This is a genomic window from Collinsella sp. wc0529, assembly GCF_046116875.1.
Classification (GTDB): domain Bacteria; phylum Actinomycetota; class Coriobacteriia; order Coriobacteriales; family Coriobacteriaceae; genus Collinsella.
On the sequence record NZ_JBJXBO010000002.1, the window covers coordinates 459514 to 690199 of the forward strand.

Annotated in this window: 195 protein-coding genes, 4 tRNA genes, 3 rRNA genes and 1 riboswitch (2 of these 203 running past the window's edge); of the genes, 141 read left to right on the forward strand and 61 right to left on the reverse strand. The window is 59.3% G+C overall.

The features are described from left to right. Together ACKUTP_RS08630 and ACKUTP_RS08635 are read right to left on the reverse strand one after the other, a co-directional pair. On the reverse strand, positions 1-12 hold the 5' portion of the coding sequence (locus ACKUTP_RS08630) for a hypothetical protein (protein ID WP_409064111.1). Its footprint begins 1755 nt before the window's first position; only the first 12 of its 1767 coding nucleotides appear in the window; it begins with the start codon at positions 10-12; the stop codon falls past the left edge of the window. Positions 13-219: 207 nt separating this feature from the next. Next, positions 220-1530 carry an NCS2 family permease gene (locus ACKUTP_RS08635; protein ID WP_349127384.1) on the reverse strand — a complete coding sequence of 437 codons (1311 nt, stop codon included), beginning with the start codon at positions 1528-1530 and terminating at the stop codon, positions 220-222. A 193-nt stretch (positions 1531-1723) separates the two neighbouring features. Between ACKUTP_RS08635 and ACKUTP_RS08640 the strand changes: the two genes are divergently transcribed. Both ACKUTP_RS08640 and bsh read left to right on the forward strand, forming a co-directional pair. Continuing rightward, positions 1724-2143 (forward strand): peptide deformylase, encoded by a 420-nt coding sequence (locus ACKUTP_RS08640; RefSeq protein WP_022094377.1) that lies wholly within the window; start codon positions 1724-1726, stop codon positions 2141-2143. Between the two features lie 131 nt (positions 2144-2274). Beyond that, positions 2275-3240 (forward strand): choloylglycine hydrolase, encoded by a 966-nt coding sequence (gene bsh / locus ACKUTP_RS08645; RefSeq protein ID WP_409064112.1) that lies wholly within the window; start codon positions 2275-2277, stop codon positions 3238-3240. Positions 3241-3319: 79 nt separating this feature from the next. Here bsh and ACKUTP_RS08650 read toward each other — a convergent pair whose 3' ends face one another. Both ACKUTP_RS08650 and ACKUTP_RS08655 read right to left on the reverse strand, forming a co-directional pair. Then, a complete protein-coding gene (locus ACKUTP_RS08650) occupies positions 3320-5569 on the reverse strand; it encodes a KUP/HAK/KT family potassium transporter (RefSeq protein WP_409064113.1) in 2250 nt (749 codons plus the stop codon). A 140-nt stretch (positions 5570-5709) separates the two neighbouring features. Beyond that, on the reverse strand, positions 5710-6621 hold the full coding sequence (locus tag ACKUTP_RS08655; RefSeq protein WP_409064114.1) for a DMT family transporter: 912 nt from the start codon (positions 6619-6621) through the stop codon (positions 5710-5712). A gap of 118 nt (positions 6622-6739) precedes the next feature. On the opposite strand from ACKUTP_RS08655, the gene ACKUTP_RS08660 reads away from it, so the two are divergent. Beyond that, complete coding sequence (locus ACKUTP_RS08660) at positions 6740-7597, forward strand: LysR family transcriptional regulator (RefSeq protein WP_233509009.1); 858 nt, start codon at positions 6740-6742, stop codon at positions 7595-7597. A 201-nt stretch (positions 7598-7798) separates the two neighbouring features. Further along, on the forward strand, positions 7799-9280 hold the full coding sequence (locus ACKUTP_RS08665) for an aminotransferase class I/II-fold pyridoxal phosphate-dependent enzyme (protein WP_117716532.1): 1482 nt from the start codon (positions 7799-7801) through the stop codon (positions 9278-9280). Between the two features lie 75 nt (positions 9281-9355). On the opposite strand, the gene ACKUTP_RS08670 is transcribed toward ACKUTP_RS08665, so the two are convergent. Continuing rightward, the gene (locus ACKUTP_RS08670) at positions 9356-9766 is read right to left on the reverse strand and encodes a peptide deformylase (RefSeq protein WP_409064115.1); all 411 of its coding nucleotides are present in this window, start codon (positions 9764-9766) and stop codon (positions 9356-9358) included. Positions 9767-9971: 205 nt separating this feature from the next. Between ACKUTP_RS08670 and ACKUTP_RS08675 the strand changes: the two genes are divergently transcribed. Further along, positions 9972-11387, forward strand: a complete 1416-nt coding sequence (locus ACKUTP_RS08675) for an MFS transporter (protein WP_409064116.1) — start codon at positions 9972-9974, stop codon at positions 11385-11387. A 152-nt stretch (positions 11388-11539) separates the two neighbouring features. Next, complete coding sequence (locus ACKUTP_RS08680) at positions 11540-12442, forward strand: hypothetical protein (protein ID WP_368143398.1); 903 nt, start codon at positions 11540-11542, stop codon at positions 12440-12442. 399 nt (positions 12443-12841) lie between these two features. Here ACKUTP_RS08680 and pdxT read toward each other — a convergent pair whose 3' ends face one another. Continuing rightward, complete coding sequence (gene pdxT, locus ACKUTP_RS08685) at positions 12842-13429, reverse strand: pyridoxal 5'-phosphate synthase glutaminase subunit PdxT (RefSeq protein ID WP_195544259.1); 588 nt, start codon at positions 13427-13429, stop codon at positions 12842-12844. 20 nt (positions 13430-13449) lie between these two features. After that, a complete protein-coding gene (gene pdxS / locus ACKUTP_RS08690) occupies positions 13450-14340 on the reverse strand; it encodes a pyridoxal 5'-phosphate synthase lyase subunit PdxS (protein WP_349115195.1) in 891 nt (296 codons plus the stop codon). A 145-nt stretch (positions 14341-14485) separates the two neighbouring features. On the opposite strand from pdxS, the gene ACKUTP_RS08695 reads away from it, so the two are divergent. Continuing rightward, positions 14486-15964, forward strand: a complete 1479-nt coding sequence (locus ACKUTP_RS08695) for a PLP-dependent aminotransferase family protein (protein ID WP_409064117.1) — start codon at positions 14486-14488, stop codon at positions 15962-15964. A 48-nt stretch (positions 15965-16012) separates the two neighbouring features. Here ACKUTP_RS08695 and ACKUTP_RS08700 read toward each other — a convergent pair whose 3' ends face one another. Further along, the gene (locus tag ACKUTP_RS08700) at positions 16013-17170 is read right to left on the reverse strand and encodes an IS110 family transposase (RefSeq protein ID WP_409063376.1); all 1158 of its coding nucleotides are present in this window, start codon (positions 17168-17170) and stop codon (positions 16013-16015) included. Between the two features lie 836 nt (positions 17171-18006). On the opposite strand from ACKUTP_RS08700, the gene ACKUTP_RS08705 reads away from it, so the two are divergent. Next, positions 18007-18888 (forward strand): hypothetical protein, encoded by an 882-nt coding sequence (locus tag ACKUTP_RS08705; RefSeq protein WP_409064118.1) that lies wholly within the window; start codon positions 18007-18009, stop codon positions 18886-18888. 243 nt (positions 18889-19131) lie between these two features. Here the strand turns inward: ACKUTP_RS08705 and ACKUTP_RS08710 are convergent, their stop codons facing one another. Beyond that, on the reverse strand, positions 19132-19692 hold the full coding sequence (locus ACKUTP_RS08710) for a ferritin family protein (protein WP_187323865.1): 561 nt from the start codon (positions 19690-19692) through the stop codon (positions 19132-19134). Between the two features lie 253 nt (positions 19693-19945). Between ACKUTP_RS08710 and ACKUTP_RS08715 the strand changes: the two genes are divergently transcribed. The 6 genes from ACKUTP_RS08715 (at position 19946) to ACKUTP_RS08740 (ending at position 26015) form a co-directional block, all read left to right on the forward strand. After that, a complete protein-coding gene (locus ACKUTP_RS08715; protein ID WP_409064119.1) occupies positions 19946-21166 on the forward strand; it encodes an iron-containing alcohol dehydrogenase in 1221 nt (406 codons plus the stop codon). A gap of 9 nt (positions 21167-21175) precedes the next feature. Continuing rightward, positions 21176-22555: an aldehyde dehydrogenase gene (locus tag ACKUTP_RS08720; RefSeq protein WP_409064120.1), complete on the forward strand. Its 1380-nt coding sequence runs from the start codon at positions 21176-21178 to the stop codon at positions 22553-22555. A gap of 425 nt (positions 22556-22980) precedes the next feature. Further along, positions 22981-23307, forward strand: a complete 327-nt coding sequence (locus tag ACKUTP_RS08725) for an HIRAN domain-containing protein (protein WP_035137041.1) — start codon at positions 22981-22983, stop codon at positions 23305-23307. Between the two features lie 18 nt (positions 23308-23325). After that, the gene (locus ACKUTP_RS08730) at positions 23326-23505 is read left to right on the forward strand and encodes a hypothetical protein (RefSeq protein ID WP_409064121.1); all 180 of its coding nucleotides are present in this window, start codon (positions 23326-23328) and stop codon (positions 23503-23505) included. 66 nt (positions 23506-23571) lie between these two features. Further along, a complete protein-coding gene (locus tag ACKUTP_RS08735) occupies positions 23572-24117 on the forward strand; it encodes a metallophosphoesterase (protein WP_409064122.1) in 546 nt (181 codons plus the stop codon). 140 nt (positions 24118-24257) lie between these two features. Further along, positions 24258-26015 carry a DUF2130 domain-containing protein gene (locus ACKUTP_RS08740; RefSeq protein WP_409064123.1) on the forward strand — a complete coding sequence of 586 codons (1758 nt, stop codon included), beginning with the start codon at positions 24258-24260 and terminating at the stop codon, positions 26013-26015. Between the two features lie 79 nt (positions 26016-26094). Here the strand turns inward: ACKUTP_RS08740 and ACKUTP_RS08745 are convergent, their stop codons facing one another. The 3 genes from ACKUTP_RS08745 to ACKUTP_RS08755 all read right to left on the reverse strand — a co-directional run bounded on the left by ACKUTP_RS08745 (position 26095) and on the right by ACKUTP_RS08755 (position 30916). After that, the gene (locus ACKUTP_RS08745; protein WP_409064124.1) at positions 26095-28776 is read right to left on the reverse strand and encodes a DEAD/DEAH box helicase; all 2682 of its coding nucleotides are present in this window, start codon (positions 28774-28776) and stop codon (positions 26095-26097) included. A gap of 318 nt (positions 28777-29094) precedes the next feature. Beyond that, positions 29095-29925: a tRNA (guanine(46)-N(7))-methyltransferase TrmB gene (locus ACKUTP_RS08750; RefSeq protein ID WP_409064125.1), complete on the reverse strand. Its 831-nt coding sequence runs from the start codon at positions 29923-29925 to the stop codon at positions 29095-29097. Positions 29926-30043: 118 nt separating this feature from the next. After that, entirely contained in the window at positions 30044-30916 is an 873-nt protein-coding gene (locus ACKUTP_RS08755) for a hypothetical protein (RefSeq protein ID WP_195445159.1), read from the reverse strand. A 267-nt stretch (positions 30917-31183) separates the two neighbouring features. Here ACKUTP_RS08755 and ACKUTP_RS08760 point away from each other — a divergent pair, with 267 nt between their 5' ends. The 4 genes from ACKUTP_RS08760 (at position 31184) to ACKUTP_RS08775 (ending at position 35692) form a co-directional block, all read left to right on the forward strand. Further along, entirely contained in the window at positions 31184-31906 is a 723-nt protein-coding gene (locus ACKUTP_RS08760) for a helix-turn-helix transcriptional regulator (protein WP_349109572.1), read from the forward strand. Then, positions 31906-32802 carry a DUF4097 family beta strand repeat-containing protein gene (locus tag ACKUTP_RS08765; RefSeq protein ID WP_409064126.1) on the forward strand — a complete coding sequence of 299 codons (897 nt, stop codon included), beginning with the start codon at positions 31906-31908 and terminating at the stop codon, positions 32800-32802. The genes ACKUTP_RS08760 and ACKUTP_RS08765 overlap by 1 nt, the downstream gene beginning before the upstream one ends. Positions 32803-32905: 103 nt before the next feature. After that, positions 32906-34813, forward strand: coding sequence for an elongator complex protein 3 (locus ACKUTP_RS08770; RefSeq protein ID WP_409064127.1), 1908 nt, complete (start codon positions 32906-32908; stop codon positions 34811-34813). Beyond that, positions 34814-35692 (forward strand): spermidine synthase, encoded by an 879-nt coding sequence (locus ACKUTP_RS08775; protein WP_409064128.1) that lies wholly within the window; start codon positions 34814-34816, stop codon positions 35690-35692. Between the two features lie 26 nt (positions 35693-35718). On the opposite strand, the gene ACKUTP_RS08780 is transcribed toward ACKUTP_RS08775, so the two are convergent. From ACKUTP_RS08780 to ACKUTP_RS08820, 9 genes are all read right to left on the reverse strand, one after another. Then, complete coding sequence (locus ACKUTP_RS08780) at positions 35719-38160, reverse strand: DEAD/DEAH box helicase (protein ID WP_409064129.1); 2442 nt, start codon at positions 38158-38160, stop codon at positions 35719-35721. Between the two features lie 115 nt (positions 38161-38275). Next, on the reverse strand, positions 38276-39580 hold the full coding sequence (locus ACKUTP_RS08785) for an ATP-binding protein (protein ID WP_409064130.1): 1305 nt from the start codon (positions 39578-39580) through the stop codon (positions 38276-38278). Then, complete coding sequence (locus ACKUTP_RS08790; RefSeq protein WP_409064131.1) at positions 39573-41333, reverse strand: TerB N-terminal domain-containing protein; 1761 nt, start codon at positions 41331-41333, stop codon at positions 39573-39575. Before ACKUTP_RS08790 ends, ACKUTP_RS08785 begins: the two co-directional genes overlap by 8 nt. A gap of 87 nt (positions 41334-41420) precedes the next feature. Then, positions 41421-42137 (reverse strand): DUF554 domain-containing protein, encoded by a 717-nt coding sequence (locus tag ACKUTP_RS08795; RefSeq protein WP_349116655.1) that lies wholly within the window; start codon positions 42135-42137, stop codon positions 41421-41423. Positions 42138-42255: 118 nt separating this feature from the next. Continuing rightward, complete coding sequence (locus ACKUTP_RS08800) at positions 42256-43686, reverse strand: hypothetical protein (RefSeq protein WP_349116656.1); 1431 nt, start codon at positions 43684-43686, stop codon at positions 42256-42258. 18 nt (positions 43687-43704) lie between these two features. Beyond that, the gene (locus ACKUTP_RS08805) at positions 43705-43920 is read right to left on the reverse strand and encodes a hypothetical protein (protein WP_006234463.1); all 216 of its coding nucleotides are present in this window, start codon (positions 43918-43920) and stop codon (positions 43705-43707) included. Between the two features lie 49 nt (positions 43921-43969). Next, positions 43970-44569 carry a hypothetical protein gene (locus ACKUTP_RS08810; protein ID WP_055310534.1) on the reverse strand — a complete coding sequence of 200 codons (600 nt, stop codon included), beginning with the start codon at positions 44567-44569 and terminating at the stop codon, positions 43970-43972. Between the two features lie 89 nt (positions 44570-44658). After that, entirely contained in the window at positions 44659-45168 is a 510-nt protein-coding gene (locus ACKUTP_RS08815; protein WP_409064132.1) for a hypothetical protein, read from the reverse strand. Then, entirely contained in the window at positions 45165-45461 is a 297-nt protein-coding gene (locus tag ACKUTP_RS08820) for a hypothetical protein (RefSeq protein ID WP_271748673.1), read from the reverse strand. Before ACKUTP_RS08820 ends, ACKUTP_RS08815 begins: the two co-directional genes overlap by 4 nt. A gap of 346 nt (positions 45462-45807) precedes the next feature. Between ACKUTP_RS08820 and ACKUTP_RS08825 the strand changes: the two genes are divergently transcribed. Genes ACKUTP_RS08825 through ACKUTP_RS08835 form a run of 3 tightly spaced genes read left to right on the forward strand, consistent with a single transcriptional unit; the run spans position 45808 to position 49433 of the window. Next, positions 45808-47409: an FAD-binding oxidoreductase gene (locus ACKUTP_RS08825; protein WP_409064133.1), complete on the forward strand. Its 1602-nt coding sequence runs from the start codon at positions 45808-45810 to the stop codon at positions 47407-47409. Positions 47410-47411: 2 nt separating this feature from the next. Beyond that, positions 47412-48227, forward strand: a complete 816-nt coding sequence (locus ACKUTP_RS08830; RefSeq protein WP_409064134.1) for an electron transfer flavoprotein subunit beta/FixA family protein — start codon at positions 47412-47414, stop codon at positions 48225-48227. After that, entirely contained in the window at positions 48228-49433 is a 1206-nt protein-coding gene (locus ACKUTP_RS08835; RefSeq protein WP_409064135.1) for an FAD-binding protein, read from the forward strand. Here the strand turns inward: ACKUTP_RS08835 and ACKUTP_RS08840 are convergent. Continuing rightward, positions 49430-50242, reverse strand: coding sequence for an HD domain-containing protein (locus ACKUTP_RS08840; protein ID WP_409064136.1), 813 nt, complete (start codon positions 50240-50242; stop codon positions 49430-49432). The genes ACKUTP_RS08835 and ACKUTP_RS08840 overlap by 4 nt on opposite strands. 162 nt (positions 50243-50404) lie before the next feature. Here ACKUTP_RS08840 and ACKUTP_RS08845 point away from each other — a divergent pair, with 162 nt between their 5' ends. The 4 genes from ACKUTP_RS08845 to ACKUTP_RS08860 all read left to right on the forward strand — a co-directional run bounded on the left by ACKUTP_RS08845 (position 50405) and on the right by ACKUTP_RS08860 (position 53878). Then, positions 50405-51061, forward strand: coding sequence for an AzlC family ABC transporter permease (locus tag ACKUTP_RS08845; protein WP_409064232.1), 657 nt, complete (start codon positions 50405-50407; stop codon positions 51059-51061). Continuing rightward, complete coding sequence (locus ACKUTP_RS08850; RefSeq protein ID WP_006234452.1) at positions 51051-51374, forward strand: AzlD domain-containing protein; 324 nt, start codon at positions 51051-51053, stop codon at positions 51372-51374. Before ACKUTP_RS08845 ends, ACKUTP_RS08850 begins: the two co-directional genes overlap by 11 nt. Positions 51375-51524: 150 nt before the next feature. Beyond that, positions 51525-52547, forward strand: coding sequence for a 2-keto-3-deoxygluconate permease (locus ACKUTP_RS08855; RefSeq protein ID WP_409064137.1), 1023 nt, complete (start codon positions 51525-51527; stop codon positions 52545-52547). A gap of 188 nt (positions 52548-52735) precedes the next feature. Further along, entirely contained in the window at positions 52736-53878 is a 1143-nt protein-coding gene (locus ACKUTP_RS08860; protein ID WP_409064138.1) for a diguanylate cyclase domain-containing protein, read from the forward strand. 110 nt (positions 53879-53988) lie between these two features. On the opposite strand, the gene ACKUTP_RS08865 is transcribed toward ACKUTP_RS08860, so the two are convergent. Continuing rightward, entirely contained in the window at positions 53989-54924 is a 936-nt protein-coding gene (locus ACKUTP_RS08865; RefSeq protein ID WP_409064139.1) for a DMT family transporter, read from the reverse strand. Positions 54925-55023: 99 nt separating this feature from the next. Further along, positions 55024-58770: a phosphoribosylformylglycinamidine synthase gene (locus ACKUTP_RS08870; RefSeq protein ID WP_409064140.1), complete on the reverse strand. Its 3747-nt coding sequence runs from the start codon at positions 58768-58770 to the stop codon at positions 55024-55026. 184 nt (positions 58771-58954) lie between these two features. Here ACKUTP_RS08870 and ACKUTP_RS08875 point away from each other — a divergent pair, with 184 nt between their 5' ends. Next, entirely contained in the window at positions 58955-60517 is a 1563-nt protein-coding gene (locus tag ACKUTP_RS08875; RefSeq protein ID WP_409064141.1) for a cation:proton antiporter, read from the forward strand. Positions 60518-60787: 270 nt separating this feature from the next. Here ACKUTP_RS08875 and ACKUTP_RS08880 read toward each other — a convergent pair whose 3' ends face one another. Beyond that, entirely contained in the window at positions 60788-62131 is a 1344-nt protein-coding gene (locus ACKUTP_RS08880) for a homoserine dehydrogenase (RefSeq protein WP_409064142.1), read from the reverse strand. A gap of 250 nt (positions 62132-62381) precedes the next feature. Between ACKUTP_RS08880 and ACKUTP_RS08885 the strand changes: the two genes are divergently transcribed. The 8 genes from ACKUTP_RS08885 to ACKUTP_RS08920 all read left to right on the forward strand — a co-directional run bounded on the left by ACKUTP_RS08885 (position 62382) and on the right by ACKUTP_RS08920 (position 69364). After that, positions 62382-62633, forward strand: a complete 252-nt coding sequence (locus tag ACKUTP_RS08885) for a hypothetical protein (RefSeq protein ID WP_409064143.1) — start codon at positions 62382-62384, stop codon at positions 62631-62633. Positions 62634-62848: 215 nt separating this feature from the next. Then, positions 62849-64036 carry an ABC transporter substrate-binding protein gene (locus tag ACKUTP_RS08890; protein ID WP_006234442.1) on the forward strand — a complete coding sequence of 396 codons (1188 nt, stop codon included), beginning with the start codon at positions 62849-62851 and terminating at the stop codon, positions 64034-64036. 139 nt (positions 64037-64175) lie between these two features. Then, complete coding sequence (locus ACKUTP_RS08895) at positions 64176-65057, forward strand: branched-chain amino acid ABC transporter permease (RefSeq protein WP_409064144.1); 882 nt, start codon at positions 64176-64178, stop codon at positions 65055-65057. A gap of 9 nt (positions 65058-65066) precedes the next feature. Then, positions 65067-66146, forward strand: a complete 1080-nt coding sequence (locus ACKUTP_RS08900) for a branched-chain amino acid ABC transporter permease (RefSeq protein WP_409064145.1) — start codon at positions 65067-65069, stop codon at positions 66144-66146. Next, positions 66136-66996: an ABC transporter ATP-binding protein gene (locus tag ACKUTP_RS08905; RefSeq protein WP_409064146.1), complete on the forward strand. Its 861-nt coding sequence runs from the start codon at positions 66136-66138 to the stop codon at positions 66994-66996. The genes ACKUTP_RS08900 and ACKUTP_RS08905 overlap by 11 nt, the downstream gene beginning before the upstream one ends. Further along, complete coding sequence (locus tag ACKUTP_RS08910) at positions 66997-67710, forward strand: ABC transporter ATP-binding protein (RefSeq protein WP_409064147.1); 714 nt, start codon at positions 66997-66999, stop codon at positions 67708-67710. A gap of 175 nt (positions 67711-67885) precedes the next feature. Then, positions 67886-68563 (forward strand): copper homeostasis protein CutC, encoded by a 678-nt coding sequence (locus tag ACKUTP_RS08915; protein ID WP_409064148.1) that lies wholly within the window; start codon positions 67886-67888, stop codon positions 68561-68563. 3 nt (positions 68564-68566) lie between these two features. Further along, positions 68567-69364, forward strand: coding sequence for a DUF4931 domain-containing protein (locus ACKUTP_RS08920; RefSeq protein WP_409064149.1), 798 nt, complete (start codon positions 68567-68569; stop codon positions 69362-69364). Positions 69365-69394: 30 nt separating this feature from the next. On the opposite strand, the gene ACKUTP_RS08925 is transcribed toward ACKUTP_RS08920, so the two are convergent. After that, positions 69395-70393, reverse strand: a complete 999-nt coding sequence (locus ACKUTP_RS08925) for a bile acid:sodium symporter family protein (RefSeq protein WP_409064150.1) — start codon at positions 70391-70393, stop codon at positions 69395-69397. A 276-nt stretch (positions 70394-70669) separates the two neighbouring features. Here ACKUTP_RS08925 and recJ point away from each other — a divergent pair, with 276 nt between their 5' ends. The 15 genes from recJ to uvrB all read left to right on the forward strand — a co-directional run bounded on the left by recJ (position 70670) and on the right by uvrB (position 91087). Next, entirely contained in the window at positions 70670-73957 is a 3288-nt protein-coding gene (recJ, locus tag ACKUTP_RS08930) for a single-stranded-DNA-specific exonuclease RecJ (RefSeq protein WP_409064151.1), read from the forward strand. Between the two features lie 15 nt (positions 73958-73972). Beyond that, complete coding sequence (locus ACKUTP_RS08935; protein ID WP_409064152.1) at positions 73973-76333, forward strand: RelA/SpoT family protein; 2361 nt, start codon at positions 73973-73975, stop codon at positions 76331-76333. 88 nt (positions 76334-76421) lie between these two features. Then, positions 76422-77105 carry an MBL fold metallo-hydrolase gene (locus ACKUTP_RS08940; protein WP_409064153.1) on the forward strand — a complete coding sequence of 228 codons (684 nt, stop codon included), beginning with the start codon at positions 76422-76424 and terminating at the stop codon, positions 77103-77105. Positions 77106-77299: 194 nt separating this feature from the next. Further along, positions 77300-78166, forward strand: coding sequence for a class II fructose-1,6-bisphosphate aldolase (fba, locus tag ACKUTP_RS08945; protein WP_035137086.1), 867 nt, complete (start codon positions 77300-77302; stop codon positions 78164-78166). A 351-nt stretch (positions 78167-78517) separates the two neighbouring features. After that, on the forward strand, positions 78518-79951 hold the full coding sequence (locus ACKUTP_RS08950; protein WP_409064154.1) for a transglutaminase-like domain-containing protein: 1434 nt from the start codon (positions 78518-78520) through the stop codon (positions 79949-79951). A gap of 39 nt (positions 79952-79990) precedes the next feature. After that, a tRNA-Leu gene (locus tag ACKUTP_RS08955) sits at positions 79991-80077 on the forward strand. Between the two features lie 431 nt (positions 80078-80508). Then, on the forward strand, positions 80509-81078 hold the full coding sequence (gene infC, locus ACKUTP_RS08960) for a translation initiation factor IF-3 (RefSeq protein ID WP_006234423.1): 570 nt from the start codon (positions 80509-80511) through the stop codon (positions 81076-81078). A 32-nt stretch (positions 81079-81110) separates the two neighbouring features. Continuing rightward, positions 81111-81302 (forward strand): 50S ribosomal protein L35, encoded by a 192-nt coding sequence (gene rpmI, locus ACKUTP_RS08965; RefSeq protein ID WP_006234422.1) that lies wholly within the window; start codon positions 81111-81113, stop codon positions 81300-81302. 46 nt (positions 81303-81348) lie between these two features. After that, positions 81349-81708 carry a 50S ribosomal protein L20 gene (rplT, locus tag ACKUTP_RS08970; RefSeq protein ID WP_006234421.1) on the forward strand — a complete coding sequence of 120 codons (360 nt, stop codon included), beginning with the start codon at positions 81349-81351 and terminating at the stop codon, positions 81706-81708. 538 nt (positions 81709-82246) lie between these two features. Next, positions 82247-83753: ribosomal RNA gene (locus ACKUTP_RS08975) — 16S ribosomal RNA — on the forward strand. 400 nt (positions 83754-84153) lie between these two features. After that, a 23S ribosomal RNA gene (locus tag ACKUTP_RS08980) occupies positions 84154-87129 on the forward strand. 145 nt (positions 87130-87274) lie between these two features. After that, positions 87275-87390: ribosomal RNA gene (gene rrf, locus ACKUTP_RS08985) — 5S ribosomal RNA — on the forward strand. The 16S, 23S and 5S rRNA genes sit together here, the layout of an rRNA operon. Before the next feature lie 189 nt (positions 87391-87579). Further along, positions 87580-88221, forward strand: coding sequence for a dephospho-CoA kinase (gene coaE / locus ACKUTP_RS08990; RefSeq protein ID WP_409064155.1), 642 nt, complete (start codon positions 87580-87582; stop codon positions 88219-88221). Continuing rightward, entirely contained in the window at positions 88214-88795 is a 582-nt protein-coding gene (locus ACKUTP_RS08995) for a lytic transglycosylase domain-containing protein (protein WP_409064156.1), read from the forward strand. The genes coaE and ACKUTP_RS08995 overlap by 8 nt, the downstream gene beginning before the upstream one ends. Before the next feature lie 51 nt (positions 88796-88846). Beyond that, on the forward strand, positions 88847-91087 hold the full coding sequence (uvrB, locus tag ACKUTP_RS09000) for an excinuclease ABC subunit UvrB (RefSeq protein WP_409064157.1): 2241 nt from the start codon (positions 88847-88849) through the stop codon (positions 91085-91087). A gap of 63 nt (positions 91088-91150) precedes the next feature. Here the strand turns inward: uvrB and ACKUTP_RS09005 are convergent, their stop codons facing one another. The 4 genes from ACKUTP_RS09005 to ACKUTP_RS09020 form a co-directional block, all read right to left on the reverse strand. Then, entirely contained in the window at positions 91151-92791 is a 1641-nt protein-coding gene (locus tag ACKUTP_RS09005; RefSeq protein WP_409064158.1) for an NAD(P)/FAD-dependent oxidoreductase, read from the reverse strand. 80 nt (positions 92792-92871) lie between these two features. Beyond that, complete coding sequence (locus tag ACKUTP_RS09010) at positions 92872-94143, reverse strand: NAD(P)/FAD-dependent oxidoreductase (RefSeq protein WP_409064159.1); 1272 nt, start codon at positions 94141-94143, stop codon at positions 92872-92874. After that, positions 94144-94974 carry an Mrp/NBP35 family ATP-binding protein gene (locus ACKUTP_RS09015; RefSeq protein WP_055310500.1) on the reverse strand — a complete coding sequence of 277 codons (831 nt, stop codon included), beginning with the start codon at positions 94972-94974 and terminating at the stop codon, positions 94144-94146. A gap of 145 nt (positions 94975-95119) precedes the next feature. Continuing rightward, on the reverse strand, positions 95120-97273 hold the full coding sequence (locus ACKUTP_RS09020; RefSeq protein ID WP_409064160.1) for an LTA synthase family protein: 2154 nt from the start codon (positions 97271-97273) through the stop codon (positions 95120-95122). Between the two features lie 193 nt (positions 97274-97466). On the opposite strand from ACKUTP_RS09020, the gene uvrA reads away from it, so the two are divergent. The 36 genes from uvrA (at position 97467) to folB (ending at position 139611) form a co-directional block, all read left to right on the forward strand. Further along, on the forward strand, positions 97467-100346 hold the full coding sequence (gene uvrA, locus ACKUTP_RS09025) for an excinuclease ABC subunit UvrA (RefSeq protein ID WP_409064161.1): 2880 nt from the start codon (positions 97467-97469) through the stop codon (positions 100344-100346). Between the two features lie 132 nt (positions 100347-100478). Beyond that, positions 100479-100979 (forward strand): Cys-tRNA(Pro) deacylase, encoded by a 501-nt coding sequence (gene ybaK, locus ACKUTP_RS09030; RefSeq protein ID WP_409064162.1) that lies wholly within the window; start codon positions 100479-100481, stop codon positions 100977-100979. Between the two features lie 3 nt (positions 100980-100982). Then, on the forward strand, positions 100983-102665 hold the full coding sequence (murJ, locus tag ACKUTP_RS09035; protein WP_226790592.1) for a murein biosynthesis integral membrane protein MurJ: 1683 nt from the start codon (positions 100983-100985) through the stop codon (positions 102663-102665). 6 nt (positions 102666-102671) lie between these two features. Continuing rightward, complete coding sequence (gene uvrC / locus ACKUTP_RS09040) at positions 102672-104612, forward strand: excinuclease ABC subunit UvrC (protein ID WP_409064163.1); 1941 nt, start codon at positions 102672-102674, stop codon at positions 104610-104612. 364 nt (positions 104613-104976) lie between these two features. Next, a complete protein-coding gene (locus tag ACKUTP_RS09045) occupies positions 104977-106590 on the forward strand; it encodes an ABC transporter substrate-binding protein (RefSeq protein WP_035138897.1) in 1614 nt (537 codons plus the stop codon). Between the two features lie 157 nt (positions 106591-106747). Further along, complete coding sequence (locus ACKUTP_RS09050) at positions 106748-107704, forward strand: ABC transporter permease (protein WP_035138896.1); 957 nt, start codon at positions 106748-106750, stop codon at positions 107702-107704. Between the two features lie 3 nt (positions 107705-107707). After that, positions 107708-109723, forward strand: a complete 2016-nt coding sequence (locus ACKUTP_RS09055; RefSeq protein WP_035138893.1) for a dipeptide/oligopeptide/nickel ABC transporter permease/ATP-binding protein — start codon at positions 107708-107710, stop codon at positions 109721-109723. Further along, positions 109724-110551 (forward strand): ABC transporter ATP-binding protein, encoded by an 828-nt coding sequence (locus ACKUTP_RS09060; RefSeq protein WP_006236159.1) that lies wholly within the window; start codon positions 109724-109726, stop codon positions 110549-110551. Between the two features lie 80 nt (positions 110552-110631). After that, entirely contained in the window at positions 110632-111609 is a 978-nt protein-coding gene (locus ACKUTP_RS09065; protein WP_409064164.1) for an acetylxylan esterase, read from the forward strand. Then, positions 111602-112453 carry an acetylxylan esterase gene (locus ACKUTP_RS09070; protein ID WP_409064165.1) on the forward strand — a complete coding sequence of 284 codons (852 nt, stop codon included), beginning with the start codon at positions 111602-111604 and terminating at the stop codon, positions 112451-112453. The genes ACKUTP_RS09065 and ACKUTP_RS09070 overlap by 8 nt, the downstream gene beginning before the upstream one ends. 68 nt (positions 112454-112521) lie before the next feature. Further along, positions 112522-113442 carry a dihydrodipicolinate synthase family protein gene (locus ACKUTP_RS09075; protein ID WP_035138887.1) on the forward strand — a complete coding sequence of 307 codons (921 nt, stop codon included), beginning with the start codon at positions 112522-112524 and terminating at the stop codon, positions 113440-113442. A gap of 171 nt (positions 113443-113613) precedes the next feature. Continuing rightward, complete coding sequence (locus tag ACKUTP_RS09080) at positions 113614-114579, forward strand: ROK family protein (protein ID WP_022094876.1); 966 nt, start codon at positions 113614-113616, stop codon at positions 114577-114579. Between the two features lie 140 nt (positions 114580-114719). Further along, positions 114720-115406: an N-acetylmannosamine-6-phosphate 2-epimerase gene (locus ACKUTP_RS09085; RefSeq protein ID WP_022094877.1), complete on the forward strand. Its 687-nt coding sequence runs from the start codon at positions 114720-114722 to the stop codon at positions 115404-115406. Between the two features lie 100 nt (positions 115407-115506). Beyond that, positions 115507-116427 (forward strand): RNase adapter RapZ, encoded by a 921-nt coding sequence (gene rapZ / locus ACKUTP_RS09090; RefSeq protein WP_022094878.1) that lies wholly within the window; start codon positions 115507-115509, stop codon positions 116425-116427. Positions 116428-116433: 6 nt separating this feature from the next. Beyond that, positions 116434-117363, forward strand: coding sequence for a DNA-binding protein WhiA (whiA, locus tag ACKUTP_RS09095; RefSeq protein ID WP_195503714.1), 930 nt, complete (start codon positions 116434-116436; stop codon positions 117361-117363). Positions 117364-117556: 193 nt separating this feature from the next. Next, on the forward strand, positions 117557-118582 hold the full coding sequence (gene gap, locus ACKUTP_RS09100) for a type I glyceraldehyde-3-phosphate dehydrogenase (RefSeq protein WP_055286941.1): 1026 nt from the start codon (positions 117557-117559) through the stop codon (positions 118580-118582). A 140-nt stretch (positions 118583-118722) separates the two neighbouring features. Next, complete coding sequence (locus ACKUTP_RS09105; protein WP_409064166.1) at positions 118723-119925, forward strand: phosphoglycerate kinase; 1203 nt, start codon at positions 118723-118725, stop codon at positions 119923-119925. Next, on the forward strand, positions 119918-120685 hold the full coding sequence (tpiA, locus tag ACKUTP_RS09110) for a triose-phosphate isomerase (RefSeq protein ID WP_022094882.1): 768 nt from the start codon (positions 119918-119920) through the stop codon (positions 120683-120685). Before ACKUTP_RS09105 ends, tpiA begins: the two co-directional genes overlap by 8 nt. 5 nt (positions 120686-120690) lie before the next feature. After that, positions 120691-122244, forward strand: a complete 1554-nt coding sequence (gene gpmI / locus ACKUTP_RS09115) for a 2,3-bisphosphoglycerate-independent phosphoglycerate mutase (protein ID WP_055310511.1) — start codon at positions 120691-120693, stop codon at positions 122242-122244. A gap of 282 nt (positions 122245-122526) precedes the next feature. Then, positions 122527-123228 carry a transposase gene (locus tag ACKUTP_RS09120; RefSeq protein ID WP_368156877.1) on the forward strand — a complete coding sequence of 234 codons (702 nt, stop codon included), beginning with the start codon at positions 122527-122529 and terminating at the stop codon, positions 123226-123228. Positions 123229-123347: 119 nt separating this feature from the next. Further along, positions 123348-123602 (forward strand): preprotein translocase subunit SecG, encoded by a 255-nt coding sequence (secG, locus tag ACKUTP_RS09125; RefSeq protein WP_006236144.1) that lies wholly within the window; start codon positions 123348-123350, stop codon positions 123600-123602. Positions 123603-123898: 296 nt separating this feature from the next. Further along, complete coding sequence (locus ACKUTP_RS09130) at positions 123899-125575, forward strand: ABC transporter substrate-binding protein (RefSeq protein WP_409064167.1); 1677 nt, start codon at positions 123899-123901, stop codon at positions 125573-125575. 156 nt (positions 125576-125731) lie between these two features. After that, positions 125732-126769 carry an ABC transporter permease gene (locus tag ACKUTP_RS09135; RefSeq protein WP_022094885.1) on the forward strand — a complete coding sequence of 346 codons (1038 nt, stop codon included), beginning with the start codon at positions 125732-125734 and terminating at the stop codon, positions 126767-126769. Between the two features lie 14 nt (positions 126770-126783). Next, positions 126784-127719 (forward strand): ABC transporter permease, encoded by a 936-nt coding sequence (locus ACKUTP_RS09140; protein ID WP_006236141.1) that lies wholly within the window; start codon positions 126784-126786, stop codon positions 127717-127719. A gap of 2 nt (positions 127720-127721) precedes the next feature. Beyond that, the gene (locus ACKUTP_RS09145; protein WP_022094887.1) at positions 127722-128813 is read left to right on the forward strand and encodes an ABC transporter ATP-binding protein; all 1092 of its coding nucleotides are present in this window, start codon (positions 127722-127724) and stop codon (positions 128811-128813) included. Further along, positions 128813-129841 carry an ABC transporter ATP-binding protein gene (locus ACKUTP_RS09150; protein WP_022094888.1) on the forward strand — a complete coding sequence of 343 codons (1029 nt, stop codon included), beginning with the start codon at positions 128813-128815 and terminating at the stop codon, positions 129839-129841. Before ACKUTP_RS09145 ends, ACKUTP_RS09150 begins: the two co-directional genes overlap by 1 nt. A gap of 597 nt (positions 129842-130438) precedes the next feature. After that, positions 130439-130528 (forward strand) — tRNA-Leu (locus tag ACKUTP_RS09155). Between the two features lie 59 nt (positions 130529-130587). After that, a complete protein-coding gene (locus tag ACKUTP_RS09160; protein ID WP_409064168.1) occupies positions 130588-132933 on the forward strand; it encodes a GAF domain-containing SpoIIE family protein phosphatase in 2346 nt (781 codons plus the stop codon). Between the two features lie 81 nt (positions 132934-133014). Further along, positions 133015-133761 (forward strand): anti-sigma factor antagonist, encoded by a 747-nt coding sequence (locus tag ACKUTP_RS09165; protein ID WP_022094395.1) that lies wholly within the window; start codon positions 133015-133017, stop codon positions 133759-133761. A gap of 105 nt (positions 133762-133866) precedes the next feature. Next, positions 133867-133942, forward strand: a tRNA-Gly gene (locus ACKUTP_RS09170). A 3-nt stretch (positions 133943-133945) separates the two neighbouring features. After that, positions 133946-134020, forward strand: a tRNA-Val gene (locus ACKUTP_RS09175). Between the two features lie 622 nt (positions 134021-134642). Continuing rightward, a complete protein-coding gene (gene nrdD, locus ACKUTP_RS09180; protein ID WP_195239173.1) occupies positions 134643-136865 on the forward strand; it encodes an anaerobic ribonucleoside-triphosphate reductase in 2223 nt (740 codons plus the stop codon). A gap of 426 nt (positions 136866-137291) precedes the next feature. Further along, the gene (nrdG, locus tag ACKUTP_RS09185; RefSeq protein ID WP_349089655.1) at positions 137292-137873 is read left to right on the forward strand and encodes an anaerobic ribonucleoside-triphosphate reductase activating protein; all 582 of its coding nucleotides are present in this window, start codon (positions 137292-137294) and stop codon (positions 137871-137873) included. 67 nt (positions 137874-137940) lie between these two features. Further along, the gene (gene folE, locus ACKUTP_RS09190; RefSeq protein ID WP_409064169.1) at positions 137941-138498 is read left to right on the forward strand and encodes a GTP cyclohydrolase I FolE; all 558 of its coding nucleotides are present in this window, start codon (positions 137941-137943) and stop codon (positions 138496-138498) included. 2 nt (positions 138499-138500) lie between these two features. After that, positions 138501-139082 (forward strand): HD domain-containing protein, encoded by a 582-nt coding sequence (locus ACKUTP_RS09195; RefSeq protein ID WP_199576432.1) that lies wholly within the window; start codon positions 138501-138503, stop codon positions 139080-139082. Positions 139083-139125: 43 nt separating this feature from the next. Then, positions 139126-139611: a dihydroneopterin aldolase gene (gene folB / locus ACKUTP_RS09200; protein WP_409064170.1), complete on the forward strand. Its 486-nt coding sequence runs from the start codon at positions 139126-139128 to the stop codon at positions 139609-139611. A gap of 6 nt (positions 139612-139617) precedes the next feature. On the opposite strand, the gene ACKUTP_RS09205 is transcribed toward folB, so the two are convergent. After that, positions 139618-140394, reverse strand: coding sequence for a M48 family metallopeptidase (locus ACKUTP_RS09205; RefSeq protein ID WP_022094402.1), 777 nt, complete (start codon positions 140392-140394; stop codon positions 139618-139620). Positions 140395-140468: 74 nt separating this feature from the next. Continuing rightward, positions 140469-141482, reverse strand: a complete 1014-nt coding sequence (locus ACKUTP_RS09210; RefSeq protein ID WP_409064171.1) for a dipeptidase — start codon at positions 141480-141482, stop codon at positions 140469-140471. Between the two features lie 120 nt (positions 141483-141602). Between ACKUTP_RS09210 and ACKUTP_RS09215 the strand changes: the two genes are divergently transcribed. The 3 genes from ACKUTP_RS09215 to ACKUTP_RS09225 all read left to right on the forward strand — a co-directional run bounded on the left by ACKUTP_RS09215 (position 141603) and on the right by ACKUTP_RS09225 (position 143494). Further along, positions 141603-142031 (forward strand): peptidylprolyl isomerase, encoded by a 429-nt coding sequence (locus tag ACKUTP_RS09215; RefSeq protein ID WP_409064172.1) that lies wholly within the window; start codon positions 141603-141605, stop codon positions 142029-142031. A 3-nt stretch (positions 142032-142034) separates the two neighbouring features. Then, positions 142035-142613, forward strand: coding sequence for a hypothetical protein (locus ACKUTP_RS09220; protein ID WP_349089660.1), 579 nt, complete (start codon positions 142035-142037; stop codon positions 142611-142613). Positions 142614-142696: 83 nt separating this feature from the next. Next, on the forward strand, positions 142697-143494 hold the full coding sequence (locus ACKUTP_RS09225; RefSeq protein ID WP_346976752.1) for an HAD family hydrolase: 798 nt from the start codon (positions 142697-142699) through the stop codon (positions 143492-143494). 77 nt (positions 143495-143571) lie between these two features. On the opposite strand, the gene ACKUTP_RS09230 is transcribed toward ACKUTP_RS09225, so the two are convergent. The 5 genes from ACKUTP_RS09230 to ACKUTP_RS09250 form a co-directional block, all read right to left on the reverse strand. Next, a complete protein-coding gene (locus ACKUTP_RS09230; protein WP_172677978.1) occupies positions 143572-143952 on the reverse strand; it encodes a Fur family transcriptional regulator in 381 nt (126 codons plus the stop codon). Positions 143953-144013: 61 nt separating this feature from the next. Next, complete coding sequence (locus ACKUTP_RS09235; RefSeq protein WP_271760110.1) at positions 144014-144424, reverse strand: acylphosphatase; 411 nt, start codon at positions 144422-144424, stop codon at positions 144014-144016. A gap of 2 nt (positions 144425-144426) precedes the next feature. After that, complete coding sequence (locus tag ACKUTP_RS09240) at positions 144427-145533, reverse strand: Gfo/Idh/MocA family protein (protein WP_409064173.1); 1107 nt, start codon at positions 145531-145533, stop codon at positions 144427-144429. Positions 145534-145608: 75 nt separating this feature from the next. Continuing rightward, entirely contained in the window at positions 145609-146145 is a 537-nt protein-coding gene (rnhA, locus tag ACKUTP_RS09245) for a ribonuclease HI (RefSeq protein WP_409064174.1), read from the reverse strand. A 48-nt stretch (positions 146146-146193) separates the two neighbouring features. Further along, the gene (locus tag ACKUTP_RS09250; RefSeq protein WP_409064175.1) at positions 146194-147096 is read right to left on the reverse strand and encodes a LysR family transcriptional regulator; all 903 of its coding nucleotides are present in this window, start codon (positions 147094-147096) and stop codon (positions 146194-146196) included. A 273-nt stretch (positions 147097-147369) separates the two neighbouring features. Here ACKUTP_RS09250 and ACKUTP_RS09255 point away from each other — a divergent pair, with 273 nt between their 5' ends. The 3 genes from ACKUTP_RS09255 (at position 147370) to ACKUTP_RS09265 (ending at position 150159) form a co-directional block, all read left to right on the forward strand. Next, the gene (locus ACKUTP_RS09255) at positions 147370-148680 is read left to right on the forward strand and encodes an O-acetylhomoserine aminocarboxypropyltransferase/cysteine synthase family protein (RefSeq protein ID WP_409064176.1); all 1311 of its coding nucleotides are present in this window, start codon (positions 147370-147372) and stop codon (positions 148678-148680) included. A gap of 312 nt (positions 148681-148992) precedes the next feature. Further along, complete coding sequence (locus tag ACKUTP_RS09260; RefSeq protein ID WP_409064177.1) at positions 148993-149766, forward strand: hypothetical protein; 774 nt, start codon at positions 148993-148995, stop codon at positions 149764-149766. Between the two features lie 186 nt (positions 149767-149952). After that, positions 149953-150159, forward strand: coding sequence for a hypothetical protein (locus tag ACKUTP_RS09265; RefSeq protein ID WP_238022794.1), 207 nt, complete (start codon positions 149953-149955; stop codon positions 150157-150159). A 109-nt stretch (positions 150160-150268) separates the two neighbouring features. On the opposite strand, the gene ACKUTP_RS09270 is transcribed toward ACKUTP_RS09265, so the two are convergent. Beyond that, the gene (locus tag ACKUTP_RS09270) at positions 150269-151183 is read right to left on the reverse strand and encodes a ketopantoate reductase family protein (RefSeq protein WP_226790585.1); all 915 of its coding nucleotides are present in this window, start codon (positions 151181-151183) and stop codon (positions 150269-150271) included. A gap of 480 nt (positions 151184-151663) precedes the next feature. Here ACKUTP_RS09270 and ACKUTP_RS09275 point away from each other — a divergent pair, with 480 nt between their 5' ends. From ACKUTP_RS09275 to ACKUTP_RS09300, 6 genes are all read left to right on the forward strand, one after another. Continuing rightward, complete coding sequence (locus ACKUTP_RS09275) at positions 151664-152854, forward strand: aldo/keto reductase (protein ID WP_409064178.1); 1191 nt, start codon at positions 151664-151666, stop codon at positions 152852-152854. Between the two features lie 91 nt (positions 152855-152945). Beyond that, complete coding sequence (locus tag ACKUTP_RS09280) at positions 152946-153965, forward strand: Gfo/Idh/MocA family protein (protein WP_409064179.1); 1020 nt, start codon at positions 152946-152948, stop codon at positions 153963-153965. A 166-nt stretch (positions 153966-154131) separates the two neighbouring features. Beyond that, complete coding sequence (locus ACKUTP_RS09285) at positions 154132-154998, forward strand: deoxyribonuclease IV (protein ID WP_117848784.1); 867 nt, start codon at positions 154132-154134, stop codon at positions 154996-154998. Positions 154999-155145: 147 nt separating this feature from the next. Next, positions 155146-156006 carry an ABC transporter substrate-binding protein gene (locus ACKUTP_RS09290; RefSeq protein ID WP_099431468.1) on the forward strand — a complete coding sequence of 287 codons (861 nt, stop codon included), beginning with the start codon at positions 155146-155148 and terminating at the stop codon, positions 156004-156006. Positions 156007-156124: 118 nt separating this feature from the next. Next, positions 156125-157486: an ABC transporter permease subunit gene (locus ACKUTP_RS09295; RefSeq protein ID WP_409064180.1), complete on the forward strand. Its 1362-nt coding sequence runs from the start codon at positions 156125-156127 to the stop codon at positions 157484-157486. 12 nt (positions 157487-157498) lie between these two features. Continuing rightward, positions 157499-158251, forward strand: coding sequence for an amino acid ABC transporter ATP-binding protein (locus ACKUTP_RS09300; RefSeq protein ID WP_055251428.1), 753 nt, complete (start codon positions 157499-157501; stop codon positions 158249-158251). 117 nt (positions 158252-158368) lie between these two features. On the opposite strand, the gene ACKUTP_RS09305 is transcribed toward ACKUTP_RS09300, so the two are convergent. Next, positions 158369-158788, reverse strand: coding sequence for a flavodoxin (locus tag ACKUTP_RS09305; protein WP_409064181.1), 420 nt, complete (start codon positions 158786-158788; stop codon positions 158369-158371). A gap of 46 nt (positions 158789-158834) precedes the next feature. After that, a complete protein-coding gene (locus ACKUTP_RS09310; RefSeq protein WP_161144863.1) occupies positions 158835-159539 on the reverse strand; it encodes a DUF3793 family protein in 705 nt (234 codons plus the stop codon). A gap of 175 nt (positions 159540-159714) precedes the next feature. Here ACKUTP_RS09310 and ACKUTP_RS09315 point away from each other — a divergent pair, with 175 nt between their 5' ends. Then, entirely contained in the window at positions 159715-160098 is a 384-nt protein-coding gene (locus ACKUTP_RS09315; protein ID WP_409064182.1) for a heavy-metal-associated domain-containing protein, read from the forward strand. Between the two features lie 26 nt (positions 160099-160124). On the opposite strand, the gene ACKUTP_RS09320 is transcribed toward ACKUTP_RS09315, so the two are convergent. Next, the gene (locus tag ACKUTP_RS09320) at positions 160125-160550 is read right to left on the reverse strand and encodes a hypothetical protein (RefSeq protein WP_409064183.1); all 426 of its coding nucleotides are present in this window, start codon (positions 160548-160550) and stop codon (positions 160125-160127) included. Then, entirely contained in the window at positions 160543-162048 is a 1506-nt protein-coding gene (locus ACKUTP_RS09325; RefSeq protein ID WP_409064184.1) for a DNA repair protein, read from the reverse strand. The genes ACKUTP_RS09320 and ACKUTP_RS09325 overlap by 8 nt, the downstream gene beginning before the upstream one ends. A 237-nt stretch (positions 162049-162285) precedes the next feature. Here ACKUTP_RS09325 and ACKUTP_RS09330 point away from each other — a divergent pair, with 237 nt between their 5' ends. Both ACKUTP_RS09330 and pgi read left to right on the forward strand, forming a co-directional pair. Further along, on the forward strand, positions 162286-162810 hold the full coding sequence (locus tag ACKUTP_RS09330; protein ID WP_409064233.1) for an iron-containing alcohol dehydrogenase: 525 nt from the start codon (positions 162286-162288) through the stop codon (positions 162808-162810). Positions 162811-163009: 199 nt separating this feature from the next. Beyond that, entirely contained in the window at positions 163010-164704 is a 1695-nt protein-coding gene (pgi, locus tag ACKUTP_RS09335) for a glucose-6-phosphate isomerase (protein ID WP_409064185.1), read from the forward strand. A gap of 138 nt (positions 164705-164842) precedes the next feature. Here pgi and ACKUTP_RS09340 read toward each other — a convergent pair whose 3' ends face one another. From ACKUTP_RS09340 to ACKUTP_RS09350, 3 genes are all read right to left on the reverse strand, one after another. Next, positions 164843-166147 carry a VirD4-like conjugal transfer protein, CD1115 family gene (locus ACKUTP_RS09340; protein ID WP_148332751.1) on the reverse strand — a complete coding sequence of 435 codons (1305 nt, stop codon included), beginning with the start codon at positions 166145-166147 and terminating at the stop codon, positions 164843-164845. Beyond that, positions 166140-166757, reverse strand: coding sequence for an ATP-dependent Clp protease proteolytic subunit (locus ACKUTP_RS09345; protein ID WP_409064186.1), 618 nt, complete (start codon positions 166755-166757; stop codon positions 166140-166142). The genes ACKUTP_RS09340 and ACKUTP_RS09345 overlap by 8 nt, the downstream gene beginning before the upstream one ends. Before the next feature lie 63 nt (positions 166758-166820). Then, on the reverse strand, positions 166821-167867 hold the full coding sequence (locus ACKUTP_RS09350; RefSeq protein ID WP_409064187.1) for a hypothetical protein: 1047 nt from the start codon (positions 167865-167867) through the stop codon (positions 166821-166823). Positions 167868-168201: 334 nt separating this feature from the next. On the opposite strand from ACKUTP_RS09350, the gene ACKUTP_RS09355 reads away from it, so the two are divergent. From ACKUTP_RS09355 to ACKUTP_RS09415, 13 genes are all read left to right on the forward strand, one after another. Beyond that, complete coding sequence (locus ACKUTP_RS09355) at positions 168202-169044, forward strand: Cof-type HAD-IIB family hydrolase (protein ID WP_409064188.1); 843 nt, start codon at positions 168202-168204, stop codon at positions 169042-169044. A gap of 63 nt (positions 169045-169107) precedes the next feature. After that, entirely contained in the window at positions 169108-169767 is a 660-nt protein-coding gene (locus ACKUTP_RS09360; protein WP_328291069.1) for an HAD family phosphatase, read from the forward strand. Positions 169768-169917: 150 nt separating this feature from the next. Beyond that, positions 169918-170661: a GntR family transcriptional regulator gene (locus ACKUTP_RS09365; RefSeq protein ID WP_006234364.1), complete on the forward strand. Its 744-nt coding sequence runs from the start codon at positions 169918-169920 to the stop codon at positions 170659-170661. Between the two features lie 218 nt (positions 170662-170879). Continuing rightward, on the forward strand, positions 170880-172343 hold the full coding sequence (locus ACKUTP_RS09370) for a YfcC family protein (protein ID WP_349077086.1): 1464 nt from the start codon (positions 170880-170882) through the stop codon (positions 172341-172343). 9 nt (positions 172344-172352) lie between these two features. After that, positions 172353-173936 carry an amidohydrolase gene (locus ACKUTP_RS09375; protein ID WP_409064189.1) on the forward strand — a complete coding sequence of 528 codons (1584 nt, stop codon included), beginning with the start codon at positions 172353-172355 and terminating at the stop codon, positions 173934-173936. A gap of 1 nt (position 173937) precedes the next feature. Then, complete coding sequence (locus tag ACKUTP_RS09380) at positions 173938-174789, forward strand: sugar phosphate isomerase/epimerase (RefSeq protein WP_161194583.1); 852 nt, start codon at positions 173938-173940, stop codon at positions 174787-174789. A gap of 62 nt (positions 174790-174851) precedes the next feature. Next, entirely contained in the window at positions 174852-175820 is a 969-nt protein-coding gene (locus ACKUTP_RS09385; RefSeq protein WP_022094440.1) for an SIS domain-containing protein, read from the forward strand. Positions 175821-175834: 14 nt separating this feature from the next. After that, positions 175835-176698: a PfkB family carbohydrate kinase gene (locus ACKUTP_RS09390; protein ID WP_409064190.1), complete on the forward strand. Its 864-nt coding sequence runs from the start codon at positions 175835-175837 to the stop codon at positions 176696-176698. A 121-nt stretch (positions 176699-176819) separates the two neighbouring features. Beyond that, the gene (gene frlD, locus ACKUTP_RS09395) at positions 176820-177620 is read left to right on the forward strand and encodes a fructoselysine 6-kinase (protein ID WP_195239143.1); all 801 of its coding nucleotides are present in this window, start codon (positions 176820-176822) and stop codon (positions 177618-177620) included. Between the two features lie 27 nt (positions 177621-177647). Next, positions 177648-178508: an amidohydrolase family protein gene (locus ACKUTP_RS09400; protein WP_409064191.1), complete on the forward strand. Its 861-nt coding sequence runs from the start codon at positions 177648-177650 to the stop codon at positions 178506-178508. 2 nt (positions 178509-178510) lie between these two features. Then, the gene (locus tag ACKUTP_RS09405; RefSeq protein WP_409064192.1) at positions 178511-178939 is read left to right on the forward strand and encodes a secondary thiamine-phosphate synthase enzyme YjbQ; all 429 of its coding nucleotides are present in this window, start codon (positions 178511-178513) and stop codon (positions 178937-178939) included. Between the two features lie 33 nt (positions 178940-178972). Continuing rightward, positions 178973-179782, forward strand: coding sequence for a BtpA/SgcQ family protein (locus ACKUTP_RS09410; RefSeq protein ID WP_409064193.1), 810 nt, complete (start codon positions 178973-178975; stop codon positions 179780-179782). A gap of 6 nt (positions 179783-179788) precedes the next feature. Beyond that, positions 179789-181306: an FGGY-family carbohydrate kinase gene (locus ACKUTP_RS09415; RefSeq protein ID WP_409064194.1), complete on the forward strand. Its 1518-nt coding sequence runs from the start codon at positions 179789-179791 to the stop codon at positions 181304-181306. A gap of 79 nt (positions 181307-181385) precedes the next feature. On the opposite strand, the gene ACKUTP_RS09420 is transcribed toward ACKUTP_RS09415, so the two are convergent. Together ACKUTP_RS09420 and ACKUTP_RS09425 are read right to left on the reverse strand one after the other, a co-directional pair. Then, complete coding sequence (locus ACKUTP_RS09420) at positions 181386-182168, reverse strand: TatD family hydrolase (RefSeq protein WP_409064195.1); 783 nt, start codon at positions 182166-182168, stop codon at positions 181386-181388. 14 nt (positions 182169-182182) lie between these two features. Further along, complete coding sequence (locus tag ACKUTP_RS09425) at positions 182183-182980, reverse strand: ThiF family adenylyltransferase (RefSeq protein ID WP_409064196.1); 798 nt, start codon at positions 182978-182980, stop codon at positions 182183-182185. A 179-nt stretch (positions 182981-183159) separates the two neighbouring features. On the opposite strand from ACKUTP_RS09425, the gene ACKUTP_RS09430 reads away from it, so the two are divergent. The 3 genes from ACKUTP_RS09430 (at position 183160) to ettA (ending at position 185999) form a co-directional block, all read left to right on the forward strand. Further along, positions 183160-183438: an autorepressor SdpR family transcription factor gene (locus ACKUTP_RS09430; RefSeq protein ID WP_022094448.1), complete on the forward strand. Its 279-nt coding sequence runs from the start codon at positions 183160-183162 to the stop codon at positions 183436-183438. Next, entirely contained in the window at positions 183431-184135 is a 705-nt protein-coding gene (locus tag ACKUTP_RS09435) for an SdpI family protein (RefSeq protein WP_409064197.1), read from the forward strand. The genes ACKUTP_RS09430 and ACKUTP_RS09435 overlap by 8 nt, the downstream gene beginning before the upstream one ends. 184 nt (positions 184136-184319) lie before the next feature. Further along, positions 184320-185999 carry an energy-dependent translational throttle protein EttA gene (ettA, locus tag ACKUTP_RS09440; protein WP_055251458.1) on the forward strand — a complete coding sequence of 560 codons (1680 nt, stop codon included), beginning with the start codon at positions 184320-184322 and terminating at the stop codon, positions 185997-185999. 214 nt (positions 186000-186213) lie between these two features. On the opposite strand, the gene ACKUTP_RS09445 is transcribed toward ettA, so the two are convergent. Further along, positions 186214-187527, reverse strand: coding sequence for a hypothetical protein (locus ACKUTP_RS09445; RefSeq protein ID WP_409064198.1), 1314 nt, complete (start codon positions 187525-187527; stop codon positions 186214-186216). Between the two features lie 140 nt (positions 187528-187667). Further along, positions 187668-188630 (reverse strand): hypothetical protein, encoded by a 963-nt coding sequence (locus ACKUTP_RS09450; protein WP_052044241.1) that lies wholly within the window; start codon positions 188628-188630, stop codon positions 187668-187670. A 203-nt stretch (positions 188631-188833) separates the two neighbouring features. On the opposite strand from ACKUTP_RS09450, the gene ACKUTP_RS09455 reads away from it, so the two are divergent. The 5 genes from ACKUTP_RS09455 to ACKUTP_RS09475 all read left to right on the forward strand — a co-directional run bounded on the left by ACKUTP_RS09455 (position 188834) and on the right by ACKUTP_RS09475 (position 195650). Next, positions 188834-190813, forward strand: coding sequence for an NAD(+) synthase (locus ACKUTP_RS09455; RefSeq protein ID WP_409064199.1), 1980 nt, complete (start codon positions 188834-188836; stop codon positions 190811-190813). Positions 190814-190931: 118 nt separating this feature from the next. Next, entirely contained in the window at positions 190932-192095 is a 1164-nt protein-coding gene (locus ACKUTP_RS09460) for a pyridoxal phosphate-dependent aminotransferase (RefSeq protein ID WP_006234344.1), read from the forward strand. A 201-nt stretch (positions 192096-192296) separates the two neighbouring features. After that, positions 192297-193247, forward strand: coding sequence for an L-lactate dehydrogenase (locus ACKUTP_RS09465; protein WP_409064200.1), 951 nt, complete (start codon positions 192297-192299; stop codon positions 193245-193247). 126 nt (positions 193248-193373) lie between these two features. Beyond that, positions 193374-194534 (forward strand): Mbeg1-like protein, encoded by a 1161-nt coding sequence (locus ACKUTP_RS09470; RefSeq protein WP_409064201.1) that lies wholly within the window; start codon positions 193374-193376, stop codon positions 194532-194534. A 111-nt stretch (positions 194535-194645) separates the two neighbouring features. Next, the gene (locus ACKUTP_RS09475; protein WP_022094136.1) at positions 194646-195650 is read left to right on the forward strand and encodes a nucleoid-associated protein; all 1005 of its coding nucleotides are present in this window, start codon (positions 194646-194648) and stop codon (positions 195648-195650) included. Positions 195651-195792: 142 nt separating this feature from the next. Here ACKUTP_RS09475 and dapD read toward each other — a convergent pair whose 3' ends face one another. From dapD to dapA, 3 genes are read right to left on the reverse strand one after another with little or no spacing between them, the layout of a single operon-like run. Continuing rightward, positions 195793-196512, reverse strand: a complete 720-nt coding sequence (gene dapD, locus ACKUTP_RS09480; RefSeq protein WP_082437754.1) for a 2,3,4,5-tetrahydropyridine-2,6-dicarboxylate N-acetyltransferase — start codon at positions 196510-196512, stop codon at positions 195793-195795. A 39-nt stretch (positions 196513-196551) separates the two neighbouring features. Then, complete coding sequence (dapB, locus tag ACKUTP_RS09485) at positions 196552-197292, reverse strand: 4-hydroxy-tetrahydrodipicolinate reductase (protein WP_409064202.1); 741 nt, start codon at positions 197290-197292, stop codon at positions 196552-196554. Next, positions 197285-199594, reverse strand: a complete 2310-nt coding sequence (gene dapA / locus ACKUTP_RS09490) for a 4-hydroxy-tetrahydrodipicolinate synthase (protein WP_409064203.1) — start codon at positions 199592-199594, stop codon at positions 197285-197287. Before dapA ends, dapB begins: the two co-directional genes overlap by 8 nt. A gap of 65 nt (positions 199595-199659) precedes the next feature. Then, positions 199660-199828: riboswitch (Lysine riboswitch) on the reverse strand. Positions 199829-199973: 145 nt separating this feature from the next. On the opposite strand from dapA, the gene ACKUTP_RS09495 reads away from it, so the two are divergent. From ACKUTP_RS09495 to ACKUTP_RS09525, 7 genes are all read left to right on the forward strand, one after another. Further along, positions 199974-201161, forward strand: a complete 1188-nt coding sequence (locus ACKUTP_RS09495) for an amidohydrolase (RefSeq protein ID WP_409064204.1) — start codon at positions 199974-199976, stop codon at positions 201159-201161. A gap of 102 nt (positions 201162-201263) precedes the next feature. Beyond that, positions 201264-201545: a type II toxin-antitoxin system RelE/ParE family toxin gene (locus tag ACKUTP_RS09500; RefSeq protein ID WP_006234335.1), complete on the forward strand. Its 282-nt coding sequence runs from the start codon at positions 201264-201266 to the stop codon at positions 201543-201545. Further along, complete coding sequence (locus ACKUTP_RS09505) at positions 201517-201858, forward strand: HigA family addiction module antitoxin (RefSeq protein ID WP_050766086.1); 342 nt, start codon at positions 201517-201519, stop codon at positions 201856-201858. Before ACKUTP_RS09500 ends, ACKUTP_RS09505 begins: the two co-directional genes overlap by 29 nt. Positions 201859-201942: 84 nt before the next feature. Further along, entirely contained in the window at positions 201943-202212 is a 270-nt protein-coding gene (locus ACKUTP_RS09510; RefSeq protein WP_035137902.1) for a hypothetical protein, read from the forward strand. 164 nt (positions 202213-202376) lie between these two features. Then, on the forward strand, positions 202377-202919 hold the full coding sequence (locus ACKUTP_RS09515; protein ID WP_409064205.1) for a DUF4352 domain-containing protein: 543 nt from the start codon (positions 202377-202379) through the stop codon (positions 202917-202919). Positions 202920-202958: 39 nt separating this feature from the next. Beyond that, the gene (locus ACKUTP_RS09520) at positions 202959-203381 is read left to right on the forward strand and encodes an XRE family transcriptional regulator (protein ID WP_271747220.1); all 423 of its coding nucleotides are present in this window, start codon (positions 202959-202961) and stop codon (positions 203379-203381) included. A 98-nt stretch (positions 203382-203479) separates the two neighbouring features. Next, positions 203480-204859 carry a serine/threonine protein kinase gene (locus ACKUTP_RS09525; protein WP_409064206.1) on the forward strand — a complete coding sequence of 460 codons (1380 nt, stop codon included), beginning with the start codon at positions 203480-203482 and terminating at the stop codon, positions 204857-204859. Positions 204860-204896: 37 nt separating this feature from the next. Here ACKUTP_RS09525 and ACKUTP_RS09530 read toward each other — a convergent pair whose 3' ends face one another. Further along, positions 204897-206030: a glucosaminidase domain-containing protein gene (locus ACKUTP_RS09530; protein WP_138339787.1), complete on the reverse strand. Its 1134-nt coding sequence runs from the start codon at positions 206028-206030 to the stop codon at positions 204897-204899. Between the two features lie 234 nt (positions 206031-206264). Further along, on the reverse strand, positions 206265-206897 hold the full coding sequence (locus ACKUTP_RS09535; RefSeq protein ID WP_409064207.1) for an MOSC domain-containing protein: 633 nt from the start codon (positions 206895-206897) through the stop codon (positions 206265-206267). A 232-nt stretch (positions 206898-207129) separates the two neighbouring features. Here ACKUTP_RS09535 and ACKUTP_RS09540 point away from each other — a divergent pair, with 232 nt between their 5' ends. Together ACKUTP_RS09540 and ACKUTP_RS09545 are read left to right on the forward strand one after the other, a co-directional pair. Next, positions 207130-208386, forward strand: a complete 1257-nt coding sequence (locus ACKUTP_RS09540) for an ATP-grasp domain-containing protein (RefSeq protein WP_409064208.1) — start codon at positions 207130-207132, stop codon at positions 208384-208386. An 84-nt stretch (positions 208387-208470) separates the two neighbouring features. Next, positions 208471-209217 (forward strand): aspartate/glutamate racemase family protein, encoded by a 747-nt coding sequence (locus ACKUTP_RS09545; protein ID WP_040358337.1) that lies wholly within the window; start codon positions 208471-208473, stop codon positions 209215-209217. Positions 209218-209342: 125 nt separating this feature from the next. Here ACKUTP_RS09545 and ACKUTP_RS09550 read toward each other — a convergent pair whose 3' ends face one another. The 5 genes from ACKUTP_RS09550 to ACKUTP_RS09570 form a co-directional block, all read right to left on the reverse strand. Beyond that, positions 209343-210089 (reverse strand): energy-coupling factor transporter transmembrane component T family protein, encoded by a 747-nt coding sequence (locus ACKUTP_RS09550; protein WP_409064209.1) that lies wholly within the window; start codon positions 210087-210089, stop codon positions 209343-209345. Continuing rightward, a complete protein-coding gene (locus ACKUTP_RS09555) occupies positions 210082-211833 on the reverse strand; it encodes an ABC transporter ATP-binding protein (protein ID WP_409064210.1) in 1752 nt (583 codons plus the stop codon). Before ACKUTP_RS09555 ends, ACKUTP_RS09550 begins: the two co-directional genes overlap by 8 nt. A gap of 212 nt (positions 211834-212045) precedes the next feature. Next, positions 212046-212618: a hypothetical protein gene (locus ACKUTP_RS09560; RefSeq protein ID WP_117745904.1), complete on the reverse strand. Its 573-nt coding sequence runs from the start codon at positions 212616-212618 to the stop codon at positions 212046-212048. A gap of 401 nt (positions 212619-213019) precedes the next feature. After that, the gene (locus tag ACKUTP_RS09565; RefSeq protein WP_409064211.1) at positions 213020-214966 is read right to left on the reverse strand and encodes a C69 family dipeptidase; all 1947 of its coding nucleotides are present in this window, start codon (positions 214964-214966) and stop codon (positions 213020-213022) included. Positions 214967-215374: 408 nt separating this feature from the next. Beyond that, positions 215375-216292 carry a diacylglycerol kinase family protein gene (locus ACKUTP_RS09570; protein WP_006234316.1) on the reverse strand — a complete coding sequence of 306 codons (918 nt, stop codon included), beginning with the start codon at positions 216290-216292 and terminating at the stop codon, positions 215375-215377. Positions 216293-216390: 98 nt separating this feature from the next. Between ACKUTP_RS09570 and rnd the strand changes: the two genes are divergently transcribed. From rnd to ACKUTP_RS09615, 9 genes are all read left to right on the forward strand, one after another. Then, entirely contained in the window at positions 216391-217524 is a 1134-nt protein-coding gene (gene rnd, locus ACKUTP_RS09575; protein ID WP_409064212.1) for a ribonuclease D, read from the forward strand. A gap of 124 nt (positions 217525-217648) precedes the next feature. Next, on the forward strand, positions 217649-218353 hold the full coding sequence (locus ACKUTP_RS09580; protein ID WP_022094105.1) for a zinc metallopeptidase: 705 nt from the start codon (positions 217649-217651) through the stop codon (positions 218351-218353). Between the two features lie 115 nt (positions 218354-218468). Beyond that, positions 218469-219920, forward strand: a complete 1452-nt coding sequence (xseA, locus tag ACKUTP_RS09585) for an exodeoxyribonuclease VII large subunit (RefSeq protein WP_409064213.1) — start codon at positions 218469-218471, stop codon at positions 219918-219920. A gap of 42 nt (positions 219921-219962) precedes the next feature. Next, positions 219963-220229: an exodeoxyribonuclease VII small subunit gene (xseB, locus tag ACKUTP_RS09590; protein WP_117773930.1), complete on the forward strand. Its 267-nt coding sequence runs from the start codon at positions 219963-219965 to the stop codon at positions 220227-220229. A gap of 49 nt (positions 220230-220278) precedes the next feature. Further along, positions 220279-220614 carry a histidine triad nucleotide-binding protein gene (locus ACKUTP_RS09595; protein ID WP_035137921.1) on the forward strand — a complete coding sequence of 112 codons (336 nt, stop codon included), beginning with the start codon at positions 220279-220281 and terminating at the stop codon, positions 220612-220614. Positions 220615-220655: 41 nt separating this feature from the next. Then, the gene (locus ACKUTP_RS09600; RefSeq protein ID WP_409064214.1) at positions 220656-221546 is read left to right on the forward strand and encodes a LysR family transcriptional regulator; all 891 of its coding nucleotides are present in this window, start codon (positions 220656-220658) and stop codon (positions 221544-221546) included. A 119-nt stretch (positions 221547-221665) separates the two neighbouring features. Continuing rightward, entirely contained in the window at positions 221666-222844 is a 1179-nt protein-coding gene (locus ACKUTP_RS09605) for an MFS transporter (RefSeq protein WP_409064215.1), read from the forward strand. A gap of 102 nt (positions 222845-222946) precedes the next feature. Then, positions 222947-224125 (forward strand): acetate/propionate family kinase, encoded by a 1179-nt coding sequence (locus ACKUTP_RS09610; protein ID WP_409064216.1) that lies wholly within the window; start codon positions 222947-222949, stop codon positions 224123-224125. 164 nt (positions 224126-224289) lie between these two features. Next, positions 224290-225468: an acetate/propionate family kinase gene (locus ACKUTP_RS09615; RefSeq protein WP_409064217.1), complete on the forward strand. Its 1179-nt coding sequence runs from the start codon at positions 224290-224292 to the stop codon at positions 225466-225468. A 546-nt stretch (positions 225469-226014) separates the two neighbouring features. Here ACKUTP_RS09615 and pta read toward each other — a convergent pair. Beyond that, a complete protein-coding gene (gene pta, locus ACKUTP_RS09620; RefSeq protein ID WP_409064218.1) occupies positions 226015-226995 on the reverse strand; it encodes a phosphate acetyltransferase in 981 nt (326 codons plus the stop codon). A gap of 231 nt (positions 226996-227226) precedes the next feature. Here pta and glf point away from each other — a divergent pair, with 231 nt between their 5' ends. Then, positions 227227-228429: a UDP-galactopyranose mutase gene (glf, locus tag ACKUTP_RS09625; RefSeq protein WP_161159693.1), complete on the forward strand. Its 1203-nt coding sequence runs from the start codon at positions 227227-227229 to the stop codon at positions 228427-228429. After that, positions 228422-229453: a glycosyltransferase family 2 protein gene (locus tag ACKUTP_RS09630; protein ID WP_022094096.1), complete on the forward strand. Its 1032-nt coding sequence runs from the start codon at positions 228422-228424 to the stop codon at positions 229451-229453. Before glf ends, ACKUTP_RS09630 begins: the two co-directional genes overlap by 8 nt. Before the next feature lie 376 nt (positions 229454-229829). On the opposite strand, the gene ACKUTP_RS09635 is transcribed toward ACKUTP_RS09630, so the two are convergent. Further along, a protein-coding gene (locus ACKUTP_RS09635) for a P1 family peptidase (RefSeq protein WP_409064219.1) crosses the window boundary here: on the reverse strand, positions 229830-230686 show its 3' portion. Its footprint extends 145 nt past the window's final position; only the last 857 of its 1002 coding nucleotides appear in the window; the start codon falls outside the window, past its right edge — the gene reads right to left on this strand; the stop codon is at positions 229830-229832.

Sequence of the window (230686 nt, forward strand, 5' to 3'; positions counted from 1 at the left end):
CAAGGCGGCCATGGTTACTCCCATCCTCATAGGGCCTATGCGATTACGCCCAGCATATCTGCAGGATGTAGCCGGCGGTAGTGCCGTTTTGAGGGCAAAATGTCCAAAACTCGGGAAGCAATACATCGCGCGTCCGTGCGTTGCCTGGCTTTAAAAGAAAAGCGCGGAGCCGCTCGATGCGACTCCGCGCTTTGGTGTTCTGCTTTGGCAGCTTTGCCGCTACGCTACAAAGAAGTAGACGAGGAAGGCGAGGGCTGCGATCCACATGAGCGGCTTGATCTTGGAGGCCTCGCCCTTAAAGAGCGCGACGATCACGTAGGCGATAAAGCCCAGGCCAATGCCGGCAGAGATGGAGTAGGTGAAGGGCACGCCGGCGACAATCATGAACGCCGGGAAACCCTGCGACACGTCGGACCAGTCGATCTCGGAGGCCTCGCTCATCATGAGGTAGCCGACGTAGACCAGAGCACCGCAGGTGGCGGCGCTGGAAACGATGGTGACGATGGGGGAGAAGAACGCGGCGAGAATGAACAACACGCCGGTGGTGACGGAGGTGAGGCCCGTGCGGCCACCGTCGGCAGCGCCAGAGGTGGACTCGACGAAGGTGGTGATGGAGGAGACGCCCATGAAACCGCCCACAGCAGCGGCGGCGGAGTCGACGATCAGGATCTCCTTGATATTCTCGACGTTGCCGTCGTCGGTGAGGAACTCGCCCTGCTTGGCCACGGCCATCGCGGTGCCCATGGTGTCGAAGAAGTCGCTCATGAGCAGCGAGAACGAGATGACGAGGAGCGCGGGGTCGGTAAGGACCTTGACGATGGCAGGCACGCCGCCGGCGTCGGCGATGGGGCCACCGATGCTCGAGAAGTCGAGCGGGGCGATGATACCGGTCGGAGCCTGGGTCACACCTAGGGGGATACCGGCGATGACGGCGACGACGATGCCGATGAGCAGCGAGCCGGGGACGTTGCGGCAGGCGAGGGCGACTGTCACCAGGATGGAGATGATGCCGACGATGAAGGTGGGGGAGGTGATGTCGCCCAGACCGACGAGTGTACCGGCGCCAGCGGTGATAATGCCGGCATCGCACAGGCCAATCATGGCGATGAACAGGCCCAGACCCACCGAGATGGCGTGACGCAGGACAACCGGGATGGCGTCCATGATGGCCTCGCGCAGGCCACAAAGCACGAGCAGCAAGATGACGACGCCCTCAAGGAAGATGACGCTCATGGCCACGTGCCAGTCACCGCCGCAGACGGTGGTGGCGATTCCAGCGATCATCGCGTTGACGCCTAAGCCCGACGCGCAGGCGAGCGGGCGGTTGGCGAAGATGCCCATGCAGATGGTCATGATGCCGGCGCCCAGGCAGGTGGCGCAGGCGAGCGCCCCCGCATCGATGCCGGCGCCCGAGAGCACCGCGGGGTTGACGGCAATGATGTAGGCCATTGCCAGGAACGTTGTCAGTCCAGCGCGAAGTTCGGTCCCGATTGTGGACTTACGCTCGCTGACGTGAAATAGTTCGTCCATGCATACCCTTTCCTTGTTCGGCCCCGAGTTTAGGCCAATTGACACGAACTCACTTACTATATCGCCTTTACAACCTTGCTGTTCCTCACATGTTGATGTTCGGCGCTTTGTAGCGGACGGGCGGTATTTTCCGTATGAAAATGTGTGGGTACCGTATACTTAAGCGGTTACAACGACCCCTATGGAGGAACGTATGATTAAAGAGCTTTGCCACGACGAGGCTATCCTGTCCCAGCGTTGCGAGGTTGCGACCGTCGAGGACGAGTCGGTCGCACAGGACCTGATCGATACCATCAAGTCGCTCGACGATGCCGGCTGCCTTGCCGCTAACCAGATTGGCGTTACCAAGAAGGTTTGCGTCTACCTGGACGATGCCGGCGAGCCTCACGTACTCTACAACCCCCGTTTGGTGTTTGGCCTGGGCGCCAGCAAGATGGAGGAGAGCTGCCTGACGCACGAGGAGGTCACCAAGTCCACGCGCTATATCAAGTGCAAGGTTGCCTTTGACCAGATTGTCGACGGCAAGATGAAGGAGTGCCGCCGTGACTACGCGGGCTTTGAGGCACAGATGATCCAGCATATGATCGACCACTGCCAAGGTAAACTTGTCTAGGGTGACTACAGCACCGCACTTCGTCTCTTTTGGCCCGGGCATGACATTGTTGTCATGTCCGGGCTTTTGTGTTTAGCGCCTTTTTGTTTGGAGACAATGAACTTAGCAAGAACGTAAAGCTAGGAGGCGCCATGTGTACGAGTATCCGATTTACCGATAATTCTGGTCACATGTATCTGGGCCGCAACCTCGACTGGAGCTTTGACTACGGCCAACAGGTTCGCGTGATGCCGCGCGGGTTTCACATCCCGTATTCGTTTATCGACGACGCGACGGCGGTACACGCGGTGATCGGTATGTGCATCGATTACAAGAACTACCCTATGTTCTTCGATTGCGGCAACGATGCGGGCCTCGCCGTGGCGGGTCTCAATTTCCCGGGTTATGCCGAGTATGCCGAGGGGCCGGTTGATGGAAAGACCAATATCGCGGCCTATGAGTTTCCCCTGTGGGTGGCAGCGACGTTCTCGACGGTCGATGAGGTCGAGGCCGCGCTGCGCGACACGGTGATTGTCGCCAAATCTGCTGGAGAGGGGCTGGGCGTGTCGCTGCTCCATTGGATTATCGGCGACAGCCAGCGCAGCATCGTGGTCGAGATGATGGCTGACGGCCTGCATGTATACGACGATCCGGTCGACACCCTTGCCAACCAGCCGACCTTCCCGTGGCACATGGAAAACCTGCGCACCTATATCACCGCCACAAGCGATTTTCCGCAGACGGCGACATGGCGTGGCGCCGAGCTCAAGCCCTATGGCGCGGGTGCCGGCATGCGCGGTATTCCGGGTGACTGCTATTCACCGAGCCGTTTTGTAAAGGCGGCGTACCTCAATGCCAATTACCCGCAAAAGGAGAGCGAGACCGAAAACGTCGTCCGTATGTTCCGCTCGCTCGAAGGCGTGGTAATGATTGAGGGGGCGTCCAGGATGGGCGATGGCAAGTTCGAGAAGACTATCTACACCGGATGCTTTAGCGCGCGCACGGGCAATTATTACTACGCGATGTATGAGGATCCGTCGATTCGCTACGTGAGCCTGACAGATGCCGAGGGCGCGAGTCCCGATAGGCTCGTGGTTCCCGAGCCGCGTCGTTCGTAGCCGATAGCTTTACTGCAATGCAAAGCGGCCCTGCATCTCTCGCGAGGTGCAGGGCCGCTGTCGTTGATTTATGGCGTCGCTAGAAGTTGGCGTCGTTGAGTTGTTCGTTCTCGAGGCCGTCGAGCTGTTGCTGTTCGGGCGTATCGGCGACGCTCTCGAGCAACTCGGTGGGATCGACGTTCATGTCCTTACCGGCTTCGTTGCCGTTGACCAGGTCGTCCGAGAAGATATCGACTTCCATTTCCTCGGCCTCTTCGATCTGAACCTCGAGCGGCACCTGGGTGCGCACGAGCTTAACGGCCGGGCGCATGCGGGCAAACAGCGGCACGTACTCGATGATGATGGCCGAGTTCTCGAGACCGTACCAGCGTGCCGGGCTTCCGCAGGCGCGGCGGACGGCGTACTTGATGGCCATCACGCGGTGGTCATTGCGGTTGATGTCCGTTTCGGGGGCAAGCATCTTGCGCAGCATACAAAAGCGGAAGTCGCCCACGTTGCCGCGTGTCTCGTAGATGGAGTAGGTGTGATGTTGCGGCGGCAGCTCGCCCGATGCCATCAAGTCGCCGACGATCTGACGCAGATAAGCGTTGACGCGCTGGTTGACTTTAAAGCCCAGGTCCAGGCGAACGCGGAACAGGAAGTCCGTGCCAAAGGTCTCGACGGAATACTCGTGCGTATAGGGCTCATCGGTGACATACACGTTGATGAACCAGTATGCCTTGGCGCGCTTGGGATGCTTATCCAAGATGGAATAGAGCACATCGCGGTCGAGCGTGAGCGGGTCGGGGCTGTTGGTGAGGAACGCCAGGTTGTCGGCAAGCACGGGATAGGTCTCGTCGTTGCGCAGGCGGTCGAGCTGGTCAATGTACTTGGAGACGGGCAGCAGGATGGTCTGCGTGCGCTCGATGGCGGTGCCGCGGCGCCACACGTACATAAGGCCAAACAGCAGCGCGGCCAAGAAGATCATGACATAGCCGCCGTCAAAGAACATGGTGAGGCACGAGGCAAAGAAGCACAGCTCAATGGCGCCAAAGAGCAGTGCGAAGACGCAGGCACCCAGTTTGTGCTTGAGGATGCCGGCGATGTAGCTCGTCAAAAGCGTCGTGGTCATGAGCATGGTCACGGTGATGGCGAGGCCGTAGGCGCTCTCCATGCGCTCGGAGTTCTGGAACAGCAGCACGATGAAGATACAGCCGACCCACATGATGTTGTTGACGAGCGGAATATAGAGCTGGCCCTTGGTGTCGCTGGGGTAGTGGATGCGCAGGTGCGGCATGAGATTGAGACGGGTTGCCTCGGATACCAGCGAGAACGAGCCGGTGATGAGCGCCTGCGAGGCGATGATGGCCGCTACGGCCGAAAGCACGATGGCAAAGGGGCGCAGGGGCTCGGGAAGCATCATGTAGAACGGGTTGACGATATCCATCGCGAGCATCTGGGGGTTGGAGTTATTGGCGAGCAGCCAAGCTCCCTGACCCAGATAGTTGAGGATAAGGGCCGCCTTAACAAACGGCCAGGATGCATAGATGTTTGCCTTGCCCACGTGGCCCATGTCCGAGTAGAGCGCCTCGGCGCCGGTCGTCGACAGAAAGACGAAGCCGAGCACCATGATGCCCGAGTGGTTGATGGGCGAGAATAGGAACATGATGCCGCGAATGGGGTTGAGCGCGCGCAGGATGGACAGGTTGCCGAGCATGTTGAACAGGCCGGCGCCAGCCAGGAATAGGAACCATAGCGTCATAAGCGGGCCGAACAACTTGCCGATCGACGAGGTGCCGGCGCGCTGCATGGCAAACAGGCCGCAGATAATGATGATGGTGATGATGATGACGTTGGTCTGGCCGTCACCCAAAAGCGCATGGCCCCACTCGATAGTGCGCAAGCCCTCGATGGCCGTGGTAACCGTGACCGCAGGGGTGAGGATGCCGTCGGCGAGCAGCGCCGCGCCGCCGATCATGGCGGGGAGAATCAGCCACGGTGCCACCTTGCGCACCAGGCTAAACAGGGCAAAGATGCCGCCTTCGTTGTGGTTGTCGGCCTTCATGGCGATAACCACGTACTTGACCGTGGTCACGAGCGTCATGGTCCAGATGACGAGCGAAAGCGCGCCCAAGATCATGTCCTCGCTGACGGTGCCGATGCCGCCGTTGTTGGCGACGATTGATTTCATGGTGTACATGGGGCTCGTGCCGATGTCGCCATAGACGACGCCGAGCGTTACGAGCAACATGCCAGCGGAGAGGGGAATGGCTCCGTGCCCGCCTTGACCACGCTGGTCTTGGGGGCTTGCCTCCAGTTCGTTTTGTGCCACGTGGACTCCCTTGGACATCCGGTTATCTATCTAGGACAGATAACCTTTATGCCGTCTTTATACATACAAGAGCAGTTTGGCACATTGGTTAGCTTTAGACAATAATCCCCAGATGGGGATTATTCATATACGCAGGCAGCATTTCAAAGCGGGGGCTATTAAGCACGTGCTGCTTGAGCGATACCGGCTTTGGCGTTTGCGCGTTTGCCGGCGAGTTCGCAAAAGATCGCGCCGCCGATGATAAGCGCGGCGCCCATCAGACGGACCGGTGTTATGGCTTCGCCCAAAAGGACGGCCGAGAACACGACCGCCGAAAGCGGCTCGAGGTAGCCGACGACCGCGACGGTCTGGACGGGCAGCTTGGCGACAGCGCTAAAGTAGAGCAGGCAACCGATGCCGGTGTTGACGACGCCGAGCATGACGACGGCGCGCCAATCAATATTGGCGGCGACGCCGGCGGACAGGAATGAGGGGGCGCCCTGCGTGATGAGCGTGAGGACCAGCGCGGTCACAAAGGCTGCGCTCACCTGGAGCGCGGAGTTCTCAAGGCCTTCGATGTGTGGCGCACCCTTGCTGGCGATGACCATCAGCGCATAGCAAAATGCCGAGGCGATTCCGCAGGCGATACCAGCAATGGGCATATTGCCGCCTAGACCTTGCGCTGCAATGAGAAAAGCACCGCAAGCGACGGCGATAAAGCCGGCGATTTTGCCGCCGGTCAGCTTTTCGCCAAAGATGAGCGGGGAGAGCGCCATGACAATGATGGGGCCGCAGTAGTACAGCAGCGAGGATACGCCGACGCCGATCGTCTGGTAGGCGCGGAACAGAAAAATCCAGCTGGCGCCCAGCGCGGCTCCCGAGAGGAGGAGGGCTACGGCTTCGCGGGGGCGAGATGGCGCCTGCAGCTTATGGCGTTGGGTGATGACGAGGATGGTGACAAGCGAGAGTGCGCCCAAAAACGTGCGTAGTAGCACGATATCGGAGCTCGGCAGCGCGATGGCAGCGGCGATGATGCCGTTGGAGCCAAACAATAGCAATGCTGCTAAGTACGTAAGCAGTCCGTTGTTCATGCGCTGACATCCCCTCTATATCCGTGCATGTTCACTATGGGTGAACTGGCTATAGAAGAAAAGCGAATATAATGCATAGATAACATGACAAAAGCTCATGCATGGGTGGAGGGGTGCCGTGGAAACGAATGTTCAAAAGATGCAGGTGCTGCTGGAGACCGTGCGCGCCGGAAGCTTTACGCGCGCCGCCGAGCGGCTGAGCTATTCGCAGTCGGGCGTGAGCCGTATGGTGGCCGATCTTGAGGCCGACTGGGGCTTTAAAGTTCTCGATAGAAGCCGCGAGGGCGTAGTACTTTCTGCCGACGGGCGGCAAGTTATGCCGGCGGTCGAGGCGCTCTGTGAGGAATTCACTCGCTTGCAGCGACGGGTGGATGAGATGCGTGGGCTCATGCGCGGCAAAATCTGCATCGGTACGTTTTCGAGTGTGGCGACCCACGTGCTGCCGCCGGTGATTGCGCACTTTCGCGCCGATCACCCGGACGTCGATTACGAGTTGCTGATGGGTGATTACTCCGAGATTGAGCAATGGGTGGCGGAAGGCCGCTGCGACCTGGGCTTTATTCCGCGCGAACCACGCGGCGCCGGCATAGCGTCGCGGCCGTTGGTGCAAGACGAGCTGATGGCCGTGGTGCCAGCGGACTCCTCGCTTGCCACCGCGGAGGTCGTTTCCCTTGCCGATTTGGCCAACGAGCAGTTTATTCTGCTGGAACGCGGCACCGATGACGAGATTACGCCGCTGTTTCGTCGCGCGGGCCTGACGGTGCGTTCTAAGCTGTCGACCTGGGATGACTATGCGATTATGGCTATGGTCGAGGACGGCCTGGGCGTGAGCATTCTTCCGGCGCTCATCTTGCGCCGCTGCCAGTTCGATGTTGCCGTGCGCCCACTCGAGGGACATCCTCATCGGCAGATCAATGCGATATATCGCACGGCTGACGTTTCGCTTGCGGCGGCTCGTCTCCTTGAATATCTCTAAAGGCGCGTACCTGTTGTCCACTTTGGGACAATCCTCGGGGTTCGGTACATTTTCTTATGAAATTGAACTTTGGAATGAGGTGCCGCGTTATACTGCTGCCTAAATTGAACTCTGGTTCAATTCGTGTTCTATAAATTGAACTTTGCCAGCAAGGAGGTTCTAGTGGCCCAAGAGACGTTTAGCGATCGCCTGCGACAGACTATGTCCGATCGCGACGTTCGCCAGTCGGACGTAATCCGCGCATCGGAGATGCTCGGCAAAAAACTCGGCAAGAGTCAGATGAGCCAATATGTGAGCGGCAAGACGATTCCGCGGCGCGATGTGGCAGAGCTGCTCGCCCGCATTTTGGAGGTCGATGTTACCTGGCTGCTTGCCGGTGACGCCGATCAAGGCGAGGCATCATCGCCCCGTAACGTTTCCAAGCCCGAACCCCATCCCTCAGCTCAAATTCCAAGGAGCACCACCATGCGTACTTTTTCTAAATCCACCAAGCTCGATAATGTCCTGTATGACGTGCGCGGTCCCGTCGTCGACGAGGCTGCCCGCATGGAGGACGAGGGCGAGCGCATCCTCAAGCTCAATATCGGCAACCCGGCGCCCTTCGGTTTCCGCACGCCCGACGAGGTCATCAAGGACATGCGCCAGCAGCTGCCCGACTGCGAAGGCTATTCCAACTCGCGTGGCCTGTTCTCCGCGCGCAAGGCAATCATGCAGTACTCGCAGATCAAAGGCCTGCCCAACGTTCAGATGGAGCACATCTACACGGGCAACGGCGTGTCCGAGCTCATTCAACTTTCGATGAACGCGCTGCTCGACAACGGCGATGAGATCCTGATCCCCAGCCCCGACTACCCGCTCTGGACGGCGTGCGCGACCCTTGCCGGCGGCCATCCTGTGCACTACCTGTGCGACGAGCAGGCCGATTGGTATCCCGATCTGCAGGATATGGAGTCCAAGATCACGAGCGCGACCAAGGCCCTCGTCATCATCAACCCCAACAACCCCACGGGCTCCGTTTACCCGCGTGAGGTGCTCGAGGGCATCGTTGAGGTTGCGCGCAGGCACCAGCTCATGATTTTTGCAGACGAGATCTACGACCGCCTGTGCATGGACGGCTATGAGCACGTCTCGATTGCCTCGCTCGCTCCCGATCTGCCCTGTGTCACCTTTAGCGGCCTTTCCAAGTCGCACATGATCGCGGGCTATCGCATTGGCTGGATGGTGCTTTCGGGCAACCAGCGCTGCATGAGCGACTTCATCATGGGCATCAACATGCTCTCCAACATGCGCCTGTGCTCCAACGTGCCGGCCCAGTCAATCGTCCAGACGGCGCTCGGCGGCCATCAGTCGGTCAACGACTATATCCGTCCCGGCGGTCGTGTCTACGAGCAGCGCAACTTTGTGTATGAGGCGCTCAACAAGATCGACGGCATCTCGGTGGTCAAGCCGCGCGCGGCGTTCTACATCTTCCCCAAGATGGATGTTAAGAAGTTCAACATCACCGATGACGAGCAGTTCGCTCTCGACCTGCTGCACGAGAAGAAGATCCTGATCACGCGCGGCGGCGGCTTTAACTGGGCCGAGCCTGATCACTTCCGCATCGTGTACCTGCCGCGCATGGAAGTGCTTAAAGAGTCGCTCGAAGACCTCGCCGACTTCTTCGATCATTACCGCCAGAGCTAGTGGGATAGAAGCTCCGCACTATGAAAAGCTCCCTGCAGTTGTTTTGCTGCAGGGAGCTTTCTTGAATCGGCGGAACTATATAACAATTCCGTTGCAGTGGTCGATTTCGTGCTGGATGATCTCGGCGGTGTAGCCCGAGAAGTTTTTGATGCGGTGAACGAAGTTCTCGTCCAAATACTCAACCTTAATGCGGCGATAGCGGGTACAGGGACGCTCGCCGGTCAGCGAGAGGCATCCTTCGCTCGTCTGATAGGCATTGACCTGCTCAAGAATTTGAGGGTTGTACATCAGGAGTGTCCTGTTGCCGTCCTTTACGCAGATGATGCGTTTGCGCACGCCGATCATGTTGGCGGCGAGGCCCACGCACTCGCGCTCATGCTCGTGGAGTGTATCCAGGAGATCCTGCCCGGTTGCGGCATCGTCGGGTCCCGCGTCTTCGGAAGGCAGACGCAAAAAGAACTCGGATTTCATGATGGGCTTAATCATGGCGGGCTCCTCATGTCTTATGCTTTCGTGGACTTTTAATAATAGCGCGGAAGGAAAGCTGCGCGTCCGCGTTACAATCTTTTGACGTTGGACCATGTTGCCAGATTCGTCGTGTACGGCGTCTGGCGTAAGTCTAGGGCTCATTTTTCGCCCTGGACTGTTCCTCTGGGGCGATGCGACTGTCGTTCCAAGAGGAAGGAAATGCATGGGGAGCAAATCTCAGCAACAAGTTCAAGCAACGCCATCGGCCACTGCGGCGCTTCTCGTCGTTATGTATATTGCAGCCTTTGTTGCCGCGTTTAACGAAAACATCATTAACGTGGCGTTGCACGACATTATGGCAGCCTTTTCGGTGAGTGCCACCACGGCGCAGTGGCTCGTTTCGGGCTACATGATCGTGACGTCGATCTTTACGGCCATCATGGCCTTCCTGTCCGGCCGTTTCTCGACGCGCAAGCTGTTGTTTTTCGCATGCGGATGTATGGTCGCCGGCGAAGTCCTGTGTCTGATCGCTCCGTCGTTTAGCGTTTTGCTACCAAGTCGTATTTTGCAGGCTGCGGGATCGGGCATCTTGTTCCCGCTCATGATGAACGTGGTGCTGTCTTGCGCCCCGCGCGAGAAGCTCGGTCTGTATCTTAGCCTGGGCGGTGCCTGCATTACGCTAGGGCCGGCGTTTGGACCCGTAATCAGCGGTCTTATGTGCACGTTGTTCGGCTGGAGGGCGGTGTTCGTAGTGCCGCTGGTGGGCGGCATTGTGGTCGCTGCGGCGGGCGTTAAGCTTGTTCAGAATGTCGGAGAGCGCTCGAGCACCACGCTTGATATTCTGTCGGTTGTTTTGCTCGCCGCCGGCATTACGGCATTCGTGTATTCCGTAGGCGAGTTCTCGACCAATCCGATTGCCGGCATCGTGGCGCTTTTCGCCGCCATTGTGCTGCTCGGCCTGTTTGCGCCCCGTCAGCTCAAGCTCGAGCATCCGGTGCTTAACGTGCGTCCCATGGCGAGCGTTCGTTTTTGGCCCGCGTGCCTGCTTGTGGTGGTGTCGATGATGACGACGTTCTCGATGAGCGTTTTGTTGCCGCTCTATTTTGAGGGCGCATACGGCATGACCGCACTTATTGCGGGCTTGCTCATTTTGCCGGCGATTGCCTGCAACGCCGTGACCTCGATTGTGGGCGGACGCGTGATGGACGCCCGTGGCGCATGGCCGCTGCTGCCGGTCGGTTTTGCCCTGATTGCCGTGGGGCAGACTGCCATCTCGATGACGGCGGCAAGCATGAACATCGGCGTCGTCGTGGCGCTGACCGTTGTGGTGTATGCCGGAGTCGGTTTGGTGCTGAGCCCCTCGCAAACGGCCGGCTTGGAGACGCTACCCGCCGCTGAACATCCTCACGGAACGGCATTGCTTAACACGTGGAATATGATTGCCGCATCGTTTGGCCCGTCGCTGTTTATCGGTCTGCTCTCGAGTTCTGCTGCGACCGCCGGCGCCGCTGGCGCTGCGACAGACGTTGCCCAGGCGATTGGATTTGCAGCTGCCGTGCGTGTAGCGGCTGTAATTGCCGTGGTCGGGTTCGTGGCGTCGCTGGTGTACGCTCGTCGCGAGTCACACATGTCGCATTAATGTGTGCACATAGATTCTGCAGCTAGATTGGATGGCGACACCATAAACTAATGGACGTTTTGCCGAGAGGCATGAATGTTTAAAGCGCAAAGAGTGCGCGACGGGCCCCGCGAATGGGGCGATGATGCCCGAGAGGGCCAAGAAGGAGTCTCATGTCCGAGAACGAAGAGATCATGAACGAGACCGAGAACGAGACCATGGCTGCCGAGGTCGAGGCAGTCGAGACCGTGGAGACCGAAGCTGCCGAGGTTGAGGCTGCTGACGAGGTTTCCGCCGAGGAGGAGGCCGAGGTTGTCGAGGCCGCCGTTGATTACGATGACGAAGAGCTGATGGACAAGATGCAGAAGGCCGCCCGCCTGCTGCGTAGCCGTCGCTTTGCTATTTCCAAGGAGGAGGAGGCCAAGGCCGAGCGCATGGCGAACATCGAGCGCGCCATCAAGCTTCTTGACCTCAAGCCCAAGATGGAGCAGAAGGAAATGTCCGACTTGCTGGGCATGCGCCTTCGTGAGCTCGATGGCCTGATGGCTGAGGCCGAGGCTGCCGATCTGGTCGGCCGCATCGACGACGCCGAGGGCGATATGCGCAAGATTGTTGTCTTCGCCGCCGAGGATGCCGCTGAGGGCCTGGTCGAGCTTGCCAACAAGAAGGAGAAGCTCCTGCCCGAGCTTTCTTACGAGGAGGCCACCGAGCTGATGGCCGCTCTCGATAAGGTTATCGCTCCGCTCGTCGCCATGGGCCTGGACGAGGATCGCGGTCCTCGCGGCGGCCGTGACGACCGTGGTGGCCGTGGCGGCGACCGTGGCGGTCGCGGCGGCTTTGGCGATCGTGGTGGCCGTGGCGGCGACCGCGGCGGTCGCGGTGGCGATCGTGGCGGCCGTGGCGGTTTTGGTGACCGTGGCGGCGACCGTGGCGGTCGCGGTGGCAACCGTGGTGGCTATGGCGATCGCGGTGGCAACCGTGGCGGCTTCGGCGGCAACCGTGGTAACGACCGTGGCGGTCGCGGTGGCGATCGTGGCGGCCGCAACGGCGGCGGCTTCCGCGGCAACCGTTTTTAGTTACGGCGTTTTACCAAACGCCGTAACGGGCCGACGCTGCGCGGGCCGCATTTGGACAATCTGACGTTCAACTTCAAGGGCGCGACCAGAAGGTCAGCGCCCTTTCGTTTCACGTCACCTTGCCTCAAATGCGACCCGCTCGCTGTCCGTCCTCTGCCTGCGGCGTTGTCTTGCTCCGGATGCGGCAGTTAGGGACGTTCCTTTTCTGCCGGCAGCTTGGGACACTCCTTGTAGTCATTGGGGACGTTCTTAAATGACTAGTCGTTGGGGACGTTCTTGTTTGACTAGTCATTCAAGAACGTCCCCAACGACTACATAGCATGAGAGTGGATAATCTCCCAGTTTGGGCTCGCATTCAGGCTCAAAGTGGGAGATTATCCACTCTCGTTTCTGTTCTGCCTACATTTGTAGGAACAGTTCGTGGAGGCGGGTGTCTTCGTCGAGTTCGGGGTGGAAGGTTACGCCGAGCTGGTTGCCCTGGCGCGCGGCGACGATACGGCCGTCGACTTTCGCTAAGGCCTTTGCGTCGCCGTGGACCTCGACGATGCGGGGCGCGCGGATAAACGTCAGCGGCACTTCACCGTCGATGCCAGCTACCTGCCCCTTGGTTCGAAAACTGCCGAGCTGCCTGCCGTAGGCATTGCGCTCAACGAGCACATCCATGGTTGCCAGGCGCGGCGTGCCCTTATCGTCATGGGCGGCAAGGTCGTGAGCCAGCAGAATCAGGCCGGCGCAGGTGCCCAGGACGGGCATGCCTTCAACAATGCGGGTGCGAAGCTCCTCGAGCATGCCCAACTCATCTAGCAGCTTCCCTTGAACGGTAGACTCGCCGCCGGGAAGTACCAGACGGTCAAAGTCCTGCTTTAAATCAGCCGCCTGCCTCAGCTCAATACAGCGCGCGCCCAGCTCGGATAGTCTTGCCTCGTGCTCGGCAAATGCGCCTTGGACCGCCAGCACGGCGACCGTTTGGTCTGCATAATCGCTCATGTGCGATCCTTTCTGCTGGACTAGCGCCCGCGCTCTTCCATGATAATCTCGATCTCGTCGGCGTTGATGCCCACCATGGCCTCGCCCAGGTCCTCTGAAAGCTCGGCAATGAGCTTGGCATCGGTGAAGTTTGCCACGGCCTTGACGATGGCGGCTGCGCGCTTGGCGGGGTCGCCGCTCTTAAAGATGCCCGAGCCGACAAACACGCCTTCGGCGCCCAGCTGCATCATTAGCGCGGCGTCGGCGGGGGTCGCTACGCCGCCGGCGGCAAAGTTCACGACGGGAAGCTTACCCGTGGCATGGACCTCGCGCACCAGCTCGACCGGAACCTGCAGTTGCTTGGCTGCCTCAAAGAGCTCGTCGTCGCGCAGGGCAACAACGTCGCGGATCTGCTTTTGGATTTTGCGCATGTGACGCACGGCCTGAACGACGTCGCCCGTACCCGGCTCACCCTTGGTGCGAATCATCGTGGCGCCTTCGGCAACACGGCGCAGCGCCTCGCCCAGATCACGGGCGCCGCAGACAAACGGCACGTCAAACTGGGTCTTGTCGATATGATAGACGTCGTCGGCGGGGGAGAGAACCTCGGACTCATCGATGTAGTCGATCTCGATGGCCTGAAGGACCTGCGCCTCGACGATGTGACCGATGCGGCACTTGGCCATAACAGGGATGGAGACGGCCTCTTGGATGCCCTTGATCATCTTGGGGTCGCTCATGCGCGAGACGCCGCCTGCGGCGCGGATGTCGGCCGGAATGCGCTCGAGTGCCATGACGGCGCAGGCGCCCGCCTCCTCGGCGATGCGTGCCTGCTCGGGCGTGGTAACGTCCATGATGACGCCGCCCTTGAGCATCTGCGCGAGCTCGCGATTGAGTTTGACGCGGTCGGCCTTGCTGTTCTGTTCTGCCATGGTTGCTCCCTTGGTTGGCATGTGCATTGCTTGACGGAACATCCTATCGGGGAGCTGGGTATGACAAAATACTCAGTTTTCGAGATAATTACAAGGTCAGACTAATACCAGATTGAATGACTTAATAAGGTCAGGTGATAGGCTCATGCTTGACTACAATTTGGAAAAACGCGGCGAAGCATCGCTCTATGAGTATGTTTACCAGCAAATTCGAGATGATATCGTAGCTGGACGTATTGCGGCGGGGGAGCATTTGCCGTCTAAGCGCGCCTTTGCCAGTCATCTGGGAATCAGTGTTATTACCATCGAGAATGCATATAGCCAGTTACTCGCTGAGGGCTATATTTGCTCAATACCACGTCGTGGCTACTACGCTTGCGAGCTTCCGGATGCACCGGTTTTGGCTTCGGCTGCGGAGGGCATCGACCGAGATGCCGTCTCTGTGGGCCCCAGCGTGCATGATGTCAACGGACAGGTCGAGCGATTCGATGCGCTTTCTCCTTCTGCTTTGGAGGCGGCGCGGCTTTGGCAAAGCGCGCTACGGGCGACGCTGGCATCCGAAGACGAGCGCGAAATCTTTTCGCCCGCACCGGCGCAGGGCACTGCTCGGCTGCGACGCGCAATTGCTCACCATCTGCACGGGACAAGGGGTATGAATGTCGACCCCAACAACATCGTTATCGGTGCGGGCGCCCAGCTGCTCGATACCATGTTGGTTCAGTTGCTTGGCGCGGACAAGGTGTATGCGGTTGAGGATCCGGGCTATTTGCGTCTGACGCGTATCTATCAGGCTATGGGCTGCAAAGTTCGTCATATCCCGTTGGATGATGAGGGCGTGGACTTGAGCACTCTGCAGAAAAGCGGGACCGATGTCCTTCACCTGATGCCGTCCCATCAGTATCCGACCGGTCTTGTGACGAGCATTGCGCGTCGCTATGCGCTTCTGAGCTGGGCCGCCGAGCGACCAGGTCGGTATCTCATCGAAGATGACTTTGATTGTGAGTTTCGCCTTGCCGGGAAGCCGATTCCCGCGCTCGCGTCGATCGATGCCGCCCAGTCGGTTATATACACCAACACGTTTTCGAAGAGCCTTTCATCGGCGTTGCGTTTGGCGTACATGGTGTTGCCCGATGAGTTAATGGAGCGGTTTAGGCGCAACCTTGGTTTCTACGCCTCGTCGGTGAGCTCTGTTGATCAGGTCGCTTTGGCGCGTTTGCTGGAATCGGGTGATTACGAGCGACATGTGAACCGCGTGCGCGTTCGTGCTCGCGAGGCGCGTGATGGCCTGATGGCGCTTGTGCGGAAGGTATTTCCGGCAGGAGAGGTCTCGATCGAGCATGCAGACGCGGGCCTTTACAGTATCGTGGCTGCGGAGCGTGGAACGGGCAGAAGCACTTTTGCACGGGCCCTCACGCGCTCGAGCATCCCTTTTATCGATATCGGTGACTGTTTTTGGTGTGCCGATGGCGCATCTGTCCCTGAAAACTCAACTCAAATTCTTGTTCAGTATGACGATCTGAGTCCAAAAGTGCTAACTAGCTTGGAATTGCAGCTAATGGGGGGTGTTCCTATAGTTTTGTCAACTGGGAAATGCTCTTCGTGCGACCGAATCGCGGCATGCTGACGCCAAGCCATTAGGCCGGTGGGCTTCAGTCTGCTCGGTGCGTTTCGGCTAGGCTGCGTAAGGCACCCTGTCTCGCATGACCGCGTAGATGACCTTCAGTCTCTTTCGCGCCAGCGCCTTGAGCGCCTTGCCGTGCGACATGCCCCGCTCTCGGCACCTGGTGTAGTAGTCGCCCCATCTCCCCTCTGTCCGGGTGAGGCAGTTACATGAGAATATGAGCAGGTTCTTCAGCCTCTTGTTGCCTTGGCGCGATGCCGTCACCGAGGAGATCGAGGTTCCCGACTGGCGGTTGCGCGGCGCCAGGCCGCAGTACGACGCGAGCCTGTCGTGACTGGGGAAGTCTTCGATGTCGATGGAGATCGCAAGCTCGGAAGCGGTTTTGGGCCCGATGCCCGGCACCGTCAGGAGGCATCGGTAGGTATCGTCGCCCTCGAGCAGGGCGGAGATCTCCGCCGTGATCGCCTCGATCTCCGCCGAGTTCTCGGATATCCTGCGCGCGAGCAGTTTCACCGCCCGGTCCTCGGCGGCGACGACCGACGCATCCGGCCTTGTCGAGGAGGTTGTCGAGCGGACGAGGGCCTCGATCTTACCGCGCGCCGCCCCACGCGTGAGCGCCGCCGCCCTGCGGGGCCCGGCGTCGGCTACCGACCAGGCCCCGCCGAGGGATGCCATGAGCCTCAGCTGGGGCCCGTCGGACAGGTCGACCAGTGCCTCGAAGGCGGGGCACGATTCCAGCAGGATGCTGCGCAGCCGGTTCTTATTCCTAGTGTTCTCGCAGGTCAGGAAGTTCCTCTGGGCGGCCAGCGCCCTCGCCGCCGCAATCGTCGGACCTGGGTCTCCGACCGGCAGGAGCGCGTCGGGGATGCCAAGCGCCGTCTTCGCGATGACCATCGCGTCTCGCTCGTCGGTCTTGGCGTCGCCGGCGAAGAGCCTGGCGGCCCCGTGCGCCGCGAGTCCCGGCAGGTACGCCGCCGACATCCCGGCCGCCCTGGCGCGGGCGAGCGCGAGGGCGCCTATGTTGCGCGACTGGTCGACGACCACGAGCGCATCGGGGAAGCGGCCGAACAGCGAGTCCAGGTCGTCCTCCCTGTTCGCGACGGGGGTGCTCAACAGCACCTCGCCGTCTCGAGTCGCGACGCATGCCCAGTGGGACGATTTCCCGACATCGAGCCCGATGACGGCTTCCGACATTCTAATTGGTGCCACGGTGGTATCCTCCAATCGGTAGGCCGATCGGAACCCCTCCCCGCGACACCCACATTACCTGGCCGTGGCGCTTGCGCCCGGCAGTTTCCTATCAGTCGTCCGGAGCGGCGAGCGCCCCCGGTGGCAACACCCCCCGGGCCCTCTACGGGGCAGGGGCAGACGGCCATCCGGAGGCGCCCGATCGGCGGCCCCTCGGGGCTTGCCCGTATCGTAGGCAATGCGCCGAATGCTCGCCATCGAAATTTATCGATGACCTATTTCAGACTGTAATGGGGCACTCTGCAACCTAAGTGAGTAGACTTTTAGCACTTTGGCGACCAGGCAGTTTTGTAACAAGCTATCTACCTGCGGTTTTGAAAAGCAGGATGACCGGCCTGCTCGGGATGTTCAAAAAAGTCTACTCACTTGCCGCGCAAAGCTTCTACATGAGAAAAAAATGAGGTTTTCAACAGGGTTTCGTCCAGCTCTTGGCAAACTTTTGGCCAGTTGGGGAGGGCTGTTGAAAACTTGGCAGTCCGTTCGGCGCCATTTTTGGTGCGTTCGCGCCAATGCGTGACTGACTGGGTTGAAATTCGTGTTTTCCTGTGCCTATGAAGGATCTACTTTGTGACATATCGGCTTTTAGGTACTGGCGTTTGCCTCCTCAAGTCCGCGCTTTGTGTCCGCCGCTTCCACGACCGGAAGAAGACCGGCAGCGATATGATCTCGCCCGCAACCCGACGGCTGCGGTCGCGCTCGGTTTTCCGTTGTATACATTGGTTCGGACGAGAAACAAACGGACTTGTCCTGCCAGCATTAGGCAGCGGCTGTTTCTTGGTGAGTTCCCCAGGGAATCCGTGCTGGAAACGGAGCATGGGTTTTTGGTTACATCTCCTCTACTGACGACATTCATCATGTCGCGGCATCTGACGGATCTTCAGCTTCTTTTGGTATTGGCGGAGATGTGTGGCTTGTTTGCGGTGTGTGCCCTGCCGGCGGCACTTGAGGCGGAGCTTTCGCGTGCAATTGATTCGGGCGCGATTTCGACAACGTTCGGTTGGGTGCGCTGTCCGTCCGAGGGCGGCACCGCCTCAAATTTATGGCGTCGAGACGCTTTGGTTTTGGGCGGAGATCTTGACCGCTTTTGTTCAGATGTTTGCGGGGTGCGTTACGGCAATAGATTTATGGCGGTATCGCAACTCGTTCCATTGGGTGCCGCGTCGCCTTTTGAGGTCGAGGCGTATTTGCTACTTGCACTGCCGCGATCCCTGGGAGGCGAAGGTTTTTGCGGCATAGAGCTTAATGTTGAAGTGACGTTAAGCACAAGTGCTCGAGCGATTGTGGGAAAGTCCCGTGTATATATCGACCTACTTCTTTCTTCACCGGACGGTAAGCGACAGGTGGCCATTGAATGTCAGGGAAAGGCCTCGCACGGACGCGCAGGGGATGGCTTGCGTGACGCAGACCGCATGACGGCGCTTCAGGCCATGGGCTACGATGTGCTTCTCCTGACACACAGACAGATATCCGATGAGGATAGATTCCGCGCGATTGTTAAGGCCGTATGCAGGATGTTTGATGCTGAATATCGTGATAAAAGCTCGGATGAGCAAAGGGCTGAGGCATTACTCCGGTCTGAACTATTCGTTGACTGGACAAAACTGGGAGTAATCGACGAAAAGATGCCCGTTAGACACAAAACAGCTCGATCGTGGACGGCTGCGGAACTAAGTGAGTAGACTTTTGGCTTGATGGCGGCCAGGCCGTTTTCGCAACAAGCCATTTACCTGCGACTTTATAAAGCAATATGGATGGTCTGCTCGGCAAGTTCCAAAAAGTCTACTCACTTGGTTTTTGACGAGAAGCCGATGCCGAAGGCGGTCCTATTTCAGGGCGTTTACGAGTTCTCGAGACACGAAAAAAGGCCCGAACCATGCAGTCCGGGCCTTATCGAGCTAGAGGCTATCTCTCAGGCGGCTGGCTTAGCCAAAGTAGCGCTTCAGCAGACCCTCAAAGGCCTTGCCGTGACGGGCCTCATCGCGAGCCATCTCGTGGACAGTGTCGTGGATGGCATCGAGGTTGGCAGCCTTGGCACGCTTGGCGAGATCAGTCTTACCGGCGGTGGCGCCATTCTCGGCCTCAACGCGCATCTCGAGGTTCTTCTTGGTGGAGTCGGTCACGACCTCGCCCAGGAGCTCGGCGAACTTGGCGGCGTGCTCGGCCTCCTCATGAGCTGCCTTCTCGTAATAAAGACCAACCTCGGGATAACCCTCGCGATGAGCGACGCGGGCCATGGCCAGATACATACCGACCTCGGAGCACTCGCCCTCAAAGTTGGCGCGCAGGTCGGCGACGATGTCCTCGGGCACGCCCTCCTTGGCAACGCCCACGACGTGCTCGGCAGCCCAGGTAAAGCCGCCCTCATCCTGCTTCAGGAAGCGGGAACCGGGAACGCCGCACTGGGGGCACTTGAAGTCCTCGGGCAGCTGGTCGCCGTCGTACTCTTCAACATAACCGCAAACGGGGCAAACAAATTTCATGATTCGATCCCTTCGATCGATGGCGATGGTGCGCTCGTCCGGTCCCGTAAGGGCCCTCTCCGGACGTGCGTCTTGACGAGTTCTATTATCCATAAATGAGACTGAAAGTGAAGCCTATTAGGAATGATTTTTAATAAAACAATTTTGAGATATGAAGATGTTGATTGATTAACGATTGGCAGGCCGTCTTTGACCGTCGTTGAGTACAATCGGTCGAGCAAATGTTGACCAATCAACAAATGAGGGAGCCTCCTTTATGCATCTAGCCCGCCGCGTCTGGTGCCGAACGTATCAAACGGTTTTTCGCATCGCATTGCCGGTGCTGCCCTATACCGAGCCACGCATTCTGGAGCACGCTGAGGATGTGCCCACAGTGCTTCAAAAGCATTCGATACGGCGGGTTCTTATCGTGACAGACCCTGGTATTGCCCGTCTGGGGCTCACGGCGCCGCTCGAGACAGTGCTCGCGTCCAAGGGAATTGGCGTTGCGGTCTATGCCAAAACATCAGCGAACCCCACGGTCTCAAACGTGGAAGAAGCGGCGTCCCTGTATCGAGAGCGCGCCTGCCAGGCCATTATCGGCTTTGGTGGCGGTTCGGCCATGGACTGTGCCAAGGGCGTGGGAGCACGTATCGCGCAGCCAAACAAGCCCATCAACAAGATGCGCGGCCTGCTGCGGATTCATCGTCGCCTGCCGCTGCTTATCGCCGTTCCCACTACCGCCGGTACGGGAAGCGAAGTTACACTCGCAGCGGTAATTACCGATGACGAGACGCACTATAAATACCCCATTAACGACTTTGTGCTTATCCCGCGCTTTGCGGTGCACGACCCCGAGTTTACGCGCGGTCTGCCCGCCTCCATTACGGGGCAGACGGGCATGGACGCCCTGACGCATGCCGTCGAGGCGTTTATCGGCCGTAGCACCACGCCCTACACGCGCAAGATGGCGCGACAGGCGGTTCAGCTCATCCACGGCAATTTGCTCGAGGCCTATGAACATGGCGACGACATGCGCGCACGTCGCAATATGCTTTCGGCGGCGTATAAGGCGGGTGTTGCCTTTACGCGCTCCTATGTTGGATACGTTCATGCCATCGCACACAGCCTGGGCGGGCGTTACGGGATTCCGCACGGCTTGGCCAACGCTATCATCCTGCCGCACATGCTTCGCGCCTATGGCGAAGCTGCTGCTCCTAAGCTCGCCGATCTCGCCCGCATGGCCGGCATCGCGCCGGTTAACGCGCAGGACAGCCTGGCGGCCGAGGCCTTTATCGATTGGGTCGACCGCATGAACGCCGCCTTGGGCATTCCCAAATATGTGACGGGCATTCGCCGCTCCGACATTCCGCAGATGACGGCACATGCCGATGCCGAGGCCAATCCGCTGTACCCCGTTCCGCTTTTAATGGACCGCTTGGAGCTCGAGCGTATGTACGAGGTCGTCGCGGGTGGTATGTTTGAGGACGAGAACTAGGAGGGTGCCATGAACACCGAGGAAATTGCGCGCATCGTCGGCGATCAGCGCGCCTACTTTAAGACCCACACCACGTTTGATGTCGATGCTCGACGTCGTGCGCTCGTGAGTTTACGCGATGCGGTACGGGCCCACGAGGCCGATATTGCCCATGCGCTCAAGACCGATTTGGGAAAGTCGCATGATGAGGCCTATATGTGCGAGATCGGCACCTCGCTTTCCGAGATTCGTCATCAGATCTCGCATGTGGCTCGATGGAGTCGTCCGCGCCCGCGTCCGTGTGACCTCGCCAACGCCGTGAGTGTGTGCAAAACGCAAGCCGTGCCCTATGGTGTTACGCTCATCATGGCGCCCTGGAACTACCCGTTTTTGCTGACGCTCGAGCCGCTCGCCGGCGCCCTTGCCGCGGGCAACACCGTGGTCATCAAGCCGAGTGCCTATGCTCCGGCATCGAGCGCGGTGCTCAAGCAAATCTGTGAAGAGGCATTTGATCCGCGCCTGGTGGCGGTTGTCGAGGGCGGCCGCGCCGAAAACGAAGCTCTGCTCGACGAGTGCTGGGACAAGATCTTCTTTACCGGTAGTGTTTTGGTCGGCAAGCTCGTCATGGAGCGCGCAAGTAAAAACCTTACGCCCGTGACGCTTGAGCTGGGCGGAAAGAGTCCCTGCATCGTGGATGCGACGGCAAACTTGAAGGTTGCGGCACGGCGTATCGCCTTTGGTAAATGGCTCAACGTGGGGCAGACCTGCGTGGCGCCCGACTACCTGCTGGTCGATGCGCGCGTGCATGACGAGCTGCTGGACCTTATCAAGGAGGAGGTCCGCCGTATGTTTGGCGAGCATCCGCTCGATAACGAGGATTACGGACATATCGTCAACGCCAAGCATTTTGCGCGCGTGCGTGGGCTGATCGACCCCGACAAGGTTGTGTTGGGAGGCACGGCGCGCGAGTCGTCGCTCAAGATTGAGCCGACGATCCTAGACGGCGTGACCCCCGATGACGCCGTGATGCAGGAGGAGATTTTCGGCCCCATCTTGCCGGTGCTGACGTTTGAGAGCCTAGACGAGGCCGAGACGTTTATTACGGATCGTCCGACGCCGCTGGCCCTGTATATCTTTAGCCAGGACCGCGCGGCTCAGCAGCGCTTTGTGCGCTACGTGCCCTTTGGCGGCGGCTGCGTTAACGACACCATCATGCATTTGGCTACGAGCCATATGGGCTTTGGCGGCATGGGCGCGAGCGGCATGGGACAGTACCATGGCCGCGAGAGCTTCGATACGTTTAGCCACAAGAAGAGCATTGTGAACAAGGCAACGTGGCTGGACGTGCCATTCCGCTATGCTCCTTACGCAAGCTGGAAGCACAAGTTCGTGCGCATGTTTGTGCATTAGAAAAGGGCGCAGGTAATACGAACAAGTGTTCCTATTACCTGCATTTTGCGTTAGACTACTGTTATGGAGCACGGATGGGCCAACTCCCTTTAGAAGGGATTTGGTATGAACGTAAGCGATGTTATTTCGTTATTAGCGTTGTTGATTGCGGCTATCGAACTCGGTCTGTTTATCGGCCGAATGAAATAGCCGCCCCCGCGTAAGCGAAGACGGCCACTTCTCACGATGAAAACGTGTATCGGAGTTGGCAAGACCCGCGGCAACGGGTGCCATCCGTGTTCCTATCTTATCTGCAAGCGTTCTGTCGCGCAAGCGTTGAGGCAAACGATTGAAGGACGCAGACAGGATGTATTTGTGTCCGCACGGGACCGTAGACTTCTCAATAAGGTTACACACCGGTTTATCCGGCTGTTAGAGGAGCTGCTATGTACGAGCCTTCGCGTGTTCTTCTGTCATTTCACATTGCAGGATTTCAGTATGCCGATGGCGCCTTGGTCCTGGGCGATCTTAAAGCGGGCGATAAGCTGACGCTGTGTGCCGAGCGCGATAATCCCCATGACCCCGAGGCAGTTGCGATCTACTATGGCAAGACCAAACTTGGCTACGTTCCGGGAAACGAGGTCGGCCCACTGTCCTTGATGATGTATTACGGCCACGAGGACGTATTTGAGGCCCGCGTGCAACAGGTTGCTCCCGAGCGCAGCCCGTGGCACCAGGTGCGCGTTGGCCTCTATGTGGTGGATGCTCGCTAGTCGGCAAGGGAGGCGGCCATGTTTGATGACGATGACCTGTTCGATCTGACAGACGATCCGTTTGAGTGGGATACGCTACTCGATGACGATGAGTTGGAGCAGGATCGTAAGAAGCGGCAGGGCAAGAACGCCCAGGGTGACGCTTCGAAAAAGCAAGACAAGCGCCGCCGCGGACTGTTCGGCGGGCTCTTTGGCTAACCGCCGCATCGCTGTGTCTGTATACTTAGCACGAGTTGGATGCATTGCGAAATGAGGGCATAGACGATGATGTGGTTTACCGCCGACCTGCACCTGGGCGATACGAATATCTTGCACGACATGGATCGACCGTTTGATTCGGTCGAGGAGATGAACCGCAAGGTCATCGATGCCATCAATGAGTGCGTGGCTGCGGACGACCGCCTCTATATCCTGGGAGACTTTACGTATCGCTTGCCCCTGGCGGAGGCGGTGCGCCTGCGCGAGCGTATCGAATGCCAGAACGTGACGCTCATCCGCGGTAACCATGACGGCGACTGGGAAGATTCCGACGTACCGCAGATTTGGGAAGACGTGCGCGATTACCTGGAGATTGCTCCCGGCTATGCCAAGGGCCATCGCCTGGTGTTGAGCCACTACCCCATGCTTAGCTGGAATGGCAAGGCGCGTGGCGCCATCATGCTACACGGGCATATTCACAGCAGAGGAGACCGTACCAACGCGCGCAACCGCGATCGCGAGCGCCCTATCTTTCGCTACGATGTCGGTCTCGATGCCAACGAGTACAAGCCCGTAAGCCGCGATCAGTTTCTTAGCTTCTTTGGGTTATAGGGCGCCAGAACCACCACAAAGGGGACAGGCACCTTTGTGGTGGTTCTGGCGCCGTTGCCATTATGGCGGCGGCGCCTTTTTTGTCCGTGCGGTGCGGTAGAGTGTAGGCGGTTGAAATTTGCGTCCATCGAGGAGCTGCTATGAACGAGATCAAGTGCCCGCATTGCGGCGAAGTGTTTAAGGTCGATGCGTCTGGCTATGCGGATATCGTCAAGCAAGTACGCGATGCCGAGTTTTCGCGCGACCTGGATGAGCGTGTGAAGGCAGTCCAGCGCGAGGGCGAGCAGGCGCTGGAGCTTGAGCGTTCGCGTTCGGCGTCTGCCCTGCAGGAGGCGGAGTCTCAACGCGACGCTCAGCTTGTCGAGCAGAAGAACGCTGCGGCGCAGGAGTTGGCACAAGAGGTTGCCAAGCGCGATGTCGAGCTTGCCGAGCTGCGCGCCAAGCTCGAGGGCGCTGCCGCAGAGCGCGAGAGTGCAAGCCAGCGCGCGGCGGTTGAGGCCCGCGCCGATGCTCAAAAGGAGAATGCCGAGCTGCAGCGCGAGATCGACAACTTGCGTGCGCAGCTGGGGCGCAAGGATGACGAAGCCAAACTCGCCGAGGCGGCGGCACGCAATGCTGCTCAAAACGACCTGTCCGCACGCGACGCTCAGATTGCCGAGCTGCAGGCCAGGCTCGCCGCGGCGGACAAGGCCCAGGAGATGGCGCTTGCCGCTGCCGCGGCAGAGTCGCAGCGTGAGCTCGATGCCGCTCGCAGCGAGGCCGAGCGCGCGCTTGCTGACTACCGCGCGACGGTACGGGAGAAGTTTTCCGCCGCAAAGGCTCAGTTCGAGCAAGAGGCCGAGGGCCTGCGTGTCCAGCTGCGCGAGCAGGAACTGATGGCAAAAATGAACCTGTCAGAGGCGGTCGCCGCGGCGGAACGAGAGCGCGATGAGGCACGTGCCAAGCTGACGAGCGAGCTGGCGGTGCGCGATTCTCGCGAGGAGCAAGCCAAGGCAGCACACGAGCTCGAGCTTGCGCAGGCCAAGCGCGCGAGCGATGACCTGATTCGCTACAAGGATGAAGAGATTGAGCGTCTTAAGGACATGAAGGTCCGCCTGTCTACCAAGATGGTGGGCGAGTCGCTCGAGCAGCACTGCGAGACCGAGTTTAACCGTCTGCGCATGACGGCGTTTCCCAACGCGTACTTCGAGAAAGATAACGATGCGTCCGAGGGTACCAAGGGCGACTTTATCTTCCGCGAGTGCGACGCGAGCGGCAACGAGGTCATTTCGATTATGTTCGAGATGAAAAACGAGAACGACGAGACCGCGACCAAACACAAGAACGAGGACTTCTTTAAGAAGCTCGATCACGATCGTCGCCAGAAAGGCTGCGAGTATGCGGTGCTCTGCACGCTGCTCGAGCCCGAGAGCGAGCTCTATAACGCAGGTATCGTCGACGTGAGTTACCGCTATGAGAAGATGTACGTGATTCGTCCGCAGTTCTTTATTCCCATGATTACACTTCTTCGTAACGCCGCCATGGGTTCGCTGCGCTATAAGCAGGAGCTGGCGGAGTACAAACAGCAGAATATCGACGTCACGAACTTCGAAGCCAAGATGGAAAAGTTCAAGAACGATTTCGGCCGCAACTACGAGATCGCGAGCCGCAAGTTCCAAACGGCGATCGATGAGATCGACAAGACGATTAGCCATCTGCAGAAAACCAAGGAGGCGTTGCTGTCCTCCGAGAACAATCTGCGCCTAGCCAACAAGAAGGCCGACGATCTTACCATTCGCAAGCTCACGTGGGGCAACAAGACCATGAAGGCGGCGTTTGACGAGGCACGCGGGACTGCGACAGAGACAAACGATGAGCCAGCCGAGGCAGATTCGTATGAGGTCGAGGATGCCGAGTAAGGCATAGCATATAGTGCAAAAGCGGGGCCGCTGGCGATGTTGCCAGCGGCCCCGCTTCGTTTCGTTCCATTGTGCCCGGCTAGTCCTCGAGCAGGTCCTCGATAAAGCCGACGCGGTAGTTTTTGAAGATGACCTCGCCGCCGTCTTGCGTGGCATCCAGGTCGACATCGCCCATGATGCCAAAGTCGTGGTCGCCATCCTCGTCGGCAAAAATCTGGTGCACGTGCCACACGTGCGCGGTCTTCTCGTCGGACTCGTCGATGGAAAACATCGCGGCGCTGCGGGCATCTCCGTCGGTGAGGATTTCCTCGTGCTGCTCGTGGTAAGCGTCGAGTGCTTTTTGCCAGCGGATATCGCTCATGCCCCAGTCGTCGTCGAGCTCGCCCAAGTCGCGAACGTGCTCGCGGGCGGCAAGGGTCACGCGGCGGAAGAGTGCGTTGCGCACCAACAGCGTGCAGCCGCGGCGGTCCGCCACGACCTCGTCGATGCCCTGCGGCGGCGCAGCATCGAGGGCTGCCGGGTTGCCGGCGTTTTCCCACTCGTCCACCAGGCTCGAGTCCACCGAGCGCACCACAAAGCCCAGCCACGAGATAATGTCGCGCAGGCGCTCGTCGCGCTTCTCGATGGGCACGGTACGGTCGAGTGAACGGTAGGCCTCTGCCAGGTAGCGAAGCAAAATGCCCTCGGAGCGGGCGATGCCGAGCTTTTGGATATAGCCCTTAAAGTCGCTCGCGCTCTCCAACATGTCGCGCAGGACACTCTTGGGTGAGAGCTGGTAGTCGTTGGCCCAGGGTACTTCTTGGCAGTACTTGTCGAAGGCGGCATCGAGCAAGTCCTCGAGCGGCTTTTCGTAGGTGACATCCTGGATGCGCTCCAGGCGTTCCTCATAATCGACGCCGTCAGCCTTCATTTCGGCCATCGCGCGGTCGCGCGCGGCGCGCTCCTGTGCGCGCAATACCTGCTTGGGGTCCTCGAGCGTTGCCTCGACCATCGAGATCAGATCCATGGTATAGGTCTCACTCTCGGGATCGAGCAGCTCCAATGCGGCAAGTAAGAACGGCGAGAGCGGCTGATCGAGCGCGAAGTCCTCGGGCAGATCGACCGTCAGTGCATAGTCGATGTCTGGTGCGGCGTCAGTCGGGGCCTCGGGTGCGGGCGGCACCTCGGTGCGCACGACGACGCCGGAATCGATGAGCGTGGCAAAGATTTCGTCGGCGCGAACCTCGAGCTTGGCCTTTTCCTCGGGAGTCTGCAGGCTCGTCTCGATGAGGTCGTGTACGCGGGCTCGGGCATCGCCGCCTTGCTCGACCACACTAATCACCATGGAGTGCGTGATGCGCAGGCGCGGCTTGAGCGTCTCGGGCTGCGTCTCGATCAGGCGCTCAAAGGTCTGCTTGTTCCAGGTGACAAAGCCCTCGGGGGCCTTTTTCTTTTTAATCTTACGGAGTTTTTTGGGGTCGTCGCCCGCCTTGGCCATGAGCTTGGCATTCTCGATCTCGTGCTCGGGTGCCTCGGCAATCACCATGCCCTCGGTATCGAAGCCCGAGCGGCCGGCGCGACCGGCAATCTGATGGAACTCGCGGGCGCGCAGGCGACGCATTTTGTAGCCGTCGAACTTGGTGAGCGCGGTGAGGACCACGGTGTGGATGGGCACGTTGATGCCGACACCGAGCGTGTCGGTGCCGCAGATGACGGGCAGCAACCCCTGCTGCGCCAGGCGTTCAACCAGCAAGCGATAGCGCGGCAGCATACCGGCGTGGTGCACACCGACGCCGCAGCCAAGCAGGCGCTTGAGAATCTTGCCAAAAGCCGTCGAGAAACTCGTGCCTTTGGCAGCTTCCTTAATGGCCTCGCGCTGCTCCTTGCTGGCGATGCCAAAATTGGCGAGGGATTGCGCCGTCGCAAGGGCGGCATCCTGGCTAAAGTGCACGATATAGAGCGGGGCCTCGCCGCGGCGCATGGCGAGCTCGACCGTGCCCTCGAGCGAGGTCGTCACATAGTCGTAGCTCAGCGGCACGGGACGCGGGGCATCGACAACCAAGTCGCAAGCAGCGCCGGTGTGCTCCTCGAGAGAGGCGGCGATGGCAGTGACATCGCCGAGCGTGGCGCTCATGAGCATAAACTGCGTGTGGGGCAGGGTGAGCAGCGGCACCTGCCAAGCCCAACCGCGATCGGGGTCGGCAAAGTAGTGGAACTCATCCATGGCGACGCAGCCAACATCGGCATCTTCGCCCTCGCGCAGTGCATCGTTGGCAAGGATCTCTGCCGTGCAGCAGATGACGGGCGCTTTGGTGTTGATATGCGTATCGCCGGTGATCATACCGACGTTATCGCGGCCGAGTACCTGTACCAGGTCGAAGAACTTTTCGCTGACCAGGGCCTTGATAGGGGCCGTGTAATAGCAACGTTTGCCCTGCGCCATGCCCATAAAGAGCATGCCCAGCGCGACGAGCGATTTGCCCGATCCGGTCGGTGTGCCCAAAATGACGTGATCGCCGGCGGCCAGGTCCATGAGGGCCTCTTCTTGGTGATCCCACAGCTCAATGCCACGCTCGCTCGTCCATTCAAAGAAGCGTTCGAAGGCCTGATCGGGCGTGAGCCACGGTTCGGGCTCACTGCCGTCCTCGGGCTCCCACCAGGTGGGGGAGAGCGCGCCGAGCGAGCCGAACTCGGCTTCGGTTCCCGTGCCGCCCGAGAATGAGCTGGCGGCCCCGGCGCCGGAGACGCTGCCGGCGGCGGTATCTGTCGTGGTCTGTGCCATGTGTTTGCTTTCTCTCGCGATTGTCCGCCAACTATTATGGCGTAGCGTCGGCGCGAGGTGCCAGCGCGCGAGAAAATGCAGGAAATGGGCGTTCTGTCCGGCCGTTTGGTGCGGTTGCCAGCTAAGTGAGTAGACTTTTTGCGATGTCGCGAGCACATGGCTTTTGCGCAAGGGCTCTATCTGCGGCTTTAGTTTTCGTTACGCGGGTTGTGCTTGGCTATTGCAAAAAAGTCTACTCACTTAGGCTTGAGGGTCGTTCGTCGGCGCCTATTCGCGCTTGTTTGCCGACGCCGCGACCATCAGAAGCCCCTAGGACTCTTACGGCAGGCGCTTCTTGCCTTTGCGGGCGCGGTTTCTAAAGTTCTCGACGGCCTCTTCCATGCCCAGAGGTACATAGGTGAGCGCATCGAGGTTTTCGGGCAGGTAGCAGGCAAGGCTTTGCTCCTGCGCGTGGCCCGCCGCAAGCTGTTCATCGCTAGGCTGCGCGCCGGGTGTGGCGCAAATGCCATAGACGACGGCACCCATCTCGCGCGTGCGGTGTTCATATTCGGTCTCGGGATGGTCGGGATGGTCGCGGCGGACGTCGTCACTTACCCAAAGCGTGTCGTAGCCGGCCGCGGCAAACTGCCCCAGGGCGTAGTCGCGCAGAGGCTTGCTGTCGGTTCGCAGTGTGACGGTGGCGCCGACTGCAAAGAGCGGGCGGTAGAGCATCAGATGGTCGACATGGACGAGTCGTTTTTTGGCGTACTTGGCCTTGGGCTGCGGCGTGGGAAAGTTGATGGTGATGGCATCGAGCTCGCCTGCGGCAAATAGCTGCGGCAGCGATGCGGCGCCTCGGGGCAGGACGAGTGCGTTGGGCAACTCCTGCTCACAGATCTTCTGAGCGGCATAGGCAATGCAGATGGGCTCCTGATCCATGCCGATGAAGAGCGTTTCGGGCTCACGGCGAGCGCGCTCAACTAGATAGGTGCCTTTGCCGCAGCCTAGATCCAGGTGCAGGCGGGCGAAGGGCTTACCGCCAGCTGGCGCGCAAGCCTCGCGCCAATCTTCGGCATAGGCCTCGGGGTTCGTCTCAATCGCATCGGCGTAGCGCTCCAGGCGCTCCTCGAGCACAAAGTTCTTAGGCGTGCGAACGTGGACGGCTCCCATGAGGCTCCTTGGTCATAAGTATGGAACGCATGGCTGCGCGTTCCGACGATGGGTTGAATAAGGGCGGGCATAGTTTGCCCGAAGGATGCGGTGCGGCTCGACGGCGAGTCGTCGGTGCCTACAGGCGCTTGAGGATCACGTAGCGGTTGAGCTCGCCGCTGCGACCGTCGGCGTGGAAACGCTCAAGTTCGCGCACGGGGACCTCGCCGCTCTTGTAGAACGTACGGACGCCGCGCACCAGGTCGGTGATCTGCTGATCGTCAAAGTGATGGCAATAGCGGTAGGCGTGGCGGTCGTTTTGCCAGCCAATGAGGTGGTCGCCGGCTTCAAACTGCGCGGAATCGTAACCCTCAAACGGCGGGGTGAGCTCGGCGCGGGCTTCGGCTCGAACGGCCTTGCGCGCCATGCGCTCGTCGTTCATAAACTCCCAAAAGCTGATGGCGATGATGCCGCCCGGGCGCGTCTGGCGCACCAAGGCGTCGAGCACGCGTACGCGGTACTCGCACGACGGCACGTGGTGCATAAAGCCAAAGCAGACCGAGATGTCGGCGAGCGGGGCGTCGAAAAGCACGTCGGGTGTTTCGGCGGGGTTGAGCTTCATGAGGGCGTCGAGCACGTCGAGTTCCTGGAAGTGCAGGTTGGGAATGCGCAGCGCGTGGCCATGCGCATCGATGGCCAGGTCTTGGCACGAGTCGACACCATAGAACTCAAACGGACAGCTGGCATCTGCCGAGGGGTTTGCGCCGTCGACGCCCTTGGCGGCAAGTGCGCCGCCGGCGGCAAAGTTCTCGAATCGCATATTGCCGCAGGCAAGATCGAAGACGCGGACGGGATGCTCGATCGTGGCGGCGTTGAGCTGCCCGAGCGCGATGTCCATGGTGCGCACCCAGCCGGGCCACGGGGCCTGGCGCGTATCGGAAAAGGAAGCGGAGTGCTCGCGATAGAACGTATTGTTGAGCTGGATGAGCGATGAGGCGAAATCGCGGTTCACGGCGTGGAACTCCCTCCGTTGGCGGTGCGGAATAAACAGTACGACCATACTACCGTTAACGCCGCAACGGGGACAACCGAGCCGTGGGTCATTGCTTTGTTTGGACACATTTCCGCAGCTCATATGTGCCCGCAACCGCCGGTTGTCAAAAATCTCACTAGAATAGGTGGCATGCTTTTGGCGGTGGCGGATAGATTTTTAACTGTGCAAGGCGCCTTAAGAACAAAAACGGTCCGGCGGCACGGCTGGCATCACATAGGAGGAACCATGAATGTAGAAACTGCGCAGCGGCTCGCCGACCTTCGCCGCAGCAAAGGCTTTAGCCAAGAAGGGCTGGCGCGAAAGCTGGGGCTGTCGCGCCAGGCGGTCAGCAAATGGGAGCGCGCGGAGAGCTCGCCCGATACCGAGAACCTGATCTCGCTCGCCAAGCTTTATGGTGTGAGTCTGGACGAGCTGCTCAATCCGAGCGACGAGATCGAGGACGATATCGAGTTTGAGAACGAGGATCGCGCCCGCCAGCGCGAGGCCGAGGCGGCAGAGCGCGCTCGCACCCATGAGGCGGCGGTGCGCGCCACCGAAGCGGCAACGCAGGCGAGTGATGCCGCGGCTAAGGCGGCACAGGCGGCAAGCTGGAGTGCACAGGCCGCCAACGCTGCTACGGCGCAGGCGACGAGTGGCCACGCAGTTGGCTCGACTCCGGTGAAGGGCCCCTTCCAGTCGTTCCCGTATTGGGCCGTGTGCTGGCTGCTGTTCTTTTTGCTGATGTTCCTGGTTGGTGCCAGCCCTTTTCCCGCACTGATCTTCTTTACGATTCCCATCTATCACTGGGTGGCGCGTGCGCTCGATGGCGATTGGGCGCGCGGGGATATCCAGGTTGGTCCGGCGCCGGTGGCGGTCAAGGCCCAGGGGAAGGATACTTCTGCGGAACCTGATGCTGACGTGGCTATCGCAGCCACCGCTGAGCCGTGTGCCAAAGAGGGTGACGAATGATGAAGTTTTCGCATGAATCCAGACTGCGTCTGGGCGTTGGCATCGGAGCGTTTGTGCTCATCATCGGGCTTGTTTTTGGCATTTCACGGACTTTGATTCATTATGATGGCCCGTGGGATCTCGACGATGTCGTATCCGGCTTGTCTGGTATGGACGATGCGGTTGACGAGGACAATCTCTTGGACGACGGCAGCTATTCCGCTCGGCCTCAGCAACTTTCGAGCGAAACGTTTGATGCCGACGCGTTCACATCGCTTGACCTGGATGTGACGTCGGGCACGGTCGAGGTCAAACACGTCTCCGGCGGGCCGGTACGCGTAATTGAAAGCGGTCGCGTGGCAACGGGGACCGTTGCCTTCGATGCGGCAACCCAGAACCTGGCCGAAATCAAGGGCTCTACGCTCAAGATTCGCCAGTTCGATTGCGATGACGAGCGCGCCATTGACCGCACGGTTACCGTCGAACTGCCGCGCGAAGTTGCCGATAACCTGGTCGGCATTACGGCGAAGGTGGGATCGGGTGATCTGACGGTCGCGGGCATTGCGTGCCATGACCTCAACCTGACTTTGGACTCGGGAGATGTTGAGTTTACTGGCACCGTGACCGATACCCTGAATGCCGAGGTCGGTTCGGGCGATGTGACGTTCGAGCTCTATCAGGCCCCCGCGAAGTCGATGAACGTGAGTGTGGGCTCGGGCGACGTGGAGATAGCGGTTCCGAACTCAACGGGCTTTAAGGCGAGCCTAACTGTGGGCAGCGGTGACTTCGAGAGCGATTTCCTTCCGCTTGGCTACGACGGCGAGACCATATTGAATCATGAATTCGACAACGGTGATAAGTCTGCCACGTATCGTTTTAAGGTCGGTTCGGGCGACATGTCGTTTGATCCGGAGTGACGACAGCGGGCTAAGTCCGCAAACTTAGATGCTTAGATGCGCTGTTTGATGAAGGCGTCGGGGCCGCGGTCGGCTTCGGCGCCTTTGCCTTTACAATGGGGACATGGAACAGATTATCTTGAACATACTCGACGCTCTGCGTCGCGGTGAGACCGTGGACGACAAAGCGCTCGTCAAATTGATACATGCCGAGGCGCGCCGCGAGGGTGCCGACAAACGCGATTTGGCCAAGCGCCGCCTGCTGCCGTTTTACCAGCGGGTTAAACGTGAGGAGCCGGCTCGGTGGGCTGCGTGGAATGTCGATTCCGATCTGGAACGTCAACTGCTGCAGGTGCTGCGTATGAAGCCGCGCCGCACGGCTTCGGGCGTGGCGACCATTACCGTCATCACCAAGCCCTGGCCGTGCTCGGGCGATTGCCTGTTTTGCCCCAACGACCTGCGCATGCCCAAGAGCTATCTGCACGCCGAGCCGGCATGCGCCCGTGCGGAGCAAAATTGCTTTGACCCGTATCTGCAGGTAAGCGCTCGTCTGACCGCGCTTTCGCAGATGGGGCATGCGACCGACAAGATAGAGCTCATTGTGCTCGGTGGCACCTGGAGCGACTATCCGGAAGGCTATCAGACATGGTTTATGTCAGAGCTTTTCCGTGCGCTCAATGACGATGCCGTCGCCGGCGTGGCTGCCAACCCCATGTTGGCGCGTCCGGGCATCAGCCGTGCCGAGGCAGGGCGTCTACTCGATGACGCTCCTGCCGATGCCTTGCCGCCAGTGGTAACAGAACGCCGTGAGCGCTATCGGGCTGCCGGTATTGCGACCGACGAGGCCGAGCTTGCGAGCGGTGTTGCCGACGAGCAGGGGCGTGTGGATGCTGCCGTGGGTGGCTATAACCGCGCGGTGCGTCGTCTGTACGGTCCCGGTACGCCGTGGGGCGAGGTCGCCGAGTGGCAGACGACCACGATGGAGGAGCTTGAACGTCAGCAGCGCATCAACGAGACGGCGAAGCATCGCGTGGTGGGGCTCGTTATCGAGACGCGCCCCGATGCCGTGACGCCACAGGCGCTCACGCTCATTCGTCGCCTGGGCTGCACCAAGATTCAGATGGGCATCCAAAGCCTTGACCAGCACCTGCTCGATATCAACGAGCGTCGCATTTCGGTGGCGCAGATCGAGCGGGCGTTTTCGCTTGCGCGTCTGTTTGGCTTTAAGATCCACGCGCATTTTATGCTCAACTTGCTGGGCGCCACACCCGAGGGGGACAAGCGCGACTACGAACGCTTTATGACCGAAGGGGCCTTTATGCCCGACGAGGTCAAGGTCTACCCGTGCGCGCTCATCGAGGGCTCGCGTCTGGTGGGCTGCTATGAGCGTGGCGAGTGGCGTCCCTATACCGAGGAAGAGCTGCTCGATGTGTTGGCCAACGACATCGTGGTGACGCCGGCGTTCTGCCGTATCAGTCGCATGATCCGCGACTTTAGCTCCGACGACATCATGGTGGGCAACAAGAAGCCCAACCTGCGTCAGCTCGTTGAGAACCGCCTGGCTGCTCGGGCTGACGGTGCGACGGTGCGCGAGATCCGTTACCGCGAGATCAGCACGGCGGGTGCCGACTTGGATGAGCTATCTCTTGATGAGGAAGTGGCGTACGAGACGCCGGTGACTTACGAGCGCTTTTTGCAGTGGGTGACGCCGCAGGGCAAGATCGCGGGCTTTTTGCGCCTGTCGCTGCCCGACCATTCGTTTGTTGCCGCGCATGCGGACGAGTTGCCGACGACGCCGGACGAGGCGATGATTCGTGAGGTGCACGTGTATGGCATGGCGGCACGCGTGGGGGATCAAGGTCAGGCGGCTCAGCATCACGGTCTGGGGCGTCTGCTCGTGGAGCGTGCGTGTGAGATTGCCCGGGATGCGGGTTATGCACGTATCAACGTGATTAGCGCGATTGGCACACGCGAGTACTATCGCCATCTTGGATTTTATGACCATGGCCTTTATCTGCAAAAGGAGCTCTAGATGAACAAGCCGAGTGTTTCTGCCGGCGTCGTTGCCGGCGTTGCTCTGGGAGCCGCGGCGCTTGGTGCGGCCGCTGTCGCTGTTCGTGCTGCCTGTCTGCAGGTTGCGCGAACCCGCAATGGGTTGGCGCGCGTGAAACGCGTGCACGATGAGGGCGGCGATGAGATTCGCGTGCTCGTGCAGGGCGGCGTCTACCAAAGCGCAAGCCATGTTGGCGATCGTTGGGCAGAGCCCGTCTTTGCGTATTATCGTGCATTTGACGATGTGTTTGAGGCCGAGGACGCAATGCGTGACGCTTATGGTCACGGTATCGACCGTACGCTTATGCTGGGCGGCGGTGGGTTTGCCTATCCCAAGTTCGCGCTGATGTCGCACGAGAGCTTGCGCATGGACGTCATTGAGTACGATGCCGAGATTACGCGCCTGGCGCGCCGTTGGTTTTACCTGGACGAGCTGGAGCGCGCGGTGGGCGACCGCTTGCGGGTGATTACCGCTGAGGCTCGCTCGTATCTGGGCGTGACGAGTGTGGGCCATCGTCGCTACGACGTGGTCGTGAGCGATTGCTTTGGCGGTGCCGAGCCCGTACGCGAGCTGGCGACGGTTGAGGCGTTGCGTTTGGTGCGGGGCAGCCTAAATGTCGGTGGCGTCTACGTTGCCAATATCGTGAGTGCAAACGAGGGGAGCGATGTGGCGTTCCTGCGCGACTGTGCCGCCACGGCGCTTGAGGTGTTCGACCATGCTTGGGTGGTCCCATGTGGCGATGCGGAGTTCGGCGGCGAGGAGAACTACCTGCTTATCGCCAGCGACGGCGACTACGCCTTTGCCGAAGCTGTGCCCTTCGACACCGACTTCCTCGGCACCGTCCTTCACGACAAGTAAGTCTCTCCGTCCCAAAAAGACTGGTCTTAGGCGTGGTCGCGCCAGCTGAGGACGCGCTGCTTCATGCCCTCGATGTCGAGCACGCCTTCGGCGAAGCCTTTGCGCACGAGCTCCTCGGGAACGTACTCGTCGTAGCGATCAAAATAAGGTACCTCGCCGGGATAGACGAGCTCGATGGGGTCGAAGTCCTTTTCGGCCTCGGCTGCGAGCACCTCAAAGAACGTCTCCTCGTCGGCCTTCATCTTAAACTGCATAAAGTATGGACGCGACGGATCGAGCCCGCGAAGGCCCAGCTCCGCGGCACACTTAATCTTGAGCATACGTTCGAGCGCCAGAAAGGCGTAGCTGCCCAACCAGGGGAAGAGCACCCAGGTGTCGCCACCCAGGTTGATGAGCGGTTTGGTCCCCGCACCCGAAATCTCGGCGGTATGACGAGCCTGTGCAAGGCGTGCCCGCGCGTTACCCATAAGGTACGGATATGCCGCGTGCTCAGTGAGCGCTTGGCGCATGCGCTCGAGTACATGCGTGTTAATGTCGCCGGGGCAGTCGCCAAAGTATGCCGGCACACGACCTTTGACTTGCGTGGCAAAGACGGTGTGTCGCTTCCAGTCCACTTCCTCGACTATCCAGCAGTGCCCGGCTATGGCGATGCGCTCACCGGGCGGTGGCGGATTGACGATCGTGCCCAACTCGGCCGACTCGCTGCGAACGGTGAACTCCTCGTTTTCCTGGAACACAGCGTAGAACTTAAAGTTGTTAATGATGCGCTCGCCCGCGAGACCCACGATGAGCCCACCGCCCTCGGTGACCTGGATGTGGTCGATCTTGATGAGGTGGCGCAGCAGTACGCGATAGTCATCGGCCGAGACGCGGTGGAAATAGCTGAGCGTGAGCACGCGCTGAGCAAGCTCGGCCGGCGTGAGCTCGCCGGTGCTGGCGAGCGTCGACATGGTCTGGTGGTAGAGCAGGCTGTAGGGGAGTCGATCGAGCTCGGGCGGCTCGACCCACTTTTCCTCGCGATAGAGTTGTACGAGTGCGATGCCCTGCAGGAGCTTCCAGGGTATCGTTTCGGGCATCATCGTGCGCGGCTCGGGTTCTTCCTCGCGCATGACAAACCACATCTCGGGCGGAAGGTCGCGACGGCCTGTGCGCCCCATGCGCTGCAAAAAGGAGCTGACGGTAAACGGCGCGTCAATCTGGAACGCGCGCTCCAGGCGACCGATATCAATGCCGAGCTCCAGCGTGGAGGTGGTGACGGTCGTCTGCGCCTGCTCTTCGTCGCGCATGAGCTCCTCGGCCGTCTCGCGCAGCGATGCCGAAAGGTTGCCGTGATGGATTAGAAAGCGGTCTGGCTCGTGCTGGCTCTCGCAGTAGCTGCGCAACATGGAGCACACGGCCTCTGCCTCCTCGCGCGAGTTGGCAAAGACCAGGCACTTGCGGCCGCGGGTATGCTCAAAGATGTAGCCCATGCCGGGGTCGGCGTTGTCGGGTGCGGTGTCGGTGGGGTTGAGCAGTGCCTGTTCGGTTGCCTGCGGGATGTCGACTTCGCCCTCGGGGGCTGAGGAAGTGCGACGGTCCTTGGGGGCAGCCTTGCCCCGTGCCTGCTCGCGACGTTGGCGGCGCTCCTCTTGCGTGAGTTGTCCGCTGTGACGCATGTCTTGGGCACCGGCCGGCAGTGCCGCGGATGCCGCCTCGATGCGCTCGCATGCGAGCACTTCGGCTTCCTGCGGACCTGTGCCCATGAATCCCCGCTGCTGTGCCTGGGGGCCCGAGTTGTAGAAGTGCTCCATGGAGATGCGCCATACGCGGCGCGGTTCTTCAAAGCGGGGGATAACACAGTTGCGCCCCGTTCCCTGTGAGAGAAAGGCACCCGTGCGTTCCGGGTCCCCGATGGTGGCCGAAAGACCGATGCGCCGGGGCCGTACGCCCGCCATGCGCGAAAGACGCTCGATAAGGCAGAGTGTCTGCCCGCCACGGTCGCCGCGCATGAGCGAGTGGACCTCATCGATGACCACGTAGCGTAGGTCGCAAAACATGCGCGGGATCGCCATGTGCTTATGGATTAAGAGCGCCTCGAGTGACTCGGGCGTAATCTGCAAGATGCCGCTCGGCTTTTTGATGAGCTTAGCCTTGTGCGACTGCGAGACATCGCCGTGCCAGTGCCAGACGGGGATGTCGGCTTCTTCGCATAGGTCATTGAGACGGACGAACTGATCATTGATGAGCGCTTTGAGGGGGCCAATGTAGAGGGCACCAACGCTTGCGGGCGGGTTCTCCCAAAACTCGGTCAGGATGGGAAAGAAGGCCGCTTCGGTTTTGCCGGAAGCCGTGGATGCCGTCAGGAGCACATTATCTTGCGTGTTAAAGATGGCATCAGCTGCTGCAACCTGGATGGAGCGCAGGCTCTCCCAGTCGTGGGAGTAAATGAAGTCTTGGATAAACGGGGCGTAGCGGTCAAAGGCGTTCACGGGGCCTCCCTTCAAAAGCGAATCTCTCAACGCGGTGGGCAGTGGCTTGCTGCATTGCTGCTTCAACGTTTGCCCAGATAAAACCTGCCAAAATAAACCTGACCTTTTTGGCAGGTTAGATGGTGAACTCGGCGAAGTTGCGGTCGTCGCCTGCGGTGCCGGTGTCGTCTGTTGCGGCTGTCGGCGCCAGCGCGTCGCCACCGACGCTTTGCAGCAACTCGGCCACGTTAGCATCGGGGTTTTGACACAGGATATCGAGCAGTTCGATAAAGTCGCGGATGACTTCGCGGGGCGTCAGATGCGTGTCGGCCCCCACGCGGCCAAACTCAATTTTGAGGAAGTCCACCAAGTCGTTCTCGGTAAGCGTGGGCGTCCAGCCAAAGTAGCCGGCATGGATCTGCATGAGCTTTTCGATGAGCACCAGCAGCTCCTCGTAGGTGAGCGGCTGCAGGCGGATGATGGGCGCGAGCATGTCTTTGAGATCATCGCGCGCAAAACGGCCCTGAGCGAGACGGCTCCGAAGGGCCTCGTAGGAGAACACGCCGCGGCGGCGGTCTTCGATGGAGGTTGGCGTGCCGCCCATGATCATGCCCAGGTACTGCGCCTTGCCCTGGAGCGTGTCGTTGTACATGGTCAGGATCTTCTCGTAGTTATATTGGCGCGTGATCGCGTTGGGAATCTTATACAGATTCACGAGCTCGTCGATGAGCACCAGCATGCCCTTGTATCCGCTGCAGACCAAAAAGCGTGCAATGAGCTTAACGTAGTCGTACCAATCGTCATCGCTGATGATGGTCGAGGAGTCCAGCTCGGCGCGCGCCTCGCTCTTGGTGCGGTACTCGCCGCGGATCCATTTGGTCACGCGGCTCATAGCTTCTTCGTCGCCCTCGGATACGGCCGCGCGGTAGCGGCGGAGCATGCGGGCGAAGTCGAAGCCGTGGACCATTTCCTCGAGCGGGGCCAGTTGGGCATTAACGGCAGACTCGTCGGCGTCGGCACACGAGGCGACCCAGCGATCCAGGATAAGGTTGAGCGCGCCGCCCTCGGGGCGCGTCTTGGTCGATATGTTGCGGATGAGCTCGCGATAGGTGGCGAGGCCCTGGCCCTGGCCACCCTGTAGGCGGCGCTCAGGGGAAAGGTCGGCATCGGCGACCACAAAACCTTCGCCCATGGCATGCGTTCGGATGGTCTGGAGCAAAAAGCTCTTGCCGGCGCCGTAACGACCAACTAGGAAACGGAAGCTTGCGCCGCCATCGGCGATGAGGCTCAGGTCGGTGAGCAGAGCACGGATCTCGACCTCTCGCCCCACGGTGATATAGGGAAGGCCAATGCGCGGGACAACGCCGCCCTTGAGCGAGTTTAGGATAACGGCAGCGACGCGTTTGGGTACGCGGGGCGCTGCGGATGTGGTATCACTCATGGTCTAGGTATCCTCTCACGTCTGCTTCGTAATCCTCGATAATCTGCGGCCCTGCCGCGCTAAATTCAATTACGGTGTCGCCCACCAGGTCAAAGAGCGCCTCGTTGATGGTATCGACGAGCATGTCCTCGCTCTGGCCCGAGTGCGCCACTGCCGATGTCGCTTGCGCTGCGTTTTGCTCGAGCAGTGCGCGAAGGAAGGCATCTGCGGCGGGCGCGAGTTTGTTCGCAGCTTCGATGGGCGCGGGCGTTACGGGTGCGGGCGCAGACACGAGGAGCGGTGCCACGACGTCAAACTCTTCGGTGGAGACGGTCGGCTCGTCGGGTTTGTCTTGCTGTATGGTCATCTCGCCAGGTTCGGCAGTCATGTCGGGCGCAGACTCGGTGTTCGGTTGCTCGATAAGCGTCGCCTCGACTTCCACAGGCGCGCTGTCCTCGCGCTCTTCGTCGATTAAAAGCGCTTCGCGCGTTTGCGCGGCGGCGCTTCGAATGTGCCCCAGCTGACTCAGATCGATATCGATCTTGACGGGCTGGTGTGCGGCGTCCCACGAAAGCCATGCCACAATCTCGTCATCGATAATCTTAGCCAGATATTTGGGGACCTTCTCTTCCTTAAGGGGATGGCCGGGATCCAGTGCCAAGCGCAGACGCTGATCACAAGCGCGCATTATCTCACCGAGCTTGCTACTTTTTTGTCTGCTGCCGTGGATGCGCATACATTCCCAAAAGCCATTTTGGCAGCGGTAGATGTGAATGGGGTCCAGGCGATATTCGCAGTCCTCGTGGCGCTCGGGCGCAAAGAACACGGCCGAGGCAAACATGGTGTAGGGCATGGCCGTCTCCTCCCCAAACAAGCTCGCTACGATGTCGGTCTTTCGGTGCGTGTCATAGTAGCGCGCCATACGGACATACACGGCGCATGCCACGTGGCGCAGGTCGCGATGGTGGGAACGGTCGAGCCGTGAGTTATTCAGGTTGTACGTCGAGAGTGCGTCGATGGCAGCCATGAGCCGCTCCTCATGCGCCTCATCGGGCGGAAGGGGAAGCGTGGGCTCGGAGGTCTTGCGACGTTTGGGGGGCAGGTCCGACGGCGCCGGCGCGGGTACAAGGTCTCGTGCTGCGCGGCGCAGCTCGATGAGGGCGTTGTCGAATGCGACGGTTTTAGAGTCGCGAAGCAGCTTGGGGTCGAGCTCATGGAACACGGCATAGTCCTGCAGCCACACGCGTGCGAACCGGTCGATGCCGGGTTCAAAGGCGCGATAGGCATCCCAAAATGCTTTGATCTTGTCATAGCCGTCACGCGGATTGTCGATGCCAATGCCACAGATCAATTCGTAAAGATACAGAAAAGCAAACGAGGTCGATGTCTCCTCGATATTGCCGCGGCGCACTTGGGCACGCCAGGTAAAGTAGCCGCGCAACTGTCGATCGCTCATGGCATTGTAGGTGGGAAAGTACGACTTAAAGGTGCCGTTGTAGGGGCAGTCGTCCTCAAAGTCGGCCATCAGCAGGCCTTGGCGGTAAAAGAGCTCCGCCTCCGATAGCCAACGTCCCGCGCCGCCTTTGGGATCCTCTTGCCAGCGTGATATCTCGCGCATCTTGCGGTATTGGTCGGGAAGGAAGTTCTGCATCTGACGACCGGTTTTGAGAATCGGCTCGTCTGCGTAGACTTCATGTGAGAAGCGGGCAGACTGATGGGTCCGGGCCTCGGCCATAATGCGCTCGATGAGCATCTTGATGTCCTGGTCGGCCACCGCTTCTCCTCTCGAACGCAGCTACGGTGACCTCATATCATAGCACAGCATCAAACAGATGTTCGAGATACCGCTGTGTTGATAGATTTAGAACAGGAGGGCGTAGATGACGGCGATGACGACGGAGGGAAGCATATTGGCCGTGCGGAAGGTCTGAGGACGGATGAGGTTGACGCCGACGCAGAAGATGAGCATGGAGCCTACGAGCGAAAGGCTGTTGAGGGCCGCTGTGGTCATGATGGGCGAGAGCGCGCCGGCAAACAACGTGATCGTCCCCTGGAACACGGCTACGGGCAGGGCCGAGAAGATGCAGCCGCGTCCGAGCGACGCCGTCATGGTGCAGACGATGACGCAGTCCAGCGCTCCCTTGAGGGCGAGCGTGGACCAGTCGCCGAGCAGGCCGTCTTGGATTGATCCCACGATAGCCATGGCACCGATGCAGACGGTGAGTGAAGTCGAGACAAAAGCGTTGGTGAACTCGTTATCGCCCTCACTGCCAGTCTTGCGCTTGAGCCATTCGCCAAGGTTCTCGATGACGGCTTCCAAGTTGACGGCCTCGCCGATGAGCGAGCCGAGGGCGAACGAGACAATGAGCATGGTGGTACCAGTGGTCGCCAGCGCCTCCCCATCGATAAGGAGCATCTTTTGCATGGTGCCGCCAAGGCCGATAAACAGGACGCACAGCCCCGATGCTTTCATGAGCGTGTCTTGGATGCGCGGTGTAATGAAGCGGCCGCCCGCTAATCCCAAAAGACCGCCCGCAACTAAAAGCACAACGTTGATGATTGTTCCCAAGCCCGGCATGAGCCCTCCTGTATTGATGCCAACGTGGCAATCGTAGCAGAACGAAATGCGAGGCACATCGCGACTCATCTAATACGTTATATAAGTGGTGTTAGGAATGATGCGCAGTATTTAAGCCTCAGGTGGTTGTCGGGACATAGGGATAGTAGTCAAAGCGCAGCGTCATAAGCCGCTGTGGGGATTCAATAGCCGCGGCAATGATATTGGCATCGCGGGCACGATCAAACCCTTCGAGTTCGATCTGATACGAGACGTCTTGCATAATGTCCAGACGTCGCCAGGCTAGGAGTGTGTCACCATCGAATTCCAAGGTCTTGCCTCCGTCTGGAGCAACGGCGTATAGACGCAGCTTGGCGGTGGTTGCAGGGTCGACAACCGTGACCTTTTTAATTTCGTTTCGAGTATTCTTGGCGCCCAACAAGGTGAGCAGTGTTGGGGCCACGACCTCGCCCGATGGCAAAAAGACGACTTCGATGGATTCAGGAAATGCGATGATAGCCGACTTGCGGACGGGCTGGTTGGCGGCGGCAACTTCGATGTTCGCAGCGTCGATGACCTCTGTGTGGTCGAGCGCGGCAAGCACGCAGCAGTTACCTTCATCGATCTCTTGAGGATCAGCAAGCCCCAGGCTGTCCGCGAGCTCGGGATTGTTTGGATCGGTAGCGGGCTCATTCGGTGCTTCGAAAGAAGCTGGGACGCCGTTTGTCGGCGACGGCGTGTCGCCCGCACCTGCTTCTTTGACCGCGCTCTCCTCTTGTATGGTTGTGTTGATGGGTTCGTCGTTTGAGGGGAGCGTCTTGGCGTCAAGCGCGGAGGGGAGAATTCCGATGGCTCCGGATCCGTTCCACTCCATTTCGAGAAGCGCCGGGTCGGCAAGAATGCATTGCCTGCTTTGCGCGTGGGCATCGATTTCAATAGGGCCTGCCTCTATCCCTCGTGTAAGGCTGAGTGATCCGGCTGGCTTCTCGAAATGAGCGTCTGTGTCTTTGGTGCTGACGGCGTAGAACAGCAGGGACGCTTCTCCCGCCGCGATGGCATCGGCGCCGGCTTTGGTCAGCCGCAACGATGCCGTGAATGAGAGGGTGGGCTGCACATCGTCTGCATTCGCGGCGGCGCAGCCCAGGCATATACCGCCTCCTTTCTCGAAAAGCGCACCGTCGAAGGCGACCTTCGCTCCGTTCGCCGAGTCATCGACCGAAGCGATGTCGATGCGCAGCTCTAAATTGCAAGGATCGCCATCCGCATCGAGCACAACCGAGCGCCACGTGCAGACGGCGCACCCCGCCTGGGAGACGTTTGCCTTGTTCGAACGATTGATATCCACGACTATCGAGTCGTCCGTGTTACGACGAAGGCATCCCGAGGTTGAGATTGCGGCCTGTGCGATCGAAAAACGCTTGCACGCAATGGCGCTCGACGGATTTGGTGCGGAGCTTAGGGCTGCTGGTAAGGAGTCTGCCATGACGGGAGTCGCGCAAGCGGCGACAGGCGTTCCGGTTGCGAGCGCGCCGCAGAGTGCGACGACGGGCAAAAGGTTCTTCGATGCCATGGGGTCTCCTTAGCTAATTTAGTGCGGTCTGTCCGTGTTTTGTTTCTGGCTGCGTTTGATGTGCAGACCGAGGCCGGCGGTTCCCGCGCCTGCTGCTGTGGCGCCTGCTGCCAAGAGCCATCGTCTGTCGCCTGTCTGCGCCAACGGTTCCTCGCGGTCGCCGCGGTCGAGCTCCGAGAGGTCGACCGTCACTTGCGTGGCGGCCTGAGCCTGTTCTTGCTGGGCAAAGGCCATGGCTGGCCCAAACGCTAGGATGCTGACGGCGGCGGCCAGGGCGACGGCCTTATGCCGTGTGCGCACCGGGCTCGACCGTCCAGGTGATCGTTGCAACCTGATCGCCTTCGCCGGTTACGCGGAAGATGTCGCGCGTGACGCGGGCGACGTTTCCGCTTGTCTTGAGCTTAATTTTGTCCGTGCCGCCGGCAATGCCCTGGTAGCCCATGTCGAAGGCTGCGTTCTTGGAAAGATCGAGGCCCGTCCCTTGCATTGCGGCGCTGGCGTTCTGGAGTGCGCCGTCGGGGCCGACCTTAAAGTCGATGGAGTTCTGTGCGGTTCCGGCCTTGGCGTCGGCGGCAATGGTCCAGGTGTTCATGGCGTCGATCTTCATGTTGGTGACATGGATGCCGTAGGCCGAATGATTGTCGATGGTGGTCGCGTCTTCAGAGGGGCCCTGAAGTGTGCCGTCGGCCTTGGCGACGAAGGGAATAACCGTCGGAACTTTGAACTCAACGTTGTCGATCTCGGTCTTGACCATTACCTTCGTGGTTCCAACACGCCCGGCTGCCATAGCTGGCGTCGGGGCGGCGCCCATTGCGAGCGCGAGCGCGAGCCCTGCACCCACGACGAGCGCTCTGGCTCCGTTCATATTCCTGGTGATGTCCATGGTCGTTCCTTTCTATTCGCCGCGGGCCGTCCCCGCGATGATTGGACGAATGCTGGTGAATCGCGTGCGGTGCCGCGTCGACCGGAAAGCTAGTTCTCGGCTTGCTCAACCCGTACCTTGACGCGTGTCGGGTTGCCGTGGCTGTCATAGGTCTTGGCCTCAAGCGCCTGGATCTCGATGTACGCCTCACCTTCCTCGATGTCGCCGGCGGGGCATGTCTCGACCGTTTTGCCGGTCTCGACCACATCGGATTCGTATATGGTCTCGTCGTTTTGGATGACGCGGAATCGCTGGGGAAATTTATTGTCTTGGACGTTTTGCACGTTGACGCGCAGCTTGCCGTCCTCCTGCAGCTGAGCGACCGGCGCGACCGAAATCGTCATCATGTTGTCGCGGACGATGGCGTCGAGCTCATCTTGGATTTCCTGACGCGTTTTACCCTCTGCCGTCGTGACTGAGGCGCCCGCTTCGGGCACGGGCTGCGACTGCCAGGCGTATAGCCCTACGGCGACAAGGGCGCAGACGATAGCCAGGCAGACAACGACGAGTTTCTTGCGACGCCCCAGTCCTGCAAGGCGGGGCGGCTTCTTCGCACTCATGCGGCGTCCTTGGTGGTATAGACACGTGCGAACGTGGACGGGTCCGCTCCAAAGAGCATGTGAAGCATCAGGCGGCGCGAGTAGATGAGCTCGTCAAAGTCGTGAGGGAGCTCGATGTTGTGGATACGCGCGATGTGGTGGGCGAGCGCCGAGAACGACTCGGGGTCGCAGATAACATCGGTGGTGACGTGGTAGACCGCCGTATCGGGGAACGCCTCTTCGTCGAAAGGCAGGAGATAGGGATCGTCGTCGACCTCGATGGCGACGCCGTACTGGGGCCAGTAATATGCCATGGGAACCTCCCTGCTTCTGGGACCAAAACTTCTATCGGTTTTGGCTGTCGACGCCGACCGTATCAGCCGCTACTTGACCAATTTCTGACCAAATGCTTGACGGATTGACATCTCCGCAGGTAAAAGTCAGTAAAAAATACTCCAACTTTTTTCGAGCGACATTTACGCGATCGGCGACGGCGGGGCGATATGTGTCAAAAGCATCGTCTGCCGAGGAAGCCTTGCCGTTCGCCGAATTGCACGAACGTAAAAATCGCCAATTATGGAGACGGTCTCGAACACGTCGACGAAACGATGCGGTAACATCTCCCTGCAAACACTGTAGTTAGCTAAAGGGGGAGTTCGCGTGTCTGCAACCATCAAACCCTTCACCGACGAGTTCGAAGAGTATGGCCGCGATGAATCTCGCGCATCGGGCGAAGCGTCGAGCATCTCGTTTCCGACAACGGAAGACGAGGTCCGTGCCATTTTGGAAACGCTCCATGCCGAGCGTGTTCCGGTAACGGTTCAGGGCGCCCGAACTGGCCTTGCCGCCGGTGCCGTGCCCCACGGTGGGCATATCCTCAATACTTCCCGTATGAATCGCTACTTGGGCCTTCGCCGCGATGAACAAGGCCAATTTCTGCTGCGCGTGGAGCCGGGCGTTGTGCTCTCGGAGCTGCGTAAGCAGCTGAGCAAGAAGGTACTGCCGACCGCTGGTTGGGACCAGGCGTCGCTTGAGGCCTACGAGGAGTTCCAAGAGTCCCCCGAGCAGTTCTTTCCCACCGATCCCACCGAGGCATCTGCCTGTCTGGGCGGCATGGCGGCATGCAACGCCTCCGGCGCCCGCAGCTACGCTTACGGTCCCATGCGCCCGCATATCACGGGACTCCACGTCGCGCTGGCTGATGGCGATTTGCTTGAGCTTCAGCGCGGCGAGGCTTTTGCCCAGGGCCGCCACCTGTCGCTCGTGACGGCAGAGGGTCATACATTCGAGCTTGATCTTCCTGACTACACCATGCCCAAGACCAAAAATGCCTCGGGGTATTTTGTTGCGGACGATATGGACGCCATCGATCTTTTTATCGGTGCGTGCGGCACGCTCGGCGTCATTACCGAGCTCGAGATCGCCCTGCAGGCGGCACCTTCGGTCGTATGGGGTGTGAGTTGCTTTTTCGATAGCGAAGACAAGGCCGTGTCCTTTACCGATTCCGTGCGTCCCGTGCTGTCCCATGCCGCCGCTATTGAGTATTTCGATGCTGGCGCCCTGGATATCCTGCGTCGCCAGCGCGAGCAGTCGACAGCGTTTGCCTCACTGCCGGCGCTCGACGACGAGGCAAAGGTCTGTGTCTACGTGGAGCTCGACTGCGATGACGAGGCGCAGGCGACCGAGGAGCTGTACCACCTGGGATGGGTGCTGGAGCTTGCGGGCGGTCGCGACGATGCGACATGGGTCGCCCGCACCGAAGTCGATCGCGAGTGCCAGCGGTTCTTCCGCCACGCGGTCCCCGAGAGTGTCAATATGCTCATTGACGAGCGTCGCCGCATCGACCCCACCATTACCAAGCTGGGATCGGATATGTCGGTGCCCAATGCACGCCTTGCCGATGTCATGGCCCTCTATCGCCGCACGCTGGCCGAAAGTGGGCTTGAATCTGCTGCCTGGGGACACATCGGGAACAACCATCTGCATGTGAACATCCTGCCGCGCGATGCGCAGGATTATCGCCGCGGCGGAGAACTCTTTGCCCAGTGGGCTTCCGAGGTCACGGCCATGGGCGGCGCCGTCTCCGCAGAACACGGCGTCGGCAAGATCAAGGCGGGCTTCTTGGAGACGATGTACGGCCACGAGGCCATGGTCGAGTCGGCGCGTCTCAAACTCCAGCTCGATCCTGCCGGCCAGCTGGGTCGCGGCAACCTGTTTACGGAGAAGCTCTTGGATGAACTCGTCCAGAAAGGGGGCGCGTGAAGATGAGTGATTTCCATATGGTGGTATGCGTCAAGGCGGTGCCCGGAAGCACCGAGGTCAAGATGGACCCCAAGACCAATACTATCGTGCGTGATGGCAAGCAGGCGGTCATTAATCCCTTCGATGCAAGTGCCCTCGAATGTGCGCTAGCGCTGAAGGACGACTTTATCGGCTTTGGCATGGACGTGCGTGTGACGGTGGTGTCGATGGGCATCCCCGCGACCGAATCGCTGCTGCGCGACTGCATCGCCCGCGGTGCCGACGACGCGCTGCTGCTGACCGACCGAGCCTTTGCAGGTGCCGATACCCTAGCCACCACCTATGCCCTCAAATGCGGCATCGAGGCACTCGATGAGGACTTTGACCTGCTCATCTGCGGCAAGATGGCAGTGGACGGCGATACGGCCCAGATCGGCCCCGAGCTGGCCGGCGCCTTTGGGATCCCCTGCGTGACCGACGTGAGCTGTGTGCAGAGCGCGGGATTTACGACGTGTGGCTCGCTGGCGCTCGTCCACGGCTGCGATGCCGGCGAGGAGACGGTGTGCCTGGAGATGCCGTGTGCGATGACGACCGCCAAGGAGATTGGCCAGCTGCGCATGCCGAGTATTGCCGGTATTCGCGCGGCCGAGGATGCAGACGTGCGCGTGGCCAGCGCTGCCGACGTAAACGCCGATCCTTCGCGTTGCGGCCTTGCCGGATCACCGACGCAGGTCGTGCGCTCGTTTATGCCCGACCGTGACCAAACGTGCGAGGCCGTTGAGGGAACGGCGTCCGAGCAGGCGGTAAAACTTGCCAAGATTATCGAGGGGATGGCATAGATGAGCGGGCTGATTATCGATAGCGAAGCCTGCATCGGCTGTGGTCGCTGCGTTCGCGCCTGCGCCTCGGGCGGCATTGTGGTGGAGGGCGAGCGCCCCAATCGCTGTGCCCGCGTAACCGACGGCTGTATCCTGTGTGGCGGGTGCGTCGACGCCTGCCCCGTCAACGCCATCTCGATCGAGCGCGACGAGGCCGCCGGTGCGGTAGACCTTGACGCATATCGAGACATTTGGGTCTTCGTGCAGACTGACGAGCACGACGCCGTGGCTCCTGTGGCCTACGAGCTCATGGGCAAGGGGCGCGAGCTTGCCGATGCCCGCGGCTGCCGTCTGGTGGCACTGGTCGGCATGAGCCCCGAGGGCTCGCTCGGGGACCTCGAACACCTGGTTTGTGCCGGCGCGGACGAGGTCCTAGTGTGTCGCGACGAGCGCCTGCGCCAGAACGATGCGGAGGTCTACGCCCGGCTGATCTGCGATTTGGTGGCCGAGCGCAAGCCCGAAGCAATTCTGTACGGCGCGACCGCGTTTGGCCGCGAGCTGGCGCCTGGCGTTGCCGTGCGCCTGCAGACGGGCCTCACGGCTGACTGCACCGTGCTTTCGATGGATACGGAGACGGGCTTGCTGCAGCAGACGCGCCCGGCGTTTGGTGGCAACTTGATGGCCACCATCATTTGCCCCAACCACCGTCCGCAGATGGCAACGGTGCGCCCCGGTATCTTTAAGGCGCCCGAGTTTGACTATAGCCGCTCCAGCACGATCACCCAGGTGATGCTTGCGGAAGACGTTAAGGCCCGTGTCGAGATCTCGATTCCCGCCGAGGAGTGGGGGCAGCAGGCATCGATTGCCGATGCCGAGCGTCTGGTCGTGGTGGGCCGCGGCATCGGCTCCAAGAAGAATCTGCCCCTGATACGAAAGCTCGCCGCTGCCCTGGGTGCCGAGCTTGGTTGCACGCGTCCCATTGTGGAGGCAGGCTGGTTGGAGTATCGCCACCAAATTGGCCAGACGGGTGTATCGGCCTCGCCCAAGCTCCTCGTGAGCATCGGTGTCTCGGGTGCTATCCAGCATCTCGCCGGCATCGGTGGGGCGGAGTGCATTGTCGCCATCAACGAGGACCCGGATGCCCCCATTTTCGGCGCTGCGCAGTACAAAGTTGTCGGTGACGCTGTCGAGGTCGTTGAGGAGTTCCTAGCTCAGCTTGAGCGCTAGGCGCGCGCCAGCCAGGTGCGCATCTCGTTCTTTAGGCGCTCCCAGGTCGCTTGCGTGGTGGGGTCGCTAAAAGGCCGTGCAATGCCAAAGGGCGCGTTGAGCAGGCGGTAGATATCGCCCTGCTCGCGCGCCAGCGCGCGGCTTACCGGATAGACGAGCTCAAACATAAAGCAGATAAGCCCCACCAAGAAGTCGGCGGGCTCATCGCGCTCATCGCGCGTGACGCAGCGGTGCTCGTCAAAGGCGGCCAGCGTCGGTGCCGAGAAGTGGCTGGCGAGAAATGCGTCCTCATCCACCTTAAGGATGGTCTCGACGGTGCTGTCGGCGATGGTGCGCATAATGTCGATCTTGTCACCATCGCGCACGATATCGCAGAAGCTCCACGTGCGCTCGTCGAGCTGTGCGGGTAGACGGAAATCGCTGTGATAGGCAATGCTTGCTCGGATGAGCTCATCTTCTGCCGGGTCATCGATAAAGTCGCGGATGCTCGTTACGGCGGGTGCATCGGCGGGATTCTCGCCAAAGAGGACCTCGATGCCCAGCGCCGCATGGCTCATGCTCTCGGCGTCCTTAAAGGTGTCCCAGCGTCGCAGCTGCTCAAAGCGGCCCATATCGTGTAGCAGGCCGCAAAGCCATGCCAGGTCAATATCTTCTGACGACCAGCCCTGCTCGCGCGCTACGGCATCGCATGCCCCGGCCACGTGGTACGTATGCTCGATTTTGAGCGCGATGCGTGGGTTGGTGGCGTCGTAGGCATCGGTGTAGCTTTTGAAGGCCGCGCGCGCCCGGTCTCGATCGATAGCTGTCATAATGACTTCCTAAAAAGTTGTGTCTTTCGATCCGGTGGCAATTGTAGGTGAACTCGGTTGCTGCCGGATGATGATTCTGCCGTATCGCTACATGCGGCTCGGAGACCTTGTCAGGATGAGAAGCGTATGGTGCTCAAAATCGTTAGAACCGTCTGGCCGGTGATGCTTACCTATGTTGCAATAGGCGCGCCGTGCGGAATGATCATGGGGCAGACGGGAATGGAGCCCTGGATGGTCTTTGCTCTGAGCAGCACGTTTGTGACGGGCAGCGGGCAGTTTATGATCTGCAACCTGTGGCTGGCGGGTGTGCCTGCAGCATCGATCGTCGCGAGCGTCGCCGCAATCTCCTCGCGCTTTGCGCTTTACTCGGCATCGATCGCACCGCATCTGAGGGGTGCCTCGAAGCGTCAGACGCTGGCTGTTGCCGCGACACTTACCGAGGAGGCATATGGCATTTCGCTTGCCAAGTTGGTTGAAGGGGAGGATTGGGGCCCGCGTGAGTCCTTCGTGCTCAACGTGATCCTTATCGCAACATGGGGCGTTTCGTGTACGACGGGCGCCATCGTCGGCGCCGTTGTCGATGTTCCCACCGCCATTGCGGCCTTTGTCTGCACCTCACTCTTTATCTGCCTGCTCTTTTCGCAGCGGCTGTCGCGCGGCAACGTTGTCGCGGCGGTTTCGGGCGCGGTGTCCGTCGCCGTATGCAAGTTCTTGGGCCTCACGAATATTGCCGTGCCGGCAAGCGTCGTGGTCGGCATTGCCATTACACTGGCGTGCGATGCTGTATTTGACGGAAGAGGTGCCCGCGATGCCCGTTAACGAGTTCTTGGTTCTGTGGCTGTCGTCGTGGGCTGCTATCGCGTTCTTTCGCATCGCGCCGGCGTTCGCCTTGCGCGGGCGGACCCTGTCGCCCCGCATTACCGAGGCCCTGGGCTATATCCCGCCCGCTGCCTTTGCCGCGCTGGTCGCCAACGACTTGGTGAGCCCCGGCGCGTTCGACGCGGGACTCTGGCCTGCCTTGGTTCCCTGGATTGCGGCCGTCGGCGTCGTGGTCGTGGCGGTCAAGACAAAATCGATGCTGTGGTGCTGCGTCTCGGGCATCGTACTCTATATTGTCTTGAGCCTTATATAGGGGTGGCGTCGCGGGCGCCGAATCTCGTTCCATCCCAACTTGTCGGATTTTTCACCGAGCTGGTCTATTTCTTCTGGTACCATGGTCAAACTTTACTGTAGCAAAGCGTGACGTGGGCTTTTGTACCCCGTCAGCGGAAATGGGGGTTTCATGGCACAGGAAGCGACCGCCAACGAGCAAAAGAAATTCAAGGTACCGCGCATCCCGGGCGACATCATGATCTATCCGATGATCGTCGGCCTTTTGCTCAATACCTTCTGCCCGCAGGTCTTTGAGGTCGGCGGCTTCTTTACGGCTGCCTGCCGCGGCGGCTCCAACACCATCGTTGCCGCGATCCTGCTGTTTGTGGGCGCCGGCATCAGCTTTAAGTCCACGCCGGGCGCCATCAAGACCGGCATCGTCGTGCTGATTCCTAAGCTTGTAGTGGCAGCCGCGCTGGGTCTGGGCGTCGCGTACTTCTTTAACGATAACTTTTTAGGCCTGAGCTCGGTTTCCATCATCGGCGGCATTACGTTTTGCAACATGGCGCTCTATACGGGCATCATGGGCGAGTTCGGCGATGAGTCCGAGCAGGGCGCCGTCGGTATCCTGTTCTTTACGGCCGGCCCCGCCGTCACGATGATCATCCTCGGTGTCTCGGGTCTCGCCAACATCCCCGTCGGCACTATCATCGGATCCATCCTGCCGCTTGTTATCGGCATGGTCCTGGGCAACTTGTTCCCGTTTATCAAGAACCTGCTGGTCCCCGGCGCCAATCCCGCGATCGCTGTCATCGGTTTTCAGCTCGGTGCGTCCATGAGCCTTTCGAGCTTTATCACCGGCGGTATTTCCGGCATCTTGCTGGGCCTTGTCACGCTGTTTGTCGTCGGTCCCATCACCTTTGCGTTCGAGCGCCTGTGCGGTGGTAACGGCAAGGCTGCCGTGGCTTGCTCCACCATCGCCGGCACGGCTATGACCACGCCGGTTGCTCTCGCCGAGGTCGCGCCGCGCTATGCCGAGCTTGCGCCCACCGCGTATGCGCAGATCGCCACCGCCGTCATCATCACGGCAATCATGGCCCCGATTCTGACCGGCTGGATCGATAAGAAGTTCTGCCACGGCAAAGAGGATCTGTCGCCTGCCGGTGTCGAGGCCATCGAAGAGGCTGTCGCGACCGACATCGATGGCGAGTAGCAATCGATACCCATCAATGATTCCGGCGTGCAGCTCGCGCCGTTTGAGCGCCCGAACGAGAGCTGTCTTGCAGTGACGTTCGGGCGCTCTGCTATTATTCCCCTTACCCCTGTGGAGTAGGGGGTGTTTGTTGCCCAGATTCGAATTGGGCGATTCTGGCCACTTGGATATTGAAGGGAGGGCGTCTAGTGGTAAAGGCACTCAAGATCGAGATATTCCTGCTGTGCATGATTATTCTTATCGGACTTGCCGTACGAAGCCGTCGCTCCCTGTTCTCGAGCACCCAGCAGCTTTTGTTTAGCATGCTGGGCTACACGTCTGCTGCCTACATTTTCTTCGATATGATCTGGACGCTCTCGGACGGCGTGAGCACTCCTGTAGGCATCACGGCCAACTGGATTTCCAACGCGGTTTCGTTTTCGCTCTTTGCCATCGCGTGTCTCATTTGGTTTATCTATTCCGAGACGATGCAGGGCTCTCGCCTTGTGACCTCGCGCTATAGGGTGGTGCTTGTAACGTTGCCTACGGCTCTGGTGGTCGTGCTGGCTTTTACCAGTTACTGGACGCACGCCTTGTTCTATATCGATTCGCAGGGCGTGTATCGTCGCGGCTTTGCCTATATGATCCAGCCCATTGTCAGCTACTGTTACGTTATACATACGTCCCTGCATGCGTTTGTGCAATCTCGCAGGGTCGAGAGCCTGCAGACGAAGGCTATCTATCGAACCTTGGCATTTTTCGCCATTCCGGCCCTGGTGGGCGGTACCTTTCAGATCGTATACTCGGTGCCTGGCCTTTGTGTCGGCATAATGATTAGCATGTTGCTGCTCTATATCATCTGCCAGGAGCAACTGATCTCGACTGACCCGTTGACTGGACTCAACAACCGCAACCGTTTTGAGACCTATATGCTGTCGCTCTTTTCAAATGTGGATCAGGCCGAAGATGTATATCTGCTTATGATGGACGCTGACGGCTTTAAGCAGATTAACGATCGCTATGGACATGTGGAGGGTGATCATGCTCTTCAGGTCTTATCTGCTGCGCTCAAAAAGGTCTGCACGGCGTCTGGCGGCTTTATCGCACGTTATGGCGGCGATGAGTTCGTAGTCCTTCAAAAGGCGGCAGCGGAACAGGACATCATACGTCTGTGCGCGGCAATCAACGACGAGCTCGCGCGCGCCGAGGTGCCGTATCTGTTGCGGATGTCCATCGGCTACGCACGGGTCGGTGACGGCGTCGATACCTGGCAAGACTTGCTTCGCGCTGCCGACGCGGAGCTCTACCGCGTCAAGGCCGAGAAAAAGAAGGCCGGCGTCCAGATACGCTAGGAAAAGGGGCACACGACCGCATGGATGGTCGTGCGCCCCTATTGCGTTGGCGGGATTAGTAGCGGCTGTCGAAGATACGCCTCGGTTTTTTCTTGGAACGAGGCAGTTCGCTAGGCTTTTTTGGGTTTGTTGACGATGATGATGCCGCCGCAGACCAACAACAGGGCAACGATGACGGTAACGGGGCTCGTGCCCGCGCCTTCGCCGAGCAGCAGCGCGCTCAGCAGCACACCAAAGACGGGGTTCATAAACCCAAAGACCGAGACGCGGCTGACGGGGTTGACGGCAAGCAGGCGCGACCACAGCGAGTAGGCGACCGCGGAGATAAGCGCCATGTAGATGATGAGCGCGATGGCGGGGGCAATCGCCGTGGGGGAGAGCGCGCCACCCATCAAAAAGCCGATGGCGGTGAGGACAAGGCCGCCGACCAAGAACTGCCACCCGGCAAGCAAGACGCCGTCGTGCTCGCGCGAGAAGATGCCAATCAGGCAGGTCGAAAGGGCACCCGCGACGGTGGAGGCTAGGATAAAGCCCTCGCCATCGAGCCTGAAGCCAAAGGTGCCATCCGCGCCCGAAAGGTTGACGAGCGCGACGCCGGCAAAGCCCAGTGCACAGCCAAGCACCTTGGCCGTATTGAGCTTCTCGGTGCGAAACGCCAGGGCGGCAAAGAGGATGGCTAGGAAGTTGGCGCTGGCCTCGATGATGGAGCTCGACATGGCGCTGGCGCGCGAGAGGCCCAGATAGAAAAAGAAGTACTGACCGATGGTCTGAAAGAGCGACAAGATAAAGATGGGTTTGATGTCGCGCGCTTGCGGTATGAGGGGGCGGCGTTGGGCCGCGCTCATCCCAACGATAACCAGGGCGCCGGCAAGCGTAAAGCGTAGACCTGCAAAGAGCAGCTGCGAAGCGCTATCGTGCGCTGGGATACCAAAGAGTGCGTAGCCGATCTTGATGCAGGGGAAAGCCGACCCCCAGAGCGCACAGCAAACAAGACAGCCCAGGATAAGTCCGGGCAGGGTGGCGAGATACGGCTTGCGGCTTTCCATGATGTCCTTCCTGCATGCGCGAAGCAAAAAAGAACCCGCCACCGGGTGTGCCGGTGGCGGGTGTTGTTACCCGAGGGGATTGTACCCGATGGGAAAGGTTTAGGCGAAGTAGGCTACGCCGCTCTCGAAGATCGGCATGAACTTATCGCCGGGGACATGCTCGGGCACGTTGCGGTACAGGTTGTCGCCGCGACGCTCGGCATGGCCCATCTTGCCCAGGACACGGCCGTCGGGGCTCGTGATACCCTCGATGGCGAGTGCGGAGCCGTTGGGGTTGACGGAAAGATCCATGCTGGGCTTGCCGTCCTCGCCCACGTACTGCGTGGCGACCTGGCCGTTGGCGATAAGCTGGGCGAGTACCTCGTCGTTGGCGACAAAGCGGCCCTCGCCGTGGCTGATGGCGACGGTGTAGGGGTCGTCCAGGCTACACTGCGACAGCCACGGGGACAGGTTGGACGAGATGCGGGTGCGAACCAGACGGCTCTGATGGCGACCGATAGTGTTGAACGTCAGCGTGGGCGCATCGGGCGTGGCGTCGACGATGTCACCGTAGGGCACCAGGCCGAGCTTGATCAGGGCCTGGAAGCCGTTGCAGATGCCCAGCATCAGGCCATCGCGGGCCTTGAGCAGGTCGCGGACTGCCTCGGTGACTTCGGGAGCGCGGAAGAACGCCGTGATGAACTTGGCGGAGCCGTCGGGCTCGTCGCCGCCCGAGAAGCCGCCGGGGATCATGACAATCTGGCTTGCACGGATGCGGCGGGCAAGCTCGTGGGTGCTCTCGGCGACGGCCTCGGGCGTGAGGTTGTTGATCACGAAGGTGTCGGCCTCGGCGCCGGCGGCGCGGAAGGCACGGGCGCTATCGTACTCGCAGTTGTTGCCGGGGAACACGGGGATAACCACGCGCGGGCGGGCGATCTTGGCGCCGCCGTACACGTGGATGTCCTTGGCGCGGAAGTCGATGGTCTCGACCTCGGGGGTCTCGTCGGCGCTGCGGTAGGCAAAGACGCCCTCGATGCCGCTCTCCCAGGCCTCCTGAAGCTCGGAGAGCTCGATGACTTCGGAGCCGGTGTCGATGACATAGCCCTCGACGGTGGTGCCCAGGGGCTCGACGACAACGCCGTCGGCGACCTCGGGCAGCTCGGCATCCTCGGCGAGCTCGACGATAAAGCTGCCGTAGAGCGGGGTGAAGAGGCTCTCCACGTCTACATCCTCGGCAAGCTCGATACCGATCTGGTTACCGACGCACATCTTAAAGAGGCTCTCGGCGCCGCAGCCGTAGCCGGGCGTGGAGATGGCCAGGGCGTTGCCGTTGGCGGTGAGCGCCTCGACGGCGTCAAACGCGGCGAGCAGCTGCTGGGCGTCGGGACGGTAGTCCTCGCCATAGGTAGCGGGGGCGATGCGGACGACGCGGTGCGTGAGGCCCTTGAACTCGGGCGAGACGGCGCGGGCGGCCTTGCCCACGGCGACAGCGAAGCTGATCAGGGTCGGCGGAACGTTGAGCTCGCCGGTCTCGTCCTCAAACGAGCCGCTCATGGAATCCTTGCCACCGATGGCGCCGGCACCCAGGTCGACTTGGGCCATGAGGGCGCCCAAGACGGCTGCCGTGGGCTTGCCCCAGCGCTCGGCCTCGGTGCGCAGACGCTCGAAGTACTCCTGGAAGGAGAGATAGGCGCGCTTGTGCTCAAAGCCGGCGGCAACGAGCTTGGCAATGGACTCGACCACGGACAGGTAGGCGCCCGCAAACTGGTCGGCCTCCATCAGATAGGGGTTGAAGCCCCATGCCATGGCACTCGCCGTGGTGGTCTCGCCGTCCACGGGGAACTTGGCGACCATGGCCGAGCTGGGGGTGAGCTGCGTCTTGCCGCCAAAGGGCATGAGCACGGTCGCGGCGCCGATGGTGGAGTCGAAGCGCTCGGAAAGGCCCTTGTTGGAAGCGACGTTGAGGTCGGTGACAAGCGAGGTCATGCGCTCGGCAAGCGTGGTGCCGGCCCAGCTGGGCTGCCACACGCTGCGGGCGCATACGTGGGCGATCTGGTGCTTGGGCGCGCCGTTGGAGTTGAGGAACTCGCGGGATAGGTCGACGATGGCGACACCGTTCCAGGCCATGCGCATGCGCGGCTCGGCGGTAACCTCGGCGATAACGGTCGCCTCGAGGTTCTCCTCGGCGGCGTAGCCCATGAACTCCTCGACGTCACCGTCGGCGACGGCGCAGGCCATACGCTCCTGGGACTCGGAGATAGCGAGCTCGGTGCCGTCCAGGCCGTCGTACTTCTTGGTCACGGTATCAAGGTCGACATACAGGCCGTCGGCAAGCTCGCCCACGGCGACCGAGACGCCGCCGGCGCCAAAGTCGTTGCAGCGCTTGATCAGACGGCAGGCGTCGCCGCGGCGGAACAGACGCTGCAGCTTGCGCTCGACCGGGGCGTTGCCCTTCTGGACCTCGGCACCCGAGGTCTCGATGGACTCGGTGTTCTGGGTCTTGGAGGAGCCGGTGGCGCCACCGATGCCATCGCGGCCGGTGCGGCCGCCCAGCAGGATGATCTTGTCGGTGGGGGCGGGGCACTCGCGACGAACGTGGTTTGCCGGGGTAGCGCCCACGACGGCGCCGACCTCCATGCGCTTGGCCACGTAGCCGGGGTGATAGAGCTCGTTGACCTGGCCAGTGGCAAGTCCGATCTGGTTGCCGTAGCTGGAGTAGCCGGCGGCGGCGGTGGTTACGAGCTTGCGCTGCGGCAGCTTGCCCTCGAGCGTCTCGGACACGGGGACGGTGGGATCGCCGGCGCCGGTGACGCGCATGGCCTGGTACACGTAGCTGCGGCCCGACAGCGGGTCGCGGATGGCACCGCCCACGCAGGTGGCGGCACCGCCGAAGGGCTCGATCTCGGTCGGGTGGTTGTGGGTCTCGTTCTTAAACAGGAACAGCCAGTCCTGGTCCTCGCCATCGACATCGACCTTCACCTTGACGGTGCAGGCGTTGATCTCCTCGGACTCGTCAACATCGGTCATGACGCCGGTCTTCTTGAGGTACTTGGCGCCGATGGTGCCCATGTCCATGAGGCAGACGGGCTTGGCGTCGCGGCCGAGTTCGTGGCGCATCTCCATGTAGCGGTCGAAGGCTTGCTGCACCACGGCGTCGTCGATCGTCACGTCGTCCAGGACGGTGCCGAAGGTGGTGTGGCGGCAGTGATCGGACCAGTAGGTGTCGATCACACGGATTTCGGTGATGGTGGGGTCGCGGTCCTCATCGCGGAAGTACTGCTGGCAGAAGGCGATGTCTGCCTCGTCCATGGCAAGGCCGCGCTCGGAAATAAAGGCGGCAAGGCCGGTCTCGTCGAGCTCGCGGAAACCGTCGAGCACCTCGACGGGCTGGGGCTCGGGGGTCTCCATGTACAGCGTCTCGGGCAGGTCGAGCGAGGCGATGCGCGCCTCGACGGGGTTCACCACGTAGTGCTTGATGGCATCGATGGCGGCCTCGTCCAGAGTGCCCGAGATCATATAGACCTTGGCGGAGCGCACGGCGGGGCGCTCGCCCTGGCTGATGAGCTGCACGCACTCGCTGGCGGAGTCGGCGCGCTGGTCAAACTGGCCAGGCAGGAATTCGACGGCAAAGACGGCGCCACCGCTTGCGGGGAGCTCGTCGTAGGTCACATCGACCTGGGGCTCGCTAAAGACGGTCGGCACGCAGGAGCGGAAAAGCTCCTCGTCGATGCCCTCGACGTCGTAGCGGTTGATGATCCTCAGGGCCTCGATGCCCTTGATGCCGAGAATTTCGGTCAGCTCGCCCTTGAGCTGCTGAGCCTCGACGTCGAACCCGGGTTTCTTCTCCACGTAGATACGAGAGACCATTGGTTCCTGCCTTCCTGATCGGTTGGGCGTACGGTACGGTATGCGGCAGCGGTCGGTTTGCGGGGCAAGCCTCGCGGTCGCCTTGAGCCACATGTTTGTAAACCTCACTATGATACGACAGCTCGAGGCGCGTTGAGGACGGCGAGGGTGCTACAGTGATGCGCAATCAAGAGAAAGGCATCACATGGCATTCGTTTCGCTCGCCATCATCGCACTCGTGGCCTTTGCGAGTCCTTTTATCGCCTCGGCGATTCCTGGAAAACCCGTTCCCGAGACGGTCTTTTTGCTCGTGCTCGGCGCGGTGCTGGGACCCCATATGCTCGGCGTCATCCATGTAGATGCCGAGGTCTCGCTTGTGTCCGAGCTCGGTCTGGCCTTTTTGTTCCTGCTTGCCGGCTTTGAGATCGACCCCAAGAGCATCACGGGCGTCGAGGGGCGCTACGGCTTGGCGACGTGGGTCGTCACGTTTGGTATCGCCTGGCTTGCCGTGCGCTTTACCCCGTGGTTCTCGGTCAGTCATTTCGACGGTATCGCCGTGACGCTTGCCCTCACTTCTACGGCGCTCGGCACGCTCGTGCCCATCATGCGTGAGCGTTCACTTGTCGGAACGCGCGTGGGCGACTCGATTCTCGCGTATGGCACCTGGGGCGAGCTCGGCCCCGTGCTTGCCATGTCGGTGCTGCTGTCTGCCCGTACCGGCATCCAAACGCTCGTGATTCTTGGCCTGTTTGCGGTGGTCTGCGTGTTGCTTGCCGTGGTCCCAAGCCGCTCCAAGCGCGTCGGCAGCCGCTTCTTTGCGTTTGTCGAGGAACGTGCCGATACCACGTCGCAGACCTTCGTGCGCCTGACGGTGCTCATCCTGGTCACACTCGTGGCGTTCTCGGCTGTCTTTGATCTCGACATCGTGTTGGGTTCTTTTGCCGCCGGCTTTGTCCTGCGCTACATCATCCCCGAGGGCAACCATACGCTCGAGACCAAGCTCGACGGCCTGGCCTACGGTTTTTTGATTCCGGTGTTCTTTACCGTATCGGGCGCAAAGATCGATCTGACGGCCGTGGCGTCGCGCCCGGGTCTGCTCCTGGGCTTTATCGTGGCGTTGTTGATTATTCGTGCCGTGCCCATTCTTATTTCTATGAGCATTTGCCCTGCGACGCGCGATGTGTCGGCGTATGGTCGCATTACCGTGGCCCTGTACTGCACCACGGCGCTGCCGATCATCGTTGCCGTGACAAGCGTTGCCGTCAACGCGGGCGCGCTGTCGCAAGACATCGCGTCGGTTATGGTTGCCGCCGGCGCCATCACGGTGTTCTTGATGCCATTGCTCGCGCAGCTCTTCTACCGCGTGGTGGATGCTGCGCCGGTCGCCGCCGTGGCAGAAGTTGCCGAGCATCCATCCGATGCGCTCGACATCCTGCGCGCTCATCACGATTTGGCGAGTCTGCTCGCACGAGAGCACGAGCTGCTGACTTCGCATGGCCATGGTCGCGTATTCGAGGGCCTGCCTACGCTCGATACGATTGCCGAGCGTCTTTCCGCCGAGGCGGCGAGCGGCCACATCGATGCCCGCATCGTGGACGCGGCGCACCTGCTTGCCGATAAGACTTATGGTGATGAGATCGACACGTCCGAGCTGACTCCGCATGAGCGTCGCCGCCTGGAGCGCGCCAAGCTCGCCGTGCGCGAATACCGCCGCCGCATGCTGGAGCTCTATGCACGCGATGAGGCCCAGGACGACGACGGCAGGTAGCCAACGCCGCCGCGGAAAATGCGTCCCGGAATTGGCGTCCAGAGTGGGACGTGCTTTCCGCGAGAGGCCCGTTGCGGAAAGCGTGTCCCAGAATCCGCGCCCAGAATGGGACATAGTTTCCGAAAAAGGCCCTGAGGGAAGCTTCGCCCCGTTCTGAGCTGAAATACCGGGACGCAGCTTCCCCTGCAAACAGAAGAAGGCGCGCTGCCTGTGGTTGATGCAGGCAGCGCGCCTTTTGCGTTGAGCTTCGTTGAGGTTCGAAGTAGTGGACTAGTTGGCCATGACGCCTTCGGTCCATGCCTCGACGTCCTCGATGCGCAGGACGTTGGCGACCTCGGCCACGCAGTCGACGCTGGCAAGCTCGGCGGCGGCAGCCTGGACGTCCTTCTCGAGCGCGCGGTGCGTCAGGAAGATGACCGAGCAAGTATCGCTGGCGCCCGACTTGCCGTCCTCGACCTGGTTGATGAGCGAGATCGAGATGTTGTGCTTGGCAAAGATGTCGACCGTCTCGGACAGGGCACCCACGCGGTCGGCGACCTTCAGGCGCACATAGTACTTAGTCTGGAGCTCGTCCATGGGCTTAAAGGCGAGGTTGTGACCATAGGGCTCAATCTCGGGCAGCGGAGCCACGCCGCGGCTGATCTGCTCGGAGAGCGACAGGATATCGCCCACGACGGCGCTCGCGGTGGGGAAGGAGCCTGCGCCGGCACCGTAGAACATGGTTTCGCCCACGGCGTCACCCACCACGTAGACGGCGTTCATGGCGCCGTTGACCTTGGCGAGCATATGGTCTGCCGGGATGAGCGTGGGATGCACGCGGACGTCGACGCCGGCGTCGGTGTTGCGTGCGATCCCCAGCAGCTTGATGGTGTAGCCGAGCTCGCGGGCCTGGGCAATGTCCTCGGCGCCGATGGTACGGATACCCTGCTGGTAGACATCGTCGGTGGTCACGCGGGTGCCAAAGCCGATGGAAGCGAGGATTGCCGTCTTGCTGGCGGCGTCGAAGCCGTCGACGTCGGCGGACGGGTCGGCCTCGGCATAGCCCTTTGCCTGGGCGTCGGCGAGCACGTCAGCGTAATCGGCGCCCTCGGCGTCCATGCGCGACAGGATGTAGTTGGTGGTGCCGTTGAGAATGCCAGCGATGGTCAGGATCTTGTTGCCCACCAGGTCGTGCTCGAGCGTGCTGACAATGGGGATGCCACCGCCGCAGCTGGCCTCGCACTTAATCTGCACGCCGCACGCGCGCGCCTTCTCGGCGAGCGTCTCGACATGACGGCCCAGCAGGGCCTTGTTGGCAGAGACGACATGCTTGCCGTTCTCGAAGGCAGTGGTGAAGATCTCGGTTGCGGGGTGCTCGCCGCCGATGAGCTCGACGACGATGTCGACGGCGGGGTCGGTGACGACATCGTGCCAGTCGCTCGTAAAGGCCTCACGCTCAATACCGGCTGCCTCGGCCTGCTCCCAGGCAAGCGCGCAGGCGCGGGTCAGCTTAAGGTCGATGCCGTAGGCTGCCAGGTACTCATCGTGGTGGCTCTTGATCAGACGGGCCACGCCGCCGCCGACGGTTCCCAGACCGATGAGGCCGACGTTCACGGTGCGCAGGGGTTCGCTCATAGATAGCTCCTTCGTGCATCTTATGGATGGATTAACCGCTTAAAGGTTGAGTGCATTCTAGCGTGAACCGAGGGCGCGTGCTCGCCAGGCAACAGGAGTCGCACAAAACGGCACCCCCGAAACGCTGCGGAAACATTGGAAACATGCTCGCTACAAACGAACTTCCGTAACAAACTGTCAACGTTTGCACCATAAGGTTTGCCCTGTACCGCAAGACGGCCGCACCGCGGCCAGCGAAAAGGGGGACACCATGTTTAGCATCAACAACGTACTTAACCGCAGGAGTTTCCTTGTCGGAGCCACGCTTATTTTTGCCCCGATCTATTACACCCCAGCGTCCGTTTTGCTCAAGAACGCCAAGGACATGAGCTACGACATGACACTAATGGGTGCCGACGGCATGGACAGCCTATGTGATCCAGGACGGCAAGTACATCGCTTCCTAAGTGCGCATAAAGCACGACCGGTGAGGCTGTTTTATTCAAGGCAGGTATGCCTGTAACAGAACGGAAACATTACTTTCACACAATAAAGTGGCATTACTGCATAAAGTAATAGAAATACGCAGAATTATGGATAAATGAACAAATCCAAAGAAAAGTTGAAATAATCGCCACTTTCCTTAACTAAAGCGTCTAGTATTTTGCGAACGCCGAACACGGCGAAGGATGGCCTGTCGGGTAACCGAAACCCGACGAGATTTGAGAGGAGAGCCGCATGTCGAGCCTCACCGGTAAGTCATTGAACCCTGTTATGAATCGCAGGAGCGTTATCGCGAGCGCAGCAGGTCTGGGGGCGATGTCCATTCTAGCTGGTTGCTCCTCCAACGGCGGCGACAGCGGTTCCGCTTCGAGCGACGCTTCGTTTAAGATCGGTACCATCGGCCCGCTGACCGGCGCCAACGCGTCCTACGGCAAGTCCGTTACCCAGGGTGTCGAGCTTGGCTGCAAGGATTTCTCGACCAAGGAGCTGCCGCTTGCCAGCAAGGCCGAGGATGACCAGGCCGACGGCGAGAAGGCCGTCAACGCCTTCAACACCCTGCTCGACTGGGGCATGCAGGCCCTCGTCGGCCCGACCACCACGGGTGCGTCGGTTGCCGTTGCCGCCGAGTGCGGTAACGACCCCAAGACGTTCATGATCACCCCGTCCGCGTCCTCCGAGGACGTCACCGACGGCAAGGATTGCGTCTTCCAGGTTTGCTTCACCGACCCCAACCAGGGTGTCAACGCTGCCAAGTTCCTGGCGCAGAAGTATGCGGACGAGAAGTTCGTGCTGTTCTACAACTCCGGCGACGCCTATTCTTCGGGCATCGCAGATTCCTTTAAGGCCCAGGCCGCTGAGTCCAAGCTCGAGATTGTTGACGAGGAGACCTTTAAGGACGACTCCGCCACGAGCTTTACGAACCAGCTGACCAAGGCCAAGCAGGCCGGCGCCACCATGATCTTTGCGCCGATCTACTACACGCCGGCGTCCGTCCTGCTCAAGAACGCCAAGGACATGGGCTACGACGTCAAGATGATGGGCTGCGACGGCATGGACGGCATCCTGGGCGTTGAGGGCTTCGATACCTCTCTTGCCGAGGGCCTGCTGCTCATGACCCCGTTCTCCGCCGACGACGAGAAGAACGCCGACTTCGTCAACGCTTACAAGGATAAGTACGGCGATACCCCCGACCAGTTTGCCGCCGACGCCTACGACGGCGTGCACGCGGTGGCCGAGGCCGTCAAGGAGGCCGGTCTTGGTGTCGACGCCGACCCGACCGAGGTCGCCGAGAAGCTGTCCAAGGCTATGCTCAAGATTACCGTTGACGGCCTGACTGGCAAGCTCACCTGGAACGACAAGGGCCAGGTCCAGAAGGAGCCCACGGCGTACGTCATCACCGACGGCAAGTACGTACAGGCCTAATTGGCCGCCTTACATAGAGCGGTTTTGATCCCAAGCAGGGGAGGTTTTGGCCTTCCCTGCTTGCTTGGTATCTAGGGACAGTGTAACGTCCCTGTTTCATACATTAACTGGAAACCTATTCGAAAGGGGGATGTGGAACATGACGGTCTTTATCCAATACCTGGTCAACGGCCTGTCCATGGGCAGCGTCTATGCCATCATCGCGTTGGGCTACACCATGGTCTACGGTATCGCCAAGATGCTCAACTTCGCTCACGGCGATGTCATCATGGTCGGTGCCTATGTCTCGTTCTGCGCCACGTCGTATCTCGGCCTCCCGGGCTGGGCATCTGTAGTTCTCTCTTGTGTGGTCTGCACGGTCCTCGGTGTTCTCATTGAGGGTCTGGCCTATAAGCCGCTGCGCCAAGCAGGCCCGCTGGCCGTTCTGATCACGGCCATCGGCGTGTCTTACTTCCTGCAGAACGCCGCGCAGCTTCTGTGGGGCGCCACGCCCAAGAACTTCACTTCGCTCGTCGCCTTCCCGGTGCCGGAGTTCTTGGCCAAGTTCAACGTGAGCGCCGTCTCGCTCGTCACCATCGTCGCCTGCTTGGTTATCATGGCCGGTTTGATGTTCTTTACAGGTAAGACCAAGATGGGCAAGGCCATGCGCGCCGTGTCCGAGGACAAGGCCGCCGCTCAGCTCATGGGCATCAACGTCAACCGCACCATCTCGATGACGTTCGCCATCGGCTCCGCCCTTGCCGCCATCGCCGGTGTGCTCCTGTGCTCCTACTCGCCGGTCCTGCAGCCCACCACGGGCGCCATGCCTGGCATCAAGGCCTTCGACGCTGCCGTTTTCGGCGGCATCGGCTCCATCCCCGGTGCCTTTGTCGGCGGCATTCTCATCGGCATTATCGAGGCGATGGCGCAGGCTTACATTTCCACGAGCCTTGCCAACTCCATCGTCTTTGGTGTTTTGATTATCGTCCTGCTCGTCAAGCCTGCCGGCCTCTTGGGCAAGTACGTCCCCGAGAAGGTGTAGGTGAGCGTTATGAAGTTTCTTAAAGACAAGCAGACGCGTCACGACTTTGTTACGTACGCCATGTGCCTTGTGGCGTTCGCCATCGTGTTCTTTATGCAGTCTAACCACATGATTCCGCGCATGATCGCCGGTCAGCTGGTTCCCATTACGGCCTACATCGTCATGGCTATCTCCCTTAACCTCGTCGTCGGCATCGCGGGCGACTTGTCGCTGGGCCATGCGGGCTTTATGAGTGTCGGTGCCTACACGGGCATCGTCACCGCCGTCGCGCTGGAGAGCGCCGTTCCCTCCGATCCGGTGCGCCTTATCATCAGTATCGTGGTCGGCGCCATCGCTGCCGCTATCCTGGGCTTCTTGATCGGCATCCCGGTCCTTCGCCTGAGCGGCGATTACCTGGCTATCGTGACGCTGGCCTTTGGCGAGATTATCAAGGAGATCGTCACTTGCCTTATCGTGGGTGTCGACTCGCGCGGCCTGCACGTGATCTTTAACATCACGGGCAACTCTACGATCGACGACTTGCACCTGCTCGAGGACGGCACCGCCATCATCAAGGGCGCCCAGGGCGCCTCGGGCGTGTCGACGTACTCGACCTTCCTCGCCGGTGCCATCCTGGTCATGGTCGCACTCGTGATCGTGCTCAACCTGGTTCGCAGCCGTACCGGCCGTGCCATTATGGCCGTGCGCGACAACAAGATTGCAGCCGAGTCCGTGGGCATCTCCGTCACCCAGTACCGCATGATCGCGTTCGTGGTTTCCGCTGCCCTCGCCGGTGCTGCCGGAGCCCTCTTCGGCGGTAACTTCTCGCAGCTCTCCGCCACCAAGTTTGACTTCAACACGTCCATCCTTATCCTGGTGTTCGTAGTCCTGGGCGGCCTGGGCAATATGCGCGGCTCCGTTATCGCGGCGGCGTTGCTCACGGTACTTCCCGAGCTGCTCCGTCAGTTCTCGGACTACCGCATGCTCATCTACGCTATCGTGCTGATCCTGGTCATGATCTTTACCAACAACCCGCAGCTCAAGGCGTTCTTCGGTCGCGTCAAGGACCGCTTTGCTTCCAAGAAGGAGGTGGCAGCCGATGCCCAGTAAGTTTGAGTTCAACAAGGGCAAGATGGTCCCGTATCCTTCTGGCGCCATCGTTCCCGACCGCGACTTGGGCCAGCGACCGGCGCTCGAGTGCATCCACCTGGGCATTGAATTCGGCGGCCTTAAGGCGGTCGACGACTTTAGCCTGACTATCGGCAAGACCGAGATTGCCGGTCTGATCGGTCCCAACGGCGCCGGTAAGACCACGGTTTTCAACCTGCTCACCAAGGTGTATCAGCCCACACACGGCACCATCCTGCTCGATGGTGAGGACACCTCGGGCAAGTCGGTCTATCAGGTCAACCGCATGGGTATCGCCCGTACATTCCAGAACATTCGCCTGTTCAACACCATGACGGTGGAGGATAACGTTAAGGTCGGCCTGCACAACCAGGAGCGTTATTCCGGCTTTGAGGGCGTGCTGCGCCTGCCGACGTATTGGAAGCACGAGAAGGCCGCGCACGAGCGCGCCATGGAGCTGCTGTCCATCTTTGATATGGAGCATCTGGCAAACGAGCAGGCCGGATCGCTGCCTTACGGCGCTCAGCGTCGTCTGGAGATCGTCCGCGCGCTTGCCACCAACCCCAAGCTACTGCTGCTCGACGAGCCTGCCGCCGGCATGAACCCGTCCGAGACCGCAGAGCTCATGGAGAACATCGTCAAGATTCGCGACACCTTTGGCATTGCCATCATGCTTATCGAGCATGATATGTCGCTCGTTATGAACATCTGCGAGGGCATCTGCGTGCTCAACTTTGGTAAGGTCATCGCCAAGGGCACGGCAGAGGAAATCCAGAACAACGACGCCGTTATCGAGGCATATCTGGGCAAGCAGGATAGGGGGGAGAACTAAATGGCAGAGCCGATGCTTTCCGTCTACAACATCAACGTCTGGTACGGCGCTATCCACGCCATCAAGGACATCTCCTTTAACGTTAACGAGGGCGAGATCGTGGCCTTGATTGGTGCCAACGGTGCCGGCAAGTCCACAACGCTCAAGACCGTCTCGGGCCTGCTGCGCTCCAAGACCGGCTCCATCAAGTTTATGGGCGAGGACATTACCCATACGCCCGCTGATAAGCTGGTTGGTAAGGGCCTGGCTCAGGTTCCCGAGGGTCGTCGCGCCTTTTTGCAGATGACGGTTGAGGAAAACCTGGAGATGGGTGCCTATACGCAGTCCAAGTCCACGGTGGCTCCGGGCCTGGAGCGCGTCTACGAGCAGTTCCCGCGCCTGAAGGAACGTCGTCGCCAGGTCGCCGGTACCCTTTCAGGCGGTGAGCAGCAGATGCTCGTTATGGGGCGCGCCCTTATGAGTAACCCCAAACTGCTTATGCTCGACGAACCTTCCATGGGTCTGGCACCGATTCTGATCGAACAGATCTTCCAGATTGTCGAGGACCTGCACAAGGCCGGCACCACGGTGCTTCTGGTTGAGCAAAACGCGCAGATGGCGCTTTCCATCGCCACGCGCGGCTACGTGCTCGAGACCGGCAAGATCACCATGACCGGCACCGGTCAAGAGCTCCTGCACGACGACAACGTCCGCAAAGCCTACCTCGGAGGCTAACCCACCTAACAAAAGGGGCGCTGACTATCTCAGTCAGCGCCCCTTTTTAAGTTGCGGTGAAATAGGGACTGAATACGGGCTCCAGAGGCCAAAAGAGTCCCTATTCCACCGCAACTTCATGGGGATGTGTGACAATGCCCGTCGGAAAACATCTGCTGTCTTTGGGGGTCTATCTATGCTGTACGAGTTTTGTGCCGAGAACTTTGAGCGGGTGCCGGCGGCTATCGATGCCGGTGCAAGGCGTATCGAGCTGTGCGACAACCTTGCCGTTGGTGGCACCACGCCTTCGGCCGGCGTTATCAGCGCTACGACCAACTATGCCCACGAGCACGATGCACGGGTGATGTGCATGATTCGCCCGCGTGGCGGCGACTTTCACTACAACCAGGACGAGTTGCGTATGATGGAGATGGACCTGGGCCTTGCCGTGAGCGCCGGCGTTGACGGCTTGGCATTTGGCTGCTGCAAGCCCTGCGCTGGCGGATGGGCACTCGACGAGCTTACGTTGGGCGCCCTCGTGATGGCCGCGGGCTGCGCGACCGAGGAATGCGAGCGTGAACCCATCGACATCACCTTCCACATGGCGTTTGATCAGCTCTCGCCCGAGGCTCAGCTCGACGCGATTGACATACTCGCCGACTGCGGCATCACACGCATCCTGACGCATGGTGGCGCTGCCGGTACGCCGATCGAGGACAACTTCGAAAACCTGGCCCGCTTGATCGAGTATGCGGGCGACCGCTTGACCATCCTTCCCGGCGGCGGCATTTCCACGGTCAACCGCGATACCGTGGCGGCGGCACTGGGCGTCTCCGAGCTCCATGGCACCAAGATTGTGCCGCTGGAGGTGTAGCCCGTGGCACTTGTATTCGATGTCCAGCAGGCGAGCGGTAATCCCGACGATAATCGTCGCCCTGGCACCGCGTGCCCCTTTTGCGACACGGAGGGACTTGCCGACATCATCCAGCGCGATGGTGACTGCATCTGGCTCGAGAATAAGTTCAAGACCTTGCGGGCCACACGTCAGACCGTATTGATCGAGTCTGCCAATCACGACGCCGACCTGGTGACCTATGAACCGGATGAGCTGCATCATGTGATGCGGTTTGCCCTGGGCTGTTGGCAGCAGATGATCGATTCCCAACAGTACCGCAGTGTGCTCATGTACAAGAACAAAGGCCCGCTTTCGGGCGGCAGCCTCGTCCATCCACACATGCAGATTGTGGGCCTGGAACAGGAGGACGGCTATGCGGCGCTGACCTCAGCCAACTTTGAAGGCATCAGTGTCTGGCAACAGGGGAGAATCTCGGTCGACATCTCAACCGAACCGATCATGGGGTTCTTTGAGGTCAACGTTTCAGCCCCGCAGGGAATCGCCGCCAGCGATGACACGAGAGACCAAGCCGAGACGGACCTCTTCGCCGACGCAATTCAGGTAGCTCTGCGCTATATCTTGCACGAGCACCATGGCGGTCGTGCAGAGTCGTACAACCTGTTCTTCTATCACCTGGGCGGTCGGACCATTGCCAAGGCGCTGCCACGTTGGGTGGTTTCGCCCTACTTTGTCGGCTATCGTTTGGCCCAGGTCAATGCTGAGACAACGCTCGATATCGATGCTGAGCGCCTGCGTGCGCATCTGGAAACGCTCGTATAGCAAGACTAACACCCGCGTAATGCGGACAGTCTAGCGTGCCATGGCGTCGCGGCCGGCCTCGACGCGCTTGCGCTGGGCGGCGCGCTCCTCGCCGGTCAGACGCTCAAAGAAGTGCCCGATAAGCGAGGCGAGCACCTGCTGAAACAACGTTCCACACATGACGGGAAACACAACTTCGCCCGGAAAGTATTGCGTGGCGATGACGGCGCCCGAAGAGATATTGCGCATGCCGCAGGTAAAGCACATGGTGGTCGTTTCGCTATATGGCAGATGCAGCGCGCGGGCGACCAGAATGCCCACGACAAAACCGCTGATGGCGAACACCAGAATAAAGAGGGCGACTTCCAGGCGCACCGCGTTCATGTGTAGCACGTACTCGCTCATGGCGGTGGAGTTGGACGCGATGACGCCCATCATCATAAATTTGCAGGCGGGCGAGAGCGCGGGGGAGAGTTTCTCGTGTCCCCAGCCGTGCGTGAGCTCGTTGATCACGATGCCGAGCACGGCGGGGATGGCAATCATAAAGGCCATGTTCTGCATCATGCTCGGAACATCGATTGCGACGGTGGCGCCCAACAGGAGCTTGAGCGTGAGCGGAATCGTCACGGGCGATATAACCGAGGACGTCAGGATGATGGTGAGCGCGAGCGGGCCGTTGCCGCCGAACATGCTGATCCACATAAAAGCGGTGACTGCCACGGGCACACTGTATTCGAGCACGATGCCGCAGACAAGGTTGGGGTTGGAACCAAAGAACAACGATCCCATGGCATAGGCCGCGATGGGAATAAGCGCCGCCGAGACCAACAACGCCAGAATCAGGTGCAGCGGACGGTGGAACACCTCGGCTACCTGGTGAAAGGTGTTGCTGAGCGCACCTTGGAACGTCATAAAGGCAAACAAGGTGGGAACGATGGGCTTGAGAACGCCGATCTGTTGAGGAAAGAGCACGCCGAGCGCCACGCAAATCGGAACGATGATTTGCATGTGCCCCGCGAGAAACTTGCCCAGTCCAACCCATTGCTTCATATGCTCTTGTGACTCCCTTTGCTCGTGAATCCGTTTTGACTGGATATGCTAGACGCTCACATGTGTCCGTGCGTCAGAAACGCTCGATTATTTCGAGGGTATTACCGGCATCGTTTACCGAAACCGCGGCGTGCTGCGGCGATTTGCGTCCGCGCCGCACGGTATAATAAATCCGTTCAACAGATCTGCCTGCCGAAGCGGGCATACACAGAGGACTCATCGCTATGAACCGTGAGAGGTATCGCGGCGACCTGCCCCTATCGGGGGTGGGTGCCTATGTCATCGCTTAAGACGACGCATCGCTGGGCGGTCGCTCAGCAAAACCCCGAGCTCGAAAAGGAGCTTTCGGCTGGTCTGGGCATTCCCGGGCTGGTGGCGCGCATTATGGTCGCGCACGGCATTGGCTCCATCAAAGAGGGCCAATTGTTTTTGACGCCTTCGCTCGATCGCGACTGGGCCGACCCACTCATTATCCCGGGCATGTCGGTCGTCGCCGACCGCGTCGAGCGTGCTATTCGCAACCACGAGCACATTGCAGTCTTTGGCGATTTTGACGTTGACGGTATTACGTCGACCTGCCTGTTGACCGAGGCGCTGCGCACGTTTGGCGCCGATGTCACGCCGTTTATTCCGCATCGCTTTGATGAGGGCTACGGTCTTTCGCGCGCGGCGCTCGACCGCGTTAACGAGCTCGCTCGCCCCCAGCTGATCGTAACCGTCGATAACGGCATTGCCGCCAAGGAAGAGGTTTCCTATCTGGAGAGCCTGGGGATCGATTTGGTGGTCACGGACCATCACGAGCCCTCCGACCAGGTGCCGCAGGGTGTGCCCCTGACTGACCCCAAGCTCGAGGACGAGGGCCCCTCGCGTGAGCTTGCCGGTGCTGGTGTGGCGCTCAAGCTGGTGCAAGTCCTGGGTGAGCGCCTGGGCAAGCCGTCGTATTGGCGTTCGCTAATCGAGGTCGCGGCGCTGGGCACCGTGTCCGACATGATGCCGCTCACGCCCGAGAACCGCGCGCTGGTTGCCGAGGGCATCCAGCAGATGCGCGTAACCGCTCGCCCCGGCTATATCGCGCTTGCCGCGCTCGCCAAGGCGGACCTTTCGAGCATTACGGCGGATGGCCTGTCATTCTCGCTCATTCCCCGCTTAAACGCTGCCGGTCGCATGGCCGATCCCAAGCTGGCGCTCGACCTGCTGCTTGCCCGCGATCCCATCGAAGCAAGCGCACTGGCGGCTGAGCTCGAGGAAATCAACCGCCAGCGCCGTGAGATCGAGGCGGAGCTCACGCGCGATGCCATGGCAAAGGTCGAGGAGACCTATGACGGCGGACGCGCGCTCGTCGTGGGCGGCGAAGGCTGGCACGAGGGCGTCAAGGGCATCGTGGCAAGCCGTCTGACCAACCGCTACCACGTGCCGGCGCTGCTGTTCTCGATCGAGGACGGTATCGCGCGCGGCTCTGGTCGCTCGGTGGGCAAAGTTAACCTGTTTGACGCCATCGAGCGCTGTTCCGACCTGATGATTCGTCGCGGCGGACATGCCGGTGCGGTGGGTGTGACTATCGAGGCATCCAAGCTCGACGAGTTCCGCCGTCGCCTTTCGGCCGTGTTGTCCGAGCTTCCCGCCGAGGACTTTGAGGACACCGACGAGGTTGCCGCCACGGTCGACCTTTCCGAATTGAATATCGAGACCATCGAGCAGATTTCCCGCCTTGAGCCGTTTGGCCAGGGTAATAAGGTGCCGCTGCTGGCTGCCGAGGGCGTGACGATGTGTGATCGCGCCGTGGTGGGTAAGACCGGCGAGCACATGCGCTTTGTGGCGACCGATGGCGCCGCGAGTGTGCCGGCCATTATGTTCCGCGTGCCGCAAATCGATAAGCTCATCAACTGCGATAGCGCTGTCGACTTGGTGTTCGAGGCCGTTGCCGAGCATTGGCAGGGTCGTGTGAAGCCCAAGCTCATGGTCAAGGATGTTCTGGTCCGCGATACCACGCTGCCCAGCGTCGACGATCCGGCATGCGAGCTTCGTCGTGGCGTGCAGCCGGCGGATTCCGGCCTGCGCTTGGAGTCGCGCAAGCGCGAGACGCTCGCCCAGCTTTCCTATACCGAGCTCACGCGCTCGCTTATCCATAGCTTTATCGGATCGAACCAGCCGCACCGCGCGCAGGTTGAGGCGCTCGACGCCTTGGCCGATCACCAGAGTGTCTTGGCGGTTATGGGAACGGGCCGCGGCAAGTCGCTCATCTTCCATGTGCATGCCGCGCGTGAGGCGGTGCTTCGCGGACGTGCGAGCATCTTTGTCTATCCGCTGCGTGCGCTTGTTGCCGACCAGGCCTATCACCTCTCGTCGACGATGGCATCGCTTGGCATTGGCGTTGGCGTGCTGACCGGCGAGACCGTGGAGGCCGCACGCGATGACGTGTTCGCCGGCCTAGCTTCGGGCCGCACCGGTATCGTGCTCACGACGCCCGAGTTCCTATCTATCCACCGTGACCGCTTCGCGCGTTCGGGCCGCATCGGCTTTGTCGTTATCGATGAGGCGCATCATGCCGGTCTTGCCAAGGGCGGCGACCGCAGCGCCTATCTCGACATGCCCGATATCCTCAAAGCCCTGGGCGACCCGGTCGTTATGGCTGCGACGGCCACCGCGACGGCTCCGGTCGTGGCCGAGCTTGCCCGCATGCTGCCGATCACTCGCACGGTGGTCGACGAGACGGTGCGCGAGAACCTGCAGCTCGAGGACGACCGTGATCTTGCAAGTCGCGAGAACCGTTTGGTGTCGATTGTGGCGACGGGGGAAAAGACCGTCATCTACGTCAATTCGCGCGACCAGTCCGTGGCGCTCGCCAAGACGTTGCGCAAGCGTGTGCCCGATTGCGCAACCCATATCGCGTTCTATAACGCGGGGCTTGCGCGTTCCGATCGCCGTCGCGTGGAGGAAGCTTTCCGAGACGGCAGCCTCAGCTGCATCGTCTCGACATCTGCCTTTGGCGAGGGCGTCAACCTGCCCGATATCCGCCATGTCGTGCTCTATCACATGCCGTTTGGCGGCATTGAGTTTAACCAGATGAGCGGCCGCGCCGGTCGCGATGGCCAGCCCGCCGTGATCCATCTGCTCTATTCGTCGCGCGACGCCCGCATTAACGAGCGCCTGCTCGACTGCTATGCGCCCGAGCGCGACGAGCTCGTCACGCTCTATCGCGCACTGCAGACCATGTGGCGCTCCAACCGCGGCAAAACCGGGGACGATTCCTTTAGCGCGAGCGATATCGACATCGCGCAGATGTGCCTTGCCATCGATGCTCGCACGCCGGTCGACGAGCGTTCGGTGGAAAGCGGCCTGGGAATCTTCGAAGAGCTTGGTTTTTGTCGCGTTTCGGGGTTTGACGACACCCGTCGCATCGCGATGGCCGAAAACCCCGGCCGCGTGCAATTGAGTAGGTCAATTCGCTATTTGGAGGGCTTGCGCTCGCGCATGGAGTTTTCGGCTTTCCGGAGCTGGGCGCTCGATTCGTGCGCTTCTGATATGCTAGCCAAAGTTAACCGCCCGATCGTACCGCGGGCCTAGGGGAAGGGGACCTCGATGGATGCCGCAGCCCGTACCGCCCATGATTCCACCCTCCAGCCGTTTTCGGAGATGGAGCACTATAAGCATGCCGATGAGCTGCCGCCCGAGATTATGGCGGACAGCTACGACAAGCTGGAGCGCCTGTGCTTCAAATATATGAATGAGGACGACTTTTCTAAGGTTGAGCAGGCCTACTGCTTTGCCGCCGAGAAGCACTGCAACCAAAAGCGCCGCTCGGGCGAGATGTACATTAACCATCCCGTCGAGGTTGCCATCATTTTGGCCGATCTCAAGATGGACTGCGATGTGGTGTGTGCCGCGCTACTGCACGATACCGTCGAGGATACCGAGACCTCGCTCACCGATGTTTCCGGCCTGTTTGGCGATACGGTGGCCGAGCTCGTCGATGGCGTGACCAAGCTCACCAACATCGAAGTCGACAGCATGGACGAGAAGCAGGCGCTCACGCTGCGCAAGATGTTCCTCGCCATGTCCAAGGACATTCGCGTCATCATCGTTAAACTTGCCGACCGTCTGCACAACATGCGAACGCTGGCAGCCCTGCACGAGGATCGTCGCCTGTTTAAGGCTCGCGAGACCATGGACGTGTACGCGCCCTTGGCCGACCGTCTGGGCATGAGCTCTATTAAGTGGGAGCTCGAGGACCTGTCTTTCTTCTACCTGGAGCCCGATGCCTACCAGCGCATCGCGCGCATGGTGGCTGAGTCGCGCGAGGTCCGCGAGCGCTACCTTGCCGAGACCATCAAGACGCTTACCGATGAGCTCAACCGCATTGGTCTGGAGGACTTCCAGATCAACGGCCGCTCCAAGCACTATTGGTCCATCTACCAAAAGATGAAGCGCAAGGGCAAGGAGTTCTCCGAGATCTACGACCTGGTGGCGCTGCGCGTTATTACCCATTCGGTGCGCGATTGCTACTCCACGCTCGGTGCGGTGCATACGCTGTGGCACCCCATGCCTGGTCGCTTTAAAGACTATATCGCCATGCCCAAGGTCAATAACTACCAGTCGCTCCACACGACGGTCATCGGCCCTACGGCTCGTCCGCTCGAGATTCAGATTCGAACCTACGAGATGCATGAGCAGGCCGAGTACGGCATTGCCGCCCACTGGCTATATAAGAAGTCGGGCGGATCGTCTGCTTCCAAGACCAATGACGCTCAACGTTTGGACGACCAGATCAACTGGCTCAAGCATTCGCTCGATTGGGCGGCTTCCGACGAGATCACCGATGCCAAGGAATACCTGCACTCGCTGAAGGTCGATCTGTTCGATCAGGAGATCTTCGTCTTTACGCCCAAGGGCGAGGTCATGGCGCTTCGTGCCGGCTCTACACCGCTCGACTTTGCCTACGCCGTTCACACCGAGGTGGGAAACCATTGCGTCGGCGCCAAAATCAACGGTGCGGTGGCTCCGCTCACGCACGAGATTAAGACGGGTGACCGTGTCGAGATCCTGACGAACAAGAGTTCCAAGCCGTCGCGTGATTGGCTCAAGATCGTTAAGACACCTTCCGCCAAGTCAAAGATCCGCCGCTATTTTGCCGCTGCGACCAAGGACGACGACGCTGCCGCCGGCCGCGATATGCTGGCCAAGGACCTGCGTAAGCGTGGCTATGGCATTTCTACGCCGCGTTCGACGCGTGCGCTCAACGCCGTGGCGGAGCAGTTTAACTTCAAGCAGCTCGAGGACCTGTTTGCCGCCGTCGGCGCCGGCAAGGTTGCCCCGCGCGCTGTGGGCAATAAGGTCGAGCAAATCTTGGACCCCAAGCCCGAGGAACAGCTCACCAAGGCCGAGGCTATCGCCGAGGTCGTGAAACAGCCTGCTCGCGGCTCCAACCGCAAGCCGCAAAAGCGCGGCAAGAGCGCCAGTAACGGCATTATCGTCAAGGGCGAGAGCAACAGCGGCCTGCTAGTCCGTCTAGCGCATTGCTGCAATCCGGTGACGGGCGACGATATCGTCGGCTTCATCACGCGTGGCCGAGGTGTCTCGGTGCATCGCGCCAACTGCCCCAACGTCAAGGGCCTCATGGAGCACCCCGAGCGCATGATTGACGTAGAGTGGGATGGTGCTGCCGACACTCTCTTCCAGGTCGAGATCGTGGTCGAGTGCCTGGACCGCATGGGCCTGCTCAAGGACGTCACCATTGCCATTGGCGATGCAGGCGGCAATATCCTTTCCGCCGCCACCTCGACCAACCGCGAGGGTATTGCGACCCTGCGCTTTATGGTCGAGATTTCGGATGCGAGCGGCCTGGATCCGCTGCTGGCTTCCATCAGCAGCGTCGACTCGGTCTACGACGCTCGCCGTCTTATGCCCGGCGAGGGCGGAGCGCAACTCAAGCGCCGTGTGTAGGTGCGAGAGCCTCTCAGCATCATAGATATTGGTTACGTTCGAGGCATCGTTTGGTGCCTCGAACGTATTTTAGAAGGAGGGTATGCGCATGGACGATATGACTTTGGACCTGACACCCCGAGGCGCGGCTTCGATTGAGGCGCTCGTCAACGGCCCGATTCAGACTAACAGCTACGCCGTGATTTCGAATGACGAGTGCTTAATCGTCGATCCGGCGTGGGAGGGCGAGCGTCTTGTGGAGCATATCCGCACCGCGCATCCCGAGGTGCGCGTACTCGGCTCTGTCTGCACGCACGGTCATGCCGACCATGTTGGCGGGATTGCCGGGGTTCGAGCTGTCGTTGGCGACAGCGCACTATATGAGTTGTGCGCTAAGGACGTGACGGTACCTCGCGCAAATATCGAGGAGCAGCGCGCCATGTGGGGTATCGAGACACCCGATCCGGGTGAGCCGACGCGTTTACTTGCCGAGGGCGATACAATCGAGGTGGGCGACGTCTGCCTGCAGGTGATCGAGACGCCGGGGCATACGCCGGGCGGCATCGTCCTGTTCGCCGCGACCGAGCAGGGGAACATCGCCTTTGTGGGCGACACACTTTTCCCGGGCAGCCACGGTCGTACCGATCTTTCCGGCGGTGACGAGGCGGCGATTATGCGCTCGCTCTCCAAACTTGCCAAGATGCTTCCGCCCGATACCGTTTGCTTGACGGGCCATGGCGATTCGACCACGATGGCGCGCGAACTTATGCAGAACCCGTTTATGCAGATGTAGGCTCGAAGCTGTCTTCCGAACCACGAAGACCGCTCAATCGTCAAGCTATTTTCCCCAGTGGGTCGATTCTGTGGGGCAAACGGTCAAAATTTGTCCAATCGGATGGTATTCGTGAACAAACGAACGTTTATGCTCGGGTATGTCGTGGTAAAATCTCAGGCGTTATCGGAGCAACCTTACAGGAGGTTTCTTTTATGCTCGTCAACGCAGCAGACATGCTCAAGAAGGCCGAGGCCGGCAAGTACGGTCTCGGTGCCTTCAACACCAACAACCTCGAGTGGACCCTGGCTATTCTCCAGGCCGCCGAGGAGGCCAAGTCTCCGCTGATCCTTCAGTGCACCGCTGGTGCCGCTAAGTGGATGGGCGGTTTCAAGGTCTGCGCCGACATGGTCAAGGCTGCCGTCGAGGCCACGGGCGTTACCGTTCCCGTCGCCCTTCACCTCGATCACGGTTCTTACGAGGACTGCTTCAAGTGCATCGAGGCCGGCTTCACGTCCATCATGTATGACGGCTCTCACGAGGAGACCTTCCAGCTTAACCTCGATCGCACCAAGGAGCTCGTTGAGCTTGCCCACTCCAAGGGCATGTCCATCGAGGCCGAGGTCGGCGGCATCGGCGGCACCGAGGACGGCGTGACCTCCAGCGGCGAGCTCGCTGATCCTGCTGAGTGCAAGCAGATTGCTGACCTGGGCGTCGACTTCCTCGCCTGCGGTATCGGCAACATCCACGGCGTGTACCCTGCCGACTGGGCTGGCCTTTCCTTCGAGCGCCTGGGCGAGATCAAGGCCCAGACCGGCGACCTGCCCCTCGTCCTGCACGGTGGCACCGGCATCCCCGAGGATCAGATCAAGAAGGCCATTTCCCTGGGCATCTCCAAGATTAACGTCAACACCGATCTGCAGCTCGTCTTCGCCAAGGGCGTCCGCGAGTACATCGAGGCTGGCAAGGATCAGCAGGGCAAGGGCTTCGACCCCCGCAAGCTCCTCAAGCCTGGTCGCGACAACATTGTTGCTCGCACCAAGGAGCTCATGGAGGAGTTTGGCTCCGTCAACAAGGCGTAAGCGTCGCTAAACTTCCCGCCGGAAGCCCCGTCTCCCTACACTGTTTCCTTTGCGCTCACCTGGCTTTGCCAGAAGTCACGCCAAGGAAACAGTTCCGGGGGACGGGGCTTCCTTTGTTTAACGCCGCAGGGTTACGAGGCTGAATTAAGATGGCTACTGGCTTCGCCAGAAGTCGCGCGACGGAATCGGCTCCGGGGAAACGGGGCCTCCTTTGTTAACTCGCTACAGGGTTACTGGGCTGAATTCATTTTTAGAGGTACCGTTTATCGGTGTTGAGGGTTCCTTTATTGGGGCTTTCTTTTTTATCTCGCTACAATGGGCTTCAAGAGTTCTAATGACTTGGAGTTTGGTATGGCTGTTATTAATGTGCTGCCTTCGGATGGGAAGGTCATTGACGAGGGTCCTGTTGGTTGCTCTGTTGATGTTTGCTGTGATGATTTCCGTCATCTCGATATTGGACTGCCGCCCGAGATTCTTCGTCTCAAGGATGCCGGATATTTGACGCAGGCTGTTGCGGCTTGTGATCGTCTTTTGGGGCAGAATCCCGATCCCTCGCTTGCTGCCTGCGTTCGTGCCGAGCGGTATCGCATGCTTGAGACGCCGCTTCATTTTTCGGTGTCGCGCGATCGGGCTATTGCGATGATTCGCGAGGAGTGGCCTGAGTTTACCGAGGAGCAGTTTGACGATCTGATTGACCGTAAGCGTATTGACTGGCGCTTTATCGATGGCGAGCTGTTCGTTCTCGACAACTTCCTCGATTCGCTTCGCGTATATCCCAAAGAGGTTCCCGGCATGCGTCCCGATCCTACGGACGGAATTGCACTGCGCAACGAGATGCTCAAGGAGATGGAGTCGCAAAACGGATTGACTCGCGTTATTACGCTTAAGGCGTCCTTGTCTGTCCCCGGCGCTCTAGAGGGGGAGACCGTTCGCGCTTGGCTTCCCGTAGCCGCCACCTGCCGCCAACAGTCTCAGGTCGAGATTCTCGACATGACGCCGGAGGGTGCTGTTGCTCCCGCGAACGCTTCGGCGCGTACCGCCTCGTGGTCTTCTTCGAGTGAGCGCTCATTCTCGGTGACTTATCGTTATCACATCGATGCTGCTTATTGTGATGTCTACGGTGGCACACTTCCGGTTCATCCGCGTATGGACGCGCCTCTGCCCGAGGATATTTCCGAGGACCGTTCGCACATTGCATTCACGCCGTATCTGCAGCAGCTGACGGCCGGTGTTGTTGGCGGACTCGAGGATCCGCTCGATCGCGCCCGTGCTATCTATGATTACCTGACGCAGTATATCGACTATCGCTATCAGCCGCCGTACTTGCTTTTGGGATCTATTGCCGATGACTGCGCGCATTCGCTCCGCGGCGATTGCGGCGTTATGTCGCTCACGTTTATCACCATGTGCCGTATTGCCGGTGTGCCCGCCCGTTGGCAGAGCGGCCTGTATGTTGCGCCCGATTCGGTGGGGTCGCACGACTGGGCAGAGTTCTATACGCCGCAGACCGGTTGGCTCAACGCCGACCTGTCATTTGGATCTTCTGCTCGCAGGATGGGGGAGGAGTGGCGCCGCCGTCACTACTTTGGCAATCTCGACCCGTGGCGTATGGTGGCTAACAATCGATTCCAGGCAGAGTTTGAGACCTCTTTCGACGGCATGCGCGAGGACCCTTACGATAACCAGATGGGTGAGGCTTCGGTCGACGGTCGCGGATGCCGTCAGCGCGAGATGCTCCGCACGGTCGAACTCATCGAAATGCTCGAAGTTCCATTTTCGGACTAATCGGTAGAAAGCTGTGATAAACTAACTCACGCATTGCGTGCCCGAGTGGCGGAATTGGCAGACGCAGTGGACTCAAAATCCACCGTTGGCAACAACGTGCGAGTTCGAGTCTCGCCTCGGGCACCATACATGCAAGTGAACGTTCAAGGGGGTTGCGGCCCCCTTTTTCGTGCCGGACTCGCGTGAGCGCGCGAAGCGTTAAGCAAACAGGCCTGCGGCCTGTTTGTAGCGGAGCGTGGCGAGGGCGCCACGCGCCCGAAGCCTGGGGCTTCGCGAAGCGAAGGCCCTTCGAGTCTCGCCTCGGGCACCATACATGCAAGCGAGCGTTCAAGGGGGTCAAGGCCCCTTTTTCGTGTACGTAATGTGATAACGCGCTGTACGTGTTATTATTCGCAAGGCGTTGTTCCCGCAATGCCCTAAAGAGGAACCCGAGGGTTCCCACCTTTTGGCGCCAATGAGCAGCTGACTGGTCATACAACTTAGATTCCCTTCCTCAAATCGAGGAAGTCTATGTGTACGACCTGGTTGCTGAGAAGCGCCGGGTTATTTTTTTATGAATGGAGGTAGGGAAAATAGCTAAGTCTGATGACACCCGCATCAACGACGAGATCACTGCATCTTCGTGCCGTTTGATTGGCGTCGATGGCTCTCAGCTCGGCCTGTTCGCCATCCGCGATGCCCAGCGCGTCGCCGACGATCAGGGTCTCGACCTGGTCGAGATCGCTCCCAACGCGGAGCCGCCGGTCTGCAAGGTCATGGACTACGGTAAGTTCAAGTACCAGCAGGCCATGAAGGCCAAGGCTGCTCGTAAGAACCAGTCCAAGGTCGAGGTCAAGGAAATGAAGTTCCGACCCAAGATCGACGTTGGCGACTACGAGACCAAGAAGGGCCACGTTCTGCGTTTCCTCAAGAAGGGCGCGCGCGTTAAGATCACCATCATGTTCCGCGGCCGTGAGATGGCTCACCCGGAGCAGGGCCTTAACGTTCTCGAGCGTCTCGCCGAGGATCTCAAGCCTTACGCTACGGTCGAGTCTAAGCCTAAGATGGAAGGCCGTAACATGCTTATGCTGCTCGCCCCGATTAAGGGCGCCTTCGATGAGGATAAAGCGGCAAGCGATACCAAGTAACTAGTGTTCTGTAACCGATTAAGGAGTATTTCATGCCTAAGATGAAGTCCCACAGCGGCACCAAGAAGCGTTTCCGCAAGACTGGCACCGGCAAGCTTATGCGCGCCAAGGCTTTCAAGAGCCACATCCTGAGCAAGAAGTCCACCAAGCGTAAGCGTGGCTTCCGTCAGGAGACCGAGATCGCCGCTGCCGACCGCAAGGTCATCAAGTCGCGTCTCGCCTAAGTTCGCGTTCCCGTTTTTCGTTTTACCGTCTAGGAGTTGATAGAACATGGCACGTATTAAGCGCGCTGTTGCCGCCAAGAAGAAGCGCCGTACCGTTATGCACCGTGCGAAGGGTTACTACGGTGCCGCTTCGCGTACTTACAAGCATGCTAAAGAGCAGGTCCAGCACTCTCTGCAGTATCAGTATCGTGATCGCCGCAACAAGAAGCGCGAGATCCGTTCTCTCTGGATCACTCGTATCAACGCTGCTGCTCGTCTGAACGACATCTCTTACTCTCAGTTCATGCACGGCCTGAAGGTTGCCGGCATCGAGCTCGACCGCAAGGTCCTGGCTCAGATGGCTTACGAGGACATCGAGTCCTTCAACGAGCTGGCTACCATCGCCAAGAAGGCTCTCGAGGCCTAATAGATTCTCTTGAATCGCTAGGGGAGTGTCGCGTTGTGCGCGGCGCTCCCTCTTTTTATCTGAAGCGCGGTTTACATTGCTAAAAGCGCGGGTAGATAAACACTTACAGGTGACCGATCTCTATATATTCCTGAACCAAAGGGTCATCATCTGATACGTGCAGTATTTCTGCACCTGCCTTTCTAGGACTTATATAGGAAGCAATATATTGTGTAGGACTTGTGAAGAGTGGAATTGACGTCCCACAGGACTTCGCGGTCTGGCAATATATCTCCTTGCCGCGCGGCCCGGTCGGACCGGGAACCAGCGCAGGCGTGCACCTTGAGAACCGGATACTGCGAGGATGGACACACCAGTTGTGTCGCATCCGGGCAGACATCGAACCATTTGAAATGGTCTAACTTGGATTTGTTTTTCGCAAGGCCGCCGAGAGGCGGCCCCGAGAAATTCCTTTTCCTATCTAATAGAACCATATGAATCGAACGGAACCGATCAGCGATGACTGAGAGGACCGGACGGGCTCGAAGCCCATACATTTTGGACGGAGAGTTCGATCCTGGCTCAGGATGAACGCTGGCGGCGCGCCTAACACATGCAAGTCGAACGGCACCCCTCTCCGGAGGGAAGCGAGTGGCGAACGGCTGAGTAACACGTGGAGAACCTGCCCCCTCCCCCGGGATAGCCGCCCGAAAGGACGGGTAATACCGGATACCCCCGGGCGCCGCATGGCGCCCGGGCTAAAGCCCCGACGGGAGGGGATGGCTCCGCGGCCCATCAGGTAGACGGCGGGGTGACGGCCCACCGTGCCGACAACGGGTAGCCGGGTTGAGAGACCGACCGGCCAGATTGGGACTGAGACACGGCCCAGACTCCTACGGGAGGCAGCAGTGGGGAATCTTGCGCAATGGGGGGAACCCTGACGCAGCGACGCCGCGTGCGGGACGGAGGCCTTCGGGTCGTAAACCGCTTTCAGCAGGGAAGAGTCAAGACTGTACCTGCAGAAGAAGCCCCGGCTAACTACGTGCCAGCAGCCGCGGTAATACGTAGGGGGCGAGCGTTATCCGGATTCATTGGGCGTAAAGCGCGCGTAGGCGGCCCGGCAGGCCGGGGGTCGAAGCGGGGGGCTCAACCCCCCGAAGCCCCCGGAACCTCCGCGGCTTGGGTCCGGTAGGGGAGGGTGGAACACCCGGTGTAGCGGTGGAATGCGCAGATATCGGGTGGAACACCGGTGGCGAAGGCGGCCCTCTGGGCCGAGACCGACGCTGAGGCGCGAAAGCTGGGGGAGCGAACAGGATTAGATACCCTGGTAGTCCCAGCCGTAAACGATGGACGCTAGGTGTGGGGGGACGATCCCCCCGTGCCGCAGCCAACGCATTAAGCGTCCCGCCTGGGGAGTACGGCCGCAAGGCTAAAACTCAAAGGAATTGACGGGGGCCCGCACAAGCAGCGGAGCATGTGGCTTAATTCGAAGCAACGCGAAGAACCTTACCAGGGCTTGACATATGGGTGAAGCGGGGGAGACCCCGTGGCCGAGAGGAGCCCATACAGGTGGTGCATGGCTGTCGTCAGCTCGTGTCGTGAGATGTTGGGTTAAGTCCCGCAACGAGCGCAACCCCCGCCGCGTGTTGCCATCGGGTGATGCCGGGAACCCACGCGGGACCGCCGCCGTCAAGGCGGAGGAGGGCGGGGACGACGTCAAGTCATCATGCCCCTTATGCCCTGGGCTGCACACGTGCTACAATGGCCGGTACAGAGGGATGCCACCCCGCGAGGGGGAGCGGATCCCGGAAAGCCGGCCCCAGTTCGGATTGGGGGCTGCAACCCGCCCCCATGAAGTCGGAGTTGCTAGTAATCGCGGATCAGCATGCCGCGGTGAATGCGTTCCCGGGCCTTGTACACACCGCCCGTCACACCACCCGAGTCGTCTGCACCCGAAGTCGCCGGCCCAACCGTCAAGGGGGGAGGCGCCGAAGGTGTGGAGGGTGAGGGGGGTGAAGTCGTAACAAGGTAGCCGTACCGGAAGGTGCGGCTGGATCACCTCCTTTCTAGGGAGATACATTCTTAGAGAGACAAACTTTAACTCGAATAGAGGGCAGGAGCCCGTCCGGTAGATGTCCCGCCACGGATGATTCCCCGCAGCACCCGGTCCCCGGGGTCGCACCCGCGTACCTTGAGAGCCGCATAGCGATAGGAGAGAGATGGAAGATCAATTTCTTCCAGACTCGATTCTTTTCTGCGATTTATCAGACAGAATGATAGCAATCATTCATCCGATCCAAACAAGAAGAATTCACTTATATATGAGTGAGGAGCATCTGATCGCGAGCACAGTTCAACTACTGTGCCGCGGTATGAGATACCCGAATTGCGACATACGAGCGCTATTCATGATATCGATTAATTAATTTTAGCGACACGTGGATATCCCGCGGGCCCGATGCGGTCCCGCAAGATACCACGGGCGCACGGCGGATGCCTTGGCACAGGGAGCCGATGAAGGACGCGGCAAGCTGCGATAATCCCCGGCGAGGAGCACACATCCTTCGACCCGGGGGTCTCCGAATGGGCGAACCCATGCACAGCGGTGTGCATATCCCCCCGCTGAACACATAGGCGGGGGGAGGACAACCCGGGGAACTGAAACATCTAAGTACCCGGAGGAGAGGAAATCAATCTCGAGACTCCCCGAGTAGCGGCGAGCGAAAGGGGACCGATGGCCAAACCGTCGAGCGGGCATACCCGGCAGGGGTTCCGCCGACGGGGTTGCAGGGCCGCGCATCCGGGGGCTGCCGCCCCCGGGCGCAGGTCCGGCTGGGGAGCGGAACGGCATGGGAGGGCCGGCCGCAGCGGGTGACAGCCCCGTACGCGAACCCAGACCGGACGGCGCGACGCGGTCCCTGAGTAGGGCCGGGCACGTGAAACCCGGTCCGAACCTGGGTGGACCACCATCCAAGCCTGAGTACTACCCTGTGACCGATAGCGCACCAGTACCGTGAGGGAAAGGTGAAAAGCACCCCGGGAGGGGAGTGAAACAGTACCTGAAACCGTGCGCCCACGAGCAGTCGGAGCAACTTTCAGTTGTGACGGCGTGCCTTTTGTAGAATGAGCCAGCGAGTCGCTGGCGCGGGGCGAGGTTAACCGAAAGGGAGCCGGAGCGAAAGCGAGCCTTAACAGGGCGACTTGAGTCCCGCGCCGCGGACGCGAAGCCGGGTGAGCTATCCGTGGGCAGGCTGAAGCGGGGGTAAGACCCCGTGGAGGGCCGAACGCACGTCGGTTGAAAACGGCGGCGATGACCTGCGGATAGGGGTGAAAGGCCAATCAAACCCGGAGATATCTCGTTCTCCCCGAAATAGCTTTAGGGCTAGCGTCGCGCGTTCACCGCCGGAGGTAGAGCACCGGATGGACGAGGGGGCTTCGCCGCCTACCGAATCCAACCGAACTCCGAATGCCGGCGGCCCAGAGCGCGGCAGTCAGAGCATGTGGGCTAAGCTGTGTGCTCGAGAGGGAAACAGCCCGGACCGCCCGCTAAGGTCCCCAAGTTCCAGCCGAGTGGCAAAGGATGTGCGTCCGCCCAGACAACCAGGATGTTGGCTTAGAAGCAGCCATCCATTCAAAGAGTGCGTAACAGCTCACTGGTCGAGTGGACATGCGCCGACAATACACGGGGCTAAGCTGGACACCGAAGCGGCGGGATTTTAATTCATTAGAATCGGTAGGGGAGCTTCCCATGGGCGGAGAAGCCGGAGGGCGACCGACGGTGGAGCGCATGGGAGTGAGAATGCTGGCATGAGTAGCGAGAGACGAGAGAGTAACTCGTCCGCCGTGAACCCGAGGTTTCCTGGGCAAGGCTAATCCTCCCAGGGTCAGTCGGGGGCTAAGGCGAGGCCGGTAGGCGTAGCCGACGCGCAGCAGGCAGACATTCCTGCACCGCGCACGCGGCGCTACGACCGACGGGGCGACGGATGGGGGTGGCTCGGCGGGGTTCTGGACGTCCCCGTGATGGAGCGCGGCCCGCGGACCAGGGAAATCCGGTCCGCATCGAGGGCGAGGCTCCGGACGAAGCGACTGAGCGAAGCGAGTGAGCCCGAGGTCCCTAGAAAAACCCCTAGGCAGGCGCGTGCGCGCCCGTACCGCAAACCGACACAGGTGGGTGGGTAGAACATACCGAGGCGATCGGGTCAACCATGGTCAAGGAACTCGGCACAATGGCCCCGTAACTTCGGGAGAAGGGGTGCCCGCGCGTACGTGAACCGGCTCGCCCGGGGAGCGGAGGCGGGCCGCAGTGGAGAGGCCCAAGCGACTGTTTACCAAAAACACAGGACTCTGCAGAAGCCGCAAGGCGACGTATAGGGTCTGACGCCTGCCCGGTGCCGGAAGGTCACGCGGAGGAGTTAGCCGATTCGGCGAAGCCCCGAAGCCAAGCCCCGGTAAACGGCGGCCGTAACTATAACGGTCCTAAGGTAGCGAAATTCCTTGTCGGGTAAGTTCCGACCTGCACGAAAGGCGCAACGACTTGGGCGCTGTCTCGACCATGGACCCGGTGAAATTGCACTGGTCGTGAAGATGCGACTTACCCGCGGAAGGACGGAAAGACCCCGTGAACCTTCACTGCAGCTTGGCATTGGCCGCTGGTCCCGCGTGTAGAGGATAGGCAGGAGGCACAGATCCGGAGGCGCCAGCCCCCGGGGAGCCGCCCTTGGAATACTGCCCTCGCGCGACCGGCGTCCTAACCCGAGGCCGTCAACCGGCTCGGGGACCGTGCCAGGCGGGCAGTTTGACTGGGGCGGTCGCCTCCTAAAGGGTAACGGAGGCGCGCGAAGGTCCGCTCGGGACGGTCGGCAACCGTCCTTTTGAATGCAAGAGTACAAGCGGGCTTGACTGCGAGGCCCACAAGCCGAGCAGGTGCGAAAGCAGGCTCTAGTGATCCGGCGGCCCCGAGTGGGTGGGCCGTCGCTCAACGGATAAAAGGTACTCCGGGGATAACAGGCTGATCTTGCCCAAGAGTCCACATCGACGGCAAGGTTTGGCACCTCGATGTCGGCTCATCGCATCCTGGGGCTGGAGCAGGTCCCAAGGGTACGGCTGTTCGCCGTTTAAAGCGGTACGCGAGCTGGGTTCAGAACGTCGTGAGACAGTTCGGTCCCTATCCTCCGTGGGCGCAGGAGAATCGATGGAGGCTGCCCCCAGTACGAGAGGACCGGGGTGGACGCACCTCCGGTGAACCGGTTGTCGACCAACGGCACGGCCGGGTAGCCGCGTGCGGCGCGGATAACCGCTGAAGGCATCTAAGCGGGAAGCCGTTCCAGGGATTAGTTCTCCTTCCGGTAAGGGCCCAGGTAGACTACCTGGTCGATAGACGGCAGGTGCAAGGGCGGCGACGTCCTCAGCCGAGCCGCACTAATCGCCCGAGCTCTTCCGGAACCGCACCTCGCGGCCCGCGGGACTTAGCGCTTGCGCGGTCCGGGCACGAGGATGCCCCCGAGTCATCTTTCCTATGCGCCATGCGGCCCCCAGGGCACGTGTAAGGTGAGACCCAGGACACCGTAACGGTGGGCGCCGCCCACCGGTCAGCGGCCAGAGCATGGGGGGCACGCCCGGTCCCGTTCCGAACCCGGAAGCTAAGCCCCATCGCGCCGAGAGTACTGCGGGGTCAGCCCGTGGGAGGCCAGGGCGCCGCTGACCGGTGGACGGCACCGAGCCGTCATCGAACTTGGAAGGGGGAGGCCTCGCGGCCTTCCCCTTTTTGCGTTGTATACACGTTGTGCTTTGGGACCTACCTCCCCCGTCCGCGCTCTTACTCTTTGGCTGTATTTTGAGTCCTTCTTTTGTATTTGCGCGATAATAACTCCCATTGGCGTTAGGGAGGACTTGATGTTTACCGTTTTTGTCTTGGGCAATATTGCTTCGGGTAAGTCGACTGCCTGCCGCTATCTCGAATCTCATGGCGCCATGCTTATCGATCTGGATGAGCTTGCCAAATCGCTGTATGTTCCAGGCTCCGATATCGTCAATGCCCTCGCCGAAGAATTCGGTTGGGACATTCTGGACGGGGAGGGCGGCATTCGCCGCAATGTCCTCGCTGCTCGAGCTTTCGCTTCTCCTGATTCGGTCGCACGGCTCAATGGCATCGTGCACCCCGTTCTCATTGAACAGCTTTCGCTTAGGATTCTCGATCCGATTTGTTGTACGGTTTCATCTCCCCGTTATCCCTTTGCGGTGGTCGAGGTTTCTGCTCCGACTGGTTTTGAGGATGCGTTTGGCTTGGCTGATGAAATTCTGGTTATCAGCGCCCCTTTGTCAGTTCGTCGCGAGCGCGCTATTCAACGTGGCATGGAGCCATCTGATTTCGATGCCCGTTCTGCTTGCCAGCCCGATGAGTCTGCGCTGTGCAATCTCGCTACAACGGTGATTGATAATGCCGCAGGCGATAATTCGCTCTTTGAGCAGCTTGACTCATGGCTTGCATGCCACGGGTTTATAGATACTCCGGATAAGGAGGAGGCCGATGACTAAGGCACGTTTCTTTACGTGGTATCGCGTGGCGCCACTTGCCGTTGTGTTCGTCTTCGGCCTTATTTCGCTCGTCTACTCGTGTGCCCCTGCCGCTTTCTTTAAGCCGCTGTATCCGATTGACTACGAGGCGTATGTAAAGCAATCCAGTATTTCGCATAATCTGGATCCGTATCTGGTGTGCGCTGTCATTAAGTCGGAATCGAATTGGGACCCAGAGGCCGAGTCGAATCAGGGTGCTCAGGGATTGATGCAACTGATGCCCGAGACTGCCCGGGATATGATCGCCAAGGGCCTTGTCGACGGAGGGGAGTATTCGGCCGACAATCTTAACGATCCGGCTACGAATATCGAGTTTGGCTGCGCATACCTCTCGTATCTTCTCGCCTATTTCAACGGGTCGACGGATAGTGCCATCGCCGCCTATAACGCCGGCATGGGCAATGTCGACGGATGGGCGCAGCAGAACACGTCACTCCATAATGCGATTACCTTCCCTGAAACTCAGGCTTATCTGATTCGCGTCAATAATGCCTGGGTTCGATATAAGACTCTCTATCCCGATCGGTTCGTATAGGACTAAGCCCACCGCCTGCGTATACTGCAGATGTATGAGTTAGGAGTATCCATGGCGGAATTTGAAGTAGAACGCGTTGGTGGTGAACTTAAGCGCTTTGGCGTTGAGGGCGCTGATGTGCCGTTTAAGGTCGTGTCTCCATACGAGCCCGCTGGTTCCCAGCCTAAGGCCATTGAGTCACTTGTGCGGGGCGTGAGGGACGGAGACCGCTATCAGGTTTTGCTGGGCGTGACTGGTTCGGGCAAGACCTTCACGATGGCAAAGACTATTGAGGCCCTGGGAAAGCCGACGCTGGTCATGGCCCCCAATAAAACGCTCGCTGCTCAGCTTGCGAGCGAGCTCAAAGAGTTCTTTCCCAACAACGCTGTGGTCTACTTCGTCTCGTACTACGACTACTATCAGCCCGAGGCGTATGTGCCGCAAAGCGATACATATATCGAGAAAGACTCCTCGATTAACGAAGAGGTCGAGATGCTGCGCCATCAGGCGACCGCGTCACTGCTCTCTCGACGCGATGTGATCGTTGTCGCATCGGTCTCGTGTATCTATGGCATTGGCTCTCCTGAGGACTATGCGGGTCTGGCTCCAAACGTCGACAAGAAGGTGCCGCTCGAGCGCGATGACTTTATCCATGCACTTATCGACATTCAATATGATCGCAATGACTATGACCTGGCACGCGGCACGTTCCGCGTGCGCGGCGATGTTGTCGACGTGTATCCGCCTTATGCCGAGCATCCGTTGCGGTTTGAGTTCTTTGGCGACGAGGTCGAGCTGATTGCCGAGATCGATGAGGTCACCGGTGAGATGCTTCGTGAGTACGAGGCCATCCCCGTATGGCCGGCATCGCACTACGTGACCGAGAAGCCGAAGGTCAAGGCGGCTCTGAAATCGATCAGCGAAGAGTGCGAGAAGCGCGTGGCGGAGCTCAAGGCGACCGACAAGTTGCTCGAGGCGCAGCGTCTGCAGCAGCGCACCGATTATGATCTTGAGATGCTCGAGACGATGGGCTTTTGCAACGGCATCGAGAACTACTCGCGTCATCTGGACGGTCGCAAGCCGGGTGAGCCGCCGTTTACCCTAATCGATTACTTTCCCAAGGATATGCTCTGCATCATCGATGAGAGCCATGTGACGGTGCCGCAGATTCGCGGCATGCACGAAGGTGACCGCTCGCGTAAGGTGACGCTGGTGGAACACGGTTTTCGCCTGCCCTCGGCGCTCGATAACCGCCCGCTTCGTTTCGATGAGTTTGAGGCAAGGATACCCCAGTTTATCTATGTTTCGGCCACGCCGGGCGACTACGAGCTGCGGGTGAGCCAAAACGACGTGGAGCAGATTATTCGTCCGACCGGCCTGCTCGACCCCAAGATTGACGTGCGTCCAGTTCGCGGCCAGATTGACGATCTTGAGGACGAGATTCGCGAGCGCGTTGCCCGCAAGGAGCGCGTGCTGGTGACCACGTTGACCAAGCGCATGGCCGAGGACCTGACCGACCATCTGCTCGACGCGGGCATTAAGGTCAATTACATGCACTCTGATACGGCGACAATGGACCGTGTCGAGATCCTGCGAACGCTGCGCGAGGGCAAGATCGATGTTCTCGTTGGCATCAACCTGCTTCGCGAGGGCTTGGATCTCCCCGAGGTCTCACTGGTGGCAATTCTCGATGCCGATAAGGAAGGCTTCTTGCGCAACCGCCGTTCGCTGATTCAGACGATTGGCCGTGCGGCCCGTAACGCCGATGGCGAAGTCATCATGTATGCAGACGTTGTGACCGATTCGATGAAAGAGGCCATCGAGGAGACGCAGCGCCGTCGCGAGATTCAGATGGCATATAACGAAGAACATGGCATTGTGCCCAAGACAGTGCGCAAGGCCATCAACGACATCTCAAGTTTTATTGCCGAGGCCGAAAAAACTGTGGGCTCCAAGGGACGCTCGAAGGGCGACTCTCTTGGCCATGGCGCATTCTATACGCCCGATGAGTCGGGCGAGGGCGGTGTGCCGGAAACGGTGGCGCCTGAGCAGACACTTGCGGAGCAGTTGGAAGAACTGCCGCATGACGAGCTTGCGCGGATCGTCGAAACCATGGAAGAGGATATGCGTAACGCTTCTGCCGCTATGGACTTTGAGGAGGCGGCGCGCCTGCGCGATGCTGTCGTTCAGATTCGGGCGATGCTCGAGGGTGCGTCTGAGGACGAGACGATCGAGCGCTTACGTTCGCAGGCCCGCAAGGGTTCCACGTTCGCATCGGGCAGAAAACGCCAGGGTGCACGGTTTAAGAAATAGCGAACAGGCCCGAGTTCCCTGTGGAGCTCGGGCCTGTGTCTTTTGCGCGCTGGAATTCGTGCGTTAGAGGTCTGCGATCAGGGCTTCAGCACAACGGATGCCGTCGGTGGCCGCGCTCATGATGCCGCCGGCATATCCAGCTCCCTCACCGCAAGGGTAGAGGCCCGGGGTCGACACGGCATGGCACGTTCGGTCTCGAGTGACAGTGACCGGTGAGCTCGAACGAGTCTCCACGCCGGTAAGAACGGCATCGGGGCGGTCGTAGCCTCGTAGCTTTTTTCCGAGTAGGGGAAGTCCCAGGCGGAGCGACTCGACGATATGCTGCGGTAGGGCTTCGTCAATTGCCGTCCAGGTCACACCGAGCGGATAGGTGGGCTTTACCTTTCCGGGCGCCTTGCTGGCGCGTCCTGCGAGGAAATCTCCGACGAGTTGTGCCGGTGCGTTCCAGTTGGAACCGCCCAGGCGATAGGCGGCCGCCTCGCAGGCACGCTGGAGCTCGATGCCGGCGAGCGGGTCATCGTTGGGAAGGTCCTCAGGCGTGACGTTAACGAGCAGGGCGGCATTTGCGTTGCGTCCGTCGCGGGCATTGAGACTGGCCCCGTTGACGCACAGATGGCACGGTTCTGAAGAGGCGGCAACAACCTGTCCGCCGGGGCACATGCAAAACGAGAACACGCTGCGGCCGTTGGGAAGATGGGCAACAAGTTTGTAGGGGGCCGCCCCGAGCGCTGGATGTCCCGCCGAGGCTCCATATTGGGATCTGTCGATGTCGCGTTGCGGATGCTCGATGCGAACGCCCATGGCAAAGGTCTTTTGTGCGAGGGCCACGTTGTGGTCCTTAAGGAGCTCAAAAATATCGCGAGCAGAATGCCCGCAGGCGAGGATGAGGTGCTTTGTCTCGATTGGCTCGTAAGCGGCGTCTTGGGGCGATTGGACATCAATACCGGTGATGGCGCCAGACGCGTCGATGCGAATGTCGACGAGCTTCGTTCGATAACGGACGACACCTCCGAGCTGCTCGATGCGCTGGGATATAGCGGTGACAACCTTGGGAAGGATGTCGGAGCCAATGTGCGGCTTGGCATCCCACAGAATATCGCGGGGCGCACCCGCCTCGACGAAGGTTTCGAGGATAAGGCGATGGGCGGGATTTTTTGTTCCCGTATTGAGCTTGCCGTCCGAGAAGGTCCCCGCGCCGCCCAGACCAAACTGAATATTGCTCTCGGGGTCGAGGATGCGCTCCTTTAGAAAGAGGTCGATCGCCTGCGAGCGGCGAAATGCCGGGTCGCCGCGCTCGATAAGCAAGGGCTTAAGACCTGCTTTGGCGAGCGTGAGCGCAGCGAAAAGGCCGGCGCATCCGGCGCCGACAACGACAGGGCGTTCTTGAGGTGCGTCGGAGACGGGGGAGGGGAATGAAGGCTCATCGTCTTCTATCGCACGTACGCGCGAGCGGTCACGCTCGGCAACGCTGTCGACCGCTTCTCGCTCGAGGTGGGGACTAGTCAGCTCAACACGAAAGCTAAGGATAAAATGGACGTCTCGTTTTTTGCGAGCGTCGATTGACTTGCGGTGGAGTTCGATGGACTTGATCTCGGAGTCCTTGCAACGTAGGATGCACTTGGCGACTCGCTTGCCAACAATGAGGCAGGAATTTTCATCGCCGGCTTCATCGAGCGACGCGTTGACTTGGGTGATTTCGATCATCGAGGTCTCCTTAGAGGCAAGAAAGAGGCCGTCCGGTATCCCAGACGGCCCGAATGCGTTTTTGATTATAGACTGCGCGGCTACAGGCTGCTTGCAGCGCGAATGCCCGAGAGCCAGGCCCACGCAAGGTTAAAGCCTCCGCAATCGGCGTCGATGTCGAGCGCTTCGCCGCAGACGTAAAGCGGGGCGTCGACAACGCAGCGCACGCGTAGACTGGGTGTTGAGATGCTCTCGACAGATACGCCACCACGCGTGACCTGCGCCGAGCGCTCCTCGGCTGTTCCCTCGACGAGCAACTTAAAGTGCTTGAGGATCGAGACCAGGTGGATGACATCGTTGGAGCCTGGATGGCACTGCTCGAACGCTGTACAGACGACGCGGGAGAGTTGCGGGGCGATCATGCCGTCGAGCCAACGGGGATCGCGGGGCGAAAAGCCGCCGAGCAGCTTAACGCGCCGGTTGAGCATATCGAGCAGCTCGTCTTTAGAGAGGTCGGGGAAAACGTCGAGCAGGATCGTATCGCCGCGCTGGATACGACGGGAGAGGTTGAAGACAGCGACGCCCGAGATGCCGAAGGTTCGAAACAGGACTTCACCGTCTTCGTGCCAGAGCTCATTATGGTTACGGGTGAGCGTCAAGCGGGCACGGACGCGCAGACCATCCAACGTCTTGAGTGCCGCCCGATCGCCAACGACCGTTGCCGATACAGGGCAGAGGATGGGGCGCAGCGAAGTGAGGGGGAGGCGAAACGTATCGGCGATACCGGTGGGGTTGCCGCCCGTGGCGATAATTACGGCATGTGCCTGCAGGGCCTCGTTCTTGCGAGGGACATCGGCGAGTGCCTTCCGAAGCGAGCGGAGCTCCGATTTTCGGTCGTCGTGCTTTTTTGCCTTGAGCGCCCGCGCTGGACGGTCTATTTGGAGTGTCCAGCCTTCGGAAGCCTTGTGCGCCGAGGCAACGTTGGCTCCGCAGATTAAGGTGATACCTAGGCGGTTGCAAACGTTGAGAAGCGCGTCGCGCACCGATTCGGCGCGAAGGGAGCGCGGGTACAGCCGGCCTTCCTCGGAGGTTGTCATGATGCCCAGCGAGGAGAAGAAACCCATAAGCTCTTGTTCGGGCTGGGTCCTCATGACAGATTCGACGAATGCGGGGTGGTTATACCGCTGAGGATCAATCGATTCGTTGGAGAGGTTGCAACGGCCGTTACCGGTCGCAAGGAGCTTAAGGCCGCAGGCGACATCGCACTCAACGATGCAGACGCTTTTGCCAGCACGTGCGGCCGTAATGGCGGCGGCGAGGCCTGAAGCCCCGCCGCCGATTACCAGGACGTCATAGAAGGCGCTCGTGTTCACTTAGGCCTCGTCGGTCTCGTGCGGGGTAATGGCCTCGACGGCAGAGACTGCCTTGGGCAACATGCCATCGGGCAGCGCGGTCTCGACCTCGCCCTTATCGCAGGCCTCGGCGAGTGACGGATTGATGGGAAGCGTGCCCAAGATGTCGAGGTTATAGCGTTCTGCGACCTCGGGGAGCTTGCTCTTGCCAAAGACCTCGATCTTCTTGCCGCAGTCGGGGCACTCAATATAGCTCATGTTTTCGACGATGCCCAGAATGGGGACGTTCATCTTCTCGGCCATGTTGACCGCCTTGGCGACGATCATCGAGACCAGATCCTGCGGGCTCGTGACGATGACGATGCCGTCGACGGGCAGTGACTGGAAGACGGTGAGAGCGACGTCGCCTGTTCCCGGAGGCATGTCGACCAGCAGGTAGTCGATGGGGCCCCATGAGGTCTCGCTCCAGAACTGCCTAATGGCGCCTGCGATGACCGGACCGCGCCAAAGGACGGGGTCGGTCTCGTTTTGGAGCAGAAGGTTGGAGCTCATGACCTTGACGCCGTGCTCGGAGATTTCAGGCAGCATGAGGTTGCCAAGGGCATGGACGTGGCGTCCGCTCATACCGAACATCTTGGGGATAGAGGGACCGGTGATGTCGGCATCGAGGACGCCGACCTTGTGGCCGTGACGGGCAAGCTCGGTGGCGATGGCACCGGTGACAAACGACTTGCCGACACCGCCCTTGCCGGAAAGCACGGCGATGACGCGTTTGACCTCGGACAGCGTATTCTCCTCAAATTGCGACGGCGACGTTTGTCCGCCGGCGGCCTGTGCGTGCTCGCAACCCATGTATGACTCCTTTGTATATGTTGGGGCCGGGGCCCCGTGATGTGACACGAGCGTCATTGTACCCTCGTTTGCGAGCGGGAGTCATTTACGATGCATTTGGGCCGAGCGTGCTTGCAATACGATGGGTCCAAGCGAATGGGCGGGCTTACTGAACTTTGCTGGCGAACTCGAGGTATTGCATGCGCCGCAGCTTGTCGATCGTCGAGGCGTATGGGCTGTCTTCAGATTCCAAGTCGTAGCGCAGCCCGTCGGCACCAAGGTAGCCGGCGACATTGATGGTGGGCACATCTGACCTTGTTGCAAGCAGGGCCTTTTGATAGTCGGTGAGCGGGGCGCCGATCTTATTAAGGGTAATGGCTGCAACCTCGTTTGCCCCGACGGTGTCGTAGACGTTGAGCTCGGTATTGCCGGCGATTTCATAGTTAGCCCAGACAAAATATGTCGACTGATAGATACGGAAAGCGTGGCTTGCCGTATCTTCCTGAGGGTACAGCTCGTCGTTGAGAGTCGTTGCGGCGCTCGGCTGATGGTCGCCAAAAAAGACAAGGACAACCGGTCTGCCGATATTGCGGAGCTCGTTGATAAAGTACTCGAGGTCCCGGTCGGATGCGTTGATGCAGGTGAGATAGGTGTTGAGCGCGCTATTGGCGCCCTCGCTGGCTCCCTCGACCCAATAGTTTGTCAGCTCCTCGGCGGGAACGGTGCCATAGTCGTAGCCGCCGTGATTTTGCATCGTGACGTCAAAGATGAACTGCGGGGCTTCGTCGGTTCTAAGCAGGTCGAGTATCTTGTCGTAGGTGGCGTAGTCGCATACGCCGGCATGGTAACAGGGCGCACCTTCGAAATCGCCGATTGAAAGAAAGTCTCCAAAGCCCAGCTGCTGATAGATTTTATCTCGATGGTAGTTGACGGGGTTTTGCGGGTGCATAGCGGTAGCGGTATACCCAAGCTCCTTAAGGTCCTTTGCCAGGCTGTTGACGCCATTCATCTGATATAGCTGATAGGGGATTTTGCCTAATCCGACAAAGGCCGTTGTCGCTCCGGTCAAAAATTCGAATTCGGAGTTCGCCGTTCCGCCACCGGCGACCGAAGCGAGCATGGTGCCGCGAACAAGTGTGTCGGGAAGCGAGTTGTAGAATGCGGGGCCGGTGTACCCGGCCGCCTGGAGCTGCTCAAAGCACGAAAGGTCGCTAAAACTCTCATTCATGACGACAACAATCGTCGGCTTGATTTCATTGAACTGGGCAACGGCCGCCGCGCGCTGCTCGCTCGATCCATACGTGCTGTCGTAGGTGGCGGCGAGCTTCTGCTCGATGCTCTGCGCCTCATCGGGCGTATAGTCTTCGGGCTTCTCAATGGGCAACTCGTTGACCATTTCGGTGAACGAAGTGATAAAACCCTGAGACGCATACGTGGTGATGGGCTGCCAACGGTCAAATCCAAAATTCAGCGCCTGCTCCAAGTCGATGCTGGAAAAGCCCGAGAGCCCCATAACGGTCACTAGCAGAAAAGCGCAGAGGTTAGCGGCGATTGCGGGGAAGACATGGGTGGGCGTACGGAGCTTTCTCGGTCGGATAAGCGAAAGAAGCCCTAGGGAAATCTCCAGCAGGGCTAGAGAGGTTACGATTCCGGCGGTAAAGGTAAACTCGTATCCCTCGCTCACTTCCATTGCGGTGCCAAGGGCCAAGATATCGCTTGGCAGGATGGCCTCGCCTTTAAACGTTATGACGAAGTGCTCGGCAATGCCAAGGATGCAACAGGCGACGGGCACGAGGGCCATGACGCCTCCATGACGCTGTCCCAGCAAATAAAGGGAGAGCAGAACCGTCGCGAGCAGCCCGACGGAAAACCCGAATGAGTTGGCGGGAATGCGATAGAACGTTTCGTTACAGGCAATTTCGAGTGAAACGAACGAGAGCGCTGAAACAGCGGCGATGACAAGGATGTCACGGCAAATACAGGCAACCGTTCCCGTCGCAAGATCGGTTTGGTCGATAAGTCCCGAAACCAAGGGCTCGACAAGAAGTATGACGGCGGCAGCACCGAGCGCCGAATAAGAAAGGACCCATAGGGAATTGTCCTCATTTACGAGCAATTGATTCGTAATCCATGCAGCTACCATGCCGAGCGGGATGAGGAGCGTCGCGCACCAAAAGACGCGGGCAATGGGCGGCTTTTCATTGTGTTTGATTGAAAAATATACACGCACCACGACGATGGCCACGATAAGGACGGCGATGAATATGGGCAGATTGGCCATGTCGCTCGAAGTGATTTCAAGGGGGATATCTTCGGTCATGGACGTTCCTCTGTTACGGCAAATTAAGTTCAGTATTAGATTACTGTAACCTTTCCACGGCATTTCGAGAAACAAAGCGCCCGATACGCAAAGCTAAAGGTCTGCGAATCTTGTATTACGAACATCTGTGCGCGTCGAGTGCGCTAAACTCATCGACAGTATGATTCGATGCAATAGGAGGCAAGGAGCTTCCATGTCTGATTCTTCTATCGTTATTCGCGGCGCTCGTGAGCACAACCTCCGTGATATCGATGTTTCCATTCCGCGTGACCAACTCGTGGTCATTACCGGTCTTTCTGGCTCGGGCAAGAGTTCGCTGGCATTTGACACTATCTATGCCGAGGGCCAGCGTCGATACGTCGAGAGTCTTTCGAGCTATGCGCGCCAGTTCTTGGGCCAGATGGACAAACCCGACTTGGATTCAATCGACGGCCTTTCGCCGGCGGTGTCGATCGACCAAAAGACGACGTCTAAAAACCCTCGCTCGACGGTTGGCACCGTAACCGAGATTTATGACTATCTGCGCCTGCTGTTCGCCCGTGTGGGCACCCCGCACTGTCCCGAATGCGGCCGCGTCATTGAGCGCCAGACGACCGACCAGGTTGCCGACAAGGTCTTGGCGGCGGGGGAGGGCCGCCGCGCGTTTGTGCTGGCACCGGTGGTGCGCGGGCGAAAAGGCGAGTACACCAAACTGTTTGAGGACCTTCGCGCCGAGGGCTTTAGCCGCGTGCGTGTCGACGGTGAAGTGCGCTCGCTCGACGATCCGATCGATCTGGACAAGAAGTTCAAGCACGATATCGAGGTCGTGGTCGATCGCATCGTGATCCGTGAGAACTCTCTTGGCCGTATCGCCGAGTCTGTTGAGCAGGCGACCGCGCTGGCTCACGGCAATGTAAACGTGTACATGCTGCCCGATCGTGATGCTCCCGAGGGGACCGAGGGCGAGCTTCTGGAGTATTCGTTGGCCTTGGCGTGCCCGGAGCATGGACACTCCATTGACGATCTTCAGCCGCGTGATTTTTCGTTTAACGCTCCCTATGGCGCATGTCCTGAGTGCGACGGCCTGGGCTTTAAGAAAACCGTTGATGCCGAGGCGCTGATCGAGGACCCCTCGAAGTCCATTGCCGACGGAGTCTTTGGTAGCCTGTTTGGCAATTCGAACTACTATCCGCAGATTTTTGCTGCGGTCTGCAAACACTTTAAGGTGAGCGCCGATACGCCGTGGGAGGACTTGCCCCCTCGCGTGCGTCGTGCATTCTTGGATGGCCTGGGCGATACGAAGATCTCGGTCGACTACCAAAAGCTCGACGGACGTCGCAGCCAGTGGGATACCAAGTTTTCGGGCGTTCGCAACATCCTGTACGAACGCTATACCGAGACGACGAACGAGAACACCAAGGCGCGCCTGGAGAAGTACATTCGCGAGGAGCCGTGCTCGACCTGCCACGGCGCTCGTTTGCGCCCTGAGATGCTCGCCGTCACCGTGGGCGGCAAGTCCATTTACGAAGTTTGTTGCCTGTCGTGCCGTGAATCGCTCGAGTTTTTTGAGGGCCTGGAACTCACCGAGCGCCAACAGTTTATCGGCGGCCGTATCGTCAAGGAAATTCTGGAGCGCCTGCGTTTTCTGGTCGATGTTGGACTCGACTATCTGACACTCGATCGCGCCTCGGCGACGCTTTCCGGTGGCGAGGCACAGCGTATTCGCTTGGCAACGCAGATCGGCGCGGGTCTCATGGGCGTGCTCTATATTCTGGACGAGCCCTCGATCGGTCTTCATCAGCGTGACAACGAGCGCCTGATCAAGACGCTCGAGCGCCTGCGCGATATCGGCAATACCGTTATCGTCGTCGAACACGACGAGGATACAATCCGTGCCGCCGACTACGTGATCGACATGGGGCCCGGCGCCGGTGTCAACGGCGGGCACGTAGTCGCGGCGGGAACGCCTGCTGATATCATGGCGTGTCCTGAGTCGATGACGGGCGCTTATCTGACCGGCAAACGAATGATTCGGGTGCCTGATGAACGGCGCAAGCCCGGTCGCGGCTGCCTTAAAATTACGGGCGCTCGAGCCAACAACCTCAAAAACGTTACTGCCAAGATCGAGTTTGGTACGCTTACGGTTGTTACCGGCGTGTCGGGATCAGGCAAGAGCTCCCTGGTTACCGACACCATTGCGCCTGCCCTTACGAATGCTATTCACCGTTCGACGCGCCCCGTGGGTCCGTATAAGAAAATCGAGGGCATCGAGTGTATCGATAAGGTTATCGATATCGACCAGTCGCCGATTGGCCGCACGCCGCGTTCCAACCCTGCTACCTATATCGGCCTGTGGGATGATCTTCGCGCGCTGTTTGCGAGTACGCCGGAGTCGAAGGCGCGCGGCTACTCGCCGGGTCGTTTCTCCTTTAATGTGAGTGGCGGGCGCTGCGAGGCGTGCAAGGGCGACGGGCAGATCAAGATCGAGATGCACTTCCTTCCCGATATCTATGTTCCCTGCGAAGTTTGCGGCGGTAAACGCTACAACCGCGAGACACTCGAGGTCACCTACCGTGGCAAGACCATCTCGGACGTGCTCGACATGAGCGTCACCGAGGCGCTGGCCTTCTTTGGGAGTATCCCGCAGATTAAGCGTAAGCTCCAGACGCTGTACGATGTAGGCTTAGGCTACGTGAGCCTGGGCCAGCCCGCCACGACGCTCTCGGGCGGCGAGGCGCAGCGTGTGAAGCTCGCCAAGGAGCTTCATCGACGCCAGACGGGCAAGACGTTCTATATTTTGGACGAGCCGACGACCGGGCTTCATTTTGAGGACGTCCGCCAGCTGCTCGATGTGCTGCAGCGCTTGGTCGATGCGGGCAACACGGTGCTGGTGATTGAGCACAACCTTGATGTCATCAAGGTTGCCGACCGCCTGATCGATATGGGTCCCGAGGGCGGTAACGGCGGCGGAACCGTCGTGGTTTCGGGTACACCGGAGCAGGTTGCGGACTGTCCGCAGAGTTATACGGGCAAGTTTTTGGCGCCGTTGCTCAGGCGTGACCGGGAGCGCCAGGCTCAACTTGATGCTCAATAAATAGGCGATTCAGTTTATGGGCGCCATCGACTCCTCGTGATTCGATGGCGCTTGCTGTGTCGAAGTGACGTATGCAGCCGAATTGGACATATACTTAATCTTTGCGTCCGAATGCGAGGGAAAGGATATGTCATGGCAAAGGCTGTAAAGACGGCAAAAACCAATGCGATGCGCGAGCTGGAAAGTGCCGGCATTTCCTATGTTCTACATATGTACGAAGACGATGGTGATGAGTCGGTGGGCCTGGGGGTCGCGATTTCGGAGCAGCTTGGCGAGGAGCCCGGTCAAGGATTTAAGACTTTGGTCTGCGTGACACCGTCCAACGACTATGTCGTGTGCTGCATCCCTGTTGCCGACGAGCTCGATCTAAAGTCCGCCGCGCGTGCCGCGGGGGAGAAGTCCTTGGCCATGATGCATGTGAAGGATTTGCTTGCGGCGACTGGCTACGTTCGCGGCGGCTGCAGCCCGGTCGGTATGAAAAAACGCTACCGGACGCTCATTGATGAGACATGTGTCCTTTGGGATACCATTTTTATTTCGGGAGGCAAGCGCGGTTATCAGCTCGAGCTTGCACCCGATGATTTAATTGCATTTTGCGGGGCTACGGTTGCCGCGATTACGAGAGAGGACTGAGCGATGCCGCAGGAAGAATTGAAGCGCGGAGCTCATTTTGCAAGAGAATCTGCGCCTCAGACACCCTCGTCCGAAGCTCCTTCGTCGCGAGATGACACTGACGACATGGGCTCGTCGGACTACTCCACGGTTGGTCGTTCCGCCGGGCTTATGACCATCCTGACCATCGTGTCTCGCGTCACCGGTTTTATCCGCACGTGGGCAATGGCGGCCGCTATCGGCATGTCGCTACTCTCGTCCTCCTATCAGGTCGCCAACAACCTGCCCAATATGCTCTACGAACTCGTGATGGGCGGCATGCTCGTGACGGCGTTTTTGCCCGTGTACATGGGCGTGAGGCGTGAGCAGGGTCGCGAGGCCTCGAACGAGTACGTGGGCAACCTGCTCGGCATTCTGCTTTTGGTGCTGGGTGGCATTTCGTTGCTGGGGACCGTGTTCGCCCCGGGCTTTATCTGGACGCAATCGTTCCTTTCGGGTGACGGCGGCAGCATGGATACCGCTGCGTTCATGTTCCGTTTCTTTGCCATCCAGATTCTGTTTTATGGTTTGGGCTCGGTGTTCTCGGGCGTTCTCAACGCACACCGCGACTACTTCTGGTCGACGTTTGCCCCGGTCCTCAACAATGTGATCGTCATTGCGAGCTTTATGGGTTTTGCGCCCGTGTCCGCACAGTTTGGCGAACGTGCCGGCATCATCTTGATTGCGGCCGGTACGACCCTCGGTGTCTTTGTTCAGATGGCATGTCAGATCCCCGCGCTTGGCAAGCACGGCGTGCATCCCCATATCCATATCGACTTTAAGGACCCCGCACTGCGCCAGACGATTGCGCTCGGTATCCCGACGCTGCTCGCCACGGTGTGCATGTTTGTCTCGACTTCTATCACCAACGCTGCCGCGCTGGTGGTCCAGCCCGAGACTGGTCCTTCCGTCATCGCCTATGCGCGCCTGTGGTACACGCTGCCCTACGCGCTGATTGCCGCCTCGCTTTCGACGGCGCTCTATACCGAGCTCTCTCACGACGCACAGGAGAAGGATTACGACAGCGTTCGCACGGGCATTTCGCGTGGCGTCGCCCAGATGCTGTTCTTCCTGATTCCGTTCGCGCTGTACCTGATTGTCTTCGCACGTCCGCTCAACATGATCTACTGTGCTGGCAAGTTCGATGAATCCGGCGTGACGCTGGTGTCCGAGTACCTTGTCTACCTGGCGCTCTCGCTGCCGCTCTACGGCGTGGTCGTGTTGATGCAGAAGAGCTTCTCTGCCTTGCTCGACATGAAGCCCTATAGCCGCTATTGCCTGTATTCCGCCATCGGCCAGGCCGGCTCGGTTCTGCTGTTTGGCGTTGTGCTGGGCTTCGGTATGCCGGCAATCGCGCTTTCGTATGTCGTCGACTACGTGATCTTGGTCGGTTGCTCGCTGTGGTGGCTGCGTCGTCGTCTGCGTGGCCTTCAGGTCAAATCTATCCTGCATGGCGGTTTCTTTGGCCTTTTGTTCGGCGGCCTGGGTGCTGCCGCAGGCGCCGGCGTCATGTGGGCGCTTGAACACTTTGTCGGGGCACTTGGCGGCTCGATTCTGATTACTCTTGGCTACGTTTGCGTTGCGGGTGTCGTCTCGCTTGCTGTTACCTTTGGCCTTGCCGTTGTCCTTAAGATGCCCGAGGTCTCGGCGCTGCTTCGTCGCAAGTAGGTGCGTGTGGCCGGTCACGACAACATTCCAACACTCGCCGAGCAGGTTTCGCGCGTTCCCACGCAGCCCGGATGCTACCTTTGGAAAGATGCCAAGGGCGATGTCATCTACGTTGGCAAGGCGAAAAACCTGCGTTCCCGTATGCGCCAGTACGTGACGCTGCAGGATGAGCGCCAAAAAATACCGCTCATGATGCAATTGGTTGCGAGCTTTGACTACATCGTTGTCGAAACCGAGCATGAGGCGCTTGTACTCGAGCGCAACCTGATCGGCCAGTACCATCCGTACTTTAACGTCGACCTCAAGGATGACAAGAGCTACCCCTTTATCGCCATTACAAAGGGCGACCTGTATCCCGCTATCAAATACACGCGTGAGCGTCATAAGCCGGGAACGCGCTATTTTGGACCCTATACCGATAGCCGTGCGGCACGTGAGACGATAGATACGCTGCGCAAGGTTATCCCCATCTGCTCTGCATCCTGTGCGGAGTGGCGTCGTTGTCGCCGTATCATCGAGTCCCACAAGGGCGAGGAAGACATCGTCAATATGATTTGCGCACAAAACGGGCGTCCCTGCTTCGACTACCATGTCGGGCGCGGGCCGGGTGCGTGTGTCGGCGCGATTTCCCCTGCAGACTATGCCAAGAACGTCAAGCGTGTCGAGCGCTTTTTGTCGGGCCATCGCAAGGATGTCGTCGACGAGCTGACTTCCGAGATGGCGGATGCCGCCGAGGCACTCGATTTTGAGCGCGCGGCACGCGTCAAGCGTCGTTTGGAGGTCATCAGGGGTCTGGACGACCGTCAGCAAGTCGTTTTTCCCTCCAGTGTCGATATCGATGTCATCGGTTTCTATCGCGAGGAGACCATCTCTGCCGCTTGCGTCTTTGTCGTGCGTGAGGGCCGAACAGTTCGCACCTGCGAGTTCATTCTCGACAAGGGTCTTGATGTTGACGAGGAAGAGCTCCAGTCGGGCTTTCTTAAGCGCTATTACGACGAGACGGCTGATATTCCAGCTGAGATAAACCTCTCTGTCGAGCTTGAGGATGCGGAGGCGCTGGGGGAGTGGCTTGCAGGCAAGCGCGAGCGTTCCTGCCATCTCCATAGGCCGCAGCGTGGCGAAAAGCACCGTTTGCTCGATATGGCATCCAAAAATGCGCGCCATGCCCTCATGCGCTACATGATGCGAACGGGGTACGCTGACAACCGCACCAATCAAGCGCTCCTGGAGCTCGAAAGCGCGCTGGCGCTGCCGGCGCCGCCGATGCGTATCGAGTGCTTCGATATCTCGACGCTGCATGGAACCTTTACGGTCGCCTCGATGGTGGTGTTTACCAACGGACGCGCCGACAAGAGCCAGTACCGTCGTTTTAAAATTCAGGCCGAATTGGACGAGGCAAACGACTTCGTGTCGATGTCCGAGGTTTTGGGACGACGCTATGCTCCCGAGCGCATGGTCGACGAGCGCTTTGGCTCGCGCCCCGATTTGCTCGTTGTCGATGGCGGTAAGCCGCAATTGACCGCTGCGATCAAGCAACTTGAGGCTCTTGGGCTCGATATACCGGTTTGTGGCTTGGCGAAGGCCGATGAGGAAGTTTTCGTGCCTTGGGACGAGACTCCCGTCGTGCTGCCGACCGGGTCTGCTTCGCTCTATCTAATTAAACAGGTTCGCGATGAGTCCCACCGATTTGCCATCACGTTCCACCGTGAGTTGCGCGATAAAGCCATGACGGTTTCGGTACTCGATGACGTTCCGGGCGTGGGACCCACCAGAAAACGTGCCCTTATGCGCCATTTTGGCTCGATGAAGCGTTTGCGCGCGGCGAGCGAGCAAGAGATCGCGGAAGTTCGCGGCATACCTGCCGATGTTGCCAAGGCGGTCCACGAGGCGCTCGTTGCATGGAATGCCGAGCGCGCCGAGGCGGCGGCTGGCCATTCCGATAGCTAAACACGAGCCTAAACAACTGATATACATGATTGCGCGATTTTCAACCATTTATTTCGCCATGATTGCCTGCTGGTTTCGGGTTTTATTAACGCTAAAACGTTTGACTAACCCAAGCGAAAACCCTGCTATCCTGCGGGTTGACGAAGACTGATATCTCACCTCGCCGATACATACTGTCTGGCGAATCATTTGTCAATGAATTCGGTGAACGGTAGTAAATACCGTTCAAGCGTATGTATGTATCGGTCGCCGAGCGCGGCACCTCAGTTGGGTTCGTCGGTAGGTAAGGTATATATCGTCCGCAAGTTGCGCGGGGGCACGTCTAGGTGCTCCCGAGTAAGATTCTCTATTGATAGGAGAAGACATGGCCATCATCAACAAGGGTATGTCCAGGCGTTCGTTCCTCGGCCTCACCGGCAGCGTCGCTGCTGTCGCCGGCCTTGGTCTCACTGGCTGCGGTGGCAGCTCTAGCGACGAGGGTTCCGCTTCCGGCTCCACCGATTCCGCCAACCGTGGCGGCGGCGTGATCACCGCTGGTTCCGCTTACGCTCCGTCCAGCTTCGATCCCGCCAGCACCGGCTCCGCTGTGGGCCTGGGTGCTAACTGGCACGTCGTCGAGGGCCTCTACGGCATCGATTACCACGACTACAGCACCTTCAACGAGCTCGCCACCGACGATCCCAAGTCTGTGGACGACACCACTTTCGAGGTCACCATCCGCAAGGGCGCCAAGTTCTCCGATGGCACCGAGGTCACCGCTGACGATGTCGTTGCCTCCTACACCGCTTGCGCCGCTTCCGCTACCTATGCTCCGTTCTTCCAGCCCTTCGAGTCCATCGAGGCCAAGGACGCCAGCACCGTGACGGTCAAGACTAAGGTCCCCAACTTCTCCCTGCTCAAGGATCGTCTGGCCATCGTCCGCGTTACCCCGGCCACCCAGACCGAGGAGGATCGCGCCAAGCAGCCGATCGGTTCCGGCCCCTGGATGTACGACTCTATCTCCGATACCGAGATCACCTTGGTTCCCAACCCCGAGTACAACGGTGAGTATGCTGCCGAGGATAAGAAGATCCAGTACAGCATCCTGACCGACCCCACCGCTCGCGTTACCGCTCAGCAGGAGGGCTCCACGCTCGTTATGGAGCTCGTTACCGCTGACGCCGTCGACCAGCTCGAGAGCGCCGGCTGCAAGATCGATAACGTTCAGGGTTTCGGCACCCGCTTCATCATGTTCAACGTCGCCAAGGAGCCTTGGAACAACGTCAAGGTCCGTCAGGCTGTCATGTATGCGCTCGACACCGAGAAGATGGTCAGCAACACCTTCGCCGGCCTTGCCACCGCTGCCAGCTGCTACCTGCCCAAGAGCTTCACCAACTATCATGAGGCTTCCACGGTGTACAAGACCGACGCCAAGAAGGCTAAGAAGCTCATCGAGGAGTCTGGCATCACCCCGGGTGCCATCACCCTGCGCACCACCGACAACGAGCAGATTAAGGGCATGGCCGCCCAGGTCAAGAACGACCTCGACGCTCTCGGCTTCGATGTGACCATCCAGACCGATACCTCGCCGGCCACTTACGCTGCCATCGACGGCGGCGAGGCCTACGATATCCTCCTTGCCCCTGGCGATCCTTCCTGCTTCGGCGCCGACCCCGACCTGCTGCTCAACTGGTGGTACGGCGACAACGTCTGGATGCAGACCCGTTGCCCGTGGAAGGAGTCCGCTGAGTGGCAGAAGCTCCACGGCCTCATGGACGAGGCTCTTGCCGCCGAGGGCGACGAGCAGCAGAAGAAGTGGAACGAGTGCTTCGACATCATTGCCGACAACGCCGTTCTGTACCCCGTTGTCCACGTCAAGACCGTCTCCGCTTCCTGGGACGATCCGTCCACTGCACCCAACGGCGAGGCCCTCGATGGCTTCAAGGGCATCGGCACGACGAGCATGTCCTTCAGGGGCGTTGCGACCGTCAAGGCGTAAGACTCGCTTGAGTCTGTATGCAGGATGTCGGTCGTTGGGACCGTATCCTCATAGTTGAAACAAAGACCCGGGCGGCAACGATGTCGCTCGGGTCTTGTAATGAGTATCCGTACTCATATACCAGTTGGTCCTACCGACAAAAGAAAGGGGAGAGAACGTGAACAACTTGCTACGTTTGATTGGAAGGCGTCTTGTGGCGCTGCCGATCATGGCATTGGGCGTCACCGTCCTGGTGTTCTTCCTTATGTCGTTCTCCAAGACCGACCCCGCCTACACGGCGTTGGGTGACGGTGCCTCGCCCGAGGCGGTTGCCGAGTACCATGAGAAGTATGGTCTGGACGACCCCTGGCCCGTGCGCTACGTGCGCTATATGGGCGATCTGATCCATGGCGACATGGGCACCTATGGTGCTGCTCGCAACTCCGTTGCCAAGCGCATCTCCACGGCCCTGCCCGTCACGATGCAGCTGACCTTTATCGGTCTTGCTATCGGTGCGGTCGTTTCGTTTTTGCTCGGCGTCATCGCGGCACTGTATCGCGACAAATGGCCGGACCAAGTGATCCGCGTCTTTTCCATCGCCGGCTTGGCAACCCCGTCGTTCTGGCTTGCCGTTCTGTTGATCCTGCTGTTCTCTTCCTACCTTAAGGTGCTCCCGGCATCGGGTGCTCTGCCTCACTTCACCACGAATCCGGTTGGCTATCTGGGACGTATGATCATGCCCGCTATCGCCTTGGCATTTCCGCTGACGGGCCAGATGACTCGTATCGTGCGTACCGCCATGGTCGAGGAGCTCGACAAGGATTATGTCCGTATGGCTCGCGGCGCCGGCGTTCCCGAGAAGGTCGTCGTCGGCATCAACGTTCTTCGCAATGCGCTGATCACCCCGGTCACCACCCTCGGTCTTAAGATCGGTTACCTCATGGGCGGCGCCGTCGTCATCGAGGTTATCTTCAACCTCCCCGGCATGGGCACCGCGATTCTGCAGGGCGTTCAGGGCAACGAGGCGAACCTGGTTCAGGGCGTCGTCATCGTCGTTGCTCTTGCCTTCATCATCATCAACATCGTGGTTGACATGCTCTACCTGCTCATCAACCCGCGCATCAGGACGGTGTAGATTATGGTAAAGATTCGAGAGAAGCAAACCGAGCAGCTCGAGAAGGCTGCCTCCAAGGGGCTCAAGCTCGGTGGCTGGAAGAAGATGACGCTGTCTTCTAAGATTGCAGCCGTCGTGCTGGTGCTGGTCGCCCTGACTGCGATTCTGGCGCCCCTTCTTGCCCCCTATAGCCCGGTCGAGATCTTTACGGCTCGCCAGGCTCCCGGCAACGGATTTATCTTCGGTACCGACGATAAGGGTCGCGACATTCTGTCGCGTATGCTCTACGGTGGTCGTTACTCGCTGATTATCGGCTTTGGCGCCACTGCCATGGCTCTGGTCTGCGGCTCGGTCGTGGGCGCCCTTGCAGCGGTTTCGCGCAAGGCCGTCTCCGAGACGATCATGCGTATCTTGGACATCATCATGTCCATCCCGGGCATCGCCCTCGCGGCCGTCTTCGTCTCCATCCTGGGCAACTCCGTGCCGTCGATCATCTTCGCCATCGGCTTTATGTACACTCCGCAGATTGCCCGTATCGTGCGCGCCAATATCGTGTCCGAGTACGGCGAGGACTATGTCCGCGCGGTCATCGTTTCCGGCGCCAAGGCTCCGTGGATTTTGATCAAGCATGTTCTGCGTAACTGCATCGCCCCGATCATGGTCTTCACCGTTACCCTGGTCGCCGACGCCATCATCTTCGAGGCCTCGCTGACCTTCATCGGCGCTGGTATCCAGGAGCCCACCGCTACCTGGGGTAACATCCTCGCCGACGCCCGCGGCGGCGTGCTCGCCGGCCGTTGGTGGCAGGCGCTGTTCCCGGGCCTGGCCATCATGATCACCTGCCTGGCGCTCAACATCCTCTCCGAGGGCATTACCGACGCCATGGCCGCTGCTCCCTCCGCTGCCCTGGATCCTACCGATTCCTCCAAGCGTCGCGAGGCCGACCTGCTGGTCTCCGACCCCGTTCGCGCCTACAAGGAGCAGGCCCAGTCCCTCTCCGCTCGCCTTGGCGCCCTGCGCGATGTCGAGCTCAAGCGTGACGATCGCCACGTGCCCGACGAGTCCGTTGAGCCGATTCTCTCGGTCCGTGACTTCTGCATCCAGTTTGAGCATCACGGTGATATCAACGTCGTCGACCATGTCAACTTTGACGTTCGTCCTGGTCAGACCATGGGCCTGGTGGGCGAGTCCGGTTGCGGTAAGTCCATCACCACGCTGGCCATCATGGGCCTGACCGACGATGACGAGCATCTTTCCGGCGAGGTTCTCTGGGAGGGCCGTGACCTGCTCAAGATGAGCAAGAAGGAGTGGTTCGGCCTGCGCGGTACCGATATCGCCATGGTCTATCAGGACGCCCTGTCCTCGCTTAATCCCTCCATGCTCATCTCTGCCCAGATGAAGCAGCTCACCAAGCGCGGCGGAACCCGCAGCGCCGAGGAGCTCCTGGAGCTCGTCGGCCTCGATCCCAAGCGCACGCTCGAGAGCTATCCGCACGAGCTTTCCGGCGGCCAGCGTCAGCGCGTCCTGATCGCTATGGCCCTTACCCGCGACCCCAAGCTGGTCATCTGCGACGAGCCCACGACCGCTCTGGACGTTACCGTCCAGAAGCAGGTCATCAAGCTGCTCAACGATCTTCAGGCCAAGCTCGGCTTTGCCATGATCTTCGTTTCGCATGACCTGGCTCTGGTCGCCGAGGTTGCCCATAACATCACGGTTATGTACGCTGGCCAGGTTATCGAGCAGGCACCCACCAAGGAGCTGCTCACCAACCCGATCCACGAGTACACCCGCGGTCTTCTGGGTTCCGTTCTGTCCATCGAGAGTGGTTCGGGTCGCCTGCACCAGGTGCCCGGCGCCGTTCCGAGCCCGCGCGATTTCCCCAAGGGCGATCGCTTCGCGCCCCGCTCGAGCCATCCGCGTATTGGCCTGGACACCCGTCCGGTCTTCAAGCGCGTGCCCGGCACCGAGCACTTCTATTCCGAGCTCCCCGACGAGGTGCTCAAGGCAAATGGTTTGACCCCTCACGCGGAGGTGATGTAGATGAGCGAGACCGCAGTCAACGGCGTCGAGCCGATCATCTTCCTTGATGACGTCCACGTCACCTTTAGGACCCGTACCGGCTCGATTCTGCACCCCAACCTGGTTCACGCCGTCCAGGGTGTAACGATTAAGCTCATGCCCGGTCAGACGATCGGCATCGTCGGCGAGTCCGGTTGCGGTAAGTCCACCACCGCCAACGTCATGTGCGGCCTGCAGGCCCCTACGAGCGGCAAAGTCTACTTTAAGGGCAAGGACGTTACCAAACGTACCGCCGAGGACCGTCGCCACATGGGTCGCGTCATCTCGGTCGTGTTCCAGAACCCGGCCACGGCGCTCAACCCCCGCATGGTCGTTCGCGAGCAGCTGCTCGACCCCATGCGCGTCCACAACCTGGGTACCGAGGCCGAGCAGGAGAAGCGCGTCAAGGAGCTCCTGGAGCTCACCGGTCTGCCCAGCTCCGCCGCCGAGGTTCTTCCCGGTCAGCTTTCGGGCGGCCAGCGTCAGCGCGTCGCAATTGCCCGTGCCCTGTCGCTGAACCCCGATGCCATCATCGCCGACGAGCCCACCTCGGCTCTGGACGTTTCGGTCCGCGCGCAGATTCTGAACCTGTTGACCGACCTTAAGAAGGAGCTCGGCCTGGCCATGGTGTTCATCAGCCATGACATCCAGACGGTCCGCTATATCTCTGACGACATCATCGTTATGAATGGCGGCAAGATCGTCGAGCAGGGCGAGGCCAAGCAGGTCTTCCAGCATCCCCAGGACCCCTACACCAAGATGCTGCTCGGCGCTGCGCCGTCGCTGCTGCATCCCAAGCTCGGCGAGTAGCCTCGCTTTCCCTCCCGTGCGCCCGGTTCCCTTGCCGGGCGCACCTCCGTTGCGATTTCGAAAGGTTGGGTTCACGAGCCATGCCAAGTGCTCAGGAGCTACAACATCAATTTGATGAATATCGAGGCGCCATGCCCCGTCCATCAGATTTCGATCTCTTTTGGAAGGATCGCATGGCCGAGGCCGACGCCGTCGGGCTTGACTATGCGATCGAGACGGCATCGGTCGCCGATGCCGCGACCTGCCAGCTTTTCGACCTCTGGTATACCGGCATGTGTGGCGCTCGCCTGCATGCCAAGTACCTTAAACCCGTCTCGGACGAGCCCGTGCCATTGGTACTTCAGTTCCATGGGTATCCGGGTGCAAGCCGCAGCTGGTTTGAGCAGGCGTCGTTTGCGGGCATGGGCATGGCACTCATCGCCCTCGACTGCCCCGGCCAAGGAGGTCCCTCCGAGGACATTGGTGGATTTGAGGGCACAACGGTTGCCGGTCATATCGTCGCCGGTATCGACGGCGACCCGGCCAACCTCTACTATGTCCGCTTGCACCAAGATATTCGCATCCTGTGCCGCATCGTTCGCGAGCTCGAGGGCATCGATCTTGCGCGTGTGTTTGTGAACGGCGCGTCGCAGGGCGGCGGTTTGGGCATTGCGACCTGTGCACTTAACAGCGAGCTTATCAATCGTGCCGCCATCCTCTATCCCTTCCTGTCAGATTTCCGCCTGGTCTGGGATTTGGATGCCGACGACATTGCCTACGAGGGCCTGCGCTATTGGTCTCGCTGGTTTGACGAGGACTCGACTCGTATTGACGAAGCCTATGCCAAGCTGGCGTACTTCGATTCCAAGAACTTTGCCCCTATGGTCAAATGCCCCGTGCTGTTTGGCACTGGCACAGCCGATATCGTCTGTCCGCCAGCGACGCAGTTTGCAGTCTATAACAGCCTGACCTGCGAAAAGCGTCATGAGTTCTTTGAAGGCTTTGGCCACGAGGAGATTCAGGATTTTGACGATTTGATCATTCCGTTTTTCTGCAAGGGAGGGGAGGCTCATGTCTAAGTGCGAGAGCAATGTTGACGAGCTGATTGTCCCCGGGCTCGTGGGAATTCCTGGAACGGTTTCGTCAAAGCTCGTAGAATATCGGGACTGGCGCGGTGATGTCCAAGCAGATGTTTCTGATTTAGAGACATGCGCTTCGAATCTTGAGATTCAAGGCCTGGCCATTACGGCGATTGACTTTGTTAACCCCTGCGCCCGTTATTCGGAGGTCTCCTTTGAGCTCGGTGACGATGCGATTCACGCTCGTTTGATCGAGCCTGTCGGTCGTGCCCGAGTATCTGAGCGCGTGCCGCTTTGCCTGATGTTCCACGACATCGATCGGCCTGTGCGCGGCTGGCATCACATGACGAGATTTTCCGCCATGGGGTATGCCGTCCTCGCGCTGGATGACGATGTTGCTGGTGCGGACGACCTGCAGCGGGGGATTTCTTCGCCCGCTTTTGTCGAGCGCGTCCGTTGGGGTTGCGCGCTGGCGAAGGTGGCGCGCAATCTTGATGGCATGGACCCTGACCGCATCTTTGCATGGGGCGAGGGCCTTGGCGGCGGTGTCGCGCTGGCGGTTTCTGCTCTGGACGAGCGGGGCCTCGCCTGCACGGCGGTTGCCAATCCGCTTCCTGGCGGCCTCGAGGCGTTGTCGTCTCAGGTGCGCGGATCGGTGCTCATGGGCACATCGCTTATGGATACCGTGAGCGACCCCAAGGGTCAGTTTGCCGTATTCAACGGTCTTGAGTGTGACCGGAGGCATATCATCTATGCCAAATACGCTCACGAGCGCATCAATGCGTTCGAAAACGAAGTCGTCGACTTCTTTAACCAAACGTTCTACTCGTGTTCTTTGGCCTAGACGGCCTGAACACTGCCAACAAGAGTGGGTGGCACAGGGTCGCCCGCCAGACAACTAAGGAGATTCTTGTGGCAACTCAGAAATTCACCGGCGTTATCCCTCCCGTCGTTGTTCCCGATACCGAAGATCACCAGCTCGACGTTGCCTCCTTTGAGCGCAGCATTAACCGCATGATCGATGCCGGCGTCGATGGCCTGTTCTTCCTGGGCTCCTCGGGCGAGGTCGTCTTCTCCACCGACGAGCGTCGTCGCCAGATTATCGCCGAGGCCGTTCGTATCGTCGACCACCGTGTGCCCGTTCTGGTCGGCATCATCGATACCGAGACCGAGCGCATGATCGAGCACGGCAAGGTCGCTCAGGAGCTGGGCGCCGATGCCCTCGTCGCCACCTGCCCGTTCTATGCCCTGCAGGGCATGACCGAGGTTGAGGAGCACTTCCGCATCCTGCATGAGGAGCTCGACCTGCCCATCTTTGCCTATGACATTCCCGTCTGCGTTCACACCAAGCTCCCCTGGAAGCTCCTTGCCAAGCTCGGCGCCGAGGGCGTTCTGGCCGGCGTCAAGGATTCCTCGGGTGATGACATCTCGTTCCGCTACCTCGTTCAGGAGAACGAGAAGAACGGCCATCCGATGAGCATTCTCACCGGTCACGAGGTTGTTGTCGACGGCGCCTACCTCGGTGGCGCCGACGGTTCCGTCCCGGGTCTCGCCAACGTTGAGCCCGAGGGTTACGTGCGTCAGTGGAAGGCCGCTCAGGCTGGTGACTGGGCTACCGTCAAGGCCGAGCAGGATCGCCTCAATGAGATTTCGCACATTTGGGATGTCACCTCGGGCGTCCAGGGCTATGCCGGTGGCGTCGGCGCCTTCAAGACCGCTATGAACCTCATGGGCATCTTCGACAGCCCGACCATGCCGCGCCCGGTGAAGGCCATGACCGGCGAGAACGTCGAGGCGATTAAGAAGGTCCTTCAGGACAACGGTCTCCTGTAAAGCTTCCCCAGGCACCCGATCTTGGGGCTCAAGTGGTCGGGCGTGACCCATTAGGTCAACGCCCGACCACTTTCACCCCAACCTCGGGCACCTGGGAAACCTTTACTAAGTTGCGGCGATAACACCGCCTTCATTTCCTGTAGTTGTTTTTTATCTCCTAAGGAGAGCGACATGGAGAACAAGTACGTCTGCTCTGTCGATATCGGCGGAACTAAGATCGCGACTGCCATCATGGAGTACCCGGCTGACGGCAGCGTGCCCCATCCCGTATTTGAGGCCGAGGTTCCCACCGAGGCCCAGGAGGGCGGCGAGGCCGTCTTCCAGCGTATCGAGGCGTCCATCAAGGCTGCTCTCGAGGCGAATCCCGATGTCGAGGTCCTTGGCGTCGGTATCGGTGCTGCCGGCGTCGTCGATCCCAAGACGGGCGCCATCGCGTATGCCAACGAGATCATGCCCGGCTGGTCCGGCGTCCAGTTGGGGCCGCGTCTGCGCGAGGACCTCGGTCTTCCCGTTGCCGTTGTAGGCGACGTGCAGGCTCATGCTCTGGGCGAGGCCCACTGGGGCGTCGGCAAGGGCAAGTTCTCCGTCTTGTGTCTTGGCATCGGTACGGGCATCGGCGGCGCATATGTCGAGAACGGCCGCGTGATGCAGGGCTTCCATGGTGCTGCCGGTCATATGGGCCACATCGAGTGCTCGGCTGCCGCCGGCATTCCCTGCGCCTGCGGGCGTTCCGGCCATCTGGAGTCGGTTGCTTCGGGCACTTCCATTGGTCGTATGTACGATGAGCGCTTTGGTCGCGTCGACCCCAGCCGTCCTTCGGTCGGTCGCGATGTGAACGACCTGTGCCGTGCGGGCGACGCAAAGGCGACCGAGGTCATCCATGACGCCGGCTTTGCGCTGGGTGCCAGCTTGGGCTCGCTCGCTAACATCCTGGACCCTGAGGTCATCGTGCTTTCGGGTGGCGTGATTCACCAAGGTCCCGATTGGCGTTCGCAGACGTGGAAGGATTCGGTGCACGAGGGCTATGCCAGCCAAGCGCTCGATCCGCTTCAGGACACGCCGATCCTCATCGGTTCTCTGGAGGGCGATGCTCCGCTCATCGGTGCCGCCGAACACCTTCTTGCTTCGTTGAAGTAAACATAACTACCAAGTGTGCCTTCTGAGGTGCCGCAGATTGACGTGAAAGAGGAGCGAAGCGTACTTCGGTACGCGAGCGACGGTTTGAACGTCAAGGTGCGGCGTCTCAGAAGGCTGTTTTGAGAAAGGTTGAGTCGAACATGACCGTTGATCCTTTGATCCAGTCCCTGAAGGGCAAGCTCGTCGTGAGCGTTCAGGCGTATATGGGCGAGCCGCTTCGTACGCCCGAGACCATGGCTCAAATGTCTCGCGCTTGCGAGCTTGGCGGCGCCGCCGCCATTCGCTGCCAGGGCCTTGCCGACATTGCCGCCATTAAGGGTCGCTGTGAGGTTCCCGTCATCGGCCTGTGGAAGGATGGGCACGAGGGCGTTTACATCACGCCGACGCTGCGCCACGCTCGCGCCTGCGTTGCTGCGGGTGCCGATATCGTGGCGATCGACGCCACCGATCGTCCGCGTCCCGATGGCAAGACCGTCGAAGATACTTTCCGTCCGCTGCACGAGGAGGGCGTGCTCCTGATGGCCGACTGTGCCACCATCGAGGATATTCGTCGTGCTGTCGACATGGGCTTCGACCTGGTGTCCACCACGCTGTCTCATGGTGTTGCCGCCATCGACTGCACCATGGCCGATGGCCCCGATCTGCCGCTCCTGCGTCAGGCGACCGAGGAATTCCCCGGCCTTCCCATCATTTGCGAGGGTCGCGTGCATACGCCCGAGGAGGCTCGCGCCGCGATCGATGCTGGCGCCTGGGCTGTTGTCGTCGGCACCGCCATCACGCACCCCACGAGTATTACGAGTTGGTTCAAGGCTGCGCTTGAGGCGTAAGACAGGCCTCGTATCCGCTCGGGGCGGTATACTCAATATAGGCAATTGACCGCGCGGGATCCGGGTGCTGGGTCCCGCGCTTGTTTTCGGGAGGCAACACATGCAAAAGGGAGATGCCATGGATGCGGCGGAGCGCTCGGAGCGCATCCCCGATATCGTCATCATCACCGGAATGTCCGGATCAGGCCGCACACAGGCCATGCACGTGTTCGAGGACATGGGCTATTTTTGCATCGATAACCTGCCTCCGCGTCTCATCGCCCAGCTTGCCGAGCTCGTCGGCATCAATACGGGCGTGGGCAGGCATCTCGCCGTCACCTGCGATTTGCGTAGCCAGGGACTGTTTGACGAGTTGCTCGATGCGGTCGCCGCTCTCGAAGAGCGCGAGATGAGCTGCGACATCGTGTTCCTGGAGGCTTCTGACGAGGTGCTGATTCGTCGCTACAGCGAAAATCGCCGCCGTCATCCCATTGCCAAGCCGGGGGAGACTACGGCCGATGCCATTCAGCGCGAGCGCCTTCAGCTGCAGGGCGTGCGCGACCGAGCCGATATGATTATCGACACGAGCCGTCTGCGCACCTCTGCGCTGCGCAACAAGCTGCGTATGGCATTTTCCGAGCTGTCCGACCAGCAGCTTATGGATGTCCACGTGTTCTCGTTTGGCTTTAAGCACGGCATGCCCGTCGAAGCGGATATTATGATCGACGTCCGCTTCCTGCCCAATCCGTTCTACGATCCCGAGATGCGCACGATGACCGGTCTCGATAAAAAGGTCTCCGATTTTGTTCTGGACCATCCCAAGACGCAGGAGTTTTGGAAGGCTTGGACACAGCTGCTCGATACGGTCATGCCCGGTTATATCGCGGAGGGTAAGCCGCAGCTTTCTATCGCCATCGGCTGCACGGGCGGCCAGCACCGCAGCGTTGCCATTGCCGAGGCCACGGCCCGTTACCTGGAAGGCGCTCAGTATCATGTGAGCATCTCCCACCGCGACCTGTCGCGCGCCAACACGAAGGCATAGGCCTGCATGTCGTTTACCGCTGAGGTGCGCGACGAGCTTGCGCGCTGCGAACCCGAATGTGAATACTGCGACTTGTCGACGCTTGCCGCCCTCACGCGCGTGAGCGGTACGCTCTCGCTTACCGGCTCTGGGCGGTATCGTTTGACGGTTGCGACTGAGACGGGAGCCGTCGCGCGCACGATGATCACGCTGACGCATCGTATCCTTAAGCTCAAAACGGAGTTCACCGTCCGTAAATCTGTATTGCATAAGGTTCGAAACTACCTCATCACCTTGCCTGATCAGCCAGACCTGGATAAGGCCTTGGTTCTGCTGGGTATCCTCGAACGTAGGGGAGGACTTGTCGCCGGCGTACCCCGACATATCGTTGCCCGTCCTTGCTGTAGACTTGCCTATATCCGCGGCGCGCTCATCGCGGGCGGCTTCGTGGCCGATCCACGCGGCGATTTTCATTTGGAGATTGCTGTGCAGGGCGAGCAATATGCCAAGGGGCTTTGCGATCTGTTGGAGCAGATTGGGGTCCATGCTCGTGTTAATGCACGGCGGGGGTCATATGCCGTGTACATTAAGAGCGCCGAGGAAATCGAGCATCTATTAAAGCTGATTGGTGCCAAGCGCAGCGTTGCCGAGATTGAGGAGGCGCGCGCGGTCAAGTTGGTTAAGAACGATGTGAACCGTCGCGTGAATGCCGAGCTCGCCAACCAAACCAGAAGCGCCGGTGCTGCCCAACATCAGCTTGCGCTTATCGACGAGCTCGAGCAGCGTGGCCTTCGCGATGCGCTTCCGGATGCCTTGGCGGTCTTTTGCGACCTGCGCGAGCGCTATCCTGATCTGTCGCTGCGTGATTTGGGGGAGATGGCTGACCCTCCCTTGTCGAAGTCAGCCCTCTACCATCGTGTTTTACGGCTTGAAAAGCTCATTGAAGCAAACAGGTAGTTTGAAGTAACGACTTATATACGGATTTAGCTGCTATTTTAGTCTTTAAAACGTTTTAACGTAAATTTGCTTTTCAATTTCGAGCATTCTCGTGAAATTCAAGTCAAAAAAAAGGTATATTAGGCGAGTGGTTAGTTTGTGGGCCTCAACGGCGGGCGCTGTAGCTCGCGGGGGCCTTACGAAAGGAGACACAATGGCAGTAAAGGTTGCTATTAACGGCTTCGGTCGCATCGGTCGTCTGGCTTTCCGTCAGATGTTCGGTCATGAGGGCTCCGAGATCGTCGCTATCAACGACCTCACCTCTCCCGATATGCTCGCTTACCTGCTGAAGTACGACTCCACGCAGGGCAACTACGCTCGCGATCACGAGGTCGTTGCTGGCGAGGATTCCATCACCGTTGACGGCAAGGAGATCAAGATCTACAAGGAGGCCGACGCCAACAACCTGCCTTGGGGCGACCTCGACGTCGACGTCGTTCTCGAGTGCACCGGCTTCTACACCAGCAAGGCTAAGGCTCAGGCCCACATCAACGCTGGCGCCAAGAAGGTCGTCATCTCCGCTCCGGCCGGCAGCGATCTGCCCACCATCGTGTACAACGTCAACCATGAGACGCTGACCGCTGAGGACAACATCATCTCCGCTGCTTCCTGCACCACCAACTGCCTCGCCCCGATGGCCAAGGGTCTGAACGACTTCGCTCCCATCGTGTCCGGCATCATGACCACCATCCATGCCTTCACCGGCGACCAGATGCCGCTCGACGGCCCGCAGCGCAAGGGCAACTTCCGTCGCTCCCGCGCCTGCTCCGAGAACATCGTCCCGAACACCACGGGCGCTGCCAAGGCCATCGGCCTGGTTCTCCCCGAGCTCAACGGCAAGCTCATCGGTGCCGCCCAGCGCGTCCCGACGCCGACCGGCTCGCTGACCAACCTCTACGCCGTCGTTGACAAGAAGGTCACCGTCGACGAGGTCAACGCTGCCATGAAGGCCTACGCCGAGACCATCCCCGAGACCTTCGCCTACAACGAGGACCAGATCGTCTCCCGCGACATCGTCGGCGAGACCCACGGCTCCATCTTCGACGCCACTCAGACCATGTGCTCTGACCTCGGCAACGGCCAGACCCTCGTTCAGGTCACCTCTTGGTACGACAACGAGAACTCCTACACCTCTCAGATGGTCCGCACCATCAAGTACTTCGAGAAGTTCGTTGCTTAATTTAGCTTTTAGCGAATAGCTCGTTGAGCGTCTAAAGAAGGGCGCGGCCTTATAGGGCTTACACCCTAGGGTCGCGCCCTTTTTATAAGAAATCGTCTGCCGTAATGGGAGGCAGACACGTACGAAAGGTAGAAGCAAACATGGCCTTTACCAAGAAGACCGTCCGCGACATCGATGTCGACGGCAAGCGCGTTCTCGTCCGCGTTGACTTTAACGTGCCTATCAAGGATGGCGTCGTTGGCGACACCACCCGCATCAAGGCTGCCCTGCCCACCATCAACTATCTCGTTGAGCACAACGCTCGCGTCATCCTCATGAGCCACCTCGGCCGTCCCGAGGGCACCGGCTTCCAGCCCGAGTTGTCCCTCGAGCCCGTCGCCAAGAAACTCGCTGAGCTCTCTGGTCTCGACGTTGCCTTTGTCGCCGACACCTACGGCGAGAAGGCTGCTGAGGCTGTCGCCGCCGTCGAGCCGGGCAAGGTCCTCGTTCTCGAGAACGTCCGTTTTGACAAGCGTGAGAAGAAGAACGATCCCGAGATCGCCAAGAAGCTCGCTTCCTATGGCGACGTCTTCGTTCTCGATGCCTTCGGCACCGCTCACCGCGCCCAGGGTTCCGTCGTGGGCCCCGCCGCTTACCTGCCTGCCGTCGCTGGCTTCCTGCTCGAGAAGGAGGTCGACACGCTGACCGGCATCTTCGCCGAGCCCGAGCGTCCCTTCGTCGCCATCGTCGGCGGTTCCAAGGTTTCCTCCAAGATCGGTGTTCTCGATCACCTCATCGACTCCGCTGACACCCTGATTATCGGTGGCGGCATGGCCTACACCTTCTTCCTGGCTCAGGGCCTGACCGTTGGTCAGTCCCTCAAGGAAGAGGACTGGGTCGAGCGCGCCGGCGAGATGCTCAAGAAGGCCGAGGAGAAGGGTGTCAAGATCCTACTCCCCATCGACAACCGTGTTGCCGATCACTTTGGCGAGGACGCTGTCCCCGAGGTTGTTGCTTCCGACGCTATCCCCGACGATCGTGAGGGTATGGACATCGGTCCCAAGACCGAGGAGCTCTATGCCGAGGCTGTCAAGGGCGCCAAGACCGTGTTCTGGAACGGCCCCATGGGCGTCTTCGAGTTTGACAACTTTGCTCACGGCACCCAGGCTATCGCCGAGGCTCTCGCCGAGGCTCTCGCCGAGGCTGACTGCACCTCGATCATCGGCGGTGGTGACTCTGTCGCAGCTGTCAACAAGTTCAACCTGGCCGACAAGATGAGCTGGATCTCCACCGGTGGTGGCGCTTCCATGGAGCTCGTCGAGGGTAAGGCCCTGCCCGGAGTGGAGGCGCTTCTCGATGCCTAATCGCACCCTTCTTATCGCTGGTAACTGGAAGATGAACAACGACGTCGCCGAGGCCGCCAAGCTCGCCGACGAGCTGGCTCAGGCTCTGCCCGAGGTTCCGGCTGGCGTCGAGGTGCTCGTCTGCCCTCCGACCATCGACATCACCACGGTTCATGACCGCATTCAGGCTGCCCCCATCGCCCTCGGTGCACAGAACGTGTACTGGGAGGCCAAGGGTGCCTTCACGGGTGAGTCCTCTTGCGACATGCTCAAGTCCGCTGGCTGCACCTACTGCATCATCGGTCACTCCGAGCGTCGCGACTACTTCCACGAGACCGACGAGGACCAGAACAAGAAGGCCAAGGCTCTCGTTGCCGCCGGCCTTGTTCCCGTCTTCTGCTGCGGCGAGTCCCTTGAGGTCCGCGAGGCCGGCACCTATGTCGAGCACGTCGTGAACCAGGTCAAGGCTGGCCTTGCTGGTCTTGAGATCACCTGCCCCAAGCAGGTCGTCGTCGCCTATGAGCCCATCTGGGCCATCGGCACCGGCAAGACCGCTACCGCCGAGGATGCTCAGGAGGTCTGCGGCGCTATCCGTGAGACCCTCAAGGAGATGTTCGGCGAGGAGCTCGCCAACGGCATCCGCGTTCTCTACGGTGGTTCCGCCAAGCCCGGTAACATCGCCGAGCTCGTCGCCAAGCCCGACGTTGACGGCGCCCTCGTGGGCGGCGCTTCGCTCAAGGCTGCCGACTTCGCCTCTATGGTCGTCAAGGCAGGCGAGTAGGACATATGGCACAACGTCATCTTCCTGCACTCCTGATTATCATGGACGGCTGCGGCCTGGCTCCGGCTGATGGCGAGAACGCCGTCGCCGCTGCCAAGACGCCCTTCCTTGATGGCCTGTACGAGAAGTATCCTCACACCACGCTCGGTGCTTCGGGCGAGGACGTGGGCCTTCCCGACGGCCAGATGGGCAACTCCGAGGTGGGTCACCTCAACATCGGTGCCGGTCGCATCGTGTTCCAGGAGCTTTCGCGCATCAACAATGCCATCAAGGACGGCTCCATCGCCAAGAACGAGGTTTTCGTCAAGGCCATGGACGATGTCAAGGCTGACGGCAAGACTCTCCACCTCATGGGCCTTATGAGCCCTGGCGGCGTTCACTCCCACATGAACCACGTCGAGGCTCTGGTCAAGATGGCTGCCGAGCACGGTGTCAAGACCGTTCGCGTCCACGCCTTCATGGATGGCCGCGACGTTGACCCGCAGTCCGGTGCCGGCTACATGAGTGAGTTCTGCGCCTTCCTGGCTAAGATCTCCGAGGAGACCGGTTGCGACGCTCGCGTTGCCACCGTCTCGGGCCGTTATTGGGCCATGGACCGCGATAATCGTTGGGAGCGCATCCAGCGCGCCTACGACGTCATGGTCAACGCGTCCGATGCTGATACCGACCCCGTTGCCGGTATCAAGGCCTACTACGAGAAGGACCCGCGCGGCGACGAGTTCGTCGAGCCCTTCGCTGCCCACAACGAGGGCATTCACGAGGGCGACGCGGCTATCTTCTTCAACTTCCGTCCCGACCGCGCTCGTCAGATGACCCGCGTGTTCACGGACAAGGAGTTCGACGGCTTTGAGCGCGAGCAGATCAAGCTTTCGCACTTTGTGACGATGACCGAGTATGATCCGACGTTTGACGTCGAGGTCGCCTTCCCCAAGACGTTCCCCGAGAACGTCCTGGCCGACGTTATCGCCGCCAATGGCCTGAAGCAGCTGCACACTGCCGAGACCGAGAAGTACGCCCACGTGACGTTCTTCCTCAACGGTGGCATCGAGGAGCCCAAGGAGGGCGAGGAGCGCGTGCTCGTCGCTTCCCCCAAGGTTGCTACCTACGATCTGCAGCCCGAGATGAGCGCTCCCGAGGTTACCGAGAAGCTCGTCGCCGCCATCAACGAGGATCGCGCTGATTTCTACATCGTGAACTTCGCGAACTGCGACATGGTTGGTCACACCGGTGTCTTCGACGCTGCCGTTAAGGCCGTTGAGGCTGTTGACGATGCCCTGTCCAAGGTTGTCCCGGCGATTCTCGCCAAGGGCGGCTTTGCACTGATTACCGCCGACCACGGCAACGCCGATCACATGTTTGACGTTGCTTCCGACGGTTCCAAGCATCCGTTTACGGCTCACACCACCAACCGCGTGCCGTTCATCATCGTTGATGAGAAGGCCAAGCTCACCGGTATCGAGGACGGCCGTCTTTCCGATATCGCTCCGACCATGCTCACCATGGCTGGTATTGAGCCTTCCGCCGAGATGACGGGCCGCGTGCTCGCCACCGAGGCCTAAGAGAAAACAAATAACGTTTTCTAGTAAGGGGGTTGTCCACAATCGGACAACCCCCTTTTTCTGCCATTTGGGGACGGGGTAGAAATGGTAGAAATATTTTTCCTCTAAAGCTTGACTTCCCGTTTGCCTGTGATGGTTTGCCGCTGACTAGTTTTCTTTCGTTGCCAACCTTGTATTAATGCCTATCTGGGTAGAGTTTGACGCAAACATGCATGCGGATTGTGAGGTCCAGCAATGACAAGGCAGGCCAGAGTAAAGTCCCCCTACGGCTATTACCATGTGATGATGAGAGGCTGTGGCAAGCAGTACCTATTCGAAGAGGATTATCAACGCAGGTTTTTCATGTCCGTAGCGGGTGAAGCATGCACGCAGTACAAGGCTTCGTTATGCGCCTGGTGCCTCATGGACAACCATGTGCATATGCTGCTTTCTGATCGCGAGGACCATATGTGGGAGGTCGTCCATTACATAGGAACCCTCTATGGTCAGTTTTTCAACAGGGTGACCGGACGCTGCGGCCCCGTATTTCAGGATCGCTATAAAAGTAAGCCTATTGAGTCTAATGACTATTTTATGCAGGCAATTCGCTACATTCACGATAATCCGATTGAGCTTGGTTGCCGCCCGGAGGCCTACCAATGGAGCAGCTATCAAGCCTACCTTGGTGAAGGCGGCCACCTGGATCGGAGCATCCTATTTAGTCTAATCGGCGGACGGGGAAATTTTGAATCCTTTAGCAAATCGGGCCGCAAGGATACCTATGTATTGAATTCTGGCCGTTCGATGACGGTATTTGAGCAGGAGCGCAAGGCTAGGGGAGTCCTAGACGGCATGGATCCCCATGATGTTATGGGGCTTCCCGGTCCATTTGAACGTGCCGAAGCTGTTCGCAGGCTGTATGAGGCTGGCTTTAGTGAACGACAGATTGGCCGTCTTACGGGGCTTGGACGCTATGTCGTTCGAAATGCCCTCAAATCACTTTAATAGATGAAAATCAAGAGCTATTTCTGCCATTTCTACCCCGTCCCCGAGTGGCGGGTAGGGGAGAGCGGGGGTTGTGGTACAGTACTGGAGTTTGAATTGTTCTATTAAGGAGCTTATCTATGGGTCCGTTCCAGATTCTTCTGTTTGTCGTTTGGGCTGTTTCTGCCGTGGCGCTGACGATTCTCGTCCTGATGCATTCCGGTAAGGGTACCGGCGTTTCGGATATGATCGCTAGCTCGCTGTATAACTCCAGCTCTGCCACAGGTGTTATGGAGCAGAACCTCGACCGCCTGACCGTCATCATGGCTGTCGTGTTTGCCGTGTGCGTCGTGCTGTGCATGTTCTTCTTCCCGCAGGGCATCGTGGGCTACTAATCACGAGCCGCATAAGTACTTGTAAAGGGTTCCGCAAGTGCGGGACCCTTTTTTGTTTACATATTCGTAACAGAGTCAAAAATATCACCACATACTGCGCCCAACTAAAGAAATTCTTGACCGTTAACCGGAATTAGCCCCAAATCGTGCATAAAATGCGCTACTGTATTGCAAAACGTTGGCCTGTTGTGCATAACCAGCCATAGCAGCGGGCAGCGTTTTGATGGTTCGGATCGGATTGTCTCGACATGTGTCCGACTGAACATTTCTTTGTCCTATCTCATAAGGAGGATGGCATGGCTGATTCTATGTTCCACCAGCCCGTTATGGGTCGTCGCGCCTTTGTTGGCGGCACCCTTGCTGCGAGCTCCATGGCTTTTCTTGCCGCATGTGGCAAGAAGGGCGGCGACGCTTCCGGTTCTGAGTCCGGTTCGACGCTGAACTTCTACATCAACAACCCGGTCTGCATCGACCCCTACAACGTCCAGGAGGACCAGGGTACTCAGGTCGAGTATCAGCTCTTTGACGCTCTGACCTCTTACGACGCCGAGAAGGGCGAGATCGTTCCGCTGGCTTGCGAGTCCTTTGAGTCCAACGACGACGCCACCGAGTTTACCTTCAAGATCAAGAAGGCCAAGTTCCACAACGGTGACGACGTTACCTCTAAGTCCTTCAAGCTCGGTTGGGAGCGTCTGGTCAACACCAAGTCGGCCATCGCTACCGAGTATGGCCCTTCCGAGGTCTCCTATCACCTTTCCATGGTCGAGGGCTATGACGATCTGCTTGCCGGTAACGCCACCGAGCTCAGCGGTGTTACGTGCCCTGACGATGAGACCCTCGTCGTCAAGCTGTCTTCCGCTTACGCCGACTTCCCCTTCGTCGCCTCTCACCCGGCTCTGGCCCCGGTTCCCGAGTGCGCCGAGTCCGATGTCAAGAGCTTCTACCTTGCCCCGGTCGGTAACGGCCCGTTCATGATGGACGGCAAGTGGGAGGATGGCCAGGAGATCAACGTCAAGAAGTTCGACGATTACTATGGCGACAAGGCCAAGATCGATGGCATCCACTTCCAGGTCATCAAGGACATGGAGACCGCTTACAAGGAGTTCCAGGCCGGTAACCTCGATGTCTGCGACGTTCCCGTCGCTCAGATCGATGCCGCCAAGAAGGATCGCGGCGTGTCCAAGGACGGCTACACCATGGGTGACGGCGAGCGCATGCTGCTCGGCGCCGAGCCTTCCACCTACTACCTGACCTGCAACAACACGGCCGAGCCGTTCAACAACGCTGACCTGCGTAGGGGTATCTCCCTGGCCATTAACCGTGAGGCCATCTGCAAGACCATCTTCAAGGGTACCCGTACCCCCGCCGACGGCATTGTTCCTCCGGGCATCGATGGCTACAAGGAGGGCGCATGGGAGTTCTGCGCCTACGACGTCGACAAGGCTAACGAGTACCTCGACAAGGTTGCTCCTGCCGGTGCCAACGGTGACCGTGGCATTAGTGTGACCCTTTCCTACAACCAGGATGGTGGCCACAAGGAGATCATGGAGTCCATCATCGGTGACCTCGCCAAGGTTGGCGTTACCGCTGTCTCCGATACCCCTGAGTGGTCTGCCTTGCTCGAGCAGTACCAGAACTTTAACTATCAGTTCGGTCGTCTGGGTTGGATTGCCGACTACCCGATTATGGACAACTTCCTGTATCCGCTGTTCCACTCCGACTCCCTCGGTGGCGACAACCGCTCCGGTTACAACAACCCCGAGTTCGACGCCAAGGTCAACGAGGCTCGCACCACGGTTGACGACGAAGAGCGCGTTGCTAAGATGCAGGAGGCCGACGCTATGGTCGCTGCCGACTGCCCGGTCATCCCGGTGATGTTCTACACGCACACCATCGTCGGCTCCGATCGCATCAAGCACCTCTATGTCGATCCGCAGAAGCACGCTGAGCTGGGTACCGCTGAGCTCGCCTAAGAGTTTGCAGCTTCCGTGAGGGTCAAGTATTTACGTAGACCTCATGGGAAACATACAGTTCTCCCTAACCTGGGGTAAACTGGCTGATGGTAATTTTGGGATGCCGGTCTGGCGATCGGCATCCCATTTAGGTTAATCCCTAGATAGGGGAGTGGTATGGGTAAGTACATCGTTAAACGTGTGCTTCAGTTCATCCCGGTATTTTTGGGCGTTACGCTGATTCTGTTCGCCCTTCAGAATATCGTGCCGGGAGATCCGATCAAGCTGATCGGTGGAGACAAGGCTCTGTCCCCCGAGGTGGAGCTTCAGCTTCGCGTCCGCTATCACCTGGTCCAGTCGGACGAGGACGGCAACGCGATCCTTGACGAGAACGGCGACCCCGTTCAAACGTCGCTCGTGGACCGTTACTTGTATTACATGAACGGCCTGCTTCATGGCGATCTGGGCAATTCGTATCAGCGCAAGCTGCCGGTTACGGAAATTTTTGCCCAGAAGTATCCGTATACGGTCAAACTTGCCGCGTGCGCCATCGTGCTCGAGGCAATCATGGGTATCGGTGCGGGTATCATTTCGGCGGTAAAGCGTTATTCCTTCTGGGATATTTTGGTAACGCTCACCACGTCGATCCTCGTTGCGGTCCCGGCCTTCTGGCTCGGTATGTTGCTGCAGCTGTTCTTTGGCGTCATCCTCAAGGACGCTACGGGCGGTGCAATCTCCATGCCGATCTCGGGTGCCGGCGGTTCCAGCTCTCAGTATCAGGATTGGATGCACTATGTGCTTCCGACCATTACGCTGGCTTCGGTTTCGACCGCTTATGCCGCCCGCATTATGCGCTCGCAGCTGCTTGACGTCATGAACCAGGATTACATCCGTACGGCAAAGGCCAAGGGTCTCTCCAATCGCGCGATCATCGTCAAGCATGCGCTTAAGAATGCACTCATCCCCGTCGTTACCTATATTGGTGTCGACTTTGGTGGCATGCTTTCGGGCGCCATCCTGACCGAGACGGTCTTTAACTGGCCCGGTATCGGCTATGAGGTCTATCGCGCCATTAGCATGCGTGACTGGCCCATCGTTATGGGCGGCGTTACGCTCATCGTTGTCGTCGTCATGGTGATCAACCTGCTCGTCGACATTAGCTATGCATTCCTCGACCCGCGCATCCGCCTTGGCGGTCCGTCGGATAAGGCCTAAGGGAGGTACGTCTCATGCAGGAAACTGATTCTCAGTCTCAGGAGCAGGCTACCGCCACCAAGGTCGCATCTGCTCCCGCCAAGTCCCGCACGCTGTGGGGCGACGCTTTTAAGCGTCTTCGTAAGAACAAGCTCGCCGTTATCGGTGTCTGCTGGATTATCATCGTCGTTGTGGTTGCCCTGACCGCAGATCTGTGGGCTAAGCCCTGGCTCGGTTCTCCGACGGCTTCCGACTCGACCACTATGGCCGAGACGTCGCTGCTGGCTCCGTGTGCAGAGCATCCGTTTGGCACCGACGCCCTTGGTCGTGACATTCTTGTCCGCGTTATCTACGGTGCGCGCGTTTCGCTGTCCGTCGGAATTATGGCCACCGCGATCTCCACGCTGATTGGTCTGGTCATGGGTGCTCTGGCCGGTTTCTACGGCGGCATCTGGGATACGATCATCATGCGCTGTGCGGACATCTTCCTGGCGTTCCCGTACGTGCTGTTCGTTGTCGCCATGATCGCCGTTATCGGCCGTGGTCTTCAGAACGTCTTTATCGCCATCGGTATTCTCGGCTGGCCTTCGATTGCGCGCGTCTTCCGCTCTGCGATCTTGACCGTCAAGGAAAACGACTATGTTGATGCTGCGCGCGCGATGGGTGCATCTGATGCTCGTATCGTTGTACGTCACATCTTCCCGAACTCCGTCGCCTCCATCGTGGTCTACGCGACCATGAACATTGGTGGCGCCATTCTGACCGAGTCCGCTCTGTCCTTCCTCGGCATGGGCGTTATTCCGCCTACGCCTTCGTGGGGCTCCATGATTCAGGACGGTCAGCAGTATCTTCTGACCGCTCCCTGGATGATGATCATGCCCGGTCTGGCAATTCTCTCGACGGTGCTCGCCTTCACCCTGCTGGGTGACGGTCTGCGCGACGCCCTCGACGTCAAGATGAAGGACGCATAAGGATGAAGAAGAACAAGAACTATGTGGACCTGAAGGACCAGCCGGTTCCTGAGGGCCAGCATCTGCTCGAGGTCGATGACCTTAAGATGTATTTCCACACCGAGGATGGCGTTGTTCGCGCTGTCGACGGTGTCTCCTACACGCTCGATCGCGGCGAGACCCTGGGCGTCGTCGGTGAGTCCGGCTCCGGTAAGTCCGTGACCGCCATGACCATCATGGGCCTCATCTCGATGCCTCCGGGAAAGATCGAGGGCGGCGACGTTCGCTATCGCGGTCGTTCTATCCTCGAGATGACCGAGGAGGAGATGCAGCACATTCGCGGCAACGACATCGCGATGATCTTCCAGGATCCTATGACCTCCTTGAACCCGGTCTATAAGATCGGCAAGCAGGTGGGCGAGGGCCTTCGTCTGCACCGTGGCTACTCCAAGCAGGAGGCGCTCAAGCGCGCTACCGAGCTTTTGGACCTCGTGGGTATCCCCGAGCCCGAGAAGCGCGTCAATGAGTATCCGCACCAGTTCTCCGGCGGTATGCGTCAGCGTGTCATGATTGCTATGGCTCTTGCCTGCGATCCCGATATCCTGATTGCCGACGAGCCCACGACGGCTCTGGACGTTACCATTCAGGCTCAGATTATCGAGCTCATGCAGGAAATGCAGGAGAAGAACGGCAACGCCATCATCATGATTACCCATGACCTGGGCGTCGTTGCCGATATGGCTGATAAGATCATGGTTATGTACGCCGGCCGTCCCGTCGAGTTCGGTACTGCTGAGGAAATCTTCTACGAGAGTCGCCACCCCTACACCTGGGGCCTTATCCGCTCCATCCCGGAGCAGGCCATCGAAGAGAAGAAGCCGCTTACGCCGATTCACGGCAACCCGCCTTCGCTCATGAACCTGCCTGAGGGCTGCGTCTTCTCTCCTCGTTGTCCCTATGCGACGGACAAGTGCCGCAAGCAGCGCCCCGAGCGCGTTGTCACCGAGTCTGGTCATTACTCTGCGTGCCACTACTCCGGTGACCCCGAGTTCCTCAAGAACGCTCCTGAGACGTCCCGTACGCGCAAGGATTCCAAGAAGGGAGGCGAGGCGTAATGGCAGATACCAACGAGCGTACTCCGCTGCTGAAGGTCGAGCACCTCTCTAAGGAGTTCCCCGCTGAGTCCGGCATGTTCGCCAAGCGCTTCTCCAAGCGTGTTGTCTCTGCAGTAAATGACATTTCGTTCGAGATTTATCCGGGCGAGACCTTTGGTCTGGTTGGTGAGTCTGGTTGCGGTAAGTCCACGACGGGTCGCACCATCATGCGCCTGACCAAGCCGACCGCCGGTAAGGTGTTCTTCCAGGGTAAAGACGTTGCCGAGATGAGCAAGCATGAGATCAAGGACATGCGTCGCGAGATGCAGTTCATCTTCCAGGATCCCTATGCTTCGCTCAATCCCCGTATGACCATCGGCGAGATCGTCTCCGAGCCCATGACCATTCATGGCGTGGGTACCAAGGAGGAGCGTATCGAGCGCGTCCGCGAGCTGCTGGACGTCGTCGGTCTGAATCCCGAGCACATCAACCGTTATCCGCACGAGTTCTCGGGCGGCCAGCGCCAGCGTGTCGGCATCGCCCGCGCGTTCGCTCTGAAGCCCAAGCTGATTATCTGCGACGAGCCTGTCTCCGCACTTGACGTATCCATTCAGGCCCAGGTTCTGAACCTTCTTAAGGAGCTCCAGGACAAGTTCGGTACCGCATATCTGTTTATCGCCCACGACCTGTCCGTCGTGCAGCACATCTCCGATCGCGTTGCCGTTATGTACCTGGGCAAGATGGTCGAGGTTTCGGACTGGAAGACGCTCTACAGTGAGCCGCACCACCCGTACACGCAGTCGCTGCTGTCTGCCGTGCCGGTGCCCGATCCGGATATCCAGAAGACCCGCAAGCGCATCATCCTCGCCGGCGATCCGCCGTCGCCGCTGGATCCGCCGACCGGCTGCCGTTTCCACACGCGCTGCCCGATCGCGCAGGGCATCTGCTCCGAGAAGCTTCCCGAGTTTAAGGAAGTTGCCCCGGGCCACTGCTGCGCTTGTCACTTCGCGGAGCCGTTCCCGATCAAGGAATCGCACATCGACCTGTAGTCGGTTGTTTGTCCGGGCCCGTGCTGGACTTAGTTTTCAGAACGTCCTCGACCATGGAAACCCCCTTATCCTGCTCCTTCGGAGCTGCGGATAAGGGGGTTTTCCGGTCTGCGGAATGTTCTGAAAACTAAGTCCAGCACGGGCCCTGCGGTAACTCGGTAGGGGGAGTGCGATTCCTTGATCGCTCACTTAGTTTAATAAGAAATTGAGCGAGGCCGGAGCTTTAGCTCCGGCCTCCCCATATAAGGGCTCGGCAAAGCCGAGCCACCAAAATTGCATCAGCCCCCAGAACATGTTTGAGAACTGTGCCTGAAGTACGTATTTGCAGGCCCCGTATCGGTGTTGCCTCCCGGCGCATTCCGCAGGGGGAGCGATATTTTGCAGCACGAAGTGCGTAGCAAAATATCGCTCATGCCCGAGGACGCGCTGGGAGGCAACACCGATACGGGGCCGGACATATCGATTTACCAGCGCATTTACAAATTCGTAAACTTTTTTCAAAAAAGTGCTTGCACAGTTCTCGAATCATAGGTTATTATCTTCCTCGTTGAACGCGCGGGTCCCATCAAAACGAACTGCGAATCAACAACATAGCATGTCGGAGTGGCGGAATTGGCAGACGCGCTAGCTTGAGGTGCTAGTGACCGCTTTTTGGTCATGCGGGTTCAAGTCCCGCCTCCGACACCATCGCATTTGAGAAGCCTCTTCGGAGGCTTTTTTGTTACCGATAGACGGTGAGGTCCACGATGGAAACGCTTGAGCGCAACGAGTGGGCAGACGTTGCCCAACTGGTCGAGATCACGAGCGATGCTGTCATCATCTGTGAGCTCGACGGAACCATTCTGCATGTGAATAATCGTTTGCTCGACCTGATGTGCGAGGAACGCGCTGACGTCATCAGCGGTGATGTCAAAGACGTTCTGTACTCGTCTGCCTTTGAGCGCGCGACCGAACATCGCCTGCCGTTTGAGACCGATGGCTCCGAGAGCGAGCTGATGCTCAAGCTGAGCGACGGGTCTTTTATTCCCGTCTTGGTTCGCGCGGGTTCCGTTACGCCTCCGCGTATCTTTGGACGTCGTGCGCCGCGTGTCCTGGTGGCGCTTCACAGCATCGAAGAGCAGTATTCCCACGATCGTCAGCTCAAACGTGCGCTATCGGAGCTTAGGGTGGCGAATAAACGCCTTTCGGGTACCCTTTCAGTCATTATGAGTACCGTGGGCTCCGATGAGCTCCCCAGCTTGCTCGATACCGTTTTGAATCAGCTCGTTGGAACGCTCGATGCCTCCGGTGCGGCTATCTATTTTTCCGAGAGCGGCGGCTTTAAGCTCCGCGGTGTTTCTAAGGAGCTTGAGGACAGCTATCTGCCCGAGTTTATGCCGTACGGCGCGGGCATTCCGACCTACGTACTTCGCGAGTCGCGTGCCTGTCGCCTGTCGATCCAGCAGGACCTTGAGGGCGACCGGGTTGCTTCGGGTATGTTCATGGATTTGGACAATCGTTCCAAGCACTTGCTGCGCGTGCAGGATATGCCCCCGTATCGCAGCGAGATCTGTCTTCCTGTGTTTTACGGCACGCAGGTCCTTGGCGTGTTGGAAGTTGGCTGGAAACGCCCCCAGGCGCCACTTGCCTATGACGTGAACGTGCTCGAGGTCATCTGCGATTACCTGTCTATTCAGCTGGTCGGCATGGCGTCGAGCTTACGTTCGCGCCGCACGGCGGAGCTCGGCCGCTCGCTCAATTTGCTGCGCGACGAACTGTTTACCTATCTCGATGATCCCGTTGCCGCCTCGCGAGCGGTGTCGACGGAAATCTGCACGGTGCTCAATTGTCATTTCTGCCCCGTGGAGTATGATGCGGGCCTCGAAACCTATGTCATCGATTTTGAGGGCGGCAGTCGCGTGCCGTTGCCGGGCGATCCGGAGTCGCTCTTCTTTTCCACCACCGCACCAGCTGCGCGTTTGGGGGTCGCTTCCGATGGTTTTGAGCCGTCGGTGCTGGGCGGTGCGAGTGCTGATGATCTTAAGCATGTGCGCTTGACCCGCGTCGACGAATCCATGCCTATGGGCGGATGGTTGAGGGCTCATGGCCTGCCGTGCCAGGGCCTCTATGTCGATTCCGGCTTCGAGGCGGGACGCGTTCGCTCGGAGGGCGGCGGTCGGCGGAACAACGATGCAATCGTTCCCGCTGATATCGCCAAGGGGCCGACGAGGCGCGCTTTGCTGCTCCGCGATGGCAGCCAAGAACCAATTGACGACCTTGAATACGACTACCTGGTGCATCTGGCGCATGACTTTGAGCTGATCTATGAAGGCGAGTCTCAAAAGCGCGAAGAGCGTCATATCGCTCAGACGCTTCAGATTGGCATGAGAAATTCGCTTGGTGACGTTCCGGGCATTGCAACCGATTCGGTATACCTATCGGCAACGAATTCTGCGTTGGTCGGCGGCGACTTCTATACGCTTGTCCGTCTTCCCGACGATTGTGCCGTAATGATTTTGGGCGATGTGTCCGGCAAGGGGATTGAGGCGGCGTCGATGTCGGCACTCGTCAAGACGGCGCTGACGGCCTATGCCTGGGAGGGTGCAGGGCCTGCCCGTATGGCACGCTCGCTCAATAGCATGCTCATGGGCTTTTCGAGGGTCGAGACGTTTGTGACGGCGTTTATCGCCAAGATCGATCTTAAAGCGGGCCGCGCTACTTATTGCTCTGCGGGACATCCTCCCACTATGGTCATTAGGCCGTCGTCGACGCCGCGTGGCGGCGGCGAGACCTGCGGGGGAGAAGTGGAGCTCCTTGGGTGCCAATCGGGCGTGATCGGTGCCTTTGAGAGCATGGTCTACGAGACGGGCGTGTTTACATTCGCTCCTGGTGACATGCTATTTATGTATACCGACGGAACAATCGAAGCACGTGATCGCTCGGGTGCTTTCTTTGGCGAACAACGCCTTCGCGACCTTCTGCTCTCTGTCTCGGGTGAGGGCGTATCGGGAATCTGCGGCAAGGTCTTGGGCGAGCTTGACCGCTTTACCGAGTCGGCGCTGGACGATGACATCGCGCTGGTTTCCCTTGAGTTTTTACGGGGTCGATCGTAGGTCACGACGCCTGACGGGCGAAATCTGCGCGGTTGCAGATACGTGTGCATCGAGCGAGCTCTTTTGGGGAACCATGGTCGTATGAATGAGTGGAATGACATAGCGGTTTTGACGCCACCGGGCGATATCGACATCGCCTCGGTGCCCGCACTGCGCCGACGGTTGGATAATTTGATCGACCGGGGCGTGCGTCGTGTTGTCATCAATTGCCAGACCGTGGGCTTTATCGACTCGACGGGTTTGGCGTTTTTGCTTACACGTGCTAGAGAGCTTATGAGGCATGAGGGGCTGCTTTCGCTCGTTAACGCCTCCGATGAGGTCGTTCGCTTTTTGGAAATTGCCCGACTTGTTGACATCCTTCATGTCGCGGGCCCGGCGCGGGAGTCGATTCCCGCCATTCCGGTGGGGGAGTTGCCGCGATGGAGCAAGAGCGTCGAAGTGCAGCGAGGCATCGAGAATCTCCCGTATTATCGGCATCGTGTGGCCGAGCTCCTCGAATCGCTTCCCCTGAGGCGTGATGAGCGCTATGACGTCGCATTGGCGTTGGGTGAGGCATTGGGTAACGCATATGACCATGCGGGCGGTGTTGGCTGCATCCTGACGGTTCAGGCCTATGGGGACCGTGTTGTGCTCGAGGTGCTTGATCGGGGCGCTGGCTATTCTATCGATGGGGCGAGCGAACCGGTAACATCCGAGGAACGCGGACGCGGTATCAAGCTTATGCGTATGCTCGTCGATAATGTGGAAGTTGCCCGTCGTACAGATGGCGCCGGCACACGTGTTCGGATGGTGAAGCTGTTTAGCTCAGCATTGGAATCGTGTGCTTAGGGTCTTGGCTTGGCGCTATTTACCTGCATGAACTTGCTTTGAGCAACTTTTTTGAAAAAAGTACTTGCGTCTTTAGGACAACTCGCGTAAATTAATAACCCGCAAGCGGACATGGCTCAGTTGGTAGAGCACAACCTTGCCAAGGTTGGGGTCGCGGGTTCGAGCCCCGTTGTCCGCTCCATTTGGGCGTTTAGCTCAGGGGGAGAGCGCTTCCCTGACACGGAAGAGGTCAGAAGTTCAAATCTTCTAACGCCCACCAAATGTTCGCAGTCCAGAGGCTTTGCTTCTGGACTGTTTTGTTTTATGCCGCCAAACATGCCAGCAAATTTTGATCCAAGGTCTGTATGCGATGGTCTTCGTGTCCCGTAGGGGTGCCGGCAGATTGCATACGTCCTGGCCGAGCGTGACCGCAACATGTTGGTCAAGCATAATCTTTTGGATTCTTTTGGCGTGAGTGGCTTGGTTTTAGTAGGATTTGTCAGTGGCTTGACTAAGGGGGTTTTATAGCTGCCATGCAGGTAGCCGTGTTGGTAACGTTTTACCGACTTGTCAAATACCCCTCATTTATAATGCGTCTGCAAAATGACTAATTGCTTTGACCTGCTGAAACACTATATGTTGTGTTTGACCTAAAAAAAGAATACAGGATATAGATGCATCTTTGTCGTATGATAGATGGCGGACAGAGAACGAAGACCTTAATTGCCTCTTTTGAACGTGTCCTTGAGCCGCTTGATCGGCTCCTGGGAATGTCCGCATAGAGGCTTATGGTTTATCGAGAACACAGATTGCGCGACGGCGCCGTAAGACAGGGGCAAGCCCTGCCGGGCATCGTTTGGCTCTGAAGCGCAATGAGGCTACGACGCGAAAGAGGCAAGAGGATGAAGATCATCAAGCGCAGCGGCACCGAGGTTGTCTTTGACATCGATAAGATTGTCAATGCCATCCGCGCCGCTAACTTGGAGGTCGAGGAGAGCTCTCGTCTAACCGACCGCCAGGTGGTTTATGCGGCGCAAAACGTCGCCGAGGCATGCGAGAACGCGGGCCACACCGTTTCGGTCGAGGAGATCCAGGATTTGGTCGAGGACGAGATCATGCGTCTCGACTGCTACGAGGTTGCCCGCCACTACATCATCTATCGCTATGTTCAGAGCCTGAAGCGCCAGAAGAACACGACCGATGACAAGATTCTGTCGCTGATCGAGTGCAATAACGAAGAGGTCAAGCAGGAGAACTCCAACAAGAACCCGACCGTCAACTCCGTTCAGCGCGACTATATGGCTGGCGAGATTTCCAAGGACCTGACCCAGCGCGTGCTGCTGCCTCAGGAGATCGTGGATGCCCATAATGAGGGTCTGATCCATTTCCACGATTCGGATTACTTTGCCCAGCATATGCACAACTGCGATCTGGTGAACCTGGAGGACATGCTCCAGAACGGCACTGTTATTTCGGGCACGCTGATTGAGAAGCCGCACAGCTTCTCGACCGCCTGCAATATTGCGACGCAGATTATCGCCCAGGTTGCTTCCTCCCAGTACGGCGGCCAGTCCATCTCGCTGACCCATCTTGCCCCCTTTGTTGAGGTGAGCCGTCAAAAGATTCGTGGCGAGGTCGCCCGCGAGCTCGAGGAGCTCGGCGTTTCCGCATCTCCCGAAAAGGTTCGCGAGGTCGTTGAGGATCGCCTGCGTGACGAGATCCGTCGCGGCGTCCAGACGATTCAGTATCAGGTCGTGACCCTTATGACCACCAATGGCCAGGCGCCGTTCGTGACGGTCTTTATGTATCTTAACGAGGCCCGTACGCCTCAGGAGAAGCACGACCTTGCCATGATCGTGGAGGAGACGCTTCGCCAGCGCTACGAGGGCGTTAAGAACGAGGCCGGCGTGTGGATTACCCCGGCATTCCCCAAGCTTATCTATGTACTCGAGGACGATAACGTTCACGAGGATTCCCCGTACTTCTACCTGACCCAGCTGGCTGCCAAGTGCACCGCCAAGCGCATGGTGCCCGATTACATCTCCGAGAAGAAGATGCGCGAGCTCAAGCTGTCTAAGGGCGAGACCGCCGGCAACGGCGATTGCTACACCTGCATGGGTTGCCGCAGTTTCCTGACGCCCGACCGTTCGGGCAACGGTTTTAACAACGTTGCCAACGCGCTGAACTACGACCCGAACAAGCCCAAGTACTATGGTCGCTTTAACCAGGGCGTTGTGACCATCAACCTGCCTGATGTCGCACTGAGCTCGCACCAGGATATGGACAAGTTCTGGAAGATCTTCGATGAGCGCCTTGAGCTGTGTCACCGTGCCCTGCTGTGCCGTCATGAGCGCCTGATGGGTACACTTTCTGACGCCGCGCCGATTCTTTGGCAATACGGCGCCCTGGCGCGTCTGAAGAAGGGCGAGACGATCGACAAGCTGCTCGTGGGCGGATACTCTACGATCAGCCTGGGCTATGCCGGCCTGTATGAGTGCGTTAAGTACATGACGGGTCACAGCCACACCGAGAAGGAGGGCACGCCGTTTGCCATGGCCGTCATGCAGCACATGAACGACAAGTGCGCCGAGTGGAAGGCCGAAAGCGATATCGACTTCTCGCTGTACGGCACCCCGCTTGAGTCGACGACCTACAAGTTTGCCAAGTGCCTGCAGCGCCGTTTTGGCATTATCCCGGGCGTGACGGACAAGGGCTACATTACCAACAGCTATCACGTCCATGTGTCCGAGGAGATCGACGCATTCGACAAGCTCAAGTTCGAGGGTATGTTCCAGCAGCTTTCGCCGGGCGGTGCCATCTCCTACGTCGAGGTTCCCAACATGCAGGACAACCTCAAGGCTGTCATTCGCGTGATGCAGTACATCTACGACAACATCATGTACGCCGAGCTCAACACCAAGAGCGACTACTGCCAGGTGTGCGGCTACGACGGTGAGATCAAGATTGTCGAGGACGATGGCAAGCTGGTGTGGGAGTGCCCCAACTGCGGCAACCGCGACCAGGAGAAGATGAATGTCGCTCGTCGTACGTGCGGCTACATCGGTACCCAGTTCTGGAACCAGGGTCGAACCGAGGAGATCCGCGACCGCGTGCTGCATCTCTAATAACCATCCCAGGCTGCCCCGTAGCGAGGCCCCGGACCTTTACTCGCTATTTCGGACAGTCCTGGCTCACGACGGAGGCGCCACTGGCGCCTCCTGTTCGTGCGGAACTCATATCGAGCAAAGGTCCGGGGCCTCGCTACGGGGCAGCCAAGTTGATGTAGCTGAGATGCGGCATGCGGTCTGCTCACTCCTCGAAGTTCTTAGCGGAAATAATTTGAGCTGCAGCTGCGATTTACTTGCGATGGCGGTTGAGCTGCAGCTGAGTATTTATTGGACCTCGAACCCTATGCTCGATGTTCGCTTCGTTCATTGAGTTACCCTTTGCATGAGGCCGGGACATATCGTCCCGCCCGCAGTTTCGCAGGCCGAAGGCCGAGAATGTTTGAGGACGGGAAGATATGTCCCGGCCTCCCGGGAGAGTTACTTATGAACTACGCGAACATTAAGTATTTCGATATTGCTGATGGTGAAGGCGTTCGTACTTCTCTGTTTGTGAGCGGGTGCCGTCGTGGGTGCAAGAATTGCTTTAACTCTGTCGCGTGGGACTTTGCTGCGGGCGAGCCGTTCGATCGCGCCGTCGAGGATAAGATTATCGAGAGTCTCGATCATCCCTTTATCGATGGCCTGACGATTCTGGGTGGCGAGCCTATGGAGCCCGAGAATCAGGCGGGGCTTGTTGACTTTATCGAGCGCGTGCGTGCGGCCTATCCTGCTGGGTCGGGCAAGACCATTTGGTGCTTTACCGGTGACGTGCTCGAGGAGCTTATGCCGGGTGGCCGTCATCATACCGAGGTGACGGACCGTATCCTGGCCTGCCTCGACATGTTGGTGGACGGCCCGTTCGTTCAGGATCTGTACGATATCTCGTTGCGCTTTAGGGGCTCGAGCAATCAGCGCGTGATCGACATGAACGCCACGCGCGCTCGTGCTGCACGTGAGGGCGTTGCGCTTTGCGATGCTGTGGAGCTTTGGCGGGACGATCCGGTCTATTCGACCCATACTATGTAGCTGGCAGAGGTTGCGTGCCGGCGTGGTACCATAGCGCGAACGCGAAATCGAAAAAAGTGAGGCCCAGATGGTCGATCAGGAAAAAGTCGAGACTGCCATTAAGCTGCTGCTTGAAGGTATAGGCGAGGACCCAACTCGTGAGGGCCTGCTGGAGACTCCGGCGCGCGTCGCCCGTATGTATGGCGAGATTGCCGGCGGTATGGACCAGAGTGCCGAGGAGCACCTGTCCAAATCTTTTGCCGTCGCTTCGAACGATTTGGTTATCGAGCGCGACATTACGTTCTACTCGCTGTGCGAGCATCATCTGCTGCCGTTTTATGGCAAGGCCGCCATTGGTTATATCCCTAACGGTCGGGTGGCTGGACTTTCCAAGCTCGCCCGCACGGTTGAGGTCTATGCCCGCCGTCTGCAGCTGCAGGAGCAGCTGTGTGCGCAGGTTGCCGATGCTCTCATGGAGTATCTTGCTCCCCAGGGAGCGATTGTGTTGATGGAGGCCGAGCATATGTGCATGACGATGCGTGGCGTGCAAAAGCCCGGCACCAAGACCGTGACGCTCGCTCGCCGCGGCATCTTTGAGACCGATCCGTCGCTCGAGGAGCGATTCTTTAGGATGCTGGGACGCTAACTATGAGAGTCGTCAACGACTTTACATCGAATACTGACGAGGGAACGCCGCGTCGCGGTTTTATGGCTTCGGGCCTAGCCCCCTTTGGTGCCATGCCTCGTATCGATTACATCTGTGCCAACGGCCTGTTCCGGCGGCACCTGGGCAACATTGCACAGTTGGAATCGGGGCGTATCTTCTGCCGCCACGGTATTGACCATCTGCTCGATGTCGCTCGCATTATGTGGATCAAGAATCTCGAGGAACAGCTCGAATTTGACCGCGAGGTCATCTACGCCACGGCACTTCTTCACGATATCGGCAAAGATGAACAGTATGAATCGGGTATATCCCATGATGTTGCAAGCGAACGCGTCGCTGATGCGATTCTCGGCGGCATGCCCGATGACGTAGCGTTTGAGCCGGCCGATGCTGCGGCCATTAAGACGGCCATTCTGGGCCATCGAAAGCTGCGCGTGAACAGCCAACCGCTCGAGCGTCTGCTCTATGCAGCCGACAAAGCGTCGCGCGCCTGCTTTGCATGCCCCGCGCGCAATGCTTGCAATTGGAGCGATGATAAAAAGAACCTGTCGATTCGCGTGTAGTTAGTTTGCGCGGTCGGGGTTCTAAACGAAGGAGACGATCGCGATGAGTAACAAGAAACTGCCCGAGAATGCAACCAAGACTGAAGGCGCCGAGCTCGCCCGCCGTGGAAGGGGCGAAATATCCACCGCAGCGGCGGTGCCCCACGTGAGCTATGACGACCTGCGCCATGCTGACCGCATTACTATCGACGGTCTCGAGGTCTTTGCCAACCACGGTGTGTATCCCGAAGAGAACGCGCTGGGCCAGAAGTTCATCGTGTCCTTGGTGCTCTATGCCGACCTGCGTGCAGCAGGGGAGCACGACAACCTGGATGCCTCGATTGATTATGGCTCGGTGTGTCACGATGTCGACGGATATCTGCGCGAGCATACGTTTAAGCTCATCGAGGCTGCAGCCGAGGGTGTGGCCCAGATGCTGCTGCGTCGTTACCCCCTGCTGCTTGGCGTGCGTGTTAAGCTCGATAAGCCTTGGGCTCCCGTCGGTCTTCCCCTGGCAAGCTGCGGCGTCGAGATCGAGCGAGTGCGCTAGTCGACGCTAGAGCTTGTTGAGGGGTGGCCGCTTGAGCCGCTGCGACAGAGCCCTATTGTTGGGGCAGTACGTGTCGAGCAGGGCGTGAAACCGCTGATTGTGGCTTGGCTCGAGCAAGTGGACGAGCTCGTGGGCGACAACCATGTCGAGGCATTCGACAGGGTAGGCGGCGAGCTCGCGCGCGATGCGAATGGCGCCGGTTTTGGGTGTGCATGAGCCCCAGCGCGTCTTCATACTGCGTACGGAAACGCGGGAAACGGCGATACCCATTGCGATTTCGTATGCATGCACCATATCGCGCAGCGCTGTGGTGACCTCGGATGCATAGAGCTGGTCGATGCGGGTCTGGAGCTCATCGGGCGTCAGGCCGTCGAGGATTGCGCGCCGCTCGGCCTGTAGGCGTTCGTTCGATTTGTCGGCGCCCATAAAACTTGCGAAGGTGGCCTGCTTGGGCCGCGGTGCGGGCGATGCAAAGTTGTGATCGAGCGCATCTTGTACCGTGATGGGCTTGCCCCAAAGCGCAATGATGGACGAGGGACTGAGCGGCTCTCGCGCCGTCGCCTGATGTTGCTCACGCTGGTCAAGTCGGCTGATAATCCAGGCGCTGTTGCGCTTCACAAACGCTTCGATACGCTCGCGGCTGGCGCCGAGCGGTGCGCTGGCGTGGGCCTCACCGCTCGATGTGACGCGTAGGTTGAAGTTCTTGACGCGCTTTTTGGTAACGACGACGGGGATGGATGTGCCATCCGGTCGGGATACGGTAATCGTAAATTGCTGCGTCAAAAGCGGTCCTTCAGATTGGGGACGGGCCGGCATGTCGACCGTTCGGCATACCGGCCCGCTCAAGGGATGTGAAATTAATAGCGCTCAAAGAAGGCAAGCGCGTTGTCGCTGCAGAGCTTTTGCATCACGGTCTTGCCAAAGTGCTTGGAAAGCATGTTCTGGAACTCGGGCATCTTGCTGGCATCGGAGAGGAAAGCGGGCACCGTGGCTCCGTCCCAGTCGCCGCCGAGTGCGATGACGTCCTCGCCGCCCAGGTCGAGCCAGTGCTCGATATGTGCCGCCAGCTGGTCGAAGGTGACGTCTGCAGCGGTCTCGTCGGTTGCGTCGTTGGAAAGGAACTCGCTGCAGTAGTTGAGGCCGACGATACCGCCCATGTCGCGAATGGTGCGGAACTGGTCGTCGGTGAGATTGCGCTTGACGCCGCAGACGGTGCGGGAGTTGGAGTGGCTGGCGACGAAGGGGCGCGTGGCGTGGGCGACAACCTCGTCAAAGCACTCATCGTTGAGGTGGGAGACGTCGAGTACCATACCGGCGTGCTCCATCTGCGTAAGTGCCTCGATGCCGGCGGCGGTGAGGCCGGCGTGGGTATCGTGCCCGCTCGCGAGCGGTCCCTGCGCGTTCCAGCTGAGTGACGACATAAGCACGCCCAAGCTCTTGAGCACCTCGATCAGCGCGGGGTCCTCGGCAAAGAACGTGGCGTTTTCGATGGTGTGGATGCAAGCGACCTTGCCGTCCTTGAGCGCGGGGCGAATGTCTGCGGCGCTGCGTACGTTGACCATGCGGTCGTGGTTGAGCATTGCCTGGCCGCTCATATGCGCCATGATTTGCGCCTGGAAGCGCGCGGCGTGGGCGGCGGGAATCTCGTCGGGGACAAACGTGGCGAAGCACTGTGCCCACGGCGTGTTGCCGATCTTTGCGAGCGAGATGGCGCAGGCGTTGCCCTCGATGAGATCGAAATCTTGCGGATGCGTTTCGTCGCCGGGGAAATAACCGTCGGTGCCGGCGGTAAAGCGCAGGTCGAGATCGAGCGTGGCCCAGCCGATGCGGTCAGCGGTGTCGCAGTGTAGGTCAAATACGGGATATGCCATGGTTCCTCCGGTTGCAGCGTTTCTTTGCAAACTGTCATTGAATTGTATGACTAGGGTATAGTTAGCGCCATATGTTCATGGCGGCCCGCGTTGTGCGCCGCCCTTATTACGGAGGTTACCATGTCCAACCAGGGCAAGAAGGTCAAGACCCATTATCGCGGCACGCTCGATGACGGCACGCAGTTCGATAGCTCCTACGATCGCGGCGAGCCGCTGGAGTTCACCTGCGGCGCCGGTCAGATGATCAAGGGCTTCGACGCCGCTGTTGTCGACATGCAGGTGGGCGAGAAGAAGACCGTGCACATCCCGGCTGCCGATGCCTACGGCGAGCACAATCCCGAGATGGTTATTGCCTTCCCGGCCGAGCAGGTTCCCAACATCGAGCAGATCGAGAAGGGCATGAAGCTCTTCCTGTCCACGCCGAGCGGCATGCCTGTCCCCGCCGTCGTCATTGACGTGACGCCCGAGGCCGTGACGCTCGACGCCAACCACGAGTTGGCCGGCAAGGACCTCAACTTTGATATTGAGCTCGTCGAGGTCGAGGGCTAGAGCATGCCTGAACGCTTGGTTTCGACGACATGTTTGGGAAATCTCAACGATCCGTCCTATGAACTCCTGCTTCGCCGGGAGCTGGGCGGTGTCTTTGAGGTCGATGAGCTACTGCTCGATTGGGACCAGGCTGATGTATGCGTGTTTGTGGGCGTGACGGAGCTGGGGCGCACGATCGATGTTCGGCTGGATGCTACCGACGGTGGTCGTCTTGCCGACGGCGACGTGCTCGCCATTGACCGTTCGGGCGTGGTGCCCGTGGCGGTTGTCGTGCGCCTGCGCAGCGCCGAGGTTTATTTGGTCGAAGTCGACCGCATGGATCCGATTGCGCTCGCGCATGCGTGCTGGGAGATCGGCAACATGCATGCGCCGCTCTTCCGGGGCGACTCGGACGAGCATACCGTGCGCATGTATACGCCGGTGCAGCCTGTTTTGGGCCGCATGCTCCGGGGTATCGAGGGCGTTCGCCTCTCGGTGGTTACCCGTGAACTCGATACGGACCGGCGCTTTGCGTCGAGTGCGGCGGAGGTCGTCGTTAGCATGGCTCCGGACTTTACCATCGTAAAGAAGGCGCGCGGTTAACGTGCGTATGAGTAAGACGGACTTTGAGAGGCAGCTATTCAAAGTCCGTCTTACTGTTGATGAGGTGCTTTGGGGGAAAGCATATGGGTCTTGAGGGAATCAAGCTGATTGCATGCGATTTGGACGGCACGTTGCTGCATCCGGGGGAGCGCGAGCCGCGTTCCGAGGCCTTTGAGCTTATCGATGAGCTACATCGTCGCGGTATCGTGTTTATGCCGGCGAGTGGTCGTCAATATGCGAGCTTGCGCTACCTGTTTGCCCCGGTGGCCGATGAGCTCGCCTATGTATGCGAAAACGGAGCCCTGGTGATGAGCGAGGGGCGTGCCGTGGTCAAGCGCTCTATGGAGCGTAGCCTTGCTATGGATATCGCGAATGCTGTGGTTGCGTATCCCCATGCCGACGTGACCCTTTCGTGTGAGGGACACCTCTACACCATGAGCGGCAACGATGCGTTCGTCGACCATTTGCGCTATGAGGTCCACTGCGACGTGGCGGTGGTCGACCGTCCCGAGGACATCGACGAGGACGTCATTAAGATTGCCTTCCAGACGCCCGAGGTGGATCAGCCGGCGGCGCTGGAGCATTTTGAGCGCCTCTTTAGCGACCGTGTCGACGTGATGACGTCGGGAACCGAATGGACGGACTTTATCGGTTTCGGTTCGGGCAAGGGCTCCGCGCTTGCCGATTACGGTCGTGCCCTGGGGATTTCGCCCGATGAGATGATGGCGTTTGGCGATAACGAAAACGACCGCGACATGCTCAACGTCGTGGGCCATCCCTATCTGATGGAGAGCTGCAACCCCTCTATGCGTGGCATTAACGACCGCGTCCGCTACGTGCGCACGGTCGAAGAAGAGCTGCGTCGTCTACTTGCTGAGTAGACATTTGGGACATGTCTAGAAATCTACTTTTTGCTGCAAAGTGCGGAAAGGTGGATTTTAAGGCATGTTCCAAACATCTACCGACAGTCAGGGCAGAGACCCTCGAAGATGGTGTAGTGCGACGTGACGTGCCAGCCGATTTGCTCGGACGCCTTGGCGTCGAGCTGGGCATCGAAGGGGAGCGGTACGTCGATGACGCGGCTGCACGAGGTGCAGATGATATGTGCGTGCGGCTCGATGGTGCGATCGAAGCGACTCCCGCCCGGCGTCTTGATCGAGAGGATTTCTCCGGCATCTGCCAAGAGATTAAGATTGCGGTAGACCGTACCGCGGCTGATTTTGTCATCCTGCGCGCGCACGACGTTGTAGATTTCGTCGGCGGTGGGATGGTTATAGCTTTGGCGCACGGCGTCAAGAACCAGCTTTCGCTGCCTGGTATTCCTTCTTTGCACCGCCATGCGCCTCGCCTCTTTTCTACTAACGGTCGTAGGTAAATGATACCGTATTTAGCACACAATACTAATAATGAGGAGTGAAACCGTCTTCATTGGCAAGTGGGGCTCGGACCTGGGCGTCTACGAGGCGAAAACGCGTCCCCATGCGCTCGTAGGAGGCATGAAGCGCCTCGAGATGAGATAGGATGTTTGCCGGAGCTCCCTGTATCTCCATCTCGACTGAGCCGTCTTCCATGTTACGCACCCAGCCGGTGAGCGCGCGTGCCTGCGCGAGGTTGGTGTTGGTAAAGCGAAAACCAACGCCTTGGACTTGCCCCGCCCAGCGCAGGAAATAGCGCAGGGGAGTGTCTTGAGTGACCCCGTCGCTTGCGAGCACAGTAAGCCTGCGGCGCAGCTCGAGCTCGACGTTTGACGGCTTTTGAGGCTCTCGACTGCCGCTGGTGACGCTGGAGAAGAACGTATCGAAGAAGCCCATCGCTATGCCTGCTTGCCTGCGTCGGCCGGGAAGGTTATGCCGGCCTGCTGGCGCACGGCATCCATGATGCGCAGTGAGACGAGCGTGACATCGCGGTAGTGGCCAAGCTCGTGGCGTCCCGCCGGGGTCTCCCAAATCTCTTCCTTGACGTTATCGATGCCGCCGATGGCGGTGATAAAGTCTGTGAGTTCGTATTCCATGGTGTTGCTCGATTTGGGCAGGTCGAGCACGCGGCCGTTGTCGCCCTGTTCGCGCGGTGCCTCGGTCGCTGAGCCGCGTACGACATCGCCGCGATAGTCGATGCGGACGTTGCGGGGCGTGGACAGATGGTCGATCTGGATAGTGCCACGCTCGCCTTCGATCTGCGAGGGCAGCAGGTCATTCGTAATTTTGGAGTGCGCGAGCTCGACGGAGATGCGGCCACCGCCGTAACTGGCGAGGATAGAACCGCAGCCGTCGATGGGGCCGTGCGTGAGCTGTCGCGTGGTGGGGTCGAGCAGAGTAGCCATGCTCGTAAGGCCGGAGGGCATGCCGAAAATCTCGACCATGGGCTCGACGGTGTAGACGCCAATGTCCATGAGGGAACCCGATGCCATATTGCAGTCGAAGATATTGGTGGAGCGTCCCGCGAGAATCTCGTTGTAGCGCGAGGAATACTTGCCAAAGCGCAATGAGGCACGACGAATGGGCGCAATCTCGCCCAGGGCGTCCTCGATGGCGTGGAAAGCGGGGTCATGGAGCGGGCGCATGGCCTCGAGGGCCACGACACCTGCTGCCTCGGCAGCGCGGAAGACTTCCAGCGCCTGCGCCTCGGTGGCGCAGAAGGGCTTCTCGACGATGACGTGCTTGCCACCGGCGATGCAGGCAAGGGCCTGCTCGTAGTGAAGTGCGTTGGGGCTGCCGATATAGACGGCGTCGACGTCGGCAGCGGACGCAAGCTCGTCAAGTGCGGTGAAGTTACGCTCGCCGCCGCGCTCGGCGGTAAAGGCAGCACCGCGATCTGCATTGCGCGAGAGCGTGCCCACAAACGCGGCTTGGTCGTTGGCGTTGACGACCTGGATAAAGTCGTCGGTAATCATGGATGTGCCGATGGTCGCTATACGCAGCATGTATCCCCCTCGTGCTGTTCGGTTTACAGGATGAGTGTAGCGCGAGGGGGCAGGAAATAGCGTGCGAAAACGCCGTTACAGGTCGCTCTCGTTAAAGCCGGTGTCGATATCGAGGTTGGCTCCGTCGGCCGCCGTGGTGGCAAGCTCGTCGCAGCGCTCGTTGAGCTCATGGCCGGCATGCCCTTTAACCCAGATGAACTCCACTTTGTGCTTGCTCTTTGCGGTGAGCAGGCGCTCCCACAGATCGCGGTTCTTGACAGGTTGCTTGTTGGCAGTCTTCCAGCCGCGTTTTTTCCATCCGTCAATCCAGTGCTTGTTGAAGGCGTTGACGACGTACTGCGAATCGGAATGGACTTCGACGTCGCAGGGGCGGTTGAGTGCCTCGAGCGCCACGATAACGGCCATGAGCTCCATGCGGTTGTTGGTGGTCTTGGCGTAGCCGCGCGAAAGCTCGGAGGTGAAGGTCTTGCCGGCGGGGTTGGTGTATTTGAGCACGGCGCCGTAGCCGCCGCGTCCCGGATTTGATCGGGCCGAGCCGTCGGTATAGATGATGACCTTCACATGGTTCCTTTCGTTGGGTATGTTTCGTGCGAGTGACCATTGTAGCGCCATGCCCGCCGGGGGCTAGCAATCTATGATTTCTACCCCGTCTTCCGACAGTTAGTTGGCATGGATGATGCGGTTGAGCTCATCGAGGTATTGCTGCAAGAGGGGAGAGGGCTTGCGCTCGTCGTGCATGATATGGCCTACGTGCATCGTTGGGGCGTCTGCTAACGGGATCGATGCCATACCCCATTGCATTTCATTGGAGAGGACGCCGGTCGACAGGGTGTAACCGTTCGACGTGATAAGTAAGTTAGTAAGTGTTCCGCGGTCCGAGATTCGTATGTTGCGGTCGCAAGGGATATAGCTAAAAGGTTCCTCGGCGTAATAGAAGGAGTTTGAGGTTCCCTGCTCAAAGCTGTAGCGCGTATAGGGCGTGAGGTCGGCAAGGGACAGCTGAGGGCGGCGCGCGAGCGGGTGGCGCTCGCTAACGAAGACGTGGACCGTCGCGTCGAATAGGGGATGGAAGCTTGCGCGGGCATCGGCGAAGGCCTTCTGCAGAACGCGGGTGTTAAAGTCATCCAGATACAGAATGCCGATATCGCTGCGAAACGCACGGACGTCATCGATGATCTGCGATGTGGTGGTCTCGCGCATGATGAACTCGAACTTGCTGTCGCGGCAGCGCTCGACCACGTTGACAAAGGCCTCGACCGAAAAGGCGTAGTGCTGGGCGGAAATGGCGAGGCGGGCCTGAGGTGTACCGCCGTCCTCGTAGCGGGCCTCGAGCATGTCGGCCTGCTCTACGACCTGGCGCGCATAACCCAAAAGCTCGGTGCCGTCGTTGGTGAGTGCAACACCGCGGCTAGAGCGCGTGAAGATCTCCAGGTGGAGTTCCTGCTCCAGGCTTTTGACGGCGTTTGAGATGTTGGACTGAGCGGTATAGAGGCGCTGAGCTGCGGCGTTGATTGAGCCGGACTCTGCCACGGCGATCAGAAAACGAAGCTGCTGGAGGGTCATCGGCGCCGTCCTTTCGAGCGTTATCTACAAAACCGATAACAGGTTAGCGCTTTTAAGTGATTGACCGAGCGAAACAATGCTCGTACTATTCAAAACACACAAAGGCGGTAGGTAATTAAACCGACCACGGAACCGGGATGCGAAAGGAGGCCCGCATATGAAATGCTTACCAAGACGAATGCCGGGCTCCTGTTTGCGCCCGTTGGCGTGATCAGGAGACAGCGACTTACTTCTCTCTAATTTGTTTACTTTTGTTCGATCAAGGAGATCATCATGAGCCAGTTCATCAACAACCCCGAGCACACCTTTGGTTTCGATACCCTGCAGCTTCACGTTGGCCAGGAGAGCGCCGATCCCGCATCCGACTCCCGCGCCGTGCCTATCTACCAGACCACGAGCTATGTGTTCCGCAACTCCCAGCACGCCGCCGACCGCTTTGGTCTTGCCGATGCTGGTAACATCTACGGCCGTCTGACCAACTCCACCCAGGGCGTCTTCGAGGACCGTATCGCCGCACTCGAGGGTGGCGTGGCAGGTCTCGCCGTCGCCTCCGGTGCTGCTGCCATCACCTATACCCTGCAGGCTCTTGCTCAGGCCGGTGACCATGTGGTTGCCCAGAAGACCATCTACGGTGGCTCCTACAACCTGCTGGAGCATACGCTCTCCCAGTTTGGCGTCGAGACCACGTTTGTCGACGCTCATAACCTGGGCGAGGTCGAGGGCGCCATCAAGGACAACACCACGGTCATCTATCTCGAGACGCTCGGCAACCCCAACTCCGACATCCCCAACATCGACGCCATCTCCGAGATCGCCAAGAAGCACGGTCTGCCGGTTGTCGTCGACAACACTTTCGGCACCCCGTATCTGTTCCGCCCGCTGGAGCATGGTGCCAACATCGTCGTCCACTCCGCAACCAAGTTCATCGGCGGCCACGGCACCTCGCTGGGCGGTGTGATCGTCGACGGCGGTAACTTCGATTGGAAGGCGAGCGGCAAGTATGAGCAGATCGCCGAGCCCAACCCCTCCTACCATGGCGTCTCGTTTGCCGAGGCTGCCGGTCCCGCCGCCTTCGCAACCTATGTCCGCGCCATCCTGCTGCGTGACGAGGGCGCCTGCATCAGCCCGTTCAACGCTTGGATCCTGCTCCAGGGCACCGAGACTCTGTCGCTGCGCGTTGACCGTCATGTCGAGAACACCAAGAAGGTCGTTGAGTTCCTGGCTGGTGATAGCCATGTCGCCAAGGTGAACCACCCGAGCCTGTCTGAGCACCCCGATCACGAGCTCTATCAGAAGTACTTCCCCAACGGCGGTGCCTCGATCTTTACCTTTGAGATTAAGGGTGGCCAGGAGGCAGCTTGGAAGTTCATCGACCATCTGCAGGTCTTCTCGCTGCTCGCCAACGTGGCCGACGTCAAGTCGCTCGTCGTGCACCCGGCTACCACTACGCACTCCCAGCTCTCTGCCGAGGAGCTCGCCGAGCAGAACATCACGCCCTCCACGATCCGTCTTTCCATCGGTACCGAGAACGCCGAGGATATCATTTGGGATCTGAAGCAGGCCTTCGCCGCGCTGGACGAGTAAGGCGACTTGTGCAAGGACCCCTTGCGACTCGATAGGTATAACTGCATAAAATGCCTGCTCAAGGCGCCTGTGCGAACAATGGTTGCACAGGCGCCTTTTTTGCATAGAGCGGGTGCAAAAACAGGGTTTTTGGCATGCTTTATGCAATCGAGATGTGGAAAACTCCTGTTAAGAGGATGTGAGTTTTACGCAATTGACGTGCGCCTTTTGAGTAAAACCGCAGGTCGCGATTTGCTCGGGGTACTATGCAGCGCGATCGAATCACACGCAGCTCAAACGCAGCAAAAACGCACTACGGAGGTTTCTAGCTACATGAGGATCGATTCACGAAAACCGAAAGCCGCCGCCCTTTCCGCCGCTCTGACCGTGGCACTTTTGGCGGGCGCCGGTGCAACCGATGCCCACGCGGCAATACTATCCGATACGGTTGGACCTACGCCGTCCGAGGCGACGCTGGTGCAGCCCGTTGACTATCGCGGCGATGGTTATGGTTCCATGCAGGAGTGGAACGCCTCGATGGAGGCCAAGCGCGATTCCCTTGAGATGCGCGCTCAGATCATTATGAATATGTATGGCGACTATGCTACCGATGACGAGCGTGCTGTGCTGCAGGGTTGCATCGACGGTGCGGGTAGCCTGTTGACGATGGGGGAGGTCGACGCCAAGTCGACCGAGCTCGATGAGCTGCGCGCTGCGCTTGAGGATGCCAAGCGCGAAGCGCTCGAGGCTGCCGCCGAGGCGGAGGCTGCCGAGGCCGCCCAGGCTTCGTACTACAACGCCGGTTACACTCCGTCTTACGCGTCTGCCGCGTCCTACGCGAACGGATCGGGCCTGACGCGCTCTGCGGGTGTCAATAACTACAACGGGCGCCGCGAGACCTATTACAGCAGCAATGTGCTTTATCACTATCGCACGGGCGAATGGACTCAGGATTCTGAGGGCTTCTGGCGCGATTCCGACGGCTATTACGTTGTTGCCGCGGGCGATATGGCCCAGGGCTCGACCTTTACGGGCTCCAAGGGTGATTGCAAGGTCTATGACTCCGGCTGCGCTGCCGGAACCACCGATTACTACACCGGTTGGTGATTTTTCTGCATCACGGATATTTGGCGGACGGGCGTCTTTACCGAGCTTTAGGGCAACGTAAGGACGTCCGTTCTATGTATGCGTTTGAGTTAACAGAGCCCTTACCGTGGCGGTACGCTGGGCGTATGGATGCGGGGCACACTGGTTCTTGAGAAATAAGGTCTTTCTCTTGGAGGAAGTGGTCTTGTGAATGCTCGAGATATTGCCGTTGCCGCCGTCGCGTTGATGCTTGGCTGCCTTGGTCCCACGGCCGCGCTCGTCGCGGGCATGCAGGGGACATGCGGGGCTGCTCCTATCGTGGTCGGCGCGCTGATCGCGGCCACGCTGCTGGGAAGCGCAGGCGTGGTTCTTTGCCGCGACGATGAGGACGAGGTGCCGGGGTCGCAACGCTAACTGTTGTGAGATCGGCCGCCGGTCATAGACGAAGATGAAGGCCGCCGCAGGGGAAAGGTTCCCTTGCGGCGGTTTTGCTGTTAAGGCTGTTGAATGCGGCGCGTCGGCGCTACCAGCTTTTCTCGATATCGCGGATGCGCCGATAGAGCCACTCGTTTTGCGGTGCCTGGATATCGTGTTTGGCTGCGAGGCGGCAGATGGTGCCCGCGAACTCATCAACCTCGGTTTTGCGCCTTGCGATGCGGTCTTGAGCCATCGAGGGCATACCGGCGGGGTCGATTCCCTCGATGAGGTGCACCATTTGCGTCAGGTCTGCCTCGGTCAGTTCAACGCCCTCGGCGTTGGCGACCGCAAGCGTTTCGCGCATGGCGGAAACAAAGCAGCGGCGCTGCTCGGAGCCCGGCTCCGTGGCGCTTCCGTAGGTCCCGCCGTAGGCCATGCAGGTCTGGTTGATGCCGTCGTTGAGCATGAGTTTGGCCCACATGCGGTGGGCGATGTCGTCCTCGACGGTATGGGCGATGCCGCAGCGCGTATAGAGCTCGTCGATTGCGGTGATGGTTGCGGGGTTCGTGCCGGCCGCCGCGCCAAAGCGGATTTCGCCCGCATTGGTAAAGGTGAGCGCGCCGTTGAGAAACACGGCGTCCATGCCCTGGCAGATACCAAGAACGGTATGCTCCCAGCCAAAGCGTTCGGCAATCTTTTGCTCGCTCGTAATGCCGTTGCACAGCGAGGCGATGAGCGTGTTGGGTCCCACGACGCGCTCCATAGTCTTGAGTGCTTGGTCGAGACCGGTGGTCTTGACTGTCAGGATGACCAGATCGGCGGGCGTCGCCTCGCTGGCACGGACGGACGTGAGATCGCAGGGCTTGCCGTTGACGGTGAGCGCGTCGTTCGCGTGACGCTCAAAACGGGTGTCATCCATAACGTATTCGACGGCGTCATTGCCGAGGGCCTTGGCAATCATGCTGCCGTAGAGCAGGCCGACGCCGCCCTTGCCGATAAAGGCGACCTTGTTGATCTGCATGTGAATCATCTCCCCATGTAAAAGGCGCCCGCGTAAGGGGCGCCTGATGGATTGTATGCTGCCAGGGTGATTGGTGGGTGCGCGGGGCGGCTGTTATGAAAAAGAAACTATTGCGCTGTGCGCTTATGCCGCGGGGCAGACCGCAAAGACGCGGGCGGGGTATCCGACGCCATCGCGGACCTTGGGGAAGGTGCAGAAGATGACGGCGCCTGTGGCGGGAAGCTCGTCCAGATGGTCCATGACTTCGATCTGATGGCGGTCGACCGAGAGGATGTATTGCTCGCCGGGGTAGGGGTAGGCGTCCTCGCACGTGGTGATGCCCGGCTCCTTTCATCGGGCTTTTTGCTGATGTTAAAGCGGTGCCGTGACGGCTCGATTTCTGCTGCGTTACGATACGTTCTCAATTGCGATTCCGATGTGTTTCGATGGCGTGACGGGTTTGTTTCGCCTTGTCAGGGCTTCGATGGGAGGGGAGGGGCCGTGCAATACCGCGTTGACCCTAAAAGTGGTAACCGAATATCCGCTCTGGGTCTGGGCTGCATGAGGTTTCCCGGTGCGCCGGGACGTCCGGATGCGAAGACAGCCGATGCCATCATTTCCCGTGCGGTGGAGCAGGGGATTAACTACCTGGACACGGCCTATCTCTATCCCGGCAACGAGGCGTGCGTGGGTGCGTCGCTTGAGCGCCTGGGCTTGCGCGACCAGGTTTTGCTCGCAACCAAGCTGCCGCATGCTTCGTGCAAATGCGCGGAGGATTTCGACCGGTTCTTCGACGAGCAACTGCGCCGCCTACGGACTGACCATATCGACTATTACCTCATGCACAACATTACCTCGCCCGCCCAGTGGGAACGTGTGGTGGCGTTGGGCATCGAGGACTGGATCGCGCAGCAAAAGGCTGCAGGGCGTATTCGTCAGATAGGCTTTTCGTACCACGGCAGCGCGGCGGACTTCCTTACGATGCTCGATGCGTATGAGTGGGACTTTTGCCAGATCCAGTACAACTACGCTGGAGAACGATATCAGGCGGGAACGGCGGGGCTCATGGCCGCCGCCGAGCGAGGTCTCGCGGTGTTTGTGATGGAGCCGCTTTTGGGCGGACGCTTGGCAGGCAAATTGCCTCCGCGGGCGCGCGCTGTTCTCGATGGTGCATGCGATCGGCATTTGCATACGCCTGCCGCTTGGGGGCTCTCGTGGGTGTGGAATCATCCCCAGGTGACCATGTTGCTTTCGGGTATGACCGATACCGCGCAGGTGGACGAGAATTCGTCACTGGCAGACCTCGCGTTGCCGAATTCGATGACGGCCAACCAGCTCGACACGATTGCGCGCGTGTTGATGGAGTTTGAGAAATCGAACCGTGTGCCCTGCACGGGATGCGGCTATTGCATGCCGTGCCCTAAAGGCATCAATATCCCTGGATGTTTTGCCGCCTACAACGCAAGCTATGCGCACAGCTGGTTTACGGGGCTGTCTCAATACTTTACGGCGAGCGCGGTGCGCACAAGCGAGCCCAAGTTGGTGAGCAATTGCGTCAAGTGCGGTAAATGCGCACGTCACTGCCCGCAGCACATCGATATTCCCGAGCGTCTCGATGACGTGCGCCGACGTTTCCAGCCTGGCCCCGTAACGGCTGTGCTTAAAGCCTTCCGCACAACGCGCTCCTCATGATCCTTTTATATCTTGTGATGGAATAGTTCCTGTTTACGGCAGAATAGGGCAACAGCAGGAACTATTTCGCCGCAACTAATGGGAGACTATCGTGGGTGACCGAGGTTTACGTAATGATTCGCGTGAGGTTCGTTGGGGCATTTTGGGCGCCGGGCACATTTCTCATCGATTTGCATCGTCGCTCAAGAAGGTCGACGGGGCACGGCTGGTGGCTGCGGCCGGCCGCACTCCTGCACATGTCGAGGAATTTTGCCGAGTGTTTTCGATCGATGCTGCGCATGGCCATGTCTCGGTCGACGATAACGGCAATGCGGCTTATGACGCGCTGATTGCCGACCCCGATGTCGACGCAATCTACTTGGCTCTTCCGCATGGCATGCATACGCGTTGGGCCTGTCGCGCGCTGCGCGCCGGAAAGGCCGTGCTGTGCGAAAAGCCGGCCGTTTTGAGCGAGGAAGAGGCTCTCTCGATTGCCTCCACCTCTCGTGAGCGCGGCGTGCTGTTTATGGAGGCGATGAAGAATCGGTTTTGCCCGATGCGCACTCGCGTGAAGGACTTGCTTGCGTCGGGTGAGCTTGGCCGTATTGTCTCGATTGAAAGCGTGCAAAAGCTCGATTACGGCGAGCCTCCTTCGGGCTATCTGCTTGATCCGTTGCAGGGCGGCTGTCTATATGACATGGGCTGTTATGCGGTCGGTTGGTTTGAGGATTTGCTCGCGGGCGCGTGCGAGGTTTCGTCCCGTGAAGTTCGCTGGCGTGACGTATCGGGCGGCCGCGTCGATTGGGCCGACGAGATCCATATGAGCGTCGGCGGTATACCCATTCATATGGTGTGCGACGGCAAAGCAACATATGAAAGCCGCTTAACGATTGCCTGTGAGCGGGGTTCGTTGGAAATCGAGCGTCTCCATCGCCCCGAGCTCGCCCATGTGAAGTACTCCGACGGGCGAACGCTCGAAATAAATGCCCCGTTTGAGGTCGATGATTTCTACGGCGAAATCCAGCATGCGACGCAGCTCATTCAGGCGGGGAAACTCGAAAGCCCCATCATGTCCCTAGCCGCCACGCAGCGCTGCGCGCACATCATCGATGCAATCCGTCTAGCCCTCTAGGACTTGGCGCTGACGCGTAGGGGATCATGACGCCGGCGCCCGTGGTGCCTGGCGGCCCACATCTCTGATGCCCCTTTTATAACTTGCGGTGGAATACGGTCTGTTTGCGCCAAAATAAGGCACCAATAGACCGTATTTCACCGCAACTGATGAGGGGGAGTTGGAGATGCTGACGATCGGGTGCCATCTTTCGACGACGAAGGGCTATCGGGCGATGGGGGAGACGGCGTTGTCCATTGGCGCCAATACCTTTGCGTTCTTTACGCGCAACCCGCGCGGTGGCAAGGCAAAAGACCTTGACATGGATGACGTGGCGGCCCTGCGCGAGCTTATGGAGCAAAACGACTTTGGCCCGCTCGTGGCTCATGCCCCGTATACCTATAACCCCTGCTCCGCTAAGGAGCGGGCGCGCGAGTTTGCCCTGGAGGCCATGGCCGAGGATCTGCAGCGCATGGAAGCGCTGCCCGGCAACTACTACAATTTTCATCCCGGTGCGCATGTGGGACAGGGGGCAGACGTCGGCATTCAGATGATTGTCGACACGCTGTGCCAGGTGATGTTTGAGGGACAGCAGACGACGGTATTGCTTGAGACCATGGCAGGCAAGGGCACCGAGGTGGGCCGTAGCTTTGAAGAACTGGCGTGCATTATCGAGGGCGTTGCCGCCAAGTGCCCAGAGCTGTCCGATAAGCTGGGCGTTTGTTTGGACACCTGCCATGTGAGCGATGCCGGCTACGACATCATCCATGATCTGGACGGCGTACTCGACGAGTTCGACCGCGTGGTGGGTATCGATCGCTTGCATGCCGTACACATCAACGATTCGAAGAACCCTTGTGGCGCCCATAAAGATCGTCACGAGTGCATCGGCAAGGGATACCTTGGCAGCGAGGAATTTGGTGGCGGTATGCAGGTTATGCAGAATATTGTATCGAATGGCCGTTTGTGTTCGCTGCCGTTTATTTTGGAGACTCCGAACGAACTTGCAGGTTATGCAGCTGAAATTAGATTATTAAGGTCATTGCAGCAGTAATGACTGTCACAAAGTAGAGTATTCCATTCACGTTATGGGTTTGTTTCAATCAGTTTTCTCATTGCAGATTCGTAATTCCAGGTGCATAATAGCCAACAGTTTTTGCAGGCCTCTGAATCAAACGAGGTCACCGGAAGGAGACTGATTATGAAGCTCAAGAAGCTTGGCGCATTTGCCGCCACGGGTGCCATGGCGCTCGCCCTCGCACTGACGGGCTGCGGCTCGTCCAACGCCACCTCTGGTTCTGATGCCGGTTCCAGCAGCTCTGACGACGCTAAGGTCGAGAAGGTCGACGGCTCCAAGGAGTACGCGCTCGTCAAGGATGGTACGCTGACCGTCGGCACCTCTGCCGAGTACGCTCCGTTTGAGTACAAGGATGACAACGGCGATTATCAGGGCTTTGACCTTGAGCTCATCAAGGCCATCGGCGACAAGCTGGGCCTGGATGTCGAGTATGTCAACAATGACTTTGACACGCTGGTTCCGGGCGTCGCTTCGGGCGCCAAGTATGACGTTTCCATCGCGGCTATCACCGACACGCCCGAGCGTGAGAAGGAAGTCACTTTCTCTGATTCCTACTACATGGACGATCAGGCTATCGTGACCAAGGTCGATAACACCGACATCACGGCCGACAACTACAGCGAGAAGCTCAACAACGCTGACGCTACCATCATCGTCCAGTCTGGCTCGACCGCCGAGGCCTTTGCCCAGGAGAACTTCCCCAAGGCCAAGATCGTCCCCTACAAGGACGCTACCGAGTGCTTCAGCGCCCTGCAGTCCGATAAGGGCGACGCCGTAGTCACCAACCGCTCCGTTGCCAGCCAGCTGACCGCCGAGCAGTTCAACACCTGCCAGACCATCAAGCAGATCAGCACCGGCGAGGAGTACGCCATCGCCATCAACCAGGGCAACACCAAGCTCAAGGACGACATCAACCAGGCCATCAAGGACCTGACTGATGACGGTACCGTTGACGCCCTCATGGCTAAGTACAACATCAAGTAAAATAGCTACTTGATTGCGCGCGGGCCCTTTCCGTTTTGGCGGAGAGGGCCTTTGCGCTTCTCTTGACGGAGAGCTTTTCCGTCTCGTTTTGCCGGCAACTTCTACGATAGGAGCCACCTTGTCTCGACTGAACAAAGGGGCCGCGGAGCAGCGTTTTCCACTGCCCTCGATGCTCCAAAAGCTGGCCTGTGCCCTGGCTGTGGCGCTCGCCCTGGTATGCGCGGGGGCCTGCGTGCCCACGACCGCCCAGGCGCTTGAGACCGCAAAGATTACCGCCCGACCCAATACCGGTTCGGGTAGCGATGTGGTCGGCGGCACCGAGACGCGCATCACTTGGGAAGTTCAGGCCGATGCCGACGAGGAGCTGAGCGGTCTTTCGCTGACGTTTGTCGACGGCACGACGTTTGGTACCGATGACACGCGATTGACGATGCTCTCGGGCGAGGACCTCATGGATCGTACGCCCATGAAACCTACGTGCAAGGCTGACGGCCAGACGCTCAAGATTGACTTTGGTGAGACGGCGCCTGCCGGCGGCTATTTCCGCGTCGAGGTTTACGGCGTGACCTTCCCCGTCGAGGGCGGCGATGAGGCCTTTAGCGGCACCTATACGCTCGCCGACGGTTCGACCAAGAAGATCTCCAAGATTCCGTCGGTGGAGATCAAGGGCGTGACGGCCTTCGATAACTTCCTGGCCGACCTTAAGGGGCAGCCGTGGGTCGAGGCGTGGAACTCCAATATGTTCCTGCGCCTGTTCTTAAACCCGGTCATTTTGGTCCAAAGCCTGCCGATCGTCTTTAAGGGCTTCCTCATGTCGCTCTCGATCGTGCTCGTGGCGTTTCCGCTGGCAATCCCCTTTGGCTTTGCCCTGTCGCTCATGCGCATCTCCAAGTCGCGCATCCTGCGTTGCCTTGCCGGCATCTATGTGAATATCATTCGCGGTACGCCGGCGTTCCTGCAGATCTATATCGCGTTCTTCGGTCTGCCGTTGGCCGGCGTCAAGGTGGACGACTATGTCTTGGGCGTCATCGTCATGGCCATGAACTCGTCTGCGTACCTGTGCGAGATCTTCCGTGCCGGTATTCAATCGATCCCCAAGGGCCAAAACGAGGCTGCTCGCTCGCTGGGCATGAACGCCTTCCAGACGCTGCTCTACGTTATGATTCCGCAGACGTTCCGCAATGTTCTGCCTACGTTGACCAGCGAGTTCATCCTGCTTTACAAGGATACGTCGCTGCTCGCGGCCGTGGGCGTGGTCGAGATCGTCATGAACGCCCGCACCATCGTGGCCACGACGGGCTCCATTACACCGTACGTGGTTGCCGCCCTGTTCTATCTGGTCATCACCCTGCCGCTTGCGCGCTTGGTGAGCGGTCTTGAGGCGAGGCTTTTGGGCACGGTCGAGACCAAGAAGAAGCGTCCCGCCAAGAGCGCCGGACAGGTTGTCGCGACGCCCGCCGATCACATCGCCGGTCTGTAAGGAGGTCCTATCATGAGCGAAACCAATAACTCGAACGAGGTCGTCGTCAGCATCAAGAACCTCCAGAAGGCCTTTGGCGACAACGTGGTCCTGCGCGATATCGATCTGGATGTGCATAAGGGCGAGGTCGTCGTAGTTCTGGGTCCTTCGGGCTCGGGCAAGTCGACGATGCTTCGCTGCATCAACCGTCTGGAGCATCCCACGAGTGGCTCGATTGTCGTTGAGGGCGTGGACGTGTGCGCCAAGGGTGTCGACCTTAACAAGGTGCGCACGCATCTGGGTATGGTGTTCCAGCAGTTCAATTTGTTCCCGCACCTGTCGGTCAAAAAGAACGTCATGCTCGCGCAGCAGAAGGTGCTCAAGCGCAGCAAGGAAGAGGCCGAGAAGATCGCCGTCGAGGAGCTGACCAAGGTCGGTCTGGCCGAGCGCATCGATTTTATGCCGAGTCAGCTTTCGGGCGGCCAGCAGCAGCGCGTGGCCATCGCCCGCGCCCTGTCGATGAACCCTCACGTTATGCTCTTTGACGAGGCCACGTCGGCGCTTGACCCCGAGCTTGTCCGCGACGTTCTGGGTGTCATGCGCGACCTGGCACGCGATGGCATGACCATGATCGTCGTGACGCACGAGATGGGCTTTGCCCGCGACGTCGCCGACCGCGTCGTCTTTATGGACGGTGGCGTTATCGTGGAAGAGGGCACGCCGAGCGAGGTCTTCGACCATCCCAAGAGCGAACGCACCAAGGCGTTTTTGGGCAATATCTCGTAGCCGGTTGATGTAACTGCCGTTACTAAAGAGCGGGGGCTGGACTTGAATCCAGCCCCCGCTCTTTTGTAGGGATGAGGATGCGCTTTGATGCAGGCTCTTTTGGAGGCCCTGGGTTCGTTACGCGAGCTCGGCTCCGAGGGCCTTGCAAGCGGTCTCGCCCTCATCATCGGGCGCATCGTAGCAAATGACGGAATCGACGACATTGACGCCCGCCTCGTCGGCGTCCGCCTTCCAGTTGTCCATCCATTCGCCCTCGGCCCACGAATAAGAGCCAAAGAGGACGACCTTCTTGTCGCCGAGGGTCTCCTTGACCTCATCCCACATGGGCTGGAACTCATCGTATTCAAGCTCCTCGGAACCCATGGCGGGGCAGCCGAAGGCAATGGCGTCATAGCCGGCGGCCTTGTCTGCGGAGAAGTCGGCGCAGGAGATGACCTCTGCCTCGGCGCCGGCACCGGTTGCACCCTCGGCAACGAAGTTTGCCATGGCCTCGGTGTTGCCTGTACCGCTCCAGTAGACGACGGCGATCTTGCTCATATGTTTTCCTTTCGGTTGTGCGGCGTGCGGCCGCGTCTTGTATGCTCTATCGGGTTGCCTGGACAAGTTGTCCCAGGGTGCAGCCCTGTTGATAGATGTAGGTAAGGTATTGCGTGCATGCGCGATAGGAATCGAAGGTCGTGAGCGCCTGCTCAACGTTTGTGTATACCTTCCATGCGCCAAAGACCTTATAGTTTTCGCCGTGCTGGACGATAAACTGATGGACATCTTCGTAGGGATAGCCTAAAAAATAGCCAATTTCGTGGGGGAACTCGCATATGCACCCCGTATCGCAGTGCCTATTTCGCGCGAGTGCGCAGACGCTGCCGTCATAGGCGCTTTCTGCGGCATTGCTGCTTGCCAGCGTGATGCGCGCGGCGAGATGCACCAGGGATGCGGGCAGGTTGTGGACATCGTAACCTTCGGCGGCTAGCGCCGTCGTGGCACGGGGGTCGGAGAGGTATCGCATGAGGTCCGCAGGGCGGTACACATAGATGAGCGCTCCGCAGGGGCGCCAGACCAAAACGCTCATATGGATTCCGAGTGGCTGGAGCTCGCGGTTGCATTGGGCTATGACGGCGAGCAGGCGAGAGCGTCGCTCTTCGATATGGGCGGCGCCGGGTTTTCCGTTTTGGTTGGCGTAAACGCCGGGATAGGTAAAGAGCGAAGCCGGCTTGATACCTGCGAGCGTAGGGGAGCAGTTGCGTACGACAGCCGTTTGGTATGTTGGGATGTCAATGGTTCGAGTCACGATGCTCCTTTCGGGTCCTCAGTTGTTAGCCTAGGAAAACTTATACACGAAAGTAAGCCATGGTCAACAAAAAAGTTTGAAGAGGGAAACTAATTGACCGAACGGACATGAATTTGGGTTAAGATGGTGACACCCCATGGGGGTATCTAGATAGCGTTACTTGAAAGGGGAACGCATGAGTGACTTGCTCAACCCTGCGAATCTCATCGTGCTGGCCGTCATTGCCGTCGGCATGTTTTTTGGACTGCGTCGTATTGCCGCTTCGACACACGGGAAGAGTTGCTGCAGCGATGGCGCGAGCGGCAAGAAGGCCAAAAAGGTTGTTGTGGTGGATACCGATGCGTCACACTATCCCTATAGCGATGAGCTGCTCATCGGCGGCATGAGCTGTGACGGCTGCGCTCAGAACGTAGCCAATGCCCTCAATGCGCTGGATGGCGTGTGGGCAACGGTGACGTATGCGGACCACACGGCACGCGTGCGCTCGAAGCACCCGGTTGATCGTGGTGTCCTCGAGACGGCCGTGAAAGACGCGGGCTACTACGTCATGACGCTGTAAGCGCCGCCCTGGATGCGCTCCCTTGGCTAGGCTCGTCCGCGCAGTTCGATGTCTTGGATGTCGTCGAAGTCGATGGCGATGTCTCGGAGCTTGAGGAGCTTGAAGGCGGGGAGCGCCTCGTCGAGGATACCGGTGCGGCTGCGATAGCCGTATGTATCGTAATAAGTGATACGAACCAAGTCGCCACGTTTGAGGCCCTCGAGCTTTTTAGAAAGCTCGAGGGCTTTTTCTTCCGTGAGCTCACATTTTGGCTCGACGGTGATTTCCTGCTTGCGCACGAGTTCATAGTATCCCGTGAGGGCGGCAAAGGGCATAAACTGTGCGGCGCGGTTGGCACGCACGGCACCGTTGGCAGTGAGGTTGGGGTCGGCGACGCGGCGTCTGCCCTCGGGGTCCGCCAGGCGCTCGAAGGCGGTCGGCGGGCGCACGGGCTGTTGTTTGGGCCTAGGCACGGTGTCCTCCAACTTGGCCGTTGCGTTCGCGCGCGGTAGCGCCGGCGGTAAAGCTTAATCCCTTGACGAGCGCGTTCTTGCCGTACTTGCCTTTCACGGCCAGGACGGCGCGCGCCAGGTCGCGCTCGCGCTCATCGGCCTCGATATCGCTGAACAGATCGATGGTGGCAAATTCCTCGGGCATGAGGTTGCCAAAGCCCAGGTTGATGCGCTTGACCGGTCGTTTGGGATCGACAGTCTGCGCCCAGAGCTCATCAAAATAGCCCATGATCTTCTTAAACGAATTGGTACGCTCGGGCAGCTTTCGCGAGGCGTTAGAGTGCGCAAAGAGTGCGGCATAGCCACCACGCGGTTTGCCGCCATGCTCTCCCACAAAGATGCCGTCGATTGCCTGCGCTTCGCGCACTAGGCGGCGCCGTTCGTCATCGCGTTGGACGGGCCTGGGCGCACGGGGCGCGAGCTCGGGGCCGGCGGTTGCGGTGGGTTCGATACTCGATGTGCTCGAGCGCAGGTGCCCGCATCCGTCCACATACTGCGCTGTACCGCTGGCGTCGAGGCGGCGTATGTCGGCGCGCTCGCTCGCGTAGCCCACAAAGAGCGAGATGCTGTCGCAGACCACGTGCTTATCGACCAAGTCTAAAACGGCGTTGTCGACCATCTCGCGCAAGACGGTATAGGCCTGTTCGTAGGCATAACCCTTCGAGAGCACCTGTCCTGTGGTGGTCGAAGTTGCCTGCGGGCGATAGGCTTGGATATCGGCGATGGTTGTCGGCTCGCGTCCGAAGGCGTGATCGATAAGATATTCGGCATTGACGCCGAGCTCGTCGTAGAGCAGGTTTTCGTCAAGGGCGGCGACGCCCATCAGGTCGTAGACGCCATACTTTTCGAGTCGGGCTGCCACGCCGGGGCCGATGCCCCAGATGTCGGTGATGGGGTGATGGGGCCAGATCTCCTTGCGAAAGGTCTCGTCGTCGAGTATGCCGATGCGGCTGGGTACGTGCTTGGCGGTAATGTCGAGCGCTACCTTGGCCTGGAATAGGTTGGGGCCGATTCCGACCGTTGCCGTGATGCCGGTGCGCGCCAGGACCTCGTCGCGCAACATGCAGGCGAAGCCTTCCGCATCGGTGTGATAGAGGTCCAGATAGGGCGTCACGTCGATAAAGCACTCATCGATGGAGTAGACGTGCACGTCCTGGGGGCTGACGTATTCCAGATAGATGCCGTAGATTTGCGCCGACACCTCCATATAGTGCTGCATGCGCGGTACGGCCGTGATGTAGTCGATACCATCGGGAATCTCGAATAGGCGGCAGCGATTGTGAATCCCTAAGTCCTTCATGGCCTGCGTGATGGCGAGGCAGATGGTCGTGCGCCCGCGCGATTCGTCGGCAACGACCAGGTTGGTGGTGAGCGGATCGAGCCCACGGTCGACGCACTCGACGCTGGCATAAAACGTCTTGAGGTCGATGCAGATATAGGTGTGCTGCTCGTGCGCCATCCGTGTCCTTTCATCAAACACATGTTCTTATCGAATACCTGTTCGATAATACCCGCTCGTCCGGACATCGTCAAAACCTGTCAAAAAGGGACTGGTTTGTTTTGGTAGGTATGGTCGTGCGGTTGGATTGGGTTTTAACGCAGCTCTAAAGAGTGCGAAACAGCTCGGAAAACCTCGCTTCGTAGCATGGGCCTAACGATTGATACCGCCTATACGCACGGAAGGGTTGTGGAAAAGATGGTCAATTATGGGTTTGGTATGCCGACGCGCCTTGTTGCGGATGGAGACGTGGCTCGCTGGTGCGGACGATTGGTCGCTCACTACGGAGGCACCAAGGCGCTGGTTGTGCTGGGCGGTGACAAGCATACGCGCGACGAGCTTGTCTCGGCGGCACTTGGCTCGCTTGATCGAGCCCTACTCGAGCGTGTGCTTTTCCGCTGCGGCTCGTTTGAGGGCGACGGGGGAGACGAGCTGATCGACGAGGCCGTGGCTCTGGCGACCGACGAAGGCGTGGACTTTGTCCTGGCGATCGTCGATGCCGATACTGCCGGCTTTGCGCGCGAACTCGCGCGTCGCATGGCGGCGCTCGATGCCGGCGAAGACGGCTTTGTGCCTTATGGATGCATTGTCTCGGAGGGCAAGGTGCCTGCTGTCGTGGGCACCGGCGAGGTTCCCGTTTTTGCCATTATCGCGCCCGAACTGCTGGAGGGCATCGGGTCTCCTCTGCGTGAGTTGCTCGGTAGCGTCTGCGCCGCGGCCTAATATTTGCCATAAAAGGACGGGTTATTTTTGGTTGGTAAAGCGTTTGACCTGCCAAAATAAGCCTGTCCCTTTTTGGTCGGTTGCCGTTTGGGGGCCGATTGGCAACGCTCGCTGATTGTAGTCTTGACCTGCGCTAGAATAGTGCCATCTGAATGTCCGGGTGCATGGAGGCGTGCGCCCGTATGCTGAGGAGGACTCTATGGCAACTGTTGCCGCACCTATCGATGCTACGTCGACTGCCGCTTGGAAGGCACTCGAGGCTCATCAGGAGAAGCTCGAGGCCGATGGTATCGACCTCAAGGCCTGGTTCGCCGCCGATGCCGAGCGCGTGAACAAGCTGAGCTTTGACGCCGGTGACCTGCACTTCGACCTGTCCAAGAACCTGGTGACCGATGAGACCGTCAAGCTGCTGTGCGATCTTGCCCGCGAGGTGAAGCTCGAGGAGCGCCGCGACGCCATGTTCTCCGGTGAGCACATCAACACCACCGAGGACCGCGCCGTCCTGCACACCGCACTGCGCCGCCCGGCAACCGAGAAGGGCCAGCTCATCGTCGACGGCCAGGATGTCGTCGCCGACGTGCACGAGGTTCTCGACCGCATGTACGCCTTTGCCGAGCGCGTGCGCTCCGGTGAGTGGAAGGGCGTTACCGGCAAGAAGATCGAGCACCTGGTGTCCATCGGCATCGGTGGCTCCGATCTGGGCCCGGTCATGGCTTACGAGGCCCTGCGTCCCTATGCCGACGCCGGTATCGACTGCCGCTATATCTCCAACATCGACCCCAACGACCAGGCCGAGAAGCTCAAGGGCTTGGATCCCGAGACCACGCTCGTGATCATCGTCTCCAAGACCTTCACCACGCTCGAGACCCTCACCAACGCCCGCGAGGTCAAGACCTGGATGCTTGAACAGCTCAAGGCTCAGGGCGCCATCGACGGCTCCGATGAGCAGAACGCCGAGGCCGTGGCAAAGCACTTCGTCGCCGTTTCCACCGCACTCGAGAAGGTCGAGGCCTTCGGCATCGACCCTGCCAACGCCTTCGGTTTCTGGAACTGGGTTGGCGGCCGCTATTCTGTTGACTCCGCCGTGGGCCTGTCGCTGATCGTCGTGCTCGGCCCCGAGCGCTTCCAGCAGTTCCTCGAGGGCTTCCACGCCATCGACGAGTACTTCTGCAACACCCCGCTCGAGAACAACGCCGTCGCGCTGATGGGCCTGCTCAACGTCTGGTACGTCAACTTCTTCGGTTCCAAGAGCCACGCCGTGCTGCCGTACTGCCAGTACCTGCACCGCTTCCCGGCCTACCTGCAGCAGCTCACCATGGAGTCCAACGGCAAGCATGTCCGTTGGGACGGCAGCGCCGTGACCTCCGACACCGGTGAGATCTTCTGGGGCGAGCCCGGCACCAACGGCCAGCATGCCTTCTACCAGCTGCTGCACCAGGGCACCGTGGTGGTCCCGGCCGACTTTATCGCTTTCGCCAACACTGCCAACCCCGCAACCGATAGCGGCCAGGATGTCCACGAGCTGTTCCTGGGCAACTTCCTGGCCCAGACCAAGGCGCTCGCCTTTGGTAAGACGGCCGACGAGGTCCGCGCCGAGGGCACGCCCGAGCAGATCGTCCCCGCCCGCTGCTTTGAGGGCAACCGTCCGACGACCTCGATCTTCGGCGACACGCTGACCCCGTTCGCGCTCGGCGAGCTCATCGCCCTGTACGAGCACATTACGTTTGTCGAGGGCACGGTCTGGGGTATCGACTCCTACGATCAGTGGGGCGTCGAGCTGGGCAAGCAGCTTGCCAAGCAGATCACCCCTGCCTTCCACGACGACGCCGCCAAGGCCGAGCAGGACGCTTCGACCCAGGCGCTCATCGAGTTCTACCGCGCTCACCGCAAGTAGTTTTTACGGCTGACTTGGCTTATGCCGAAAGGGGCCCGTATCCGTTGGGATGCGGGCCCCTTTGCTTTGCCGTGGCCCCGGGGCGCACGGCCCTTAAGGATCTTCGCCGGGGCGCCGCGCGCTGCGAGAACCCTGCGCCTAGATCTCGGCCTCCGCATGGCCTCGCTGCGCCTCGGGCAGCTCCCCGTAGAGCGGATGGTCTTCGAGCCTAAAGCGCTCGACCTGTTCGGGAGTGCGACCGCGCACAAAGAGCCACGAGCGATCAATCGGCGTCGCCATGAGCGTGCTGGGCAGTGCGTCGGCGCGGTCGGAAAACACCCGGGCACTCTCGGGATCCTGGAACGCCAGCACCAGATGCGTGTCGCAGTTGCCCATGATGGAGCGTGCGCGTGCCTCGCCATAGAGCGCATCGAGCTGGTTGGTCGACTGCAGCAGCAGCGTTGCCCAGATGTTGCGGCTTCGGATAATCGAGAGCACGTTGTCGATCTGGGGGATCTGCAGATTTGCGAAGTCATCGAGCATAAAGCGCACGGGCACGGGCAGGCTGCCGTCGGGCTGCCTATCGGCCTCACGAATGAGGCCCATAAACGCCTGCGAAATAAAGAGGCCGGTCAGCGGATCGAGATTGCGGTCAATATCGCTCACGGTTACAAACAGGGCGCAGGGGGTGTGTCCCATGGAAGCGAAGTCCACCTGATGGCACTCACGATAGAGCTGTGCCGCACCGTCGAATCCCAGACACATGACCTTTTCGGCAAGGATGCCGACGATGCTCGCGTGCATGCGCTCGGCATTTTGCGTAATGGCGTAGCGTCGCCATAGCGAGAGGGCATAGCTTTGGGGGTCGGTCGTGATCAGGTCGTCAAACAATCGACCCGTGGCACCGTCCTGCAGGTGCTCGATCAGCTTGATGACCGAGCTGATCGTCTGCTCGTCGGCAGGTAGCTGTTCGGTGACGTAGGCGATAAGACACGACAGCAGGTTTGCCGCCGCATGATCCCAAAAAGGCTGGTTGTTGTCCTCGATGGGGCAGATGGCCTTTGCCACCGAGAGGATGTCCTGCTGGTTGGGCCTGCCGTCCGCCTTGCGGCGAATGTGCCTCAGGGGGTTGTAGCCGCAGCGCTCGATGCCGGGCGCAAGGGCCGGGACGGTGTTGAGGTCGGCGAAGTTGAGACATTGCACGCGGTAACCGTGGGCTGCCAGCACGGGTCCCACTTCGCGACAGAGCGTGCCTTTGGTGTCGAGCACGATGTAGCTTGCGTTCATTTGCAGCAGGTTGGGCTTGAGGACGTTTCGGGTCTTGCCGGCTCCCGAGGGGCCGATCACAAGTGCGTTGTTGTTGAGTCCCGTTTGGCGGGTGTCGCAGGAAAGCGTTCGATCCTTGGCGAGGATGGTGGACGATGCGGACTTAGATGCGGCGAGGCGGCTGGCGAGGTTAGACATGGGCGACCTCCTTGGTGGCCGAGAGGATTTCGTGGGCAAAGCCGAGCTCGACGGCGCGCTCGGCCGAAAGGTAGGTGTCTTTTGCAGTGAGGGACTGGATGCGCTTGGGCGTGAGGCCGCTGCGGTCCGAGAGGATTTGCGTGAGGGTCTTGCGGGTCTGCATGAGACGCCGGCTGGTTTCCTGCAACGCAAGTGCCGAGCCGCCTGCCCCCTGGGGGATCAGCGGGTCGTGAATCATGAGCTCTGCATGGGGCGCCATACGGCGATCGTCGCCGCCCATAAAGATCACGGCGCCCATGGACGCGGCGAATTCCAGGCAGACGGTGCGGATGGGGCACGATGCGAGGCGCATGGCGTCATAGATCGCAAGGCCCGATCGCACGCTTCCGCCGGCGCTGGCGACAAATATGGTGATGGGGCGGCTGGGGTCGGTGGCATCGAGCAGGCGGATCTGCTGGCATAGGTCGTGGGCCATCGGGGTTTCGATGTTTCCCATGACGGAGAGCTCGCGACGGGCGAGCATCTCATCGTAAATGCTGGTGAGCGTGATGCCTCGGGCGGATTCACGCATGGTGAGGGGGCTGATGATGGGGGAATGATTGGTGTCCATGAGGACTCCTTTCTGTTGGTTGTGTTGTGGAATAGGATTGTTGCCCGCGGAGGGGCTGGCGGGCTACAGGGTTCGTCCGAGCCTGAGATCGAGCTCGGTTGTGGGGCAGGCTGCCTGTTCGTGCGGCTCGCAAGCGCCAAGGGCTCCAAAGCGATAGAGCGTTGCGGCGGGCGTGGTGTAGGCGAGCCGCAGCTGATGCTCGACAGGGGCACATCCGTCATTTTTGTAATGAGCCGCGTAGTACTGCGCGATGCTGGCGTTCATCTCGCTGCCATTGCGATGGCGCTCAAACTGGCGTCTGCAGGTCTCGATGATCTTTGCTACCGACTTGGGTGCCGTCGCGGGAACAAGGGCGAGATAGCCCTCAAATAGCTCGTTGATGCTCAGGAGGCACAGCAGGTCGATCAGCGTCCTTATGGCTGCTCCCTCGGCAGAAAAATGCGCGGTCATGCGGTTATATCGGTTGCGGTCGACGATGGCCGCATGGGGTCTTGGAGTTTTCTGCCCTGTGGTCCCGGGCTTTTGCCGCGCCTGTGTATTGAGCTCGACGTTGCAGCGCTTGAGGCCGTCCAACGGAAGGAACAGTGCGGTGCGCAGGGTGTTCCGCTTGCTTTCGAGTTCATGACGCTCGTCGGGTTCCCATTCGAGCTTGAGTTTCGTGTCGAGCGCCGTAAGCATATGGGCTAGGCAGCCTACGGTAAGAACGTACGAATCGTTGTCGCGTTTTGGGGCATAGGGGTCTGTCAGCTTGCGAATGTCGGGGTCGCCCATGATCTTTGTACAGCGCTTCAGCAGTTGAGGGTGGTCGGCCAAGATCGTCGCGAGCGGTAGCGACGCGTAGTTCTTGATGGTCGCGGCGGCAAAGGCGGCGTCATATTCGTTTGCATATGCTCGCTCAATGCGGGCATCCAGAATGCTTTTCTTATCGCCGTCTTCTGCGTGGTGGTTTGTCATAGCTTCTCCAATCGGTTGATGTTCGTGCTGTTTGTTGATGTGTTGGTTGTCGTGAGTGATGTGCTTGCCGTGGGTGATGTGCTGACGTTGGGGTGCTATGCGGTTTTCAATGAGCCCGTGAGGCAGTTGCTGCAGGGGCGGGATGGAACGGCCCATGCAAGGCGGAAGGCATCGTGCTCAAAATCGAGACAGCAATGCCCTGGGTGCCTCACATGTGGCAGTTACCTCATTAAGTTGTCATTGCGTTTGGGGTTGTACTTTGCCGATCTTCTTTCTCTTACACGCTAAAAACTGAAATTTCATATGCTCGATCTACTTAAAACCGCAACGGCGGTCTTTTATCAACTTATATGTCGGAACGCGTCTTTGCAAGTACTTTTTTGCGTTTGTTTCAAATGGGGTGGTTTTGCAACCGTCATACGCGCGCTGTGCGAACGTGCCCCGGCTCGGATAAGATAGTGCGCGATAAAAACTATGCAAGGAGGCACATATGGCAATCAAAGCCATCGCAATGGATATCGACGGCACGCTCACCAACGACCAAAAGGTCATCAGCCCGCGTACGCGCGAGAAGCTGCTCGCAGCGCAGGAGTCGGGCATTAAGCTCATCTTGGCTTCGGGCCGTCCCGCATGGGGGCTACATGCTCTGGCGCAGGAGCTCGACCTTCAAAACCATGACGGTCTGCTAGTCGCCTTTAATGGCGCGCATGTGGTCGACGCTCAGACCGATGAGGTCCTTTTTGACCAGGCCATGCCGGCTGACGAGCTGCATCGCCTGATTGATCACCTGCGTAATTTTGACGTGATCCCTATGATTTCGCTCGGTCGCGATTTGCACGTCGAGGACTCGTACCATTGCATGATTACGCTGCCGGATGGCTCGCAGAAAAACATCGTCAAATACGAGCGCGATGCGTGCGATCTTAAGATTCGCGAGGTGGAGAGCCTGCATGAGGTTGCTGATGCTTATCCTGTGGACAAGCTGCTGACGGCGGGCGATCCGGCCTACCTGCAGGCACATTACGAGGAGATGTATGCGCCCTTTAAGCAGACGCTTTCGGGCATGTTTACGGCCGACTGGTACTTTGAGTACACGGCGCCCGGTATCGACAAGGCCCGCGCGCTCGAGGGTGCCCTGCCCAAGCTCGGCATCGATGCCAGCGAGGTCGTATCGTTTGGCGACGGCCAGAACGACAAGTCCATGATCGAGTGGGCTGGTACCGGCGTCGCCATGGGTAACGCTGTCGATGAAGTCAAGGCCGTGGCCCAGATGGTGACCGCCAACAACAACGAAGACGGTATCGCGGTGGCACTTGACCAGCTACTGGGTTAGAATCGCCGATAGTGCATGGTTCGGGCGTCCGCTTGCGGGCGCCCTTTTGTTAGGGAGGGTGCCGTGTCCGCATTTCCGTTCGACGCCGTTATCTTTGACATGGACGGCGTCATTGTCGACACCGAGTATTACTACCTGGGCGAGACTGCCGCGTTTGCCAAGGAGCTTGGGCTTAATCTGACTCAAGAGGAGTTGAATGGGCAGGTCGGTACTTCGCATCAGTTCTTCCTGCATATGCTGGTCGATTGGTTTGAGCGCGCCGGTAAGGGGCACTTCACTGGCGAGGAAGCGTTGGCCCGTTGGGACGAGTGGGCGCATAAGCGTCCGCGTGACTATCAGGCTTTGATTAACCCAGGCGCCGTGGATACGATTCGAGAGCTGCCGCGCCGTGGCGTTCGCGTGGCGCTTGCCAGCTCGTCTCCCATGGATAGCATCGAGGAAGTGCTCAACGCATGCGGGCTGTCGGATGCCTTTGAGTATGTGGTGAGCGGCGAGCAGTTTAAGGAGAGCAAACCCGAGCCCGACATCTACCTGCATGCGCTGGACCTGCTGGGGCTGCCCGCGAATCGCTGCTGCTGCGTTGAGGATTCCGTTCCGGGCATTACCGCGGGTAAGCGAGCCGGCCTGACGGTCATTGCCAAGCGCGAGGAGCGCTTTGGCTTTAGCCAGGATGCCGCGGACAAGATTATCGACCAGCTGCCGGAGCTGCTCACGCTTTCTTAGGAGCGCGGTAGTTGCGCGTTTTTCGGGTCTGATGAGTAAATACCCGACATTTTGGTGCGACACCTAGCATACTTTAAGCTAATGCGGGCTTAAGGGCTTGTTGAATGCCCCTGAGCCCGCTTTAGACTTAATCGTGCTTGGAGAGGGTATATGCCACCGACTGAAGGGCTAACTGACGGTAAAGCAGCGATACCGCTGTACCAACAGGTTATCGATATCATTAAAAACGAAATCAACTCCGGCGCCTACAAGGCAGGCGCGCGGATACCCAACGAATTCGAATTGGCTGAGAACTATAAAGTTGGCCGCGTTACCGTGCGACGCGCTATTGAGGAGCTCGTCCAGCAGGGCTATCTAACGAAGCGGCAGGGGAAAGGCACGTTTGTCAATGCCCCCAAGCTTAAGCGCAAGATTCGCCAGAAGGATGACGTCCAGAGTTTTTCGGACGCATGCCGCGTTAACGGAATGGAGCCGGGGGCGTGCGTCATTTCGAGAAAGATACTGCCGGCAGATTCTACCGAAGCGCAGTTCTTTGGTGTTCCCGTTGGAACTGATTTGATTTGCGTTGAGCGTGTACGTACTGCCGATGGAGTCCCCGTCATGCTCGAGAACAACATATACGTTTACGAGGACAACGCCTATCTATCAACGGCACCTCTATCTAACCAATCCATTTTTGAGTTCGTGCGCAACCGAACGGGCCGCACGCCCGCGTTTACCGACCCGTGCACGCTCGAGATCGCGTGCGCATCGCCCGAGGTCGCTCGGTTGCTGGCGGTCCCCGTTGGCGAACCCTTGTTTTATATGGAAGCCTTCTTTTTCGATGAGCAACGGCGGCCGTTTATCATCGGTCGTCAGCGGATCGTTGGGTCTCGCTACGTTTTTGACATCTAGGACATTGCGAATGGAAGCGCCCGGTGGATCATCTCACCGGGCGCTTCCATACCGTTCACGGCGCGAACGCGACCGTTCAACCGCGTTGCGGCAATCAGTTTGAAATTATCTTGATGACGGGAAAAGCTGCTGGTAATCTATAGAACGTCATAGAACGTTTGCCTTATGCAAGCGTTGAAGCGAGATGCGATGCAGTCTCGAGTTCTTTGGAGGTATCTATGTCAGATACGAAGGCGAAGAAGACAAACAGACGTTTTAAGTTCAAATTACCGCATGTCTATACGATCATGTTCTTGCTGATCGTTGTCTTTGCGGTCCTGACTTGGATCGTTCCCTCGGGTCAGTATCAGCGCAAGACGATTTCGACAGCGGCGGGCGAGCGCGAAGTCGCCGTTGCCGGAACCTATGAACAGGTCGATAAGAACTACACCGATTCCGAGACCGGCGAGACCATCAATCTGGGTCAGGATATCTTCGCGGTCCTGCAAGCGCCCACTAAGGGCATCCAGGAGGCTGCCGACGTCGTTGCGTTCGTCTTATTGATTGGCGGATCGTTCGCAATCATCACCAAGACCAACGCTTTGAATGCCGGCATGAGCCGTGTGATTAAAAAGCTCAAGAACAAGGACATCCTCATCATTCCCATTACGATGACGTTGCTGTCCATTTGCGGCACTACGTTTGGCATGTCTGAGGAAGCCCTGCCGTTCTATGCCATCTTCATTCCCATCATGATGGGTATCGGTTATGACTCGATGACGGCATTCATCATCTGCTTCCTTGGTCCTAACCTGGGATATTGTGCTTCGACCATCGACCCGTTTAATGTTTTGATCGCCCAGGGCATCATTGGCATCGAGGGCAATCCTCAGCTGTGGCTGCGCGCCGTTTCTTGGGTCATCTTTACTGCCGTCGGTATCGCATGGGCCATGCGCTACGCTATGCGCGTCAAGAAAAACCCCGAGTCGTCCATTACGTACGAGGACGACAAGCTCAAGCGTGTTGAGTTTTCCGTGACCGATGCCTCCATCGAGGAAGAGTTCACTACCCGTCAGAAGCTCGTACTTATCGATTTTGCCTGCGGTATGGGCATTATCGTCTGGGGTCTTGTTACCCAGGGCTGGTACATGAATGAGATTTCCGCCGTGTTCCTTGGCATGGGCTTGCTTGCCGGTATCCTGGGCGGTCTTGACCAGCAGACGATCGCTGAGGAGTTCGTTAAGGGTCTCGCCGATTTTGCGTACGCTGCTATCGTTATCGGTATCGCTCGCGGTATTCTGGTCATCGCCGAGGGCGGCATGATCATCGACACCATCCTCCAGGCGCTCGCTACTGCGCTCGCCGGTGCACCCGCTGCCGTCTACACCACGTTTATGTATATCGTCCTTGGCCTGCTCTCTTTGCTGGTTCCCTCGAGTTCTGGACTTGCGGCGCTCACCATGCCCGTCATGGGTCCGCTGACCGAGCTTATGGGCCTCAATCCCGAAGCTGCCGTTACCGCGCTCCAGTTTGCTAATCAGACCATCAACACCATCAGTCCCGTGGCGGGCATGACGGTCGCCGGCCTTGCCGTGGCTAAGATTTCGTTTGGCCAATGGTGGAAGACCATTTGGAAGTTCTTCATTTTCATGGTCGTCTTTGGCCTGATCGTAACGGCAATCTCTGGCATGCTTCCGGTGTAGGTGGTTGTGATGTCTGATCGTTTAACGGTCCTGACGTCTAAGAGCGTCTTTACCGGTACGGGGGACCTGCCGTTCGAAGGTTTCGTAGCGGTCCGTGGCAATCGAATTGAGGCGGTTGGCACCAAGTGTGAGGTAGCTTCGTATTTGACCCAGGCGGACGAGGTAGTTGACCTGGGCGACCGTACCGTCATGCCTGGCCTGATCGATGTGCATACCTTCTATACAGGCTGGGCGCTGCGGACGTTGGGGTCTGATCTGTCCGGCATCGCTGATGCCAAAGAGGCCGTGTCGCTCTTGCGTGCATGGAAAGAAGATCATCCGGATTGCGCGGCGGCTTTTGGCCACAGCCTACCCGAAACGTTGGCATCGGATGCCGAGAACGCAAATACGGCAGCTGTGTTTGACGATTGTTTTGGCGATATCCCCGTCGTCTGCTTTACACCAGGAGCGGAGACCTGCGTTCTCAACGCTGCCGCCAGTGCGCGATACGGCTTTACACCCCAGGCGTGCTATGCCGAGAAGATCTGGCGCATGATGAGCGATTTCCTCGCGCTGCCCGAGGTGCGTGCCGGGTATTCGGACTACATGAGCATGCTTAACGAGCGCGGCGTTACCGCCATCAAGGAGATGGCGTTTGATGACTACTACGGCTTTGCCGACGAAATGGCTCGCCGTGAGGAATCTGGTGAGCTGACGGTTCGCGTCTCTATGATGTCGCAGCCGGTGGGTGCCGGTGCAAATCTGGCATATGCCCGCGAGGCACGAGAGCGCTTCCGGGGACCGTTCGTTCGTTTTTCTGGCTTCAACCGTATGACCGATCGCGGCGTATGGGCGGGGCTTGCCGAGATGATAGACCCCTATGAGGACTCGGCCGATGCGGGCACTGCCGGCAAGACGGTCGTCGAGGAGCCAGAGTGGGATCTGATTGAGAACGAGCTGCGCGCAATTGATGCTGACGGCTTCCGATATTCCTTGCATTGCCAGGGCGATGGCGCCGTTCGTCGCACCGTGGCGCTCTATGCCTCGCTGCCTCGAGACGAGCATGGACGGTTGCTTCGCCGCCATGCGATTACCGATCTCGAGAACTCTGATCCGACCGATCTTGTCAAGTTTGGCAAGTTAGGTGGAATTTGCGAGGTCTATCCGCAGATTCTGACGCTGGACCGGCGCGAGGATTGCCTGTCGATGATGCGTCGACAAATTGGCAAGACGCGACTTTTGCACAGCTGGAATCGCCGCGGCATGGAAGATTCCGGATGCACGGTGTGCTGTGGTACGGATTTGCCGCTGCTGATTCCGAGCCTGGGCGAGTCAATCTACAGTGCGTGCGGCGGATACTTCGACGATGGACTGCCCGTGAATGAGGCCAACGCGCTGACGCTTGTCGAGCTCTTGCGTGCTTGGACTGCCGGGGGCGCGTACGATTTGATGCGCGAAGACGAGCTGGGTACGCTCGAGGTCGGCAAGCTTGCTGATATCTGCGTGCTCGATCGGGATGTGTTCGACCTCGATTATCGCGACGCACGCGATCTTTCGGTTGATATGACGATGTCGGACGGACAAATCGTGTTCGATCGAAATGAGGAGGCATAGGATGTCTGAATCCAAGCCGACGCTGCGCCGCGAACAGATTGCGGGCATGAATATCCACTACATCATGTGGTCGCTCGATTACTTCCTTGATGTGCAGCAGCGTTTGGGCTTTGAGTCCATTGAGCTGTGGTGTGCGGAGCCGCATGTGACACTCGACCATACGGGCTACTTTGAGGCTGAGGTCCTGGCGAAAAAAGCTGCAGACCGTGGGCTTAGGTATCGTACTCTGTGCCCCGAGAATGTTGTCTATCCTTGGCAATACTGCGCACGCAAACCGCTGCATGAACAGCGCAGCCTGGCGTACTTTAAGCACGGCATTGAGCTTGCCGAGGTACTTGGGTGCGACCGTATGTCCGTCAACTCGGGCTGGGGCGACTGGGACGAGGACCGCGAGGAAGCCTGGAAGCGCAGCCGCGAGCACATGTCCATTCTGGCGGAGTATGCCGGCGAGCACGGTCTGGTGCTTACGATGGAAAGCCTGCGTCCCGAGGAGAGCAACCTTGTGACGACGGTTTCCGATGCGAAGCGCATGATTGACGAGGTCGCGAGCCCGTACTTACAGCCCATGGTTGATACAACCGCGATGGGCGTTGCAGGCGAGACGCTCGAGGACTGGTTTGCCGCCTTTGGTGATGGGGCAATTCACGAGATGCACTTTATCGACGGTGATCCGTATGGCCATCTGGTGTGGGGCGATGGCAAGCACGATATGGACGCCTTCGTTGCCACGCTCAACGCCCATGGTTTCGACGGCATGCTGGGCCAGGAAATCACGGACGGTCGTTACTATGATGACCCGGCGGCGGCAGATGCCAAGAACATGGCCGCATTCGAGAAATATCTGATTGACTAAAACAACTATCGGCCACGCAACCAACGTCATTGATTGTGGACCAAACAAGAAAGGAACTGGATATGAACGCACACGACCTGATCAAAGAGGCAATTGCCGAGAAGGGCAAGTTCGACAGCGTCTACTGGATTGCTTGCGGTGGCTCCATGATCGATTTGATCCCGGCTCATGAGCTTCTGCAGCGCGAGGCAACCACCTTCACTTCGTATATCTATACGGCTCGCGAGTTCGATATCATGCGTCCGCGTCGTCTGGGCGAGAAGTCCCTGGTCATCGCTTGTAGCCACAGTGGCAACACCCCCGAGGTCGTCGAGGGCTGTGAGATTGCCCTTGCTGCCGGCGCTACGGTGATCGCCCAGACCGACAACGCTGGATCCAAGATTGACTCCGGCAAGTGGACCACGTGGGTCTACCCGTGGGGCGAGGGCGTGCCGCAGGCCGAGGTCCCCGCTGGCATTTCGCTGTCGCTTGCGGCCGAGCTGCTCGATCAGCAGGAGGGCTACGCCGATCTTGCCGATATGTATGCCGGTATTGCTGAGATGGATAAAATTCTTCCTCCGGCACGCGAGAAGGTAAATGCCGAGCTGGGCGATCGCTTTGCCAAGCTTTGCCAGGAGCACGAGTTCTTCTACATTCTGGGCAGCGGTCCCAACTTTAGCCAGACCTACGGTTTCGCTATCTGCTCTCTTATGGAGATGCAGTGGCAGCACTGCAGCTACATCCACTCTGCCGAGTACTTCCACGGCCCCTTCGAGGCTACTCAGGATGGCGTTTTTTACTTCCTGCAGATGGGCTCCAGCGAGTGCCGTGCTATGGACGAGCGCGCCCTGGCGTTCCTTAAGACGCATACCGATACGCTGATGGTGCTTGATGCCAAGGAGTACGGTATGGAAGCCGTGCCGGCGAGCGTCCGTGCCTATCTGGACCCGGTGCTGTTCTACGCCATGAACTGCGAGCTGCGCGCCGCACGCGGCAAGGTGTTTGATCACGATCCCGATTTCCGCCGCTATATGGGTGTTGTCGAGTACTAGAAGGGGCAAAGGCCATGGCATTTAACGTTAACGCGCTCGGATTTGGCGACAACGTCGTCGATCGCTACGAGCATATCCACACCATGTATCCCGGCGGCAATGCGGTGAACTTCACCGTTTATGCCAAGAAATGCGGTGCCGCACGCTCTGCATACATGGGCATTTTTGGCAATGACGCCGCTGCCGAGCATGTCATTGCAAGCCTCGAGGATGAGGGTATCGAGCTTGACAAGTGCGAGCAGATGATTGGCGAGAACGGGGCGGCTCGCGTGACCGTCGTTGACGGTGACCGTGTCTTCCTTGGCTCCAACGAGGGCGGTATCCGTGGCGATGCGCGCTATGTCCTTGATCGCTTTGACCTTGCGTACATGAAGCAGTTCGATGTGGTTCATTCGGGCAACTACTGCTTTACCGAGCGCGAGCTGCCCAAGTTGAAGGCTGCGGGCGTCACGGTCTCTTTTGACTTTTCGGACGACTCCACCGACGAGTACTACGAGCAGATTGCGCCCTACGTCGATTTCGCTTTCTTTAGTGCGGCGGATGCCGCGAGCGAGGACGAGATTCGCGAGCGTCTGGCATGGGTGAAGGGTCTGGGTCCGCGTTTTGTGTCGGCTACGGCGGGCGCCGAGGGCTGCATTGCTTACGACGGCGAGCGTTATTACCGCCAGCTGGCTAAACCGGTGACGGACATGAAGGACACCATGGGGGCGGGCGACTCGTTCCTCACCTCGTTTTTGATGTGCTATCTCGATTCCGTCAAGCGTGGTGAGGATGGCGCCGAGGCCATCGAGCGCGCGCTCGACTTTGCTGCCGGGTTTGCCTCGACCGTGTGCGGCATGGAAGGTTCTTGGGGCCACGGAGCACCAATCGTCGAATAGCTTAAGAAAGCGTACGGCGGTCTGGCTATGAGGCCTTGGACAGCCGATGCAAAACAATAAGCAAAACGCGAAAAGGGGGCTCGCCATGTGGTGGGTCCCCTTTTGAACATTGGAGAAGACCATGGGTATTAAAGCGTGCGCGGCTGGTTTTTGCTGTGCGGACGTCTATCAGAACATCGGCGTGTTCTATCCGACTGGTAACGGCATTGACTGGGGTATCCATCTTGCACGAATGGGCGTTTCGGTATCCGCCGTGTCGGTTGTCGGCAAGGACGAGTACGGAGACAAGATGAGAGAGGCGCTGGCCGCTGAGGGGTTCGATATCTCACATCTGCGGGTGGAGGATGGCGACACCTCGGTGATGCTCATGGCATTGAAAGACGGCGTCGATCGCGTGCATCTCGAGGCAATCGATGGCGTAATGGAGACATATCGTCCGAATGAAGATGACCGGGCGTTTATCCTAGAGCATGACATCATTCATACCGACCTGTTTGGCAATTGTTTGGACCTCCTGCCCGAATGGCATGATGCGGGCAAGACGGTGGTTATGGACTTCTCGGTGTTCAGCCAGGATCCCGAATATGCATGCGAGGCTCATTTTCCTTACGTAGACTATGCGTTCATGTCGTTTGAAGAGGACACTCCGGAGCTGCGAGACTGGGTACGCCACGTGCAGGAATTGGGACCGCGCGTTGCGGTTGCCACGCTTGGCGAGAAGGGGAGCATTGCCTATGACGGTGAGCGCTTCTATGAGTGCGGGATCGTACCGGCGGAGAAGGTCGTTAATACCGTGGGTGCCGGCGACTCGTATATTGCCGGGTTTACCAAGGGCGTGATCGATGGCCTTGATATTCCGGCGTGTATGAAGGCGGGCGCTGAGCTGTCGTCCCGAGTGATTGGTTCGTTTGAGCCGTACTAGGGTCAAATGCCTGGAAAGGAGTACGAAATGGTTATCGACATGTTGGTCCATCCTATGCTCTACGGCGAGATCTGTAAGCCGGGTGATGAGCCTGATGGATTCGGCTTTTGGTCACGAGAATTTGGTATGGGGCATATGGGCCCCATGGATTGGGATGAGCTTCAAGTCGAGATGGACGTCTGCGATGTGCAGAAGAGCGTGCTCATGCCGCTCGATGTAACCACGGCATGCGGAGGGCACTTTGGCACCAATGACCAGATTGCCATGCTGGTTGCCGCGCATCCCGATCGTCTGTGGGGATTTGCGAGCGTAGACCCGCAGGTGAGCGGTGCCGCAGACGAATTGGAGCGCGCCTTTACCGAGTTGGGGGCAAAGGGGCTTTGCCTGCATCCTGCAAAGCAGGGTTTTGTCCCCGATGATGCTGTGGCCGAGCCGCTTTACGAGCTGTGCGAGCGCTATAACAAGCCGGTGGTTTTCCATGCCGGTATGTCTTGGGAACCTGGCGCAGAGCTCTCGCGCAGTAACCCGCTTGCATTTGAGCACACAATCGCAACGCATCCAAATGTGCGCTTTAGTTTGACCCACTTTGGCTGGCCCTGGGTGCGCGAGACCGTGGCGATGCTGCTCAAGTATCCCAACTGCTACACGGACACCTCTATCACTTACATCGATTCGCCCGAGGAGATGATGCAGCGTCTTTTCACGGTCGATATGGGGCCGCTGTGGTATGAGCGCGCGCTATCGCACCAAGTGATGTTCGCCAGCAATACGCCGCGCTTCCGTGCATTCAAACTCAAGCGGGCGCTCGATACCGTGCCCATGCGCGATGATGCGCGAGAAAGGCTCTACTGGGGTAATGCCCTGCGTTTTCTTGAAGGGGATGAGTAAACATGGTGACGCTCGAGACATTGAGCTATCTATCGACTGCTCCGGACCAGTTCATCGATATTACCGAAGACGTGCACGCTGCCATCGAACGCAGCTCGGTGACCAATGGCTTGGCAGCGATTATTTTGTCGCATACGACCTGTGGAATCGTGGTAAATGAGGGGCTGACCTGCGTGGAGACGGATCTTATGGAGACGCTTGATCGCATCGCCCCACTCGATGCCCCCTATGCGCATGCACACTTCCTGCCGAGCTATGGAGCTACCGGCAACAACTCGTGTGGGCATATCAAGAGCATGATTTGTGGAAACAGTTGCTTCTTTCCCGTCCAAGATGGCCACATCGTGTGCGGAGGCGCCCAGAACATCTATCTTGCGGAGTTTGACGGTCCGCAGAAGCGAAAAGTGTACGTGGAGGTGCTGGGGGAGTAACGTCCCTGCAATAACCCTACGAAGGAGCACGTTATGTCGTTTTTAACCTCGATGTTCAAGACCGAAAAGCCGGTTATCGGAATGCTGCACCTGCGTCCTCTGCCGGGCGATCCACTGTATTACCCGGGCGGAAGCGTGTCGCAGGTCGTGGAAGCCGCCAAGCGCGATCTCGAGGCGTTGCAGCAGGGCGGTGTCGATGGCATTTTGATTACCAATGAGCTCTCGATGCCCTATGAGCAGCACGTTTCTCCCTCAACCCTTGCATCGATGGGCTATGTAATCGGGGCTCTATCCCATGATCTGTCGACCCCTTGGGGAGCTGAGGCTATTTACGATGGTGATGCCACAATCGAGCTGTGCGCTGCCGTCGACGCGCAGTTCACGCGCTGCAATTTTTGCGGTGCCTGGGCCGGTGATCTCGGGCTGATTAACCGAGATTTCGCTCACACCATGCGTCGCAAGGCGGCGCTGCGCTTGGACGACCTCAAGCTTTTTCACTTCATCACGAGCGAGGGGGAGGTTTATCTCAACGACCGCACGACTTCGGACATTGCCGATTCACTTCTCTTTAATTGCCTTCCGGATGCAATGGTCATCGGCGGTTCGGCTGCAGGTCGTGGCGCTTCGGGCGAGCTTGCCGATGAAGTCCGCGAGCGTGTTGGCGAAGTGCCTGTGGTATGTGGCACCGGTTGTCGCGAAAATACCGTGGCTGACGTATTTGCTCACTACGATGGCGCGTTTGTCGGCACCTGCTTAAAGCGCGACGGAAAGCTGGATGCCCCGGTCGATGTTGAGCGGGTGGCTCGTTTTATGGTTGCCGCTCGTACGGCGCGAGGGGAGTAGGCACCTATGGCGCTCTATCTGGGTATTGATATTGGGACAAGCGCCTCTAAAGGCGTTTTAATCGATGATCGATGCAACATCGTTTGCCAAGCCTCTTGTGGGCACGAGACGGACAACCCGTGTGACGGATGGTACCAGCATGATGCGGAGGCAGTTTGGTGGGGCGATTTTTGCCGCTTGTCGCGCGAGCTGGTGATGCAATCGGGGGTTAACGCGGCGCAGATCGGATGCGTGGGCCTTTCCGCATTGGGTTGCGACTGTGTGCCGGTCGATACCGAGTGCAACGCGCTGGCGCCCGCGATTTTGTATGGAGTCGATGCACGTTCGAAGCCGCAGATTGACGAGCTTCTTTCCGAATATGGGTCAGACCGCGCACGCGAGCTTTTCGGGCACGATCCCTGTTCGTCAGATATTGCTCCCAAGATCTTGTGGTTTAAGGAGAATATGCCCGAGGTGCACGAACGTGCCGTGAAGTTCCTGACGGCGTCGTCGTTTCTATGCGCAAAGTTGACGGGGCGTTTTACGGTGGACCGTTATTTGGCGGAGGATTTTCTTCCCCTATACGACCGCTTCACTTGGAAGGTTGATGCTCGGGAATGTGCTCGTTTCTGCCGGCCTGACCAGATGGCGGAGGTAATGTCGGCTACCGATATTGCCGGGGTGATTACGCAGCGTGCGGCAGAGGCGACGGGGCTCGCGGCAGGGACACCTGTCTTAGCGGGAACGGGCGACTCTGGTGCCGAGGCCATTTCGACGGGTGTATTCCGTCCCGGCGATATGATGGTTCAGTTGGGGAGTACGGCGTATTTCATCTACCTAGCTGATCATATGATCGATGATGCCCGCCTGTGGCCAGGGACGTTTATCATTCCCGGAACTTACGGGATCTGCGCGGGGACCAATACGGCGGGTGCGCTCACATCGTGGCTGCGCCAAGAGCTGTATCGCGACGCCGTAGAGGCCGAGGACCACGGTGGCCCTGATGCATATTCGGTTATGGCGCATGATGCCGCCGACGTGGCGCCGGGTGCCGATGGGCTCCTGTGTCTGCCGTACTTTGCGGGGGAGCGTACTCCGCTCAACGATCCCGAGGCGCGTGGCGTCTTCTTTGGCTTGACCGGAAGGCATACGCGAGCCCATATGGTTCGCGCCGCTTTGGAAGGCGTCGCGTATACCGTTGCATCCCATGTCGACATTATCGAGCGAGAGCATGGACTGCCAATTGGGCGCATTATGCTTGTCGGAGGTGGAACCAAGAACCCAGTTTGGATGCAGGCTATCGCCGACGTATGCGGGCGCGAGGTCTCGGTGGCCAAGGTTACGGTGGGCGCATGCTTCGGTGATGCCATCATGGCAGCTCTCGCAGGTGGCGCCTATGCATCATGGGATGAGCTCGCCCAGGTCCTTGGCGTTGCGCAAACAATCGTGCCCGATATGGCTGCCCACGAGTTATATGCGTCGCGCCGTCATATCTTCGACGAATTGTATGCACGCAACCGTGACCTCATGCACGAATTGGTGTAATGCTGCCGAACTGTACTGCCTGCTAATAGGGACTGCGTTGTGCGATTCGCATGCCCCTTGGCATTTTTGCCCACAGGGGTTAGCGAAGGTCAAAAACAGAGTGCGCATTTGTTAAAACTGCCGACTCGATGCGCTTTGCGTCACAATTTTTGAGCGACTCGATGCGTTCTGAGGTCCTTGTGAGCGATTTGATGAGCGACTGCGCGCTTGTTTCTGTGTTTGCCTCCGCTGGTGCATCGGTCTCGAGCAGTAAACGATCGAGTGGAATCTGTCGTGCGTATTCGCGTCCTCGTTTAGACGCGAGCATGCGTTCGTTGACGGAAAAATAACAGTCCGCATCACGCGCGCGGACGAGTTCGTCCGAAGTGCCGCTAAACCAGTGGAAGATGATAACGGGGGAGTCGGGGTTTGGGATGAGTAGTCCATGCGATTCGAGGACGTCCAGTACGGCTCCTGCCGAACGAACGGCGTGAATTGATATCACGCGCCCGTTAAGAGGATGCTGCACGAGTGTATCGCAGAGCCGGTCAAATGCCTGTATTTGTAGCGGCTCACTTCCGGCAAAGCGTGCGGAAAAGTCGAGTCCCACCTCGCCGATGTAGCACTCTTGGGCAGCAACTTCGCAAAGCAGATCGACTTCGGCAGGACCGCAGCGGCCGTCGGCGAGCCACCAGGGGTGGAGCCCAACGCCAGCGATGATGCCTGGTAGGCGACGGGCGCGCTCGTTTGCGGCCGAAAAGTCGCGTGGGTCGACCCCGCAGTCAAAGAGCCCCAGACCCGACGCCGCCGACTCACTGGCTGCAGCATCGGGGCCGAGCATCAAATCAAGATGACAATGCGTGTCAAAGAATTGCGGTTCCATCGCAGGACATCCTGCTAGTCCAGGCGTTGGCCGTCGGCGCGTACGCGCTCGGTGCCGCGCCCGCTGATCTGGCGGATAACCTCGCCGGCAATCATCTGACCCATGATGGGCGGCATAAAGCTGGCGGTACCCAACTCGGTACGCTCGTGGATGTTGGACGGGTCGCGGGGTTGGGTCTTAACCGATTCCTCGCAGCTAAACAGCACGTGCAGACTCTTGATTCCGCGCTTCTTACATTCTTTGCGCATGATGCGGCTCATGGGGTCACGTACCGTATCGAAAATGTCGGCAAAGCGGAGGCACTCGGGATGGAGCTTGTTGGCCCCGCCCATGGAGCTAACCAAACGAATGTCGTGGTCCTGAGCATATTTGGCAATGGTGAGCTTGGCCGAGATGGTGTCGATGGCGTCGACGACGTAGTCGAGCTTGCCGTCCGTCTGCTCCAAAACGCTCGCGAAGAAATCATCGATGTTGTCGCTCAGCAGGTATTCGGTGCGCTTGATGACGGTAGCGGTAGGGTTGATGTCGTGAATCATAGCCTCCATGACGTCGACTTTGCGCTTGCCGACGGTGCTGTGAAAGGCGATGGCCTGGCGATTGATATTGCTGGGCGCGATGATGTCCTTATCCAGAATGACGAAATGACCGATGCCGCCGCGGGCGAGTGCCTCGCAGCAGTTGGAGCCCACGCCTCCGCAGCCGAGCACTAGCACCGTAGCATCGGCGAGCTTATCGAGTGCCTCGCGGCCCATGATAATCTCGAGCTTGGTGTCGCGTGTCTCGATGGCGGCTGCGGCAGCGGTTTCGGTCATAAATATCCTCCGATGGGGAAGCAGGTCGTGTTTTAGCTATCGCCATTATAGGTAATCGCCCATAGGTTGCGATGGCGTTTGCTTTGATGTGGTTTGAAGCATTGCGATTAGATAGTTAGACAAACATCTAAATATTGAGTATAGTGTGCACGTCATGAGAGATGATGAGAGGAGGTCTTATGCCGGGAGAGGGTTTTAAGGCGCTTGCCGATCCAACGCGACGGCGCATTTTGGAGTTGCTGCGCGAGGGCAATTGCACGGCGGGGGAGCTTGCCGAGCATTTCGATATCAGTAAGCCGTCGCTGAGCCATCACTTGGCGACGCTCAAAAACGCCGGGTTGGTGACCGACGAACGTCATGGCCAAAACATCGTTTACAGCTTAAACACCACCGTCATGCAGGACTTGATCGGTTGGTTTATGGGCTTTACAAACACGGAAGGTGATAAGGATGAATAACGAAAACAAGGGCATTCACGCCACGGGGGTATCGTCGCGCGTGTGGGCCATGCTTGTTGTGGTCTGCGCTATTAATGTTGTAGCGCACCTCATGGTGATGCCGAGCCTGCCTGCACAGATTCCCACGCACTGGGGCGCGAACGGCGCCGTCGACGGTTGGGGTCCTAGTTGGATGGCCTCCGCGCTCGGCGTGCTGCCTCTGGCGCTTCTCGCAATGTTCTGCATGGTGCCGCGCATCGACCCCAAAGGTGAGGCATATCGAACCTCGGGCAAGTTCTACCAGGGCTTCGTAATCGCCTTCACCTTGTTCATGTGCGCCATAAGCTGGCTGGGAGAGCTTACGGTCTGGGGCGTAGTGCCGGCGGTCGGTTCGGTTAACGTGCTGATTTCCGGTGTTGTCGGTTTGCTGTTCATCGGCGTAGGCAACTACTTGCCGCGTGTGAAGCAGAACTATACGCTCGGTATCAAGACACCTTGGGCGCTTGCCGATCCCGAAAACTGGCGCCGTACGCAGCGTTTTGGCGGCGCCTGCTTTATGGTGCTGGGTATTGGCCTGATTGTGATGGGCGTGGCAGGCAGCGTGCTTTCGAGTGAAGTCGTCGCCGCGGTGATTGCGGTTCTGGCGTTTGGTTCGGTTGGAGCCGTCTACCTCTACTCGTATCTGTTGTGGCGCAAATCGCAGCGAGCCGCTCGTTAAGGTTGCGGAAAACTAGCGTACGCAGTTCATAGTATGTTCCGGGGGACTTTTCCCAGGTAGTATTAGGGGGTGTGGGCAACCATGCCCCTTTTTCGTTACGTTTCAGAGCTGGTTCCCTCATTTTGTTTCCATTAAAGCGAAACAAAAATAGGGAAACAGCAGGTAGAAAGGATAAAACAGGCAAATGGCGGAGTTTATCTACCAGATGTATCAGGCTCGCAAGGCCCATGGCGACAAGGTAATCCTTGACGACGTGACCCTGAGCTTCTACCCCGGTGCCAAGATCGGCGTCGTGGGCCCCAACGGTATGGGCAAGTCGACCCTGCTCAAGATCATGGCCGGCATCGAGGAGGTCTCCAACGGCGATGCTAGGCTTACCCCCGGCTACACCGTGGGCATCCTGCAGCAGGAGCCGCCGCTCGACGACGACAAGACCGTCATCGAGAACGTGCGCATGGCATTTGGCGACATGATCGCCAAGGTCGATCGCTTCAACAAGATCGGCGAGGAGATGTGCGACCCGGATTGCGACATGGACGCCCTCATGGCCGAGATGGGCAAGCTCCAGGACGAGATTGACGCCGCCGACGGCTGGGATATCGATTCCAAGCTCGGCCAGGCCATGGACGCCCTGCAGCTGCCCGATTCCGACATGCCGGTCAACGTGCTTTCCGGCGGCGAGCGCCGTCGCGTGGCCCTGTGCAAGCTGCTGCTCGAGGCTCCCGACCTGCTGCTGCTCGACGAGCCCACGAACCACCTGGACGCTGAGTCGATCCTGTGGCTCGAGCACTTCCTGCACAACTACCAGGGCGCCGTTCTGGCTGTCACGCATGATCGCTACTTCCTGGACAACGTTGCCGAGTGGATCTGCGAGGTCGACCGCGGCCACCTCTATCCCTACAAGGGCAACTACTCCACGTATCTGGAGACCAAGGCCGCGCGTATCGAGGCGCAGGGCAACCGCGACGCCAAGCTCGCCAAGCGCATGGAGGCCGAGCTCGAGTGGGTACGCAGCTCGCCCAAGGCTCGCCAGGCCAAGAACAAGGCCCGTCTGGCTCGTTACGAGGAGATGGAGGCCGAGGCCCGCGCAAGCCAGAAACTCGACTGGACCGACATCCGCATCCCCGTGGGCCCGCGTCTGGGCAACAAGGTGCTCGAGGCTCATCACCTGCACAAGGAGTTCGATGGCCGTGTGCTCATCGACGACCTATCGTTCACCCTGCCGCGCAACGGTATCGTGGGTGTCATCGGCCCCAACGGTGTGGGCAAGACCACGCTGTTCAAGACCATCGTGGGCCTGGAGCCGCTGACTTCGGGCGAGCTCGAGGTGGGCGAGACCGTCAAGATCTCCTATGTCGATCAGAACCGTTCCGGCATCGACCCCGATAAGAACCTGTGGGAGGTCGTCTCGGATGGCCTGGACCACATGATGGTCGGTGAGACCGAGGTTCCGAGCCGTGCTTATGTGGCGAGCTTTGGCTTTAAAGGCCAGGACCAGCAGAAGCGCGCCGGCGTACTCTCCGGTGGCGAGCGCAACCGTCTGAACTTGGCGCTTACGCTCAAGCAGGGCGGCAACCTGCTGCTCCTCGACGAGCCCACGAACGACCTCGACGTCGAGACGCTGTCCTCGCTCGAAGCGGCACTGCTCGAGTTCCCGGGCTGCTCGGTGGTCATTAGCCACGACCGTATGTTCCTGGACCGCGTCGCCACGCACATTCTGGCGTGGGAGGGCACCGACGAGAATCCGGGCAACTGGTATTGGTTTGAGGGCAACTTCGAGGCCTATCAGGCCAACCGCATCGAGCGCCTTGGCGAGGACGCAGCCCAGCCGCATCGTATTCACCGTAAGCTGACGCGCGACTAGATCGTTACGCGGTTTTCCAAACCGCGTAACTGCTCGACGCTGCGCGGGTCGCAAGCACCCCATCTTGCCGTTCAAGCCGTCGCTCGCGTACCGAAGTACGCGTCGCTCCTCTTTCACGGCAACCTGGGGCACTTGCGGCCCGCTCGCTGTTGGTTACGCAACATCAACAAATAAAAACGGCTCAAATCCTGATTTGGATTTGAGTCGTTTGTCGTTACTGCTCGGGTTCTTCGACTTTATCGATGGCCCAGGTGGATCCGAGGCCACCGGTGGTGTTGCGGCGGATGCGCACGGTAACCTCGCGGCGCTCGCCGGCCTGCGTGTAGCGCAGGGGGAAGCTTGCGCGGTTTCGCGCGGCCTCGATGGTACCGCGCTCGCGGGCGATCCAGTAGTACTCGCCGACGATGCCGAGGGTATCGGCGCCGTAGGGGAGATAGGTCGACAGCTGGTGTAGCAACGGACCGGGGCAGAAGACCTCGGTTGCGAAATCGACGGGGGAGTCCTCGGGGATGGCGGGCGCTGCAGGTGCGGGGGTTGGGGCCGCTGCGGGTGCCGGAGCCGGTGCCGGTGCGGGAATTTGGTCGCAAGCAGAGGTGGGCACGGATTCGATGACGGGTGCGGGCTCCGGCGTCGCTTCCGGCTTGATTGTGGAATCTGCGGGCTTCACGGTGACGGGCGCGTCTGCAGCTGCAGTTTCAATCTCAACCTGCGTTGCGTTCTCGTTCTCGATGCTCGGCTTTGTCTCGACCGGCGTGGAAGCCATGGTGGTGATGCCGGCGTTGGCGTTCTCGGGGTCATAGACGACCGTAAGCGAGATGGCAGGCCGCGGCGTCTCGGGCTCCGGCGTCGACTCGGTAGCGTCTTGATCGTCGGGCTCGTCGGGCTGTTCGTCCTCGGCCTCGTTGCCAAAGATATCGCTGTTTTGGAACGCAGACGTCTCGGGTTGGTTAGCGGCTTCTTCGGTTGTCGACTTGGGAGCCTCGTTGAGCCCCGCAGTGGCTTCCTGCTCTGACATAACTTCGGGATCGGTCGTGGCGGCGATTTCGGTTCTGGCTTCTGCCGTCACCTCGATAGCGACTTCGATCTCTGTCTCGGGCTCGGGCTCGGGCTCCGGCACAGCTTCAGCCACGGGTTCGGGTTCAGGACGTTTAACGTGCTTGGGGCGCACGGCCTTGAGGTCCTTCTCACCGCGCTTTTTCTTTTTGTAGGACTGCTTGGCGCCCTTGGCGGTCTTGGGCTTGTCCTCGCCCTTGGCAAGCGCAGCATCCCAGGCCTCGTTGGCGATGACGGTGGCATACAGGCGGCCGCCTTTAAAGACGGTCAGCTTAACGCAGTCGTTGAGCTCCTCGAGCAGCTCGCGCGTGGACTCAAAGCCCAGGTCATAAGCAGTCATGTCGCCTGCGGCGAGCGCCTCCTCGACCTGCGTCATAAACGTTTGCTTGCCGCATCCAATCGCATCGCGTAGCAGGCGATACAGATAGATGTGGTTGCCCAGCGAAAGCGTGGGCCTAACTATTGTCTTGCTCATGGCAAATCTCCTCTTTACACATGTAAAGCATCTTACCATCGCATAGCGTTCGCCATGGCGGCGCCCAAGGCAAACGGGCGCGAACCGCTGTCGATTCGCGCCCGTTATACAGGTCGGTTATCTATGAGAGGCAAATGTGCTTAGTTGCCCGATGCCGTGCCTTGGCTCGAGTTGTCAGATGCCGTGCCGGACGCGGTTCCGCTCGAGCTGTTCGAGCTGTTGGTGTTGCTGCTGTCTGTTGTGCCCGTTCCCGACGTGGTGTCGCTCGTCTGGCCGCCCGTGCTCGGCTGCGAACCGTCAGTCGTTTGGCTTGAGTCGGTCGTGCCGGACGGCGTGCTGCTGTTGGCCGTAGAGGAATCGGTGCCCTGCGATTGGTTTTGGGCGTTCGAGGACGAATTGGCAGAGGTAGAACTGTCTTGCGTATCGTCCGTCTGTGCCTGCTGATCCTGCGACTGGGTGTTGCCATTTGCATCGCTCTCGGTCGTGCGCGACGACAGGATTGGCTCGGGACGCTCGCCCAGACCCTCACCGGCAGTGGTGATAAGGATGGCGCCGGCGCAGGCGATGACCGCGACGATGGCGATAGCGATCGAGAAGACGATGACCTTCTTTTGCGTCTGGCTGCGCTCTGCCGCCGCCTTGGCGCGCAGGCTGTTGGGGGCGACGCGCGCCGTGGTCGCGCGTCCCGCAACCTGGCGCATCTCCTGCGTGGTCGCGGCGCCACCTAGGTGCTCCTCGACATCGGGCTCAACGGGCTCGTAGGCGCCGGCAGGGTAGTCGACAGCGGCATGCGTGCCCTTGATTGCTTCGGCGCTGGCGGAGATAAAGTGGCGATAGACCTGCGAGGACACAACAGTGATGACTGAGCTCACAGCGGCACCAATCACCGAGCCGGCAATGCCGATCTTTGAAGCAAGCGCCACGCTCGTGGCGGCAGCTGCGGCGCCGGCGATGATCTGGGGAATGGAAATGTCGTCAAACAGGCCCTTTTTGGGCGCGATGGCCATGGTCTGTCCGATGGAATGGTTCTCGTGCACGCCGTTGTTGAGCGATGCCGGCGTCATGACGCGCGTGCGTGGCGCGTCGGTGTACTTGGTTGTCATACGGGGTCCTCCCGGTGTAAATCTGCTTCGTTTCGTGTAGCCATCAGGGTACCCACCAGATGTGAATCGTACGTGACATTTAACAGATACCATCAACTCATCAATAGCTCACCAAGTTGGTGGGATGCGGTTACACCCGGCGGTTGAACTACAATAGGGCTTGCTAATTGTTGTGAATGGCGTTTACGCACGGGAGCATTCTTATGAATCTTCACCTTTCTCAGTCTGATGGCTTTTTGCGTGTGGCGGCGGCCTCGCCCAAGATGCGTGTGGCCGATGTCGAGGGCAATGCCGAGGTTGCGCTGGCGGCTGTTCGCGAGGCTACCGAGCGCGGCGTTCGCGCGCTGGTGCTGCCCGAGCTTAACCTGACCGGCTATACCGCGGCCGACCTGTTCCATAACCGCACGCTGCTGCATGCCTGCGAGGCAGCGCTGGTGCACATCCTCGATGAAACCCGTGAGCTGCCGATCGTCTTTACCGTTGGCTTGCCCGTTGCGGTGGCTGAAAACATCTACAACTGCGCCGCCGTGTGCTGTGCGGGTGAGCTTTTGGGTCTTACGGCTAAGAAGTATCTGCCCAACTATGGCGAGTTCTATGAGCGTCGCTGGTTTGCTCCGTCACCTGCGGATCCCGTGTGGGTTGAATTTGCCGGTCAGGGTCCGGTTCCGCTGGGCTCGGGGCTTATCTACCGTTGTTGTGATGAGGGTGCCGAGGATATGGTGCTGGGCGTTGAGGTCTGTGAGGACCTGTGGGTGCCGGCGCCGCCTTCGACCGAGATGGCGCTTGCCGGTGCGACGGTGATTCTCAACCCGTCGGCTTCGGACGAAATCATCGGTAAGGCAGACTATCGCCGCAGCCTCATCTCTAACCAGAGCGCACGCCTGTACTGCGCCTATGCCTACGCGGACGCGAGCGAGGGCGAGTCCACGACCGACATGGTCTTTGCAGGCGAGAACCTTGTCTACGAAAACGGTTCGAAGCTCGCCGCGACCAAACTGCTTACCTGCGATATGGCCGTCGCCGATGTCGATCTTGACCGTCTGGTTGCCGAGCGCCGTCGCTCGACGACGTGGACGCGCGCGGACGATGCGCCGGAGGCCACGACCGTTGAATTTTCGTTTGAGGGCGTGCTGGCCGAAGAACCTGTCCTGCGCGATGCCTGCGATATCGACCGCGTTTTCCCGCGCGCGCCCTTTGTGCCGGCCGACCACGGCGACTTGGCCGAGCGCTGCGAGACGATCCTCGATCTGCAGACTGCGGGCCTCAAGACCCGCCTTGCCCACACGGGTACCAAGGCTGCGGTTATCGGCCTTTCGGGCGGCCTGGACTCCACGCTGGCGCTGCTCGTGACCGTGCGTGCCTTCGACGCACTGGGATTGCCGCGCACCGGTATCACGGCCGTGTCCATGCCCGGCTTTGGCACGACGCATCGCACCAAGTCGAATGCCGAGTCGCTCGCTCGCGACCTTGGCGTGAGCTTCCGCGAGGTTTCGATCCACGCGGCCGTGGAGCAGCACTTCAAGGACATTGAGCACGATCCGGCCGTGCAGGACGTGACCTACGAGAACAGCCAGGCGCGCGAGCGCACGCAGATTCTCATGGATTTGGCCAACCAAGCCGGCGGTTTTGTCATTGGCACGGGCGACCTGTCGGAGCTGGCGCTCGGCTGGGCTACCTATAACGGCGACCACATGAGCATGTACGCCGTCAACGCGAGCGTGCCCAAGACGCTTGTGCGCCATCTGGTACGCTATGCCGCCGATGTCTTTGGCGGGCGCATTGCCGAGGTCTTGCTCGATATCCTCGATACGCCGGTGTCCCCCGAGCTTCTGCCGCCCACGGGCGACGGCGAGATTGCGCAGAAGACTGAGGATTTGGTGGGCCCGTACGAGTTGCACGACTACTTCCTCTACTACCTGCTGCGTTTTGGCTTTGAGCCGGGCAAGATCTACCGCATGGCGCTCAAGAGCTTCGAGGGCGTCTACGACGCCAAGACCGTCCACACGTGGTTACGTACGTTCTACCGTCGCTTCTTTGCCCAGCAGTTTAAGCGCAGCTGCCTGCCCGATGGTCCCAAGGTGGGCTCGGTGACGCTCAGCCCGCGCGGCGATTGGCGTATGCCGAGTGACGCCAGCTCGCGTCTGTGGCTTGCGCAGATCGATGCGCTCAATCCGGTTGACTAAGGTTGGCTAAATTGAACCAATACGGGGGTTGCAAGCGTTACACTTTTGCAATCTGATGGCCCGTATCGCGCGGCGCTCTTGTCGGAGCGCCGCGTTTTTCATATCGAAAGGTGGCACCATGCAGGCATCGCAGCGTCTCGACCGCTTTGGCGCGGAGGTCTTCGCCTCGCTCAACAACAAGCTTCTCGCGCTGAAGGCTCAGGGCAAGACCATTTACAACATGAGCGTTGGCACGCCCGATTTTAAGCCGTACGACCATGTGGTCGAGGCGCTCACGCAGGCAGCCCAAGATCCCGAGATGTGGAAGTATGCCCTGCGCGACCTGCCCGAACTCAAGCAAGCCGTGTGCGATTACTATGAGCGCCGCTTTGGCGTTTCGGGCATTACGCCGTCTATGGTGCAGTCGTGCAACGGCACGCAGGAGGGCGTGGGCCATTTGGGCCTGGCCCTGCTCGATCCGGGTGACACCATTCTGGTTCCCGATCCGTGCTACCCGGTCTTTGAGGCGGGTGCCAAGATCGCCGATGCCAAGCTCGAATACTATCCGCTGGTTGCCGAGCATAATTACCTGCCCTATGTGGCGGGTATCGATCCCGAGGTGGCCGATCGTGCCAAGTATATGATCGTGTCGCTGCCTGCGAACCCGGTGGGCTCGGTGGGCACACCCGAGGTCTACGAGGAGATTATCGCTTTCGCCCGCGAGCATGATCTGCTCATCGTTCACGACAACGCGTACTCCGACATCGTGTTTGACGGCGAGCCCGGCGGCAGCTTCTTGCAGTATCCCGGTGCGCTTGAGGTGGGCGTGGAGTTCTTCTCGCTTTCCAAGTCGTTTAACGTCACCGGTGCCCGCATCGGCTTTTTGGTCGGTCGCGAGGATGTGGTCTCGGCCTTTGCCAAGCTGCGTGGTCAGATCGACTTTGGTATGTTCTTCCCGATTCAGAAGGCCGCCATCGCGTGCCTGAACGGTCCGCGCGATGAGGTCGAGGCGCAGCGTCTGAAGTACCAGGAACGCCGCGATGCCCTGTGCGACGGTCTTGAGGGCCTGGGCTGGGAGCGTCCCAACGCGCATGGCTCTATGTTTGTGTGGGCCAAGCTTCCCGGTGGTCGCACCGATTCCATGGCGTTTTGCGAGGAGCTTATGGAGAAGGCCGGCGTTGTGGTGACGCCGGGCGCGAGCTTTGGCCCTTCGGGCGAGGGGCACGTGCGTATGGCACTGGTCCTGCCGCCCGATCAGATCGCTTTGGCTGTCGAGGCCATTCGCGAGGCGGGCCTGTATTAGAAACCTATTTCGACTCGTCAATAGCTCGAAACCGATTTCGTGCAGTTATTTTACGAATTCTGCAAACAATTTCGGTAAACGGTCGATTTTTGGCTGCGAATAGGAGCATAATCAAAGTCCCGATTGGATGTATTGGGATTACGGCAAGCCGCTCGGGTCGTTCCCGGGCGGCTTGTTTGTGGAGAGAGATGGGAGTTTCTAATGGTTAACGAGAAGAAGGTCGCTATTGTCGGCTGCGGTTTCGTCGGTTCGTCTTCGGCGTTTGCTCTGATGCAGAGCGGTCTGTTCTCCGAGATGGTCCTCATTGACGTGGACAAAAACCGTGCCGAGGGTGAGGCCCTGGATATCGCGCACGGCATGACGTTTGCCGAGCCGATGAAGATCTACGCCGGCGATTATTCCGATGTCGCCGACGCCGCCATGATCGTTGTCACCGCTGGCGCTGCCCAGAAGCCAGGTGAGACCCGCCTGGACCTGGTCAACAAGAACGTCAGCATCTTTAAGTCCATTATCCCCGAGATTAAGAAGTCCGGCTTCGACGGCATTCTGCTCATCGTCTCCAACCCGGTTGATGTTCTGACCTATGCTGCCATCAAGATGTCCGGCCTGCCCGAGGGCCATGTTATCGGCTCCGGCACCGTGCTCGACACTGGCCGTCTGCAGCAGATGCTTGGTGCCCACGTCGAGGTTGACCCGCGTGATGTCCAGGCCTATGTCATGGGTGAGCACGGCGACTCAGAGTTTGTCGCTTGGTCCAGCGCTCAGGTTGCTGGCGTTCCGCTGAACACCTTCTGCGAGCTTCACGGCCACCTGGAGCATGAGACCGCCGAGAAGCGCATCGCCGAGGACGTCAAGAACTCCGCCTACACCATCATCGAGAAGAAGCACGCCACCTACTACGGCGTCGCCATGGCCGTCAAGCGCATCTGCACCGCTGTCATGCGCGATGAGCAGACCGTTCTGCCCGTCTCCTCGCTCATGGTGGGCGAGTATGGCCTGTCCGATCTTGCCATCTCCATGCCAACCGTCGTTGGCCGCGACGGCGTTGTCTGCCGCGTCCCCGTGCCGCTGAACGAAGACGAGCAGCATGAGCTCACCGTCTCCGCCAAGGCCCTCAAGGACATCATCGACAGCGTCGATTTCTCCTGCTAAATCAAGCTCGCTAGAGCGAAAAGCTACAATGAAGGCGTCCGGGTCCACACGGCCCGGGCGCCTTTTGGTGCAAAGTAACCTGACCCCAATGCACCATCCCAATACACCATAGTTGATGGGAGGGCCATGTCGGATTCGCCTAATTTTTTGACCTATGCTCAGACGGCGTTTGATCCGTTTGAGGAGCGGCCGTTCTGCGCGGTGGACAGCCTGGTCTTTGCGTGGTTGTCCTATTTGCGTTTGCCGGGTGATATGGCGGAGCTGACGAACTGGCAGGGCCTAGACGTACGCGAGCTGCTGCGTGCTGAGTGCTATCGGGACATGATTGACGACTTGTGGGATCCAGAGGGGAGCAGGGCCTTGTTGGAGGCCGTGGCAGCAAATCCCAGATACCGCGGCGTGCACGTTTGCGGCTATCGTGCCGTGAGCGATGTGGTGGCGACGGAGCAGTTTGCAGCCATGGCGTTCCGGTTTCCGGCGGGGTTTAGCTATCTTTCCTTCCGGGGGACCGACAGCACGATTGTGGGCTGGAAAGAGGACTTTAACATGGCGTTCCGGTGTCCTGTGCCGGCCCAGGAATCCGCGGCGCGTTATGTGGACGAGGCGGCGGATGCGATCGACGGGCCGCTTTTGTGCGGAGGTCATTCCAAGGGTGGAAACCTTGCGGTGTACGGTGCGGCGATGTGCTCCGATGTTGCCCGTGAACGAATCGAACGGGCGTATTCCCATGATGGTCCAGGGTTCGTCGAGGAGTTTCTGAGCGGCAACGCCTTTGCCGATCTTTCCGGTCGAATCGACAAGACGCTACCTCGGTCGTCGATCTTCGGCATGATGTTCGAGACGCAGGAGGACTATGCCATCGTTGAGAGCACCGAGTTCAGCCTGCTGCAGCACAATCCCTTTAGCTGGGTGGTTGATGGTTGCGACTTCGTATACTGTGAGCGCCTGTCCGCCGGTGCTCGATACGTTGATGGCTCCATTCGCGAGATGCTGCTTGCAGTGTTACCTAGCGAGCGCGAGCGTTTTGTAGATGCGTTGTTCTCCGTGTTTGAGGCTACGGACGCCGAACGGTTTGCGGATATCGCAGGAAATCTGCGTGAGAGTCTGCCCGTGATGCTCCAGGCTGCGCAAGGCTTTGACAAAGATACGCGACGCTTTATCTCGCAGACCATCGTGGCGATCCTTAAATGCGCACTGTTGCCCAAACGACCCCAGATCGACGTGCCCGCTGCCGGCAAGAGTTTGGCAGAACAGCTCGAGGCCTGGCAGTCCGAGCTCCTGCGCTAACCATTGGCGCAAAGCAACCTGTCCCCGATGCACCAATCTTCGATACGCTTGGGGCGGGCTCGACCGCTATACTGGTTCGTGCCGAAATCGATCTAGAACGGAATGCCGTATATGAAAATCAATCACGCGATTCTGCATATCCTGGACTTTGACTCTGCCGTCAACGTCATGAGCCAGCGCGAGCTCGATATCGAGAGCCGTACCGTGCGCAACTTCGTGACCACGCATCTGCGCCGCGCACGTACCTCGGCCGACAATAAACGCGCCACGTTTGCCGAGAACTCTGCGTTTGGCGGCGAGCTCAAGGGCTATTTCTTTGGCGAGCGCGAGTTCGTGGACCTGTCGCAGCAGATTGCGGAGTTTATCTCTTCCGAACTCACCAAGGCTGAGAAAGCCGAGTCCACCGACGTGCTTGTGGCGGACTTTGACGACGATGAGGATGCCCGCTGGTTTGCCGTGATGCTGCTGGGCTCCAAGCAGGCATTCATGCACGAGGTGGGTCGCGAAGAGGGCGAGGTGCGTAACGACATCGCGCGCCACTATGCCATTCTGCCGAACCCTTCGCAAAAGGTGCCGAGCTATGCAATCGTGCGTGCAAGCACCATGGAGATCGGCTATGTGGATAAGAAACGCAAGATTGCCGGCGAGGATCGCATGCTCATTCCCGATGGCCTGCTGCAATGTGACACGGGCGTTTCGGGTAAGGAGGTCATCGACACGGTGACGCGCGTGGTCGAGGAGGTCGCTGAAGAGCACGGCGCCAACACGGCTGTAGCGCTCGCTAAGGTCAAAGCCGCCGTTGCCGAGAAGGTTGAGGATGACGAGGAGCTACCGCCTTGGGATATCGTCGATGAGGTCTTTGAGGACGAACCGGTTATCAAGGAGAGCGTGCGCGCGGCACTGACCGAGGAGAAGGTGCCTGAGCGTGTGCCCGTGGAGCGTAAGCAGGTCGAACGCGCGGCGGTGCGCAATCACAAGATTCGTACCGACACGGGCATCGAGATCAGCTTCCCGGCCGAGATGGGTTCGAACTCCGAGTATATCGAGTTCGTCAACGAACCCAACGGCCTCATCTCTATCGAGCTCAAGAACATCGGAAGTATTGAGAATCGATAAGCTGTGCTTGGACGTTGCAGAAAAACAAAGGCCGAAGCCCTTCGGGACTTCGGCCTTTTTTGTTTTCGGCTTGGTTGCTGACATTGCGCCGCTGGTTGGGCATACGTCAGCGAAAACGCGGTTTGTCAAAACCGCGTAACTATTAAAGTTGACGTAAGCCCTCTTCCAGGCCGGTCTTGCTGTCGGTCTTCTCATCGCGCATCTTGATGACGCGGGCGGGGACACCGGCCACGACGGCGCCGGCGGGGACGTCCTCGACGCACACGGCACCGGCAGCCACGACGGCGCCCTTGCCCACGCGCACGCCCTCCAGGACCACAGCATTGGCGCCGATCATGACATCGTCCTCGATGATGACGGGCGTGGCGCTGGCGGGCTCCACAACGCCTGCCAGCACGGTGCCGGCGCCGATGTGGCAGTTCTTGCCCACGGTGGCGCGACCACCCAGCACGGCGCCCATATCGATCATGGAACCCTCGCCGATAACGGAGCCGATGTTAATGATGGCGCCCATCATGATGACGGCACGGTCGCCAATCTCGACGCGGTCGCGGATGATCGCGCCCGGCTCGATGCGGGCGTTGATGCCCTTAAGGTCGAGCATGGGGACGGCGGAGTTGCGGCAGTCATTCTCGACGTCGTAGTAATCGATGGAATCGGCGTTGGCGTCCAGGATGGCTTTGAGCTCGTCCCAGTCGCCAAAGACGGTCTTGCCGCGACGGCCGCCGTAGACATGTGCGTCGCCCCAGGCAACCTTCATGCCGGGTTTCTCGCGCACATACAGCTTGACAGGCGTCTTTTTAGGCGCGGTGGCGATGTAATTGATAATCTCCTGGGCATCCATCTCGGCTGCGTTGCTCATTCGCTATCTCTCCTTTGGGTGGATTCGGTTGATACCTGGTTAGGCAAACATGACCTGGTCGAACGTATAGAAGCTGGGTTCGCGGGCGACGAGCTTCTGCGCGGCTGCCAGGGCGCCGTTGACAAAGATCTGACGGCTCGTGGCGCGGTGGGTGAGCGTGACCTCCTCGTCCTGGCCAAAGAAACTCACTTCGTGGACGCCGGCGACAGTGCCACCGCGCAGCGAGTGCATGCCGATCTCCTTGGGATCGCGTGCTCCGCACATGCCCTCGCGGCCATAGACGGGGTGGTAGCCTGCCTCGGGCTCGGCTTCGACGACGGCGTCGAGCAACAACTTGGCAGTGCCGCTGGGGGCGTCGACCTTTTGGTTATGGTGCGTCTCGACGATTTCGCAGTCAAAGCCGGGCAGCTCGCGTGTAGCCTGCGCTACCAGATGGCGCAGGGCTGCGATACCGATGGAGTAATTGCCCGAGTGCATAACGCGGGTGTTCTGGCCCAGCTCACGCAGGCGGTCCATCTGTTCGGGGGTGTAGCCTGTGGTGCCCGAGACCAACGCCGCGCCCGTGCGCTCGACATAGGCGACGACGGCATCGAAGGTCACGACGTTCGAGAAGTCGATAATCACATCGGCAGCCGGTGCGTTCTCGAGCTTGCTCAAATCGAAGCCAATCTGGGCCACGATATCAAAAACGGGTTGACCGGCGGCGTCGACAACGCCCTCGGCGGTGGTGCGGATGAGCGAGCCCATGCGGCCCGTTCCCATAATGACGGTCTTAATCAAGCAGACCAGCTCCCTTCAGAGCGTCGGTAAGTGCGGCGCGCGTGTCGTCTGCCATGGGGCACAGCGGCATGCGATAGTTGGCTTCGATCATACCCATCTGGGCGAGCGCTTCCTTAACGGGGATGGGGTTGACCTCACTAAAGAGGGCGTTGATGAGCGGCTGGCCGGCAATCTGGATATCGCGGGCACGTGCCACGTCGCCGTCCAGATAAGCGCGGCACATGTCGTGCACGAGCTGCGGCTGAACATCGGCCCACACGCTGATGGTGCCCGAGGCGCCCAGGCTCATGAGAGGTACGGTCAGCGCGTCCTCGCCCGAATACATGCGGAAGTCGTCGGACAGCAGGTGAGCGATCTTGGCCGCGTAGGCGACGTTACCCGAGGCCTCCTTGATGCCCATGATGTTGGGATGTGCGGCCAAGCGCTCTACGTTGCGCTCGCTGATGCCGCAGCCGCAGCGGCCGGGGATGTTGTACAGGATGCAGGGGATGTCCACGGCGTCGGCGACGGTCTTAAAGTGCTGATAGATACCCTCTTCATTGGACTTGTTGTAGTAGGGGGTAATGAGCAGCAGACCATCGGCGCCCAAGCCTTGGTAGGTGAGCGACTTGGTGAGCATGGTTTGCGTGGAGTTGGAGCCCGAGCCGGCGATGACGGGGACGCGTCCTGCAACCTGCTTGACCACGGCGGCGACAACGGAGTTGTCCTCGTCATCGGTCATCGTGGCACTCTCGCCGGTGGTGCCCAGGGTGAGGATGGCGTCGGTGCCATTTTGCAGGTGGAAATCGATAAGGCGCTCGAGTGCGTCAAAGTCGACGCTGCCGTCCTTTTTAAAAGGCGTGACGAGGGCGACGATCGAACCCTCGAGGTTGCGGATATCCATGTTCTTCTCCTTCGCTTCCGCGATCTGGATGCGTTTGTTCCATTGGGCGGCGACGGCCAGGCGTTCGTCCTGGGCGCGACGGCGGGCGCTTTCGGCACGCGATTTGGCCAACAGCTCACGGCCGCACGGCAACACGTCGAGCGTGGCAAAATAATCGCCCGGGCGCTCGGCGCGACGAATGAGGTCTGCCGAGCCGTCGGGGCGCAGCAATACCTCGGCGGAGCGCAGACGTCCGTTGTAGTTGTAGCCCATGGAGTAGCCATGCGCGCCGGTATCGTGGATCACGAGCACATCACCCATGTCGATCTGCGGCAGCTCGCGGTCGATGGCGAACTTGTCGTTGTTCTCGCACAGATTACCCGTGATGTCGTAGGTGTCCGTAACGGGCGCTGTGGTCTTGTCGGCGCCACCCGGCTGGCCCATCACCGTAATGTGGTGGTAGGCACCATACATAGCGGGACGAATGAGGTCGACGGCGCTTGCGTCCACACCGATATAGTCCTTGTAGATCTGCTTCTCGTGGATGGCCTTGGTGACCAGGCAGCCGTAGGGGCCCATCATAAAGCGGCCCATCTCGGTGCAGATGGCCACATCGCCCATGCCGGCAGGAACCAGGATCTCGTCGTATGCCGCGTGTACGCCCTCGCCGATGGCGTGAATGTCGTTAGCCTGCTGCTCGGGCAGATAGGGGATGCCGACGCCGCCGGACAGATTGATAAAGGCGACATGTGCGCCGGTCTCGCGCTCCAGGCGTACGGCAAGTTCAAAGAGGATGCGCGCGAGCTTGGGATAGTAGTCGTTAGTGACGGTGTTACTGGCAAGGAAGGCATGGATGCCAAAATTCTCGGCGCCCTTGGCCTTGAGCATGCGGAAAGCCTCAAAGAGCTGCTCGGTGGTCATGCCGTACTTGGAGTCGCCGGGGTTGTCCATAATGCCGTTGGAGAGCTGGAACAGGCCGCCCGGATTAAAGCGGCAGCTGACCGTCTTGGGGATGGGTCCCGCGACGCGCTCAAAGAACTCGATATGGCTGATGTCGTCAAAGTTGACGATGGCACCCAGCTTGTCGGCGAGCTCAAAATCCGCCGCCGGCGTGTCGTTGGACGAGAACATGATGTCATGGCCGGTGATGCCCAGCGAGCGGGCAATCATGAGCTCGGTATAGCTCGAGCAATCGCAGCCGCAGCCGTATTCGTTGAGAATGGAGATGAGCGCCGGGTTGGGATTGGCCTTGACGGCAAAGTATTCCTTAAAGCCCGGGTTCCATGCAAAGGCGTCGCGCACTTCTTGCATGTTGCGGCGGATGCCCGCCTCGTCATATAGATGAAACGGCGTGGGGAACTGCTCGACGATATGCTCGAGCGTCTCCTTGTCCACAAACGGCTGCTTTGCCGCATATGCTTCGTTGGGGGTCAATGCCATGTCCCGTAAACCTCGCTATCCAGACGGCGCCATCTGCGCATCGAATCCGCATAGCGTGGACCCAATGTCCGGATAGCGCTCCCGCATTGCTGCAGACAGTCCTGCGGGTGTTTCCCGCAGGCCCACCAGGCTGTTCGTGCCCGAAAAACCCAGTTCGGCGGGTTTCGCCTCCCCACGGGGTCAAAGCCTGCCGGCTCGCCCGCGGCTCTTCGTGCCCGCGCCTCTATCAAGTGGTAAAGACCCTACCACGTTGCACTTTACCAAACAAGAGTATTCGTATATAACGTTTAAAAAATGCAGCAATATGCTGGAAACATGTGTGCCACAATCCTGTATCACAATATTGTGTGAATGGATATGCTCCATGAAAGGATCCTTTATGACCGAGCTCCAAGAACTTCGTCGCTATCGTCGCGACCTGCATCGCATTCCGGAGCTCGATTTCGATCTTCCTCAAACCATAGCCTATATCGAGGGCGTGCTCGCTTCGCTTGCCTGTGAAGTGACCCATCCCTGCCCCAGCTGTGTTTGTGCTTTCTTCGACGCTGGCACGGGCGCCGCGCATGCCACGGCGATTCGCGCCGATATGGACGCACTGCCCATCGCGGAGGCGACGGGTGCGGCCTTTTCCTCGAAGCATCCCGGAAAGATGCACGCTTGCGGACACGATGGACACATGGCCATGGCCCTTGCGGCGGCAACCTTTGTCGATCGCACGATTCGTGAGCAGCCGGGCGCCATTAGGCGCAACGTTCTCTTTGTGTTCCAGCCGGCCGAGGAAACGACCGGTGGTGCCAAGACGGTATGTGAGAGCGGTGTGTTCGAATGCTACGGGGTCGACCGCATTTTTGGCTTCCATGTGTGGCCCGATCTGCCTGCCGGCACGTTGGCGAGTTGTTCCGGTCCGCTGCTGGCGCGTTCGAGTGAGACACACATTCATATTCACGGGACGAGCATCCATATCGCTAAGACCTATGGCGTTCCGGTCGAGGAGTCGCACGATGCGGCGCTGGCGGCTGCCAAGTTCTTGGTTGCCGAGCGCGAACTGATGGACGAGCTGGGCACCGACGAGCCCTGTATCGGTAAGTTTGGTCTGCTGCAGGCCGGTACGGTTTGCAACGCGGTGGCGGGGGAGGCCCATGTGGCCGGAAGCCTGCGTGTGTTTACGGACGACATGTTCGACCGGGCGCGCGAAGGCGTGCGCCGCGTGCTGGACGATGCCTGTGCCGCAACGGGCTGCACGTATGATCTCGACTTTGCCGAGGGCTATCCGCCGGTCGACAACGACCCCGAGTTGTTTGCCAGCGTCGCGCCTGCCTTGCCCGGGCTGCAGCTTGTGGAGGAACCGCTGCTGATCGCCGAGGATTTCGCGTTCTATCAACGCCATCTGCCGGGCGTGTTTTTCCTGCTGGGCACGGGTATGCCAGAGGACCAAGACAACCCGAGTGATTCGGATGGCTGTCCCGCCTATGCCACAAGCGCTCTGCATACCGATAGCATGCTCTTCGACGAGGAAATCCTTCTCAAAGGCCTCGATGTCTACAAACGATTGCTTTTGCTTGACTAAGGCGCAAAGGACTATTTGTTCTAGAAAACACGAACAAACGTACGATATAATAGAGATGTAAGTCTATAGAAACGTTTGACGTTACTAACGTAAGGCGATACTATGATTGCATCGTATAAAGATGAGGATACCGAACGCTTTGCCATGGGTGTGCGGGTCAGGAGGTTCGTGCCCTTTGAGCGTGTTGCGTTGAGGAAGATTCGCCAACTGCAGGTTTGTGCTTCGCTTGATGATCTTCGCGTTCCACCGGGCAACCGCCTGGAAGCTTTGAAGGGCGATCGTGCCGGTCAATATAGCATCCGTGTTAACGAGCGCTATCGGGTCTGTTTTGAGTGGAGACAGGAGATGGCTTGGAATGTCGAAATCGTCGATTATCACAAGTGATGAGACTTCGGCCGATTTGCTGTCGCCGGTGACTCCTGGTGAGCTTCTCAAAGAGGAGTTTCTTGTTCCCATGGGCATTTCTCAATATCGCCTTGCGAAAGAGACTGGGATTCCGGCTCAGCGTATCGGGCAGATTGTCTTGGGAAAACGTCGCGTGACGGCCGACACCGACCTCCGTCTTTGCCGTTATTTTGGCCTGACGGATGGTTATTGGCTGCGCGCTCAGGTGGCGTTTGACCTTGAGGCCGAGAAAAGGCGGATCGAACCGGAACTCGACAAGATCGTTCCTGTTCAGCAGGCTATCGCACTGTAGTGCTCAAAGATGATGGGGGGTGGCGCGGCGATGAGGCGACGCCGACAGTCTGCCGTATATAGACCGGGTGGATGCGGGTGCGGTTTGCTGCTGCTTCCGGTCATCGCTGTGGGCATTGGCGTGATGTTTGTGCTTGCTGGGCTGGCTACGGCGGCACTCGTACTGTTTATCACTGCTATCGGCGTGACGATTTGGCTTTATCGCAGTCGTGAGCAGCGCCGCGCCGACGGTAAGACCAATGTAGGATGGATTGCCTTTTTGGTCATCGCCTACCTGCTGAGCATCAGCTATTTGGCCTTCTTTATCCTGTTGCTTGTGAGCACCTTTACCGGGGAATCCGTCACGGTGGGTTGATGCACTGCCAGCAGACGGTTGCGCAAAGTGCGTTTGCTCGGCGTTTGGATAACTGCATTGGCCGTTTACCGCAGCCTTAGCTCTCAGCTAATGAATTCAAGTTTAATCCTTCCTACGATGTGCTGTGTGCCGGCACGGTAGCCGGATCGTAGGAAGGATGCATGATGAAAAAGCTTGAAAACGAAGTGCTGCTGAGCCGTCGCGCTGCACTGGGCGCATTCGCCACCGTCGCCTTGGGGACTGCCGGTCTTCTTACCGGTTGTGGTAGCGATAAGGCGACCGTCACCGAGGACGCTGGCGATGGCGACAAGAAGGAAGAGGCGAAGAAGGAAGAGCAGTCTACGACTGACCTGGCGGTTGGTGCGACGGTGACCACGGCTGCCGGTCTTTCCGTCGTTGTCGATTCCGTCCAGCCCGGCCTCACAAATTATGACGGTTCAACCATGACGGGCATTCACGTCACGTACGTCAACAATGGTGATGAGGGCGCAGATTACAACATCTACGACTGGAAGGGCGAGGACGTCAACGGCGCTCAGCAGAATCAGGGTTACTACAGCGAGGGCTCCGATGAGCTGCAGTCTGGTACCCTTGCCGCTGGTGGCTCTGTGGCGGGCAATATCTACTTTGATGGCGATATCAAGAAGGCACTGTATTTTGCCAACATGTTTGATAAGTCTGCCACTGCAAGCTGGGTGTTGGCCTAGCATGTCGCTACCGTTGCGCCGTATGGGAGGTGAAGTCGTATGCCCGATAAAAAGCTGACTGACGAGTTACTCAATGAGCTTCTCGACGCGCCAAACATCGATGGCTATATCAAAGAACACGACTTTGCCACCCCGTCGCTTTCGAACTACCTGAAGCAGCTACTGCAGGAAAAGGGCTTGGAGCGCTCGCGCGTGGTTCGTATGGCCGATCTCAATGAGACCTTTGGCTATCAGATCTTTACCGGCGCGCGTCATCCGAGTCGCAATAAGGTGCTGCAGATTGCCTTTGCGATGGCGCTGACGCTCAAAGAGACCAACCGTGCGCTGACGGCTGCCGGGGTAAGCGTCCTTAACTGCAAGGACCGCCGCGATGCGATTATCATCTTTTGCATCGATCGCGGGTGCAGCCTCCAAAAGGTCAACGAGGAGCTGTATCGCTTTGGCGAGGAGACGGTGAGTTAGCGGCTGATATCTGAGCCGGCGGAGCTGCCGAACAACGATGCAAACGAACGGGGCGCGGATGCCATGAGGTGTCTGCGCCCTGCGCTATGATGGAGCCTATGGATACTCAGACCCCAACATATTCCGATGACGAGCTGACCGCAGCGCTTGCCGAGCACCTGGCGTCGCTCGATCGCGACGACAACTATCGCGTGGAGCGAGTACTTAAGCGCTCGTCCGTTGAAACAACCGAGCTCGTGTACTTTGAAGGAACCGGCGGTGGTTCGCTCGGTCCCTTTGTCCGTAAACGCATCGATGCTTCGGCTCAAATCGGCGGGGCATACGAGCGTCTGTTTGCCGCTCAGCGGGCAGGCAGGCGTTTTGAGCACCTGCCCAGAATCGTCGATTGTCGTCGTGTGGGCGACGAGCTCAACGTGGTTATGGAATACATCGAAGGGGAGACGCTCGGGGCGCTGGTGGACCGTCTAGGAGCCACCCCCGATTATGCGCGTGAATTGTATCCTGCCCTATGCGATGCCGTGGGCGAGCTCCACGCCGGTTTTGCAATGGCGGGGGAGACGTCGGCGCCGGTGATCCATCGCGACCTCAAGCCGTCGAATATCATCGTGACAGGTGCCAACTATACGCCTGATGACGGCCTGACATTTTCATCGCTGGTGATTATCGACCTAGGGATCGCGCGCGTATGGCGCGATGGCGCCGATGCCGACACCGTCAAGTTTGGCACACGACCCTATGCGCCGCCCGAGCAGTATGGGTTTGGGCAGACGAGTGTGCGCAGCGACGTCTACGCACTTGGCGCCCTGTTGTTCTTCTGCTTGACGGGAGTCGACCCTAAACCAGGGCTCGACATGCGCGAGCAATGCGAGGCGCGTGGCATTCCCACTCCACTTGCCGATGTCATCTGCATGTCGATGGCGCTCGACCCGGCCAAACGTTTTGCGAGTGCGGAAGCGTTGGGACGGGCGACGCGCGTGGCATACGACCTGATTCACCCCGTGCGGCCTTCTGCGCCTGCGCCTGTCCGTACTCCGGCCTCGGAGACGGTGTTGGCGTCCCAAGGGCTCCAGAACCCCGCAGGGCTTCCTAGGCCTGCCGCCTCCGCTGCATGCGGTCTGCTCTCTCGCGTTCCGGAGTCTCTGGGGCGCATTTGGAATACGCTCGTCTGCTTCTCGCTGCTTGTGTTCTTTGCCGGAAGTCACTTTGCCGTTTTTCACCCCACCGGAGCAAACCAAAGCTACCCGACGTGGCTTCTCATAATCGAGTATTTTTTCTTTGTCGATGGCCTTATGGTGCTTATGCATTTTGCGCTGCTCGATAAGCGCCGTCTCCGTCGGCGATTCGCACTGCTCGACAGCTATCGCGGCAAGAAACTCGCGAAACTCTGGCTCAAGGTATTGGGTGTGCTGCTCCTATGCATGATCGTCATAGTCGCGGTTGTCAATGCGACCGGCGTCGTCGATACCTCCGCTACCTAAAAGAAAAGGGCCCCATTGGGGCCCTTTGCAGTTGCACTTAGATGCGGTTCATCTGAGCGGCGACTTTGTTGTACCAGTCCTGCCACGTGGGCGGGCAGTACTTTTTGGCCGCTGCCGGGGTAAGGGTGGAGCCGTAGTTGGCGCCCAGATAGGCAACGTGAGCGGAGATGCCCTCGCTCCAGCTGCCAAAGCTGCGCCAACCGCCGCCACGTGCACTCCAGCCCCAGGCGTTGTAAGAATTGGCGCAATAAGCACCCTTGGTGCTCTCGATGCAGGCGATGGCGGGGGACCAACGGGGGTCGACACCGGTATTCCAAGCGGCGACGGCAAAGTTATAGCCCTGGCCTGCCATGGGGGAGCCGGCGAGATAATTGTCGATGCGGCCTGTCCACTCATTAATGAACGAATCGTAATCGGAGTTACCAGTATTGGAGCTGTTCACCGTGGTGTCGATGGTGGTGTTGGTGTTGGTGGCCTGGCTGCTGGAATTGCTGCCGCTTACGCCCTCGCCCGAGAGCTTCTCGGCGGCAGCGGCCTTATCGGCCTCAAGCTTGGCAAGCTCGGCGGCATTTTCCTGCTCGGCTTTTGCCTGCGCCTCGCTGCGGAGCTGCTGGGCCTGCGCCAGCGCGTCCTCGGCGTTTTTCTGCTCTGCCTCAAGTTGAGACTTGGCCTGCTGGAGCTCAGCCTTGTTCTGCTCGAGTTCGGTTTGCATGTTATTGAGCTCTTCGATCTCGTCGACGCTCGAGCTCGTGATCTGGTTGGTGTATTTGCAGGTCGTGATGAACTCACCCAGGCTCTGCGCGTTGACCAGGAAGCTCACGATGGGATTGGTGCCCTTCTGATACTTGTACAGATCGCGCATGGCGGAGCTTGCCTTGGCCTGCTGCTCGGGAAGCTTGGCCTCGATTTCCTCGATGCTTGCCTCATTGGAGTCAATCTGCTTTTGCAGGTCATCGAGTTTGGTGCGGGCGTCGTTGTAGGCGCTCGTGGCGGCTTCGATCTTCTGCTGGGCTGCGGAAAGCTGGTCCTGCGTTGCCTGCGAGGCGGCATACGCCGCAACGGGGGAGAGCATCGGCGTGGCCGTCAGCGCAACGGCGAGAGCGGCGCTCGTGATGATACGAGCCGGCTTCGACGCAATGAGCGCTGCGGTGCGATGATTCGAATGCTGCATCCAGTCCCTCTGCAATCAATCGTAGGTTATGGTTCGAACGGTATTCTACTACTGCTTTCGACCTCAACTTGAACCTTAAAGGTTCCAAAGGGTCAAGTTGAACTTGAGGCTTTGGCTTTGACCTGCAGTTATGATGAATTGTTGAGAAACCATAGAGTTCAACTTTAACGTTACGGGGGCCTGTTTAAGAGGGGTTTGGGGCTGTAAAAGCTATCTCAACGTGGGGTTTTACAACTACAGCGTGCCCTCCTGGCGAGCCTGCTCAATCTCTTCGAGCGCCTCGGCGGGGGTGAACGAACAGGTGCCGTCGCCGAGTTTGACTACCTGGATATCGTCGCCGATATGGACCTCTCCGCCCTTTAGTACCACGCCGAAAACGCCCTCGTGGGGAAAGATGTAGTCGCCGGCTAGATAGTAGATGGCACAGCGTGTGTGGCAGACCTTGCCGATCTGACTGATTTCGACCAGGACATCGTTGCCAATCTTGAGCTGCGTTCCCAGGGGGAGCGAGAGTAGATTGATGCCTTGCGTGGTGAAGTTCTCTCCAAAGTCACCCTCGTGTACGTCGAGCCCGCGTGCCTGCGCCGTCTGGATGGACTCCGCGGCTAAAAAAGAGACCTGGCGGTGCCAATGTCCGGCGTGCGCATCGGTAGCGAGGCCAAATTGCTCGATGACGGTGTCGCGTCCATCGGCGACGGGCGACTTGCGAGTGCCTTTGTGCTCCGACGTGTTGATTGAGACGATACGGGCAGGCCCGTTGTAAGCATCGTTTGCGGTGCGTAGGGGAACTGCCGTCTGGGCACGATCCGCAAGTTCGCGCTTGGCGGCGTCAATGATGGGGTTGTTGATCGGATGAGCCTGGGGCACGGTGCACCTTTCGACGGGGCGGGCAACATGTTGAATCCTACAACAATGGTAGGTTCATTGCCCGTTGTCATACAACGGTGAGCGCCGTCTTCGTGCTGGCCTTCGTGCTGGACGATTACGTTGATTGCCATAGATACGGTGGAGCTTTGGGCGCCGGCGGCTTGGCACGCTAGAATAAATCAGTTGCGCAAAGACCGCCCGTTGTGTGGGCAGTTCATGATAGGAAGTTTCCATGGCATTGCAATTTTCAGAGCGCGAGTTCATTCCCGTGCTGCTCGGTGGCGACATCAACGCCTATTCGGTGGCGCGCGCCTTCTACGAGGAGTACCAGGTCAAGAGTCTGGTCTTTGGCAAGTATCAGACGGGTCCCGCGTACCGCAGCCAGATTATCGACTACACGCCCAACGTGGATATCGACACCATGCCCGTGATGCTCAAAACCGTCAACGGCATTGCCCAAGCGCATGCCGACAAGACGATTGTCCTTGTGGGCTGTGGCGACAACTATGTTGCCCTCGTGGCTCAGGCCAAGGATGCCCATGAGTTGGCGGATAACATCGTCGCGCCTTACGCTCCCTACAGCATGCTTGAGCAGTGTCAGAAGAAGGAGATCTTCTACGAGCTGTGTGAGAAGCATGGCGTGCCCTATCCGCACACGTTTACCTTTACCAAGGCGATGCTTAATGCCCAGGGTGAGGCGCCTGCCGAAGTGCTCGACCAGATTGATTTTCCTTACCCGATGATTCTGAAGCCTTCTGACGGCATCATGTGGTGGCAGCACGAGTTCGAGGGCCAGAAGAAGGCCTATGAGATTGCCGACCGCGCCGAGCTGGAACAGGTCATTCGCGATTCGTATGCCAGCGGCTACACCGACGACCTGATCTTGCAGGATCGCGTGCCCGGCAACGACGAGTACATGCGCGTGCTCACCAGTTATTCCGACCGCAACGGCAAGGTGCGCATGATGTGCCTGGGTCATGTGCTGCTCGAGGAGCATCAGCCCCACGGTGTCGGCAACCATGCCTGTATCATCACCGAGCCCAATGACGAGCTCATGGGCGGCGTGCGCAAGTTGCTCGAGGACCTTCACTTTGTGGGATATTCCAACTTTGACGTTAAGTACGACGAGCGCGACGGCTCGTTTAAATTCTTCGATTTCAACACGCGCCAAGGCCGCAGCAACTACTACGTCACCAACAGCGGCTTTAACGTTGCCAAGTATGTGGTGGACGAGTATGTGTTCAACCGCCCGTTTGAACCGGAGTTTGTGACGGCGCAGGACGAGGCGCTGTGGATGGTCGTCCCCATGGGCGTCGTCGACAAGTACGTCAAGGATCCCGAGCTGCGCGCTAAGGTGCATCGCCTGGACAAGGAAGGCAAGGGCGCCGACCCTTCGTTTATGAAGGGCGACTTTGTCTTTAATCGCTGGCTGCGCATGTGGCACACCAAGCTGCGCCACTTTAAGCTGTTCAAGACGTATTACAAGTAGATGAGCGCGGCGCCCGTCCGGTTTGCTTCGGGCGGGCGCGGGTATGATACGCGCAATTGCGCAAGCGTCACCAAGGAGGCGGCGATGGAAAAGCTGGGAGTTATCGGCGGTATGGGCGCCGAGGCCACGTCGTATTACTACGACCAGGTGGTGCGTCATACGGCTGCTGCCTGCGATCAGGAACATATCGACATGGTGGTGCTCTCCAAGTCGACCATGCCCGACCGCACGCTGGCCATTAAGACCGGCGAGCATGCCAAGCTGCTGGCGACCATGAAAGAGTGTGCCCAGGCACTCGAGTCGCTGGGCTGTGCGCACATTGCCATTCCCTGCAACACGTCACACTACTTCTACGACCAGATCCAGTCGTTTACGAAGGTGCCGATTATCCACATGCCGCGTGAGTCGGTGCGCTATGCTCTGGCCGGTGCGGTGATGGGGGAGTGCGAGTTCGACCCCAACCTGAGTATGCCGGCCGAGCCGGTGCACAAGATTGGCATCATGGGCACCGACGGAACCGTGGGCGCGGGCGTCTACGGCCGCGAATGTAAGGCTGCGGGTGTTGAGGTCGTCTATCCCAGCGAGAAACGTCAGAACGATGTGATGTCGCTTATCTACGATGATGTGAAGGCCGGACGTGAGCCCGATATGGATAAGTTCGACCGCGTGATGTGGGAGTTCGCCCGTAGCGGCTGCGACCGCGTCATTCTGGCCTGCACCGAGCTCTCGGTGCTGCAAAAGTACCGAGAGATGCCCGAGATCACCCTCGACGCCATGGATGTCCTGGTGCGCGAATCCATCATCCGCAGCGGCGCCCCCTACCGCCTCTAGCTTCCGACCCGCCAAAAAGGGACAGATTAATTTTGGTAGGTTTTATCTGGTGAAACAGTAAAGGCCTCGGCTCGTTTGGTGCGAGCCGAGGCCTTTTGCGTTGGGCGGTTGCTGTCGGTGGTGAACTAGAACAGGAAGCCGATGGCGATGAGGGCGATACTGACGATGAGCACGGCGATGTCCAGACCCTTGATGGGATAGCGCTTGTACGAGCTGGCGCGCGTACGCAGATAGAAGCCGCGCTGTTCTGCCGCCAAGGCTGTGGCATCGGTCTTGCCCACGCTCGAGATGAGCAGCGGCACGCACAGTGGCAGCATGAGCTTAAGCTTCTTGATGGGGTTCTTGGTGTCGTACTCGACGCCGCGTGCGGTCTGCGCCTCCATGATGGCGTTCATCTCCTGACCAAACACCGGCACAAAGCGCAGCGCCGTGGTAAAGGTGAAGGCATAGCGATACGGCACGTGCAGCACCTCGACGCAGGCGTTGGCAAGGTCGTTGAGTTTGGTCACCATGAGCATGAGGATGAGAGGTAACGCCACACCCAGCAGGCGCAGGCAGGCCTTCGATCCTGTGATGAGGCCCGTGTCGGTGATAAAACCACACACCACGTTGCCATCGCGCATAAAGGCCAGCTGGAGCACCAGCATGATAAGCGCGAGCGGAATCAGCAACTTGAGCAGCGAAAACAGACGGTCGACGACGCCGGCATAGGCACCCAGCGCAAGGGTGAGTGCCAAAAAGCCCAGCAGCGCCACGTAGGTGTCGGACAAGAAGATGCCGACGATGATGGCGGCGGCGAGGCCCAGTTTGACGACGGGGTTCAGGCGATGCAGCAGCGTGTCACCCGGCATGTAGTCGATGACGTTAACCACGGTGGACCATCTCCTTGGTAATTCGAACGACATCGGAGACCTCGCTCACCTGCGCAAAAGCGGTCGAGACGGAAGATGCCAGACGGCGCGAGAGCTCGATAACCTGGGGAGGCTCCACGTAGGCACGCCGCATGAGATCGATGTTCGAGAATAGCTCGTGCGTGCGGCCGCGGTCGAGGATGCGACCGTCGGCCATTACCACAATGCGCTCGGCAAAATCCGAGACGACTTCCATATCATGGCAGACCATGATAACGGCGCAACCGCGCTCGGCCATGGTGCGCACCGTTTCCATGACGGTCATGCACTCGCGGTAATCAAGGCCGCTCGTGGGCTCGTCGAGCACGACGATCTTGGGCTCAACCACTACGACGGAGGCAAGCGCCACCATTTGTCGCTGACCGCGCGAGAGCGAGAAGGGCGCCTCGTCGGCCGGCAAGCCAAAGCGGTCGATGACGAGCTGGGCGCGACGCAGCGCCTCGGCACGGTCGATGCCGGCAAGCTCCAGGCCAAAGGCGACCTCGTCGAGCACGGTGTCCTTGCAGATCTGGCGGTCGGGGTTTTGGAAGAGGGACGCGACCTCGCGAGCGATGCGGCTCGTGGGAGCGGCTGCGGTATCCAGTCCCGTGACGCGCACGCTGCCCGAGGCGGGCTTAAGCAGGCCTGTGAGCAGTTTGGTGAGTGTGGTCTTGCCGGCGCCGTTTTGGCCGACGATGCCCACGAGCTCGCCAGGATAGAGCGTCAGGCTAAGGTCGTGTACGGCGGCTCCGCCATTGGGATAGGCAAACTCAACATGGTCGAAGGTGAGTACGGGTTCGGCGTCCTTGGCATGAGGGCGCAACGACGGTGCATGCGGGGAACCGGCGGGCGCCTGGGCTTCGATAGCCGCGCGTGCGGGGTCGACGATGCCCGAAATCAGGCGCTCGGCCTCATCGACATCCAAGCAAGGGGTACCGCTTACTAGACCATCGGTTTCGAGGCTATTGAAGATACGCGTGACGCGAGGGCAGTCGACGCCGATGGCACGAAGCTCGTCGGTATGCGCGAAGACCTCGTGTGGCTCGCCCTGCAGCGCGATTACGCCATGGTTGAGCACGAGCACGCGGTTGCAATACTCCGAGAGCAGGGCGACCTTTTGCTCAACGAAGACGATGGTGATTCCAAGTGCGCGGTTTGCCTCACGCAGCGTCTCGAAGACCAACGTGGAGCTGGCGGGGTCGAGTGCCGCGGTGGGCTCGTCTAGAACCAAGACGCGCGGGCGCATGGCGAGGATGGCGGCGATGGCTACCTTTTGCTTCTGTCCGCCCGAGAGCGTGGCGATCTCGCGGTCGCGCAGGTCGCTGATGCCGACGGTCTCGAGCGTTTCGCTCACGCGCTGCTCGATCTGGTCGTGGGGAACGCCAAAGTTCTCGAGGCCAAAGAGCATCTCGTCCTCGACGACCGAGGCGACCATCTGCGTGTCGATGTCCTGCAACACGCTGCCGACGATCTGCGACACATCGGTGAGCGAGACTTCGCAGGTGTCGTGGCCGTCGACCATGACGGACCCAAAGAACGTGCCGGTGTAGTGGTGGGGCACGGCGCCCGACAGGCAGGCGGCAAGCGTGGACTTGCCGGCGCCCGAGGGTCCGATGATGCCGATGAAATCTCCCTTGTTCACGCTGAGCGAGATGTGGCTGAGCGCCTGCTCGGTCTGCGTGCCATAGGAGAACGAGACATCGTCGACGTTGATGATCGTTTCCATGGATACCTTTCATAGTCATTGGGGACGTTCTTAAATGACCAGTCGTTTAAGAACGTCCCCAAGAGCTAGTCGTTTGGGACGGTCTTTGGTGGTGAAGCACGGAGACGGCTTTACGAGGGGCCCCAGGTTGGCGCGAAAGAGGAACGAAGCGTACCTGGGTACGCGAGCGACGAATGAACGCCAAGATGGGGTGGCTCGTAAAGCCGAGCGGGTTAGTTGAGCCTAAGGGCCTTCTGGATGGGCAGGTAGAGAGCGCCGACCAGAATGGCGTTAAAGACGGCGGTCATGGCGACGACGGGCAACATGGCGGCGGCGAGCTCGCCGACCACGCCGAGCATGGCCATCTTGATGACCATGAAGATGACGCCGGAGACAAAGGTGGTCAGGAAGGTTGCGACAATGGCGATGGCGGGCTTGACCTGACCGTCCTTGCCGGCGGCGTTGACGATGCCGGCCATGAGCATGGCGGCGATGCCCTCGGCGGCAAAATCAACGAACGGCGAAGTGGTGGTGATCTGGATCACGGCAGCCGAGATGAGGCCAATGACGAGCGCCTGGCCGATGTTGGGGCGAACGACCAGGATGGTGAGGCAGAAGGCCGAGATGATGAACTCGGGGCTGATCATGCCGCCCGAGATGCCCGAGATGGCCTTGCCGACGGTGAAGTTGAGGATGAAGCCGGCAGCGAGCAGGATGGCGAGCAGGACGAGGGCGCGGACATCGAGTTTGCCACGGTCGGCGGTCTGGACGGTGCGGGGCTGGGTGGCGGTGGTGTTCTGAGACATGGTGAAAATCCTTTCGGAATGGGAGTGCAAGAGAAAAGCGGAGGCGCGTGATGCGAATGCGATCGGGCTCGAGATAGAAAAAGGCCCCCGGTCGAAACCGGAGGCCTTCCAATCACCTAGAGCGCAAAAACAGGCGTGAGGGACTCACTGTCGACCGATCGTATTCGCATCACGCCACCACCAGTTGTTGAGAGACGTCATCGTGTTCTTCATGTCGGTGGCTCCTTTCGTGATGCCATGGCGCGGTCGCACCTAGTTGCTGTTGCGCTGCACTATAGCACAGTGAAGTGTGTGCTGGGAAATCTTTTTTTAAAAAGATTTCAGTGGTGTTTCCCGCCGGTCAAAAAGGCGGGCTGAGCGGGCGAAGCTGCCATTGCTGCCTTGCCCGCTCAGCTAAGACGTTACTCCTTATTGCGACGGTAGAGGAAGTAACCGCCCGCGGAGATGACGGCAACGCCAGCGATGGCGAATGCAGCCACCGCGCGGCCATCAAAACGATCGCCGGTGGTGGGCAGGCCGCCCTTGGTGTTCGTCTTGTTGGTGGTTACCGTGGTCGTGGTGTCCGACTTGCCAGGCTTCTCGGGCTTGGTGGTGGGCTGCTCGGGCTTAGCGGGCTTCTCGGGGGTGCCGGGCTGCTCAGGAGTGCCAGGCTGCTCGGGAGTTCCAGGCTGATCAGGGGTCACCGGGTCGGTGGCAAGAGCGTCCTTGGCATAGGTGATGGACACCTTGAGGCCGTTGGTCTCAGTGTTCAGATCGCTCGGAGTGAAGGGCTCGTCAAAGTTTCCGGCCTTCTGATAGGCGCGCATCTCCTGGAGCAGGGCTTTGCACTTGACGTAGGTGTTCTCGGTGGCAGCCTTGCCGGCCTTGTTGGCCAGAGCGGTGCGGCCCTCGGTGGTCGTTTCGGCCAGCATGGCGGTGTCGACTTCCTTGTTCTGCTCGATGAGCTCATTCTGCAGGGCGTCGAGGTAGGCGCGGACGTTGGTGCCAAGGGTGTCGGGGTTCTCAAAGCAGAGCGAGCTGATGTCCATGAGAACGTAGTTGATGGAGTTCTCGGGTTCCTCGTTGTACACGACGTCTTTCACGCTGCAGTGATCGAAGGAGACGGTCTGATCGCTGAAGTACGGGCTAACCTCAGTTATCAGAGCGGAGTACAGCGGGATGGCAACAGAGTACGCGGCGCGGGAGAGCATCTCCCACTGGATGGTAGCGACTTCGGGATCATACCCGCGACGAATCTGGAAAAGGTTGATTTCGGTGTTGCGCTCGCTGCCGATGGCGTAGACGCCGTCAGTGTTGGCGTTAAGGCCTGGGACGTTTTCGCCGCGGTTGCCGAAGGCGCGAATCAGCTCAAAGGTGCTCCAGCCAGACTTGCTAGGCTTGAAGAACAGGGGCTGGATTTCGCTGACCATAGCTCCCTTTTGGGCGGGTTTTTCTTCCTTCTTAACGGTGATAATGTCGTAATCCGTGCCTTCGGTCAGCGGACTAGCAAAATAATTGCGGCCTTGCACATAGCGGGACCACTGGTGAACGCCAGAATCGGCGAGGCTTTCGCCATACGTTTTGGCAACGTCGAACTTGCCGTCTGTGTACTTAGCGAAACCCTTTTCCTCGGGCATGGACTGGATGCCCTCAGAGTGGAGGCAGTTTTCGGTGTCATCGAGATCGACATCGTAGTTGAGGCTGCCGATGTTGGGGTTGAGTGAGGCGACGTCGTCGGTCAGTTTCATGGCGATCCACTGATGGGCGGAAAGCGTGGCGAACAGCCAGGTCTCGTTGTTGTCGGCGATGATGATCTGGTCGTTGGTGCAGACGCCCTTTTCGTCGACCAAGCTGCCGATGAGTTCGACGCCCTCGCGAGCGGTTGCGCTCTCGCCCAAGATGATGCTGGCATAGCTATATTCGCCCAGACCCACTCCCTCATCGATGGGGTCTGCTGCTTCGGCATCCTCGTTATAGGAGGTGCTCAGCGTGGCAGAGCAGGACACGCCCTTCTCGTTGATTCCGGCTTCGGAGTAGGCGTCGGTGCGACCCAACCAGTTGGAGGGGTGGTCGCGTACATAGCTGTAGCGATAGGTAGGCTTATTCGAAGTGTATTCGAAAGCAGATTCAATCGAGCTGTACGTAAAGCCGGGTTCATGAGCGGGCTCGATGCCATAGTGCTTGAGGTAACGCGCTCCAAAGTCCTCGGCGCGGCCGTAGTACGTGTTGCCGTCGGCCGTAAGGTTCTTGCCCATGTAGATTTGCGTGCAGGCGAGCGCAGAGGTCGGCATGGACATGATGGTTGCTGCTCCAAAGGCGAGGCCTATGCCAAGCTTTTTGAGCGCGTTGACGGGGTGAGTTTTCCTCATATTCCCTCCCAGCGTGCGAAAGCCCTCCGTTGCCAGAGGGCTTCAGCCAATAAAGACACCTCATTAGCGTAACGAACTGGAAACAATATTCATCTATGAAAGAAACTTAGTCGATAAGCGTGATGAAATATGCGATGAACGGTTAATTGTACTCAGTTTGTAGCTTTACTTTAATAAAGACGCCCTACAATTACTGTAGCTCAATAAAGCGTCTGGAAATACCGAAAATAAAAATCCCCCGCTGTTTGGCAAATGCATAAACAGCGGGGGAGACGATAATTGGATGAATATCATACCAATGTGGAATTACTTCTTCCGACGGTGGATCACGTTGATCGCATAGCCGACGAGCATGGCCAAAACGATGATGATAAAGCCGAGCAGGGGATTGTCGTTCATGGGGTCCTCCTATTTTCCGAGTGGGGAGAATTCGTCGACGATGAGGTCGAGGCATTGTGGAAGTGCGCGGGCTCCAAAGACGCCCGAATTGCTGGAGATAATCTCGCCATCGAACTGCATGCCCAGTGACGGGGTGCAGGTGATCTTGGCTTCCTTGGTCTGGATGATCTTGAACTGCGGGCGCCCGAGTACCTTGCCGGCGGGGTCAAGCGCAGCGGTGATCACGGTAGGCAGCAGCTGCACGGTGCGCACGGGTTCGATGACTGCAATGTCGACCATGCCATCGTTCATGCGGCAGTCGGGGAACAGGTTGATGTCGTTTTGGATGACCGAGGTGTTGCCGGCCATGCAGCAAATGCCGTCGAGCTCCTCGACAATGCCGTCATGCTCAATGGTAAAGTGCGCTACCGTAGGGTTGGGCGTGGCGAGCGCAGAGAGGAAGTAGGCGATCTCGCCGATGTCGTTTTTGGTGGGGGCGGCCTTCATCATGATCTCGGCGTCGAAGCCCGAGCCGGCGATGATGATAAAGCCGTGGCGCTTCTCGTTGCCGTTCTCGTCGAGCCAAAAGAGCTCGCCCATGTCGACTTTGACCGTGCGACCGGCACGGCAGGCCTTGGCGAGCGCCGCCGCCTCGGGGGCATTGCCGATGTTGTTGAAGAACAGGCAGGCCGTACCGGAGGGGAAGACGAGCGTGGGGACACCGCATCCGCGCATCTGGTCGAGCACGTTGGAGACAGTGCCGTCGCCGCCCGAAACGACCACGCGGTCAAACTCGCGCACGTCTGCCACGGCGTCCTCGGGTTCCATGCCATCGCCGATAAAGCGCATCACGACCTCGTCGCCGCCCTGTGCAAGGGCGTGCGTGAATGCGAAGATTTCATCTGAGCTGGGGCCCGATGCCGGGTTGTGGATGATAAGGCAGCGCATACTTACGTTCCCGTTCTGTGACTAACCGAGTATAGTTGTAGGGCAATGCCGATATCCTACCCGTGTTTTTCGGGCCTAACCTTATTCGATGGGTTGATATGTACATTTCCACACATCAGGCTCTACTCGACTTTTGCCAGCGCGCCCGTGAGTTCGACGCGATTGCCGTCGATACCGAGTTTTTGCGCGAGCGCACATTTCATCCGCGTCTGTGCTTGGTTCAGATTGCCACCCCTGCCGAGAGCGTCGCGGTCGATCCCCTGGTAATCGACGACCTATCGCCGCTGGCCGAGCTTATGGCCGACGAGAGCGTGATCAAGGTCTTCCACGCGTGCTCGCAGGATATGGAGGTCATGCTCCATACCGTGGGCGTGCTGCCGCGACCGATTTTCGATACGCAGGTGGCCGCCGCCTTTTTGGGCGAGCGCCAGCAGATTTCCTACGGCGCGCTCGTGCAGGCGTTTTGCGGCGTATCGCTGCCCAAGACCGAGTCGCTGACCGACTGGTCGCGCCGCCCACTGACCGATAAACAGATCGAGTACGCGATCGATGACGTCAAGTACCTGATCGTTGCCTATACCGAGATGATGAGCCGCCTGCGCGAGCTGGGCCGTGTGGACTGGGTGCTCGACGAGCTGCGCCCGCTGGCTGACGAGTCGCACTATCGCGCCGATCGCCACGAGGCGTTCCGCAAGGTCAAACGCATCAATTCGTGTAGCCGTCACCAGCTGGGCATTGCGCGCGAGCTTGCCGCCTGGCGTGAGGACCGCGCCGAGCGGCGCAACATCCCGCGCAAGTGGGTCATGTCCGACGATACGCTGCTGGCGCTCGTCAAGCGCAATCCCGTGCGCGTTGAGGAGTTCCGCAGCATCCGTGGCACCGATCAGTTGGGTGAGCGCGATGTGGACGGCGCGCTCATGGCCATCAAGCGCGGCGCAAGCTGCCCGCACGATCGCCTGCCGCTCATGGTGCGTGGGCATCGCCAGATCTCTCCGGAGCTGGAGAGCGTGACGGATCTTATGTACGCGCTCATCCGCCTGGTTGCCGAGCGCTCGGGCGTGGCGACCTCGGTCATTGCCTCGCGCGATGACCTGGCCGACTATATTGAGCATCCCGAGCAGAGCCCCCTGCGCGAAGGCTGGCGCTTTGAGCTTGTGGGCTCGCGTCTGGACGATTTGCTTTCCGGCAATATGGGACTCACCGTGAAGGACGGCAAAATCGAGCTTTTATAGTTACGCGGTTTACCAAGCGCTGCAAACGTTCTAGAGCGGCAATACCAAAACATCGATGCTGTCTTGTTGGCTGGGCGAGTGGGTAGAATGCCTCCAACGTGTAACTCGATTCGGAGGAATTCGCATGCCTTATTACTATGGATACGGCTTTGGCATCGACCCGCTGTACCTGCTGGTTGTTCTTGTCTGCACGGTGCTTGGCCTTGCCGCACAGAACTATATCAACTCGACGTACAAAACCTGGTCCAAGGTTCGCTCGGACGGCGATACGGGTGCCACGGTCGCTCGCCGCATGCTCGATGCCAACGGTTGTAACGCCGTGGGTATCAAGGGTGTCGCTGGCGAGCTCACCGACCATTACAACCCGCAGGACAACAACCTGTACCTCTCTGATGCCAACCGTTCGGGCGGATCGGTCGCAAGCGTTGCCGTGGCCTGCCATGAGGCGGGCCATGCCGCCCAGCGTCAAAGCGGCTACGCCATGATGAAGGTGCGCACCGCCCTGGTCCCGGTCGTTAACTTTACCCAGAACACCTGGACCATCGTGCTACTCATGGGCCTGTTTATGAACATCGCGGGGCTTACGACCCTCGCGTTGATTTTCTTCTCGTTTAGCGTGCTGTTCCAACTCGTTACGTTGCCTGTTGAGATTGACGCCAGCCGACGTGCTGTGGCGTACATCGAGCAGTCGGGTATGAGTTCCAAGCAGGTCAACGGCGCCAAGAAGGTGCTGACGGCAGCTGCACTTACCTATGTTGCTGCAGCTCTCACCTCGATTATTCAGCTGCTCTATCTTATGGCTCGCTACAACAGAAACTCCAACCGATAACAAATTGGGTCGCTGGGCGCCGCGGGGATTCGCGTCCTCGCGGCGCTGTACTATGTGTTGGACTTGAATTTGCGCAGGGCCGAAGCCCTTGTGCACGATGACGAAAGGAGGCTGCGTGGCAGGCTGGAATCTAACCGGCAATGCCGTTTCCGCCGAGTTCGACGGTTCGGATGAGCAGGAGCGCAAGGAGCTCAGCGTGAGCCAGGCGGTAGAGATCGCTGCCGGTGCGCTCGATGCCATTCCGCAGCTGAGCGTCCTGGGCGAGGTCACGGGCTTCCGTGGCCCCAATGCCCGAAGCGGCCACTGCTACTTCCAGATCAAGGACGATTCGGCCGCCGTTGACTGCATCATTTGGAAGGGTGTCTATCTCAAGCGCACGTTCGATCTGCGCGACGGCATGCAGGTGAGCTTTAAGGGCAGCTTCAATCTCTATAAGGCCACGGGCCGCATGAGCTTTGTCGCTCGCTCGTTTTCGCTGGCGGGGGAGGGCCTGCTGCGTCAACAAGTGGCGCAACTGGCCGAAAAGCTACGCCGCGAGGGCCTGATGGACGAAGCGCGCAAACGTCGCATTCCGGTGTTCTGCTCGCGCGTGGCAGTTGTCACCTCGCTTTCGGGCGCCGTAATCGACGACGTCAAGCGTACGCTGCGCCGTCGCAACCCGCTCGTCGAGCTCGTCTGCGTGGGCGCAAAGGTCCAGGGCGAGGGTGCGCCGGCAGAGCTTATTGAAGGCTTGCGCCGCGCCGCTTCCATTACGCCGGCGCCCGATTGTATTTTGCTGGTGCGCGGCGGCGGCTCCTTTGAGGACCTCATGACCTTTAATGACGAGGAGCTTGCCCGCGCGGTGGCGGCTTGTCCTGTGCCCGTGGTGACCGGCATTGGTCATGAGCCCGATACCTCGATCTGCGATATGGTGAGCGACCGCCGCGCCTCCACGCCCACGGCGGCGGCCGAATCGGTGGCGCCGGCTATGACGGAGCTGGCCGATGTGCTCGAGGCGCGCCATCAGCGCCTGGGTGCTGCGATGGCATCGATGATTGGGTCGAATCAGGTTGATCTGGAGATGCTCGACCAGCGTGGGCGCCGTGCCTGGGATACCTATACGGCTCGCTTGGGCGACGCGCTCGATGCGGCCGCATGCCGCCCGTGTCTCAACGATCCGACGTTTATGGTCGAGCGTCGTGAGTCAGAGCTTGCCTTGACGGCCGATCGTTTGTCCGGTGCCATAACGCGCTCGGTCGGGGCTTTCCGATCCAGCTTTGAACGCCTGCCCGAGCGTCTGGCTGCAAGCACCTCGGGACTCGATGGCAAGCGCCATGCGCTCACGCTTGCGAGTTCCCGTCTGGAGCATCAGGGACGTACGATGCTCAGCAAACCCGCGTCCGACCTGGGCCGAGCTGCCGCGTCGCTCGATGCCCTGTCGCCGCTTAAGGTGCTTGCTCGCGGCTATTCCATCGCATACAGCGATGACGGTGTGGCTACGAGCGCCAAGACCTTTAAGCCCGGCGATGCCATTCGTGTACGCATGGCAGACGGCAACGTGGCGGCAACGGTCAATACGGTCGAGTAGGCCGCGTTTCACAGCGATAAACCTTTAGGAAAGGAAACAGATATGGCAGAGAAGACCCCGGTCGAGCAGCTTACGTACAAGCAGGCTTCGCAGGAGTTGGAGCTCATCATACGCAGCTTGGAATCGGGCGATATGGAGCTCGAGGAGTCGCTTGAGAGCTATACCCGCGGCGTCGAGCTCCTCAAGAGCCTGCGTACCCGCTTGTCCGATGCCGAGCAGAAGGTCTCGGTGCTCCTGAAGGACGTCGACGGCAACGACGTGCTCGCTGACGGCGAGGCCGCCAACACCGACGACAGTCTCTCGTTCTAACCATCTCGACCAAATATAATTACCTTGGTCTGTGAGAAAGGAACCTACCATGTGTGATTGCATCTTCTGCAAAATTGCCAACCACGAGATCCCCTCGACCGTCGTCTACGAGGATGACCAGGTCATCGCGTTCGACGACCTCAATCCCCAGGCGCCGGTCCACACGCTCGTGATCCCCAAGAAGCACTACAGCGACATCGCCGATAACGTGCCCGCCGAGACCATGGGCGCCATGGCCCACGCCATCCAGGAGGTCGCCAAGGCCAAGGGTCTGGAGGACGGTTTCCGCGTCATTTCCAACAAGGGCGTCAACGCCGGTCAGACCGTCATGCACTTCCACATGCACGTCCTCGGCGGCAAGAACCTGGGCGAGAACCTCATCTGAGGGCGCGTAGGCCGTCGACTTGGCTGCCTTTGGAGTAATCTATGCAGCTTTCTCAACTCGAATACCTTCAAGCTGTAGCGAACTATGGCGGCGTGCGCAAAGCAGCTCGCGCCGTTCACGTGAGTCCGCAGGCCGTTTCGTCGGCAATAAAAAAGTTGGAATCTGAGTATCAGATTGTTTTGCTCGACCGATCGGCGGGGGAGGCTGTTTTGTCTCCGGCAGGCAGAGAATTTGCGCGTCGTGCACGCGTGATCCTGGCGCAAGTCGACGATCTCAAAAAGTACGCTCAATCGGGGAACGGCGGCGTTTCGCCCGACGGCCATTTCCGTCTTTACGCTCCCTGTCTTCACGGGCGGGGGCACCTTTTTTCCGAAAACTGGTACGACTCGTTTGAAAGCTCGCACCCTCAGATTCATCTTGATGTGTGGCATCAGCCAACGGCAACATGCTTTGAATCACTTATACTTGGAATTTCGGACGCGGCTATCTCGTTTGAGGAACCACGGGACAGTGTCCTTTCTTCAAAATATATGGGTGAAAAGGAGCTCAGGGTTCTTTCATGCCCAGCGGGTCATCAATCTGTGGGTGCTATGACCGTTCGTGAGTTGCTGGGCGGCAGGCTCGCTGTTCCCATTAATTTGTCACCCTGTCTCAATGCAATCAATCAATGTCCCGAAGCTCAGCTGGTTAATTTCCGCTTCCGCGACGTCGAATACGGAAACAGGGCGCAGGCTGAGTTTCTTCAAGCCGGGGGATTGATATTGAGTTTTTCTGGCTCTTCTCTCGCATCAGATGGATTGGAAGTGAGCGAGTGCTCTATTGAAGGCTCGCATGACGTAGCCTTGCCCATCTACTTTTGCTATCGACAAAATGCCTGGACCGATCGACACCAGACGGTATTTCTTCACCTATTGCGTCATCTTGCTTCGTGAGGCCATTTGGCCTCGTGTCGTCAAGTGAATGTTGACGCCTTGTAACACATGACTGACGGCTTTGCCCTCATGCTTTTCCAAGATTCCGATTTAGATTGTTGACTCTTGGAGGGCGGAGCATGAAAAACCGTACGGTTTTGCTTTATATGACGTTCGTTTTTCTGTCGAACTTCAGCACCATTTTGTATTTTCTGACGGTTTACCTTGAATTCGTCGGATTCTCGATGATGGCGATTTCTAGCATGATGATTGCATATCAAGTGAGCAAGTTCATCCTTGAAGTTCCCACTGGCTATATTGCTGATAGGCTTGGACGAAAGACGAGCGGTCTCGTTGGCGTCGTGGGAATGCTTGGATACTACGCCGCCCTACTCCTTGTCCGTTCTCCTCTGCTTTTAATCGGCGCGTTTGCTCTCAAAGGTTTTGCCGCTGCATGTGTGAGCGGATCCATCGAAGCGATTTACATTGACAGCGTCTCTCAGGACCAGCTCGTAAGACTTAATGTCGTTGAGCGATTTGTTTTCTATGCCTCTTATGCCATCTCCGCTTGCGTGGGCGGTTTCATTTCGTCTGTCGGTGCATATCTCATTGGTCTTTCGGCAGATATCATCGCAATGGTGTTGACGTTGGTTGTCGTTGTCTGCATTCCTGAGATGCGAAGAGGGGGCACTGCGGGGACATCTGAGCGTGGAATTAGCCCGAAGATGATCGGTGCAGCTATTGCGGGTAATGGCATTCTTCGCTCAGCGTTCATCATGGACTGTTCTCAAGCATTTGCTTTTGTCGCCCTGGAAGACTTTTTCTCACTGTTGCTTGCGGGTCGCGGAATGAATGCCGTCGCTTCGGGTGTGATCATTGTGGTCCAGCTCCTTGCCTCGGCCTCCATGGGGCTTATTGTGCCCAGTGTGATTGCTCATGTCGACAAGGGCCGTTTTGCACGTATTTGCGGCATCGTGCGCCTTTCCCTGACTGCTCTATTTTTGATTCCCTTTACTCCGATCTATTTGCTGCCCGTGTTCTATGTGTTGCAGACGGTCGCTTACTCGTTATTTGCTCCAATTAAATACTCAATTTTTCAAAATGCTGCCGATTCTTCGATGCGCTGTTCATTGATTTCGGTTCAAAGCCAGATGGTGGCGGTGGGTGCTGTTCTTTTCTATCTGCTCAACGCTGTGTTGAGTAGCGTTGCGGGCATTCGAGTCGTATTGCTTGTTGCGCTCGGGATTTCTTCCCTGGTGTATATCCCCGCGCTATTTCGTCTTACAAGTCAAAGGCCATGCGTATTTAGGCACCGATAACTTATATATCAACGCAATAAACCCGAGCGCGAGGGCGTTTGGGTTTATTATTGAAGCGTATGTAACCTGGCGGCGCCACACCGCCTGTTAGTAGGGAGACACATGAACGTTCTGGTCGTCAACGCAGGATCTTCGACCCTTAAGTATCAGGTCATCGATACCAAGTCCCACAAGGTGTCCGCAAAGGGCTCCTGCGAGCGCGTCTGCTTTACCGGCGGTACCTTCACCCACGCTGCCAACGGTTCCAAGAAGGTGACCGAGAACATCGAGTTCCCCGACCACAAGGTCGCCATCGAGGTCGTCCTGAAGGACCTCGAGGCCAACGGCGTCAAGATTGAGGGCATCGGCCACCGTATCGTTCAGGGCGGTTGGTACTTCGGCGATTCCTCCCTCGTCGACGAGGATGTCCTCGCCAAGATCCGCGAGGTCGCTCCGCTCGCCCCGCTGCACAACAACCCCGAGGCCAACGTTATCGAGTACTGCCTCGAGCAGTATCCCGACCTGCCCAACGTCACGGTCTACGACACTGCTTTCCACTTCAATATGCCCGAGGTCGCCAAGACCTACGCCCTGCCCAAGGACGTCTGCGACAAGCTGCACATCCGCAAGTACGGCGCCCACGGCACCAGCTACCGCTACATCTCCAAGAAGGTTGCCGAGATGACCAACGGCGAGGCTCGCAAGGTCGTCGTGTGCCACATCGGTTCCGGCGCTTCCCTGTGCGCCATCGAGGACGGCAAGTGCATGGACACCACCATGGGCTTGACGCCGCTCGACGGTGTCATGATGGGCACCCGCTGCGGCTCCATCGACCCGGCTACCGTGTGCTACCTGCAGCGCGAGGGCGGCTACACCTTCGACGAGGTCGACGAGATGATGAACAAGAAGTCCGGCCTTTTGGCTGTGACCGGCGGCAAGACCAACGACTGCCGCAACGTCGAGGAGCTCGCCGCCGCTGGTGACCCCGATGCTCAGCTCGCCTTCGACATGTTTGTCTACAAGATTGCCGCCAAGGCTGCCGAGATGGCTACTTCCATGTGCGGCATGGACACGCTGGTCTTCACCGCTGGCATTGGTGAGCACGCTCCGGCCGTTCGTGCCGGCGTTGCCGACCGTCTGGCCTTTATGGGCGTCAAGATGGATCATGCCCGCAACGCCCTGCGTGGTGACGGCGCTTGGTGCCTGTCTGCCAAGGATTCCAAGGTCAAGATCTTCGTCATCCCCACGGACGAGGAGTTCATGATCGCTTCTGACGTCGAGCGCATCGCCAACGGCAAGTAATTGCAAGAGGGGAGGGGCTGGACGACCGAGCGCCGTTCGGCCCCTCTTTTGCGCTCGTTGGGCGATATGACTGATAGCTATTTATCAAGTTGTGATAACTTCTTATTAAAATGCGGCCGCCTTAAGGGGCCTGCGTCGACCGTATTGCACTGCAAAGGAGTCTCATGAACGTACTTGTTGTCAACGCCGGCAGCTCAAGCCTTAAATATCAGCTTTTGGATACCGATACCCGAGAGGTTTTCGCCAAGGGCAACTGCGAACGTATCGGTTCGGACATGGGCATCTTTGGCCACTCCGAGAACGGTGGCGCCAAGCAGACCGAGGAGGTCCCTTTCCCCGATCATCGCTCTGCTATCGCTCGCGTGCTCGAGGAGCTCGAGAAGACCGACTTTACGATTGATGGCATTGGCCATCGTATCGTTCAGGGCGGCTGGCACTTCGATGATTCCGCAGTTGTCGACGACGAGGTTATGGCCAAGATTCTTGAGGTGGCACCGCTTGCTCCGCTGCACAACTACGGCGAGGCCGCGGCGATTGAGTATTGCCGTGAGAAGTATCCGGAGCTGCCCAACGTGGCGGTTTTCGACACCTCGTTCCACATGACCATGCCCGAGGTTGCCTACACCTACGCCCTGCCCAAGGACGTGTGCGACAAGTACCACGTGCGCAAGTACGGCGCCCACGGTACGAGCCACCGTTACGAGTGGATGATGGCCAAGGAGATCCTGGGCTCGCGCTGCCACCGTCTGCTTTCGTGCCATCTGGGCAATGGCGCTTCGCTCGCCGCCATCGAGGACGGCGTGTGCCGCGACACCACGATGGGCCTCACGCCGCTCGACGGCCTGATCATGGGCACCCGTTGCGGCTCCATCGACCCGGCTACCGTGTGCTACCTGCAGCGCGAGGGCGGCTACAGCTACCAGGAAGTCGATGACATGATGAACAAGCAGTCTGGTCTGCTTGCCATCTCGGGTATCTCCAATGACGCCCGCGACATCCGTACGCGCGCCTCCGAGGGCAACGAGCGCTGCCTGCTCGCCTTCGATATGTTCGCCTATAAGGCCATGCAGCAGGCCGGCTCCATGATTGCTTCCATGGCGGGCGTGGACACCATCACCTTTACCGCCGGCATCGGCGAGAACGACTGGTCGATCCGCAAGGCCTTCTGCGGCTGCTTTGAGTGGCTGGGCGTGCGCATCGACAACAACAAGAACCGCGAGGCCGTGGGCAACGGCCCGCAGGTCATCAGCGCCGCCGGTTCTGCCGTCACGGTCATGGTCATCCCCACCGACGAGGAATACATGATCGCCCACGACGTCGAGCGTCTGACCAAGAACAACTAACGCGCGCATTTGCTAGTAAAAAGGCCTCCAGAGCAACAGCTCCGGAGGCCTTTTTACTAGCAGGCGGACGGCGGAAACCCGATCCCATTTCGAGCACAAATTCTGGGATACGCTTTCCAGTTGAGGCATGTTGCGGAAAGTGTGACCCACAATAAAGCATAATTCCGTCCCACGGTTTCCCAAACAGGCCCCAAGCGGAAGCTGCATCCCACAATCCGCCTCCAAACCGGGGCACGCTTTCCGGTGGCCAGACATCGAACCGCAGCCAACATCTCGGTCCCAAAGTGACCACCGCTGGCATCGCCTGCGCTTCCAACAACGACACCCGACCATTCAGATTCTCAGCCCCAACTCGTAGCCAAGGCGCCGTCCACTCCAGATGCCCCGATTGCCACGTAGCGGCAGGGACCCTACAGGGTAAAGCTCTGAAAACTTTCCGCAGGACGGAGGAAGCCCCCGCCGCACGTAGTGCGCAGCGGGGGCTTCCGACATGTCCGAGGACGTTTTCAGAGCTTTACCCTGTAGGGTCCCGAGGGGATATGTACGCTACTCAGCCATCTGAGCCTGGACGGCGGTGATGGCCACGACACCCACGATGTCGTCGGCAGAGCAGCCACGCGACAGGTCGTTGACCGGCTTGGCGATGCCCTGCAGGATGGGGCCGTAGGCGTCGGCACCGGCGAAGCGCTGGACCAGCTTGTAGCCGATGTTGCCGGCCTCGAGGTCGGGGAACACCAGCACGTTGGCCTTGCCGGCAACGGAGGAGCCGGGGGCCTTGAGCTGGGCGACGGTGGGGACGATGGCGGCATCGAGCTGCAGGTCGCCGTCGATGGCGACCTCGGGAGCCTTCTCCTTGCAGAACTTCACAGCCTCCTGGACCTTTTTGGCGACCTCGCCGCCAGCGGAGCCCATGGTGGAGTAGGAGAGCATGGCCACGTGCGGCTCAACGTTGCCCATGAAGGTGGACCAGGAGTGAGCGGAGGCGATGGCGATCTCGGAGAGCTCGTCGGAGGACGGGTTGATGTTGAGGCCGCAGTCGGCGAAGATCAGCGTGCCGTCGGTGCCAAACTGCGGGGTATCGGTGCACATCACGAAGAAGGCCGAGACCAGCTTGGTGCCCGGGGCGGTCTTGAGGATCTGCAGCGCGGGGCGCAGGGTGTCGGCGGTGGAGTGGCAGGCACCGGAGACCAGGCCGTCGGCATCGCCCATCTTGACCATCATGGTGCCAAAGTAGGTAGCGTCCATCACCTGGGCGCGAGCCTGCTCGATGGTGACGCCCTTCTTGGCGCGGAGCTCGGCAAACTTCTGCGCGTACTCCTCGTGCTTCTCGGCATTGCGCGGGTCGATGACGGTGGCGCCGGGAACATCGATCTCGTCGGGGTTGCCCAGGATGACGAGCTTTGCCAGGCCCTCCTCGATGATTTTGTTTGCCGCGACGATGGTGCGCGGATCCTCGCCCTCGGGCAGGACGATCGTCTTAAGGTCGGCCTTGGCGGCAGACTTCATACGGTTTAGGAAATCGCTCATGTTACTCCTTACAAGCGTTTCGCTAAGCTCCAGGCGCCCGGCTGTTCACGAATAAACCCGCTGCTAGCGGGTCTACCTTTCAATAATGTACGCCGCGGTGCTTGAGCTTTCCTTGTGTGGCAAGCTCATTATAGGACGCATTAGCGCTATAATCGCTCTGATAAATATGTCTCGAAGAATGTTCGAGAAAAGCCCAGCTAACGAGCCCGTGGCTTTTGACAAGGAGTATCGATGCAGATTACCTCAGGCCTGCCTGAAGGCTTTAACGCCGGCGCGTACGACATGATTGTCGTCGGTGCTGGATATGCCGGTGCCGTTTGCGCCCGCCGTCTTGCCGAGACCATCGGCTATCGTGTTGCCGTTTTGGAGCGCCGTAGCCACATTGCGGGCAATGCCTATGACTGCACTGACGAGGCCGGAATCCTGATCCACGAGTACGGTCCGCATATCTATCACACCTTTAACGAGCGCGTGCACAATTTCCTGTCGCGCTTTACCAAGTGGACGGATTATCAGCACAAGGTGCTCGCCAACATCAACGGTACCCTTATGCCCGTGCCCTTCAACCATGCGAGTCTCAAGCTCGCCTTTGGTGACGAGCGCGGCGAGGAGCTGTATCAGAAGCTTGTGGAGACCTTTGGCAAGGATGTCAAGGTGCCCATTATGGAGCTGCGCAAGAAGAACGACCCGGATCTTGCCGAGGTCGCCGATTACGTCTACGAGAACGTCTTTTTGCATTACACCATGAAGCAGTGGGGCCAGACGCCCGATCAGATCGACCCCTCGATCACCGGCCGCGTTCCCGTCTTTGTGGGTGATGATGACCGCTACTTCCCGCAAGCTCCCTTCCAGGGCATGCCGCAGGAGGGCTACACGGCGCTCTTTGAGCACATGCTCGACCACGACCTGATTGACGTGTTCTGCGACGTGGACGCCCGCGATCTTTTTGAGATCGACGAGACCACCGTCAAGGTCGACGGCAAGGTCTACGGCGGCGAGATTGTCTATACCGGTCCGCTCGACGAGCTGTTCAACCTCGACTTGGGCGCGCTGCCGTACCGCACGCTCGACATGAAGTTCGAGACGCTCGATATGGATCAGTTCCAGCCCGTGGGCACCGTCAACTACACCACGAGCGAGGACTATACGCGCATTACCGAGTTCAAGAACATGACTGGTCAGGTCCTGCCCGGCAAGACCACCATCATGAAGGAGTACTCCAAGGCCTACACGCCCGGCTCGGGCGAGACGCCGTACTACGCTATCCTGGAGCCCGAGAACCGTGAGCTCTACGAGCGCTATCTTGAGCGTGTCCAGAACCTGACGAACTTCCACCCCGTGGGTCGCCTGGCCGAGTATCGTTACTACGATATGGACGCCGTGACCAATTCCGCCCTCGATCTTTCGGATGAGATTATCGCCTGCCATGCATAAAGTCATAACATTCGGTATTCCCTCGTATAACGCCGCCAAGGACATGGACCATTGCATCACCTCCATCTTGGAGGGAAGCAATTACGCCACCGATATCGAGATTATCGTGGTGGACGACGGCTCTAAGGACGAGACGGCCGCCAAGGCCGACGAGTGGGAGGCCCGTTATCCTGGAATCATTCGCGCGGTACACCAGGAGAACGGTGGCCACGGTATTGCCGTCCTTTCGGGTCTGCGCGAGGCACAGGGCACCTATTACAAGGTTGTCGACTCGGATGATTGGCTTGACGGCGCTGCCCTTTCGACCATGCTGTCGATTCTGCGTGGCTTTGAAGAGCGCGATCAGCGCGTCGACCTGTTTATCTCGAACTACGTGTACGAGAAGGTTTACGAGGGCACACATACCGCTATTGGCTATAAATTTGCCCTGCCGCGCAAAAAGATCTTTTCCTGGGATCAGATCGGTCATTTCCGCCTGGACCAGAACCTACTCATGCACAGCCTGTGCTACCGCACGGATGTGCTGCGCGAGTCCAACCTTCCCATGCCGCCGCACACGTTCTATGTGGACAACATCTACGCCTACGTGCCGCTGCCGCGTTGCAAGACCATGTACTACGCCGACATCGACCTCTACCGCTACTTTATCGGTCGCGAAGGCCAGAGCGTCAACGAGGCAACGATGGTCAAGCGTCTGGACCAGCAGTTCCGTGTGACGCGCATCATGATGGAGTCGTACCACCTGTACAGCGATGTTGAGTCGTCGCGCCTGCGTTCGTACATGATGGGCTACTTCACCATGATGATGGCGATCTGCTCGGTGCTCACCAAGCTTTCCGAGGAAGATTGCGCCGACGAGCGCCTAAAGACGCTGTGGAATGATTTGAAGGCCTACGACGAGCGCATGTATCGTCGTGCCCGCTACGGCGTGGTCGGCTTCTTCACTAACCTGCGTGGACGGGCCGGAGACAAAACCACACTCGGCCTATACCGTCTTGCCTCAAAGATCTTCAAATTCAACTAGCTGCTGAATAATCGCTGCTGATGGGTTGACTGGGCCCCTTGGCCTTTAGTTTGCTACTGCGAACAGTCCTGCTCGCACGGAAAGCACATTAAGTGCTTTCCGGCTCGTGCGGAACTTGTATCAAACTAAAGGCCAAGGGGCCTCTGCTATAAGAATCGATTGTCAGGTTATTTGAATTTGAAGATCTTCGACGCGCGGTACACAGGGGCCTGGGCTGAAAAAATATTAGTTGGTAGTCGGTCGGAGGCGGGCGGGCATTACGTTTGTCGCGAGTTCCGCATGCAAAGAAGGCCACTTAATGTGGCCTTCGTCTTGCATAGGACTGTAGAGCAGCAAACGTAATGCCCGCCCGCCTCCGACCGACGGTCGAGTGAGATTACTTCGCAGCACCTGGGATTCCGTGGGAGGTTTTGGCGGTTTTGGCTCCGTTTACGATGGCGGTTTCCAGGGCCCTTACGGCGAGCATGCCCAGCAGGTCTAGGGGAACGGCGGCGCTTGCCTGGGCGCCCAGTTTGCCGCTGGCGAGGGTGTAGATGGTGTCGCCGTCGTTGGTGGTGTGTGTGGGGCGGATGGCGTGCGCGTAGGCGTCTGCTGCCATCTGGGAGACCTTGGTGGCCTGGGTCTTAGTGAGCTCCACGTTGGTGACGATACAGCTGATGGTGGTATTGGTGCGGTCGAGCGGCATCTGCATGGATCCGGCGGCGGCAAAGGCTGCGAGTTCCATGTCGACGATCTGGTCGCTATCGGCTGCGGCGCGCATACCGGCGACCCACTCGCCGGTGAAGGGGTCGACAACGTTGCCGCAGGCGTTGACTGAGACCACGGCGCCCACCTTGATGGGGCCGAGCGCCACGGCGGCAGCTCCGAGGCCGGCCTTCATGCAGGTGGCAGGCCCCATGAGCTTGCCTACAGTGGCGCCAGTGCCGGCGCCCACGTTGCCCTGCTCGAGCGTGGCGGGGGTGTGGTCGAGCGCCTCGCGCACGGCGGCGATGCCGGCTTCGATGTCGGGGCGCACGGTGGGGTCGCCAAAGGCAAGGTCGAAGATGCAGCTGGAGCACACGATGGGCACCTGCGTGGGTCCGACGGGCAGACCGATGCCGCGGCTCTCGAGTTCGCGGGCCACGCCGCTTGCGGCTTCGAGGCCAAAGGCCGATCCGCCCGAAAGGCAGACGGCGTGGACTTTATCGACGGTGTTCTCGGGTCGCAGCAGGTCGGTTTCGCGCGATGCTGGAG

Bases quoted from the DNA above. Each gene is read 5' to 3' on its own strand.
- ACKUTP_RS08635 (WP_349127384.1), bottom strand. From the start codon at position 1,530: ATGGACGAACTATTTCACGTCAGCGAGCGTAAGTCCACAATCGGGACC.
- ACKUTP_RS08640 (WP_022094377.1), top strand. From the start codon at position 1,724: ATGATTAAAGAGCTTTGCCACGACGAGGCTATCCTGTCCCAGCGTTGC.
- bsh (WP_409064112.1), top strand. From the start codon at position 2,275: ATGTGTACGAGTATCCGATTTACCGATAATTCTGGTCACATGTATCTG.
- ACKUTP_RS08650 (WP_409064113.1), bottom strand. From the start codon at position 5,569: ATGTCCAAGGGAGTCCACGTGGCACAAAACGAACTGGAGGCAAGCCCC.
- ACKUTP_RS08655 (WP_409064114.1), bottom strand. From the start codon at position 6,621: ATGAACAACGGACTGCTTACGTACTTAGCAGCATTGCTATTGTTTGGC.
- ACKUTP_RS08665 (WP_117716532.1), top strand. From the start codon at position 7,799: ATGTCCGATCGCGACGTTCGCCAGTCGGACGTAATCCGCGCATCGGAG.
- ACKUTP_RS08670 (WP_409064115.1), bottom strand. From the start codon at position 9,766: ATGATTAAGCCCATCATGAAATCCGAGTTCTTTTTGCGTCTGCCTTCC.
- ACKUTP_RS08675 (WP_409064116.1), top strand. From the start codon at position 9,972: ATGGGGAGCAAATCTCAGCAACAAGTTCAAGCAACGCCATCGGCCACT.
- ACKUTP_RS08680 (WP_368143398.1), top strand. From the start codon at position 11,540: ATGTCCGAGAACGAAGAGATCATGAACGAGACCGAGAACGAGACCATG.
- pdxT (WP_195544259.1), bottom strand. From the start codon at position 13,429: ATGAGCGATTATGCAGACCAAACGGTCGCCGTGCTGGCGGTCCAAGGC.
- pdxS (WP_349115195.1), bottom strand. From the start codon at position 14,340: ATGGCAGAACAGAACAGCAAGGCCGACCGCGTCAAACTCAATCGCGAG.
- ACKUTP_RS08695 (WP_409064117.1), top strand. From the start codon at position 14,486: ATGCTTGACTACAATTTGGAAAAACGCGGCGAAGCATCGCTCTATGAG.
- ACKUTP_RS08715 (WP_409064119.1), top strand. From the start codon at position 19,946: ATGCATCTAGCCCGCCGCGTCTGGTGCCGAACGTATCAAACGGTTTTT.
- ACKUTP_RS08720 (WP_409064120.1), top strand. From the start codon at position 21,176: ATGAACACCGAGGAAATTGCGCGCATCGTCGGCGATCAGCGCGCCTAC.
- ACKUTP_RS08725 (WP_035137041.1), top strand. From the start codon at position 22,981: ATGTACGAGCCTTCGCGTGTTCTTCTGTCATTTCACATTGCAGGATTT.
- ACKUTP_RS08730 (WP_409064121.1), top strand. From the start codon at position 23,326: ATGTTTGATGACGATGACCTGTTCGATCTGACAGACGATCCGTTTGAG.
- ACKUTP_RS08735 (WP_409064122.1), top strand. From the start codon at position 23,572: ATGATGTGGTTTACCGCCGACCTGCACCTGGGCGATACGAATATCTTG.
- ACKUTP_RS08740 (WP_409064123.1), top strand. From the start codon at position 24,258: ATGAACGAGATCAAGTGCCCGCATTGCGGCGAAGTGTTTAAGGTCGAT.
- ACKUTP_RS08745 (WP_409064124.1), bottom strand. From the start codon at position 28,776: ATGGCACAGACCACGACAGATACCGCCGCCGGCAGCGTCTCCGGCGCC.
- ACKUTP_RS08750 (WP_409064125.1), bottom strand. From the start codon at position 29,925: ATGGGAGCCGTCCACGTTCGCACGCCTAAGAACTTTGTGCTCGAGGAG.
- ACKUTP_RS08760 (WP_349109572.1), top strand. From the start codon at position 31,184: ATGAATGTAGAAACTGCGCAGCGGCTCGCCGACCTTCGCCGCAGCAAA.
- ACKUTP_RS08765 (WP_409064126.1), top strand. From the start codon at position 31,906: ATGAAGTTTTCGCATGAATCCAGACTGCGTCTGGGCGTTGGCATCGGA.
- ACKUTP_RS08770 (WP_409064127.1), top strand. From the start codon at position 32,906: ATGGAACAGATTATCTTGAACATACTCGACGCTCTGCGTCGCGGTGAG.
- ACKUTP_RS08775 (WP_409064128.1), top strand. From the start codon at position 34,814: ATGAACAAGCCGAGTGTTTCTGCCGGCGTCGTTGCCGGCGTTGCTCTG.
- ACKUTP_RS08785 (WP_409064130.1), bottom strand. From the start codon at position 39,580: ATGAGTGATACCACATCCGCAGCGCCCCGCGTACCCAAACGCGTCGCT.
- ACKUTP_RS08795 (WP_349116655.1), bottom strand. From the start codon at position 42,137: ATGCCGGGCTTGGGAACAATCATCAACGTTGTGCTTTTAGTTGCGGGC.
- ACKUTP_RS08800 (WP_349116656.1), bottom strand. From the start codon at position 43,686: ATGGCATCGAAGAACCTTTTGCCCGTCGTCGCACTCTGCGGCGCGCTC.
- ACKUTP_RS08805 (WP_006234463.1), bottom strand. From the start codon at position 43,920: ATGGCCTTTGCCCAGCAAGAACAGGCTCAGGCCGCCACGCAAGTGACG.
- ACKUTP_RS08810 (WP_055310534.1), bottom strand. From the start codon at position 44,569: ATGGACATCACCAGGAATATGAACGGAGCCAGAGCGCTCGTCGTGGGT.
- ACKUTP_RS08815 (WP_409064132.1), bottom strand. From the start codon at position 45,168: ATGAGTGCGAAGAAGCCGCCCCGCCTTGCAGGACTGGGGCGTCGCAAG.
- ACKUTP_RS08820 (WP_271748673.1), bottom strand. From the start codon at position 45,461: ATGGCATATTACTGGCCCCAGTACGGCGTCGCCATCGAGGTCGACGAC.
- ACKUTP_RS08830 (WP_409064134.1), top strand. From the start codon at position 47,412: ATGAGTGATTTCCATATGGTGGTATGCGTCAAGGCGGTGCCCGGAAGC.
- ACKUTP_RS08835 (WP_409064135.1), top strand. From the start codon at position 48,228: ATGAGCGGGCTGATTATCGATAGCGAAGCCTGCATCGGCTGTGGTCGC.
- ACKUTP_RS08840 (WP_409064136.1), bottom strand. From the start codon at position 50,242: ATGACAGCTATCGATCGAGACCGGGCGCGCGCGGCCTTCAAAAGCTAC.
- ACKUTP_RS08845 (WP_409064232.1), top strand. From the start codon at position 50,405: ATGCTTACCTATGTTGCAATAGGCGCGCCGTGCGGAATGATCATGGGG.
- ACKUTP_RS08850 (WP_006234452.1), top strand. From the start codon at position 51,051: ATGCCCGTTAACGAGTTCTTGGTTCTGTGGCTGTCGTCGTGGGCTGCT.
- ACKUTP_RS08855 (WP_409064137.1), top strand. From the start codon at position 51,525: ATGGCACAGGAAGCGACCGCCAACGAGCAAAAGAAATTCAAGGTACCG.
- ACKUTP_RS08865 (WP_409064139.1), bottom strand. From the start codon at position 54,924: ATGGAAAGCCGCAAGCCGTATCTCGCCACCCTGCCCGGACTTATCCTG.
- ACKUTP_RS08870 (WP_409064140.1), bottom strand. From the start codon at position 58,770: ATGGTCTCTCGTATCTACGTGGAGAAGAAACCCGGGTTCGACGTCGAG.
- ACKUTP_RS08875 (WP_409064141.1), top strand. From the start codon at position 58,955: ATGGCATTCGTTTCGCTCGCCATCATCGCACTCGTGGCCTTTGCGAGT.
- ACKUTP_RS08880 (WP_409064142.1), bottom strand. From the start codon at position 62,131: ATGAGCGAACCCCTGCGCACCGTGAACGTCGGCCTCATCGGTCTGGGA.
- ACKUTP_RS08885 (WP_409064143.1), top strand. From the start codon at position 62,382: ATGTTTAGCATCAACAACGTACTTAACCGCAGGAGTTTCCTTGTCGGA.
- ACKUTP_RS08890 (WP_006234442.1), top strand. From the start codon at position 62,849: ATGTCGAGCCTCACCGGTAAGTCATTGAACCCTGTTATGAATCGCAGG.
- ACKUTP_RS08895 (WP_409064144.1), top strand. From the start codon at position 64,176: ATGACGGTCTTTATCCAATACCTGGTCAACGGCCTGTCCATGGGCAGC.
- ACKUTP_RS08900 (WP_409064145.1), top strand. From the start codon at position 65,067: ATGAAGTTTCTTAAAGACAAGCAGACGCGTCACGACTTTGTTACGTAC.
- ACKUTP_RS08905 (WP_409064146.1), top strand. From the start codon at position 66,136: ATGCCCAGTAAGTTTGAGTTCAACAAGGGCAAGATGGTCCCGTATCCT.
- ACKUTP_RS08910 (WP_409064147.1), top strand. From the start codon at position 66,997: ATGGCAGAGCCGATGCTTTCCGTCTACAACATCAACGTCTGGTACGGC.
- ACKUTP_RS08915 (WP_409064148.1), top strand. From the start codon at position 67,886: ATGCTGTACGAGTTTTGTGCCGAGAACTTTGAGCGGGTGCCGGCGGCT.
- ACKUTP_RS08925 (WP_409064150.1), bottom strand. From the start codon at position 70,393: ATGAAGCAATGGGTTGGACTGGGCAAGTTTCTCGCGGGGCACATGCAA.
- recJ (WP_409064151.1), top strand. From the start codon at position 70,670: ATGTCATCGCTTAAGACGACGCATCGCTGGGCGGTCGCTCAGCAAAAC.
- ACKUTP_RS08935 (WP_409064152.1), top strand. From the start codon at position 73,973: ATGGATGCCGCAGCCCGTACCGCCCATGATTCCACCCTCCAGCCGTTT.
- ACKUTP_RS08940 (WP_409064153.1), top strand. From the start codon at position 76,422: ATGGACGATATGACTTTGGACCTGACACCCCGAGGCGCGGCTTCGATT.
- fba (WP_035137086.1), top strand. From the start codon at position 77,300: ATGCTCGTCAACGCAGCAGACATGCTCAAGAAGGCCGAGGCCGGCAAG.
- ACKUTP_RS08950 (WP_409064154.1), top strand. From the start codon at position 78,518: ATGGCTGTTATTAATGTGCTGCCTTCGGATGGGAAGGTCATTGACGAG.
- infC (WP_006234423.1), top strand. From the start codon at position 80,509: ATGGAGGTAGGGAAAATAGCTAAGTCTGATGACACCCGCATCAACGAC.
- rpmI (WP_006234422.1), top strand. From the start codon at position 81,111: ATGCCTAAGATGAAGTCCCACAGCGGCACCAAGAAGCGTTTCCGCAAG.
- rplT (WP_006234421.1), top strand. From the start codon at position 81,349: ATGGCACGTATTAAGCGCGCTGTTGCCGCCAAGAAGAAGCGCCGTACC.
- coaE (WP_409064155.1), top strand. From the start codon at position 87,580: ATGTTTACCGTTTTTGTCTTGGGCAATATTGCTTCGGGTAAGTCGACT.
- ACKUTP_RS08995 (WP_409064156.1), top strand. From the start codon at position 88,214: ATGACTAAGGCACGTTTCTTTACGTGGTATCGCGTGGCGCCACTTGCC.
- uvrB (WP_409064157.1), top strand. From the start codon at position 88,847: ATGGCGGAATTTGAAGTAGAACGCGTTGGTGGTGAACTTAAGCGCTTT.
- ACKUTP_RS09005 (WP_409064158.1), bottom strand. From the start codon at position 92,791: ATGATCGAAATCACCCAAGTCAACGCGTCGCTCGATGAAGCCGGCGAT.
- ACKUTP_RS09015 (WP_055310500.1), bottom strand. From the start codon at position 94,974: ATGGGTTGCGAGCACGCACAGGCCGCCGGCGGACAAACGTCGCCGTCG.
- ACKUTP_RS09020 (WP_409064160.1), bottom strand. From the start codon at position 97,273: ATGACCGAAGATATCCCCCTTGAAATCACTTCGAGCGACATGGCCAAT.
- uvrA (WP_409064161.1), top strand. From the start codon at position 97,467: ATGTCTGATTCTTCTATCGTTATTCGCGGCGCTCGTGAGCACAACCTC.
- ybaK (WP_409064162.1), top strand. From the start codon at position 100,479: ATGGCAAAGGCTGTAAAGACGGCAAAAACCAATGCGATGCGCGAGCTG.
- murJ (WP_226790592.1), top strand. From the start codon at position 100,983: ATGCCGCAGGAAGAATTGAAGCGCGGAGCTCATTTTGCAAGAGAATCT.
- ACKUTP_RS09045 (WP_035138897.1), top strand. From the start codon at position 104,977: ATGGCCATCATCAACAAGGGTATGTCCAGGCGTTCGTTCCTCGGCCTC.
- ACKUTP_RS09055 (WP_035138893.1), top strand. From the start codon at position 107,708: ATGGTAAAGATTCGAGAGAAGCAAACCGAGCAGCTCGAGAAGGCTGCC.
- ACKUTP_RS09060 (WP_006236159.1), top strand. From the start codon at position 109,724: ATGAGCGAGACCGCAGTCAACGGCGTCGAGCCGATCATCTTCCTTGAT.
- ACKUTP_RS09065 (WP_409064164.1), top strand. From the start codon at position 110,632: ATGCCAAGTGCTCAGGAGCTACAACATCAATTTGATGAATATCGAGGC.
- ACKUTP_RS09070 (WP_409064165.1), top strand. From the start codon at position 111,602: ATGTCTAAGTGCGAGAGCAATGTTGACGAGCTGATTGTCCCCGGGCTC.
- ACKUTP_RS09080 (WP_022094876.1), top strand. From the start codon at position 113,614: ATGGAGAACAAGTACGTCTGCTCTGTCGATATCGGCGGAACTAAGATC.
- ACKUTP_RS09085 (WP_022094877.1), top strand. From the start codon at position 114,720: ATGACCGTTGATCCTTTGATCCAGTCCCTGAAGGGCAAGCTCGTCGTG.
- rapZ (WP_022094878.1), top strand. From the start codon at position 115,507: ATGCAAAAGGGAGATGCCATGGATGCGGCGGAGCGCTCGGAGCGCATC.
- whiA (WP_195503714.1), top strand. From the start codon at position 116,434: ATGTCGTTTACCGCTGAGGTGCGCGACGAGCTTGCGCGCTGCGAACCC.
- gap (WP_055286941.1), top strand. From the start codon at position 117,557: ATGGCAGTAAAGGTTGCTATTAACGGCTTCGGTCGCATCGGTCGTCTG.
- ACKUTP_RS09105 (WP_409064166.1), top strand. From the start codon at position 118,723: ATGGCCTTTACCAAGAAGACCGTCCGCGACATCGATGTCGACGGCAAG.
- tpiA (WP_022094882.1), top strand. From the start codon at position 119,918: ATGCCTAATCGCACCCTTCTTATCGCTGGTAACTGGAAGATGAACAAC.
- gpmI (WP_055310511.1), top strand. From the start codon at position 120,691: ATGGCACAACGTCATCTTCCTGCACTCCTGATTATCATGGACGGCTGC.
- ACKUTP_RS09120 (WP_368156877.1), top strand. From the start codon at position 122,527: ATGATGAGAGGCTGTGGCAAGCAGTACCTATTCGAAGAGGATTATCAA.
- secG (WP_006236144.1), top strand. From the start codon at position 123,348: ATGGGTCCGTTCCAGATTCTTCTGTTTGTCGTTTGGGCTGTTTCTGCC.
- ACKUTP_RS09130 (WP_409064167.1), top strand. From the start codon at position 123,899: ATGGCTGATTCTATGTTCCACCAGCCCGTTATGGGTCGTCGCGCCTTT.
- ACKUTP_RS09135 (WP_022094885.1), top strand. From the start codon at position 125,732: ATGGGTAAGTACATCGTTAAACGTGTGCTTCAGTTCATCCCGGTATTT.
- ACKUTP_RS09140 (WP_006236141.1), top strand. From the start codon at position 126,784: ATGCAGGAAACTGATTCTCAGTCTCAGGAGCAGGCTACCGCCACCAAG.
- ACKUTP_RS09145 (WP_022094887.1), top strand. From the start codon at position 127,722: ATGAAGAAGAACAAGAACTATGTGGACCTGAAGGACCAGCCGGTTCCT.
- ACKUTP_RS09150 (WP_022094888.1), top strand. From the start codon at position 128,813: ATGGCAGATACCAACGAGCGTACTCCGCTGCTGAAGGTCGAGCACCTC.
- ACKUTP_RS09160 (WP_409064168.1), top strand. From the start codon at position 130,588: ATGGAAACGCTTGAGCGCAACGAGTGGGCAGACGTTGCCCAACTGGTC.
- ACKUTP_RS09165 (WP_022094395.1), top strand. From the start codon at position 133,015: ATGAATGAGTGGAATGACATAGCGGTTTTGACGCCACCGGGCGATATC.
- nrdD (WP_195239173.1), top strand. From the start codon at position 134,643: ATGAAGATCATCAAGCGCAGCGGCACCGAGGTTGTCTTTGACATCGAT.
- nrdG (WP_349089655.1), top strand. From the start codon at position 137,292: ATGAACTACGCGAACATTAAGTATTTCGATATTGCTGATGGTGAAGGC.
- folE (WP_409064169.1), top strand. From the start codon at position 137,941: ATGGTCGATCAGGAAAAAGTCGAGACTGCCATTAAGCTGCTGCTTGAA.
- ACKUTP_RS09195 (WP_199576432.1), top strand. From the start codon at position 138,501: ATGAGAGTCGTCAACGACTTTACATCGAATACTGACGAGGGAACGCCG.
- folB (WP_409064170.1), top strand. From the start codon at position 139,126: ATGAGTAACAAGAAACTGCCCGAGAATGCAACCAAGACTGAAGGCGCC.
- ACKUTP_RS09210 (WP_409064171.1), bottom strand. From the start codon at position 141,482: ATGGCATATCCCGTATTTGACCTACACTGCGACACCGCTGACCGCATC.
- ACKUTP_RS09215 (WP_409064172.1), top strand. From the start codon at position 141,603: ATGTCCAACCAGGGCAAGAAGGTCAAGACCCATTATCGCGGCACGCTC.
- ACKUTP_RS09220 (WP_349089660.1), top strand. From the start codon at position 142,035: ATGCCTGAACGCTTGGTTTCGACGACATGTTTGGGAAATCTCAACGAT.
- ACKUTP_RS09225 (WP_346976752.1), top strand. From the start codon at position 142,697: ATGGGTCTTGAGGGAATCAAGCTGATTGCATGCGATTTGGACGGCACG.
- ACKUTP_RS09230 (WP_172677978.1), bottom strand. From the start codon at position 143,952: ATGGCGGTGCAAAGAAGGAATACCAGGCAGCGAAAGCTGGTTCTTGAC.
- ACKUTP_RS09235 (WP_271760110.1), bottom strand. From the start codon at position 144,424: ATGGGCTTCTTCGATACGTTCTTCTCCAGCGTCACCAGCGGCAGTCGA.
- ACKUTP_RS09240 (WP_409064173.1), bottom strand. From the start codon at position 145,533: ATGCTGCGTATAGCGACCATCGGCACATCCATGATTACCGACGACTTT.
- rnhA (WP_409064174.1), bottom strand. From the start codon at position 146,145: ATGGCGCTACAATGGTCACTCGCACGAAACATACCCAACGAAAGGAAC.
- ACKUTP_RS09250 (WP_409064175.1), bottom strand. From the start codon at position 147,096: ATGACCCTCCAGCAGCTTCGTTTTCTGATCGCCGTGGCAGAGTCCGGC.
- ACKUTP_RS09255 (WP_409064176.1), top strand. From the start codon at position 147,370: ATGAGCCAGTTCATCAACAACCCCGAGCACACCTTTGGTTTCGATACC.
- ACKUTP_RS09260 (WP_409064177.1), top strand. From the start codon at position 148,993: ATGAGGATCGATTCACGAAAACCGAAAGCCGCCGCCCTTTCCGCCGCT.
- ACKUTP_RS09270 (WP_226790585.1), bottom strand. From the start codon at position 151,183: ATGCAGATCAACAAGGTCGCCTTTATCGGCAAGGGCGGCGTCGGCCTG.
- ACKUTP_RS09285 (WP_117848784.1), top strand. From the start codon at position 154,132: ATGCTGACGATCGGGTGCCATCTTTCGACGACGAAGGGCTATCGGGCG.
- ACKUTP_RS09290 (WP_099431468.1), top strand. From the start codon at position 155,146: ATGAAGCTCAAGAAGCTTGGCGCATTTGCCGCCACGGGTGCCATGGCG.
- ACKUTP_RS09300 (WP_055251428.1), top strand. From the start codon at position 157,499: ATGAGCGAAACCAATAACTCGAACGAGGTCGTCGTCAGCATCAAGAAC.
- ACKUTP_RS09305 (WP_409064181.1), bottom strand. From the start codon at position 158,788: ATGAGCAAGATCGCCGTCGTCTACTGGAGCGGTACAGGCAACACCGAG.
- ACKUTP_RS09315 (WP_409064182.1), top strand. From the start codon at position 159,715: ATGAGTGACTTGCTCAACCCTGCGAATCTCATCGTGCTGGCCGTCATT.
- ACKUTP_RS09325 (WP_409064184.1), bottom strand. From the start codon at position 162,048: ATGGCGCACGAGCAGCACACCTATATCTGCATCGACCTCAAGACGTTT.
- ACKUTP_RS09330 (WP_409064233.1), top strand. From the start codon at position 162,286: ATGGTCAATTATGGGTTTGGTATGCCGACGCGCCTTGTTGCGGATGGA.
- pgi (WP_409064185.1), top strand. From the start codon at position 163,010: ATGGCAACTGTTGCCGCACCTATCGATGCTACGTCGACTGCCGCTTGG.
- ACKUTP_RS09340 (WP_148332751.1), bottom strand. From the start codon at position 166,147: ATGTCTAACCTCGCCAGCCGCCTCGCCGCATCTAAGTCCGCATCGTCC.
- ACKUTP_RS09345 (WP_409064186.1), bottom strand. From the start codon at position 166,757: ATGGACACCAATCATTCCCCCATCATCAGCCCCCTCACCATGCGTGAA.
- ACKUTP_RS09350 (WP_409064187.1), bottom strand. From the start codon at position 167,867: ATGGGCCGTTCCATCCCGCCCCTGCAGCAACTGCCTCACGGGCTCATT.
- ACKUTP_RS09355 (WP_409064188.1), top strand. From the start codon at position 168,202: ATGGCAATCAAAGCCATCGCAATGGATATCGACGGCACGCTCACCAAC.
- ACKUTP_RS09365 (WP_006234364.1), top strand. From the start codon at position 169,918: ATGCCACCGACTGAAGGGCTAACTGACGGTAAAGCAGCGATACCGCTG.
- ACKUTP_RS09370 (WP_349077086.1), top strand. From the start codon at position 170,880: ATGTCAGATACGAAGGCGAAGAAGACAAACAGACGTTTTAAGTTCAAA.
- ACKUTP_RS09375 (WP_409064189.1), top strand. From the start codon at position 172,353: ATGTCTGATCGTTTAACGGTCCTGACGTCTAAGAGCGTCTTTACCGGT.
- ACKUTP_RS09380 (WP_161194583.1), top strand. From the start codon at position 173,938: ATGTCTGAATCCAAGCCGACGCTGCGCCGCGAACAGATTGCGGGCATG.
- ACKUTP_RS09385 (WP_022094440.1), top strand. From the start codon at position 174,852: ATGAACGCACACGACCTGATCAAAGAGGCAATTGCCGAGAAGGGCAAG.
- ACKUTP_RS09390 (WP_409064190.1), top strand. From the start codon at position 175,835: ATGGCATTTAACGTTAACGCGCTCGGATTTGGCGACAACGTCGTCGAT.
- frlD (WP_195239143.1), top strand. From the start codon at position 176,820: ATGGGTATTAAAGCGTGCGCGGCTGGTTTTTGCTGTGCGGACGTCTAT.
- ACKUTP_RS09400 (WP_409064191.1), top strand. From the start codon at position 177,648: ATGGTTATCGACATGTTGGTCCATCCTATGCTCTACGGCGAGATCTGT.
- ACKUTP_RS09405 (WP_409064192.1), top strand. From the start codon at position 178,511: ATGGTGACGCTCGAGACATTGAGCTATCTATCGACTGCTCCGGACCAG.
- ACKUTP_RS09410 (WP_409064193.1), top strand. From the start codon at position 178,973: ATGTCGTTTTTAACCTCGATGTTCAAGACCGAAAAGCCGGTTATCGGA.
- ACKUTP_RS09415 (WP_409064194.1), top strand. From the start codon at position 179,789: ATGGCGCTCTATCTGGGTATTGATATTGGGACAAGCGCCTCTAAAGGC.
- ACKUTP_RS09420 (WP_409064195.1), bottom strand. From the start codon at position 182,168: ATGGAACCGCAATTCTTTGACACGCATTGTCATCTTGATTTGATGCTC.
- ACKUTP_RS09425 (WP_409064196.1), bottom strand. From the start codon at position 182,980: ATGACCGAAACCGCTGCCGCAGCCGCCATCGAGACACGCGACACCAAG.
- ACKUTP_RS09430 (WP_022094448.1), top strand. From the start codon at position 183,160: ATGCCGGGAGAGGGTTTTAAGGCGCTTGCCGATCCAACGCGACGGCGC.
- ACKUTP_RS09435 (WP_409064197.1), top strand. From the start codon at position 183,431: ATGAATAACGAAAACAAGGGCATTCACGCCACGGGGGTATCGTCGCGC.
- ettA (WP_055251458.1), top strand. From the start codon at position 184,320: ATGGCGGAGTTTATCTACCAGATGTATCAGGCTCGCAAGGCCCATGGC.
- ACKUTP_RS09445 (WP_409064198.1), bottom strand. From the start codon at position 187,527: ATGAGCAAGACAATAGTTAGGCCCACGCTTTCGCTGGGCAACCACATC.
- ACKUTP_RS09450 (WP_052044241.1), bottom strand. From the start codon at position 188,630: ATGACAACCAAGTACACCGACGCGCCACGCACGCGCGTCATGACGCCG.
- ACKUTP_RS09455 (WP_409064199.1), top strand. From the start codon at position 188,834: ATGAATCTTCACCTTTCTCAGTCTGATGGCTTTTTGCGTGTGGCGGCG.
- ACKUTP_RS09460 (WP_006234344.1), top strand. From the start codon at position 190,932: ATGCAGGCATCGCAGCGTCTCGACCGCTTTGGCGCGGAGGTCTTCGCC.
- ACKUTP_RS09465 (WP_409064200.1), top strand. From the start codon at position 192,297: ATGGTTAACGAGAAGAAGGTCGCTATTGTCGGCTGCGGTTTCGTCGGT.
- ACKUTP_RS09470 (WP_409064201.1), top strand. From the start codon at position 193,374: ATGTCGGATTCGCCTAATTTTTTGACCTATGCTCAGACGGCGTTTGAT.
- ACKUTP_RS09475 (WP_022094136.1), top strand. From the start codon at position 194,646: ATGAAAATCAATCACGCGATTCTGCATATCCTGGACTTTGACTCTGCC.
- dapD (WP_082437754.1), bottom strand. From the start codon at position 196,512: ATGAGCAACGCAGCCGAGATGGATGCCCAGGAGATTATCAATTACATC.
- dapA (WP_409064203.1), bottom strand. From the start codon at position 199,594: ATGGCATTGACCCCCAACGAAGCATATGCGGCAAAGCAGCCGTTTGTG.
- ACKUTP_RS09495 (WP_409064204.1), top strand. From the start codon at position 199,974: ATGACCGAGCTCCAAGAACTTCGTCGCTATCGTCGCGACCTGCATCGC.
- ACKUTP_RS09500 (WP_006234335.1), top strand. From the start codon at position 201,264: ATGATTGCATCGTATAAAGATGAGGATACCGAACGCTTTGCCATGGGT.
- ACKUTP_RS09505 (WP_050766086.1), top strand. From the start codon at position 201,517: ATGTCGAAATCGTCGATTATCACAAGTGATGAGACTTCGGCCGATTTG.
- ACKUTP_RS09515 (WP_409064205.1), top strand. From the start codon at position 202,377: ATGAAAAAGCTTGAAAACGAAGTGCTGCTGAGCCGTCGCGCTGCACTG.
- ACKUTP_RS09520 (WP_271747220.1), top strand. From the start codon at position 202,959: ATGCCCGATAAAAAGCTGACTGACGAGTTACTCAATGAGCTTCTCGAC.
- ACKUTP_RS09525 (WP_409064206.1), top strand. From the start codon at position 203,480: ATGGATACTCAGACCCCAACATATTCCGATGACGAGCTGACCGCAGCG.
- ACKUTP_RS09530 (WP_138339787.1), bottom strand. From the start codon at position 206,030: ATGCAGCATTCGAATCATCGCACCGCAGCGCTCATTGCGTCGAAGCCG.
- ACKUTP_RS09540 (WP_409064208.1), top strand. From the start codon at position 207,130: ATGGCATTGCAATTTTCAGAGCGCGAGTTCATTCCCGTGCTGCTCGGT.
- ACKUTP_RS09545 (WP_040358337.1), top strand. From the start codon at position 208,471: ATGGAAAAGCTGGGAGTTATCGGCGGTATGGGCGCCGAGGCCACGTCG.
- ACKUTP_RS09555 (WP_409064210.1), bottom strand. From the start codon at position 211,833: ATGGAAACGATCATCAACGTCGACGATGTCTCGTTCTCCTATGGCACG.
- ACKUTP_RS09560 (WP_117745904.1), bottom strand. From the start codon at position 212,618: ATGTCTCAGAACACCACCGCCACCCAGCCCCGCACCGTCCAGACCGCC.
- ACKUTP_RS09565 (WP_409064211.1), bottom strand. From the start codon at position 214,966: ATGAGGAAAACTCACCCCGTCAACGCGCTCAAAAAGCTTGGCATAGGC.
- ACKUTP_RS09570 (WP_006234316.1), bottom strand. From the start codon at position 216,292: ATGCGCTGCCTTATCATCCACAACCCGGCATCGGGCCCCAGCTCAGAT.
- rnd (WP_409064212.1), top strand. From the start codon at position 216,391: ATGTACATTTCCACACATCAGGCTCTACTCGACTTTTGCCAGCGCGCC.
- ACKUTP_RS09580 (WP_022094105.1), top strand. From the start codon at position 217,649: ATGCCTTATTACTATGGATACGGCTTTGGCATCGACCCGCTGTACCTG.
- xseB (WP_117773930.1), top strand. From the start codon at position 219,963: ATGGCAGAGAAGACCCCGGTCGAGCAGCTTACGTACAAGCAGGCTTCG.
- ACKUTP_RS09595 (WP_035137921.1), top strand. From the start codon at position 220,279: ATGTGTGATTGCATCTTCTGCAAAATTGCCAACCACGAGATCCCCTCG.
- ACKUTP_RS09600 (WP_409064214.1), top strand. From the start codon at position 220,656: ATGCAGCTTTCTCAACTCGAATACCTTCAAGCTGTAGCGAACTATGGC.
- ACKUTP_RS09605 (WP_409064215.1), top strand. From the start codon at position 221,666: ATGAAAAACCGTACGGTTTTGCTTTATATGACGTTCGTTTTTCTGTCG.
- ACKUTP_RS09610 (WP_409064216.1), top strand. From the start codon at position 222,947: ATGAACGTTCTGGTCGTCAACGCAGGATCTTCGACCCTTAAGTATCAG.
- ACKUTP_RS09615 (WP_409064217.1), top strand. From the start codon at position 224,290: ATGAACGTACTTGTTGTCAACGCCGGCAGCTCAAGCCTTAAATATCAG.
- pta (WP_409064218.1), bottom strand. From the start codon at position 226,995: ATGAGCGATTTCCTAAACCGTATGAAGTCTGCCGCCAAGGCCGACCTT.
- glf (WP_161159693.1), top strand. From the start codon at position 227,227: ATGCAGATTACCTCAGGCCTGCCTGAAGGCTTTAACGCCGGCGCGTAC.
- ACKUTP_RS09630 (WP_022094096.1), top strand. From the start codon at position 228,422: ATGCATAAAGTCATAACATTCGGTATTCCCTCGTATAACGCCGCCAAG.